Source organism: Burkholderia sp. AU33545 (genome assembly GCF_020419685.1).
Lineage (GTDB): Bacteria > Pseudomonadota > Gammaproteobacteria > Burkholderiales > Burkholderiaceae > Burkholderia > Burkholderia diffusa.
In genome coordinates, this window is the sequence record NZ_JAIZRQ010000006.1 from 1 (window position 1) to 226,513 (window position 226,513).

Below are 226,513 nucleotides of genomic sequence, written 5' to 3' on the forward strand. Positions count from 1 at the left end.
ACGTGAACGGCGGGGCGATCGCGATCGGTCACCCGATCGGCGCGTCGGGCTGCCGGATCCTGGTGACGCTGCTGCACGAGATGGTCAAGCGCGATGCGAAGCGCGGGCTGGCGTCGCTGTGCATCGGTGGCGGGATGGGCGTCGCGCTCGCGGTCGAACGCGGTTGAGCAGGGTCTGACGATATTGCACGCGGACGGCGCCGGCCGGTGCCGCCCGCGTGCGCAGCAACCTTCGCGCGGAACAAGCAACCAACAACAAGCGTGATGTACCGGTGCGCCGTGCCCGCCTTGCGGGTGCCAGCGCATCGCAGCGGTGGGGCGGCAGCATGTGCCATGCCGTCGCTCCGCATCATTGACTACCTTTTTGTCGGTAACTTATAGGATGACTAAGCGAATTGCAGTTGTGACTGGTGGAATGGGCGGCCTCGGCGAAGCGATCAGCATCCGGTTGAACGATGCGGGCCACCGGGTCGTCGTCACGTATTCGCCGAACAACGCGGGCGCCGATCGCTGGCTGACGGAAATGCATGCGGCCGGCCGCGAATTCCATGCGTATCCGGTGGACGTGGCCGACCACGATTCGTGCCAGCAGTGCATCGACACGATCGTGCGGGACGTCGGCCCGGTCGACATCCTGGTGAACAACGCGGGCATCACGCGCGACATGACGCTGCGCAAGCTCGACAAGGTCAACTGGGATGCGGTGATCCGCACCAACCTCGATTCCGTGTTCAACATGACGAAGCCGGTCTGCGACGGCATGGTCGAGCGCGGCTGGGGACGCATCGTCAACATCTCGTCGGTCAACGGCTCGAAGGGCTCGGTCGGCCAGACCAACTACGCGGCCGCGAAGGCCGGCATGCACGGCTTCACGAAATCGCTCGCGCTCGAGATCGCGCGCAAGGGCGTGACGGTGAATACGGTATCGCCGGGCTATCTCGCGACGAAGATGGTGACGGCGATCCCGCAGGACATCCTCGATACGAAGATCCTTCCGCAGATTCCGGCGGGACGGCTCGGTCAACCCGAGGAAGTCGCGGCGCTGATCGCGTATCTGTGCTCGGAGGAGGCCGGCTTCGTGACGGGCTCCAACATCGCGATCAACGGCGGCCAGCACATGCACTGACGCGCGGCGGCCCGGGCGGCGTTCGCGCGCGCCCGGGCCGTGCTCCCGCTGTATCCAGCGCCGGGATGGCGCGGCACGCGCGCGGTGACGGATCACGGACGCAGGTTCGCCGCGCATGCGGCGGGCCGTGTGCGCCCGCGCTCCGACTACCGCGTCGCGGCACGCGCGCCGCCCCGGCCTCGCATTCCGGAGGAGGCATGGGTGACACCTGGATGGGACTCGCGATCGGCGGCTCGGCACTGGCCGTCGCGCTGACGATGGCGATCGCGCTTCACTGGCTCGAGCGGCGCCGTGCGCGGCTGCTGCGCAACTTCGATCCTCTCGATTGCTGGCTCGTCGCGTATGGCAAGCGCCTGGCGCGCGGGCCGGCGCGTCGCACGCGTAGCGGCGCGCGCTGACGGCGGCGGTGCGGCAACGGCGCGTTCACGCGTCGTGCCGCATCGCGCGCGTTCGTGTGCGGTACGCGGAACGCCCGCGCTCAATCGCTGCTTTTCGCCGCACCTTCGCCCGAATCGTTCTTGTGGAAGATCCGCTTCGTCGTGCGCTTGGTGGCATCCCAGCCCTCGCGCGACGCGTGCGCGATGCCGTGGCCGACCGTCTTCGCGGCGCTCGCGGTTGCGTGGCCGAAGCTTCGCGCGGCCTCGCCGGTCTTGTGCGCAGCTTCTTTCGAATCGCGCTTGATGTCCTGCTTCACTTCCGACATGTCCGCGTGCGCGATCGGGCTGATCAGCGCGAGAACGAACGCGGTGCAAATGAACTGACGTGCTTTCACGACCTGGTTTCCTTGGGGCTAGTCATCGAGGGTCCGCGCGGCCGGCCGGCGGCGGAACGAATACGCCGGCGGCCGATGCATCGAGCATCACCGCGGCGCGGCCGCCGAGCAGCACGCGCTCGCCGCAGCGCAGCGTGAAGCCGTACAGCACGGAGCGGTCGTCGCCGCCGATGCGCTCGGCGTCGACGATCAGCGGCAGCTCGAACGTGTCGAGCCGATCGACGAACGCGTCGACGTTGCGCACGCTCGCCAGATAGCCGGCGCGCGGCCGCGCAGGTTCCGTCTGCGCGTGTTGCGTACCGACCAGCGCGCCGTGCACGGCCATCGCCTGTGCCGCGTATTCGATTCCGCAGACCGATGCGAGCCGGCCGTGCGAGCGAAGCGGGTTGTGCGGATCGCGATGGCTCGTCGCGCTGCAGCGGATCCGCACGGCATCCCATGCTTCGACGCGATCGAGCAAGCACATCGCGCCTTCGTGCGGAATGTGCGCGGCGATCCATGCGCGATCGAGCGTTGCCGTCGTCAGCGCAGGCGTCGGCGTCGTCATTGCGCGTGCTCCGCCGCGGGATTCGCCAGCGCGATATCGACCTGCACGCGCGTATCGTCCAGATAGTCGAGCACGACGCTCGCCGTGTGCCGAGCGGCGAGCGCGTCGAGCAGCGGCAGTGCGCGCGCGGCCGGATTGCCGGTGCGCAGCGCGTCGAGTTCGGGGTTCGCGAGCGTCGTCGCCGGCGCGTCGGTGAGCTGCACGTCGATGCGCGCGAGCGTGCGTTCGCTCGCGTCGGGCACGAGCACGAGCGCGACGCCGAATGCGTCGACGATCGGTCGCACCGCACGCAGCGGCTCCGGATAGTCGGTGTCGTAGGCGATCAGCAGGCTCGGCACATGATCGACCGCGACCTGGCACAGGCTCTCCAGCAAGCCCGCGGCAAAGCTGCCGTCGTGAGCGCACAGCACGTTCGACGTCGCCATCGCGCGGGTCGCGATGCTCCAGTAGCCGGCCGGCGCGTTGTGCACGGAGTTGTGAAAGCGGGTGGGCGACAGGTGGCGATCGTCGCCGGCGAGGGTCTCGCAGATCGCGTGGCAGTTCTGACCGTCGCCGCCGGACGCGCTGAACACGGTCGCGAGCGTGGCGGCATCGCGCCCGCTCGCGGCTGCCGCCTCGAGGCCGACCGCAAGCGCGACGCGCACGACGGGGCCGGTGCGGCGGCGTTCCGCCGGCGGCAGGCTGGCGGGCGGCGGCAGCACGGTGCGCGCGCTCGCATAGGCCGCGCGGCCCGCGAGCACGTCGGCCGCGTGCGGCCAGTCGTTCAATCCCGGCCCGACGAGGCCGACACTTTCGATGAAGGCGGTGAGGGTCATGTCGGCTCCCGGCGGCGGGCATGCTCGGCGCGGCCGAGGATCAGGCTGCAGTTCGTGCCGCCGAATCCGAACGAATTCGACAGGACCGCACGCACGCGCGCCGCGCGGCTCGCGAGCACGTAGTCGGAGGCCAGCGCCGGGTCGGGCTGCGTCGTGTTGACGCCGGCCGGCACGAACTGCTCGCGCAGCGCGATCGCGGCGACGACCGCTTCGAGCGCGCCGGCCGCACCGAGCGTGTGCCCGGTCGCCCCCTTCGTCGAGCTGCACGGCGTGCGCGCGAGCAGCGCGCCGACGGCGCGGCTTTCGGCGGCATCGTTGCTGGGCGTCGCGGTGCCGTGCAGGTTCACGTAGTCGATGTCGCCTGCCGCGAGGCCGGCCGACGCGAGTGCCTGTTCGATCGCGATGCGCGCGCCGAGCCCTTCCGGATGCGGCGACGACATGTGATGCGCATCGCTCGATTCGCCGATGCCGAGCAGCAGGATCGCGTCTTCGTCGAGCGCGGCGCGTGTATCCGGCACGCGTTCGAGCAGCGCGAACGCAGCCGCTTCGCCGATCGAGATGCCGTCGCGCGCGACGTCGAACGGCCGGCACGGGCTGCGCGACAGCAGTTCGAGCGAATTGAAGCCGTACAGCGTCGTCAGGCACAGCGAATCGACGCCGCCGACGATGGCCGCATCGATCAGCCCCGCTTCGATCATCCGGCGCGCGGAGCCGAATACCTTCGCGCCGGACGAACACGCTGACGAGATCGCCATCGCCGGCCCGCGCAGCGCGAAATACGCGCGCACGAATGCGGCCGGCGAATACGGGTTGTGCGTGTGCGCATAGCGGAACCCTGCGGGCAGCGCGCCGCTCGCCGGATCGCGTTGCTCGTACGCGCGTTCGGTCTCGAGGATGCCGGACGTGCTCGTGCCGATGAACACGCCGACGCGCGCGGCGCCATGGCGCGATACGGCCGCCGCGACGCGTGCGTCGAAGCCGTCCTGGACGAGGCCGAGTTGTGCGAGGCGGTTGTTGCGGCAGTCGAAGTCGGCGAGATCCGTGCGCACGGGATGCGCATCGACGCCGTCCACCGCGCCGATCCAGGTGTCGAGATCGGCGCGTTCGAAGTCGCACGGCGTGAGCCCGCCGCGTGCGTTGCGCAGCGCGTCGAGGGTCGCATCGAGGCCGCTGCCGATGCAACTGGTGGCGGTGAAGTGCGAGAGCAGGAGAGGTTTCACGAGGGTCGTATCCGGTGGCCGGAACGGGCGCCGCAGCAGGGCTGGCGGGCGCGCCGGGCAGGGTCAGATTTTATCAAACGGGGGGGCCGGCGTGCCGGGCTGGGCGGGCGATTCGGGCGCGAGCGCGGCGCGCAGCGTGGTCCAGTGCAACTGCGCATCGGCGGCCGCGCGCAGCAGCGCCGGCAGCACGTCGAGCACGACCGGTTCGCCGCGCGCGTCGCGTGCCGCGTGGCCGTCGTGAACGAGCAGGATGTCGCGCGGCGCCAGACCGTCGAGCAGGCGGCGCGTGACGATGTCCGCGTCGCTCGCGCGCGTGTCGAAGCCGCGGCGCGTCCAGCTGGCGAGCTGCAGGCCGAGCTCGCACAGCACCGGCTCGAGAAATGGATTGCGCAGGCCGGCCGGCGCGCGGAAGAAGCGCGGGCGCGTGCCGGCGATCTCGGTCAGCGTCTGCTGCGCGGCCGCGATCTCGCGCCGCAGCGCGGCGGGTCCCGACAGCGAGAACGTATGCCGGTGCCGCTGGCTGTGGTTCTCGACCGCATGGCCGCGCGCGACGATCGCTTCGATCCACCGCGGATGGCGGCGCGCGAGATCGCCGATGCAGAAGAACGTCGCGCGCGCATCGTGACGATCGAGCAGGTCGAGCACACGCGGCGTGACGTCGGGGTCCGGGCCGTCGTCGATCGTCAACGCGATCCGGCGGCCGGCGCCGGCCGGCAGGCGCGTCCAGTTCGGTCCGAGCAGCGCGCTGCGCGGCCACAGGCCGGCGGCAGTCAGCGCGAGATGCGACGCGACCACGCCGCCGGCTGCCCACGGCCATGCAGCCGGTTGCGCGACGACGGCCGCGAGCGCGCCCGCGTGCAGCGCCGCCGTGCCCGCGATCAGCGGCGTCGGTTTCCAGCGGCGCGCATCGCCCGGCTGCCGCGGTGGAACGGACGACGGCGCATTCATGCGCGGGCTCCTGTCAGGTCGGGACGAGCGCTGCTCGTCGCTGCGGCGCGTGGCGCGAGAATCGCGGCGAACGCGAGCGCGAGCATCGCGCCAGGGCCGACGGTCAGCCCGAAGGTTTCGAGCAGCGGCACGCGCGACAGCGCGAGCAGGCCGAAGCCGGCCACCGTCGCGAGGTTCGCGATCAGCAGCGACACGAGCGTGTGCGGCGTGACCGGTTGTGCGTCGTCGCGCTTGTTGAAGAACAGCGCATAGTTCGAGCCGACCGCGACGATCAGCAGCATCCCGACGAGATGCAGGATGGTCAGCGGCACGCCGGCGAGCGCGAAGCCGGCCGTCACCACCAGCACGGCCGCGACCAGCGGCGCGAGCGCGCGCACGACGCGACGCGGCGAGCGCAGCGCGATCAGCAGCAGCACGGCGATTGCCGCGAAACCCGCGAGCGACAGCCGGATGTCCTCGTGCACGTAGTTCACGTACAGGCGGTCGGCCTCGGCCTTCATGTCGACGAACAGCGCATCCGGCACGCCGGCGCGCGCGACCGCCGCGCGGATCGGCGCGGCATCGAGCGCCGGCGTGGCCGCCGACGCGGTACGTGCGGTATCAGGCGCGCGCAGCGGCAACATCGCGCTCCAGCGGCCCGCGCGCTCGGTCAGCAGCGCGTCGACGGCGAGCGCCATCGACGTGCCGCGCAGGTCCGCGCGCGTGATCGGCGGCGCGCGGCGTGCGGTCTCGACATCGGCGATGAACGGTGCGAACAGCTCGGGCCGGACCGAGATCGGCTGGTTCGCGACGGCCGCACGCATGCGCGTGGCAAGCACGTCCGCGTCCGGCAGGCTCGCCTGGCGCGCGCGCTGCGCGGCGTCGCTCGGCAGATAGCGCGCGGGACTTTCGAAGCCCGCGAGCGTGCCGCGATCGACGAGCGGCTGCAATTGCGCTGCGACCTCTTCCGCGCGTTCGAGCGCGGCCTGTTCGGTCGGCGCGGAAATCATGACGAGGTAGCGCACGTCCGGCGCGCCGATATCGGCGCGCAGGCGTGCGTCGAGTGCCTGCGCGCGGGCGGGAACGGGGCTCAGCGCTGCAAGCTCGCGGCTCCACAGGCCGTCGCGATGCAACACGAGCGTCGCGCACGCGGCGAGCACGAGCGCGGCGAGCGGCCAGCGCAGCCGCGGCGCCGCGGCGGCCGCACGCGCGAGCACCGCGCCGACGCGCGACACGTCGCGAATCGCGACGTGCTCGCCGCGCAGGTGAGGCAGCACGAAGCGCGTGACGAGCGCGGCGGCCGTCAACCCGGCGATCGAGTACAGCCCGAGCTGCACGAGGCCCGGAAAACCGGAGAACAGCATCGACGCAAAGCCGCACACGGACGTCAGTACGCCGAGCCTGATCGTCGGCCAGTACGTGGCGACCCATGCGCGCGTCGCGTCGGCAGGCCGCGCGGTGCCGCGCGCGCCGACCTGCGCCGATTGCACGAACAGGTAGATCGAATAGTCGACGGCTTCGCCGATCAGTGTCGTGCCGAAGCCGAGCGTCAGCCCGTGGACCGTGCCGAACACGATGCTGACCGCCGCGATGCCGGCCGCGATGCCTGTCAGCACCGGCAGCAGCCCCAGCGCGAGCGTGCGCGGCGAGCGGTACAGCGTCATCAGCAGCGCGACGATCAGCACGACGCTCGCCGTCGACAGCCGCTCGACGTCGTGCCGGATCGTGTCGCGCGTGTCGACCGAGAACACGCCGGGGCCGGTCATCGCGAGCGTGTACGCGGCGCGGTTCGACAGCGTCTGCGTCGCGGCCGAGAACGCGTGGCGCACCGCGTCGATCGCGCGCGCCTGCGCGTCGGTGTCGGAGCCGGCGGCGGCCGTCTGCACGACCAGCACCGCGCGCGTGCCGTCGCGCGACGTCCACACGCCATCGCGCATCGCGGGCTGCGCGCCGCTGTCGAGCTGGTCGACGAGCGCGGTCACTTCGCCGGTCGGGTCGCGCGGCAACATCGCCTTCGCGACGAGGCCCGCCGACGAGCTCAGCAGGTCGAGGCTGTCGCCGAGCGCCTGGTGCAGGCCGCCCGCGCTGAAGCGTTGCGGCGAGACGGCCGGGCTCAGCAGATAACGATGGTCGAACACGAACTGCCGGTCTTGCACGTCGTTGACCGCTTCGCCGTTGTTGATCGCCGAGAATTGCCGGTCGGCGCGCAGCGTGCCGGCGACGCGCCGCGACAGCGCGGCGCGCGTGGCCGCATCGCCGCCGTCGATCGCGACGAGGATCAGCCGCGACACGATGCCGTCACGCAGTTGATCGACGAGCACGCGCTGCCCGGCGCTCGGCGCGCTCGGCAGGAATGCGGACAGGTCAGTCGTGAAATGCGCACGGGCGATCGCGATCCCGCATGCGACGAGCGCAACCAGCCACACGAGCACGGCGCGCTGCCGCCACGCGGACGGGCGATGCGCGACGGGGGCGGTCGGCCGGGTGCGCTCGTCCATCACTTCGCCGGGACGGGTTGCAGCCGCATCGTCGAATGGTCGCCGTCGGCCTGCCGGATCGCGACGCTGCGCAACTCGTCGCGCGAGCCCTCGAGCGTGATCGTGCTGACGACCTTCAGCATCCGCGAATCGAGCGGCGTGAGCATCAGCGTCCAGTCGTCGCCGCGACCGGCGAGTGCGACCTTGTAGACCTGCTCGAGCGCGTAACGATTGCCGGCGAGCGTCGCGCGGATGCTGTCGATGAACGCACCGAGTTCCGGATAGCGCGCGAGCGCGAGCGTGTACTTGCGGTTGTTGCGCTCGACGGTGAGCATGTCGCCGTCGACGACGAGATGTTCGGGCTTCGGGCTCAGCGTGTGCTTCTCGAGGTGGTCGGGCGCGACGAACACGAGTTCGCCCGACGATTCGAGCGGTTGCGCGGCGATCGATAGCGTCTTCGTCTCGATGAACGTCGCGCGTCCGGACTTGTGCTGCGCGAGCGTCGACATCAGCCGGTCGAGGGTCCACGCCGCACCGGTGTCGGCCGCGTGCGCGGGCAGCGCGAGCGCGACGGCGGCCGTGATGGCGAACGTGCGCGCCGAGCGGCGCAGCGCGGGCGCGGACGGTAGCGGGAACAGCGACAGGAAGCGGAGAACGGCGGTCATGCGTCGGAATCCCTCGTGGCGGACAGGTTGGCGCACGCGCGCGCATCGTCGCGGCGCGCGGCGGCCGTGCCGGTCTGCCAGAAATCGAAATAGTTGAACCAGTTGTACGGGGCCGCGCGGCAATACCTGTCGAGCAGCGCGACGTAGCGCGCGAGCGCCGCGTCGACGGCCGCCGCGCGCGCGTCGCGGCGCACGTCGGAGAAATCGGCGAGCGTCTCGAAGTGCACGTCATAGCGGTTGCCGTCGCGATAGAGGCCCGTCATGAACAGCACCGGGCGCCGCAGCATCGCGGCCATGTACAGCGGCCCGAGCGGGAACGCGGCCGGTGCGCCGAGCAGCGGCAGCCGCCGCATCGAGGTTGCTGCATCGTCGAGCAGCGTGCGGTCGGCGAGCATGCCGACCATGCAGTTCGCGTCGAGACGCTCGCGCACCTTCAGCATCGAGTCGACCTGCCCGAGCGGAATCACGTCCGGTTTCGCGGCCGGGTTCACGGCGGCGAGCGTCGCGTTGATCTTGCGCGCGTTCTCTTCGAACATCGTGACGACGACGCGCAGGTCCGGACGCGTGCGGCCGATCGCGCGCACGACTTCGAAGCTGCCGAGGTGCGCGCCCATCAGGAATGCGCCGCGCCCGCCGGCGAGCGCATCGTCGACCCGCGTTTCGCCATGCAGCCGGATGTCGAACAGGTCGAAGCGGCCGTTCATCAGGTAGATGCGGTCGTGGATCGTCGCCGCGAACGTGAACACGTGCCGGTACACGTCGCGCCAGCGCACTGGACGGTCGAGCACGCGGCGCAGATAGTCGCGTGACGCCGAGCAGGCGACCGGCGAGAACAGCACGAAATAGGTCGCGATGGCGTGCAGCACGACACGCGACGGCCGCCGGCCGAACCGCAGCGAGATCCAGGTCATCGCGCGCAGCAACGCCGCGTTGCTGCGTTCCTGGCGCTCGGCCCATGCGGTGCGCTTCATGGCCGTGCACCCTCCGGCGCGGCGGCCGGTGCGGACAGCACGCCGGTGGCGACGTCGCGTGCGCCGGCGCGCAGCGTGAAGCGGATCGCGCCGCCGGCCGCTGCATCGAACGCGAGATCGAGCGGCTCGCCGGGCGCGACCGGGCTCAGGAATTTCGCGGAAGCCAGCCGCCACGTGTGCAGCGGGCGGTTCAGCGACGCACCGAGCGCGGCGATCGCGTGATCGAGCAGCACGACGCCCGGCACGATCGGATGACCGGGGAAATGACCGGGCAGTGCCGGGTGATCGGCGGGAATCGTGAACGCGAGCGGCGCAGCCGTCACGGCGCGCTCGCTCGCTTCAGCCGCTGCGGCCCGCGTGTGCCGTGCGACGAGCGCGGCGAGCACGTCGCGCGGCAGCTTGCCCGTTTCGTTGCGCGGCAAAGCGTCGACGAACACGAGCGGACGCGGCATGAACGCGGGATCGATCCGTTCGCGCAGCGCGCGCTGCAGGTCGGCCGCGGCGAGCGTCGGCGCGACCACGAGCGCGACGAGCCGCGTGACCGGTTCGCGGGTCGCATCGGCATCGGCCGGCGTGGCGTCGTCCGGCATGAAGAACACGCCGTCGACGACGTCGGCGATCGCGTTCAATTGGTGATTCAGATAGGCGAGCGACGTGCGCTTGCCTGCGATGTTGACGAGGTCTGCCTTGCGGCCGTGCAGCAGGAAGCGGCCGTCGCCGAGCAGTTCGAGCGCATCGCCCATCGGCACGGGGGTTTCGACGTGTCCGCCCGACGCCCACACGGTCGGACCGCTGTCGTCGCCTGCGGTGTCGCGGCCCGGCGCATCATGTGCCGGGCGTGCGTCGAGGCGGATGCCGGGGAACAGCTGCCACGTCGCGCCTTGCGACGTGCGGCGCGTCGCGATCTGGCCGGTCTCGGTGCTGCCGTAGATCTCGACGAGCGGCGCATCGAGCGCGGCCTCGGCTTCGCACGCGAGCTTTTCCGACAGCGGCGCGGTGGCGGACAGCACGAGCGCGGCCGGCGGCAGCGCATGGCCGGCCGACAGCAGTGCGCGCAGGTGAATCGGCGACGTGACGAGCACGCGCGGCTGCGGGATCGCGGCGAGTTCGTCGCGAATGTCGACGGGGTAGAACGGCTGGCGGTTGCTGAACGCGAGGCCGCCGATCAGTGCGAGCAGCACCGTCGACTCGAAGCCGTACATGTGTTGCGCGGGCACGGTGCCGATCAGCGTGGCCGCGCGGCCGTCGAGCAGGCCGAGGCGGTCGGCCGCCGCGCGCACGCAGCCGACCAGGAAGCCCCAGGTCTTGCGATGCGGTACCGGCGCGCCGGTCGAGCCCGACGTGAACACGTACGCCATGATTCGCGACGCGTCGATCTGCGGCACCACGCACGGCGCGTCGTCGGGGAGGTCGCCGGGTGCGGCGTCCGGATAGGCGAAGCGCGGCAGGTCGATCGTGCAGTCCGGCGCGTCGTGCAGGCAGAACGCGTCCGGTGCGAACGACGCGAGCTGGCGCACCATCTCCGGCGTGTGTGTCGACGGCAGCAGGCTGATCCTGCCGGTGACGAGCGCCGCGCACAGGCTGACGGCGAAGCGGTAGCGATCGCGGCACACGTTGAACACGTGGCCGCCGGCGGGCAGCGCGGCGGCCACGCGCGCGACGTCGGCGACGAACGCGCGCACGCTGACGGGCGTGCCGTCGCGCCAGGCAATCACCTGGTCCGGCGAGGAATGGAACACCAGCGGGTAAGTCGGCATAAATCGGCGAAAGCGGGAGACGGTCACCGGCGCGGCCGCGATGCGGCGCCGCGCCGGTCATGAATTCATCGTGACGGCTGCGTCGACGCGCGGTACGCGCGCACCGCGTCGATCATCCTCGGCCGTGCGTCGTGCGGCAGTGCGAAGCGCCGGCACGCATGCTCGGCGGCGAACATCACCGCGACGAGCGGCAGCGACAGGTAGTTCGCGAACGTCGACCATGCGACGATCGGCGCGGTCGCGAACAGCAGCGTCGACACGGCGGCGATCGCGACGAAGAACAGCGTCCATGCGAACGTGATGCGCCGCGTGTAGATCGCGACGGCCGGCGTGATCGTGCCGTGGATCATGGTCGCGAAGCGCGTGCACAGCGGCACCTGGCCGGCCGCGAGCGTGCGGCCGAACAGCAGCGCCAGCGCGAGGTTGAAGCTCGCGTGCTCCAGATACAGGCCCCATTCGAAATGGCGCGCGAGCGGAATGCGCGTGGCCCACAGCGCGGCCGCGGCGAGCAGCCATGCGGACACCAGCCATCCACGCCTCGGCGAGCGCAATGCCGCGCCGAGCGCGAGCAGCAGCGGCGGCACGAGCGCCATCGCGAGGCCGAAGCCGTGCGCGCCGGGAGTCGCGGCCGCGTAGTGCGCGCCGATCTGGTACGCCGCCACTGCGGCGACCGCGCCGACGCCGCGTGCGATGCCGAGCGGCGAGGTCATCGCGGCGCTCCGGGCGCGCGGCGCGTGCGCGCATTGCTGTCGTCCGTCGCGGCGCGGCGGCGGACGGGCGGGCAAACCGGGTCGAGACGAATGGACGGGCACGGCATGGCTGCTGGAAACATCGGACGGATCGCGGCCGGACGCATTCGTCGGGCCGTCAAACATCATATGAATGGCGACCGGGACGCGTGTCCGGGCCGGCTATCGTGCACGCACATTTTAGGGCCGCGGCGCGGCGGTTCGAGGTCGACGCAGCCGGGTTTTGTAACCGAATGTATGGCAGCGCACTGAACCTTTCGCGGCGGCGATTCATTTCCGCCCGACGCGGCTCAAGCGTCTGCTGCGATCGCGGTCCCGAAACCGGCCGCGGCGGGGGCCTTCAGTCTGTAACCAATCCCCGTATACGTGCCGATACCCATCGTCTAGAATCCGCGTAACTTTTACAAACGACCCCCAATAACGCAGGCGGGGAAGCCGGCAGACGCCGGAGGACGGAGATTCGCGCGCGCTTCGCACGCGCCGGGCGTGCACGACGATTGCCGTTTCCGGGTGCCTCCCGCTGCCATGCGCCGCCTGCCCGCAAGCATGATGAACGCACTGGAACAAGAGCTCGCCACGCTGATCATCGGCGAACTGAATCTCGAAGACGTCCCGCTCGAAACGGTGACGGCCGGGACCCCGCTGTATGGCGAGGGCTTTGGGCTCGACTCCATCGACATCCTGGAAATCGCGCTGCTGATCTCGAAGAAATACGGCTTCGAGCTGCGCTCGGACAATCCGGACAACCAGAAGATCTTCGCGACGCTCGGCGCGCTTGCCGAGTACGTCGCCGCGCATCGCACCAAGTGACGGCGGCGCGCGCGAACGCGACGCGGCACGCAGACGACGACGGCACGCGGCGGCGGTCGCTGGACGAACCACGGCCACGTCGATCGAGAGGAAACGCCATGAACGGAGCAATGCGATGCGGGCGCTCGTAACGGGTGGCAGCGGCGCACTCGGGCAGGCGATCTGCGCGGCGCTCGCGCAGGCCGGCCACGAAGTCTGGGTGCACGCGAACCGGAATATCGCGCAGGCGGAGGCGGTCGCGCAGCAGATCGTCGCGGCCGGCGGCACCGCGCATGCGATTGCGTTCGACGTGACCGACGCCGATGCGACGCTCGCCGCGCTCGCGCCGTTCATCGACGACGCACCGGTGCAGATCCTCGTCAACAACGCGGGCATTCACGACGACGCACCGATGGCCGGCATGTCGCGCCGGCAGTGGCATAGCGTGATCGACGTGACGCTCAACGGTTTTTTCAACGTGACGCAGCCGTTGCTGCTGCCGATGATCCGCACGCGGCGCGGCCGGATCGTCAACATCGCGTCGGTCGCCGGCGTGACCGGCAACCGCGGGCAGGTCAACTACGCGGCCGCGAAGGCGGGGCTGATCGGCGCGACGAAGTCGCTGTCGCTGGAGCTCGCGTCGCGCGGCATCACGGTGAATGCGGTCGCGCCCGGCATTATCGAATCGCCGATGGCCGACCCTGCATTTCCCGCCGAACGGATCAAGCAGCTCGTGCCGGTGCAACGCGCGGGCCGGCCCGACGAAGTCGCGGCGATGGTCGCGTATCTGGTATCAGATGCGGCCGCTTATGTGACGGGACAAGTGTTGTCCGTCAACGGCGGGCTCGCATGACGACGCGCGCGGCGTCGGCCTGACGCGAAGCAACGGCGCGCAACGCGGCGCGTGGCCACGACGCCGCGAGCCCGCACCGCATAGTGAGGAAATCGAAGTGTCAGTGTATCCAGTCGACGCCGAACGGCGAGCGTGTTCCCCGTCGTCCGCCACGTCCGCGGTCGCGCGCGAACACACGACAGGCGGAGCCGCCGCATCGCGAGCGGGCATCTCGCCCGCCGCGAACGGCGGCAACCGTGCGCTGCGACTCGTCCAGATCGATCATGCGCGGCTGGCCGCGCTGCTGCACGATGCGCGGCAGCGGGGCGACGCATTCGACCACGTGTTTCCCGGTGCGCTCGGTGCGGTCTGCATCGGTGCGGCTGGCGCGCCGACCGACGCGATGGCCAGCATGCTTGCCGCCGCCGCGCCTGACCTGCCGCGCGCACCGGTGCAGATGGCGCTGCTCGACGCCGGCGGCCACGCACGCGCCGGTGCGGTCTGCGAAATCTGGCAGTGCGACGCGCCCGATCTGCGCAGCGAGCGACGCGGCGCACTGCAGTATCGCTACAGCGAAACGGCGGGGCTCGTGTTCGGCAGCATCGTCGTGCAGGAGGAGCAGGACGCGGCCGATGCGGATCGCGACGGCGGCACGCCGCTCGAGCGCGCGACATACGATGCATACCGCGCGCTGTTCGACGTGCTCGATGCGCTCGGCATTGCGCATCCGCTGCGAATCTGGAATACCGTGCCCGCGATCAACGCGCTGCAGTTCGGGATCGAGCGCTATCGTCAGTTCAATATCGGCAGGCAGCGTGCGTTCGACGCGTGCCGTCGCGCGCTGACGGGCAGCGTGCCGGCGGCCTGCGCGCTTGGCTCGGTCGTGCCCGTCGCGGGCGACACGCCGCCGGCCGCGCCGCTCGCGATCCATTTCATCGCGACCCGCACGCCGGCCGATCCGGTCGAGAACCCGCGCCAGGTCAGCGCGTATCACTACCCGGCGGAGTACGGCCCGCGTGCGCCGACGTTCGCGCGCGCGGCCGCGTGGCCGGGCGACGATGCCGCGCCGTTGCTGTTCGTGTCGGGCACCGCCAGCATCGTCGGGCATCGGACCGTGCATCGTGGCGACATCGTCGCGCAAACGCGCGAGACGATCGCGAACCTGGCCGCCGTGCTCGAGCAGGCCGCGCGGCAGGGGCACGGCCCGTTCGCGCTCGCCGACCTGAACTATCGCGTCTACGTGCGCGACGCCGACGATGCCGTGGCGCTCGCCGCGATCGAACGCGCGCTGCGCGATGCGGCGGGCTCCGGCGTGCGGCCGTTGTTCGTCCACGCGGACGTGTGCCGCGACGATCTGCTGGTCGAGATCGAAGCGAGCGCCGGCCATCCGCTGGAGCACCTGTCGTGAAGCGCGCGGGCCTGTCGCTGCGCGAAGGCGGCGTCGACGAAGCCTGTCGGCAGTCGCCTGCAGGTCATAAACTTTTGTCAGGATCCTCGTCTTCGCAATCGGCCGTTCCCATGTTCAAGCTGCACGCCTCGTCCACCCATCTCGTACTGATTCCGAGCTACAACCCGGGCGTCAAGGTCGACACGACCGTGCGCAACGCCCGCGCGCAGTGGAACCCGGTGTGGGTCGTCGTCGACGGCAGCACCGACGGCAGCGCCGAGCGGCTGCAGGCGATGGCCGAGCGCGACCCCGGGCTGCGAGTGATCGTGCTGCCGGAGAACCGCGGCAAGGGCGCCGCGGTGCTGGCCGGGCTCGACGCGGCGGCCGCAAGCGGCTTCACGCACGTGCTGACGATGGACTCCGACGGCCAGCATCCGGCCGACCTGATTCCCGAATTCATGGCCGCGTCGCAGGCGGCGCCGGATGCGATGGTGCTGGGCCTGCCGAAGTTCGACGCGAGCGCGCCGCAGCTGCGCGTGCAGGGCCGGCGGCTGTCGAACGGATGGGCCGACCTCGAGACGCTATGGGCCGGGATCGGCGATTCGCTGTACGGCTTCCGCGTGTACCCGGTCGCTCCGCTCGCCGCGATCATGCATCGCCAGCCGTGGATGCGCGGTTTCGACTTCGATCCGGAAGCCGCCGTGCGGCTGTGCTGGGCCGGGGTTCGACCGATCCGCATCGAAGCGCCGGTGCGCTACTTCGGCGCGCACGAGGGCGGCGTGTCGCATTTCCACTATGGCCGCGACAACGCGCTGCTCGCGTGGATGCACCTGCGGCTCTTCGCCGGTTTTGTGGTGCGGCTGCCGATGCTGGTCGCGCGGCGGCTCACGCGCCGGTCGCGTTCGACGTTCAGCCGGTCATCCGGTCACGGCGATTGATGACGTGATTGCTATCAAATGACTGGGCAATCGCGCCGTTCGTTTCGAATCGGTGAGTAATCAAGCTGTCATTTGATGTAAACGTCTGGTAATTTTCTGCCGGATTATGCAAAATCCCCGCTTCCAAATACAACTACCGAGGGATCCGGGATGCATATCAAGAAAGCGGCGGCAGCGTGTGGCATGGCGTTCCTGTTGAGCGCATGCGGCGGCGTGCAGAATCTCGACGCGAACAGCCTGACGTCGGCGGGGACCAGCCTGTTCAAGGCGGCGACGCTGTCGGACACCGACATCGCGGCGCTGTCGAACGACTCGTGCAAGGCGAGCGACGCCGAATCGAAGATCGCCGCGCCGAATAGCGCGTACTCGAAGCGCCTGACGAAGGTGATGAAGGGCTTCGGCGACATGACGCTGAACGGCCAGAAAATCAACTACAAGGTCTACGTGACCAAGGACGTCAACGCGTGGGCGATGGGCAACGGCTGCGTGCGCGTGTACAGCGGCCTGATGGACATGATGAACGACGACGAACTGCGCGGTGTGATCGGTCATGAAATGGGCCACGTCGCGCTGGGTCACTCGAAGAAGGCGATGCAGACCGCCTACGCGGTCAGCGCGGCACGCACCGCGGCCGGTGCGGCATCGCCGGGCGTCGCGGCCCTGACGAGCTCGCAGCTCGGCGACATCACCGAGAAGTTCATCAACGCGCAATTCTCGCAGACGCAGGAAAGCGCGGCCGACGACTACTCGTTCGACCTGATGAAGCAGAAGAACATGAACCAGAAGGGCCTCGTCACCGCGTTCCAGAAGCTTGCGCAGCTCGATGGCGGCAAGAGCTCGATGATGAGCTCGCACCCGTCGTCGGCTAGCCGTGCGCAGCACATCCAGGATCGCATCGCGAAGGGCAGCTGATCGCCGCCTGGGGCGCCGGCCGCGTTCGGCGCCGCCCGGGATGAACGAAACCCCACGCTCTTGCGGGCGTGGGGTTTTTGTTTTTCGGGGAACCGGAACAGGGCCGTGCCTCTTGCTTACGGCACCATCCCCGGCAGCACGTAGGCCTGCACGAGCGTGATCAGGCCGACGATCACCGCGAACAACAGGCTGTGGCGCACCGTGAAGCGGAACAGCTCCGATTCCTTGCCGACGAGGCCGGTCGCCGCGCATGCCACCGCGATCGACTGCGGCGAGATCATCTTCGCGGTCACGCCGCCCGTGGTGTTCGCGGCGACCGCGAGCGTCTCGGGCACGCCGAGCTGATGGGCTGTGGCCTGCTGCAGCGAGCAGAAGAGGGCGTTCGACGACGTGTCCGAGCCGGTCAGGAACACGCCGAGCCAGCCGAGGAACGGCGAGAAGAACGGGAACGCGGCGCCGGTCGCGGCCAGCATCAGCGCGAGCGTCGACGACATCCCCGAGTAATTCGCGACGAATGCGAACGCGAGCACGAGGCCGATCGACAGGATCGGGCGCGTGAGTTCCTTCAGCGTCTCGCCGAACGTGACGAGCGCGTCGCGCGGCTTCATCCGCAACAGCGCCATCGAGATCAGCGCGGTCACGAGGATCGCGCTGCCCACCGCCGACACCAGATCGATCTTCAGCACGGCGTCGAGCGCCTTCGGCGTCGCGGCGATCGGCGCGGTCTTCACGACGAGCTGGTCGAGCCCTGCCACATGGAACTTCAGCACGGTCGACGCGAGCGCGCCGTGCGCGGCGAACAGCGCCTTGAACGGCGCGATGCTCCACACCGTGACGACGGCCGTCAGGATCAGGAACGGCGACCACGCGCGGACGGTCTGTACGAGCGTGTACGGCGACGCCTGCCGGCTCGTGCCGGTGCCGCTAGCGCCGAACCTGCCCGCGCCGAACCCGGCCAGCGCCGCGCCGCCGCCGGACGAGACGACGCCGCCGGCCGGCTGCTGCGCGGTGCGCGGCTGCCACACCTTCAGGAACGCCGCGAGCGCGACGAGGCTGACGAGCGACGACGTGATGTCCGGCAGCTCGGGCCCGATGTGGTTCGACGTGAAGTACTGCGTGAGCGCGAAGCTGCCGCCCGCGACGAGCGCGGCCGGCCAGGTCTGCCGCACGCCGCGCAGCCCGTCCATCATGAACACGAGCCAGAACGGCACCGCGAGCGACAGCAGCGGCAGCTGGCGGCCGGCCATCGCGCCGATGTGGAACGGGTCGATGCCCGTCACCTGCCCGGCGACGATGATCGGGATGCCCATCGCGCCGAACGCGACCGGCGCGGTGTTTGCAATCAGACACAGTCCGGCCGCATGCAGCGGCTTGAAGCCGAGGCCGACGAGCAGCGCGGCCGTGATCGCGACGGGCGCGCCGAAGCCTGCCGCGCCTTCGAGGAACGCGCCGAACGAGAAGCCGATCAGCAGCATCTGCAGGCGCTGGTCGTCGGTGATCGACAGCACGGACGCGCGGATGATGTCGAACTGGCCGGTCTTCACGACAATCTTGTACAGGAACACGGCCGCGACGATGATCCACGCGATCGGCCACAGGCCGTACGCGAAGCCGAAGCCGGCGGCCGCGAGTGCCTGCGGCACGGGCATGCCGTAAGCGAGGATCGCGACGCCGAGCGCCAGCAGCAGCGTGATCGCGGCCGCGACGTGGCCCTTCATCCGCAACGCGGCGAGCGCGACGAAAAAGAAGATGATCGGGATCGCGGCGACGAACGCCGACAGCCCGAGGCTGCCGAGCGGGGTGTAGATCTGATGCCAAACCTGCATGGTTGTCTCCTCCATGGATTTCTATCGGTACGGGTTTGAAAGCGAGGTGGTCTATTCGGGCTGGCCGCGTGCGCGCAGCAGGTCGGACAGGCTGCGCGGCGCCGGTTCGAGCGGCGTGCGGTGCTGCGTCCAGCCCATCTGCTTCGCGGGCGTCAGCGCGCGCAGGCGTGTCGCCGTCCAGCGGAACGCGCGGTACGCGCGCGGATGCGCGAATGCGCCGGACCAGAAGCGCCACACGAGGTCTTCCGCGCGGTTGTAGTTCGCGCCCTGGCCGCGCAGCGGATGCGCGACGGGTTCGTCGGGCTTGCGGTTCGCCTCGGTGCGCAGCCGCACGAGCAGTTGCGGGATCGGGATCCGGACCGGGCACACCTCGCCGCATGCGCCGCACAGCGTCGACGCGGTCGGCAGGTCGGCCGTCGCGTCGAGACCGAGCAGGTGCGGCGAGATGATCTTGCCGATCGGCCCCGGGTAGGTCGTCCCGTACGCGTGGCCGCCGATGCGCGTGTAGACGGGGCAGTGGTTCATGCACGCGCCGCAGCGGATGCACTGCAGCGTCGCGCGCAGTTGTTCGTCCGCGTAGGCCTGCGTGCGCCCGTTGTCGAGCAGCACGAGATGCAGTTCGCGCGGGCCGTCGCGTTCGCCGTCGCGGCGCGGGCCCGAGATCAGGTTGAAGTAGGTCGTGATCGCCTGGCCGGTGGCCGAGCGCGTGAGCAGGCTCGACAGCGGCACGATGTGCTCGAGTTTCTCGACGACCTTCTCGATGCCCATGATCGCGACGTGCGTGTCGGGCACCGTCGTCGACAGGCGGCCGTTGCCTTCGTTCTCGACGAGCCACAGCGTGCCCGTGTCGGCCGCCGCGAAGTTCACGCCCGACAGGCCGATGTCGGCTTCCGCGAATGCGCGGCGCAGCGCGCGCCGGCCGGTCTGGATCAGCTCGTCGACGTCCTCCGTGTAGCGCGTGCCGGGGATGTGTTTCTCGAACAATCCGGCGATGTCGCCGCGCGTCTTGTGGATCGCCGGCATCACGATATGCGACGGCTTCTCGCCCGCGAGCTGCACGATGAACTCGCCCATGTCGGACTCGATGCAGTCGACGCCGTGATCCGCGAGGTAATGGTTCAGCTCGATTTCCTCGCTCGCCATCGACTTGCCCTTGATCACGCGGCGCGCCTTCTTCGCCTGCGCGATGCCGAGCACGATCGCGTTCGCGTCGGCGGCCGTCTCGGCCCAGTGCACGTGCACGCCGGCTGCCGTGAGCTTCGCCTCCAGCCGCTCGAGCAGTGCGGGCAGTTGCGCGAGCGCGTGCTGCCGCACGGCTTCGCCGAGATCGCGCAGCTGCTGCAGCTCGGTGTCGTCGGGGAACTGGGTCGCGCGCTTGCCCTGCAGGAAGTCCATCGCGCCGCGAAAGCTCCGGCGCAGTGCGGGATCGTCGAGCGCGGCGCGCGCGCGGGCCTTGAAGTCGCCGGGGGCGACGAATTGCAGCGGTTGGTCGCTCATCGCGGCAGGTCCTGGCAGGCGGTTGCGGTCGGTTCGGTGACGATCACGACCCATAGGTTGCGCGGCCCGTGTGCGCCATACGCGAGGGTCTGCTGGATGTCGGAGGTCTTCGACGGGCCCGACACCAGCACGACGTTGGTCGGCATGCCGGCGTGCCAGCGCTCCGCGTGCACGGCCGCGTGGAGGTCCGCGTGCAGCGTGTTCGCATGGACGAGGGCGACGTGCAGCGGCGGCACCAGCGACACCGTGCGCGGCGTGGCGGCATCGGGCGCGAGCACGATGGTGCCGGTTGCCGCGATGCCCGAGCGCGCGACGGTGAAGCCGGCGTCGATCGTGTCGAACAGTTCGGCTTTCCACACGTCGATCGGCCGGTCGAACGGCACCGGCGCGACCGCGTCGGGCAGCACGCGCGCGAGGGCAGCGGATTCGGCCCGGGCCGGGTCGAGCAGCAGGCGACGCACGCCGGCGTCGGCGAGCCGCGCGGCAAGCTGCGCGGGCCACGCATCGGCGGTGGCGCACCAGACGTCGGCGTGCGACGCGGCGAGTGCGGCCTGCATCGTCTGCGCGAGCGCATGGGAATCGGGGGCGACCGGTGCGCGGCGCGCCGCGTAATGCGTGTCGATGCGCGCATCGAGGGCGGGGGCGGCGTTCGCTGCGACGCCGGGCGCGGCGGCGCGCAGGCGTGCGAGGATGGCGTCGCGCGCGCTCATTGCGCGTCTCCGCGCAGCGAGCCGGCGCCTGCCGTGCGGCGCCACAGGAAGCTCGCGAGATGCTCGACGGGCAGCGTCGCGCCGGCCTTGGCCGCTGCGTGGCCGATGTTCAGCAGGCAGCCGCAGTCCGCCGACACGAGTCGGTCGCCGCCCGTCGCGCAGGCCGATGCGACCTTGTCGCGCACCATCGCGCCGGAGATGTCGGGGTGCTTCAGCGAGAACGTGCCGCCAAAGCCGCAGCATTCCGATTCGCGTTCGTGTTCGATGCGCGTGACGCCCGGCAGCGCGTCGACGAGCGCGACGCCGTGCACGCGCGTGCCCATCTCGCGGCGGGCCGCGCACGACGTATGCAGCACCACGCGCTCGTCCGGGCCGGCGTTCGTGTCGATGCGGTCGAGCCGCACGTCGAGCACGTGGACGAGGAATTCGGCGAGTTCGTAGGTGCGCTCCGCGATCGCGCGCGCCTTGGGGCCGTGCACGGGGTCGTCGGCGAACAGGGCCGGCCAATGGTGCCGGATCATGCCCGCGCACGAGCCGGACGGCACGATCACGGGCCACGGCTCGGCGAACAGATCGAGCTGCGCGGCCGCGACGCCGTGCGCCTCGTCGGGATTGCCGCTGCTATAGGCCGGCTGCCCGCAGCAGCTCTGGCCGCGCGGATAGTGGACGGTCAGGCCTTCGCGTTCCAGCAGGCGGACCGCGTCGAGCCCGGCTTCGGGGACGAACAGGTCGACCAGGCAGGTCGCGAACAGATAGACGTGCGCGGGGGCGGCGGCGGGGTAGTGCCTTTCGTTCATGTCTCGCTCCAGGGGGCCGGCCCGGCAGGTGAATGCGGGACGACGATTTCGCTGCATAATTCCCGCGACGACGCCGTAGCTCAAATTGGTTGGGCCAATCGGCACGGCGGGTATTCCGATGGAGAGACGGCGATGGCGGCGATGACGGCACGGGGCCGGACCGAAGTGGTGATGCGCAAGATCGAGACGGCGCTGCTCGACGGCACCTGGCCGGCCGGTGCGCGGCTGCCGGCCGAGCGCGTGCTCGCGCAGCAGTACGGCGTGGCGCGCAATACGGTGCGCGAGGCGACCCAGCGGCTCGTCGCGCGCGGGCTGCTGCAGAGCCGGCGTGGCGCGGGCGTGTACGTGACGGACCAGTTGCGCGCGGGCATTGCATCGCCGTGGGGCCAGCTGGTCGCCGACCACCCGGCGCTGCGCGACGACATACTCGAATTCCGTCGCGTGCTCGAAGGCGCGACCGCGTATTTCGCCGCGCTGCGCGCGGATGCGAACGACCGGCGCCGGATCCGTACGCTGCTGCGCGAGCTCGAGACCGCGCACGCGAACGACGACGCGGCCGTCGAGGCATCGACCGACGCGAAGCTGCACGAGGCGATCGCGCTGGCGTCGCACAACACGATGTTCCTGCACCTGCACACGAGCGTGATCGGGATGCTGCGCGAGCACATCTCGATCAACGTCGCGGGGATGACGACGCACGACGAGCAGGCGTCCGAGCTGCTGTTGCTGCAGCACCGGGTGGTCTGCGAGGCGATCTGCGCGCACCGGCCCGAGGAGGCGCGCACCGCGATGCAGACCCATATCGACTATGTGCGCAGCCACTTCGAGCGAAGCGGCGATACGCCCTGAGATTGGTTGGACCATGGGTGCCGCAGGCCTGTCCGGCGGCCGAGCCGCGGGCTGCCGTTCCTGGATGCCCTCGCCGGCGGCGCGCGTAGCGGTTGCACGGCGCCGCATGCGCGAGCCGCGCGATTGACCGGTTCATCGGGCGCCCACTAGAATCGACCGGAGCCACCCGTCAGCCGCACGCTGCGGCGTTTGCGGACCCGTTGATCCGCCTGTCGAGGAAGTTTCCGTGCTTACGTCTTTGATCCGGCGCGCGCCGGCCGCGCTGTCGTGGCGCGCCGCCTGCCGCCCGGCCCGTGCGCTCGCCGTCTGCGCGCTGCTGTCGCTGGTCGCCGCCTGCGCGACGCATCCGCCCGCCACCACGCTCGATCGCCCCGTCTCGCACGCGTTGCCGACCGATACCGCGACGCCGCTGCGCAACGCGCTGGCCGCGCCGGAAGCGGCGCATCCGGGGCAATCGGGCTTCCGGCTGTTGCCCGACGGCGCGACCGCGCTGCAGATGCGCATCGCGCTCGCGCGCGCGGCGACGAAGACGCTCGACATGCAGTACTACATCGCGACCGAGGACACGACCGGCAAACTGCTGCTCGGCGCGGCGCTGTATGCGGCCGATCGCGGCGTGCGTGTACGGATGCTGGTCGACGACCTGAATTTCCGCGACATCGACCGCGTCATGGCCGCGCTGAATACGCACCCGAAGATCGAGATTCGCGTGTTCAATCCGTTCGGCGCGTCGCGGTACGGAGTGATCGAGCGCACGGCCAACTCCCTGACGCGAATCGACAGGTTTACGCGGCGGATGCACAACAAGGCGATGATCGCGGACAACCAGATCGCGATCGTCGGCGGCCGCAATCTCGGCGACGAATACTTCAGCGCGAGCCCGACGCTGCAGTTCCGCGATCTCGACGTGCTCGCGGCCGGCCCCGTGACGAACGACATCTCGACGAGCTTCGACGACTACTGGGCAAGCGCGAGCAGCTATCCGCTGCGGGTGCTGAATCATCAGACGTTCGATCCGAAGGATCTCGACGCGATGCGCGACGAGCTGCGCGACCACTGGCGCAAGAACGCAGATCCGTACAACGCGAAGCCGCTGAACGCGACGCCGCTCGCGCAGCAGATCGCGCGCGACGAGCTCGAGCTCGTGTGGGCGCCCGCCGAATTCAAGGTCGACGCACCGGACAAGGTCATGCGGCCGACCGACGCGTACGTGAGCCCGCCGATGCAGCGCCTCGTCGAACTGACGCGCGGCGCGCAGCAGGAATTTCTCGCGTTTTCGCCGTATTTCGTGCCGCACGACGCGGGCGTGAAGATCCTCGGCGACACGACCGCGCGCGGCGTGCGCGTCGCGATCCTGACCAATTCGCTCGCCGCGACCGACGCGGTCGCCGTACAGGCCGGCTACGCACCGTACCGCGTGCCGCTGCTGCTTCACGGTGTCGAACTGTACGAATTCAAGGCGCGGCCGAACTCACCGCGTGCGGGCCTGTTCGGCTCACGCTCGCGCGCGAGCCTGCATGCGAAGGCGTACGTGATCGACCGCAAGATCCTCGTGATCGGCTCGATGAACCTCGATCCGCGTTCCGCGCACCTGAATACGGAACTCGCGCTCGTGATCCACAGCCCGACGATCGCGCAGCAGGCCGCGACGATCTTCGCGCGCGTGACGCAGCCCGACGAAAGTTACCGCTTGAGCCTCGCGACGCCGGCGGGCGGAGGCACGCCCGAACTCGTGTGGACCGGCACCGACAACGACGAGCCGGCCACCTATCACGTCGATCCGCATGCCGGGCTGATGCGCAACCTGATGACCGGCCTCTTCATGCTGCTGCCGGTCGACGACCAGTTGTAAGGGCCGGAACGGCTCGGGCCAAACCCGCGATACCGGTGCGCGGGGAAAGGTGATATGGTTGTGTGCGCAACGATATGCGTATCGTGACGGGTGCCGCCGGGCGGCTCGCGCAATGCGGGCCGCGGCGGTGCCGAACGACGCAGCGCACGCGCACGCGCACGCGCACGCGCCTGCGCTTGACGCACCGGCGCGCTGCGTGCGCCGCCAGGAGACGAGGGACGTTGCGCGAGCCGCCCGCGCGGCCGCCGCGCCCGCAACCGGAGTGCCCCATGCAACGTGTACCGAACCAGCCGTTCACGCGTCCCGCCCGCTTTTCCGAAGCCGAATGGCAGGCGCGCGTGCAGCTCGCGGCCGCCTACCGGATCTTCGACCATCTCGGCTGGACCGAGCTGATCTACAACCATATCTCGCTGCGCGTGCCGGGTGAGGACGGCCATTTCCTGATCAATCCGTTCGGGCTCCATTACCGCGAGGTATGCGCGTCGAACCTCGTGAAGATCGACATCGACGGCAACGTGACCGGCCATTCCGACTGGCCGATCAATCCGGCCGGCTTCACGTTCCACAGCGCGATCCATGCGGCGCTGACCGACGCGCACTGCGTGATGCACGTGCACACGACGCCGACGATGGCCGTGTGCTGCTCGCGCGACGGGCTGTCGTTCTCGAACTTCTATTCGGCGCAGTTGTACGGGAAGATCGCGTATCACGACTTCGAGGGCATCACCGTGCATCTGGAGGAGGGGCGGCGCATCGTCGAGAGCGCCGGCGGGCGGCCCGTGCTGCTGCTGCGCAACCATGGGCCCGTGACGATCGGCGCGACGCTCGCGCAGACCTTCTCGTTGATGTGGCTGCTCAATCGCGCGTGCGAGGTGCAGGTCGCGACCCACGCGATCGGCGACGCACTGCCGATCGCGCCGCCGGTGCTCGAGGGCTGCGTGCGCGATTCGCTTAACTTCGATCCGAAGCACGGCGCGGGGCAGGACGCATTCGACGCGTTGCAGCGCATCGTCGATCGGATCGATCCGGGCTATCGCGCGTGAGGGTGTGGTGTCTGCGACGTCGAACTCGATCGCCGCGGCGACAATTGATTCGTGATGCTTGACGGCCCGCGAAGCGCAACGTGCCCGACGATGCGTGCACGCCACCCGGGCACGGGCAAAAAAAACGCGGCCGGATGGCCGCGTGAATACTCGCAGACTCCTTCGGACGAAGGAAACAAGCAACTGTGAGACGAAGTGTAGCGAAAGGCCGCGCGCGGATTCAGGGCTCCCGCTGCAAAGGTCTCTTCCAGGTTCCGTCAGGCTGGCGAGCGACGCAGCGGTGCCGGATCGGCGGCGATCGACTACCATCATGGAACGTCGCCGTCCGGGCGGCGTACCCCGTCGTACAAGGAGGATTCATGCCGAAGCTGCGTTTGCTCCAGGTGGCGTTGCTCGCGGGCGTCCTGGCCGCCGGCAGTGCCGCCGCCGAAACGGTGCGCCTGTCCGCCAGCCTGCAGCCGTCGAGCGAAGTGCCGCCCACCGCGACCAAGGGCGCCGGCGCCGTCGATGCGACCTACGACACGGCCACCCACATGCTGCAGTGGACGGTGACTTACGAACACCTCACGGGGCCGGCTACCGCCGCGCATTTCCACGGGCCCGCGCCGGTCGGCCAGAACGCCGGCGTGCAGGTACCGATCCCGAAGGACGCGCTCGCGAGCCCGATCAAGGGCTCGAAGGAGCTCACCGACTCGCAAGTGACCGACCTGATGGGCGGCAAGTGGTACTTCAACGTGCACACGAAGGAGCATCCGTCCGGCGAGATCCGCGGCCAGATGATGCCGGCGAACTGAGGCCGGCGTTTGATATAGAGGCTCCCGTCGAGCAGCGCGGCGACGATCGCACGTACCATCGTCACACTGCGACGACGGAGTGGGTGTTCGATGAGTTGGCAAAGCAAGTTCGCGTGCTGGCTGCTGCGCTGGCAGTTTCGTCCCGAGACCACGCGCCCGGTGCTCGATCCTGCCCGCGCGCGGCGCTTTACCGACCTGAGAATGATCGTGCCGCGTCGCGCGCCGTCGGGCTACCGGCTGCGCGAATGCTACGGTCCCGGCGACGCGCCGCTGCGCGGCGAATGGCTCGAACGCACCGATGCGGTCGCCGCTCGCGGGCCCGGCCGCACGCTGCTGTACTTCCACGGCGGCGGCTACTACTTCTGTTCGACGAAGACCCATCGGCCGCTCGTGTTCGGCCTCACGAAGCGCGCGGGCGTGCGCTCGTTCTCGCTCGACTACCGGCTCGCGCCCGAGAACCGCTTCCCGGCCGCGCTCGACGACGCGCTGGCCGCGTACCGGCAATTGCTCGCGCTCGGCACGCCGCCCGAGTCGATCGTGTTCGGCGGCGATTCGGCGGGCGGGGGCCTCGCGCTCGCGACGCTCGTCGCGCTGCGCGATCGCGGCGAGCCGTTGCCGGCGGGCGCGATCCTGTTCTCGCCGTGGACCGACCTGGCCGGCACCGGCGACACGATGCGCAGCAACGACGGCCTCGACCCGATGTTCGCGGCTGCGGCGCTGCCGAAGGCAGCGAAGCTGTATCTGGGAGACGAATCGGCGACGCATCCGTACGCGTCGCCGCTCTACGCGGACTTCACGGGGCTCCCGCCGCTCTTCATCCAGGCCGGCAGCACCGAGGTGCTCCTCGACGATTCACGCCGTGTCGCCGACAACGCGAAGGCGGCCGGCGTGCCGGTGGAGATCGAGGTGTGGCCCGACATGCCGCACGTGTGGCAGCTGTACACGCCGATGGTGCCGGAGTCGCGCGACGCGCTCGACCGTGCGGCCGCGTTCCTGCGCCGCGTCGCGGTCGAGCGGGCGGTTCAGCGCGTGGGCGAGCCGTCGATCGCCTGATACGCGGCCTGCACGACGACCGGGCCGTACTTGCGCTCGAGCCGGCGCACGGTGAAGTGGCCGTGCGCCATCTGCTGGAAGTGGTCGATGAACAGCGTGTTGACGGTCGCGCCGAGCACCGCGCCGATCGCCGGGATCGACTTCGCGGCCATCTGCTCGGTGACCTGTACCGAAAAGCGTGATGCTACAGTCTGCACGAGCTTGAACACCGCCGCCGAGCTGTGCGCGGCGATCCCTTTCGTCGTGATGTCGGACGACGCCTTCGAAATCGCCTGCGCGAGCGCGCCGCGCAGCACGAAATAGCCGAGATCGGCGTCCTCTTCCCGCTTGTCCGCATTGCCGCCCATGCCGAGCACGGCCAGGCACTGCAACTGCGTATCCACCGAGCCCAGGTCCTCGCCCTCGCTGCGCGCGATGTCGCACACCGAGCGGAAGATCAGCGTGGTCGTCACCGGCAGCTCGACCGGCAGCGCGAGGAAACCGAACGCGCCGCCCGCCGCGCCGGTCGTCGCGACCGCGAGCTTGTGCAGCAGGTTGCTCGGCTTGTCCGGCTCGGCATCGGGCGTCTGCGGCTTGCCGAGCGTGCGCAGCGCGATGTTCAGGCACTTGCGCAGCGCAAGCTGCGTCGCGTCGTTGATCTTGCCGGTCGCGAAGTCGGGCAGCCGTGCGATCATCTTCTCGACTGGCGCGCCCAGCACGCCCGTCAGCTTCATCGTCAGCGACGGGCTTTCCAGCACCTGTTTCGCGCGCCGCAAGGCGTCCTGGTCGTCCGGCGACAGCGTCGCGGCGGGCGTGATTGAAATCGGTTCCATCTTTCTCCCTGGCGGCCATAGGCCCCAAATCCGTCGCCAGCCTAGATTACTCCGGCGTGCTAGAATTTTGAGGTTGTTTGACTCGTCAAAAGTTGCATCAACAAAAAATGGCCGTCCATACTGCCGCCCACCATTCGAGCGGGCAAGTCCTGCCGTTCCGTGAATCGCTGCTGGCGATGATCGGGATTTCGTTCGTCACCATGCTCGTCGCGCTCGACCAGACGGTCGTCGGCACCGCGTTGCCGACCATCGTCGCCGAGCTCAAGGGGTTCGACCTGTATGCGTGGGTTGCGACCTCGTATCTGCTCAGTTCCGTGATCACCGTGCCGATCTTCGGCCGGCTCGGCGACTATTACGGCCGCAAGCCGTTCGTGATCGTGTCGATCGTCGTGTTCACCGGCGCGTCGGTGCTATGCGGGATGGCCAACGACATGCTGTTCCTGGTGCTGGCGCGCGGCCTGCAGGGGATCGGCGGCGGGATGCTGGTCGGCACCGCGTTCGCGTGCATTCCGGACCTGTTTCCCGATTCCGTCGTGCGGCTGCGCTGGCAGGTATTGATGAGCTCTGCGTTCGGCATTGCGAACGCGGTCGGGCCGTCGCTCGGCGGGATCCTGACCCAGTCGTTCGGCTGGCGCTCGGTGTTCTACGTCAACCTGCCGGTCGGCCTGCTGTCGCTGTTCTTCGTGTGGCGCTACCTGCCGCATCTGCGCCATGTCGAGCACGACCGCAAGATGCAGCTCGACTGGCCCGGCGCGCTGCTGATCGCGCTGTCGCTCGGCGCGCTCCAGCTGTTCGTCGAATGGCTGCCGAAGTATGGCGTCATGAGCTGGGCGTCGCTGCTGCTGGTCGTCGCGGTCGGCGCCGGCGTCGGCCTGTGGCATTGGGAAAAGCGCTGCACGCAGCCGATTCTGCCGTTCGACATGTTCGGCAACCGCGCGCTGTCGGCGCTGTTCGTGCTCGCGATCCTTGCCGGCTTCTCGATGTTCTCGCTGCTGTTCTACGCGCCGCTGCTGTTCCAGGGCGGCTTCGGAATGTCGCCGAAGGAGGCGGGGCTCGTGATCACGCCGCTCGTCGTGTTCATCACGATCGGCAGCATCATGAACGGCCGCGTCGTCACGCGCATCCGCAATCCGAATACGATGCTGCACGTCGGTTTCGTGCTGTTCGCGATCGCGTGCGCGGGCATCGTCGTGTCGACGCACACGACGCCGACCTGGGTGCTGATGGCGCTGATGGTCGCCGGCGGCATCGGCCTCGGCTTCGTGCTGCCGAACCTCACCGTGTTCGCGCAGCAGACGGCCGGCCGCGAGCACCTCGGCATCGCGACGGCGCTGCTGCAGTCGCTGCGGATGGTCGGCGGGATGATCGGCACCGCGCTGACGGGCACGCTGGTCAACCAGATGTATTCGAGCGGCGTGCGCGATGCGTTGTCGGGCGACCACGCGCTGCAGTGGCACGCGCAACTCGCCGATCCGCAGATCCTGATCGACCGCGCCGCGCAGGGTGGTCTCGTCGCGGAACTGACCCGCGCCGGGCATAATGGCGCGCTGCTGCTGGAAGCGGCCCGCGAATCGCTGGTCGGCGCGATTCACCTGGGGGTCGCGATGGCGGCCGTCGTCGCCGTGGTGTCGGTGTGGCAGTGTCGCCGCGTGCCGCCGATCGCGCTGCGGCGCAAGATCGAACCGCATGTCGCGGCCGATTGAACGATTCACCGATTGAACGAGTAGACATCAGCGCATGGAAGAACAGGACCGCGTCGCGATCTTGCAGCAATTCGGACGCACGTATCGCGCATTCATGAGCGCGTTCGAAACGCACGTCGGGCAGCCGATGCCGCGCTGGCGCATCATGGTCGCGCTGCACACGATGGGCGGGCATTCGTCGCAGAAGAAGCTCGTCGAGGTGTTGCGCATCGATCCGGGCGCGCTCACGCGCCAGCTGAAATCGCTCGATGCGCTCGGCTGGATCGAGCGCGCGTCCGACGCCCGCGACAACCGCGTGACCAACGTCACGCTGACCGAAGACGGCCGCGCCGCGTTCGACGCGTGCCTGCCGCGCCGCAAGGCGTTTCTCGACCAGACGATGGCGCAACTGCCGGACGACGTGCTGACCGCGCTGTCGGGTGCGCTGGCGATGCTGGAGTCGCGGATTGCGGAAGTCGGCTCGACGCCGGCGCAGCACTGAACGGACGGGCGGAAGCGGCACGACGGGGCGCGCCCCGTCGACCGATCCGGATCGGCACGGCATGCGGGTCGCGCGAACCCGCCGCTGGCCGGCGTTTCACTTCATTTCATTCAGCTTCGTCTACAGCTCGATGCGCGTGCCCAGCAGCGTGAGGAACTGCGCGAGCCATGCCGGATGCGCGGGCCACGCGGGTGCGGTGACGAACGGCGCGTCGGTCACGGCCGCATCGACCGGGATGTCCGCGTACTCGCCGCCCGCGAGCTTCACTTCCGGCGCGCAGGCCGGGTAGGCCGAGATGCGCTTGCCGCGGATCACGTCGGCGGCCGCGAGCAGCTGCGCCGCATGGCAGATCGCGGCGATCGGCTTGCCGGCTTCGGCGAACGCGCGCACCAGCGCGATCACCTTCGCATCGAGACGCAGGTACTCGGGCGCGCGGCCGCCCGCGATCGCGAGCGCGTCGTAGGCCGATGCATCGACATCGTCGAACGTCGCGTTCAGCGTGAAGTTGTGGCCGGGCTTTTCGGTGTAGGTCTGGTCGCCCTCGAAATCGTGGATCGCGGTCTTGACCTTGTCGCCCGCGCGCTTGCCCGGGCAGACCGCATCGACGTGATGGCCGATGGCCTGCAGCGCCTGGAACGGCACCATCGTTTCGTAGTCTTCGGCGAAATCGCCGGTCAGGAACAGGATCTTCTTCGCGGCCATGGCTTTCTCCATTCAACAGCGTTGAGGGCCCGTTCGCGCCGCATACGGCAGACGGCGCTGCGGCGGCGAAGCGGCCCCGAGGACGAAAGCGCAGTGTACTCCGGCCGCTTGAAGCGCGCGTGACGGCCGCCCCGCGCGGCGGCAGGGCGGTGTGCGCGGAGCTTCAGAAGAAGGTTTCGACGACTTCCGTCACGCGGAACTGCGGATCGAGGACGAGCAGCTGGCGCCACTTGTCGAACGTCAGGCACGGGTGCGAGATGTCGAACGCGACCATGTCGCCGACCTTCACGTCCGCGCCCGGCGGGATCTGCAGGTACGCGTGCTGGTCCATCATCCCGGTGACGGCCCAGCCTTCGCTCGCGGCGACATCGCGCGGCGCGCTGTCGCGGCCCGGGCGGAAGTGGCGCGCCGGCTCGGGCAGGCCCGCGTCGAACGCCGCGTCGCGCTTGCCGAGCGCGATGATCGCGCGATCCTGCTCGGGCACCGACTGCACGTATGCCCACAGCTGCAGCGCCGGCAGCAGCCCTTCGCCCATCCTGCGGGCGATCGGGTTGCGCGCGAACACGTCGGTCTGCGCCTTCTTGTAGATGCCGACGTCGTGCGTCAGGTAGCAGCCCGGACGCAGCACGACTTCCGCAAAACCGGCGTCGGATGCCTTCGCGAATTCCTCCGCGACCACGTCGTACCACGCCGACCCGGCGCCCGACAGGATCGCCGGCGTGCGCGCGAAACGGCCGGCTTCGGCCAGCTCTCGCGTCAGCGCGACCGCGTCCTGCAGGAACGTGCGGATCTCGCCTTCCTCCTTCAGCACGCCTTCGTAGAGTTCGATGCCGGCCAGCTTCAGCGTGTCCGGATAGCGCGCGATTGCGTCGAGCACGGCCTGGCGTTGCGCGGCGTCGCGCACACCCGCGCGGCCGCCTGGCACGCCGAGCTCGAGCAGGACGTTCAGCGTCTTCTTCGCGTCGCCGAAGAAACGGCCGAGCTGGTCGACGCCGTCGGCCGAATCGACGAGGCAGAAGAATTCGAACTCGGGATCGGACAGCAGCTGAGCGACGATCGTCATGTTCTGGCGGCCGACCAGCTGGTTCGCGAGCAGCACGCGCCGTACGCCGCCGTGATACGCGGCCTGCGTCTGGTGCGCGGTCGCGAGCGTGATGCCCCATGCGCCGGCGTCGAGCTGGCGGCGGAACAGTTGCGGCGCCATCGTCGTCTTGCCGTGCGGCGCGAACTTCACGCCGTACTGCTGGACGAACGCCTGCATCCAGTTCAGATTGTGTTCGATGCGATCCGCGTACAGCACGGCGGCCGGCAGGCTGACGTCTTCCGCAAGCAGGTTCCACTCGAGGCGGCCCGCGTCGTCGAGCGGCACGCTCGCGCTCGGCAGGTTGCCGAGGCCCTTGCCCAACGGATTGATTGTCGGTTCCTGATAGTTTGTAACTTTCATGTCATCCCGCTCCATCATCACTATGCATTGCACTGAAGTTGACACGCAGATGGTACAGAAAGTAGCATCGGCGCGGTGATGTTATTTAGTAACATGAGGCGCCACACACTTTTCAGCAGATGAATTCGCACGCTACCCCGTCCGCTCCGTTCGCAGCCGAGCAACCGGCTTCGGTCGCCCAGCCGGTCCTCGACATCGTCGCGCGGATTGCCGAATGTGCGCCCGAGTTGCGCGAGGCCGAACGCAAGGTCGCCGCATTCATCCTCGCCGATCTCGCGCGCGCCGCGCATGCGAGCATCGGCGCGCTCGCGCGCGACGCGGAGGTCAGTGTCGCGACGGTCACGCGTTTCGCGAAGGCGGTGGGCTGCCGCGACGTGCGCGAACTGAAGGTGCTCGTCGCGCAGGCGGCGGCCGTCGGCCAGCGCTTTCTCGTGCCGGCCGATGAGCATCCGGAAGAAGACGCGAGCCCCGCATCGGTCGTCTACGACGAAATCCGCGTGGCACTCGCGCACAACCACCAGTTGCTGCGCAACACGTCGTTCGACGCGGCGGCCGACCTGCTCGCCGGCGCGAAGATGATCTACGTGTACGGGCAGGGCGGCGGTTCGACCGCGCTCGCTGACGAATTGCGCTTTCGGCTCGTGCGCTTCGGCCGGCCGGTCGCGACCTACCAGGACAGCCTGCTGCAGCGGATGGTGTCGGCGACGCTGTCGCGCGACGCCGTGGTCGTCGCGCTGTCGGTGAGCGGGCGCGTGCCCGAGCTGCTCGAGAGCTGCCGTCTCGCGAAGCGCTACGGCGCGAAGCTGATCGCGATCACCGCGCCGGCTTCGCCGCTCGCGAAGCTCGCCGACCACCTTATCCCGGTCGTCGCGTTCGAAACCGATTTCATTTACAAGCCTTCGACATCGCGCTACGCGATGATGATGGCGATCGACGTGCTCGTCACCGGCGTCGCATTGCGGCTCGGCGATGCGGGCCGAGAATCGCTGCGCCGCATCAAGCATGCGCTCGATGCGCACCGCGGCGGCGGAGACCGTCAACCGGTAGGAGACTGACCATGCATTCGCATCCCGAAGCCGCCGATACGCTGATCGTCGGCGCGCAGCTGTACGACGGCACGGGCGCGCCGCCCATCACGCGCGACGTCGCGATCCGCAACGGCGTGATCGCTGCGATCGGCAATCTGTCGAACTGGCTTGCCGAGACCGTCGTCGATGCGAACGGCCGCGCGCTCGCGCCGGGCTTCGTCGACGTGCACACGCACGACGACACGCACGTGATCCGCGCGCCGGAGATGCTGCCGAAGATCTCGCAGGGTGTGACGACGGTGATCGTCGGCAACTGCGGGATCAGCGCGTCGCCGGTGACGCTCGCGGGCGATCCGCCCGACCCGATGAACCTGCTCGGCGAGCGTGGCGCGTTCCAGTACCCGACCTTCGCCGCCTATGTCGCGGCCGTGAACGACGCGCGTCCGGCCGTGAACGTCGCGGCGCTCGTCGGTCACACCGCGCTGCGCAACAACCAGATGGACCGCCTCGATCGCGCGGCGACCGACGGCGAAATCGCCGGCATGCGCGCGCAGCTCGAGGAGGCGCTCGCGAACGGCGCGCTGGGGTTGTCGTCGGGCCTCGCGTACGGCTCCGCGTTCGCGGCGCCGACCGAAGAGGTGATGGCGCTCGCCGAGCCGCTCGCGAACGCGGGCGCGCTGTACACGACGCACATGCGCACCGAGTTCGACGCGATCCTCGACGCGATGGAAGAGGCGTACCAGGTCGGCCGCCATGCGCGCGTGCCGGTCGTGATCTCGCACCTGAAGTGCGCGGGTCCGTCGAACTGGGGGCGCAGCACTGAAGTGCTCGCATCGCTCGAAGGCGCGCGCCGCTACCAGCCGGTCGGCTGCGACTGCTATCCGTACAGCCGCAGCTCGTCGACGCTCGACCTGAAGCAGGTGACGGGCGACATCGACATCACGATCACGTGGTCGGAGCCGCACCCGGAGGTGGCTGGCAAGCTGCTGAAGGCGATCGCGGCCGACTGGGGCGTGACCGAGCAGGAAGCCGCGCAACGCATCCGCCCGGCGGGCGCCGTGTACCACAACATGTCCGAGGACGACGTGCGGCGGATCCTGTCGCATCCGGCGACGATGGTCGGCTCCGACGGCCTGCCGAACGATCCGCTGCCGCACCCGCGGCTGTGGGGCGCGTTCCCGCGCGTGCTCGGCCACTACGTGCGCGACACGAACCTGCTGCCGCTCGAGGAGGCGATCCGCAAGATGACGTCGCTGTCCGCGCGCCGCTACGGGATCGCGCGGCGCGGCGAAGTGCATGTCGGCTACCACGCGGATCTCGTGCTGTTCGATCCGGCGCGTGTGATCGATGCCGCGACGTTCGAGAAGCCGCAGCAGCCCGCGCACGGGATCGACGCGGTGTGGGTGAACGGCGTGCTCACGTATGAAAACGGTCAGCCGACCGGCGAGCGCGCCGGCGGCTTCGTCGCGCGCGGCGAGCGCGTGCCGGCGAGTGCCGACGCCGCGTTCTGAGCGCGGTCGTCGTTCCGATCTGCCGCGCGTGCCGTCGTCGGTGCGCGCATCCGCAACCGTGCGTTGCATGGGCCGGAGCCAGCGCTGACGCGCGGGCTGCGGTCGACATACAAGGAGTGAAACGATGAAGCGATATGGCGTGGGCGAAGCGAAGGGCACGGGCGGCCAGGTGATGCCGTTTGCACGTGCGGTCGAGGCCGATGGCTGGCTGTACGTGTCGGGCCAGACGCCGATGGTGAACGGCGAGGTCGTCGAAGGCGGCATCGTCACGCAGTCGAAGCAGACGATCGAGAACGTGATCGCGATCCTGAAGGAAGCCGGCTACGGCCTCGAGCACGTCGTGCGCTGCGGCGTGTGGCTCGACGACGCGCGCGATTTCGCATCGTTCAACAAGGTGTTCGTGTCGTACTTCGGCGAGCATCCGCCGGCACGCGCATGCGTGCAGTCGAGCATGGTCATCGACTGCAAGGTCGAAGTCGACTGCATCGCTTACAAGGCGCCGGCGAAGTAACGCACCCGCGCAATCCCCTGCGCACAGTGAAACAGCCCTGTCGACGCGAGCCGGCGGGGCTGTTTCGTTTCCGGCGGGCCGGTGTTACTGCCGCGCGGTCCGCGCGTTGTCCGGCATCGGCTGGTTGTAGTTGGTGCGGAACGGATTGATGTCGAGCCCGCCGCGGCGCGTATAGCGCGCATAGACGGCGAGCTTCACCGGTTTGCACGCATGCAGGATGTCGAGGAAGATGCGCTCGACGCACTGCTCGTGAAAGCCCGTGTGGTTGCGGAACGAGATGATGTAGCGCAGCAGCCCCGCGTGATCGATCTGCGGCCCGACGTAGTGAATTTGCACGCTGCCCCAGTCGGGCTGGCCGGTGACCGGGCAGTTCGAGCGCAGCAGATCGGACACGAGCGTTTCCTCGACCGGCGCTTCGTCCTCGGCCGCCGACAGCAGCGACGGATCGGGTTCGTACACGTCGGTGTCGAGGTCGAGCCGGTCGAGCGACAGCCCGTCGAGCTCATCCATCTCGAGCTTGCCGAAATCGTGCGCCGACACGAGCTGCACCGAGACGCTCGCGCCGCATGCGGCCGAGACGTCGCGCTTGAGCGTGTCGCGCACCGCGTCGATCGAGTCGAACTTCGACTGCGCGAACGAGCCGAGATACAGCTTGAACGACTTCGATTCGACGATGTTCGGCGATTCGGCCGGCACGTAGAAGGTCGCGACCGCGACCTGCGGCTTGCCGCGCGCATTGAGCCACGACAGCTCGTAGGCGTTCCAGATGTCGGTGCCGAAGAACGGCAGCGCGGCCGTGATGCCGAGCTGCTCGCGCGCGCCCGCGCGCGGGATCGGGAACAGCAGCGACGCGTCGTACTGGGCTGCGTAGACGGTTGCCTTGCCGAGCGGGGAGTGTTCGGGATTCATTGCGCGAAGCCTTTACGACAGGAAGAGGCGGTAAGCCGGATTGGCGCTCTCTTCGACATATGGATAGCCGAGCGCCGCGAGGAAGCGTTCGAATTCGGCGCGATCGGCCTGCGGCACCTGCAGCCCGACGAGGATCGAGCTGTAGTCCGCGCCCTGGTTGCGGTAGTGGAACAGGCTGATGTTCCAGTCCGGCGCCATCGACGACAGGAACTTCATCAGCGCGCCCGGCCGCTCCGGGAATTCGAAGCGGAACAGGCGTTCGTCGAGCGCAAGCGGCGAGCGGCCGCCCACCATGTAGCGGATGTGTTCCTTCGACAACTCGTCGTGCGTCAGGTCGACGGTCTTGAAGCCGTGCGACTCGAAGTTCGCGGCGATCTCGGCCGATTCGTCACGCCGCTTGATCTGCACGCCGACGAAGATGTGCGCGGATTGCGCATCGGCGATCCGGTAGTTGAACTCGGTCACGTTGCGGTCGCCCACGAGCGAGCAGAAGCGCTTGAAGCTGCCGCGCTCCTCGGGGATCGTGACCGCGAACACGGCTTCGCGCGCCTCGCCGACTTCCGCGCGTTCGGCAACGAAGCGCATCCGGTCGAAGTTCATGTTCGCGCCGGACGTGACCGCGACGAGCGTCTGGTTCTCGATGCCTTCGCGCTCCGCGTAGCGTTTCGCGCCCGCGACCGCGAGCGCGCCGGACGGTTCGAGCACGCTGCGCGTATCCTGGAACACGTCCTTGATCGCCGCGCACAGCGCGTCGGTGTCGACCGTCAGCACGCCGTCGAGGAATTCGCGGCAGAGCCGGAAGGTTTCCTCGCCGACGAGCTTCACCGCGGTGCCGTCCGCGAACAGGCCGACCTCGCTCAGCTCGACGCGCTCGCCCTTCTGCAGCGACTGCGCCATTGCGCACGAATCCTCGGCCTGCACGCCGAACACCTTGATTTCCGGCCGCACCGCCTTGACGTAGGCCGCCACGCCGGCCGCGAGCCCGCCGCCGCCGATCGGCACGAAGATCGCGTGAATCGGCCCCTGGTGCTGACGCAGGATTTCCATCGCGATCGTGCCCTGGCCGGCGATCACGTACGGATCGTCGAACGGGTGGACGAACGTGAGGTCGCGCTCCGCCTGCACCTTGACCGCGTGCGCGTAAGCATCGCTGTACGACTCGCCCGCCTGGATCACCTCGACGCTCGGGCCGCCGTGTGCGCGCACCGCATCCACTTTCACCTGCGGTGTCGTGATGGGCACGACGATCACCGCCTTGACGCCCATCCGTGCCGCCGAGAACGCGACGCCCTGTGCGTGGTTGCCGGCCGATGCGGTAATCACGCCGCGCGCGAGCGCGTCGGCCGGAATGTGCGCCATCTTGTTGTACGCGCCGCGCAGCTTGAACGAGAACACCGGCTGGTTGTCCTCGCGCTTCAGGTAGACGGGGTTGCGCAGTCGGGCCGACAGGTTGCGGGCGGATTCGAGTTCCGTCTCGAGCGCGACGTCGTAGACGCGCGCGGTAAGGATTTTCTTCAGGTAATCGTGGGATGCCATGGGCGCTCGCGTGCAGTGCGGAAGCAGACGGTAAAGGATCAATGATAGCGCCAAGGGTCCGTCCGCACGCAAGCGGCATGCCGGGCATACGGTCGCGGAACCGCGCCGGCGGGCATGTTTGCCGCTCGGAGTGTTCTTTTTTACCGGTTTAACCGCATGGTTACCGACCGGACGGACGGCGAATGCGGGCGCGAAATCGCGCCGAAGCATGCCCGGCGCGGGTTGCGGCGAAAGCCCCACGCGCTGTCCGGCGTCTCACGGGCGGGCCGATCATGGGTTAGAATTCCGTTTTGAATCAAGGATCGGAAGATGCAGAGGCACCCTCGGATCGCCCCGTTGAAGCCGACGCCGCGCGCAGCCAGCCCCGCGGCGGAGCGGCATGCGCGCCGCGCGCGATCGTGCTGATGGCTCCGAGTGCCGCCAGGCCCCGCCGGCCCGGAACGGTGAGTTCAGACCCGCTCCGGCCCCATGCGAGATAGTCGCGCGCCTGGCACCAGAACAGATTTCCCCAAGATTGCGCCCACGCGCTTGCCGACGCCCGTGCACGGGGTATCGGCCCTCCGAGTCGTCCGAACATGAACGCACCACAAGTTTTCGATCCGAATGGCGCGGCCGCCGCCGTCGCCGCCGACCCCGCGCCCCGTCTGCGCGAGATTCCCTACAACTACACGTCCTTCTCCGACCGCGAGATCGTGATCCGTCTGCTCGGCGAGGAGGCGTGGTCGGTGCTCGACGAGCTGCGTGCCGAACGCCGTACGGGCCGCTCGGCACGGATGCTGTACGAAGTGCTCGGCGATATCTGGGTCGTGCGCCGCAACCCGTACCTGCAGGATGACCTGCTCGACAACCCGAAGCGCCGCGCGCTGCTGATCGAGGCGCTGAATCACCGCCTGACCGAGATCGGCAAGCGCCGTCGCGCCGACCTGACCGAGCACCGCGACGACGCGGGCCGCGAACGTGCGGGACGCGTCGAGATGCTCGAAGCCGCCGCGCAGCGCGCGGTCAACGAGTTCGCCGACGAATTCGAGAAAATGGCCGACCTGCGCCGCCGCGCGACCAAGGCGCTCGGCCGCTGCACGCAGAAGGACAACATCCGCTTCGACGGGCTGTCGCGCGTGTCGCACGTCACCGACGCGACCGACTGGCGCGTCGAATACCCGTTCGTCGTGCTGACCCCCGATACCGAAGCCGAGATCGCCGGCCTCATCAAGGCCTGCTTCGAGCTCGGCCTCACCGTGATCCCGCGCGGCGGCGGCACCGGCTACACGGGCGGCGCGGTGCCGCTCACGCCGTTCTCCGCGGTGATCAATACCGAGAAGCTCGAACAGCTCGGCGCGGTCGAGCTGACCGAGCTGCCGGGCGTCGCGCACAAGGTGCCGACGATCTTCTCCGGCGCGGGTGTCGTCACGCGCCGCGTGACCGAGGCGGCCGAGGCGGCCGGCTACGTGTTCGCGGTCGATCCGACCTCGCTGGACGCATCGTGCATCGGCGGCAACGTCGCGATGAACGCCGGCGGCAAGAAGGCCGTGCTGTGGGGCACCGCGCTCGACAACCTGGCCTGGTGGCGGATGGTCGACCCGGACGGCAACTGGCTCGAAGTCACGCGCCACGAGCACAACCAGGGCAAGATCCACGACATCGCGGTCGCGCGTTTCGAGCTGAAGTGGTTCGACGGCGCGTACGCGCCGGGCGAGAAGCTGCTCAAGAGCGAGATGCTCGAGATCGAAGGCCGCCGGTTCCGCAAGGAAGGCCTCGGCAAGGACGTCACCGACAAGTTCCTCGCCGGCCTGCCGGGCGTGCAGAAGGAAGGCTGCGACGGGCTGATCACGTCCGCGCGCTGGGTGCTGCACAAGATGCCCGCGCACACGCGCACCGTCTGTCTCGAATTCTTCGGCCAGGCGCGCGAGGCGATCCCGAGCATCGTCGAGATCAAGGATTACCTGTTCGAGACGTCGAAGCAGGGCGGCGCGATTCTCGCGGGCCTCGAGCACCTCGACGAGCGCTACCTGCGCGCGGTCGGCTACGCGACCAAGAGCAAGCGCAACGCATTCCCCAAGATGGTGCTGATCGGCGACATCGTCGGCGATGACGCCGATGCGGTCGCGCACGCGACGTCCGAAGTGATCCGGATGGCGAACGGCAAGAGCGGCGAAGGCTTCGTCGCGATCAGCGCGGAGGCGCGCAAGCGCTTCTGGCTCGACCGCAGCCGCACGGCCGCGATCGCGAAGCACACGAACGCGTTCAAGATCAACGAGGACGTCGTCATCCCGCTGAACCGGATGGGCGAGTACACCGACGGCATCGAGCGGATCAACATCGAGCTGTCGCTGAAGAACAAGCTGCAGCTGGTCGACGCGCTCGAAGCGTTCTTCCGCGCCGGCAACCTGCCGCTCGGCAAGACCGACGACGCGAATGAAATCCCGAGCGCCGAACTGCTCGAGGATCGCGTGCAACAGGCGCTGGAGTTGCTCAAGCGCGTGCGTGCGCGCTGGGAATTCGTGCGCGACCGGCTCGACCAGCCGCTGCGCGAGGCGCAGCACTATCTCGTGCAGCTCGGCTACGAGGCGCTCGCCGAGAAGTTCGCCGATCGGGCGGACGATCAGCCGGGCGCGACCGTGTTCCACGTCACGCAGGACCGCACGGTGCGCATCTCGTGGAAGCAGGAGATCCGCGCGGAGCTGCGCGCGATCTTCAACGGCGGCGCGTTCAAGCAAATCCTCGACGAGGCGCAGGCGATCCACAAGCAGGTGCTGCGCGGGCGCGTGTTCGTCGCGCTGCACATGCACGCGGGCGACGGCAACGTTCACACGAACCTGCCGGTCAACTCCGACAACTACGAGATGCTGCAGGACGCCCACGCGGCGGTCGCGCGCATCATGACGCTCGCGCGTTCGCTCGACGGCGTGATCTCCGGCGAACACGGCATCGGCATCACGAAGCTCGAGTTCCTGACCGACGACGAGATCGCCGAGTTCCGCGCGTACAAGCAGCGCGTCGACCCGAACGGCCGCTTCAACAAGGGCAAGCTGCTCGAAGGCGCCGACCTGCGCAACGCTTATACGCCGAGCTTCGGGCTGATGGGCTACGAGTCGCTGATCATGCAGCAGTCCGACATCGGCGCGATCGCCGATTCGGTGAAGGACTGCCTGCGCTGCGGCAAGTGCAAGCCGGTGTGCGCGACGCACGTGCCGCGCGCGAACCTGCTGTACAGCCCGCGCAACAAGATTCTCGCGACCTCGCTGCTGGTCGAGGCGTTCCTGTATGAAGAACAGACGCGCCGCGGCGTGTCGATCAAGCACTGGGACGAGTTCAACGACGTGGCCGACCACTGCACGGTGTGCCACAAGTGCGCGACGCCGTGCCCGGTGAAGATCGACTTCGGCGACGTCACGATGAACATGCGCAACCTGTTGCGCAAGATGGGCAAGAAGAAATTCAACGCCGGCAATGCGGCGGGCATGTTCTTCCTGAACGCGACCAATCCGCAGACGATCAACGCCGCGCGCAGCGTGATGATGGGCGTCGGCTACAAGGTGCAGCGCTTCGCGAACGACATGCTGAAGAAGGTCGTGACGAAGCAGACGCAGCACCCGCCGGCGACGGTCGGCAAGCCGCCCGTGGTCGAGCAGGTGATCCACTTCGTCAACAAGAAGATGCCGGGCAACCTGCCGAAGAAGACGGCGCGCGCGCTGCTCGACATCGAGGACAACAAGATCGTGCCGATCATCCGCAACCCGAAGTCGACGACCGTCGATTCGGAAGCGGTGTTCTACTTCCCGGGCTGCGGCTCCGAGCGCCTGTTCTCGCAGGTCGGGCTGGCTACGCAGGCGATGCTGTGGGAGGCGGGCGTGCAGACCGTGCTGCCGCCGGGCTACCTGTGCTGCGGCTATCCGCAGCGCGGCTCGGGCCAGTACGACAAGGCCGAGAAGATCGTCACCGACAACCGCGTGCTGTTCCACCGGGTCGCGAACACGCTGAACTACCTCGACATCAAGACGGTGGTCGTGTCGTGCGGCACCTGCTACGACCAGCTCGCGGGCTACGAATTCGACAAGATCTTCCCGGGCTGCCGGATCATCGACATCCACGAGTTCCTGCTCGAGAAGGGGATGAAGCTCGACGGCGTGACGGGCACGCGCTACATGTATCACGACCCGTGCCACACGCCGATCAAGACGATGGACCCGGTCAAGCTCGTCAACGAGCTGATGGGCACGGAGAAGGACGGCTACAAGATCGAGAAGAACGACCGTTGCTGCGGCGAATCGGGCACGCTCGCGGTCACGCGCCCGGACGTGTCGACGCAGGTCCGCTTCCGCAAGGAAGAAGAGATCCGCAAGGGTGCCGCGAAGCTGCGCAGCATCCCGGTCGTCGCCGACGGCGCGAGCGCACCGGCGCCGGCCGCGAACGGCGGCCCGGACGTGAAGATCCTGACGAGCTGCCCGTCGTGCCTGCAGGGGCTGTCGCGCTACAACGAGGATGCGAACATCGAGGCCGACTACATCGTGGTCGAGATCGCGCGCCAGGTGCTCGGCGAGAACTGGATGGCCGACTATGTCGCACACGCGAACAATGGCGGGATCGAGCGCGTGCTGGTCTAATGCGGGCATGACGACCGCCCGGCCGGGCCAAGGATGAGAGCGGGCGCCTGCGCTGAAGCGCCGGCGCCCGTCCACATGGGAGCGACGATGGAATGCGTGTTTTGCCGTGAAGACGGCGGCGAGGTGCTCTGGCAGGACGATGCGCTGCGCGTCGTGCTGGCGACGGGCGAGCACGACTACCCGGGTTTCTGCCGGGTGATCTGGGGCGCGCACGTGGCCGAGTTCTCCGATCTCGGCGAGCCCGAGCGGGCACACCTGATGCGCGTGGTCTACGCGGTCGAACGGGCAGTGCGCCGCGTGATGCAGCCGAACAAGGTGAATCTCGCGAGCCTCGGCAACATGGTGCCGCACGTGCACTGGCACGTGATCCCGCGCTTCTCCAACGACGCCCATTTCCCGCAGCCCGTCTGGGCGCCGCGCCAGCGCAGCGTGTCGGAGGCGCTGCTGCGCGCGCGCGCGGCGCAGGCCTCGCTGCTGCACAATGCGGTGCGCGAGGAAATTCAACGCATGACAGATTCGAGGCAGCCATGAGCGGTTTGACTTCCACGACGCCGATTCCGTCCGGCGTCGTCGTGCACGCGGTGTCGCGCGTGCTTGAATTGCAGTACCCGAACGGCGAGAGCTACCGGATTCCGTTCGAGCTGATGCGCGTTTATTCGCCGTCGGCCGAGGTGCGCGGCCACGGGCCAGGCCAGGAGACGCTGCAGACGGGCAAGCGCGAAGTCACGATCACCGCGCTCGAGGGCGTGGGCAACTACGCGCTGCAGCCGACGTTCTCGGACGGCCATTCGACCGGCATCTACTCGTGGGATCTGCTGTACGAACTGGCGACGCAGCAGGACGCGCTGTGGCGCGACTATTTCGACAAACTGAAGGCGGCGGGCGTCGAGCGCGACGCGCCGATGCAGGCGGCCCCCGCGCCGCACGGCCACTGCCACTGAAATCGACGGCGCCCGATCGGCGCCGTCTTGCCATTAACTGAGGATCAACGCGATGAGCAAAACCCACTTCGGCTTCGAAAGCGTCGAGGAAACCGAAAAAGCGAAGAAAGTGGCGGGTGTGTTCCATTCGGTCGCGAGCAACTACGATCTGATGAACGACCTGATGTCGGCGGGCATGCACCGCGCGTGGAAGGCGTTCACGATCGCGCAGGCGAACGTGCGCCCCGGCTTCAAGGTGCTCGACATCGCGGCTGGCACGGGCGACCTGACCAAGGCGTTCGCGAAGGCGGCGGGCCCGACGGGCGAGGTCTGGCACACCGACATCAACGAATCGATGCTGCGCGTCGGCCGCGACCGGCTGCTCGACAAGGGCATCGTGACGCCGTCGCTGCTGTGCGACGCCGAGAAAACCCCCTTTCCGGACAACTACTTCGATGTGGTCACGGTCGCGTTCGGGTTGCGCAACATGACGCACAAGGACGCCGCGCTCGCCGAGATGCGCCGCGTGACGAAGCCCGGCGGCCGCGTGATGGTGCTGGAATTCTCGAAAGTCTGGGATCCGCTGAAAAAAGCGTACGATTTGTATTCTTTCAAAGTATTACCGTGGCTTGGCGACAAGTTCGCGAAAGATGCTGAAAGTTATCGGTATCTTGCTGAATCTATCCGGATGCACCCCGATCAGGACACGCTGAAGACGATGATGGAACAAGCGGGCCTCGACGCCGTCAAATATTACAATTTGTCAGGTGGCGTGGTAGCTTTACACATGGGAACCAAGTACTAAGGGGTTCTTTCCATACATTCGCCTTACATCTGGAGAAAGTGATGTCCGAATCGCGTTCGTTGTTCAACCGTAGCAAGCCGTCGAAGCCGTGGGCTCGACGGGTCGGCACGCTGCTGATGGTCGGCCTGCTCACGGCCGGCACGTTCGCATCGCTCGATGCCGAAGCCAAGCGCATGGGCGGCGGGCGCAGCATCGGCCGTCAAAACTCCACCGTTACGCAGCGTCAGGCCACGCCGCCTGCGCAGCAGCCGATGCAGCAGGCCGCGCCGGCGCAGGCGCAGCGCGCGAACCCGGCCGCACCGGCTCCGGCCGCGCAGCCGAACCGCTCGCGCTGGCTCGGGCCGATCGCCGGTCTCGCGGCCGGCCTCGGCATCGCGGCGCTGCTGTCGCACTTCGGCCTGGGCGGCGCGTTCGCGAGCATGATGGCGAACGTCATCGTGATCGCATTGCTCGCGATGGTCGGCATCTGGCTGATCCGCAAGTTCATGAACCGTCGCCGCCCGCACGAACCGGCGTACTCGGTGGGCGGTTCGGCATCGTCGTCGGGCGGTTACTCGCAGAGCCCGTCGTTCCAGCAGGGCAGCACCGGTAACAACTATGCCGGCAGCGGCAGCAGCTATGCGAACGAAGCGCAAGGCGTGTTCGGCGGCGGCGCAGCCGCCGCCGGCGCGGCGGGCGCGATGGCGGCCGCGCCGCTGCAGGTGCCGGCGGGCTTCGACACCGAAGCGTTCCTGCGCAGCGCGAAGGTCAATTTCGTGCGCCTGCAGGCCGCGTGGGACCAGGGCAACCTGGCCGACATCCGCGAGTTCACGACGCCCGAAATGTTCGCCGAGATCAAGATCGACCTCGATTCGCGCGGCAACGAGTCGAACCAGACCGACGTCGTGCAGCTCGACGCGGAGCTTGTCGCGATCGAGGATCGCGGCATCGAGCAGTCGGCGAGCGTGCGCTTCCACGGGCTGATCCGCGAATCGGCGAATGCGTCGGCCGCACCGTTCGACGAGGTGTGGAACCTGTCGAAGTCGGGCAGTCAGGGCTGGCTGCTCGCGGGCATCCAGCAACTCAACACGCATTGAGCGTGACCGGCGGCCCGCGCCGCCGGATGCCTGGGCGACGGCTGCCGCACTGCGACCGCTTGCCGCCCGGGTGTGCGGTTGGCCGCGGTCTACCGACGATCCGACGTTACAATAGAAACCCGCGTGGGCGCCCGGCCCGCGCGGGTTTTTTCTTTCCCAGCCCGATGACCTTTGCCGCCAAGCCTTTTGCTGCTGCTGTCAATCACCTGCTCGCGCGCGAATCGTGGGCGCGCGACCGCCTGATCCCCTACGCGGGCAAGACCGCCCGGCTCGACGTGCCGCCCGTCACGCTGACGCTGCTCGTGCAGCCCGACGGCTATCTGTCCGCTGTGGAAGCGCACGATGCGAAACACGTCGACGTGTCGATCGCACTCGCGGGCGACACTGTCGCCGCATTCCTGCAGGGCGGCCAGGCGGCCGTGATGAAGCACGTGAAGATCGAGGGGGACGCGGAGTTCGCGACGCAGATCGCGAAACTGGCCGAGCACCTGCGCTGGGAACCTGAGGAAGATCTCGCGAAGCTGGTCGGCGACGCGGCGGCGCACCGGATCGCGACGGTCGTGCGCGACGCCGGCGCGCGCGCGCGCCGCACCGGCCGCAACGTGCTCGATTCCGTCGCCGAATACTGGCTCGATGAAAACCCGCAAGTCGTCCGGCGCACGGTGCTCGGCGGTTTCGACGCCGAACTGGCGCGTGCGCGCGATGCGCTCGCGCGGGTCGAAAAGCGGGTCGAGCGACTCGAACAAAAAATCGGCGCGCGCACGGGCTCCGGCCCGCGCGGCGCGCACTGAGGGCCGCAGGGCATGCGCATTTTCCGTTTCATCAAGATTGTCTATACCGTCATCCGCTTTGGCCTCGACGAAGTGATGCTGTCCCGGATCGACGACCGGCGTGTGAAGCTGCTGTTGCGGATCACGACGATCGGCCGCCGCTATTCCGATCCGCCCGCCGTGCGGCTGCGTCACGCGCTCGAAAGCCTCGGCCCGATCTTCGTGAAGTTCGGCCAGGTGCTGTCGACACGCCGCGACCTGCTGTCGGTCGATTTCGCGAACGAACTCGCGAAGCTGCAGGACCAGGTGCCGCCGTTCGATTCGGCGGTCGCGATCGCGATCATCGAGAAGTCGCTCGGCGCGCCGGTCGACGAGCTGTTCGACGAATTCGAGCGCGAGCCGGTCGCGAGCGCATCGATCGCGCAGGTGCACTTCGCGAAGCTCAAGCAGGGCGTGCACGCGGGCAAGGCCGTCGCGGTCAAGGTGCTGCGCCCGAACATGCTGCCGGTGATCGATTCGGACCTCGCGCTGATGCGCGACATCGCGACGTGGACGGAGCGCATGTGGGCAGACGGCCGGCGCCTGAAGCCGCGCGAAGTCGTCGCCGAATTCGACAAGTATCTGCACGACGAGCTGGACCTGATGCGCGAGGCCGCGAACGGCAGCCAGCTGCGCCGCAACTTCGCGGGCCTCGACCTGCTGCTCGTGCCCGAGATGTTCTGGGATTTCTCGACGTCGCAGGTGCTCGTGATGGAGCGCATGACCGGCGTGCCGATCAGCCAGGTCGAGACGCTGCGCTCGGCCGGCGTCGATATCAAGAAGCTCGCGCGCGAAGGTGTCGAGATCTTCTTCACGCAGGTGTTCCGCGACGGTTTCTTTCATGCGGACATGCACCCGGGCAACATCCAGGTGAGCCTCGATCCGAACACGTTCGGCCGCTATATCGCGCTCGATTTCGGGATCGTCGGCGCGTTGTCGGATTTCGACAAGAACTACCTCGCGCAGAACTTCCTCGCCTTCTTCAAGCGCGACTACCACCGCGTCGCGACGCTGCACCTCGAATCGGGCTGGGTGCCGCCCGAGACACGCGTCGAGGAGCTCGAAAGCGCGATCCGCGCGGTGTGCGAGCCGTATTTCGACCGCGCACTGAAGGACATCTCGCTCGGTCAGGTGCTGATGCGTCTGTTCTCGACGTCGCGCCGCTTCAACGTCGAGATCCAGCCGCAGCTCGTGCTGCTGCAGAAGACGATGCTGAACGTCGAGGGGCTCGGCCGTTCCCTCGATCCTGAACTCGACCTGTGGAAGACGGCGAAGCCGTATCTCGAGCGCTGGATGACCGAGCAGATCGGCCTGCGCGGCTGGTACGAGCGCTTCAAGGTCGAAGCGCCGCAGTGGAGCAAGACGCTGCCGCAACTGCCGCGCCTGATCCACCACGCGATGGCGGCGCACCACGACGCACCGCGCGCGGCGAGCGAGGACCTGATGCGTCAGATCCTCGTCGAGCAGAAACGTACCAACCGGCTGCTGCAGGCATTGCTGATCTTCGGCCTTGCCGTCGGCGTCGGGGCGCTCGTCGCGCGCGTGCTGCTTGCGCTCGCATACGGCGCATGACCGAAGGGAGCCGCGCGATGTCCGAACCGAAACGACCGCCCGCATCGAGCACCGCCGATTTCGAGACGCGCGACCCCGGCAACGCTGCGTTCTGGGACGAGCGTTTCGCGCGCGGCGTGACGCCGTGGGAGTTCGGCGGCGTGCCGAACGGGTTTCGCGCGTTTGCCCAGCGCCTCGAGCCTTGTGCGGTGCTGATTCCGGGCTGCGGCAGTGCGCAGGAGGCCGGCTGGCTCGCGCAGGCCGGCTGGCCCGTGCGCGCGATCGATTTCTCGGCGCAGGCGGTGGCGGCGGCGAAGGCGCAGCTCGGCGCGCATGCGGACGTCGTGGAGCAGGCCGATTTCTTCGCGTACCGACCACCGTTCGATGTGCAGTGGGTGTACGAGCGCGCGTTCCTGTGCGCGTTGCCGCCGAGCCTGCGCGCCGGCTATGCGGCGCGGATGGCCGAACTGCTGCCCGCCGGTGCGCTGCTGGCCGGTTATTTCTTCGTGACGGCGAAACCAAAGGGGCCGCCGTTCGGCATCGAGCGTGCGGAACTCGATGCGCTGCTCGCGCCGCACTTCGAACTGATCGAGGATCTGCCGGTGACCGATTCGCTGGCCGTGTTCGAAGGGCACGAGCGCTGGCTCACGTGGCGCCGTCGCTGAAGCTCGGGCGTCGCGGCCGTTGCCGGAGCGCGCCGGGGTTTCAGCTATAATTCAAGGTTTTGCAAGCCGTTTCCAGTTTCTGCGGGAAAAATATCATGCCGATCTACGCCTATCGATGCGAAGCGTGCGGTTTCGCGAAGGACGTGCTCCAGAAGATGAGCGACGCGCCGCTGTCGCAATGCCCCGAATGCGGGAAGGATGCTTTTCGCAAGCAGGTCACCGCCGCCGGCTTCCAGCTGAAGGGCTCCGGCTGGTATGTCACCGATTTCCGTGGTGGCTCGAGCGGCACCAGCGCGCCGGCGACGGCGTCCGGCGACACGGCGGCAGCACCGGCCGCCGCGGCGCCTGCGGCAGCCGCGCCCGCTGCCGCGAGCTCCGAAAGTACGACGACGAGCGCCGCGCCCGCCCCGGCTGCAGCGCCCGCCGCCAGCAGTTGACTGTCGCGGCCCGGCCGGGCCGCGACCAACCCGCGCTTCCGGCGTGGTTCATTGACGGCAGATGATGAAAAAGACGACCCTGAAAACGGTGTTCCTGACCGGCCTGCTGGTTCTCGTCCCGCTCGCGATCACGCTGTGGGTGCTCGGCCTCATCATCGGCACGATGGACCAGACGCTGCTGCTGTTGCCCGAATCGTGGCAGCCGGAGCGGATGCTCGGCTTCCACCTGCCGGGGATCGGCGCGGTGCTGACGCTCGCGTTCATCTTCGTCGTCGGGCTGGCCACGCAGAACTTCATCGGCCAGAAGCTCGTCACGTGGTGGAACGCGGTCGTGCGTCACATCCCGGTCGTCGGGCCGATCTACACGAGCGTCAAGCAGGTGTCGGACACGCTGCTGTCGAGCAGCGGCAACGCGTTCCGCAAGGCGCTGCTGATCGAATACCCGCGTCGCGGCTCGTATACGATTGCGTTTCTGACCGGCACGCCCGGCGGCGACGTGGTCAACCATCTGACGGAAGAGTACGTGAGCGTGTACGTGCCCACGACGCCGAACCCGACGTCGGGCTTCTTCCTGATGCTGCCGAAGAGCGAAGTCATCGAACTCGACATGTCGGTCGATGCCGCGCTCAAGTACATCGTCTCGATGGGCGTCGTGGCGCCTTCGGCGCCGGTTCCGGCGCCCGCCCGCCGTCCCGTCGAGCCGCCGCTGTAAGTAAAGAATCATCGCCCGGGCCGCGCGTTGCGGCACCCGTTGATCAAACCGAACGAAAGCAAACATCATGTCGATGCGTACTGAATACTGCGGTCTCGTGACCGAACACCTGCTGGGCCAAACCGTGTCGCTGTGCGGCTGGGTGCAGCGCCGCCGCGATCACGGCGGTGTGATCTTCATCGACCTGCGCGATCGTGAAGGCCTCGTGCAGGTGGTGTGCGATCCGGATCGCGCGGAGATGTTCGCGACCGCCGAAGGCGTGCGCAACGAGTTCTGCGTGCAGATCAAGGGTCTCGTGCGCAACCGTCCGGAAGGCACGGTCAACGCCGGCCTGAAGAGCGGCAAGATCGAAGTGCTGTGCCACGAGCTGATCGTGCTGAACGCGTCGGTCACGCCGCCGTTCCAGCTCGACGACGACAACCTGTCGGAAACGACGCGTCTCACGCACCGCGTGCTCGACCTGCGCCGTCCGCAGATGCAGCACAACCTGCGCCTGCGCTACCGCGTCGCGATCGAAGCGCGCAAGTACCTCGACGAGCAGGGCTTCATCGACATCGAAACGCCGATGCTGACGAAGAGCACGCCGGAAGGCGCGCGCGACTACCTCGTGCCGTCGCGCGTGAACGCGGGCCAGTTCTTCGCGCTGCCGCAGTCGCCGCAGCTGTTCAAGCAGCTGCTGATGGTCGCGAACTTCGACCGTTACTACCAGATCACCAAGTGCTTCCGCGACGAGGACCTCCGTGCCGACCGTCAGCCGGAATTCACGCAGATCGACTGCGAGACGTCGTTCCTCGGCGAGCAGGAAATCCGCGACCTGTTCGAAGACATGATCCGTCACATCTTCAAGACGACGATCGACGTCGAACTCGACGCGAAATTCCCGGTGATGCCGTACTCGGAAGCGATGGCGCGTTTCGGTTCGGACAAGCCGGACCTGCGTGTGCAACTCGAATTCACCGAGCTGACGGACGCGATGAAGGACGTCGACTTCAAGGTGTTCAGCACGCCGGCCAACGCGAAGGACGGCCGTGTCGCGGCGCTGCGCGTGCCGAAGGGCGGCGAGCTGTCGCGCGGCGACATCGACGGTTACACGGAATTCGTGCGCATCTACGGCGCGAAGGGCCTCGCATGGATCAAGGTCAACGAGAAGGCGAAGGGCCGCGACGGCCTGCAAAGCCCGATCGTCAAGAACCTGCACGACGCATCGATCGCGGCGATCCTCGAGCGCACCGGCGCTGAAGACGGCGACATCATCTTCTTCGCGGCCGACCGTGCGAAGGTCGTCAACGACAGCCTCGGCGCACTGCGCCTGAAGATCGGCCATTCGGAATTCGGCAAGGCGAACGGCCTCGTCCAGGCCGGCTGGAAGCCGCTGTGGGTCGTCGACTTCCCGATGTTCGAATACGACGACGAAGACGCGCGCTACGTCGCCGCGCACCACCCGTTCACCAGCCCGAAGGACGAGCACCTCGAGTACCTCGAGACGGATCCGGGCCGTTGCCTCGCGAAGGCGTACGACATGGTGCTGAACGGCTGGGAAATCGGCGGCGGCTCGGTGCGTATCCACCGCGAGGAAGTGCAGAGCAAGGTGTTCCGCGCGCTGAAGATCGGTGCGGAAGAAGCGCAGGCGAAGTTCGGCTTCCTGCTGGACGCGCTGCAGTACGGCGCGCCGCCGCACGGCGGTATCGCGTTCGGTCTCGACCGCATCGTCACGATGATGGCCGGCGCCGACTCGATCCGCGACGTGATCGCGTTCCCGAAGACGCAGCGTGCGCAGGATCTGCTCACGCAGGCGCCGAGCCCGGTCGACGAGCGTCAGCTGCGCGAGCTGCACATCCGTCTGCGTCAGCCGGAACAGCCGAAGGCGTAACGCTTGTCACAGGTCGTGTGCGCGGTGACGCGCGCACGACGCCCAACGAAAAAGGCGCCGTTGTGCGCCTTTTTCGCTTTTTGCGGTACAGTCGCAGCACTTGCCGCACGTTCGGGCCCAGGCCCGGCGCACGGCCCTGTGCCGCATGAAACAAAGATGACGAAGCCGCCGAAAATCCCCGAATCCGTTCTCGTCGTGATCTACACGCCCGAACTCGACGTACTGGTGATCAAGCGTGCCGACCAGCCCGATTTCTGGCAATCGGTGACCGGATCGAAGGACGCGCTCGACGAGCCGCTCGCGCTCACGGCCGCGCGCGAAGTCGCCGAGGAAACCGGCATCGCGGTCGGGTCGCCCGACGTGCCGGCCACCGCGCTGATCGACTGGCACCACCGGATCGAATACAGCATCTATCCGCAATACCTGCATCGCTATGCGCCGGGCGTCACGCGCAATATCGAGCACTGGTTCGGCCTGTGCGTGCCGCGCCGCGTCGACGTGACGCTGTCGCCGCGCGAGCATGTCGACTACGCGTGGCTGCCGTTCCGCGAAGCGGCCGCGCGCTGCTTTTCGCCGTCGAATGCCGAAGCGATCCTGCAACTGCCCGTGCGCGTGTCGCTCGCGCAATCGCCGCACGGCTCTTCCGCATGAATGCGGAAACCCGCAAGCGCTTCGCGCAATTGCGGCAGATGTTCCTGCAGGAGCGCGGCTCCGCGTCGCGGCTCGCGTTCACGGCCGGCAACACGGTGCGCCTTTGCGAGACCGGCAACGAATTCTTCCACGCGCTGATCGAACGGATCGATGCGGCGCGCGAGCAGGTGATGCTCGAAACCTACATCTTCTGCGACGACGCGGCCGGCCGCCCGGTGTCGGATGCGCTGATTCGCGCGGCGCAGCGCGGCGTGCGCGTGCGCGTGATCACCGACGGCGTCGGCACCGCGCGCCTGCCGCTGTTCGATACGTGGGCCGAGGCCGGTGTCGAGCACTGCATCTACAACCGCTTCCTGTTCGGCCGCTTCGGCTTCTCGCGCACGCACCGCAAGCTCGCGGTGATCGATCATGCGGTCGCGTTCTGCGGCGGCATCAACATCGTCGACGACTACACGCAGGGCAGCGCGACGCTACCGTTCCCGCGCTGGGATTTCGCGGTCGAGATGGCCGGGCCGGCGGTGTCGGACGTGCGCGCCGCGTTCGAGCTGCAGTGGCACCGCATCCAGTTCGGCCACAAGCCTTATGCGCAGTACGCGGCGGGGCTGCACGGCGGCGAGGCGTTCCCGGACATGTTCCGGCGCTGGATGCGCAGCCACCGGTGGATCAAGGCCGGTGCGCTGCGGGTCGTGACGGAGCCGAGCGTCGCGTTCGTCGCGCGCGACAATGTCGTGAACCGCCGCGCGATCGAGAAGGCGTATCTCGCCGCAATCGGCCAGGCGCGCCAGCGGATCCTGCTCGCGAATCCGTATTTCATGCCGGGCCGCAAGCTGCGCCGCGCGCTGACGGGCGCCGCACGCCGCGGCGTCGACGTGCGGATCCTGATCGGCCGTAACGAGTTCACGGCGCTCGATACGGCCGTGCCGTTCCTGTATCACGCGCTGCTGCGCGCGGGCGTGCGCGTGGCGGAATACGACAAGACGATCCTGCACGGCAAAGTGGCGGTGATCGACGACAACTGGGCGACCGTCGGCTCGTCGAACCTCGACGCGCTGAGCCTGATGCTGAACAATGAGGCGAACGTCGTGCTGGTGCGCTACGATGAGATCACCAACGAACTGCGCGACGCAATCGCGGCCGCCTTCACCGAAGGCCGTGAAATTGATGCGGCCCGGTACGCCGCACGGCCGCGCATCGAGCGTATGCTGAACTGGCTCGCATACAACACGTACCGCATCGTGATGAAGGCGCTGACGGTCGGTGGTTACGACTGACGAAGACTAAGCGTTCGCTTCAAAAATCTGTCCGCACGTTCGTGCGGAAAAGCCGCTCCGGTCCCGCCGGAATCGCGCAAAATAGCGGCTCGGTTAGACACCGGTTTCTAATAATTTCCTTGTTTCGCGAGCGGCCGCACTCAATAATAGTACGGCCGTTCGATTTTATTCGAACCCCCGAACGGTTACAGAAATAGCTATGCGAAAAGGCGAACAGACGCGTGCCGCGATACTCGAAGCTGCTTTGGACCTCGCCAGCCGTGACGGGCTGGAGGGGCTGACGATCGGCCTGCTGGCCGAGCGCATGCAGATGAGCAAGAGTGGTGTGTTCGCGCACTTCGGATCGCGCGAGGACCTGCAGGTCGAGGTCGTCCGCGAGTATCACCATCGTTTCGAAAACGAGGTGTTCTTTCCGAGCCTGCGTGAGCCGCGAGGCTTGCCGCGCCTCCGGGCGATGCTGGCCCGCTGGACGGAGAAGCGCATCCAGGAAGTGACGACCGGATGCATCTACATCAGCGGCGCCGTCGAGTACGACGACCGGCCCGACAGCCCCGTGCGCGAGCAGTTGATCGCGAGCGTGACGGCCTGGCGTGCCGCGATGCTGCGTGCCATTTCGCAGGCGAAGGAAGAAGGCCATCTGCGTGCGGATACGGATCCGGACCTGATGCTCTTCGAGTTGTACAGCTTCACGCTCGGCCTGCATCACGACGCACGATTCCTGCATTCGCCGGATGCCGTGCGCCTCACGTGGGCCGCGCTGGAAAAGACGATCGTTTCGTATCAGAGCGAGAGCCGTTAGCGGCGCGTGATCCGCCCGCCAGGAGCTCGAGCCGTTTTGCCCACCTTTGGAGAGAGTCATGGGACAGTACGCCGCGCCGCTGCGCGACATGCAATTCGTGTTGCACGAGCTTCTGAACGTCGAAGCCGAGGTCAAGCAAATGCCGCGGCATGCGGACCTCGACGCCGACACGATCAACCAGGTCCTCGAGGAGGCGGGCAAGTTCTGCTCCGAGGTACTGTTCCCGCTGAACCAGGTCGGCGACCGTGAAGGCTGCACGTATGAAGGCGACGGCGTCGTGAAGACCCCGACCGGCTTCAAGGAAGCGTACCAGCAGTACGTCGAGGCCGGCTGGCCGGCGCTCGGCTGCGATCCGGACTACGGCGGCCAGGGCCTGCCCGCGTTCGTGAACAACGCGCTCTACGAAATGCTGAACTCGGCGAACCAGGCGTGGACGATGTATCCGGGCCTGTCGCACGGCGCCTACGAATGCCTGCATGCGCACGGCGCGCCGGAACTCCAGAAGCAGTATCTGCCGAAGCTCGTGTCGGGCGAATGGACGGGCACGATGTGCCTGACCGAGCCGCACTGCGGCACCGACCTCGGCATCCTGCGCACCAAGGCCGAACCGAACGGCGACGGCTCGTACTCGATCAGCGGCACGAAGATCTTCATCTCGAGCGGCGAGCACGACATGTCGAAGAACATCGTCCACCTCGTGCTCGCACGCCTGCCGGACGCACCGCAGGGCACCAAGGGGATCTCGCTGTTCATCGTGCCGAAGTTCATTCCGGACGCCGCGGGCGAGCCGGGCGAGCGCAACGGTATCAAATGCGGCTCGATCGAACACAAGATGGGCATCCACGGCAACTCGACGTGCGTGATGAACCTCGACAACGCGAAGGGCTGGATGGTCGGCGAGCCGAACAAGGGCCTCAACGCGATGTTCGTGATGATGAACGCCGCGCGTCTGGGCGTCGGCATGCAGGGTCTGGGTCTCACGGAAGTCGCATACCAGAACTCGCTGACGTACGCGAAGGAGCGCCTGCAGATGCGCTCGCTGACGGGCCCGAAGGCACCGGACAAGCCGGCCGACCCGATCATCGTGCACCCGGACGTGCGCCGCATGCTGCTCACGCAGAAGGCCTACGCCGAAGGCGCGCGCGCGTTCACGTACTGGTCCGCGCTGCAGATCGACAAGGAACTGTCGCACGCTGACGAAGCGGTGCGCAAGGAAGCGGCCGATCTCGTCGCGCTGCTCACGCCGATCATCAAGGCGTTCCTGACCGACAACGCATTCGAGTCGACCAACCACGCGATGCAGATCTACGGCGGCCACGGCTTCATCTCCGAGTGGGGCATGGAGCAGTACGTGCGCGACGCGCGGATCAACATGATCTACGAAGGCACGAACTCGATCCAGTCGCTCGACCTGCTGGGCCGCAAGGTGCTCGGCGACATGGGCGCGAAGCTGAAGAAGTTCGGCAAGCTCGTCACGGAATTCGCGGAAGCCGAAGGCGTGAAGCCGGAAATGGCCGAGTTCATCAACCCGCTCGCCGACATCGGCGACAAGGTGCAGAAGCTGACGATGGAAATCGGCATGAAGGCGATGCAGAACCCGGACGAAGTCGGCGCTGCCGCCGTGCCGTACCTGCGCACCGTGGGCCACCTGGTGTTCTCGTACTTCTGGGCGCGCATGGCGCGCCTCGCCCTCGACAAGGAAGCGTCGGGCGACCCGTTCTACAAGTCGAAGCTCGCGACCGCACGCTTCTACTTCGCGCGCCTGCTGCCCGAAACGGCGGCGACGATCCGCGCCGCGCGCGCCGGTTCGAAGACGCTGATGGAAGTCGACGAATCGCTGTTCTGACGCGAGTCCGGGCGGTGTGCGCCGCGCGCCGCCCGAACGCAACGGTTCCTGGTACTCAATTCGCCGTGCAGCCCTCACAACCCGCGCTGCACGACACTATCCGGAGACATCCCGTGAGCAATTTCCTGATTCGCAAGGTCGCCGTGCTGGGCGCCGGCGTGATGGGCGCGCAGATCGCCGCGCATCTCGTCAACGCGCGCGTGCCGGTGCTGCTGTTCGACCTGCCGGCCAAGGAAGGCCCGAAAAACGCGATCGCGCTGAAGGCGATCGAGAACCTGAAGAAGCTGTCGCCCGCGCCGTTCGGCGTGAAGGACGACGCGAAATATCTCGAAGCCGCGAACTATGAAGACGACATCGCGAAGCTCGCCGAATGCGACGTCGTGATCGAGGCGATCGCCGAGCGGATGGACTGGAAGCACGACCTGTACAAGAAGGTCGCGCCGCACATCGCACCGAACGCGATTTTCGCGACCAACACGTCGGGCCTGTCGATCACGAAGCTGTCCGAAGGTTTCTCGGACGAGCTCAAGTCGCGCTTTTGCGGCGTGCACTTCTTCAACCCGCCGCGCTACATGCACCTCGTCGAGCTGATCCCGACCGCGCATACGCGCCCGGAGATCCTCGACCAGCTCGAAACCTTCCTGACGAGCATCGTCGGCAAGGGCGTCGTGCGCGCGAAGGACACGCCGAACTTCATCGCGAACCGCGTCGGCATCTTCTCGATCCTCGCGGTGATCACCGAGGCCGCGAAATTCGGCCTGCGCTTCGATGAAGTCGACGACCTGACGGGCAGCCGCCTCGGCCGCGCGAAGTCGGCGACATTCCGCACGGCGGACGTGGTCGGCCTCGACACGATGGCGCACGTGATCAAGACGATGCAGGACAACCTCGCCGACGATCCGTTCTTCCCGGTCTACCAGACGCCTGCCGTGCTCGCCGAACTGGTGAAGCAGGGCGCGCTCGGCCAGAAGACGGGCGGCGGCTTCTACAAGAAGGAAGGCAAGGCGATCAAGGTGCTCGACGCGAAGACGGGCACTTACGTCGATTCGGGTGCGAAGGCGGACGAAACCGTCGGCCGCATCCTGAAGCGCCCGCCGGCGGAACGCCTGAAGCTGCTGCGCGAGACGGACCATCCGCACGCGCAGTTCCTGTGGTCGATCTTCCGCGACGTGTTCCACTACATCGGCGTGCATCTGGAGTCGATCGCCGACAATGCGCGTGACGTCGACCTCGCGATCCGCTGGGGCTTCGGCTGGAACGAAGGCCCGTTCGAAGGCTGGCAGGCTGCCGGCTGGAAGCAGGTCGCCGAGTGGGTGCAGGAAGACATCGCGGCCGGCAAGGCACTCGCGAACGTGCCGCTGCCGTCGTGGGTGCTCGAAGGCGCGGTTGCCGAGAAGGGCGGCGTGCACACGGCCGAAGGCTCGTGGGCGCCTGCTTCGAAGCGCTTCGTGCCGCGTTCCGACCTCGCCGTCTACGGCAAGCAGGTGTTCCGCGCGCCGCTCGTCGGCGAAGCCGGCGCCGATCCGAAGACGTACGGCAAGACGCTGTTCGAAACCGACGCGGTGCGTGCATGGGTCGACGATCGTGCGGGCGAGGACGACGTCGTGATCGTGTCGTTCAAGTCGAAGATGAACACGATCGGGCCGAGCGTGATCGACGGCCTCGTGCAGGCGATCGAACTCGCGGAGAAGGACTACAAGGGCGTGGTGATCTGGCAGCCGACGTCGCTGAAGCTCGGCACGCCGGGTGGCCCGTTCTCGGCCGGTGCGAACCTCGAAGAGGCGATGCCCGCGTTCATGATGGGCGGCGCGAAGGGCATCGAGCCGTTCGTGAAGAAGTTCCAGGAAGGCATGCTGCGCGTGAAGTACGCGAACGTGCCGGTCGTTGCGGCCGTGTCGGGCATTGCGCTCGGCGGCGGGTGCGAGCTGATGCTGCACAGCGCAAAGCGCGTCGTGCACGTCGAGAGCTACATCGGTCTCGTCGAAGTGGGCGTCGGCCTCGTGCCGGCCGGCGGCGGCCTGAAGGAAGCGGCGCTGCGCGCGGCGGATGCGGCAACGGCCGCGAACGCGACCACCGACATCCTGAAGTTCGTCACGAAGTCGTTCGAGAACGCGGCGATGGCCAAGGTTTCGTCGTCGGCGCACGATGCACGCGCGATGGGCTACCTGAAGCCGTCCGACACGATCATCTTCAACGTGTTCGAGCTGCTCGACACCGCGAAGAAGGAAGCACGCGCGCTGGCAGCCGTCGGCTACCGTGCGCCGCTGCGCGCGAAGGACGTGCCGGTCGCAGGCCGCTCGGCGATCGCGACGATCAAGGCATCGCTCGTCAACATGCGTGACGGCCGCTTCATCAGCGACCACGACTACCTGATCGCGAGCCGTATCGCCGAAGCCGTGTGCGGCGGCGACGTCGAAGCAGGCAGCCTCGTCGACGAGCAGTGGCTGCTCGCACTCGAGCGCCGCGCGTTCGTCGAGCTGCTCGGCACGCAGAAGACGCAGGAACGGATCATGGGCATGTTGCAGACCGGCAAGCCGGTGCGTAACTGAGCGAGCGACAAGGCAAGGAGTCTGAAATGAGCAAACAACTGCAAGACGCATACATCGTCGCCGCAAGCCGCACCCCGATCGGCAAGGCTCCGCGCGGTGTCTTCAAGAACACGCGCCCCGACGAGCTGCTGGTTCACGCGATCAAGTCGGCGGTCGCGCAGGTGCCCGGCCTCGACACGAAGGTGATCGAGGACGCGATCATCGGCTGCGCGATTCCGGAAGCCGAGCAGGGCCTGAACGTCGCCCGCATGGGCGCGCTGCTCGCGGGGCTGCCGCAGACGGTCGGCGGCGTGACGGTCAACCGCTTCTGCGCGTCGGGCATCACGGCGCTGGCGATGGCGGCGGACCGCATCCGCGTCGGCGAATCGGACGCGCTGCTCGCGGGCGGCTGCGAATCGATGAGCATGGTGCCGATGATGGGCAACAAGCCGTCGATGTCGCCGCACATCTTCGATCGCAGCGAGGATTTCGGCATTGCATACGGGATGGGCCTGACCGCCGAGCGCGTCGCCGAGCAGTGGAAGGTGAGCCGCGAAGACCAGGACGCGTTCTCGGTCGAATCGCACCGCAAGGCGCTCGCGGCCCAGCAGGCCGGCGAGTTCGGCGACGAAATCGCCGCGTACACGATCACCGAGCGTTTCCCGAACCTGGCGACGGGCGAAGTCGACGTGAAGACGCGCGAGATCAAGCTCGACGAAGGTCCGCGTGCGGATACGTCGATCGAAGGCCTCGCGAAGCTGCGCACGGTGTTCGCGAACAAGGGCTCGGTCACGGCCGGCAACAGCTCGCAGACGTCGGATGGCGCGGGTGCGCTGCTCGTCGTGTCGGAGAAGGTGCTGAAGGAGTTCAACCTGACGCCGCTCGCGCGCTTCGTGAGCTTCGCGGTGCGTGGCGTGCCGCCGGAAATCATGGGCATCGGCCCGAAGGAAGCGATTCCGGCCGCGCTGAAGGCCGCAGGCCTGAAGCAGGACGATCTCGACTGGATCGAGCTGAACGAAGCGTTCGCCGCGCAATCGCTGGCGGTGATGCGCGATCTCGGCCTCGACCCGTCGAAGGTCAACCCGATGGGCGGTGCGATCGCACTCGGCCACCCGCTCGGCGCGACCGGCGCGATCCGCGCGGCGACCGTCGTGCATGGCCTGCGCCGCCGTAACCTGAAGTACGGGATGGTCACGATGTGCGTCGGCACCGGCATGGGCGCCGCGGGCATCATCGAACGCCTGTAAGCGGGGCGGGACAAGAGCGACGACGGTGCGCGGGCCACGAGCTCGCGCACCGTTTTTTCATTCCGATAGAGGAAAGTCAAAGGAGACGGTTGTGGCCGAAATTCAAGTGGAACGCGCCGACGGCGTGATGACGATCACGATCGCGCGCCCGGCGAAGAAGAACGCGCTGACGGCGGCGATGTACCAGACGATGGCCGATGCGCTCGCCGACGCGCAGGAGGACAAGGCGGTCCGCGTGATCCTGCTGCGCGGCAGCGACGGAAACTTCAGCTCGGGGAACGATCTCGAGGATTTCCTGAAGGCGCCGCCGAAGGACGAAAACGCGTCGGTATTCCAGTTTCTCGCGCGGATCAGCAGCGCGACCAAGCCGATCGTCGCGGCGGTGCCGGGCATCGCCGTTGGCGTCGGCGTGACGATGCTGCTGCACTGCGATCTCGTCTACGCGGCCGACACCGCGGCGTTCTCGCTGCCGTTCGCGCAGCTCGGGCTGTGCCCGGAAGCCGCATCGAGCGTGCTGCTGCCGCGCCTGGCCGGCCATCAGGTCGCCGCTGAAAAGCTGCTGCTCGGCGAAGCCTTCGATGCGCTGGAAGCGCACCGCATCGGCATCGTCAATCGCGTGCTGCCGGCCGCCGAGCTCGACGCATTCGCGGCGAAGCAGGCCGCGAAACTCGCGGCGCTGCCGGCGTCGTCGCTGCGCGTGACGAAGGCGCTGTTGAAGGAGACGGGAGGCGTGGCCGTTGCCGCGCGGATGAGCGAGGAGGCCGGCCATTTCTCCGCGATGCTGCGCGCGCCGGAGGCACGCGAGGCGATGACGGCGTTCTTCGAGAAGCGTAAGCCGGATTTCCGTCAGTTCGACTGACGGCACGGCCCGACGGCATCAGGCCGTGCCGTAATCGACGTGGCCGGTTTCACGGCAGAAGCAGACCAGCCGGAGGCCGGCCGCCTTCGCGATCTCGATCGCGAGCGACGACGGCGCGGAGATCGTCGCGACCATCGGGATTCCGACCCGCGCCGACTTGCGCACGAGCTCGTAGCTCGCGCGGCTCGACAGGAACACGAAGCCGTCGGTCGCGTCGGCGCGCGACAGCACGAGCGAGCCGATCAGCTTGTCGAGCGCGTTGTGGCGTCCGACATCCTCGAACGCCATCCGGATCGCGCCTGTTGCGTCGCACCACGCGGCCGCATGCAGGCCACCGGTGAGTCTCGTGAGCGCCTGGTGCGCCGGCAGCGCGTGGGCCGCGCGAGCGAGCGCGTCGGGCGCGAGGCGCGCGAGAAAGCCGGTATCGGGCACCCGTTCGGGCGCGAGGTCGAGCAGGTCGATGCTCTCGATCCCGCACACGCCGCAGCCGGTGCGCCCCGCGAGTGCGCGGCGGCGGTCCTTCAGCGCGGCGAACGCCTGCTGGACGACCTCCAGATGCACCTCCGCGTGCGGCAGCGCCGCGTCGGCGTGGAGGATCACCTCGATGTCCTTGATGTCGCTGCCGCGTTCGACGATCCCTTCCGAGATCGCGAAGCCGACCGCGAACGCCTCCAGGTCGCGCGGCGTGCACATCATCACCGCGTGCGAGATGCCGTTGAAGACCAGCGCGACCGGCCATTCCTGGCCGACGTAGTCGTGCGCGGTTTCGACGGCGCCGCCGCGCGTGCGGCGCACGGACAGCTCGATTGCGCCGCGCGGTTCTTCTGTTTCAGTCGGATTCACGAGCACTCCCGTTGATTCGAGGCAGGGCGGCGACGATCGTGTCCGCCGGTCGCGCGCAGAGGTTCTAAAATACCTCAGGCAGGCCGGCCGCGCCGGCATCCGCCACTCAGGTAACGACCATGGGACTCAGCGACGCTCCGCTGCTATTCAATTTCGAACACGATTCGTCGGAAAACCTGACGTACATCCCGATGATCGTGCGTTTCAATCTCGACCGTTTCGGTCTGCGGATTTCGCTGGAGCAGTGGCAACTGCTGCCGCTCGAGGACCGCAAGCTGCTCGCGCGCTTCCCGGCCGACGACGACACCGCGATCGAGCCCAATTTCGATCACGCGCTGTTCGAAATGCTGCGCACGCACGCCGACCTCGAACCGTCGTGGTTCCAGCCGGACGAGCAGCCGAGCTGGCGCGCGACCGATTCGGTGCCGGACGCGCTTGTGCAGCAGAGCGCGCTGGCCGGGCTGCCGGCGCCCGCGCTCGCGCAGTGGCAGCGGCTCGCGCCGTTCCAGCGGTACGTGCTGATGAAGCTGTCGCGCAAGCCGAAGCTGAACCACGATTTCCTGCCCGCGATGCGGGAGTTCGGGCTGACGGCCACGCACTGAGGCGGCCGCGGGCCGGTGGAGGGCGCCGTCGCGCGGCACTCGCCCGTCAGAGCGGCGGCAGTTGGCGCGGCTTGCGGTCAGTGCCGGTCGCGACGTAGGTGAGGGTTGCTTCGGTGACCTTCACGATTTCACCCATCAGGCGCATGCGCTGCGCGTACACCTCGACGTCGACCGTGATCGACGTGTTGCCGGTGCGCATGATGGTCGCGTAGAAGCTCAGCAGATCGCCGACGAACACCGGCTGCTTGAACACGAACGAGTTGACCGCGACCGTCGCGACGCGACCGTTCGCGCGCTGGCTCGCGGGGATCGAGCCGGCGATGTCGACCTGCGACATGATCCAGCCGCCGAACACGTCGCCGTGGACGTTCGCGTCGTGCGGTTGCGGGACGACGCGCAGCGCGGGTTGCTTTTGCGGGAGTTCGAGGGTCGAATCGGTCATGGCGGGGGCTTTCATCCTGTAATAAACATGCCGCCGCGCGCAGGCCGGCCGGCGAGGGCGCCGGCAGCGGCGCGAAGCGGCTTCTGCGACAATACAACGTTCGCAAATTGTACGAGAAAGTGACCAAGCCGGCCGCCGATGCACGCGCCCGGCGCCGCCGCCGATCCTTCCCCCCATGCGCCGATTTCCTGCTTCCGGCGAGCCCGCGCCGGCTTCGACCGGGCCCCGCAACGACTGGCAGACCATCCGGTCGTTGCTGCCGTACCTGACCACCTACAAATGGCGCGTCGCGCTCGCGCTCGGCTGCCTGATCGGCGCGAAGGTCGCCAACCTCGGCGTGCCGGTCGTGATGAAGCGCATCGTCGACCACCTCTCCTACGTCCAGCAGATCACCGCGCTCGGCCGCGCCGAACAGTCGGCCGGCATCGTGCTCGCGGGCGGCGTGGGGCTGCTGGTCGTCGCGTATGCGCTCGTGCGGCTGTCGACGTCGCTGTTCACCGAGCTGCGTGAGATCCTGTTCTCGAAGGTCACCGAGAGCGCGGTGCGCCAGCTCGCGCTGCAGGTGTTCCGGCATCTGCACGGGCTGTCGCTGCGCTTCCATCTCGAGCGCCAGACGGGCGGCATGTCGCGCGACATCGAGCGCGGCACGCGCGGCATCCAGCAGCTGATTTCGTATTCGCTGTACAGCATCCTGCCGACGCTCGTCGAGGTCGGGCTCGTGCTCGGGTTCTTCGTGGTCAAGTACGAGGCCTATTACGCCTACGTGACGTTCGCGGCGCTGGTCACCTACATCGTGTTCACGGTGAAGGTCACCAACTGGCGCACGCATTTCCGCCGCACGATGAACGAACTCGATTCGCGCGCCAACTCGCGGGCGATCGATTCGCTGATCAACTACGAGACGGTTAAGTATTTCGGGAACGAGGAGTGGGAAGCGCAGCGCTACGACGAGAACCTGAAGCGCTACCGCAAGGCCGCGATTCGTTCGCAGAATTCGCTGTCGGTGCTGAACTTCGGCCAGCAGGCGATCATCGGCACGGGGCTCGTGTTCATCCTGTGGCGAGCGACGCAGGGCGTGCTCGCCGGCAAGCTGACGCTCGGCGATCTCGTACTGATCAACACGTTCATGCTGCAGCTGTACATTCCGCTGAACTTTCTCGGCGTCGTCTATCGCGAACTGAAGCAGAGCCTCACCGACATGGACCGCATGTTCGGGCTGCTGTCGGCGGCGAAGGAAGTGGCCGACCTGCACGATGCGCGGCCGCTCGCGGTGGCCGGCGCGCAGGTGCGTTTCGAGCACGTAAATTTCGCGTACGAGCCGGCGCGGCAGATCCTGCACGACGTGACGTTTACGATCGACGCGGGCACGACGACCGCGGTGGTCGGCCACAGCGGCTCCGGGAAGTCGACGCTGTCGCGGCTGCTGTTCCGCTTCTACGATCTCGATCGGCAGACGGGCGGAGCGATCCGGATCGACGGCCAGGACATTCGCGACGTCACGCAGGACTCGCTGCGTGCATCGATCGGGATCGTGCCGCAGGACACCGTGCTGTTCAACGACTCGATCTACTACAACATCGCCTATGGCCGGCCGACCGCGACCCGCGACGAAGTGATCGCGGCCGCGCGCGCCGCGCACATCCACGACTTCATCGAGAGCTTGCCGAAGGGCTATGACACGCCGGTCGGCGAGCGTGGGCTCAAGCTGTCGGGCGGCGAGAAGCAGCGCGTCGCGATCGCGCGCACGCTGCTGAAGAATCCGCCGGTGCTGCTGTTCGACGAGGCGACGTCGGCGCTCGATTCGCGCTCGGAGCGTGCGATCCAGCACGAACTCGACCAGATCGCGCGGCACCGCACGACGCTCGTGATTGCGCACCGGCTGTCGACGGTCGTGCATGCGCAGCAGATTCTCGTGATGGACCACGGGCGGATCGTCGAGCGCGGCACGCACGACGAACTCGTGCGCGCGGACGGGCTGTATGCGCAGATGTGGGCGCTGCAGCAGCAGCGCGCGGCGGCGGGCGGGGAAGCGGCCGAGGCCGCGTGAGCGTGGATGCTGCGCCGGGCGGCGCGGGAACGGTCGGTTCGCCGGCCGTTCGGCATCGGGCGGCGTTGTGCCGTCACGGCCCGGCGCTGCGGCGCAGCGTTCGCGGCGTTTGATCCAGGCGCGGCCTGCCGGCGATCGATCGGGCCGTTATCGGCCTTTCGGGCCCTTGGCCGCCGCGCCGGGTGGCCCGACGGTCAGCCGCGAATCAGCTCAGCCTGCGGCGGCGCGCAGCCGCGCATCCAGTTCGCCGAGCTGCGCGGGCGTGCCGACGTTCTCCCAGATACCTTCATACAATTCGCCGCTCGCGCGGCCGGCCTCGATGGTCGCCTTGAAGTACGGCGTCAGCGGCCGGTGCGTGCCGGGCACGATGTCGCGGAACATCCGCGTGTCGTACACGCCGATGCTGCCGAACGTGACACGCGGCGCGCCGGCGAGCGCCAGCCGGCCGTCGTCGCGGAGCACGAAATCGCCGTCCGGATGGAACGGCGGGTTCGGCACCATCACGAGATGCATTGCGGGCGCGTCGAGCTCGGCCATCCTCGCAGCGTGGGCGGCGAGCGTCCGGTAGTCGAATGCGCAGTAAACATCGCCCGCGACCGCCGCGAACACCGTCGGCCGGCCGTCGCGCTCGAGCAGCGGCAGCGCCTGCGCGATGCCGCCGGCGGTTTCCAGCGCGTCGCCTTCGGCCGAATACGCGAGCCGCACGCCCCAGCGCGAGCCGTCGCCGAGCGTTGCCTCGAGCTGTTCGCCGAGCCACGCGTGGTTGATCACGATCGTCTCGATGCCCGCGCGCGCGAGCGCCTCGATCTGCCAGACGATCAGCGGCTTGCCGCCGACTTCGAGCAGCGGCTTCGGGCGGGTGTCGGTCAGCGGGCGCATCCGTTCGCCGCGTCCGGCGGCGAAGATCATCGCCGTGGTCAGGGTAGTGCTCATGTTCGGCTGAATGTGAGGGCGGTCAGAACGTATAGCCGACGTCGGCCGCGCCCTTGCCCTCGAGCTCGTCGAGCAGCTTCGCGAACGGCACGAGCGGGCGGTAGCGCAGCGCGACCTTGCGCGCATACGCGAGGAAGCGCGGCAGGTCGTTCAGGTAATGCGGCTTGCCGTCGCGGTAGTTGATCCGTGCGAACAGGCCGAGGATCTTGATGTGGCGCTGCAGCCCCATCCACTCGAGCTGGCGGTAGAACTCGCCGAAGTCCGGATCGACCGGCAGGCCGGCCTTCTTCGCCTTTTCCCAGTAATACGCGAAGCAGTCGAGCTCGAACTCCTCGTCCCAGCTGATGAACGCGTCGCGCAGCAGCGACACGACGTCGTACGTCAGCGGCCCGTACACGGCGTCCTGGAAGTCGAGCACGCCGGGGTTCGGCTCGCAGACCATCAGGTTGCGTGGCATGAAATCGCGCAGCATGAAGCCCTGCGGCTGCGCATGGGCGCTCGCGACCAGCAGCGCGAAGGTGCGGTCGAGCGTGCCGCGCATCGCGTCGGTGACGGGCTTGCCGAGGTGCCGGCCGACGAACCATTCGGGCAGCAGCTCCATCTCGCGGCGCAGGAATGCCTCGTCGAACGGCGGCAGCACGTCGGGCTTCGAGCTCAGCTGGAAGCGGATCAGTGCGTCGAGCGCGTCGCGCATCAGCGGGCGCGCCGCGACCGGGTCGGCCGGATCGAGCACCGAGATGTACGACGTGCGGCCGAGGTCGGTCACGAGCATGAAGCCCGCGTCGAAATCGTGGGCCAGCACGTCCGGCACGTGGTCGCCGGCCGCGGCGAGCAACCGCGCGACCTGAACGAATTCGCGACACTTCTCGGGCGGCGGCGCGTCGACCGCGACCAGCGAGCCGCCGGGGCTCGTCGCCGACGCGACGCGGAAATAGCGGCGGAAACTGGCGTCCGACGACGCGGGTGCGAGGGTCGACAGGTCGAGGGCGAAGCGCTCGGCGAGCGGGCGCAGCCACGCGGTCAGGGCGTCGAGACGGGCGTCGGGCTGGGATGCGGCGGATGGGGGTGTCATGAAACTCGGCGGAGGGGGGAACGTCTTGCCATATAATACCCCACGACTTTTTTGACGCGCCCCGCGTCAGCTTCCGCCGTGCAGGCCCGCCGCCTGTCGCGCCGTCCGCCCGCTCGCCTCCCCGGTTTGCGCTCAGCCGCAGTCGCGGTGCGACGGCGCGGCCCGCCGTGCGCGAATGTGCCGTGCAGGTGCGGTTGACAAGGGGCGATTCGCCAAACGATAGATGCCGCCCAAACCGCTATTCCCGAATGTCTTCCCCGGTGACGGGGCGCCGCGCAAAAGGCGGCTCGCGCTCGCGCTCCTGGCCGTGCCCGGCCTCGTGCCGGCCGTGTCGTACGCGCAGCTGTCGGGTGCGGCCGCGCAGCCGCAGCCGCTCGACTCGCCGTGGGACCTGCGTCTCGCCCCGCAGCTCGAGGATCATCCGCTGAAGGACGGCGCGAAGCCGGCCACCTTCGTGATTGCCGACCATACGAGCGGCACGGCCGATCAGGACCTCGCCGCGAAGGGTTCGGCCGAGCTGCGCCGCGGCGACGCGGTCGTGAAGGCCGACGCGATCCACTACGATCAGGATACCGACATGGCCGATGCGTACGGCCAGGTCAAGGTGATCAACGGCGGCACGTCGTTCGCGGGCCCCGAGGCGCATCTGAAGGTCGAGGCGAACCAGGGCTTCATGACGGCGCCGAAGTACCACTTCAACGTGACGGGCGGGTCCGGCAGCGCGGAGCGCGTCGACCTGCTCGACAGCGAGCGCTCGGTGTTCGTCAACGGCACCTACACCGCGTGCCAGTGCTCGACGAACCCCGCGTGGTACATCAAGGGCAGCCGTTTCGACTTCGACACGGGTGCCGACGAAGGCACCGCGCGCAACGGCGTGCTGTTCTTCCAGGGCGTGCCGATCTTCGCGAGCCCGTGGATGACGTTCCCGCTGTCGGGCGAGCGGCGCAGCGGCCTCTTGCCGCCGACGTTCTCGATGAACTCGAACAACGGGTTCGAGCTGACGCTGCCGTACTACTTCAACATCGCGCCGAACCGCGACCTGACGCTCACGCCGCGCATCATCTCGCGGCGCGGCGTGCAGACCGAAGCGACGTTCCGCTACCTGTCGCCGACGTATTCGGGCACGTTTACGGCCAATTACCTGCCGGATGACCGGCTCGCTCACCGCGACCGCTACGCGATCTACTGGCAGCACCAGCAGAACTTCGGCGGCGGTTTCGGCGGCTACGTCTACTTCAACAAGGTCTCGGACAACACGTATCCCGAAGACCTTGGGTCGATGAACCAGTTCATCAACGGGACGCAGACGCTGTACCAGCAGGAAGCCGGGCTCACGTACAACAACGGCCCGTGGTCGGTGCTCGCGCGCTACCAGCACTGGCAGACGCTGCCGCCGTCGATCGCGCCGTACAGCCGCGAACCGCAGTTGAACGTGAAGTACACGAAGTACAACGTCGGCGGCTTCGACTTCGGCGCGGAAGCCGACTATTCGCGGTTCCGCATCACGACCGCCGATGCGACCGAAGGCGACCGGATCGTCTTCAACCCGTACATCGCGTACGGCGTGTACGGCCCCGGCTACTTCGTCGTGCCGAAGGTCCAGTATCACTTCGCGTCGTACGACCTGAACCACCTGTCGTCGAGCACGCCGAACAACCCGAAGCGCTTCACCGAGTCGATCCCGACCGTGAGCTTCGACACGGGCCTGATCTTCGACCGCTCGGTGCGCCTGTTCGGCCAGGACTTCATCCAGACCCTCGAGCCGCGCCTGTACTACGTGTACACGCCGTATCGCGACCAGTCGAACGCGCCGCTGTTCGACACGGCGGAATCGGACTTCGGCCTCGCGGAGATCTACCAGCCGAACACGTTCGTCGGCAACGACCGGATCGCGGACGCGAACCGGATCACGGCCGGCCTGACGTCGCGCTTCATCGATCCGCGCACCGGTGACGAACGCGCGCGCTTCGTGGTCGCGCAGCAGTACTATTTCGCCGACCAGCGCGTCACGCTGAACTCCGGCCAGAGCGCCGTGCTGGCGCGCCACTCGGACTTGATCGTCGGTGCCGCGCTGAAACTCGGCTCCGGCTTCATGTCGGAGACGGCGTTCCAGTACAACCAGAACAACAACCAGCTCGTGAAGTCGAGCGTCGGTTTCGGTTTCAGCCCGGGCGAGCGCCGCGTGATCAACGTCGGCTACCGCTATACGCGTGCGAACACGACGCTCGACAACCAGCCGATCAACCAGTTCCTGGTGTCCGCGCAATGGCCGCTCACGCGACGCCTGTATGCGATCGGCCGCTTCAACTACGACCTGGCCGCCGACCGGATCGTCGACGGTCTGCTCGGCTTACAATACGACGCGGATTGCTGGGCGCTCGGGGTCGGTGTCCAGCGGTACGCAAACGGCGTGAACACATCGGGGCAGCAGAATTCGTCGACGCGAGTCATGATGCAGCTGACGTTGAAGGGGCTCTCGAGCGTCGACAACGGTCTCGTGGCCGCATTCCGCGCCGGGGTGCCGGGCTACACGCCGCTGCCGTCCACGCCGCCGCCGATGTCCCGCTTCAGCAACTACGAGTAACGCCGGCTTGTCTGCACCGGTCAGCACGATTTCAATGGAGTATCAGTGGCAATGAAGAAAACCCTTCGTTTCGCGGCAGTCGTGTCCAGCCTCGCCGCGTCCGCCGCGCTGCTCGCCGCCGCGCCGGCCGCGGCGCAGGCGCTCGGTTCGCAAGGTGCGCAGCTCGCCGACGAAGTCGTCGCGGTCGTCAACAACGACGTGATCACGGGCCGCGAACTCGACCAGCGCGTCGGCCTGATCTCGCGCCGGCTGCAGCAGCAGAACGCGCCCGTTCCGCCGGCCGACCAGCTGCGCGCGCAGGTGCTGAACCAGATGGTGCTCGAACGCATCCAGGTGCAGAAGGCCAAGGACGACGGGATCCGCATCGACGACGCGACCGTGCAGTCCACGTTGCAGCGCCTTGCGCAGGCGAACGGGATGACGCTCGAGCAGTACCGCGCGCGGATCGTGGCGCAAGGCGTGCCCTGGAGCGTGTTCACGAGCGATGCCCGCACCGAGCTGATGCTGTCGAAGCTGCGCGAGCGCGAGGTCGACGGCAAGATCACCGTGTCGGACGCCGAGGTCGCGAACTACATCGCGAGCCAGCGCGGGCCGAACGCATCGCAGCAGCAGGACCTGCGCTTCCAGCACATCTTCATCAAGGCACCGACCAACGCGCCGCAGGCCGACATCGAAGTTGCACAGAAGAAGGCTGAGGCGCTGCTGCAGCAGGCCACGTCGGGCGCCGATTTCGAGAAGCTCGCGAAGAACAATTCGGAAGCGAATGACGCGAAGAAGGGCGGCGACCTCGGCTTCAAGGCGCCGGGCGCGCTGCCGGCCGACGTCGTCGAAGCCGCATCGAAGCTGCGCCCGGGCCAGGTCAACCCGACGCTGATCCGCGTGCCGGACGGCTTCGAGATCGTGCGTCTCGTCGACCGCCGCCAGAGCCAGGGCGCGACCGCCGCGGCACCGAAGATCGTCCAGACGCACGTGCGCCACATCCTGTTGCGTGTCGGCGAAGGCAAGTCGGAAGGCCAGGCGCGCCAGCAGCTGCAGGACATCCGCCGCCAGGTCGAGGCGGGCGGCGATTTCGCGAAGTTCGCACGCACTTACTCGCAGGACGGTTCGGCGTCGCAGGGCGGCGATCTCGGCTGGATCAGCCCGGGTGAGACCGTGCCGGAATTCGAGCGCGCGATGAACAATCTGCAGGACGGCCAGATCAGCCAGCCGATTCGTACCGAATACGGCTACCACCTGATCCAGGTGATGGAGCGCCGCGAGGCGGAAGGCTCGGTGCAGCAGCAGATGGATATCGCGCGCCAGGCGATCGGCCAGCGCAAGGCCGAGCAGGCGTACGCCGACTGGCTGCGCGAACTGCGCGATTCGTCGTACGTGCAGTACAAGATCGGCGGCGTCGGACCGGCGAACTGAGCGAGCTTCACATGACGGCATCCGCGCTGCAGATCGCGATCACGACCGGCGAACCCGCGGGTGTCGGCCCGGAGCTGACCGTGCAGGCGTTGCAGGATGCCGCGCGGCGCTGGCCGGGCGCGCATTTCACCGTGCTCGGCGATGCCGCGCTGCTCGACGCGCGCGCGGCGGCGGTCAATGCCGACCGTGCGCTGCTCGCCGGCGGCGGTCCGGTGTCGGTCGAGCATCATCCGCTCGCCGTGCCCGCGCAGGCCGGCAAGCTCGATGCGGCCAACGGCCGCTACGTGCTCGCGCTGCTCGATGCCGCGATCGACGGCGCGATGGCGGGCCGGTTCGACGCGATCGTCACCGCGCCGCTGCAGAAGAGCACGATCAACGATGCCGGCGTGCCGTTCACCGGCCATACCGAATACCTTGCGGAACGCACGCACACGCCACGCGTCGTGATGATGCTGGCGGGCACGGGCGAGCGGCCGCTGCGCGTCGCGCTCGCGACCACGCACCTGCCGCTGAAGGACGTGTCGGCCGCGCTGACGATCGACGGGCTCGTCGAGACGTTGGCGATCGTCGATCGCGACCTGCGGCGCGACTTCGGCCTCGCGGCGCCGCGCATCCTTGTGACGGGGCTGAACCCGCACGCGGGCGAGAACGGCTATCTCGGGCGCGAGGAGATCGACGTGATCTCGCCGGCGCTGGCGCGCGCGCAAGCGCGGGGCATCGACGCGCGCGGCCCGTATCCGGCCGACACGCTGTTCCAGCCGCGCCATCTCGAGGATGCCGATTGCGTGCTCGCGATGTTCCACGATCAGGGCTTGCCCGTGCTGAAGTATGCAACCTTCGGCGAGGGCATCAACGTCACGCTCGGGCTGCCGATCATCCGCACGTCAGTCGATCACGGCACCGCGCTGGATCTGGCCGGCACGGGCCGCGCGGATCCGGGCAGCATGGTCGCCGCGCTCGACACGGCCGTCACGATGGCGCGCCATCGCCGCGCGGCCTGACGCGCACGGCCCCAGGCCTCACTTCATTCGTCGTATTTTTCGTTTTTCTCAGTCGATGTCGAACAGCAGACAGCACCAAGGCCACTTCGCGCGCAAGCGCTTCGGGCAGAACTTCCTCGTCGATCACGGCGTGATCGACTCGATCGTCGCGACGATCGGTCCCGCGCGCGGCCAGCGAATGGTCGAGATCGGCCCCGGCCTCGGTGCGCTGACCGAGCCCCTGATCGCGCGTCTCGCGACGCCCGAGTCGCCGCTGCATGCGGTCGAGCTCGACCGCGACCTGATCGGTCGTCTGCAGCAGCGCTTCGGTGCGCTGCTGGAGCTGCACGCGGGCGATGCGCTCGCGTTCGACTTCGGCTCGCTCGCGGCACCCGGCGACAAGCCGTCGCTGCGGATCGTCGGCAACCTGCCGTACAACATTTCCAGCCCGCTGCTGTTTCACCTGATGACGTTCGCCGGTGTGGTCATCGACCAGCATTTCATGCTGCAGAACGAGGTCGTCGAACGGATGGTCGCGGAGCCGGGCACGAAGGCGTTCTCGCGGCTGTCGGTGATGCTGCAGTACCGCTACGTGATGGAGAAGATGCTCGACGTGCCGCCGGAGTCGTTCCAGCCGCCGCCGAAGGTTGATTCGGCGATCGTCCGGATGATTCCGTACGAGCCGCACGAACTGCCGGACGTCGATCCGGTGCTGCTCGGCGAAGTGGTTACGGCTGCGTTCTCGCAGCGTCGGAAGATGCTGCGCAACACGCTCGGCGACTACCGCGAGACGATCGATTTCGACGGGCTCGGCTTCGATCTCGCGCGACGCGCGGAGGATGTGAGCGTGGCCGAATATGTCGGCGTCGCGCAGGCGCTTGCGAAGGTGCGCAAGGCCGCGGAGTAGCAGGATCACGCGGGCAACGCGCGTGGTGCCCGCCGGCTCGAGATTCATGAGGCTGCCCTGACGGGCAGCCTTTTTGTTTTTCCGTGCCGCTCTCGTCGAGGCCGGACCGCGGCCGGGCGGCGTTACGCGCGCCCGCGCGGCGGCGCGTTGACGAGCGCGATCCCGGTCAGCACCAGCGCGGCCGCGGACATGAAGCGCCAGCCGACCGACTCGCCGAGCAGCAGCACGCCGAACGCGACGCCGAACAATGGCGACAGGAACGTGAACACCGACAGCCGCGACGCGCTGTAGCGCGTCAGCAGCCAGAACCACGACAGATAGCTGACGAACGCAACGATCACCGACTGATACGCGAGGCTTGCGAGCGCGATCGGCGTGACCTGAGCGAACGACGTCTGGCCGAGCAGCGCGGCGAGCGCGATCAGCACGACGGCCGACACTGTGAGCTGGTAGAACAGCGTCTTGCTCGCGCTGGTCCGCGCGAGCGACGTCGAGCGCACGACGACCGTCGTGGCGGCCCACATCGCGCCGCCGAGGATGCCGAGCGCGTCACCGGCCAGCCCCGCCAGCACCGATGCGCCGGGCGCGCGCGGCTTGAGGAAGCCGTCCGCGAACGCGAGCGCGATGCCGGCGAATGCGAGGCCGACGCCGGCCCACTGGACGCGCTGCAGCCGCTCGCCCGGCGCGAACAGGTGCAGGCCGAGCGCCGTGAAGCACGGTGCCGTGTAAAGGAAGATCGCCATGTGCGACGCGCTCGTCAGCGTCAGCCCCAGAAAAACGCAGACGAACTCGCCGGCGAACAGCGCACCGGCCGCGATGCCCGCGCCGAGCGTGCCGTCCGCGCGGAACAGCGGCGTGCCGCGCGAGCGGGCCCAGCCCCACAGCAGGAGCGCGGCGATCACCGAGCGCAGCCCGGCCTGGAACATCGGCGGGATCGCAGCGTTCGTGCTCTTGATCGCGACCTGCTGGAAGCCCCAGATCGCGCACAGCAGCAGCATCACGCCGATGGCGCGCGTGTCGAGCGCGCGGCGCGCTTGCGTGCCGGCGAGCGCGGTCATCGGCGGACCTCGCCGATGCGGCGGGAAGGGGGCACGGGCATGTGCACGGGCATGGGCAGCGGCGGACGGATGTCGCGTCCGGCGCGCTGGATTCGGCGGTTTTGCACGGCAGGCTGTGTGGCTGAATGAGGGGGTGGTCGCGTTCAAGCGGCGGACGGCATGCCCGCTTTTGGTGCGAGGTGAGAGGATGTTACCCGATCGGTGGACTTGCCGGGGGCCGTCGGATCCGGTGATCACTGCCGCCGCACGGGCATCGGACTCGCCGTCCGGAAGCCCGGTATCGGCCGAGGGTGGACGGGGTCGCCGGCGGCGGGATTCACCCGACTCCGGTAGAATTTCCGCTTCTGGAAAGTCCCCACAGGAGTACAACACATGCGTTTGCTGCATACGATGCTGCGAGTCGGCGATCTCGACCGCTCGATCAAGTTCTACACCGAATTGCTCGGCATGAAGCTGCTGCGTCGCGAGGATTATCCGGAAGGCAAGTTCACGCTCGCGTTCGTCGGCTATGAAGCCGAAAGCACGGGCACCGTGATCGAGCTGACCCATAACTGGGATACGCCGTCCTACGATCTCGGCAACGGCTTCGGCCACCTGGCGGTGGAAGTCGACGATGCGTACGCGGCCTGCGACAAGATCAAGGCGCAAGGCGGCAAGGTGACTCGCGAAGCGGGCCCGATGAAGCACGGCACGACCGTGATCGCATTCGTCGAGGATCCGGACGGCTACAAGATCGAGTTCATCCAGAAGAAGGCGCACTGAGCGCGGGATGAGCGGCGCGCGACGCACGATGGGCGTGGCGGGCAAGGAAAACGGGCGATGCGGAGGGATCCGCATCGCCCGTTCGTATTTTCGGTGCGGCCGATCGCGTTACAGCGACGGCAGCAGCTCGGGCGGGTGATGCTTGAGCGTGTGCCGCGCTTCGCGGAATTCCGGGAAGATCGATTCGACGGTGTGCCAGAAGGCCGGGCTGTGGTTCATTTCGCGCAGGTGCGACAGCTCGTGCGCGACGACGTAGTCGATGATCGACATTGGGAAGTGGATCAGCCGCCAGTTCAGCCGGATCTTGCCGTCGCTCGAGCAACTGCCCCAGCGCGTCGCGGCCGACGACAGCGCGTACATCGAATACGTGACGCCGAGCTTTTCCGCATAGACGACGAGGCGTTCGCCGAAGATTCGCTTCGCTTCGCCCTGCAGCCAGCCCTGCACGCGATCCTTGATCTGCTGCATGTCGGCTTGTGCGGGCAGCGGCAGCGACAGCCGCTGCGCATCGGCATCGAATGCGGCCGCACCGGCGCCGAGCGCGATCGTGATCGTCTTGCCGAGATACGGGAGTTGCGCGCCGTCGCGCCAGTCGATCTGCGGCAGCGCGCGCTGCTCGGTGCGGGTTTTCCACTCCGCGAGCTTCGCGAAGATCCAGCGCTGCTTCTCGGCGATGGCGGCTTCGATGTCGGCGAGCGTGACCCAGCGCGGCGCGGTGATCGACAGCCCGCTGCCGTCGATCGTGAAGCCGATCGTGCGACGCGCGGAGCGCTTCAGCCGATATTCGAGCACACGGCTGTCGAGTGCGAACGTGCGGACGCGGGAGCGATCGGGCGCGGGGCCCGGATCGAGCGGCGCCGTGGGCACCGCGGGAGCCGCAGCCGCTTCAGGCGACGAGGGTGGTGCGGCGGGCGCCGACGGTGCCGGCGATGCCGTCGGCCCGTCGAAGAGCGGCAGGTCCATCTGGCGATGATCGAGGGCCACGACGGCAGGCCGTGGCCGCGGACGCTTTTTCATCAGTTCGCTTCGTTTCGTCGTTCGCAACGGCTGCAATCCGGGTGATTCAGACGCGCGCGGCATCGCGCGCGCCGGCACTGCCCGACTGGCGATAGGCTTCGGGATCGATGCGGCGCATTTCCGCTTCGATCCATGCTTCCACCTGCGAGTTCAATACGTCGGGCGTCTTGCCGTCGACGGGAATCGGCTTGCCGATCGACACGGTGACGACGCCCGGGAATTTCGTGAACGAATTGCGCGGCCACACGCGACCTGCATTGTGCGCGATCGGCACGACCGGCGTGCCGGTTTCGATCGCGAAGCGCGCGCCGCCCGTCTTGTACTTGCCCTGCTTGCCGACCGGCGTGCGCGTGCCTTCCGGAAACATGATCATCCAGGCGCCTTCCGACAGGCGCTTCTTGCCCTGGCGGATCACCGACGTGAACGCGTTCTTGCCTTCCTTGCGGTTGATGTTGACCATGTGCAGCAGCCCGAGCGCCCAGCCGAAGAACGGCACGTACAGCAGTTCGCGCTTGAACACATAGCAGAGCGGCTTCGGCATCAGCGCCGGAAACGCGAGCGTCTCCCACGCGGACTGGTGCTTCGACAGCAGCACGGCCGGGCCGTCCGGCAGGTTTTCCATCCCTTCGATCCGGTAGCGGATGCCGTTCAGCCAGCGCACGACCCACAGCGTCGATTTGCACCAGCCGGCCGCCATCCAGTAGCGTGCGTCGGGACGCATGAACGGGAACGCGATGAAGCACGCGGTGGCGTAAGGCACCGTGTACACGATGAAGTAGATCAGCAGCAGCAGGGAGCGGACGAAGCGCATCGGCGTGGGTCTGACAGTAGGGAGGATGCGCGCGGCGGCCGCATCACTCGTGTTCGTGTGAAAGGAAGTCGAGCGCGAATGCGCGCAGGTCGTCGTGGACCTTCGTGCCGTCCGGCAGATTCCCCGCGGCGAGCGTCTTCTTGCCCTTGCCGGTCAGCACGAGGTGCGGCTTGAAGCCGACTGCGACGCCGGCCTGCAGGTCGCGCAGGGAATCGCCGACGGCCGGCGTGTGACCGGGGTCGACCTCGAAGCGCTCCGCGATCATCTGCATCATGCCGGGCTTTGGTTTGCGGCAGTCGCAGTGGTCTTCCGACACGTGCGGGCAGAAGAACACCGCGTCGATGCGCGCGCCGACGGCGGCCGCCGCGCGATGCATCTTCAGGTGCATCGCGTTGAGCGCGGCCATGTCGAACAGCCCGCGGCCGATGCCGGACTGGTTGGTCGCGACGACCACGCGATAGCCTGCGTGGTTGAGTCGTGCGATCGCCTCGAGGCTGCCGGGCAGCGCGATCCACTCGTCGGGCGTCTTGATGAACGCGTCCGAATCGACGTTGATCACGCCGTCCCGGTCGAGGACGACGAGCTTGCGGTTGGGGCTGGTCGGCATCGTTCGGCCCTTATGCGGCGAGCTTCGAGATGTCGGCGACGCAGTTCATCTGCTGATGCAGCGCGGACAGCAGCGCGAGACGGTTCGCGCGCAGCGCGGGATCCTCGGCGTTGACCATCACGTCGTTGAAGAACGTGTCGACCGGCGCGCGCAGTGCCGCGAGCGCCGACAGCGCGCCCGTGTACTCACGCGCCTCGAGCTGCGACTGCACGCGCGGCGTCACGGCCGCGAGCTGTTCGTGCAGCGCCTTTTCGGCGGCCTCGACGAGCAGCGTCGGCTGCACCGCACCGTTCGCGCCGCCTTCCGACTTCTTCAGGATGTTCGAGATCCGCTTGTTCGCGGCCGCGAGCGCTTCGGCTTCCGCGAGGCGCGTGAATTCACGCACCGCGTCGAGGCGCGCGACGAGATCGTCGACGCGCGTCGGGTTCAGGCTCAGCACCGCGTCGACTTCGCCTGCCGAGTAGCCGCGTTCGCGCAGCAGGCCGCGCAGGCGGTCCATGAAGAACGCGAAGATCGCATCGGTCGATTCGGCGACGCCCGGCACGCCTTCGAAGCGTGCGTGCGCCGTGCGCAGCAGCGAGACGAGATCGAGCGGCAGTTGCTTCTCGACCAGCAGGCGCAGCACGCCGAGCGCGTGACGGCGCAGCGCGAACGGATCCTTCTCGCCGGTCGGCGCGAGGCCGATGCCCCAGATGCCGACGATCGTCTCGAGCTTGTCGGCCAGCGCGACGGCGGTGGACACCGGCGTGGTCGGCAGCGCGTCGCCGGAGAAGCGCGGCTGGTAGTGCTCGGCGCAGGCGAGCGCGACGTCGTCGGCTTCGCCGTCGTGGCGCGCGTAGTACGTGCCCATCGTGCCCTGCAGTTCCGGGAACTCGCCGACCATGTCGGTCAGCAGGTCGGCCTTCGCGAGGCGCGCGGCGCGCTTCGCGTGCGTGGCGTCGGCACCGATCGCGGGCGCGATCTCGCCGGCCAGCACTTCGAGGCGCTCGACGCGCGCGAGCGCCGAACCGAGCTTGTTGTGATAGACGACGTTCGCGAGCAGCGGCACGCGCTCGGCGAGCGGCTTCTTCTTGTCCTGCTCGAAGAAGAATTTCGCGTCGGCGAGGCGCGGGCGCACGACGCGCTCGTTGCCTTCGACGATCTCGCCCGGCGTGTTCGTCTCGATGTTCGACACGATCAGGAAGCGCGAGCGCAGCTTGCCGGCGATGTCGGTCAGCGCGAAATACTTCTGGTTCGTCTGCATCGTGAGGATCAGGCATTCCTGCGGAACCTGCAGGAATTCGTCCTCGAAGCGGCACGGGTAGACGACCGGCCATTCGACCAGCGACGTCACTTCGTCGAGCAGCGATTCGGGCATCACGACGGTGTCGCCGTTCGCGTGCTCGTTCAGCTGCGTGCGGATCGTTTCGCGGCGATCGGCGAAGTGCGCGATCACGCGGCCCTTGTCGCGCAGCGTGTCGGCGTAGGCGCGCGCATGCTGGATCGCGACGAGGCCGTCGGACAGGAAGCGGTGGCCGAGCGTGGTGTCGCCGGCGTCGACGCCGAACGCGGTGACGGGCACGATGCGATCGTCGTGCAGCACCGTCAGGCGATGCACCGGGCGCACGAACTTCACGTCGGAGCCGTCCGGGCGCTGATAGGTCATGACCTTCGGGATCGGCAGCTTCTCGAGCGTTTCGTCGAGCGCGGCCTGCAGCCCGTCGGCGAGCGTCGCGCCGGCGGCCGAGTAGTTGACGAAGAACGCTTCGGCCTTGCCGTCCTGCGCGCGCTCGAGATCGGCGATCGACAGGTTCGGATGGCCGAGCGCCGCGAGCTTCTTCGCGAGCGGGGCGGTCGGCTTGCCTTCGGCGTCCAGCGCGACCGACACGGGCAGGACCTTTTCGCGGACCTGCTTTTCAGGCGCGACGGCGCGCACGTTCTGCACGACGACCGCGAGGCGGCGCGGCGTGGCGTAGCGTTCGAATACGAGTTCGCCTTCGACGAGGTCGCGCGCCGCGAGGCGTTGCGCGAGACCTTCGGCGAATGCGTCGCCGAGGCGCGCGAGGGCCTTCGGCGGCAGCTCTTCGGTCAGCAATTCGACGAGCAGGGGGGCGGGATGATTGTGCGTCATGTCTGGAATAAATCTCGTCTCGTCAGTCCTGATCGATCTTGCGTTCGACCTTGAGCGGCGGCGCCCATGCCGGCTGGGCGGCGTCCTGGGCGTCGGTGGTGAGGCCCGGCACGCCCGGCGGGTTGCCGAGCATCGGGAAGCCGAGCTTCTCGCGCGAGTCGTAGTAAGCCTGCGCGACGAGACGCGACAGCGCGCGGATGCGGCCGATGTACGCCGCGCGCTCGGTGACCGAGATCGCGCCGCGCGCATCGAGCAGGTTGAACGTGTGGCCGGCCTTCAGCACGAGTTCGTACGCGGGCAGCGCGAGCTGCGCGTCGATCATCTTCTTCGCTTCCGCTTCGTAGCTGTTGAAGAACGTGAACAGCAGGTCGACGTTCGCGTGCTCGAAGTTGTAGGTCGACTGCTCGACCTCGTTCTGGTGGTAGACGTCGCCGTACGACAGGCGGCGCAGCTCGGGGCCGTTCGGGCCGTGCTCTTCCCACTCGGTCCACACGAGGTCGTACACGTTCTCGACCTTCTGCAGGTACATCGCGAGGCGCTCGAGGCCGTAGGTGATCTCGCCGAGCACCGGCTTGCAGTCGAGGCCGCCGACCTGCTGGAAATACGTGAACTGCGTGACTTCCATCCCGTTCAGCCACACTTCCCAGCCGAGGCCCCACGCGCCGAGCGTCGGGTTCTCCCAGTCGTCCTCGACGAAGCGCACGTCGTTCTGCTGCAGGTCGAAGCCGAGCGCTTCCAGCGAGCCGAGGTACAGGTCGAGGATGTTTTCCGGTGCCGGCTTGAGCACGACCTGGTACTGGTAGTAATGCTGCAGGCGGTTCGGGTTCTCGCCATAGCGGCCGTCCTTCGGGCGGCGCGACGGCTGCACGTAAGCGGCGCGCCACGGCTCGGGGCCGACCGCGCGCAGGAACGTGTGAACGTGCGACGTGCCCGCGCCGACTTCCATGTCGATGGGCTGGAGCAGGGCGCAACCCTGCTTGTCCCAGTAGGACTGCAGCGTCAGGATGATTTGCTGAAACGTAAGCATGAAGAGCCTTCGTGGCGCTGGCGCTCCGTTGCGGGCGGCGCTCCGGGCGGGGCCCGGAGGGTCGGCTCGCGCGGCGGCGCGGCTTGTTAGTGTGCTGAAACGTGCAATTTTACCGGATCGGCGGGCGGATGCGGCTGGAACGCGGACGAAGGTGCCGCCGGCGGTGTTCCGGCGAGCCGTGCGCAGCCTGTGCGCGGCTCGCCCGTATGCGCGGTGCGCGCGCGTGCGGCGTCGCGATGCGCTTGTTGCATCGCCTGCCGCGCCGCTTTGCGCGGGCGTTAAGATGCGCGTATCGCGGTGCGCGCGACGCCTGCCGCGCAACCGATTTTCCACTCCGGACCGCATGGACGATTCGAACGATTTCCTCATTCCACTGATGCCGCCACTGCTCGCGCTGCTCGGGCAGGCCGCCGACGCGCAAGCGCGCGGCGAGCACGACGCATACGCACGCTGGCTCGCCGCCGCCGGCCATCTGCACGCAGTCGACATGGCAGCGCTCTCGCAGCTCACCGTGACGCTCGTGGCGCGGCAGCGCACGGCCGACGCGCTCGCGCTGGCCGAGTGCGCGGCGCGCATTCATCCGGACGCCGGTGGCCATTTCAATCATGGCTACGCCCTGCAGATGCTCGGTCGTCACGCGGATGCCGTCGCGCCGTACCGCGCCGCCTATGCGCTCGATCCACGCTGGCCGTCGCTGCGCAACAACCTGGCGATCGCGCTGCGGCTGTCGGGCGGCGACCGCCGCGAGGAAATCGCGCTGCTCGACGCGGCCGTGGAAGCCGACCCGCACGACGTGCAGGCGTGGATCAACCTGATCGTCGCGCGGCTTGCGACGCTCGACCTCGACGGCGCGCTCGCCTGTGCGGCACGGCTTGCGGAGATCGCGCCGGACAATGCGCTCGCGTCGAACAACATCGCGATGGCGATGAAGGAGGCGCAGCGCTGGGACGACGCCGAGCGCTACGCGGCGCGCGCGTGCGAGCTGGCGCCCGACGACGCGTCGTTCCGTTTCAACCTCGCGATCATCCAGCTCGTGCGCGGCAATTACGCGGCGGGCTGGCGCGGCCACGAAGCACGCTGGGACGGCGCCGGCGAGCTGCGCGGCCAGCGGCCGGTGCTGCCCGGCCCGCGCTGGCAGGGCGAGCCGCTCGCGGGCAAGACGCTGCTCGTCTGGGGCGAGCAGGGGCTCGGCGACGTGCTGCAGTTCGCGCGCTTCGTCGCGCCGCTCGCCGAGCGCGTGCACCGCGAGGGCGGCCGGCTCGCGTGGAACACGTTTCCGCAGGTGGGCACGCTGATGCGGCGCAGTCTCGGCGCACACGCGGACGCGTTCAGCGCGGGCGGCGGCGTCGACGCGCTGCCTGCCTTCGACTATGAAGTGCCGCTCATCGGCCTGCCGCTGATGCTCGGGATGGAGACGTCGACGCTCGGCGCATCGGTGCCGTACCTGCATGCCGATCCGCACGCGCGCGACGCATGGCGGGCGCGGCTCGCGGGCGACGGCCGGCTGAAGGTCGGGCTCGTGTGGACGGGCAGCGCGGGGCACCAGCGCAATCCGTTCCGGCGCGTCGGGCTCGAGCGCTATGCCGATGTGTTTCGCGGCATCGGCGGCGTCGCGTTCCACTCGCTGCAGCCGGGTGCGGAAGCGGATGTCGCCGCGGCGCGCGCAGCCGGTTTCGCGATCGAGGACTTTACCGCCGAACTGAAGAGTTTCGACGATACGGCCGCCTTCATCGGCGCGCTGGATCTGGTGATCACGGTGTGCACGTCGGTCGCGCACCTGTCGGGCGCGCTCGGCGCGCGCACCTGGGTGTTGCTCGACGTGAATCCGCACTGGCCGTGGCTGCTCGAGCGCACCGACAGCCCGTGGTATCCGACCGCGACGCTGTACCGGCAGCCGACGTTCGGCGCATGGGCGCCGGTGATGGAGACACTCGGGCGGGATCTCCGCGCCCTGGCCGCGGACGCGAAGCGCAGGGGCTGAGCGGCCGCCGCACCGCGTGCGACGGCCGCCCGATGCGTCAGGCGTTCCGGTCGTCGCCGGCCTTCGCGCCGTTGCGGCGGCGCAGGCCCGGCCCGAACGTGAAGCCGAACGCGAGCAGGACCAGCGACACAGCGAGCACGATGTTGTTGCCGCTCGTCACGTAAGGCGTGAAGCCGCTCGTGCCTTCGATGCGCACGTCGAGCGAGCCGATCGTGAACGGCTTGAGCTGGCCGAGCACGCGGCCGTGCGCGTCGATCGCGGCCGTCATCCCCGTGTTGGTCGAGCGCAGCATCGGCCGGCCCGTTTCGAGCGCGCGCATCCGCGCGATCTGCAGATGCTGGTCGAGCGCGATCGTGTCGCCGAACCACGCGAGGTTCGTCACGTTGACGAGCACACCGGGCGGCTGCGGGTTGTCGCGGATCGTCGCGGCGATTTCCTCGCCGAACAAGTCCTCGTAGCAGATGTCGGCCATCACCGGCTGGTTGTGCACGAGGAACGGCTTCTGCACCGGTGCGCCGCGCGCGAAGTCGCCGAGCGGCATCTTCATCAGGTCGACGAACCACCGGAAGCCCCACGGGATGAATTCGCCGAAGGGCACGAGATGGTGCTTGTCGTAGTGATAGATGTCGCGCGAATGCGGCGTCACGCCGTACAGGCTGTTCGTGTAATCGACGTAATGACCGTCCGGCGTCACCGACGCGCCGACCGCGCCGAACAGCACGGCCGAGCCCGTCGTGTCGCTGAACTTGCGGATCGCGACGGCGAACGGTTCGGGCAGCTCCTGGATCATCACCGCGATCGCGGTCTCCGGCGTGACGATCAGGTCGGCGGGCTTCTCGACGATCATCTGCGTGTACATCTTGATCGCCGCGTCGATGCCTTCCTGCTCGAACTTGATGTCCTGCTTCACGTTGCCCTGCAGCAGCCGCACCGTGAGCGGCGCGTTCGCGGGCACGGTCCACGTGGCCTGCGACAGCCCGAGGCCGGCCGCGACGAGCGCGACGGCGATGCCGGCCGGCGCGACGACGCGCACGCGCGCGTTGCCGGCGCCGCCGGATTCCGATTCGAATTCGGGCGACCGGCGGCCGGCGACGAGCGCCTGCACGACCAGCGCGGCGAACAGCGCGAGCACCCAGGCGACCCCGTACACGCCGACGACCGGCGCGAAGCCCGCGAACGGGCCGTCGACCTGCGGATAGCCGCTCGCGAGCCACGGAAAGCCGGTAAATACGGTGCCGCGTAGCCATTCGCCGAGCGCCCATGCGCTCGCGAAGGCGAACGCGCCGTGCCAGCTCGGCGAGAACGGCCGCGGATCGGGTGCGCGGCGATGCCACGCATGGCCCGCGCAGAACGACCAGAGCCCCGCCGAGAACGCCGGGTACAGCGACAGGTAGAGCGAGAACAGCACCAGCGCGCCGCCCGCGAGCGGCGCGGCCATCTCGCCGTACACGTGCATGCTGATGTACAGCCACCAGATGCCGCTGATGAAGTTGCCGAAGCCGAACGCGCCGCCGGTGAGCGCGGCGCCGCGCCAGCTCGACGTGCGCGTCAGCTGCGCGAAAAACCAGACGAATACGGCGAGCTGCAGCCAGCCGCCGTGCGGGGTCGGTGCGAAGCTGAGCGTATTGGCCGCGCCTGCGAGCAGTGCGGCCGGATAGTGCCAGCGCGGCAGCGTGCGGCCGGGAGCCGGCGCGCAAAGGCCGCCAGCCGGGCGAGACGGGATCGGATCGTCCATGTGAAGCGAAAGAGGGCGAGCGGTTGAAGGAGACGCGGCCGGCGCGAGACGGTCAGTCCTCGTGCGAGGTTTCGGCGCGGCGGCTCGCGAGCGGGTTGCGGCGCACCAGCAGCACGTGGACCTGGCGCGCATCGCCGCGCTGGATCTCGAACACGAGGTTGCCGAGTTGCAGCTTCTCGCCGCGGTGCGGCACGCGGCCGAAGTGATGGGTGATCAGCCCGCCGATCGTGTCGACCTCGTCGTCGGGGAAGTCGGTGCCGAACGTCTCGTTGAACTGGTGGATCTCGGTGAGCGCGCGCACGCGGTAGCGGCCGTCCGGCCCAGAGATGATGTTGCCGGCTTCCTCGTCGAAGTCGTATTCGTCCTCGATGTCGCCGACGATCTGTTCGAGCACGTCCTCGATCGTGATGAGGCCAGCGACGCCGCCGTATTCGTCGACGACGATCGCGAGGTGGTTGCGGTTCACGCGGAAGTCGTGCAGCAGCACGTTCAGGCGCTTCGATTCGGGAATGAACACGGCGGGGCGCAGCATCCCGCGCACGTCGAATTCATCTTCGGCATAGAAGCGCAGCAGGTCCTTCGCGAGCAGCACGCCGATCACGTTGTCGCGGTTCTCCTCGAACACGGGGTAGCGCGAGTGCGCCTTCTCGAGGACGAACGGGATGAAGTCTTCGGGCTTGTCGGCGATGTTGATCGCGTCCATCTGCGCGCGCGGCACCATGATGTCGCGGGCGCACAGGTCGGACACCTGGAACACGCCTTCGATCATCGACAGCGAATCGGCGTCGATCAGGTTGCGTTCGTGGGCGTCCTGGAGAATTTCCAGCAACTCGGTCCGGGATTCCGGCTCGGGCGAGATGAAGTCGGTCAGGCGCTCGAGCAGCGAGCGCTTTTCTTGCGGTTTGTCGGTGAGCTTACGACTGGGATACGAATCGTTCATGGTGGTGCGCCCGGGTCATGCCGGAGCGCGCGGTCACGGAGTAGGCAAGGATACACCAAGGACATGGCGCGGCCGTGTCGCCCCGGCCGTCCGGCCAAGGGCATGCGGCGCGCGCGAGCCCCGCTCGGGAACAGCCGCGCCGGGCGCGGCGCCGTCCTTCGTCTCCATCCTATCTCAGAAAGGGGCGGCGGGGCAGCGGCGGCAAAAAAGCGGGGGCGACCGGCCGGTCAGTCGGTGTCAGCGGCATTTCGTCGCGAGCGCGACAAGCCGAGCCGAGCCGACGTTCGGGCCCTCAGAAGCGCATGCCGGCAGAGCAGCCGCCGGCAGCAGCGCCGTTGGTCGCGGCGCCGCCGCAGCCGAGGATGCCGCAGCCGGACAGCGCGACGCTCGCAGCGACGAGCAGCGCGGCCAGCGTCATGCGCGATTTGCGTGCCGGTTTCATGGGCGTCGTGCCGCCTTCGCGTGCACGGGCGGTGCGGCCGGCCCTGTCGAGCGTCACCGGCATCGCGCGAGCAGCCCTTCCAGCGCGCGATCGGGGATGCCGCTCGCACGCAGCGCGTCCACGGTGCGGCTCACGTAGTCGAGCGTCGTGCCGTAGCGGCCGGCCGCGCAGCTGAACACTTCCTTGACGACGGGGTCGGTAAGCTTGCCGGTGTAAGTGGGCACGTCGCGGCGCATCACGAATGCGAGTGCGCGCACGCGTTCGCCGGTTTCGAGCGAGCACGGCAGCCACGCGGGCCGGTACGACCCCATCGGCATTTCGCGTTTCCACAACGTCTCGAGATGCGGCTGCGCCGTCGGGCCCGCGAGCCGGAATGCGATGCCCGAGCACGAGCCGCCGCGATCGAGCGCGAGCACGAGGCCCGGACGTTCGGGCGTGCCGCGGTTCACGCGCGACCACAGGTAGAGCCCACGATGATAGCCGTGCACCTTGCCGCGCACGGCGGAGACGGTCGGCAGCCCGGGGTTCCAGATCAGCGAGCCATAGCCGAACAGCCAGAGATCCTGCCGGCCATCCCAGTCGCGCATCGTGTGCGCGAGCGACGCGGCGAGCTCATCGTCCGTCAGCAGCCGTCCCTCGCCGATCGACGGCGGGTAGGCGGGCGGCAGCAGCGCGGCGTGGTGCATGGTGCGGACGGCTTTACTGGTACGGGTTCGGAAAGCCCAGTTTCGCGAGGATGTCGACTTCGAGCGCTTCCATTTCGGCGGCGTCCTCGTCGCTCGTCTCGTGATCGTAGCCCTGCGCGTGCAGCGCGCCGTGCACCAGCAGGTGCGCGTAGTGGGCAGCGAGCGGCTTGCCCTGGTCGTGCGCTTCCTTCTCGACGACCGGGCAGCACAGCACGAGGTCGCCGATCACGGTGCCGTCGGGCGCCGGGTCGTACGCGAAGGTCAGCACGTTGGTCGGGTAGTCCTTGTGGCGGTAGCCGGCGTTCAGCGTGCGGCCTTCTTCCTCGCCGACGAAGCGCACGGTGAGCTGCGCGCTCGCGAACAGCGCCGGCTCGATCCATTCGGCGATCAGCTTGCGCTTGGGAAGCGTCTTGCGGATGTCGCCGGTGATTTCGTCACCGTACTGCACGGACAGGTCGAGCTCCAGCTCGCGCACCTCGTTCGCCATTTCCGCGATTTCCTCGTCGCGCGGCGCGGGTTCGGCACCCACGTGCAGCGTGACGCTGTCGTAGTGCTCGGGCTGCAGCGCAAGCTTCGCGCGCATCGCAGGATCGTGGTGCTGCGCAACGATCGCAACGGCCGCCTCGCCCGAACTGCCCGACAGGTCGAACATCAGGCTGCGGCCGTCGGGGAAGTCGATTCGAAGCCCTTGCGCGCTGACGGTCCGGGCCTTGCCCTTCGCATCGAACAGCGAGAGACGGGGGAAATCGGGCGCGGCGGACTGGTCGCGCCCGGACTTGCGGGAACGGGAAGATTTCATGACGGGTGCGGCGATTGGAACGCGTTGAGGATACACCAAACGGCCGATCGCTCCCGAATTCGAAACGGCCGCGCGCGGGTGAAAAAAAGCCCGGCGCGCCGTCGGGCGGGCCGGGCCGGCAGGCCGGGGCAGCGCGCGGGCGCCGCCGGTCAGCCGTCCTGATGCTGCGCGTGGAACTCGTCGTACGCCTCGACGATGCGCGCGACGAGCGGATGGCGCACGACGTCCGCGCTCGTGAAACGCGTGAGCGCGATGCCGCGCACGCCGCCGAGCACCTGCTGCGCCTCGACGAGGCCGCTCTTGTGCCCGCGCGGCAGGTCGACCTGGCTCGTGTCGCCGGTGACGACGGCCTTCGAGCCGAAGCCGATCCGCGTGAGGAACATCTTCATCTGCTCGGGCGTCGTGTTCTGCGCCTCGTCGAGGATGATGAACGCGTGGTTCAGCGTGCGGCCGCGCATATAGGCGAGCGGCGCGATCTCGATCATCTGGCGCTCGAACATCTTCGCGGTCTTGTCGAAGCCGAGCAGGTCGTACAGCGCGTCGTACAGCGGCCGCAGGTACGGGTCGACCTTCTGCGCGAGATCGCCCGGCAGGAAGCCAAGCCGCTCGCCGGCCTCGACGGCCGGGCGCGTCAGCACGATCCGCTTGACCTGGTCGCGCTCCAGTGCGTCGACCGCGCATGCGACCGCGAGGTAGGTCTTGCCGGTGCCGGCCGGCCCGATGCCGAACGTCACGTCGTGCGACAGGATCTGCTTCAGGTATTCGCGCTGCGCGGGCGTGCGACCGCGCAGGTCGGCGCGCCGCGTATAGAGCTTCGGCGCGGGCTCTTCGTCCGGCGTGTCCGCGTCGAGCTGCACGACGGGCTCGTCGAACGGATGGTCGGGGTCGCCGCGAAAGCGCACGTCGATCGTGTCCTGGCGGCCGTTGCCGGACGTGTGGCGCACTTCGACCAGCGCGAGCTGGATATCGTCGACCGACAGCGGATCGCGCGCGCGGTTGTAGAAGTTCTCGAGCGCCGCGAGCGCGAGCTTCGCGCCGCGCCCGCGGATCGTGATCCGGTGGCCGCGCCGCGCGAGCGTGACGTCGAGCGCCTGTTCGATCTGCCGCAGGTTCTCGTCGAGCGGGCCGCAGAGGTTGGCGAGGCGCGCGTTGTCGTCGCGCGGCGCGGTGAATTCCAGTGCTTGGACGGTCTTCAAAGTAGCGTCGGGCTCCTGTTGAACGTCAGTCGGTCAGGTCAGTGGGTGGCCGCGCTCGCGTCGTCGCTGACGAGCAGGAGCTCGCCGCGCAGCGAGTGCGGGTACGCATGGTTGATCTTCACGTCGATCATCTGGCCGATCAGGCGCGGGTGCGACGCGAGCGGCGCCGGGAAGTTCACGACCCGGTTGTTCTCGGTGCGGCCCGACAGTTCGTTCGGGTCCTTGCGCGACGGGCCCTCGACGAGGATCCGCTCGACCTTCCCGACCATCGACTGGCTGATGCGCGCGACGTTTTCCTCGATGGTCGCCTGCAGATGTTGCAGGCGTTTGAGCTTGACCTCGCGCGGCGTGTCGTCGTGCAGGTTCGCGGCCGGCGTGCCGGGGCGCGGGCTGTAGATGAACGAGAAGCTGGTGTCGTAGCTCATCTCGTGCACGAGCGCCATCATCTTGTCGAAATCTTCCTCGGTCTCGCCGGGGAAGCCGACGATCATGTCGGTCGACAGCGACAGGTCCGGGCGGATCGCGCGCAGCTTGCGGATCACCGACTTGTATTCGAGCACGGTGTAGCCGCGCTTCATCGCCATCAGGATGCGGTCGGAGCCGTGCTGGACCGGCAGGTGCAGGTGGCTCACGAGCTTCGGCACCTTCGCATAGGTGTCGATCAGGCGTTGCGTGAATTCCTTCGGATGCGACGTCGTGTAGCGGATTCGCTCGATGCCGGGGATGTCGGCGACGTATTCGATCAGCGTCGCGAAATCGGCGATCTCGGTCGAACCGGCCGTCAGCGCGCCGCGATACGCGTTCACGTTCTGGCCGAGCAGCGTGACTTCGCGCACGCCCTGGTCGGCGAGGCCGGCCACTTCGGTCAGCACGTCGTCGAGCGGACGCGACACTTCGTCGCCGCGCGTGTACGGCACGACGCAGTAGCTGCAGTACTTCGAGCAGCCTTCCATGATCGACACGAACGCGCTCGGCCCCTCGACGCGCGCGGGCGGCAGGTGGTCGAACTTCTCGATCTCGGGGAACGTGATGTCGACCTGCGCGCGGCCGCTTTCGCGGCGCGCATCGATCATCTGCGGCAGGCGGTGCAACGTCTGCGGGCCGAACACGAGGTCGACGTACGGCGCGCGCGACACGATCGACGCGCCTTCCTGGCTGGCGACGCAGCCGCCGACGCCGATCAGCAGGCCCGGCTTCGCTTCCTTCAGCTCGCGCACGCGGCCGAGGTCGGAGAACACCTTTTCCTGCGCCTTCTCACGCACCGAGCACGTGTTGAACAGGATGATGTCCGCGTCTTCCGGGGTATCGGTCTTTTCGAGGCCTTCGGCGGCATTGAGCACGTCCACCATCTTGTCCGAGTCGTACTCGTTCATCTGGCAGCCGAAGGTCTTTACGTAAACTTTCTTGGTCATGGGGATTCGCCGTTCGCAGTGGTTGACCTGGGGGCGTCGTCAAGGGTGAATCGGGACGGCTGCTGCCGGTGCAGCGTGGCGGACCGGGGCGCGCGGTGCGCGTCGAGCGAGCATGTCGCGAATACTCGCGCATGCATGAAAAGCCGTCGGGAAAGCTTTCCATTATAGCTTTACGCGCTGCTCCGGGCGGGCGGCAGGTTGCGGCCGCGCGACGCCTTTCATTGAACTCCGACCCCGATATGGCGGCGCGGCAACCTTCAGCGGCACGCGTTCAGCAGGTCGTCGAGCGCCGCTTCCTCGCGCGCGAAGCGTTCGGCGAGGAAGTCGAGCAGCACGCGCACGCGCGGCGCCATGTAGCGCTTGCCGTGATAGAGCGCGTGCAGCGGCGCGTCCTGGTGTCGCCAGTCGGGCAGTAGCACGCGCAGCCGGCCGGCGCGCACGTCGTCGGCGATGTCCCAGAGCGACTTCAGCGCGATGCCGTGGCCGCGCAGTGTCCATTCGCGGGTGAGGCCGCCGTCGTTGGTCTCGAAAGCCGTCGACACCGGCACCGTGTGGGTCTGTACCTCGTCGCCGCGCGTGAAGCGCCACGTGTTCATCGGGCCCGACGCGATCGTGATCACGTTGCAAGGAAAGCGGCCCAGATCGTGCGGATCGGCCGGCACGCCGTGGCGCTCGACGAACGACGGCGCCGCGCACAGCACGCGCCGGTTCGCGGCGAGCCGGCGTGCGATCAGCGCGCCGTCGGGCGGGGCGGCGAAGCGGATCGCGAGGTCGATTTCGTCCTGCCACAGGTTCGACGACGAATCGGACGCCGTCAGCGAGAACGTGACGCCCGGATGCAGCGTGGTGAATTCGTCGAGCCAGTCGAGCAGCTGATTGCGGCCGAAATCGGACGTCGACGACAGCCGCACCTTGCCGGCCACCACGTTGCGGCCTTCCTGCAGTAGCGCGTGCGCGTCGTCGAGCGCCTGCAGCGCCTGCCGGCAGCAGTTCAGGTAGAGCCGGCCTTCGTCGGTGAGGCGCAGCTGCCGCGTCGAGCGCTCGAACAGCCGCGTCGCGACCTTCGCCTCGAGCTTCGCGAGGCGCGCGCTCGCGGCGGCCGGCGTGAGGTTCAGCTTGCGCCCTGCCGCGGACAGGCTGCCCAGTTCCGCCGCCTCGACGAACAGCCGGATGTCGCCCAGTCGATCCATTGGATTTTCCACAATCTTTTGAAAATGGTTCAAATGCCGCGCCAATTATCAAAGATAGGCGTATTCGGGACAATGCGCGCACATCCCGCTTTTTGTGCGGTGCGGTACGGACCGGCTGCCGCGTCCGCCGCCTTTTCGGAGAACGTCATGCCCATACCGTTACTGGCGCTCGCGATCAGCGCCTTCGCCATCGGCACCACCGAATTCATCATCATGGGACTTTTGCCTGAAGTCGCGCACGACCTCGCCGTGTCGCTGCCGTCGGCCGGCCTGCTGGTCACGGGCTACGCGCTCGGCGTCGCGGTCGGCGCGCCGCTGCTCGCGGTGCTGACGAGCCGCATGCCGCGCAAGGCCGCGCTGCAGCTGCTGATGGCGATCTTCATCGTCGGCAACGTGTTGTGCGCGACCGCGTCCGGCTACGCGATGCTGATGGTCGCGCGCGTCGTCACGTCGTTCGCCCACGGCTCGTTCTTCGGGATCGGCGCGGTGGTGGCCGCGTCGCTCGTGCCGGCCGACAAGCGCGCGAGCGCGATCGCGCTGATGTTCACGGGCCTCACGCTGTCGAATGTGCTCGGCGTGCCGTTCGGCACGTTCGTCGGCCAGCTGCTCGGCTGGCGCGCATCGTTCTGGATCGTCGCCGCGCTCGGCGTGCTGTCGCTCGGCGGCGTCGCCCTGCTGGTGCCGAACCGCCACGACAGCGGGCCCGTCGGCCTCGGCCACGAAGTGCGGGTGCTGAAGGAGCCGCAGGTGTGGCTCGCGCTCCTGATGACCGTGCTCGGCTTCGGCGGCGTGTTCGTCGTGTTCACGTACATCGCGCCGATCCTCGAAACCGTCACCGGTTATTCGCCGCGCGCGGTCGCGTTGATCCTCGTGCTGTTCGGCGCGGGGCTGACGGTCGGCAACACGCTCGGCGGCAGGCTCGCCGACCGCGCGCTGATGCCGTCGCTGATCGCGATCCTGGTCGCGCTGATGGCCGTGATGGCCGTATTCGCGAAGACGAGCCACCTGCCGGTCGCGGCCGCGGTGACCGTATTCGTCTGGGGGATCGCCGCGTTCGCGACGGTGCCGCCGCTGCAGGCCCGCGTGGTCGAAAAGGCCGCGAGCGCGCCGCATCTCGCGTCGACACTGAACATCGGCGCGTTCAACGTCGGCAACGCGGGCGGCGCGTGGCTCGGCGGTCTCGCGCTGGGACACGGCTTTGCGCTCGATGCGTTGCCGTGGGTCGCCGTCGCGGTGACGTTCGCGGCGCTCGTCGTCACGTGGCTCGCGATGCGGCTCGATGCCCGCGCACCGGCGCGCTGCGCGGCACCGGCCGCGCATTGAGCGGTGCACCGGGCGGCGGTGTGCCGGCGCTATGGCGACAGGAAAAGGTTCGCGAGAAACGCTTTCCTCCGCGATGCTGATAACGGTGTGAAGATAACTTCGTTTGCCGGGTCGGGGCCGGGTGATAGCGTCTCGATACGCGCCGTTCGTGGCGCAACCCGATTCCGGCTAACCCCATTCGCAGGGCCGCGCGGCGGCCCGGAGGCCATGTTATGTCTTCACCCCTGGCGCTGGTGCGCGACGTGTCTTCCTTCGAGTCCGGCAATGCCGCCGACGCGCGGACGTCCGCGTCGCTCGACGTCCTCGAGCAGGTCGTCGGCGTGAATCTCGCGCGCTTGCGCGCCGAGCGGCAGCTGTCGCTCGATGCGCTCGCGCGGCTGTCCGGCGTGTCGCGCGCGATGCTCGCGCAGATCGAATCCGCGCGCAGCGTGCCGTCGATCAAGGTGCTCTGCAAGATCGCCGCGGCGCTGAAGGTATCGGTCGCCGCGTTCCTGCGCCGTCATGCGGTGAACGGCTTCGAGCATCTGGCGGCAGAGCGCGCGGCGCGCGTCGTCAGCTCGAACGGCCGCTTCTCGGCGCGCGCGCTGTATCCGGAAGGCGAGCCTGCCGCGGCCGAATTCCACGAGCTGCGGATTGCGCCGCTGCACACGGAACCCGGCACGCGCCGCGCGCCCGGCACGACGGTCAACCTGGTCGTCAGCGAAGGCACGCTCGAAGTCGGCGTGCACGATCGGCGCCAGCTGCTCGCGACCGGCGACGCGATCGTGTTCGACGCCGACCAGCCGTACAGCCTGCGCAATCCGGGCGACAGCGAGGCGCGCGCGTTCCGCGTGACGGTGAGCCCCGAGGTGCCGCCGCGCTGGCTCGTGCCCGACGCCGCGCACGCGGCCGGCTGAACGCGCGGGTCGCAGGGCCGGCGCCGGTTCCGTTCAGGACGGGCGTGCAGGCCCGGTGTCGGCCGTTCGGACGATGCCGTTAGACGGAGTCGTCAGTAAGGTTTTAAGTGTGGTTCGCTGCGCCGCGTGCGCAGCTGATGTATGCTTGGCCCGCCGGTTCCGGGGTAGACCCCGGCCGGTAATCAGTGCGTCTTCAGGGCGGGGCGAAATTCCCCACCGGCGGTAGGCTGGCGTTAGCCGGCGAGCCCGCGAGCGCTCGCGCATCCGCGCGGGGTCAGCAGATCTGGTCGAATGCCAGAGCCGACGGTCACAGTCCGGATGAGAGAAGATGTGCAGATAGTCATGTCCGTCAGGGCCGCTTTGCCATGCGTGTGAAGCGGGTTGTCGTTCTGTCTGTTTGCAATGCCCTGAAACGTTTTTCGCCCAAATCGTAATTGCGAGGAGCGTTTCACATGTCCTTCATGTCCGTTTCGTCGGCACCCGCCGACGCCTTTGCCGATCTCCCGTTGCTCGATTCCGAACCGGTGCCGCCGCGCATCGCCGCCGCGCTCGACGCGTTGCGCGCGGGCCGCGCGGTCGTGTTGCAGGACGATCACGACCGTGAAAACGAGGCCGACCTGATCGTCGCCGCCGAGCGCATCACGCCCGAGACGATGGCGCTCCTGATCCGCGAGTGCAGCGGCATCGTGTGCCTTTGCCTGACCGACGACAAGGTCCGCGCGCTAGAGTTGCCGCCGATGGTGCAGACGAACGAGAGCCGCAACGGCACCGCGTTCACCGTGTCGATCGAGGCGCGCGAAGGCGTGCATACCGGTGTGTCTGCGGCCGATCGCGTGACGACGATCCGCGCGGCGATCGCCGACGATGCGAAGCCGTACGACATCGTGCGCCCCGGCCACGTGTTTCCGCTGCGTGCGCAACCGGGCGGCGTTCTGGCGCGCCGCGGTCACACCGAAGGGACCGTCGACCTGTCGATCCTCGCTGGCCTGAAGCCGGCGGGCGTGCTGTGCGAGCTGATGAATCCGGACGGCACGATGACGCGCGGCGACGACGTCGAGCGTTTCGCGCAGCAGCACGGGTTGCCGATGCTGACGATCGCGGAACTCGTCGAATTCCGCGAGGCGCTGGCGGCCGCGCGCGAGCGCTGCTGCGAGCCGGCCTGACGATCGGTGTAGCGGGCGCGCCGATGCGCCCGCGGGACGGCGTGCGCATCGAGCCGCACGCCGGTCATGTGGCTCCGGCGCGACCGTCCGTCAGGACTGCACGTCGCCGAATTCGCCGCGCAGGCCGGCTTCGACGAGCGCCGGCAGTTCATTCATCCTGCGCATGATCCGCGTGATGCCCATCGCGCGCAGCGCATCCGCGTAGTTGTCGGGGATGTGGCTCGCGCCGACGAACGCGATCGTCTTCATCCCCGCCGCACGCGCGGCGTTCAGGCCCGACACGCTGTCCTCGACGACGATGCAGCGCGTCGGCGCGACGCCGAGCGTCTGCGCCGCGTGCAGGTAGACGTCGGGATAGGGTTTCGGCCGTGCGACCTGCTCGGAGCTGAACACGCGATCGCCGAAGATTTCGGTGAGCGATGCGCGCTTCAGCGAGCTGCGCACGCGCACGAGCCGGCTGTTCGATACCACCGCGGCCGGCAGGCTGACCTTCAGCAGCGCGTCGCGCACGCCGCTGATCGGCGCGAGCGATTGTGCGAGACCGGTCTCGATGTTGCGCTCGACGGTCTCGATGAAGTCGTCGGGCATCCGGATGCCGAAACGCGCTTCGAGCCCGGCGAGAAAGCGCGATGTCTGCTGGCCGAAGGCGGACTTCGCGGCGTCTTCGAAATCGAGGTGAGGGAAGGTGGCGGACAGCGTTTCGAACAGCACGCGGTCGGCGATGACTTCGCTGTCGACGAGGACGCCGTCGCAGTCGCAGATAAGGTGATCGAGCATGATGGTGAAGAAGCGGGGTGTCGGCGACGCCGAGCATCCCGCCATGATACGTGCTTTCGAAGTTGCACCGCGAGCCGTTCGGCGCCTGCGTCCCGTCCCGACTATGCACTCCGTCAGGCCGAGGCGTCACCGCGGCGTTGCCCGGCGAGAGCGAGGCGGGCGCGTTGTCGATCGTGTGACGAAAGCAGGGCGGAAGGGGGAGGCGGAAGCACGCGGCAGTTGCTGCCGCGTGCTCGGGATCGAGCTCGATCGAACCCGCGATCAGGCCATCGCGTGCAGGTGCAGATACAGGCCGGCCGCCGCGGCGCCGCCGAGCAGCGGGCCGATCACCGGCACCCACGCATAGCGCCAGTCGCTGTCGCGCTTGCCGGGAATCGGCAGCAGCGCGTGCATGATGCGCGGCGACAGGTCGCGCGCCGGGCTCATCGCATAGCCGGTCGGGCCGCCGAGCGAGATGCCGATGCCGAGCACGAGCAGGCCGACGGGCAGTGCGTCGAGCGCGCCGAGACCGACCTGCGGCGACGCGAGGTACAGCACGCCGAGGATCAGCACGAACGTGCAGATGGCTTCGGTCAGCACATTGTGCGTGGTGCTGCGGATGGCGGGCGCCGTGCAGAACACCGCGAGCTTCAGGTCCGCATCGACCTCCTTCGCGAAGTGCTGGCGATACGCAAGCCACACGAGCAGCGCGCCGGCCATCCCGCCGAGCATCTGCGCGAGGATGTAGCCGCCGACCTTCGACCATGCGAACTTGCCCGCGAGCGCGAGGCTGATCGTGACGATCGGGTTCAGGTGCGCGCCGCTGAACGACGCGGTCACGTAGACGGCGACGAACACCGCCATCGCCCAGCCCATGACGATCACGATGAGGTCCGCGCCTTTGCCCTTGGTCTTCGCAAGCAGCACGTTTGCGACCGCGCCGTTGCCGAGCAGCACGAGGATCGCCGTGCCGATGAATTCCGCAATATAAGGTGACATGTTGTCTCTCGTAAATGACGGCGGACTCGCGCGTCGCGCGGTCCGCCGGTGTTGTTCTAATTCGTTCGGATTGCTTCTGGTTGCCGCGGGTTACTGCGTGTCGTCGGCCCACGCCTTGGCGGCGCGCACCGCGCGTTGCCAGCCGGCCATGCAGCGCTCGACCTGATCCTTCGGCATCGACGGGGAGAAGCGGCGATCGAGCTGCCACTGGCTGCGAACTTCGTCGAGGTTCTTCCAGTAGCCGATCGCGAGGCCCGCGAGGTAGGCCGCGCCGAGCGCGGTCGTCTCGGTGATCTGCGGTCGCACCGCGTCGACGCCGAGCAGGTCGGCCTGGAACTGCATCAGCAGATTGTTCGCGCTCGCGCCGCCGTCGACGCGCAGTTCGCCGATGCTGATGCCGGAGTCGGCTTCCATCGCGGCCAGCACGTCGAGCGACTGGTAAGCGATCGCGTCGAGCGCCGCGCGCGCGAGGTGAGCGGACGTCGTGCCGCGCGTGACGCCGAACACCGAACCGCGCGCCCGTGCGTTCCAGTGCGGCGCGCCGAGGCCCGCGAACGCCGGCACGAGATAGACGCCGTCGGTATGCGGCACGCTCGCGGCGAGCGCTTCGATCTCGGCGGCCGACTTGATGATGCCGACGCCGTCGCGCAGCCACTGCACGACCGCGCCCGCGATGAAGATGCTGCCTTCGAGCGCGTACTGCACGTCGTCGCCGATCTGCCAGGCGATCGTCGTGACGAGGTTGTTCTTCGACTCGATCGGCTTGTCGCCGGTGTTCATCATCAGGAAGCAGCCGGTGCCGTAGGTGTTCTTCACCATGCCCGACGTCGTGCACATCTGGCCGAACAGCGCCGCGTGCTGGTCGCCGGCGATGCCCGCGAGCGGGATCTTCGACGCGAACACCGTGGTTTTCGTATGGCCGTAGATTTCCGACGACGCCTTCACTTCCGGCAGCATGCTGCGCGGGATGTCGAGCAGTTCCAGCAGCTCGCTGTCCCACTCGCGCGTGTGGATGTTGAACAGCATCGTGCGCGATGCGTTGGTCACGTCGGTCACGTGCAGTTCGTGCTTCGTGAAGTTCCACACGAGCCAGCTGTCGACGGTGCCGAACGCGAGCTTGCCCTGGCGCGCCTTGTCGCGCGCACCCGGCACGTTGTCGAGGATCCAGCGGATCTTGGTCGCGGAGAAGTACGAGTCGATGGGCAGGCCGGTCTTCGCGCGTACCTTGGCTTCGAGGCCCTGCTTCTTCAGCGCATCGCAGAAGTCGGCGGTGCGGCGGTCCTGCCACACGATCGCGTTGTAGACGGGCTGGCCCGTCTCGCGATCCCAGACGATCGTCGTCTCGCGCTGGTTGGTGATCCCGATCGCGGCGATCGACGTGCCGTTCAGGCCCGTGCGCGTGACCGCTTCGGCGGCGACGCCCGCTTGCGTCGACCAGATTTCCTGCGGGTCGTGCTCGACCCAGCCGGGTTGCGGGTAGATCTGTTCGAATTCCTTCTGGGCGATCGATACGATGTTGCCCTGGCGATCGAACAGCATCGCGCGGGAGCTCGTCGTGCCCTGGTCAAGCGCGAGGATGTACTGATCCTGCATGTCTCTCATCTCCATCCGTGGATTGGCGTAGTTGTGATGCGCGCCGCATGTTACGCGGCGCGTCGGTGAATCAACATCGGTCAGGCAAATGCAACTGCAAACGAATCATGCGTGCGGCGCATGTACGGCGGCGAACCACGCGTCGACCGCGGCCGTCACTGCGTCGAGCGTGCCCGGCGCGACGTGCAGGCCGAGCTTGGAGCGGCGCCACAGCACGTCCTGCGCGCAGGTCGCCCATTCGGCGTCGCGCAGGTAGCGCAGTTCGGCATCGTGGATGCCCGGCGCGATCTCGGCGCCGAGGTCGGCGAGCGACGTCGCGCCCTCGACCACGCGTTCCGCGCGCGTGCCGTACGCGCGCGCGTAGCGGCGTGCGAGTGCGGCGGGCAGCCACGGATGGCGCTTCGCGAACTGCGCGGCGAACGCGTCGAACTTCGCATCGGCGATGTCGCCGCCCGGCAGCGCGACGCCGGCCGTCCAGGTCTTCGCGTCGCGGCCGAGCGCGCGGCACAGCATGTCGCCGGCTTCTTCCGCGAGCTTGCGGAACGTCGTGATCTTGCCGCCGAACACCGACAGCAGCGGGGCGCCCGCGCCGTCGTCCAGCTCGAGACGGTAGTCGCGCGTGACGGCCGATGCGTTCGCGGCGTTCTCGTCTTCCAGCAGCGGACGCACGCCCGAGTAGGTCCAGTGCACGTCGGCCGGCGAGATCTTGCGCTTGAAGTAGCGGTTGATCGAGTCGCACAGGTACTGCGTCTCGTCGCGATCGATCGCGACCTTCGCGGGATCGTTCGTGTATTCGACGTCGGTCGTGCCGATCAGCGTGAAGTCGTGCTCGTACGGAATCGCGAAGATGATCCGCTTGTCCGGGTTCTGGAAGATGTACGCGTGGTCGTGATCGAACAGGCGGCGCGTGATGATGTGGCTGCCCTTCACGAGCCGCACGCTGTGGTGCGCGCCGCGGCCGAGCGCGCCGTGCAGCACTTCGCCGACCCACGGGCCGGCCGCGTTCGCGATCGCGCGCGCATGCACGACGCGGATCGACCCGTCGGCGTGCTGCAGCCGCGCTTCCCATTCGTCGCCGCGGCGTTCGGCGGACACCAGCTTCGTGCGCGTCAGGATCTCGGCGCCGCGCTCCTTCGCATCCATCGCGTTCAGCACGACGAGGCGCGCATCGTCGACCCAGCCGTCCGAATAGACGAAGCCGCGCTTGATCGAATCGATCAGCGGTGCGCCGGCCGGATGGCGGCGCATGTCGATGCCGCGCGAGCCGGGCAGCAGTTCGCGTTTCGCGAGGTGATCGTAAAGGAACAGGCCGATGCGGATCAGCCAGGCCGGACGCAGGTTCGGCATGTGCGGCATCACGAAGCGCAGCGGCCACATGATGTGCGGCGCCGCGCGCAGCAGCGTCTCGCGCTCCTGCAGCGCCTTGCGCACGAGCCCGAACTCGTTGTACTCGAGGTAGCGCAGGCCGCCGTGAATCAGCTTCGTGCTGGACGACGACGTGTGCGACGCGAGATCGTCCTGCTCGCAGAGCATGACCGACAGGCCGCGGCCGGCCGCATCGCGCGCGATGCCAGCGCCATTGATGCCGCCGCCGACGACGAGCAGATCGTAGCGATTCGGTTGGGTCACCTGCTGTCCTTATCGTCTGAGGGAAATGGGTGAACAGAAAATGTTCGAATTCGAAATTTAACGAACGAAATCGAAAAAGTAAAGTTCGAAAAAGCGGGGCCAGTAGCGCGCGACACGATCCCGGACGATACTGGCGGAATCGACCGTTTCGCGAGGTGAATCATGCGTATTGGGATGTGGGCCGGCGTGTGCGCCGTCCTTCTGGCGGGGTGCAGTGCCGGCATGCCGCCGCTCGTCGGCAACTGGCGCACGCCGTCGTTCGTCGACCTGCAGACGTCGTGCGGCGGCACGGCGCGCGACTGGGGCGCGGACGCGCAGCCGGTCTACGCGACACTGTACGACGCGTATGTGGCGAAACGGTATCGTGGGCTGACCGAAGCGAACTATTGTGCGTTCGTAAACGAACTTTCGACGCGCTATGCGGCGCCTGATGCGGCGGCGCGTGCCGGCTGGATCGCGTATTTCAACGGCGCGCGTGCGCAGGCCATCAGCTGGCGGGCGGCGGTCGATCCGACGTTGCGCGGCGGCTGAAGCAGGCCGCGACGGGCTGGCGGCGGGTGCGGGAACGGCCGCGCGGCCCGGAATCCGGGCCGCGCGGTCAGGTCAGGAACGGTGTGGTTTTACGAATAGCGGTATTTGATGGATCGCAGCGCGGCGTCGCCGGTTTCGGTCACGCAGTATTTGCGCCCCGATCCGAGTGCTTCCAGGCGAACGAGCTGCTGTTCGAGCAGTGCGTCGATCTCGTCCCGATCCATGTTGGTTTGATCGGGGGCGTCTTTCACAAGCAATAGCGTGGCGAATTCATGCGGACTCAGCATCGTTCTCTCCATGGCGACCAGTCAGCCCGCGCGGCCGGCGTAAAAACCGACGCGCGATACCCATCGGGATATGGCTTGGGGGGAAAGCTGTATTCGCCGGCCATGCCATTCGTCCGCGCCCTGGCACAGGCGGAACGGTCGAACGGGCCGGGGAACTGGAGTCTAGTCGAGCGCGCGGGCAACGACAAATCGTGCCCCGTTAATTTTCCCTTTGACAGCCGGGCCGCGCGCAAGCGGTTTGCTTGCGACGCCAACTTCTTGATTTCACTTGAAGTTTCGGGTGCGGTGCAGCATCGGTGCGGTCATTCCGCGACGTACACCTGGGTGCCGGCGGCCGCCACCGTATCGGCCATCTCGGGGGGCAGCGGCTTGTCGGTGAAGAGCGCGTGCACCTGGCTCAGATGGCCCTGGCGCACCAGCGCGGGGCGTCCGACCTTCGAATGGTCGGCCACGAGGTAGACCGTGCGCGCATGCTGCATGATCGCCTCGGCCACGCGCACCTCGCGCGTGTCGAAGTCGCGCAGCGTGCCGTCGGCCTCGATCGCCGACGTGCCGATGATCGCGTAGTCGACCTTGAACTGGCGGATGAAGTCGATCGCGAGTTCGCCGACGATCCCCTTGTCCCACGGCCGCACGATACCGCCCGTGATCAGCACCTCGCAGTCGGGGTAGCCGCTCATCATCGACGCAACGTTCAGGTTGTTCGTGATCACGTGCAGCCCATGGTGGCGGTTCAGCGCGCGCGCAACTTCCTCGGTCGTGGTGCCGAGGTTGATGAACAGCGATGCCTGGTCGGGTATGTGCGACGCGGCGAGCGCCGCGATGCGCCGCTTCTCGTCGTGGAACATCCGCTGACGCGCGGTGTACGACACGTTCTCCGAGCTGGTCGGCAGGCTCGCGCCGCCGTGGTAGCGGCGCAGCAGGTTCAGGTCGGCGAGCCAGTTCACGTCGCGGCGGATCGTCTGCGGCGTGACCGCGAAGTGCGCGGCGAGATCGTCGACGGTCACGAAGCCGTCACGCTGCACCCATTCGAGCAGTTCCTGCTGGCGCGCGTTGAGGGTGAGGCGGGGATCTCGGGTCATGGCTCGGCGGTCATCGTGAGGCGGAGCGGGTATTGTAAGGGCGGGAAGCGCGTTCGACCGGCCTCCGGCATATCACTGTGCGGAATTCATGCGTAAAGCACATGTATTCATGTGACAAATGAATTTGTGCGATCGCGCGGATCGCGCTGCAATGGCGGACTGTCCGCGCGCACCGGTCGTGCGTCCGGCGCGTTCATTCAGCTTTCGACGAGGTGCAACCGATGACTGGCTTCAACTGGCACAACCCGTATCCGACGACCCGCATTCCGGTGTTCGCGCGCAACGTCGTGTCGACGTCGCACCCGCTCGCGGCGCAGGCCGGTCTGCGGATGCTGTGGAAGGGCGGCAATGCCGTGGATGCGGCGCTGGCCGCGGCGGCCGCGATCACGGTGGTCGAGCCCGTGTCGTGCGGGCTCGGAGGCGATGCGTTCGCGCTCGTGTGGGACGGCGAGCGGCTCTCGGGGTTGAATGCGTCGGGCGTCGCGCCGGCCGCGTGGAACCCCGAATACTTCCGCCAGCGCCACGGCGAGGACGCACGCGGCATCGCAAACAAGCCGACGCGCGGCTGGGACACCGTCACGGTGCCGGGCGTGATCGCGGGCTGGGAAGCGCTGCACGCGAAGTTCGGTTCGCTGCCGTTCGCGGACCTGCTCGAGCCGGCGATCGAGATCGCCGAGCGCGGCTATTCGGTGTCGCCGATCGTCGCGCATAAGTGGGCGGCCGCGGTGCCCGAGCTGCAGGTGCTGCCGGGCTTCGCCGATACCTTCATGCCGCGCGGGCGCGCGCCGCTCGTCGGCGAGCGCATGTGCCTGCCGGGCCACGCGCGGACGCTGCGCACCCTCGCGAAGGACGGTCCGCGCGCGTTCTACGAGGGCGCGCTCGCCGGGCAGATCGCGGCATTCGCGCGCGAAGGCGGCGGCGCGCTGACCGAAGCCGACCTGCGTGCGTACCGGCCGGAATGGGTCGAGCCGATCGGCAAGTGCTTCGGCCGCCACACGATTCACGAGATTCCGCCGAACGGGCAGGGCATCGCGGCGCTGATCGCGCTCGGGATCGCCGAACATGCGGGCGTGGCCGAATGGCCGGTCGATTCGGCCGACTCGCAGCACCTGCAGATCGAGGCGATGAAGCTCGCGTTCGCGGACGTCTATCGCTACGTCGCCGATCCGCGCGCGATGGACGTGACACCCGCGCAGATGCTCGACGACGCGTATCTCGCGGAACGCGCGAAGCTGATCGATCGCGCGCGCGCGACGCACTTCGCTGCCGGCCGGCCGCATTCGGGCGGCACGATCTATCTGTCCGCGGCGGACGAGCGCGGGATGATGGTGAGCTTCATTCAGTCGAACTACATGGGTTTCGGTTCGGGGCTCGTCGTGCCGGGTACCGGCATTGCGTTGCAGAACCGCGGGCACGGCTTCTCGATGGACCCGGCGTCGCCGAACGTGGTCGCGGGCGGCAAGCGGCCGTTTCATACGATCATCCCGGCGTTCGTCACCGAGGAAGTCGATGGCCGCACCGAGGCGGCGATGAGTTTCGGCGTAATGGGCGGCGACATGCAGCCGCAGGGCCACCTGCAGACCGTCGTGCGGATGCTGGGCTACGGGCAGCAGCCGCAGGCCGCCTGCGACGCGCCGCGCTGGAAGGTCAATCGCGACTTCACGCTCGACGTCGAGTCGACGATGAATCGCGAGACGGTCGATGCGCTCGCCGCGCGCGGTCATACAATCAAATCGATCGACGATCCTTACATGGATTTCGGCTCGGGGCAGTTCGTGTGGCGGCTCGATCGCGACGATCCCGAGCGCGGCTACGTGGCCGCGAGCGACAGCCGCCGCGACGGTCTTGCGGCCGGTTTCTGACGGAACGCTTCCGGTCTTGCGCTCGACGGGCGGCCGGATGGCCGCCCGTTTTGCTTGACGCAGTGCATCTCATCGAACGCGCGCACCCGGTTCGAACAACTCATCTAACGAACCGCAGCATGCGCGGCGGAACTGCGCCCGTCGGGTATGGTCAGTGCTTTGAAGCACGAACATAAAAGTCCGGCTAAGATGCCAGGATGGTTCGGCCGGACCAACTCACTAAAAATGCAAGCAAAACGTCGCCTGCGGGCGCGCCGGGCCTGTGCCGAAGATCGGGGCCGGCCGGCCGCGCGACGACTGGGAGCGCACCACCATGCCTACTGAAACGACGCATGTCATGCCGTGGCGTATCGAGGACATCGACCTGAACCGGATCGATCGTCAGCGCGCCGCCGCGAATGAGGATCTGCTGCTGTTGCTGTGCGCGTCGTCGTTCATCGAAAGCGGCTCGGATCTCTACACGAGCAACCTGAGCGAGTTCTTCAACGACGATCCGGAAGTGTCCGCGTGGCTCAACAATGCGTGGGAGCACGAGGAACTGCAGCACGGGCGCGCGCTGAAGGCGTACATCGCGCACGTGTGGCCCGAGTTCGACTGGGATACCGCTTTCGCGAATTTCTTCGCCGAGTATTCGAAGACCTGCTCGGTCGACGCGTTCGAGAAAACCCGTGCGCTCGAGATGGTCGCGCGCTGCGTGGTCGAGACGGGCACGGCCACGCTCTATCGCGCGATCAACGAATGCTCGGACGAGCCGGTGCTGAAGGAAATCACCGACAACATCCGCACGGACGAAGTGCGTCACTACAAGCACTTCTTCAAGTTCTTCAAGAAGTACAACAAGCTCGAAGGCAACGGCCGGCTCGCGGTGCTCGGCGCGCTGATGCGCCGTGTGATGGAAATCAAGAACGAGGATTCCGAGATCGCGCTGCGCCACGTATTCGCGATCCGCTACCCGGATCGTGTCGGCGACAATCAATACAACCGCGAGCGCGCTGCGCGCATCAGCTCGCTCGTGCGTCGCAACCTGTCGGCCGACATGTGCGTGAAGATGCTGCTCAAGCCGCTCGACCTGCCCGCGAAGATCCAGCCGAGTGTCCACTATCCGCTGACGAAGATCACGCGGCACGTGTTCATGCGCTGAATGTCGCCGCGCGGTCCGGCGGCGCGCGTATGCTTCGGCATCATCGTCTGCTTCTCACCGGGGCCGCCATCATGACCGATACCCATCGCCACGCGCTCGAACAGTGGACGTTCGACGCGTGGCCGCCGGCCGTCGTTGCGCTGTTCGACGGCACCGCGCTCGAACGCCATGCCGACTTCGCCGCATCGCTGATCGTCGCGACGGACGATGGCCAGTTGCGCACGACGCTGCTCAGCGTCGGCGAGATTCATGCACGCGACGCACGCACGCTGCTGCTTGCGCTATGGCCGCAATCGCGCGCGGCGCGCGCGCTGGCGCAACGGCGCGCGGCCGCGTTGACGCTCGTCGCGGACGGCGCATTCTTTCAGGCACAACTGAGGATCGAGCCGCTCGAAGGAGACTTCGGCGGACTGGCCGGGTTCGCCGCGACGATCGCGCATGGCGATGCGCAGCGGGTTGGCTATGCGCGTCTCGCGACGGGTATCACGTTCGCGCTGGAAGGGGAGGCGCGCGCCGAGGTGCTCGCGCGCTGGCAGCGCCAGGTCGAGCACCTGCGGCGCGCGGCCGCGCGGCTTCAGTGACCGCGCTGGCCGCTGCGCGACGAACGGTTGCGGTTCGCGTGCGCGGCATTGCCGGACGCCGGACGCGCGCCGTTGCCGCCTGACGGGCGACCGCCGGCGCCGGCGTTGCCGCTCGCGCTGCCGGCCGTGCGCGGCTTGGCCGCCTTCGCGGCCTTCGGCTGCGCATTGCCTTCGCGCTTCGCGGCCGGCTGGCCGGAGCCGCCTGCACGCGGCTGGCGATTGCCGCCGCCACCACCACCGCCGCGCGGCTGCTGCTGTCCGCGGCGTTGCTGGATCGGCTCCGGCTTCACGTTCGGATCGGGTTCGAAGCCTGCGATCACCTCCTGCGGAATCTCGCGCTTGATCAGCCGCTCGATGTCGCGCAGCAGCTGCTTCTCGTCGACGCACACGAGCGACACGGCTTCGCCCGTCGCGCCCGCGCGGCCCGTGCGGCCGATCCGGTGCACGTAATCTTCCGGCACGTTCGGCAGGTCGAAGTTGACGACGTGCGGCAGCTGGTCGATGTCGATTCCGCGTGCGGCGATGTCGGTCGCGACCAGCACCTGCAGCGTGCTGTTCTTGAATTCCGCAAGCGCGCGCGTGCGGGCCGACTGGCTCTTGTTGCCGTGGATCGCCATCGCGCTGATGCCGTCCTTCGTCAGCTGTTCCGCGAGCCGGTTCGCACCATGCTTGGTGCGCGTGAACACGAGCACCTGGAACCAGTTGTGTTCGCGGATCAGGTGCGTGAGCAACTCGCGCTTGCGATCGCGGTCGACCGGGTGGATCTTCTGCGCGATGCTTTCGGCGGTGGTATTGCGGCGCGCGACCTCGATCAGTGCCGGCGAATCGAGCAGGCTGTCGGCGAGCGACTTGATCTCGTCGGAGAAGGTGGCCGAGAACAGCAGGTTCTGGCGCTGCGGCGGCAGCTTCGCGAGCACGCGCTTGATGTCGTGGATGAAGCCCATGTCGAGCATCCGGTCGGCTTCGTCGAGCACGAGGATGTCGAGATCCGACAGGTCGATTGTCTTCTGCTGCATGTGGTCGAGCAGACGGCCCGGCGTCGCGACGACGATGTCGACGCCGCGCTTGAGCGCATCGATCTGAGGATTGATGCTGACGCCGCCGAACATCACGGTCGAGCGCAGCTTCAGGTACTTGCTGTACGCGCGCACGCTTTCCTCAACCTGGGCGGCGAGTTCGCGCGTCGGCGTGAGGATCAGCGCACGCACCGCGCGCTTCGCGCCGCGATGCTCGGCGTAGAAGGTGTGCAGGCGCTGCAGGATCGGCAGCGTGAAACCGGCGGTCTTGCCTGTGCCGGTCTGTGCGCCGGCGAGCAGGTCGCCGCCGCCGAGGACGGCCGGGATCGCCTGCTGCTGGATGGGAGTCGGCGACGTGTAGCCGAGCTCGTTGACTGCCCTGACGAGCGGTTCGGCCAGGCCGAGAGATTCGAAAGACATAGATACCACTCTTGAGTTTTATGATCGGCGACGCCTCGCGCGGCCCGCGCGGGGACTGGCGTCGCAAAAAGCAAAGGGGCGCGGAACGCAGGTCACTCACCTGTTGCGGCGAGATCGGCGTACCGTTGTTGCCCCAGGACATCCGGATATACGTTACAACGGCTGCGACTTCCTGGTTCGACAGCGACTGCGCGAACGGCGGCATGCCGTACGGACGCGGATTCTTGAACGTGCTCGGCGGATAGCCGCCATTCAGCACCATGCGGATCGGGTTGACTGCCGATTCCATCACGATCGAATGGTTGCCCGCGAGCGGCGGATACGCCGGCGGCTTGCCCGCACCGGTTTCGGCGTGGCAGGTCGCGCAGTTGTCCGCGTAGATCTTCTTGCCCTGGTCGAACAGCGCGTTGCCGAATTGCTTCGACGGCTCGTACTGCATGTTCTTCGGCGCTTCAGCCTTCTGCGGGATCGACTTCAGGTACGTCGACATCGCACGCGTATCTTCGTCGCTCATGTACTGCAGGCTGTTGTGAACGACGTCGGCCATCGGGCCGAACACCGCGCCCTTGTTCGACACGCCGGCCTGCAGCAGGTCCGACAGCTCCTGCACGTGCCAGTCGCCGAGGCCGAGTTCCTTGTCGTTCGTCAGTGACGGCGCATACCAGTTCTGCAGCGGGATCAGGCCGCCCGCGAAGGCCGCCGAGCTCACCGGGCCGCCCATCATGTTGATCGACGTGTGGCACATCGAGCAGTGGCCGAGGCCTTCGACGAGGTACGCGCCGCGGTTCCATTCGACCGACTTGGTCGGATCCGGCTTGTATTCGCCTTCCTTGAAGAACAGCGTGCGCCAGCCGATCAGCAGGTTGCGGTTGTTGAACGGGAACTTCAGTTCATGCGGACGGCTCGGCACCGAGACCGGCGGGACCGAGCGCAGGTACGCGTAGATCGCGTCCGAGTCGGCGCGCGTGACCTTCGTGTAGCTCGCGAACGGGAAGCCCGGGTAGAGCAGGCTGCCGTCCTTCGAACGGCCGGTGTGCATCGCGCGGTAGAAGTCGTCCGACGTCCACTTGCCGATACCGTCCTTGTCGTCCGGCGTGATGTTCGGCGTGTACATCGTGCCGAACGGCGTCGCCATCGGCAGGCCGCCCGCGAACGACTTGCCGCCGCGCACGGTGTGGCACGCGATACAGTCGCCGACGCGCGCGAGGTATTCGCCCTTCTTGATCAGCGCGGCCTGGTCGGCCGGCGTGGCCGCGACGGCAGCGTTGCCGTGCAGCGTGTCGTTGCCCGGCCACAGGACCGGCACGAGGGCGGCAGCCGCGACGATCGCGACGGCCGAGAGTGCAAACAGGGACTTGCGTTTCATTGTGTCTGTCTCCCTTGCCTTATTGCGGTTCGCTGCCGCAGGCGAGCGGAGTCTTCATCGAACGCGCCGGGGCCGGCACGGGGTTGGCGGGCGCCGGTTGCGCGGCGAGCCATGCGGTCACGGCCGTCACGTCTTCGTCCGACAGCTTCGACGCGATTTCGTGCATGCAATCCGGTGCCTTCGCGTGGCGGTTGCCCGAGCGCCATGCGCCGAGCTGTGCGCTCAGGTAATCGGCGTGCAGGCCGACGAGGCCCGGGATCGCCGGCTGCATGCCGGTCAGGCCCGCGCCGTGGCAGGCCACGCAGGCCGGCAGCTTGCGCGACGGATCGCCTTGCGTGACGAGCTGTTTGCCGCGCGCGAGCGTGGCAGCCGGCAGCGTCGGCTTGGCCGGCGTCGGGTACGGCGGGCGCTCGGCCGAGAAGTGCTCGGCGATCTCCTTCAGGTAATCGTCGTTCAGGTACGTCAGCAGATAGTTCATCGGCGGGTACTTGCGCCGGCCATCACGGAAGTTGACGAGCTGGTTGTACAGGTACTCCGCCGGCTTGCCGGCAAGCCGCGGGAAATAGTCGTTGTCCGTACCCTGGCCGTGAACGCCATGGCATGCGGTACAGCCGCGCACACGCTCGGCCATGGTATCGGGTGCCTTGAGCGGCGCCTGCTGGGCGTGCGCTTGCTCCGTGGGCTTGGTCTGCGCTTGGGCAGCGCTCGTAAGGCCCGCGCCACCGATCAGGAGAACGGCAAGCAACGGACGGAAGAGGCGTCTTGAAGACACACGAGACTCCATGTTTATTCGTCGGGGACCTGTCCGGGCTACGATCGGCTCGGCGCATGGACGGCAGGACAGCCGGGCTGCTGCGACGCGGCATTCTATCATCGATGGGTAATGACGGCTATTTGGCAAAAGGACATCGGTTCCTGCCTGATTGCGACTTGCGACAATTTGACGCGCTTTGTGCGCGGGTTGTGTGAACCGGCGTGCGCTTTGACCATCGAAGACCTACACTCGCGGGTCGCGCGGCGCCGCCTTCGCCGCAGACCCAGTCATTTCTCCCGTTTCCGGATTCATCGATGACGTTCCCTACCATGCCGTTGCCGTCTTCCCGCTGTCGTTCCATTTGCCGCCGCACCGCAGGCCGGCCGTTCCCCGGAGGGCGCGCGCGATGAGGATCGACAGCTTGTGGATCGGGCAGGTCGCGTTGGCGGCATTGATGGACGCGACGTTCGCGATGGCCGTCGGCTCGGCGCTGCTCAAGGCGTGGCTCGGCAAGGACGGCGCGCGGCCGGTCGTCGCGCCGTCGCATCCCGCGTGGCTGCGCGCGCAACATTCGCTGGTCGCGGCGGCGCTGGCGCTCGTGCTCGCCGATCTCGGCTGGCTGGTGTACGAAGCCGCGTCGATGAGCGGCGCGGGGCTCGGCGGCGCGTTCGCCGCGATTCCCGTCATGCTCGCGCAGACGCACACGGGCTTCGCATGGAGCGTCGCGTTCGCCGGCGCCGTCGTGCTCGCGATCGTCGCGCTGGCGAAGCCCGAGGGCCCGGTCGCGCACGCGGTGCTGTGGTTCGCGGTGATCGTGGTCGCGGCCGGCAATGCGTCGCTCGGCCATGCGGCCGATACCGGCCCGCTGTCCGCGGCGGTCGGCGTGCAGACGCTGCACCTGCTCGCCACCGCGGTGTGGGGCGGCCTCGTGCTCGCGGGCGGGCTCGCGGTGCTGCCGGTGCTCGGCTCGTCGGTCGCGCGCGGCGCGCTGATCCGGATCGGCCAGCAACTGTCGCGCACGTCGGCGATCGCGGTCGTGTTCGTGCTCGGCACGGGCGTGCTCAACGCGCTGCGCGGGCTCGGCGGCTCGCTCGCGCCGCTCGACGGCAGCACGTGGGGGCGCGTGCTGTTGCTCAAGCTGCTGCTCGTCGCGCTCGCGCTCGTGCTCGGCGGGTTGAACCGCTTCTCCGCGCTGCCGCGCCTGCGCCGTACCGCGTCGACCGAAGACGCGCACACGTTCCGCAACATCCTGCATCTCGAGGCGCTGACGATGGTCGGCGTATTCGTCGCGGCCGCCGTGCTGTCGTTCAGCGTGCCGGGGTTCGCGGCGCTCGGCTGACGGCCGGGGCGGCGCGGTGCCGGGCCGGATGCCCGCGCGTCGCGTGCGTCAGATGCACAAACGGCCGCCTGTCGGGCGGCCGTCTCGAAGCCGTGCGCGGCATGCGCGCCGCGCAACGCACCTCATCTCACGCCCTCATCACCACTCGGCGACGCTGCCGTCCGCGTGACGCCACACCGGGTTGCGCCAGCGATGTCCCGTCTTCGCCATCTCGCGCACTTTCTCCTCATTGACGTCGATGCCGAGCCCCGGGCCCTGCGGGATCGCGACGAAGCCGTCTTCGTAGCGGAATACCTCGGGGTTGCGCAGGTAGTCGAGCAGGTCGTTGCCCTGGTTGTAGTGGATGCCGAGGCTCTGTTCCTGGATGAACGCGTTGTAGCTGACTGCATCGAGCTGCAGGCACGCGGCCAGTGCGATCGGGCCGAGCGGGCAGTGCAGCGCGAGCGCGACGTCGTAGCTTTCCGCGAGCGTCGCGATCTTGCGGCACTCGGTGATGCCACCCGCGTGCGACGCATCGGGCTGGATGATGTCGACGTAGCCGCCCGCGAGGATGTGCTTGAAATCCCAGCGCGAGTACAGCCGCTCGCCGAGCGCGATCGGCGTGTTGGTCTGGTTGACGATGTCGCGCAGCGCCTCGGCGTTTTCCGACAGCACCGGCTCCTCGATGAACATCAGCTTGTACGGATCGAGCTCCTTCGCGAGCACCTTCGCCATCGGCTTGTGCACGCGGCCGTGGAAGTCGACGCCGATCCCGACGTGCGGGCCGACCGCGTCGCGCACCGCTGCGACGTTCGCGATCACCTGCTCGACCTTGTCGTACGTGTCGACAATCTGCAACTCCTCGGAGCCGTTCATCTTCACGGCCTTGAAGCCGCGCTCGACCACCGCGCGCGCGTTGTTCGCGACGTCGCTCGGTCGGTCGCCGCCGATCCACGAATACACCTTGATGCGGTCGCGCACCTGGCCGCCGAGCAGCGCGTGCACGGGCACGCCGTGATGCTTGCCCTTGATGTCCCACAACGCCTGGTCGACACCCGCGATCGCGCTCATCGTGATCGGGCCGCCGCGGTAGAAGCCGGCGCGGTACATCACCTGCCAGTGATCCTCGATCAGCAGCGGATCCTTGCCGACCAGATAGTCGGCGAGTTCGTGCACGGCGGCTTCGACCGTGTGCGCGCGGCCCTCGACGACCGGTTCGCCCCAGCCGACAATCCCTTCGTCGGTTTCGATCTTGAGGAACAGCCAGCGCGGCGGGACGACGAAGGTTTCGAGGCGGGTGATTTTCATGTCGCGAGTCTCCAGGGTTGACCGGCGCGGACATGCAGATGCGGCGCCGGTCGAATGCGTGACGGTTATCCTAGCGTAGCCCGATAAAAAATAGTATTAATAGCACTATTGTGCAGATAGTGGGCAGCCGCCCGCGCACCCGGCCACCGGAGAACGATCATTCAACGCGACCTGCATGGACAGACGGCCTTCCGGCTGGCGACGGCGATCCTGCGCGGCGACTATCCGCCCGAGTCGCTGCTGCCGCGGGAGCCGGACCTGATGGAGATGTTCGGTGTGAGCCGCACGGTGATGCGCGAGGCGCTGCGCACGCTGACGTCGAAGGGGCTGGTCGAATCGCGGCCGAAGGTCGGCACGCGCGTGCGGCCGCGCCGCGCATGGAACCTGCTCGACGCCGACCTGCTCGACTGGTACGCGCGCGTCGCGCCGCCGCTCGCGTTCGCGCTGAAGCTGCAGGAGATGCGCGAGATGATCGAGCCGCATGCGGCCGCGCTGGCCGCGCGCGCGCACGGGCCGGGCGCCTTTGACGCGATCGAGGACGCGGTGCGCGCGATGGCCGCCGCCCGCAACATAGACGAATGGGTGCGTGCGGACCTGCGCTTTCACCTGAGCGTGCTGGAGGCCGGCGGCAACGAGCTGCTGGTGCCGCTCGGTGCGCTGATCGATCGGACGCTCGAGGCACAGCTGCATCTGAACGCGCGCCGGGCGCATGTGTTCAACGCGTCGCTCGCGGAGCACGTGGCCGTCAGCGACGCGATTCGCGTGCGCGACGAGGACGGCGCGCGCCGCGCGATGGCGTCGCTGCTCGCGGTGACGCGCGCGCGGATCGAGATGTCTTGACGGGGAGGGCGGTGCGGGCCTTCAGTGGTTCGCGCAGCCGCCAGGTTTCAGCACGCGTTGCGTCGACGCCGGATATTTCGCGAGCAGGCTCGCCGGGCGGCGCGGCCGCACCACCAGATCGCCGCCGCAGTTCGGGCAGCGGCCCTTCAGCACGTCGTCCGCGCAGGTCGCGCAGAACGTGCATTCGAAGGTACAAATGCGTGCGTCCGGCGAATCGGGCGGCAGGTCCTTGTCGCAGCATTCGCAGCCGGGGCGCAGTTCGAGCATGGCGGTTTTCCTCGTGGTCGGCGTGGGTGGGGCGGGCGCTGTCGCACAATGCGCGCGACGCGGTGCGCGCTACTGTACGCGCTTGAATCGGCCCCGCCAATGGTGTCCGGTCAGGACGTTGCCGACGCGCGCGCCGCCGTCAGGACGGCTCGACCGGCGCGGCCTGCGGCGCCGGCGTTTCCGCCTGCGGCGCCGGGCCCGTCGTGCGCGTGCCTGCCGTGACGGGACGCTCGATCAGCGGCGCGAGCGCCGGCGCCATCGACTTCAGCAACTGCACGGCCATTGCGCTCGTGAAGTCGTAGCGTGCAGCGTACGGCTCGTGCGCGGTCGCCGTCAGCACACCGAAGAAGCGGTCGCCGAGCACGAACACGAACGTGCCGCTGCGATTGACCTTGCGCGACTCGATCAGCCGCGCGCCGCGCGCGTAGACATTGAAGCGCTGGTCGCCCGTCCCGGTCTTGCCGTACACCTGGAGCGTCTTGCCGTCGGGCAGCGTGAAGCCGCCCGCGAGACGCCGCGCGGTGCCGTTGAGCACGACGTCTCGCAGCAGCGTGCGCGCCACGTTGACGATCTCCGGCGACAGCATCGGCTGCGGCTGCGCGGCCGCGCGCACGAAGCGCGTTTCGTACGGCGTGCCCTTCGCGAAGTCGAGGCGCGTGATCGTCTCGGTCGGCGCTTTCTGGCCGCCGTTCGCGATCAGGCCGATCAGTTTTGCGAGCGCGTCGGGCTGGTCGCCCGATGCGCCGATCGCGGCCGCGTATGACGGCGTGACTTCCGCGAACGGGTAGCCGAGCGCGCGCCACGCTTTCGTGATCTCCCCGTACGCGCGCAGCTCGACCATGTGGCGAATGCGCCGGTCCTGGGTCGCGTGGTAGCGCGTCTTGTACAGCCACGAGTACGTGTAGAAGCGCGCATCGCGGCTTTCGCGCTGGACTTCGCCGAGCGGCGCGTTCGGGTGCGCGCGCAGATAGTTGAGCGTCCACAGCGCGAGCGGGTGGACGCTCGCGATATAGCCGCGATCGTTGAGGTTGAACCGCTCGATCGCGTACTTCGCGTAGAGCGCGGCGAGATCGTCGTCCGAAAGCGTCGCGGCCGGCGTGCCCTTCAGATGCGCGCGCATCTGCGCGCTGAACCACGCGAGCGATTCGTTCGGCGCGACGCTGCGCAGCACCGTCGCGATCTTCGGCGGCGACTTGCGCACGTCCTGCAGCATCAGCGCGAGCGCGTCGTCGGGCGCCTTGCCTGCATAGCGCGTGTAGTAGCGCTTGACGTAGACCTTGCTTTCGCCGTCGACGAACTGCTCGAGGTAATGCTTGCGCTGCTCCGGATCGCCGAGCCACGACGACGACGGGCCGGCTGCCTGCAGCATCTCGTAATGGACGATGTCGCGCATCAGCCGCACGAACACGAGGTTGACCGAGTGCTCGAACGCCGCATGCAGCGTCAGGATGCGGCCGTTGTCCGACTTCTCGAAGTTCGAGAACACCTGCGCGCCGCCTCCCGTGTAGAACACGTCGGGGCTCGCCGAGTACTTGCGTTCGACCGCCGCGTCGAGCATCGCCTGCAGCGAGCGATCGCGCGTATGCGACAGGTAATCGAGCGCCCAGCGCGACAGCCCGTCGATCGGGTCGGGCTTCACCTTCGCGAGTTGCGCGTTCGACAGGTCGCCGTAGCGCGCATGCAGGTCGGAGACGATCTGCAGGTAGGTGATCAGCGTGCGCAGCTTCGCGGTCGAGCCGAGGTTGATGCGGCCGCCGCGGTTCACGTCGAACGGCTGGTTCACGCTGTCGGTCTGCACGCGCAGCATGTTCGCGCCGTTGCGGTGCTCGTACAGCGTGAAGCTGTACGTGAGGTGCGACGGGTCGTCCTTCGGGGCGAGCATCTCGAAGCCGTACAGGCCGGCGGCCTGCGCGCCGTCGCGGGTCGACGCCTGCGCGAGCCGTTCGGCGACCGCCTGCTGCACGCCGTTGTCGAGCGTGCTGGTTGCTTCGAGGTCGAGCTGGTCGAGCTGGTACAGGTCGCTGATCCCCAGTGCCGACAGCAGCGACGCGCGCGCGGACGATATGGCCTTGCGCGACACGAACGACTGAACGTGCGCGGCGGCCGGCGGCGCGCTGCGCTCGATCTGCGCGGCGAGCGCCGCATCGCGCAGCGCGGGCGAGATCACGCCGCCGTTCGACAGGAGCCGCAGATAGCTGTCGGTCAGCTTCTGCAGCGCCGGATAGCCGCGATTCAGGAAGTACGATGGCGCGCGCTGCGCGATGATCAGCGACAGCACCTCGCGGAACGTCTTGCCCTGTTCGTCGACGTTGTCGCCGCTCGTCGGCGCGGACAGAATCCGGTTCACGTCGTTGAAGTCGCGGCCGTACCACGCGGCGAGACCGTCGCCGATGCCGGTGATTTCACCCACGTGCGGCCGCGCGGCGAGCGGCACCGAGTTCAGGTAGCGCACCAGGATCGCGCGCCGCGCGAGCATCGTCTGCGGACCGTTCAGGTACGCGAGGACCGACGCGGACGCGATCTGTCGCAGCTTCTCCGGCGGCGTCGCGGTGCGGCCGTCGGGCGAATGGCGGAACTTCTCGATCTGCGTCGCGAGCGTGCTGCCGCCCGGACGCGCCTGGTGATGGTTGACGACGTGCATCGCCTGGTCGGCGAGCGCGCGGCTGAAGCGTCCCCAGTCGATCGCCGGGTTGCGGTTCGGCTGGTTCGCGTCGAGCAGGTAGCGATCCTCGATGAACAGCAGCGAATCCGCGATCACGCGCGGCACCGCGTCGAAGTCGGCGTAGACGCGCTGCGGGAACACGGTCGCGAACAGCGGCGCGCCGGTCGAATCGAACAGCATCAGCCCGGCCTGGTCTTTCTCTTCGTAAGGCAGGAACAGGCCGTGATCGGCGAGCGACAGCATGCGTTGCGAATCGCGCGCCTGCTTGCCGACGACGAAGCCGCGCGCGAGCAGATGCTGCTGGAACGCGGGAATCATCGAGTAGCCGAGGCGCTGGTCGTACGGCCCGTTGGCGGGGAAGCGGATGTGGTCGCTTGCGCCGGCCTCGACGGTGTAGCCGACGTCTCGGGTGAGCTCGGACAGATAGTGCGCCTGCAGGCGCGACGTCTCGATCTCGGTCATCACGAGTCGCGCGATGATCGCGATCGCGATCACCAGCGCGGCCAGCAAGGACCACTTGATCCACGTCCAGACCGAGGCACTCCCGGTCACACGCGGCAGGATGCGATTCAGCGGCCGATTCATGGCGGCGTCTCCCTGAAGGCGCAGGCTCCGGCCGCACCTCATTAAGGATTAGTGTAGTCCTCCGCAGCGGGCTGCCAAGGGCGGTTCAATACCGAGATGCGTCGACGCAACGCACATGCCCGTGACATGCGGCATCGGCGTTGCGTTGCGGTGGCATGTGTCGCCGTGGAGTAACGTTTGCGCGCACCGCTGGCACGCCACGAGCGACGGCGGCAGGCCGCGCCGGCCGTTCACGCACCGGGTTTGTGCATTGCCGCCGTATCGATCGCAATTCGGGTCCGATCCTCTCCGTGGCCGGTGCGTGAGGACGGTACGGGTTTCCGCGATAGCCGGGTGCACCGGCTGCAGGTACGATCGGCGGATGTGCGGCGCGTGACCGCTCTCACCGGGGGTGCCATGTCGATCCATCCCGTCGCGCTCGTTTGCACGACGATCTTGGGATTGCTGCTGTTCGGGCTCGGCCTGACCGTGTCCGTTACGCGCTTCCGGCACACCACCGGTTCCGGGTGTGCGTCCGATCCGACCGACGGGTTGCACAAGATCGTGCGCGCGCACGGCAACACGGCCGAATACGCGCCGTTTCTCGCGGTGCTGTTTCTCTATTTCGGCGCACACGACCCGTCGCGCGCGATCGTCTCGTTGATCGTCGCGGCAACCGCGTGCCGCTGTCTGCTCGTGATCGGACTGCTTGCGTGGCCGACGATGGGCAAGCCGAACCCCCTGCGTTTCATCGGCGCGCTCGGCACGTATCTGTGCGGCGCCGCGCTTTGCGTCGCGTTGTTCGTTTGAGCGCGTCGCTATCGCCCTGGCCGCGTCGTGCGATCGTGCCGGCGCACGGCTTCGACGAAGCAGTGAATCCGGTAGTCGCACGCGATCGTGTTCAGCGCATTGCGCCGCGTGCGCACGCCGGCCGACAAGGCCGGGATCGACTCCTTCACGTCGATCGTGACCATCCGCTCGCGCATCCAGTCGATTTCCATGAAGTGCTTCGACGCGCACGACACGGTGTCGGTGCATAGCGACAGTGCGAACGCCGCGCTGAACGACGTGCATTCGACGATCGGCTGCGCGGTGATATCCTCGCGAAACGCCCGCAACCGACGGGCGGATACCGACTGCCCGCGCGCGGCCCGACGCCGCGCTGCGCGGCGTTTCCGAGGGAGAGCCGAAGCATGAGCCGCAAATTCATCCTGAAGGGCGACACGACCGACCATGGCGGTGTCGTGCTCGACGGAATCGCCAATTCGTCGTTCGACGGCCGCGAACTCGCCTATCTCGGCGCGCCGGTGTTCTGCGCCGCGTGCAAGACGCAGGGCGTGATCGTGTCCGACGGCGGCGAGCGGACGATGACCGTGATGGGCAAGGTCGTCGCGCTCGAACACGACCTGTGCCAGTGCCTGTGCACGCCGCAGCCGAAGCTGATCCCGTCGCAGGGGACGGGCACCATCGCTGGCTGAGGCCCGTCGTCAGTCGCTGCCCTCGGTCTCGATCACGAGGATGCGCGCTTCGCCGAGCGGGTGTGCGACGTGTTCGGTGCCGATCGTCGCGTGAATTACGTCTCCCGTTTCGAGCACCGTCGCGTGTTCGATACCTGCTGCGCGGTAGCGCATCTCGACGCGGCCGTCGAGCACCGCGAAAACTTCCTCGCCGTCGTTCACATGCCAATGGTATGGCCGATCGGTCCAGTGCAGGCGGACCGTGATGCCGTTCAGGTTCGCGATGTCCAGCGCGCCCCACGGGCATTGCGCGGTGAAAGTGGTGCTGCGGATGATGTTCATCGGTAGGTCCGGTCCGTCAATGCGCTACGGAGGTCGGGCAGGCTGCGTGGCCGTGCGGCTCGCCCACCCTTCGGTTTTCGTGTGCCCGTTTTCAGCGCGACATCGCGCGCAACGCCGCGTCGATCGTCTGCCTGCGCTTCTCCAGCCCTGCCGCCGAGCGCTCGGTCACGCGCTTCAGCACCGACGCCGGCGCGGTATCCGGCGAGCCCGCATCGAACGGCGGCGCGGGCGCGTATTCGAGCGCCAGCTGGATCGACTGCGCCTCTTCGTCGCCGACGAGTTCGGCGGCGATCGTCAACGCGAAGTCGATGCCGGCCGTCACGCCGCCGCCGGTGATCAGGTTGCCGTCGCGCACCACGCGCTCGCGCACGGGCACCGCCCCGAGCGGCGCGAGCAGCGAATGAAATGCCCAGTGCGTCGTCGCGCGGCGGCCGCGCAGCAGGCCGGCCACGCCGAGCAGCAGCGCACCCGTGCAGACCGACGTGACGTAGCGCGCGGCGGCCGCGTGCTGCTGCACGAACGCGATCGTTTCGGCATCGAGCAGCAGGTCGTTGATGCCGATCCCGCCGGGCACGCAGATCACGTCGAGCGGCGGGCAATCGTCGAACGTGCAGGTCGGCGTGAGCGCGAGGCCGCTGCTCGACGCGACGGTGTCGCGCGATTTCCAGACCAGATGGACGGTCACGTCGGGCAACGACGCGAACACGTCGTGCGGGCCGGTGAGGTCGAGTTGCTGGACGCCCGGAAACACGAGAAGGCCGATATGCAGGGTCATGCGAACGCTCCGAAGGGAAGGGGATGCGCCACGGTCGGCGCACGATGGACAGATCGATTCTAGGCGCGTAGTGTTTGGCGAAATTGCCATATCGCCCACGTTTTCAGCCAATCGCCATGCCTGCCGCTCCGCGCTCGATCCTCGTCCTCGCGTTCCCCCGTGCGCAGTTGCTCGACGTGTCCGGGCCGCTGCAGGTGTTCGCATCCGTCAACGAACTCGCGCAGGAGCGCGGGCGGCCCGCACCGTACGCGCCACGTGTCGTCGCCGCGGAGGCGGGGCCGGTCGAGACGTCCTCCGGCCTCGTGGTGATGGCCGACTCGCTGCGCTCGGCCGGGCGGCCCGATACGCTGATCGTGGCCGGCGGCAAGGGCGTGCACGCCGCTTCGCAGGATGCGCGGATGGTGCGGTGGGTCCGGCAGCAGGCGCAGCGCGCGCGACGTGTGGCATCGGTCTGCACCGGCGCGTTCCTGCTCGCCGAGGCTGGCCTGCTCGACGGGCGGCGCGCGGTCACGCACTGGGCGCGCTGCGACGAATTCTCGGCGCGCTATCCGAACGTGCGCGTCGAGCCCGATCCGATCTTCATCCGCGAAGGCGCGCTGTGGACGTCGGCCGGCGTGACGGCCGGCATCGATCTCGCGCTCGCGCTGGTCGAGGAGGATCTCGGGCGGGCGGTCGCGCTCGACGCCGCGCGCGAGCTCGTCGTGTTCCTGAAGCGGCCGGGCGGGCAGGCGCAGTTCAGCACGATGTTATCGATGCAGCGTACCGACGACCGCTTCGGTGAACTCCATGCTTGGATCGCCGAGCACCTGACGGCCGACCTGTCGGTGCCGGCGCTCGCCGAGCGCGTCAGCATGAGCGAGCGCAGCTTCGTGCGTCACTATCGTGCGGAAACCGGTCGCACGCCCGCGCGCGCGGTCGAGCAGATTCGCGTCGAGGCCGCGCAGCGTCTGCTCGGCGAAACCGCGTGGCCCGTCAAGCGGATCGCCACTCGGTGCGGATTCGGCTCGGAAGAGACGCTGCGGCGCAGTTTCGTGCGCGTGCTCGGCGTGTCGCCGCAGGGCTATCGCGAGCGGTTCGTGCGGTAACGTGCCGGCGAACGGCGAACGGCGAACGGCGAACGGCGAACGGCGAACGGCGAACGGCGAACGGCGAACGGCGAACGGCGAACGGCGAACGGCGAACGGCGAACGGCGAACGGCGAACGGCGAACGCGCCGCGCCGCGCATGGCGACCGGGGACGGAGCTGCCGCGTCTGGAACTGCACGAATCCGTATCACTTTCCAGTCCGAAACGCTTTAACTATTCAAACGGGGCAAACAATAGACGGGGGCTTGTGCCGCGCGGGTTGCGCGCTCTATTCTGTTCCGTTGGCGATTCGAAGGGGGGGGGCGCAGCATGGACCGCATTCAGGCAATGGAAGTTTTCACCCGCGTGGTCGACGCGAACAGCTTCACGCGCGCGGCCGACACGCTCGCGATGCCGCGCGCGTCGGTGACGACCATCATCCAGAATCTCGAGGCGCTGCTCGGAGTGCGTCTGATGCACCGGACGACGCGCCGGCTGTCGCTGACGCCGGAGGGCGCCGCGTATTACGAGCATTGCATGAAGATCATCTCGGAGATCGCGGAAGCCGACGCGAGTTTCCAGACCGGCAACCGCAAGCCGACCGGCGTGCTGCGCGTCCACATGCCGAGTTCGCTCGGGCGGCGCGTCGTGTTGCCGGCGCTGTCGGTCTTCCGGCAGCGTTATCCGGACATCACGCTCGACCTCGGCTTGTCGGACCGCTACGTGGATCCGGTCGAGGAGGGCATCGACTGCATGATCCGGGTCGGGCCGCTCGAGGATTCGTCGATGGTCGCGCGGCGGATCGGGATGCTCAAGCGCGTGACCTGCGCGTCGCCCGACTATCTGGCGCGTCACGGCGAGCCTCAGGAGATCGCCGACCTGGCCGACCATCATGCGGTGAATTTCCGCGCGAGCCACGGTGCACGGGCGATTCCGTGGGTGTTCATGATCGAGGGCAAGCCGGTCGAGGTGCGGATGAACGGCAGCGTCACCGTCAACGATTCGGATGCGTACGTGACGTGCGGGCTCGAAGGGTTCGGGATGATCCAGCCGACGCTGTTCATGGTGCTGCCGCACCTGCGCGACGGCTCGCTGGTCGAGGTGCTGCCCGACTGCAATCCGAAGCCCAAGCCGATCTCGATCGTGTATCCGCACAACCGGCATCTGTCGCAGAAGGTGCGCGTGTTCGCGGACTGGATCGCGGAGCTGTTCGAGTCGACGCCGGCGCTGGAGGGCGGGGAGAACTGGCGGGGGAAGGTGCGGGCGGAGGCGATGGAGGAGCGCGGGTCGGTGGTGGCGTAACGAGTGGAACGCGCGCGCCTGACGGACAGGCGACGCGCGAATCCGCGTACGCCCGGATGATGCAATGAAAAAAGCCGCTGATCCTTTCGGAACAGCGGCTTTTCGCATTTGGTGGCGAATCAGGGACTCGAACCCCGGACCTGCGGATTATGATTCCGTCGCTCTAACCGACTGAGCTAATTCGCCGAAGACTTGAATTATGTAGATGTACCGCCGGGCTGTCAACACCTTTTTTCACTTTCCTGAAAAAAGGTGCCGGGGCCGGCCCCGGCGCGGGTTGCGGGCGGGGGTGCCGCCCGCAACCGACCTACCTCAATCCTGCGCGTAGATGTTCGAGTCCTTCGTCTCCTTGACGAACAGCAGGCCGATCACGAACGTGGCCAGCGCGATCACGATCGGATACCAGAGCCCCGAGTAGATGTCGCCCTTCGCCGCGACGATCGCGAACGCGGTCGCCGGCAGGAAGCCGCCGAACCAGCCGTTGCCGATGTGATAGGGCAGCGACATCGACGTGTAGCGGATCCGCGTCGGGAACATCTCGACCAGCATCGCGGCGATCGGGCCGTAGACCATCGTCACGTAGATCACGAGGATCGTCAGGATCACGATCGTCATCGGCCAGTTGAGCTGCGCGGGGTCGGCCTTCGCCGGGTAGCCGGCCGCCTTCAGCGTTGACGCGAGCGTCTTGTCGAACGCCGCGCCCTGCGCCTTCGCGTCGGCCGCCTTGCCGTCATACGCGGGGATCACCGTATCGCCGACCTTGATCTGCGCGGTCGCGCCAGCCGGCGCCGCGACGTTCTCGTAGTTCAGGCCGGCCTTCGCGAGCGCGCTCTTCACGATGTCGCACGAGCTCGTGAACTTCGACGTGCCCACCGGGTTGAACTGGAACGAGCAGGTGGCCGGATCGGCGAGGACCGTGATCGGCGCCTTCTGCGTCGCGAGTTCGAGCTGCGGGTTCGCGTAGTGCGTGAGCGCCTTGAACAGCGGGAAGTAGGTGAGCGCCGCGATCAGGCAGCCCGCGAGGATGATCGGCTTGCGGCCGATCTTGTCCGACAGCGAACCGAAGAACAGGAAGAACGGTGTGCCGATCAGGAGTGCGATCGCGATCAGGATGTTCGCGCTGGCACCGTCGACCTTCAGCGTCTGCGTGAGGAAGAACAGTGCATAGAACTGGCCCGTGTACCACACGACGGCCTGGCCGGCCGTCAGGCCGATGAGCGCGAGGATCACGATCTTCAGGTTCTTCCACTGGCCGAACGCTTCGGTCAGCGGCGCCTTCGACGTCTTGCCTTCCGCCTTGATGCGCAGGAACACCGGCGATTCGTTCAGCTGCATCCGGATCCACACCGACACCGCGAGCAGCAGGATCGACGCGACGAACGGCACGCGCCAGCCCCAGCTGCCGAACGCTTCCTCGCCGATGAACGTGCGCACGCCGAGGATCACGAGCAGCGACAGGAACAGGCCGAGGGTCGCGGTCGTCTGGATCCACGCGGTATAGAAGCCGCGACGGTTCGCCGGCGCATGCTCGGCGACGTAGGTCGCCGCGCCGCCGTACTCGCCGCCGAGCGCGAGGCCCTGCAGCAGCCGCATCGCGATGAAGATCACGGGCGCCGCGATGCCGATCGATGTGTAGCCGGGCAGGAAGCCGACCACGAAGGTCGAGATGCCCATGATCACGATCGTCACGAGGAACGTGTGCTTGCGGCCGACGAGGTCGCCGAGCCGGCCGAACACGATCGCGCCGAACGGACGCACGGCGAAGCCCGCCGCGAAGCCGAGCAGCGTGAAGATGAATGCGGCGGTCGGATTGACCCCGGAGAAGAAGCTCTTGCTGATGTAGGCCGCGAGTGATCCGGCCAGGTAAAAGTCGTACCACTCGAACACGGTGCCGAGCGACGACGCGAAGATGACCTTCTTCTCTTCGCCCGTCATCGGCGAGTGCGAAATTTGCTCGCCTAACGTTGCCATGAATCGTCTCCAAGTCCCTTGATATAGATATGCGGCCGCCTTGGGTGGGCGGGCCTGTCGACGATTATTGGCACGGAAACTTACGGCGCACTGACTCGCGGGCACAAATCGACTGCGCGTTAACCCGCGCCGAATCGGTCGTTTCGCGTTCCGATCGTGTCGCAATCGGGTGGTAACGCACCGGTTTCGACGCGATCGCGGTGCGGTACGGACTCGCGCGTATCAGGATTGATCCGGCGCGGTGTCCGACAGCGGCAGGCTGATGCGCACGAGCGTGCCCGCGAGGCGAGGTGCGCTTTGGTAGACGTGATCGTCGAGCGTCAGCGTGCCGCCGTGCTGGGCGGCGATCTCGCGCACGATCGCAAGTCCGAGCCCGCTGCCGTCGCCTTCGCGGCCGAGGATCCGGTAGAAGCGTTCGACCACGCGGTCGCGTTCCGTGGCCGGGATGCCGGGCCCGGTGTCCTCGACTTCGAGATGCACGCGTCGCGCCGCACGCTCGGCCCGCACGCGCACGGTGATGCGGCCGCCTTCGGGCGTGTAGCGGATTGCGTTGTCGACCAGGTTGCCGAGCATCTCGCGCAGCATCACGGGATTGCCGTCGACCTCGAGCGGTGCGTCGTCCTCCGGGCCTTCGTAGCCGAGGTCCATGCGCTTCGCGAGCGCGGCCTGCACCCAGTCGCGCACCGTGCGGCGTGCCAGCGCGGCGATCTCGACCGGCTCGAACGTCAGCCCGCTCGCGCGGTTCTCGGCGCGCGCGAGCGCGAGCAGTTGCGTGACGAGTCGCCCGGCCTGCTCGGAGCTCGTCGCGATCTGTTCGAGCGAACGCTGCACGTCGGGCGGCACGGGGTGGCGCAACGCGAACTCGGCCTGGGTGCGCAGCCCCGCGAGCGGCGTCTTCATCTGGTGCGCGGCGTCGGCGATGAAGCGCTTCTGCAGCGCCATGCTCTGTTCGAGACGCGCGAGCAGGTCGTTGAACGACGTGACGAGCGGCTCGATCTCGGGCGGCGCGCGCTGCGCCTCGACGGGCGACAGGTCGTCGGGCCGCCGTGCACGGATGTGCGCCTGCAGCGCGTTGAGCGGCGCGAGCCCTCGCGACAGCCCGAACCAGACGAGCAGGATCGCGAGCGGCAGGATCACGAACTGCGGCAGGATCACGCCCTTGATGATGTCGTTCGCGAGCGCGTTGCGCTTGTCGAGCGTCTCGCCGACCTGCACGAGCACGGGCTGCGCGCTGTTCGACTCGGGCAGCGCGACGGTCGTATACGCGACGCGCACGTCGTTGCCGCGCAGCAGGTCGTCGCGAAATACGACGACGCCCGGCGGCGGGCGGTCCTCGTCGCGCGGCAGCGGCATGTCGGCCTCGCCCGCGACCAGTTCGCCGCGGGTGCCGAGCACCTGGAAGTAAACGCTGTCGACGTTGTCCGCGCGCAGGAAGTCGCGCGTCTGCTGCGGCAGCGTCAGCTCGGCGACGCCGTTGACCGGATGGATCTGCCGCGCGAGCACGTACGCGTTGGTCTCGAGCGCGCGGTCGAACGGGCCGTTCGCGATCGTCTTCGCGACGAGATAGGTGACGGCGATGCTCATCGGCCACAGCAGCAGGAGCGGCGCGAGCATCCAGTCGAGGATTTCGCCGAACAGCGAGCGCGGACGCGCGGCCTCGGACGTGTCGGTTTCGTCGGGCGGCGCGAACGGGTTCTCGTAGCGCGCGTCGCGCGCGACGTCGGCGGCGGACGGTTGATCGCCGGTCGGATGGCGGGAATGGGCCGGCGTGGCCATCGCGGCGACGGCCGGGGTCAGCGCAGCGGCGTGCCGGCCGCCGCGGACTGGGGCGCGGTCGAGTCGGCCGGCGCCGCGGGCGCGACTTTCTCGAGGCAGTAGCCGAGGCCGCGCACGGTGGAAATCCGCACACCGCTCGGCTCGATCTTCTTGCGCAGCCGGTGCACGTACACTTCGATCGCGTTGTTGCTGACTTCCTCGCCCCATTCGCACAGATGGTCGACGAGCTGCTCCTTCGACACGAGCCGGCCGATGCGCTGCAGCAGCACTTCGAGCAGCCCGAGCTCGCGCGCGGACAGATCGAGCACGCGGTCGTTCGCATAGGCGATGCGGCCGACCTGGTCGAACGCGAGCGAGCCGTGGCGCACGACGGTCGGACCGCCGCCCGCGCCGCGCCGGGTCAGCGCGCGCACGCGCGCCTCGAGCTCGTTGAGCGCGAACGGCTTGGCCATGTAGTCGTCCGCGCCGAGGTCGAGCCCCTTCACGCGCTCGTCGACGCTGTCGGCGGCGGTCAGGATCAGCACGGGGAGATTGGAATTGCGCGCGCGCAGGCGCTTGAGCACGTCGAGCCCGGACATCTTGGGCAGCCCGAGATCGAGGATCAGCAGGTCGAAGGACTGCATCGACAGCGCGGTATCGGCCTCGACGCCGCTCTTCACGTGGTCGACGGCATAGCCCGATTGGCGGAGTGACCGGGTGAGGCCGTCCGCGAGTATGCTGTCGTCTTCGGCGATGAGAATTCGCATGTTGCTGACCGATGGCCGGCGGGGCGTTCGCGCCGGCGCGGCTGTCTCCGAAGTTATCCGTGTACAACGCAGCCTGCATTGCGGGCTTGCATAAAACACTGTTTTTTTATACAGTGTCTGCATTCGTGGGCAGCGCTTGAAAGCGGGCGCGCCTCTGACAGACGCTGCTCATCATAGCAAAGGACGATTCATGGAAGATAGCAAGAAGGGCTCCGGGATGACCGCCGAGAAGAGCAAGGCGCTGGCGGCCGCGCTCGCGCAGATCGAGAAGCAGTTCGGCAAGGGGTCGATCATGCGGATGGGCGACGGCGAAGCGGCCGAAGACATCCAGGTCGTCTCCACGGGCTCGCTGGGTCTCGATATCGCACTCGGCGTCGGCGGCCTGCCGCGCGGCCGGGTGGTCGAGATCTACGGTCCGGAATCGTCCGGTAAGACCACGCTCACGCTGCAGGTCATCGCCGAACTGCAGAAGCTGGGCGGCACGGCAGCCTTCATCGACGCCGAGCACGCGCTCGACGTTCAATATGCAGCGAAGCTCGGCGTGAACGTGCCGGAGCTGCTGATCTCGCAGCCGGACACCGGCGAGCAGGCGCTTGAAATCACCGACGCGCTGGTGCGCTCGGGCTCGATCGACATGATCGTCATCGACTCGGTCGCGGCGCTCGTGCCGAAGGCCGAAATCGAAGGCGAGATGGGCGATTCGCTGCCGGGTCTGCAGGCTCGCCTGATGTCGCAGGCACTGCGCAAGCTGACGGGCACGATCAAGCGCACGAACTGCCTCGTGATCTTCATCAACCAGATCCGGATGAAGATCGGCGTGATGTTCGGCAACCCGGAAACCACGACGGGCGGCAACGCGCTCAAGTTCTATTCGTCGGTGCGTCTGGATATCCGCCGCATCGGTTCGATCAAGAAGAACGACGAGGTGATCGGCAACGAAACCCGCGTGAAGGTCGTCAAGAACAAGGTGTCGCCGCCGTTCCGCGAAGCGATCTTCGACATCCTGTACGGCGAAGGCATTTCGCGTCAGGGCGAGATCATCGATCTCGGCGTGCAGGCGAAGATCGTCGACAAGGCGGGTGCCTGGTACAGCTATAACGGCGAGAAGATCGGCCAGGGCAAGGACAACGCGCGTGAATTCCTGCGCGAGAATCCGGAAATCGCGCGCGAGATCGAAAACCGCATTCGCGAATCGCTCGGCGTTGCCGCCATGCCCGATGGTGCAAGGGTCGACGAAGCCGAGGCGATGGACGAAGAAGAGTGATGGTCGGGCGCCGAGGTCAGGCTGGCGAACCGGAACCGAGCGACGCGTCCGACACGGCGGGTCGCTCCGGCCGGCAAGCCGAATCCTCGGGGGCCAACCGGCGGAGCGCGGGCAGTCATGCCGCGAGCCGCACCGCGACGAGGGCATCCGAGGATGCCCTCGTTTCGTTTGAGATGACCGTGCCGGTCGATCCGTTCGACGACGACGAATCGTTCGACGCGCACGACCGGTCGCGCCGTCGCGTGTCCGGTGTCAACTTTCCGGGCGAGCGCGCGGCTGATGTGTCTGCGTCGGTCAAGGAAGATGTGTATACGCGCAGCAGCCAGCATCCGCGTCGCACGCGCCGTGTGTCCAGCGGTTCAGCCGACGCTGCTTCCGGCGACGAATCCGGTGCCACCGAGCGCAAGTCGTCGAAACCGCCGCGTTCGCTGAAGGGCCGCGCGCTCGGCTATTTGTCCCGGCGCGAGTACAGCCGGGCCGAACTCGCGCGCAAGCTCGCGCCGTACGTCGGTGAGGACGAATCCGTCGAGCCGGTGCTCGATGCACTGGAAAAGGAAGGCTGGCTGTCCGACGCACGCTTTGCCGAGAGCCTCGTGCATCGCCGCGCATCGCGCGTCGGCGTCGCGCGCATCGTCAGCGAACTGAAGCGTCATGCGGTTGGCGACAGTCTCGTCGAGGAAGTGAACGCGCAATTGCGCGAGACCGAGTGGGCACGCGCGCAGGCCGTCTGGCGCAAGAAATTCGGTGCACTGCCGCAAACGCCCGCCGAGCGCGCGAAGCAGGCGCGCTTCCTTGCCGCGCGCGGCTTCTCGAGCTCGACCATCGTGAAGTTGCTGAAGGTCGGCGACGATTTCTCGATCGACGACTGACCGGTCCGGTCGCGCGCGCTGCGCGCGATTTTGCTGCAATGCAACCGTTTCCGGACAGGCGGGAATACCCGCCGTCGCGGCCGGATGCCTCAAATACCCAATATGCTAAAATCCACGGGTTTTCCTCTTCGGCCTCAACCTCCAGCATGCCGCTATCCGAGCCCGTGCCCCGTCAGTTGCGACATCGACGCGCAATCCGAGCGGAAGCCTACGAGCGCGGCGACGGCTTGTGGGACATCGAAGCCTGCCTGACCGACCACAAGCCGCGCGATGTCGCGCTTGCGTCGGGCATCCGGCCCCAAGGCCTGCCGATCCACGAACTCTGGCTGCGCGTGACTATCGATCGTGACCTCAACGTCGTCGACGCCGAAGCGTCTTCGGAGTGGGTTCCCTATCCCGGTCACTGTCAATCCGCCCCTCCCGCCTATCGGGCCCTCATCGGGCTCAATCTCTTCCGCAATTTCCGCCGCAACGCGAACCGGCTGCTCGCCGGCGTCGCAGGCTGTTCCCATCTCACCGAACTGTGTGCCGTGCTGCCGACGGCAGCGATCCAGGCGTTCGCCGGTGACGTGTGGAACGTGCGCGAGGAGGGAGGCGAAGGACCGGACCATGACGGCGAGCACGCCGAACCGCCTTTCCAGCTCGGTCGCTGCCGGGCATTGCGGTTCGACGGCGAGGTCGTGCGGCAGTACTACCCGCGCTGGTATGGCACGAACCGGCCGGACTTGCCCGGTGAGGGCAGCACGAAGGAATGAACGGAAATCATTCGAAGAAGCGTCTTAAGCGACATTTCATCCAACTCTCAGACTGAAGGGAATCACGCATGAAGATTCACGAGTACCAGGGTAAGGAAATCCTGCGGAAATTCGGAGTCGCGGTACCGCGCGGCAAGCCGGCGTTCTCGGTTGAAGAGGCCGTCAAGGTGGCAGAAGAGCTGGGCGGCCCGGTGTGGGTCGTGAAGGCTCAGATTCACGCGGGTGGCCGTGGCAAGGGCGGTGGCGTGAAGGTGGCGAAGTCGATCGAGCAGGTTCGCGAATACGCGAACCAGATCCTCGGCATGCAGCTCGTCACGCACCAGACTGGTCCGGAAGGCCAGAAGGTCAACCGTCTGATGATCGAAGAAGGCGCCGACATCAAGCAGGAACTGTACGTCAGCCTCGTCGTTGATCGCGTGTCGCAAAAGATCGTTCTGATGGGTTCGAGCGAAGGCGGCATGGACATCGAAGAAGTTGCCGAAAAGCACCCGGAACTGATCCACAAGGTCATCGTCGAGCCGTCGACGGGCCTGCTCGACACGCAGGCCGACGACCTCGCCGCGAAGATCGGCGTGCCGGCTGCTTCGATTCCGCAAGCGCGCGCCATCCTGCAAGGCCTGTACAAGGCATTCTGGGAAACCGACGCGTCTCTGGCTGAAATCAACCCGCTGAACGTCTCCGGCGACGGCAAGGTCATCGCACTCGACGCGAAGTTCAACTTCGACTCGAACGCGCTGTTCCGCCACCCGGAAATCGTCGCGTACCGCGACCTGGACGAAGAAGACCCGGCTGAAATCGAAGCGTCGAAGTTCGACCTCGCATACATCTCGCTCGACGGCAACATCGGCTGTCTCGTGAACGGCGCAGGCCTCGCGATGGCGACGATGGACACGATCAAGCTGTTCGGCGGCGAGCCGGCGAACTTCCTGGACGTCGGCGGTGGCGCGACGACCGAGAAGGTCACCGAAGCGTTCAAGCTGATGCTGAAGAACCCGGACCTGAAGGCGATCCTCGTGAACATCTTCGGCGGCATCATGCGCTGCGACGTGATCGCGGAAGGCGTGATCGCCGGTTCGAAGGCCGTGAACCTGAACGTGCCGCTCGTCGTGCGCATGAAGGGCACGAACGAGGACCTCGGCAAGAAGATGCTGGCCGATTCGGGCCTGCCGATCATCTCGGCGGACAGCATGGAAGAGGCTGCGCAGAAGGTCGTCGCGGCTGCCGAAGGCAAGTAACGCTATCGAATACGCATGGCGGCGCGGCAGATACGCGACGCCAATCGAACAGAGGTCAAAATACATGTCGATTCTGATCAACAAGGACACGAAGGTCATCACGCAGGGCATTACCGGCAAAACCGGTCAGTTCCATACGCGCGCCTGCCGTGAATATGCAAACGGCCGCGAAGCATTCGTCGCGGGCGTGAACCCGAAGAAGGCCGGCGAAGACTTCGAAGGCATTCCGATCTACGCGAGCGTCAAGGAAGCGAAGGCAGAAACCGGCGCGACCGTTTCGGTCATCTACGTTCCGCCGGCAGGCGCAGCCGCTGCGATCTGGGAAGCGGTCGAAGCCGACCTCGATCTCGCGATCTGCATCACGGAAGGCATTCCCGTCCGTGACATGATCGAAGTGAAGGACCGCATGCGCCGTGAAGGCCGCAAGACGCTGCTGCTCGGGCCGAACTGCCCGGGCACGATCACGCCGGACGAGCTGAAGATCGGCATCATGCCGGGTCACATCCACCGCAAGGGCCGCATCGGCGTCGTGTCGCGTTCGGGCACGCTGACGTATGAAGCCGTTGCACAGCTGACGGCGCTGGGCCTCGGCCAGTCGTCGGCAGTCGGCATCGGCGGCGACCCGATCAACGGTCTGAAGCACATCGACGTCATGAAGATGTTCAACGACGATCCGGATACGGATGCGGTCGTGATGATCGGCGAGATCGGCGGTCCGGACGAAGCCAACGCCGCTCAGTGGATCAAGGACAACATGAAGAAGCCGGTCGTCGGCTTCATCGCTGGCGTCACGGCGCCTCCGGGCAAGCGCATGGGCCACGCCGGCGCGCTGATCTCGGGCGGTGCGGATACGGCCGAAGCGAAGCTGGAAATCATGGAAGCGTGCGGCATCACCGTCACGCGCAACCCGTCGGAAATGGGTCGCCTGCTGAAGAAGGCGCTGTAATTTCCGCGTGGTTCGTCCTGCAAAAAACGCCGGCCTTGCCGGCGTTTTTTGTTATGCTCTCGCAATGAATTTGTAAGCCCCCGGCATGCGCGATGCATGTCCCGGCGTTCACCCGGCACGTCTGTCCGACAGCCGTTACCCCGCACCCGATACCGCTCATGCTTGAATTCCTGACCTCGCTCCACTGGGGTGCGGTGTTTCAGATCGTCATCATCGACATCCTCCTCGGCGGCGACAACGCGGTCGTGATCGCGCTCGCGTGCCGCAACCTGCCGGCCAACCAGCGGCTGCGCGGCGTCGTGTGGGGCACGGCCGGCGCGATCCTGCTGCGGGTCGCGCTGATCGCGTTCGCGGTCGTGCTGCTCGACGTCCCGTTCCTGAAGTTCGGCGGCGGCCTGCTGCTGTTGTGGATCGGCGTCAAGCTGATGGCGCCCGACGCCGACGCGCACGACAACGTGAAGCCGGCCGACCGGCTGTGGGACGCGGTGAAGACGATCGTGATCGCCGACGCCGTGATGAGCCTCGACAACGTGATCGCGATCGCCGGCGCGGCCGAGCAGGCCGATCCGTCGCACCGGCTGGCGCTGGTGATCTTCGGGCTCGTCGTCAGCGTGCCGATCATCGTGTGGGGCAGCACGCTGGTGCTGAAGCTGCTCGATCGGTTCCCGATCGTCGTGGCGCTAGGCGCCGGGCTGCTGGGCTGGATCGCCGGCGGGCTGATGGTGCACGACCCGGTCGGCGACCGCTGGCCGGTGCTCGATACGCCGGCGGCGATCTACGGCGCGAGCATCGCCGGCGCGCTGTTCGTCGTCGCCACCGGTTACGCGCTCCGGCGACGCCGCAGCGCCACGCACGCGTGACGTTGGCCGTCCGGCCGACTGCCGGGGCCGCGGCCCGCTGGCTACGATCGAAACGCCTGCCTGATTCGGCAGGCGTTTTTCGTTTCCGGAGCCAGTCATGTTCGAAGCCTTTTCCGTTTCCCTGTTCCGTCGCATCGCCGCCGATCTGCGGCGCGCGAGCCGGCCGTTGCCGCGCTGCCGGCCGGCCGGCTTCACGCTGATCGAGCTGATGATCGTGCTCGCGATCGTCGGCGTGATCGCGGCCTATGCGATTCCCGCGTACCAGGATTACCTCGCGCGGTCGCGTGTCGGCGAGGGGCTCGCGCTTGCTTCGTCCGCACGGCTCGCAGTGGCCGACAACGCCGCGAGCGGCGCGGGCCTCGACGGCGGCTACAGCCCGCCGGCCGCTACCCGCAACGTCGAATCCGTCGCCATCGACGGCGACACCGGCCAGATCACGGTGGCGTTCACCGCCCGCGTCGCCGCGGCCGGCGCGAATACGCTCGTCCTGGTGCCGTCCGCCCCGGACAAGGCCGACACGCCAACCGCGCGCGTGCCGCTGAAAAAGGGCGCGATGCAGGCGGGTGCGATCGCGTGGGAGTGCTTTGCCGCCGGCAAGTCTGCGTCGTCGCTTCCGGCGCCGGGCGCGGGCCCGTTGCCGGCGGAGGCCGCGACTTTGCCCGCGCAATATGCGCCCGCGGAGTGCCGCGCGTAGTGTCGGGGGCATGCCGGCAAGTCCGTGGCCGCGTGCGCTGCGCGGCGCCGGCCGGCCGGCTGCGCCCGCCCCGGTGCGTGGGCGATGGCACGACGGGCCCGCACAGAGGGGGGAAAGTTTTGTATAGTGCGCCGGTTGCTGACATCCGGTTCGCTCATGCCTTCTACTTTTTCTCGTTCGTTGCCGCTCGTTGCGCTGGCTGTCGCCCTGATCGTGCCGTACTCGATCACGAATCACACGTATCCGATCCCGACCTTCTATTCCGAGTTTGCCGCGCTGGTGCTGTATCTGCTGGTGGGGCTCTCCGTCGTGCTGCTCGCACGCACGGGCCGCCCGGCCGAGCCGTTCGCCGCGCCGGCCGCGTTCGTCGCGCCGCTCGGGTTCGCGGCGGTGCTGATCGCGCAGGTCGCGCTCATGCCGCTCAAGGTGCCGTCGATGAACTGGCTGGCGGTCGGCTACCTGGCCGCCGCGCTGGTCGCGATGCAGGCCGGCTACACGCTCGCGCGCGAGGGGCTCGCCGAAGCCGCCGCGCAAATGATGTCCGGCGCGCTGCTGCTCGGCGGGATGCTCGCAGTCGCGAGCCAGGTCGTGCAGTTGTTCCATCTCGAATCCGCGGTGTCGCCGTTCGTCGTGGTGTACAACATCGCGGTCGATCGCCGTCCGTACGGCAACATGGCACAGGCGAACCACCTGGCGACCTACATCGCGTTCGCGCTCGCGGGCGCGCTGTATCTGGTGCAGACGCGCCGGCTCGCGGTATGGGCGTGGCTCGCGCTGTCGATCGTGCTGTCTGCCGGGCTCGCGCTGACGGTGTCGCGCGGCCCGTGGCTGCAGGTTGCGGTGCTGGTCGTCGCGGGCTTCTGGATGGCGTGGCTCGAGTCGCGCCGCGCGCCGGGCAACCGCCGCGCATGGGTGATGCCGGTCGCGCTCGCGGTGGCCTTCGTCGCGGTGAACGTTGCGGTGCGCTGGGCCAACGTGCATTTCCATCTGGGGCTCGCCGAGTCGGCGGCCGACCGGATGCGCGACGCGGGGCAGATCGCGCCGCGCCTCGCGCTGTGGAAGTACGGGCTCGCGATGTTCCGCGAGCATCCGGTGCTCGGCGTCGGCTGGGGCGAGTTCCCGTCGCACCAGTTCGCGCTCGTGCGCACGCTCGGCGGTGTCGAGATCGCGAACAACTCGCACGACATCTTCATCGACCTGCTCGCGAAGTCCGGCCTCGTCGGCCTCGGCGTGCTCGTCGTCGCGCTCGTGACGTGGTTCGTGCGCGCGGTGCGCGCGCCGCAGTCGAGCTCGCGCGTGTTCGGCCTCGCGCTGATCGGCATCCTGTTGATGCATGCGCTCGTCGAATATCCGCAGCAGTACATGTTCTTCCTGCTGCCGGCGATGTTCGTGATCGGCCTGCTCGAGGTGAAGCCGTTGCGCATCCTGCCGGGGCGCGCGGCGTTCGGGCTGTTCGCGGTGCTGTCGTTCGGCGGCGTGCTGGCGGCGGTGCCCGTGCTGCGCGACTACCAGCGCGCGGAAGTGCTGTATTACGGCAGCGATCCGGCGGCACAGTACCGCGATGCGCCGTCGCTGTTGTTCGGCGCGTGGGGCGATTACGGGGCGGCCACGCTGCTGGCAATTTCGCCGGACAACCTGCCGCTCAAGCTCGTCGCGCATGAGCGCGCGATCGCGCTGCTGCCCGGCGAGACGGTGCTGCGCCGCTATGCGGTGCTGCAGGCGCTGGCCGGTCGCGAAGCCGACGCCCTGGATACAGTCGCGCGCCTGCATGTGTTTGCGAAGGAGTTGAAGGACTGGCCGCAGCAGTTGGCGTTGCTGTACAAGCTGTGCGACCAGCAGCCGGAGCTGAAAGCGTTCAAGGCGGCCGTCGTCGCGAAGTACGGGGAAGTGCCGGCCGATGCGGACGAGGACGACTCCGACGACGATTCCGAGTGACGCCACGCTGAACACCGTGCCGACACCGCGCGGCGCCGGGCGGGGAATCCCGGCGCCGGCCGCATTTCGGTGAGGCGGGTGGGCGATGGCGGGGCGAAGGGGGCGGCGATTGCTTCCCCCGCGGAATGGATGCCTGCCGAATCCGGTGTGATTCGCGTCAACCATTGTCAAGTCGCCGCCACGCGCAAGGCGGCGCGTGCACAATGCGGCAAAGCGTTCGCGTGCGCGGCCGCCCGCTGCGGGCCGCTACCGCGAACGCCGCCCCGGATCTCCGGGAACCCGACAAGCAGGATCGCGACCGGGCAGCCGCCGGTCGTGCGGCCGTAACGGCGCGCCGGTCCGATGGCCGCGGCGCGGGGCGATGTCCGCCGGCGCGGCGTTCGTCCGCAACAGTACTGAAGAACGATATTCGACCATGGCCCTTCGCTCGACCCTCCTGATCCTGCCTGCCGTCGCCGTGCTGGTTTCCGGCTGCGCGATGCTGTCGTCGTCGCAGGAAAGCAAGCTGACCTGCCACATTCCGCGCGCCGTCTATCCGGATAGCGCGAAGCCGCTCACGCGTCCGGTCACCGTGCTCGTGCGCGCGCTGATGACGACCGCGGGCGAAGCGCAGAACGTCACCATGACGACGAGCAGCCGCAATGCGGCGGCGGACCGCGCGGCCGTCGATGCGATGACGCACGCGACCTGCGCGCAGACGGGCGCCACCGCGAATCCGTTCCTGCTCACGCAACCGTTCGTGTTCGAGCCGCGACGCGCCCAATGATGGGCGGCCGGGCACGCCGAGGCGCGCGTGCCGCTTGCCGTCGATTCCTGTGAGGCGCCGCCGTGCCGCCGACGTTCAGTGCCGCGGCATCAGGTTCGCGCCGTGGCATGCCGGCTCGGCCGCCTTGCGTAGCCCGAGCATCGTGAACCCGTTGCGCTCCTGGCGGATCAGCGCGTAGCGTCGCGCAACCGTGTTTCCGTCCTTGTCCGTCAGATCCAGTTCGACCTGGAAGAGATCCTTGCTGTCCGCGCAGCCGCGTACCGGTCCATAGGCGAACCCGGTATCGGGCGCCTTGCTTTCCGCAATGAACGCCTGTCGCGCTTGCAGCGCCGCCGCAGCGGCCGCGGGTTCGCTCCAGGCGCGCGCGAGCGTATCGTCCACGCCCAGCCATTCATCGACGAAATCGCGACCGTTGGCCGCGACCGGCTGCACGCGTTGCACGGTGTCGCCGTCGACGCGATAGCGGAAGATGCCCGGCCGTGTCATCACGTCGCTGTCGCGCGAGCCGACCGTCATGCGCAGTTCGAAGCCGTCGGGGCGCACCTTGAAGCGGATCGCGTCGTCGTCGAGCACGTAGCCGTGAGCCGTATGGAACAGCGTGTGTTGCGCGGCCGCGCCGCTTGCCGGCGCGACCACGTCCGCGCCGAACCGGCTCCAGCGCGACGAGCACCACGGCGTGCCGTGGACGACCGCCACCTGGCCGCCGGGCAATGCGCCGAACCAGAAGCCGCCGCCGTAGGCGCCGCCGATGTCCTTGTAGTCGTCGGCCTGCCAGCGCAGCACCCGCCGCCAGCCGCCGTTTTCCCATGCGTAGGCAGTGAGCAGGTTGTCGTCGCCGCATGGGATGTCGAAGCCGGCGCGCACGAAGAGGAGCGGGCGGGACGTGCCGTCGCGTTGGACGTCGACGTCCGGGTTGCGACCGAATGCCGATTCGGCGTTTTTCGGCTGGGCGGATTGGGTGGATTGGGCGGGTACGCCGAGTGCGGCCGCAAGCGTGCGTTTCAGCGCAGCCGGCTCGACGTGTTCGTCGCTGCACGCAAGCCGCGCGTCGATCGCGCCGACGAGCGCCTGCTTGTACGCGCGAAGCGCGTCGCGCAAAGGCGGCGAGACGTCGACCGTGCCGCCGCCGTCGCCTTGCGGATTCCGGACTTGCTGTACGCGGTGCTGCGCGTCGAGCGCCGCGCGTGCGGCGGTGTCGGCGGCGGGGCAGGGGCTGGCGGCGGAGGCGGTGGCGGTGGCCGGTGTAATGCAGGCGATGGAGAGCGCGAGTGTTACGCGGTTCAGCAAGTTTTTCATCGAAACATTTTTTCGTTCTTTTCTTCGTTCATCACGGCGAGCAGTCGGCCGGAGACCGAATCGGAATCGGCGCCCGGCGCGCTGAACGGACGATTCGACCGGGATCGCCTGTCAGCCGGTGCGGCACGGCACCTTGCTGTGGTCCGGGATCGTCAGTCGCGATCGCGGGCCGCAGCGGTGGCCGGTTTCCGATACGCCCGGCGTGCGATCAGAAGGTTCGCTTCTTCAGCGTGAATGCGTGCAGCCAGTACAGCGTGTTGGTCTGCGCGTCGAAGTAGCCGCCTTGTGCGGTCTTGTCGGTCGTTTTATTCCACGACTTGCCGGCGTCGGTGCTGCTGAACGTCAGGTCGATCGGTGCGCCGCCGCCGGTGCCACCGCTTCCGGAGTTCGGATCGGTTGCATAGACGAGCAGGAGGCCGTTGCGACCGATGCTCATGCTGTCGAGTGTGAGCTTCTCGTCGAACGTGCGCAGTTGCTGCACGGCCTCGGGATGGTCGTTCGTCCACGTGAAAATGGCGCCCGTCCGGCGGCCGTTGTCGCGACCCTCGCCGTTTTGCGGCTTGTCGAGATGCGTCAGCGCGTACAGCGAATAACGTGATCCCGATTCCGGCGTGGTGTCGAGCGCAGTGACGACCTGGCCTGGCAGCACGGTATCTGTCACGAATGCGTGCTGCCCCCAGTCGAGCCGGTCGACCACGCTGTGAGCGGGTGCTTCGGCAGTCTGTGCGACATGGTAGGCGATCCGCAGAACACCGTCCGGGCCGAGGCTGATTGCATTGAAATCCTGGCGCGTCTCGCTGCCGACGTGTGCATCGGCCGGCACGTCGATCGCTTGCCACGTGTTTCCGCCGTCGGAAGTTCGCCATACGCGGGGCCCCCAGCCGGCTGCGTAGCCGCGCTGCGGATCGAGAAAGAGCAGGCGGCCGATGTTCTGGCTTTCGGGCCATTGAAGTTGCGACCATGTCTGGCCGCCATTACTCGATTTCCACAGCTTGGTGGTTTGCGGCGCGTCGCCACCTTGCGCTTCGGGAGCCTTGTAGTTCATCCATGACGTGCTGATGAACTGAACGGTCCAGTCTGGCGAGTACCACCAGGCGGCATTCTGGCCGACCTGCTGGAAATGGCGTTTCATCCCGCCGTCGATGGTGCCGCGGAAGAAGCCGATCGTCATGCGGTTCAGCAACTCGCCGGTGTCGTTCATCCATGCTTCGGTCGGCTCGGGCCGCTGCGGCTCGTTCGATTCGGGCTGGGGCTTGAACGTTACGACGGGATTGGCGAGCTTGACGCTCATCACGTCATTGCCCTTGATGCGGAAGCTGCCGCCGCCGTATGGCGTGTCGTCCCGCATGAAGTGTGTCGAAATCGTCTCCCGATCCATCGTGGGGCGGATATAACTCAATGTCGCTACGACCAGGACGGCGAGGCTCACGACGAATCCTATCCGGCGAGTGTGTTTTTGCATGTCATTGGATACGCGGTCACCCCGAGACATGACCGACCCGGCAGGACCGGTATCCGACGGTTCTGGCAGGCGTCGCGTCGCGATTGTGCGGCCGGGCCCCGCATTGCCCGGCCATTTCGGATCGGCCGCAGGCCGCGGAGCCGACGCCCGAATCGCGACGGGGGCCCCGCGGTAATCGCATCGGAACCGTCAGAACTGCCGCTTCTTGAGCGTATAGGCAACCAGCGAATACAGCGTGTTCGTCTGGGCGTTGAAATATCCGCCCTGAGTCGTCTTCTCTCTGCTCGAGTTCCAGGTCTTCCCCCCGTCGCTGCTGACGAACGTGAGATCGAGCGGTGTGCCGTTGCGGCTGGCGTCGGTTGCGTAGACGAGAAGCAACCCGTCCCGGCCGACGCTCAGGCTATCGAGCGTCAGCGTGTCGTCAAACGAATGCAATTGCCGCACCTGCTCGGGTGCGCCGTTCGTCCAGGTCGAAATGGCGCCGACGCGTTTTCCCTTGTCGGCGGGATTATCGAAATTGCGCGGTTCGCCGAGGCGCGACAGCGCGTAAAGCGCATAGTGATCCGACGCGGTCGGTGACGAGGACAGGCTGACGATCACTTGTTCGGGCAACACGGCGTCCAGGGCGAACCCGGATTGTTCCCAGCCGAGCCGATAGACGACGCTTCCGGCGGAAGCATGCTCGGATTTCTCGACGTGGTATGCCACGCGCAAGGTACCGTCCGGGCCCAGGTCGATGCCGTCAAAGGTGCGGTGGGGTTTGCCGGCGTCGGCGGCACCCGGCGGCAGTTCGATTTCCCGCCACGACTGACCGCCGTCGGACGTGCGCCACACGTGCGGGCCCCAACCGATCGCATAGCCGCGCTGCGGATCCAGAAAGAGCAGGCGACCGATGTTCCGGTCTTCGGGCCACGCGAGCTGCACCCAGTCGCGTCCGCCGTTGGACGACTTCCAGAGCTTGGTCACTTGCGGCGTCAGCCCGTCGGCAGGCTGAGGCGACTTGTAGTCCATCCAGCCGGTGCTGATGAATTCGACCGTCCAGTCCTTGGCGTGCCACCAGGCGGCGGTCTGGCCCACCTGCTTGAAATGGCGCGTCATGTCTCCGTTCACCGGGCCGCGCCAGAATTCGACCGACGTCCGGTTCAGCGTTTCGCGACTGTCGTTCATCCACGCTTCGGCCGGCTCGGCTTTTTCCTTGTCCTTCCATTCGGCATATGGCTTGAACGTGATTTCAGGATCGCTGATCTTCAGCGTGATCGCCTCGTTTCCCGATATCACGAAGTCGCCTCCGCCGTAAGGCTTGCTGTTCTTCATGAAAGTGTTGGAAACGACCTGCCAGTCATTCGACATATACGAGAACCCGACAATCAAAACAATGAGCACGACTGCCGCAGCCAGCGACAGCTTCAGGAATTTTTTCGTCATTTCATTTCGGCATCAGTTTTTCGAGTGCCTGTGCAACAGGGTCGATGACATGTTCGTTGACGGCATCACCGGCCTTTTTCGCATATTCCACGGTATTGTCGACGTACTGTTTGCCCACGCCGACACCGCTGTCGAATGCCTGGGAGAATGTCCTGAGATCCCCCCATTCCTGGGCGTTGGGTTGCTTCAGGATGTAATACATATCGACAGGCCCGAGCCCGGCCAGACCGCCGTCGAGATAGGCGAGAGGGTGGGTCTTGAACGCGTACGTCTTGAAGGTGTCGTCATCCAGTTCGAGCGCGTACTGCGGCACGTTCATCACGCAGCTGCCGCTGTTCGGCTTCTTGCCCCTGATCGAAATGGTGTCGCCGCGCATGTTCTGCTGCAAACCCTGTTCCAGATAATGCTGCAGGAACCAGCGTGCGCTCGCAAGCCACGCTTTGCCCTTGTCGCTCAATTCCGGCAGCAGGTATTTGCCGTAATTCGAGCAGTAGTAGTAACCGTAGCTGACGTAATATCCCGGCGGCTTATGCCCGCACCCGATATGACGCATCATGAAATTGCCGTGGCGGGACCAGTCGGAATCGGTGCTTTCCGCTTGTATCAGGTTTTCCCGCCGATGCAGCAGTTCACGGGCAACTTTCGTGTCTTTCCACGGATCCCATGACGTCGCGAATTTCTTGACGGTCGCCCAGATACTCGACGTGCTGACTTTTTCGACCGTTTCCCAGTACTCGCCGTGCAGCGGCCGGTAGTAGTACGGGCACGTTCCGATAATGGAATCCGCCGCCGGCGTCACATGCTTGTCGCAGATGTTGATCTCCACCTTCGGCCGATCCTTGTACCCTGTCGGCGTCAGCATCCCCGCGCCGATGCCGAGCACCTTGTCCTGTTGTCCGTCAGCCATTCGATTTCCCTAGAAACTTGACGACGACGTCGTGCGGCACGTGGCTCTGCGTGAGCCCCGTCTCACCTGCCGCATTGGTGACGCCTTCCGAGAGCAGCTTGCCGTTCGAGAACATCTGGTATCGCGTGTTCGCTACCGGAATGTCGGTGCCGGCCCAGTGCGCGATGAACGCCTGATCGTAGTTGCCGGTCGAGTTCGGCAGGGTCGGCATCGTCTGCGACAGGTGCGTGGGGCCGCTGAACGCGTGCTGCGCCCCCTTGATGTCGATCTTGCCGGGTGCGTGCACTTCGATGTTGCCGTTCGCGATGCGGATGTACGCGCCGCCGGAGGTCAGCAGGATTTCCTTCGCCGCGGCGCCTTCGATCGACTCGGTTACCGCCATCAGCTTCAGCGCCTTCTGGGCCGTCAGCTCGATGTTGTCCGCGTGCGCCTGCACTTCGACCTTGCCCTTGCCGGCGAATAGCTTGATCCCGGAGTTCTGCGCGAACAGGCTGATCCGGTCGAGGACGCTCGCGATCAGCGACTTTCCGGCGGCCACGTGCGTGCTTTGCCCGCTGACGAGGTTGACGTGCTGGTCCGCGGCAAGCTGCACGGACTGTTGCGTGGACATCCCGATACCGGCCGGGCTGCCGAACAGCATCACCGGCTCCTTGAACGCGTTGGCCGTGCCGGTTCCGCCGCCCGCGGTCCTGCCGCCCGACGTGCCGCCGCTCACGCTGTTCTGCGTCGCGTCGGTGAACTGCTTCAGCGCCGAGTGGCCGTGGTCGAGCGGTTCGGCCTGATGCTGCGCGCCGACCTCCGACATGGCCTCCATCAGGCCTTCTGCACGGACGAGCTGCTGTTGCGTTTCCTGAACGTCGAGCGGCTGGCTCGCCGGCTGCTTCGGGTGCGTCGTGACGTACAGCCCGCGGCTCGCGCGTACGGCGCCGTACGCGTCCGAGCGCAGGTCGAAGCCGCTGCCGAGATAGCTGCCGCGGTTGTTGCCCGCATGGTCGATCAGGTAACCGAGATGCAAGTGCGCGTTGGTCTGGCTGCTGTAGAGGTGCACGCGGTTCTGCGAGGTCGCGTCGTCGAGCACGAGCTGGTTGTAGCCGGCGCCCGCATATTCCTTGGACCGGTATCCGGACAGGATCCCGTTGCTGTGCCACTGCGGGCTCGTCGCGCCGTTGTACAGCTTGCCGACGATGATCGGGCGATCGCAGTCGCCGCCGAGGAAATCGACCAGCACCTCCTCGCCGCTGCGGTGCGGGTGAACGGCCCCATAACCCTTGCCCGAATCCGACGCGGTGGCACGCAGCCAGCACGACGCCTTTTCGTCGCCGTCGTTCAGGCGGTCCCAATGGAAGCGAACCTTGACCCGGTTGAGCGCGTCGGTGTGGATTTCCTCGCCTTTCGGTGCGACGACGATCGCCGATTGCAGGTGCATCGGCGGCTTCGCGTGCTCGAACGGGCTGCGGAACGGTACGGTCGTGCGCTGGGCTTCGACGCGGATCTGAAAGAAGCCTTCGCTGCCGTCGGGATGACGCACGCGCGACTGGGCCGTATCGGTTGCCTGCACGATGCTGCCGACCTCGGCGCGCAGGCTGTGCGGGAAAACCGCCTGTTCGTCGGCAACGGGCAGATTGTTGACGATGACCCACGCCGTCTCGATCACGGCGAATTCGCGCTGCCCGGCATCGTCCTTGTCGTGTTCGGGGTGATCCGCCAGCTCGAAGGTCCGCCCGGCATCCATGCGCCGCACGCCGCCGACGCCATGAAAGCGTTTCGCGCGCGACTCCTGTTCCTCCATCCATATCTTCGACAGATGGTCACCACGGGACTGTTCGAGGTACGTGTACGCACCGGTGTATTCGTAGACCTCGAGCTGCGGCGGCAGGTCACCCTGATTGGCGATCGTCGGCGTATGGGTCGCCTTCGGATTCGCCGCGCTCGGCGGCTGCTTGTAGTCGAACGTGCGTGTGGCGCGGGCGACACTTCGCAGCGTGCGCGTGCCGGAGAACTGGACGAACGTGTCGGCCTCGTCACCCGTGCCCGCATGATGAAAGCGCACCGTTCGCGGCGACAGCGCGGGCAACGCGTCGACGCGGTCGACGACGACGAGCCGGTGCGACTTGCCGTCCTGGTCCTGTTCCCAGAAGCCATACAGGCCTTCCGATTCCATCAGGCGATGCACGAAATTCCAGTCATCCTCGTACTGCATGCAGAACGAGCGGAGCGGCAGCGGCTGGTGGAGCTTGAAGGTGAAGCGACCCTTGGCCTGCGGATGCTGGTTCAGCACGTCGGCAATGATGTCGTCCGCGGACTGGTCCTGCCAGATTCGCTGGTCGCGGCGAAACTTCAGGAAGTGCAGGAACGAAGCGAAGACGATCTGGTAGTGCGTGACGCCGCTGTCCGAGCCGAGCCGGCGGGCGCAATGCACGTAGCCGTGGTGAGGCGCATAAGACTGGTCGGCCTGCAGGATCCACAGCGTGACCGGCTGCGCGATCAGCTTCTTGAGCTCGAGGTTATCGGACACCGACACGGTATCGACCGTGAACTCGAAGTGACGCCCGAGCCGCGATCGGCCGATGACGCGATGCGGCAGCAGCACGTCGGGGCCCACCGGCGTATCCAGTTTGACAAGGCGCTCGTGCTGAACCGGTCCGGCCAGCAATGCGCTTCTTAACATTTGCGAATTCATCACCCGTGCTCGCTTTTTTTGTGCTGAGTCGCACGCTCTCCCGTGCGGAATCCGGTAATTGTATGAGATAAACGGGCGGTATCCCGAATTTACCGGCCGACAGGGTTCCGAGCGGTCAGCCGGCGGTGTCCTCCGCCTTCCAGTCCCCCGACTTCCCGCCACGCTTTTCTCTCACGCTCACCTCGGTGATCACCATCCCCCGGTCGACCGCCTTGCACATGTCGTAGACGGTCAGCAGCCCGACCTGCACGGCGGTCAGCGCTTCCATCTCGACACCGGTGCGCCCGAACGTCTCGACCTGCGCGACGCAGTGCACGCCCGGCAGCGCGTCGTCGAGTTCGAAGTCGACGGCCACGCGCGTCAGCGCGAGCGGATGACACAGCGGAATGAGGTCGGCGGTGCGCTTGGCACCCTGGATCGCGGCGATGCGCGCGACGCCGAGCACGTCGCCTTTCTTCGCCTTGCCGTCGCGGATCAGCGCGAACGTCGCCGGCAGCATCCGGATCGTGCCGCGCGCGATCGCGATGCGTTGCGTTTCCTGCTTGCCGCCGACGTCGACCATGTGCGCGTGGCCGGCGGCGTCGAAATGGGTAAGTCCTGACATGTCCTGCTCCGATCTCTTGTGTCGCGGCCGGTCGATCCACCGCGTCGGGCACCGTGCCGCAACCATCTGCAACGTTTCAACGGGCGCCTATCATAGCAGCGGCCTGCACGACGCCGGGCGTGCAGACGGCGCATCCGCCGCAGCGAACAGTCGCGATCCCGCCGGTACAATGACCAGGATCTTCAGACCAAACGCCGCGATGCGCGCCCGGCGCGCGGGACGGCGTCGCTTTCATCCTGCCATGCGTGTCAAACAGTTGCTTGCCGTGTTGCTGTCGGCGGCGCTCGTGCTGCCGCCGAGCGGCCATGCACAGCGCACGTCCGCGCTGCCGCTCGAGCCGGCGGCAGGCGCCTCGCCGTCGATTTCCACGGTTCCATCCGGAATCGCAACCGGCGTATTCGGCACCTACGGCGGCGCGGAGAGCCGGTTTTCCGGTGCCGACGGCGCGTCCGCGCCCGTCGCGAACCTGCGCGCACCGCTGCGCGCCCTGGAGCTGCCCGACCTCGGCGACGGCTCCGGCGGGTCGCTCACGCCGCAGGCCGAACGCCGTCTCGGCGAGCGCGTGATGCGCGAGGTGCGGCGCGACCCGGACTATCTCGACGACTGGCTCGCGCGCGACTACCTGAACGCGATCGCGAAGCGGCTCGCGGCCGCGGCGGCGGCGCGCTACATCGGCGGCTACATGCCGGACTTCGAACTGTTCCCGGTGCGAGATCCGCAGATCAACGCGTTCTCGATGCCGGGCGGCTTCATCGGCATCAACAGCGGCCTGGTCGTCACGACGCAGACGGAATCCGAACTCGCATCGGTGGTCGGCCACGAGATGGGCCACGTGCTGCAGCGGCACATCGCGCGGATGATCGGCGCGAACGAGAAGACCGGCTACACGGCCCTCGCGACGATGCTGCTCGGCGTGCTGGCGGGCGTGCTCGCGCGAAGCGGCGATCTCGGCAGCGCGATCGCGATGGGCGGGCAAGCGTACGCGGTCGACAACCAGCTGCGTTTCTCGCGGTCGGCGGAGCGCGAGGCCGATCGCGTCGGGTTCCAGCTGCTCGCCGGCGCCGGCTACGACCCGTACGGGATGCCGGGCTTCTTCGAGCGGCTCGAGCGCGCGTCGATGGGCGACGCGGGCGTGCCGGCCTATGCGCGCACGCACCCGCTGACGGGTGAACGGATCGCCGACATGGAGGATCGCGCGCGCCGCGCGCCGTACCGGCAGCCGCGCCAGTCGGCCGAATACGGCTTCGTGCGCGCGCGGCTGCGCATTCTGCAGAACCGTGCGCCGAACGACATCGCGGCCGAGGCGCGCCGGATGCAGCTCGAGATCGACGATCGCACGGCGCCGAACGTCGCGGCGAACGAGTACGGGATCGCGCTCGCGAACATGCTGCTCGGCCAGTACGACGCGGCCGACAAGGCGCTCGTGTCGGCCCGTGCCGCGTTCGACGCGCGCGAGCGGCGCGCGGACGATCCCGAAACGAGTTCGCCGAGCCTCGACGTCCTCGCCGCCGACATTGCGCGCCGCGCGGGCCGGACCGACGGCGCGGTGCGGCTCGCGGCGCTCGCGCAGCGGCGCTGGCCGGCGTCGCACGCGGCGATCGTCGCGCACCTGCAGGCGCTGATCGCCGCGCGCCGCTTCGACGAAGCGCAGACGCTCGCACGCACGCAGGCGAAAGCGGACCCGGAGCAGCCGGACTGGTGGGACTACCTCGCGAAGGCGAGCGACGGCAAGGGCGACGTGCTCGCGCGGCGCCGTGCGCTCGCGGAGAAGCTGGCGCTCGACGGCGCGTGGCCGTCTGCGATTCGCCAGCTGAAGGAGGCGCGCGACGCGAAGGACGTGTCGTTCTACGACCAGTCGATCATCGGCGCGCGGCTGCTGGAATTCGAGGCGCGCTACAAGGAAGAGCGCGAGGACGAGAAGAACGGCCGCGGATAACGGCCGTCAGGCGGGCAGGGTGAGTTGCGCGTCAGCCCTCGACGCTGCCGTCGCCGCCATCCGATGCGGCGCGGCGAGCCCGCTGCGCGGGACTCGAGACGAAGCCGAACGTCGCCGGCACGTCGGCGCAGGCGAGATTGCCGAGCGACAGCGTGCGCCCGTCGCGCCAGCGCAGCGCGGGTGGCGTCGCGTCGAAGTCCGCGTGATCGGCGAACAGGCCCAGGTCGTGGTCGTGCAGCGCCGCGATGCGCGGCGGCGTGCCCGCCGAGCGGAACAGCACGCCGCCCGCATCGTCGAGCCATGCGGCGTCGGGCTCGAACGGCGCGCCGGTCTGGTCGGCCAGCGTGAGCTGCCCGTCGCGTTCGGCCAGGCGCACGACCCACGGCGTGTATGCGAGTTCGACGTACACGCGCTGCGGCCCGTTCTGGAAGAACCACTGGCCGTGCGGGTCGCAGTCGTAGTTGCGCCCGATGAACGCGTTCAGTGCCGCATGCCGGACCGGCGAGCCGAGTTCGCCCGCGGCCTGCGCGGCCTCGTCGCGCAGCCGCCACTCGCCGCGCCGGTCGAGCAGCAGCCAGCCGGTGCAGTGCGGCACGTTCGGCCATTTGGCGAGGGCCTGCCTGACGATGTCATCCATGGTCGACGAATTTCGAGCAATAGCCGAACACCCGCGCCGACAGCCAGTCGAGGCGGCCGGGGAACGGCCCGGTCATGAATCCCGCGTGGCCGCCGTCCGCGGGCTGGTCGAGCTCGACGGCCGGCGACACGTCGGCGGCGCTGGGCAGCGCGGATTCGGGCAGGAACGGATCGTTGCGGGCGTTGAGGATCAGCGTCGGCACGTCGATCGCGGGCAGCAGCGGGCGCGTCGTGGCCTGGGTCCAGTAGTCGTCGGCGTCGGCGAAGCCGTGCAGCGGCGCGGTCACGACTTCGTCGAAGTCGCGCATCGTCACGGCACGGAGCATTGCGTCGCGGTCGAACAGCCCCGGATATTGGTCGAGCTTCGCGAGCGCCTTGCGCTTCAGCGTCTTCAGGAAGCTGCGCGTGTAGACCATCGCGAAGCCCTGCGACAGCGCGCGGCCGCCCGCATGCACGTCGATCGGCGTCGAGATCGCGGCGGCCGCATGCACGATCGACGTGTCGCTGCGGTGCTCGCCGAGCCAGCGCAGCAGCACGTTGCCGCCGAGCGACACGCCGGCCGCGACGACCGGCCCGCGATGCTGCGCGGCGAGCCGGCGCAGGATCCAGTCGACCTCGGCGCTGTCGGCGAGATGGTAGAAGCGCGGCTGCCGGTTGAGCTCGCCGCTGCAACTGCGAAAGTGCGGGACGACCGCGTGCCAGCCCTTCGCGCGCGCGGCGGCCATCATCGCCAGCGCGTAATGCGAGCCGGAACTGCCTTCGAGGCCGTGGAACAGCACGAAAAGCGGTGCGTCGGGCGGCGGTGCGGCACTGTCGAGATGCGCGACCCAGTCGAGATCGATGAAGTCGTGGTCGGGGGTTTCCCATCGCTCTCGTCGGTACGCGACCGCCGGACGCCGTGCGAACAGCGCGGGCACGATGGTTTGGGCATGGCTGTTCGGCAGCCAGCGCGGTGCGCGATAGCGCAATGAATCGTCGTCGGGGGCCGGGGCCCCGGTCAGCGGCGAGGTGGGCGGAGAAGCCGTACTCATGATCGCCCCGCTAATGCGTTGCTTCGTTCTTCGTCAGTGCAGCGGACCCTGCCCGTGACGGATCTTCGCGGCGAATTGTCCGGCCGCTTGTTCAGGAATCGGGCTCGCGTGAATATGCGCGATGCGCCACTCGCCGCGTTCGTGAATCATCACGTACGTGGCGAAAACCATGTCCGGTTCGGCCGTCAGGTCGGCCTGCTGATGCGCTTCGGCGATCGTGTAGACGACCGTGCCGAGACTGTCGTATACGCGGATGTCGAGCGGTTCGATCGTCACGGGACGCGTCGCGAGGCGGTTCGCCAGCCCGCTGCGGATCTGGTCGAGGCCGTGCAGATGCTCACCGTCGGCCCAGACGCAGCTGGCGAAGTCCTCGTCGATCCACAACCCCAGCAGCGCGTCGAGATTGGCATCGGCGACGGCCTGGTAGTAAGCGTTCAGCGTATCGGCAGCGGCTTCGAAAAGGCGGGCAAAACGTGGCATCGGGGTTATCTCTCGCGCGCGTCGCGCGCCGTATTCAGCACGGCGGCCCGGATGGAGCCGCCGTACACCGGTGAATCGGATTGCCCGGCGCGTCGTGCGACGCTGCCGGTCAGGGTCAGCGCTGCCCGACGAGCATGCCGCGCAAATCGCCGAATACCTGCTCGGGACCGAGTTCGCGCAGGCAGTTCAGATGGCCGAGCGGGCACTCGCGTTCGAAGCAGGGACTGCATTCGAGATGCAACCATTGTACCTTCGCCAGCTCCGACAGCGGAGGGGTGTGGCGCGGATCCGTCGAGCCGTACAGCGCGACGAGCGGCCGGCGCAGGGCGGCCGCGACGTGCATCAGCCCCGAATCGTTGGTCACGACCGCGTTCGCGCGCGCGATCAGCGCGCACGCCTCGGACAGCGACGTCTGCCCGCACAGGTTACGCACGTTCGGCGCGTGGTCGGCGATCGCCTGCGCGGCAGCGGCGTCCTTCTGCGAGCCGAGCGCGACGATCTGCGTGTACGGGAACGACTGGTGGACGATCGTCGCGAGCGTCGCGAAGTGCTCGGGCGGCCAGCGCTTGGCCGGGCCGTATTCCGCGCCGGGGCAGAACACGACGAGCGGCTTGCGCGTATCGAGATTGAAACGTGCGGACACGCGCGCCGTCTCGTTCAGGTCGGCGTCGAGGCGAGGGGCGGGCAGCGTCTTCATCGACTCGGGCAGCTTCGCGCCCGGCGCATACGCGAGCGCCGCGTAGTGGGTCGTCATCGGCGGACGCTCGGCCGACTTGTCGGGGTTCGCGTGCCGCACGTTCAGCAGGCCGTAGCGGTGCTCGCCCGTGTAGCCGATCCGCAGCGGGATGTTCGCGAGCCACGGGATCACCGCGGACTTCAGCGAATTCGGCAGCACGTACGCCGCGTCGTAGCCGACGTCACGCAGGTCGGTCGCGAGCTGCCAGCGGCGCAGCAGCTGCAGCTTGCCGTGCGCGAGGTCGGTCGCGTAGACATCGTGGATCTCGGGCATCCGCTCGAGCACGGGCGCGACCCAGGTGGGCGCGACGGCATCGATCGCGATGCGGGGATGGAGCTTTTTCAGCAGCGCAAAAAGCGGCTGCGCCATCAATGCGTCACCGATCCAATTCGGTGCGATAACCAGCGCTCGACGCATCAGGTCGACTTCCGATGTCGTAATGAAGCACGGCGCGCATGCGCCGCGTTCGGGTTGTCAGAACAGGAAAAGGGCGGCGCACCGGGTTCCGGCTGCGCCGCCTCGTGTGCGGCGGGCCCGCGGGCCCGGCCGGCCGGGACTCAGTGGCCCTTGACCACCTCGCCGTCGCGCAGCTTGTAGCGCGTGCCGCAGTACGGGCAGCGTGCCTCGCCGTGCGACACGTCGATGAAGACGCGCGGGTGCGCACTCCAGCGCGCCATGGCCGGGTTCGGGCAGTAGGCGGGGAGATCCTTGGCCGTCAGTTCGACCAGCGGCATTTCCTTGATTTCACTCATGAGACTTTCTCTTATCACTCTTTTGTGGGGCGGTCGGTGGCGCGGCGCGCTCAGACTTTCGTCAGCCAGTGCGCGTACTTCGCGTTCTTGCCCGACACGATATCGAAAAATGCCGACTGGAGCTTTTCCGTGACCGGGCCGCGGGCGCCGCTGCCGATCGTGCGGTTGTCGAGCTCGCGGATCGGCGTGACTTCGGCGGCCGTGCCCGTGAAGAACGCTTCGTCGGCCGTGTAGACCTCGTCGCGCGTGATGCGCTTCTCGATCACCTCGATGCCGGCGTCCTTCGCGAGCGTGATGATCGTGTCGCGCGTGATGCCATCGAGGCACGACGACAGGTCGGGCGTGTACAGCCTGCCGTTGTTCACGAGGAAGAAGTTCTCGCCGGAGCCTTCCGACACGTAGCCGTCGACGTCGAGCAGCAGCGCTTCGTCGTAGCCGTCGGCGGTCGCTTCCTGGTTCGCGAGGATCGAGTTCACGTACCAGCCCGACGCCTTCGCGCGCACCATGGACACGTTCACGTGGTGGCGCGTGAACGACGACGTCTTCACGCGGATACCCTTCGCGAGGCCGTCCTCGCCGAGATATGCGCCCCACGGCCATGCGGCGATCGCGACGTGGATCGTGTTGCCCTTCGCCGACACGCCGAGCTTTTCCGAGCCGACCCAGATGATCGGGCGCAGGTAGCACGACTCGAGCTTGTTCTCGCGCACGACTTCGAGCTGCGCGGCTTCGAGCGTTTCGCGGTCGAACGGCACGTCCATCTGGAAGATCTTCGCCGAATTCAGCAGACGTTTGGTGTGCTCGCGCAGACGGAAGATCGCGGTGCTGCCGTCGGCCGTCTTGTACGCACGCACGCCCTCGAAGACGCCCATGCCGTAGTGCAGCGTATGGGTCAGGACGTGGATCTTGGCGTCGCGCCAGTCGATCAGCTTGCCGTCCATCCAGATCTTGCCGTCGCGGTCGGCCATTGACATAGGATTCTCCTGGGAAGCGGTTGTACAGCGGGTTGTGTGCAGCATTGAGCCGGAAAGACGCTTATTTTAGCGTCATTTGAAGGCGATCCGGTCGGTCGGCACAGGGCCGGCGCTATAATCGCCCGGTACCGATTCCAATAACGACGGGTCGTACCGGCAGGAGGCGCCGGCGGCCCGACGAACCGCCCGCCGCGGCCCGTTTCCCATGCTCGCTCGATTCTCCGCCACCGACCGCTTCGCGCTGATCCAGGGCGCGCGCGACTATTCCCCGACACTGATGGCGATCCTGTCCTGGGGGCTCGTCACCGGGGTCGCGATGAGCAAGTCGGTGATGACGCTCGGGCAGGCGAGCGCGATGTCGATCTTCGTCTATGCGGGCTCGTCGCAGCTCGCGGTGCTGCCGCTTCTCGTCGCGAAGCTGCCGATCTGGACGATCCTGCTCACGGCCACGATGGTCAACATGCGCTTCGTGATCTTCAGCGCCGGGCTTGCGCCCCATTTTTCCTACCTGCCGCTGTGGTGGCGCCTCGCGATCGGCTATTTCAACGGCGACGTGATCTACCTGCTGTTCCAGAAACAGGGCTTCGCGTACGGCCACGTGCCGGGCAAGGAGGCCTATTTCTGGGGGATGGCGCTCGCCAGCTGGGCGTCGTGGCAGGTGTCGTCGCTCGCCGGCATCCTGCTCGCGAGCTTCGTTCCCGCGAGCTGGGGGCTGGAGCTGGCCGGCACGCTCGCGCTGCTTCCGATCATGGTGTCGGCGGTCGCGAACCGCTCGACGCTCGCGGCCGTCGTGGTGGCGGGCATCGTGTCGCTGATCGCGTTCGACCTGCCGTACCGGCTCGCGCTGCCGATCGCGGTGCTGGCCGCGCTCGCGGCCGGGTGCACGGCCGATTTCTTCGTCGAACGCGCCGACTGGCGCCGCATCCGCACCGAAACCGTGCACGAAAAGGAAATCGAATGAGCGCGACGGAAATCTGGATCGTGATCGTCGGGATGACGATCGTCACGGCCGTCACGCGCGCGCTGTTCCTGATCGGCGGCGAACGCACCGTGCTGCCCGAGCGCGCGCAGCGCGCGCTGCGCTACGCGCCGGCCGCCGCGCTCGTCGCGGTCGTGCTGCCCGACGTGCTCGAAACGCCCGCCGGGCTGTCGTTCGCGCTGTCCAACCATCCGTTCTACGCCGCGCTCGCGGGTCTCGGCTGGTTTTTGTGGCGGCGCAGCATGCTCGGCACGATCATCGTCGGGATGCTCGTCTTCACCGTGCTGCGGCTGATCGTCTGACGAATCGCCGTGCCCGCCCACCGGGTGCCGGCCGCTGGCGAGCATCTATTGTTGCGTTGCGGAAACGTGTTGACGGCCGTGCGCGATCCCAAATAGGCGGAATTCGCCGCCGCACGGGTCAGTCTGCCGGGTGGATCGGCTAGAATGCCCGTTCGAGATTTTTTACCCGTGCGCGTCATGCGAACCGCCAGCCACGGCCGCATCCGGCGCCCTTTCGCGGCAGCCCGCGCACGTCCAGCGTGAACCCCCTTTCCCCATCCACTACTTCAATCTGTTCAACATGAGCCAAGTCAAGCGTCTTACCGACCTGATCGCCGCCGGCCAGCTCGCCGGCAAGCGGGTGTTCATCCGCGCCGACCTGAACGTCCCGCAGGACGATCACGGCAACATCACCGAAGACACGCGCGTGCGCGCGTCCGTGCCGGCCATCCAGGCCGCGCTCGACGCCGGCGCGGCCGTGATGGTCACGTCGCACCTCGGTCGTCCGACCGAAGGCGAATTCAAGCCGGAAGATTCGCTCGCGCCGGTCGCGAAGCGCCTCGCCGAGTTGCTCGGCCGCGACGTGCCGCTCGTCTCGAACTGGGTCGAGAACGGCGTGAACGTCGCGCCGGGCCAGGTCGTGCTGCTCGAGAACTGCCGCGTGAACAAGGGCGAGAAGAAGAATTCGGACGAGCTCGCGCAAAAGATGGCGAAGCTCTGCGACGTCTACGTGAACGACGCGTTCGGCACCGCGCACCGCGCGGAAGCGACCACCCACGGGATCGCGAAGTACGCGCCGGTCGCGTGCGCGGGCCCGCTGCTGGCCGCCGAACTCGACGCACTGGGCAAGGCGCTCGGCAACCCGGCTCGCCCGCTGGTGGCGATCGTCGCCGGTTCGAAGGTGTCGACCAAGCTGACGATCCTCAAGTCGCTGGCCGGCAAGGTCGACCAGTTGATCGTCGGTGGCGGCATTGCGAACACGTTCATGCTCGCGGCCGGCCTGTCGATCGGCAAGTCGCTCGCGGAAGCCGATCTCGTTGCCGAGGCGAAGGCGATCATCGACGAAGCGCGCGAGCGCGGCGCGTCGGTGCCGATCCCGACCGACGTCGTGACGGCCAAGGAATTCTCGCCGACGGCCGCGGCCACGGTGAAGCAGGTCGCCGACATCGAAGCGGACGACATGATCCTCGACATCGGCCCGGATACGGCCAAGGCGCTCGCGAGCCAGCTCGAGAAGGCCGGCACGATCGTGTGGAACGGCCCGGTCGGCGTGTTCGAGTTCGACCAGTTCGGCAACGGCACCAAGACGCTCGCGGAAGCGATCGCGAAATCGTCCGCGTTCTCGATCGCGGGCGGCGGCGACACGCTCGCGGCCATCGCGAAGTACGGCATCCATGACCAGGTCAGCTACATCTCGACGGGCGGCGGCGCCTTCCTCGAGTTCCTCGAGGGGAAGAAGCTGCCGGCGGTGGAAGTGCTGGAAACGCGGGCGGCCTGAGCGTGGCGGCGCGCGCAGGGGTGACGAGGGCCGCGCGCTCCGCGAAAGCGGAGCAGCCGGCCGGCGCGGGCAAGCGCAAACGCGCGCCCGCGCGGGCGAACTCGACCCCGCGTGCACCGGCGGCCGCCGGCGACGCGGCCGTGCAGCACCACGAAATTCAGAACAAAGCGATGCCGGGCGCAAGCACCGGCACGCCCCCCGGAACGGCCGCCGCTGGGCCCGCCGATTCCGGCTCTCGCAGCGTTTCACCCAGCGCATCCACCTTGATCCAGATGAGGAGTTTCATGCAGCGCGCCACCAAGATAGTCGCCACGATCGGCCCGGCTTCCAGTTCGCCGGAGATTCTGCTGCAGATGATGCAGGCGGGCCTCGACGTCGTGCGGCTCAACTTTTCGCACGGCACGGCCGACGATCACCGCCAGCGCGCCGAGATGGTGCGCGAGGCCGCCCGCAAGGTCGGCCGCGAGATCGCGATCATGGCCGACCTCCAGGGCCCGAAGATCCGCGTCGGCAAGTTCGAGAACGGCAAGACGACCCTCGTGCCGGGCCAGGCCTTCATCCTCGACGCGGGCTGTGAGCTCGGCAACGACGAGCGCGTCGGCCTCGACTACAAGGAACTGCCGCGCGACCTGAAGCCGGGCGACCTGCTGCTGCTGAACGACGGCCTGATCGTGCTGACCGTCGAGCGCGTGCTCGGCGAAGAGATCCACACGATCGTCAAGGTGGGCGGCGAGCTGTCGAACAACAAGGGGATCAACCGCCAGGGCGGCGGCCTGTCGGCGCCCGCGCTGACCGCGAAGGACATGGAGGACATCCGCACGGCGATGTCGCTCGGCGCGGATCTGGTCGCGGTGTCGTTCCCGAAGAACGCCACCGACATGGAAATGGCGCGCCAGCTCGCGAACATCGCGGGCGCGCCTTACGGCATCAAGCCGAAGATGATCGCTAAGATCGAGCGCGCCGAGGCGATTCCGGCGCTGCAGAGCATTCTCGACGCGTCCGACGGCATCATGGTCGCGCGCGGCGACCTCGCGGTGGAAGTCGGCAACGCGGCCGTGCCGGCGCTGCAGAAGCGGATGATCCGGATGGCGCGCGAGTCGAACAAGCTCGTGATCACCGCGACGCAAATGATGGAGTCGATGATCCACGCGCCGGTGCCGACCCGCGCGGAGGTCTCGGACGTCGCGAACGCGGTGCTCGACGGCACCGACGCGGTGATGCTGTCGGCCGAGACGGCCGCCGGCAAGTACCCGGTCGTCACGATCGAGACGATGGCGGCCGTGTGCGTCGAGGCGGAAAAGTCGGAACACGTCGAGCTGGACAAGGATTTCCTCGACCGCACGTTCACGCGGATCGACCAGTCGATCGCGATGGGCGCGCTGTTCACCGCGTATCACCTGGGCGCGAAGGCGATCATCGCGCTGACCGAATCGGGCGCGACCGCGCTGTGGATGTCGCGCCACTACACGCACGTGCCGATCTTCGCGCTGACGCCGCGCGTCGGCAGCGAGCGCACGATGGCGCTGTACCGCAACGTGACGCCGCTGCACGTCGATTTCAACAGCGATCGCGATTCGGCGCTGCAGGCGGCGCTGGAGCTCGTCGTCAAGCAGGGCTACGTGCAGCACGGCGACATGGTCGTGCTGACCGTCGGCGAGCCGATGGGGCAAGCGGGCGGCACCAACACGCTGAAGATCGTGCGGGTCGGCGAGCACTATTGAGCACCGGCATGCATCGGGCCGGTCCGTTCGGTCCGTTGGCCGGTCCACCGGCCGCCCGAGCCGATCGGGCACCATTTTTTTGACGAAAGCCGCGCGGGGTCCGATGCCCCGCGCGGCTTTTTTTCTGTTTTTTGCCTGGATTGTGCCGTGCGAAGGTAACAAATTGCGAGTACGCGCCACCGGCCGGTCGGAATCGGAGGCGCTTCGCGATAAAATGCGGCTATTCGACGCTCAGCCGCGCCGTGCCGCCCCGGTTTCGACGGGGAGCGAGCGCCGCGCCGGCGTCAGGGCGCACCGGTTTTCATTCCAAGGAGTTCCACAATGCCTCTCGTATCAATGCGTCAATTGCTGGACCACGCGGCAGAGCACGGTTACGGCCTGCCGGCCTTCAACGTGAACAACCTGGAGCAGGTCCAGGCGATCATGGCGGCGGCGGATCAGGTCGGCGCGCCCGTGATCATGCAGGCATCGGCCGGCGCGCGTAAGTACGCTGGCGAGCCGTTCCTGCGCCACCTGATCGAAGCAGCGGTCGAGTCGTATCCGCACATCCCGGTCGTGATGCACCAGGACCACGGCCAGTCGCCGGCCGTGTGCATGGGCGCGATCCGCAGCGGCTTCACCAGCGTGATGATGGACGGTTCGCTCGAAGCCGACGGCAAGACGGTCGCCTCGTACGAATACAACGTCGACGTGTCGCGCAAGGTCGTCGAGATGGCGCACTCGATCGGCGTGACGGTCGAAGCCGAACTCGGCGTGCTCGGCTCGCTCGAGACGATGAAGGGCGACAAGGAAGACGGCCATGGCGCGGAAGGCACGATGACCCGCGAGCAACTGCTGACCGATCCGGAGCAGGCCGCCGACTTCGTGAAGCTCACGCAGTGCGACGCGCTCGCGATCGCGATCGGCACGTCGCACGGCGCGTACAAGTTCTCGAAGAAGCCGACGGGCGACATCCTGTCGATCCAGCGCATCAAGGAAATTCACGCACGCATCCCGAACACGCACCTGGTGATGCACGGTTCGTCGTCGGTGCCGCAGGAACTGCTGGCCGAGATCCGCGAATTCGGCGGCGACATGAAGGAAACCTACGGCGTGCCGGTCGAGGAAATCCAGGAAGGCATCAAGCACGGCGTGCGCAAGATCAACATCGACACCGACCTGCGTCTCGCGATCACCGGCGCGATCCGCCGCTACCTGTTCGAGAACCCGGGCAAGTTCGATCCGCGCGACTACCTGAAGCCCGCGCGTGAAGCGGCGAAGCAGGTGTGTGTCGACCGCTACCTCGCGTTCGGCTGCGAAGGCCAGGCCGCGAAGATCAAGCCGGTGTCGCTCGACAAGATCGCCGAGCAGTACAAGTCCGGCGCACTCGCGCAGGTCGTGCGCTGAGATGTAGTACGATTGCCGCGCCGAAAGGCTGAGGCAAGGCTGTCCGGCCGGATTTGATCCGGCCCCGCAGCCGCTCCGTCCGGCCGAACGAGGGCCGGCCGGCAACCGCCCGGGCGCTGTCGCCCGCCGGTTCGCCGACGCATTGCAAGACCGCCGTTCCCGCCTGCCGCGGGGAACGGCGTTTCCCTTTTTGTTTGGCTCCTTATCTGCGAAAAGACGATGTCTACCCTTTACGAATCCACGCTCCGCTCGCTGCCGCTCCTCGGTCGCGGCAAGGTCCGCGACAACTACGCGGTCGGCAACGACAAGCTCCTGATCGTCACGACGGATCGCCTGTCGGCATTCGACGTGATCATGGGTGAGCCGATTCCGAACAAGGGTCGCGTGTTGAACCAGATGGCGAACTTCTGGTTCGACAAGCTCGCGCACATCGTGCCGAACCACCTGACGGGCGACGCGCCGGAAGCGGTCGTCTCGGCCGACGAGGTCGAGCAGGTCAAGGGGCGCGGCGTGGTCGTCAAGCGCCTCGAGCCGATCATGATCGAGGCGGTCGTGCGCGGCTACCTGGCGGGCAGCGGCTGGAAGGAATACCAGGCGTCGGGCGCCGTGTGCGGCGTGAAGCTGCCGGAAGGCCTGCAGAACGCGCAGAAGCTGCCCGAGCCGATCTTCACGCCGGCCGCGAAGGCCGAGATGGGCGAGCACGACGAGAACATCACGTTCGAGGAAACCGAGCGCCGCATCGGCACCGAGCTGGCCGCGACGATCCGCGACATCTCGATCCGCCTGTACAAGGAAGCGGCCGATTACGCGGCGACGCGCGGCATCATCATCGCCGACACGAAGTTCGAATTCGGCCTCGACAATCACGGCAAGCTGTACCTGATGGACGAGGTGCTGACGGCCGATTCGTCGCGCTTCTGGCCGGCCGACCAGTACCAGGTCGGCACCAACCCGCCGTCGTTCGACAAGCAGTTCGTGCGCGACTGGCTCGAGGCGCAGCCGTGGGGCAAGACCGCGCCGGCACCGGCACTGCCGGCCGACGTCGTCGAGAAGACGGCCGCGAAGTACCAGGAAGCGCTCGAGCGCATCACCGGCCAGCCGCTCGCCTGAAGGAAGGAACGCACGAAATGAGTGAAGTCCAGACTGCCCACACGCACAGCGCGCCGCTCGTCGGCGTGCTGATGGGTTCGAGTTCCGACTGGGACGTGATGAAGAACGCGGTCGCGATCCTGCAGGAATTCGGCGTACCGTACGAAGCGAAGGTCGTGTCCGCGCACCGGATGCCCGACGAGATGTTCGACTATGCGGAGAAGGCGCGCGAGCGCGGACTGCGCGCGATCATCGCTGGCGCCGGCGGTGCCGCGCACCTGCCCGGCATGCTGGCCGCGAAAACCACGGTGCCGGTGCTCGGCGTACCGGTCGCGAGCAAGTACCTGAAGGGCGTCGATTCGCTGCACTCGATCGTGCAGATGCCGAAGGGCGTGCCGGTCGCGACGTTCGCGATCGGCGAGGCCGGCGCTGCGAATGCCGCTCTGTTCGCGGTGTCGATCCTGTCCGGCACGTCGGTCGACTACGCGAACCGGCTCGCCGCGTTCCGCGTGCGACAGAACGAAGCCGCGCACGCGATGGTGCTGCCGCCGCTCGCGTGACGGCGCACCGGCGGCCGCACTGCCATTCCCGCGGCCGCCTGATCCTCATCACTGCGGCGGGCGGCGCCCGCCGCGACCGAACACTGACATGACCGCAACTCCTGATTCCGTTTCCCCGATCCTGCCCGGCGCGTGGCTGGGCATGGTCGGCGGTGGCCAGCTCGGCCGCATGTTCTGCTTTGCCGCCCAGTCGATGGGCTATCGCGTCGCCGTGCTCGATCCCGATCCGACGAGCCCCGCCGGCGCGGTCGCCGACCGTCACCTGCGCGCGGCCTACGACGACGAAGCGGCGCTCGCCGAACTGGCCGCGCTGTGCGAGGCCGTGTCGACGGAATTCGAGAACGTGCCGGCCGCGAGCCTCGATTTCCTCGCGCGCACGACGTTCGTTGCGCCGGCCGGCCGCTGCGTCGCGGTCGCGCAGGACCGGATCGCGGAGAAGCGTTTCATCGAGGCGTCGGGTGTGCCGGTCGCACCGCACGTCGTGATCGAATCGGCGGCGACGCTCGCCGCGCTCGACGACGCCGCGCTCGACGCGGTGCTGCCGGGCATCCTGAAGACGGCGCGTCTCGGTTACGACGGCAAGGGCCAGGTGCGCGTGAGCACCGCGCGGGAAGCGCGCGACGCGCATGCGTCGCTCGGCGGCGTGCCGTGCGTGCTCGAAAAGCGCCTGCCGCTGAAATACGAAGTGTCCGCGCTGATCGCGCGCGGCGCGGACGGCCGCTCGGCCGCATTCCCGCTCGCGCAGAACGTGCATCACAACGGCATCCTCGCGCTGACCGTCGTGCCGGCCCCGGCCGCCGATGCCGCACGCGTCGAGGAGGCGCAGCAGGCAGCCGTCCGGATCGCCGATACGCTCGGCTACGTCGGCGTGCTCTGCGTCGAATTCTTCGTGCTGGAAGACGGCTCGTTCGTCGCGAACGAAATGGCGCCACGCCCGCACAACTCCGGCCACTACACGGTCGATGCGTGCGCAACGAGCCAGTTCGAGCAGCAGGTGCGCGCGATGACGCGCATGCCGCTCGGCAACCCGCGCCAGCATTCGCCGGCCGCGATGCTGAACATCCTCGGCGACGTGTGGTTCCCGAACGGTGGCGCAGCCGACGCCGTCACGCCGCCGTGGGACACGGTCGCCGCCATGCCGGCCGCGCACCTGCACCTGTACGGCAAGGAAGAAGCGCGCGTCGGGCGCAAGATGGGCCACGTGAACTTCACGGCCGAGACGCGCGACGAAGCCGTCGCTGCCGCCACCGCGTGCGCGCAGCTGCTGCGCGTGCCGCTCGACTGAGGCGCCAGCCGATGTCCATCGATCTCCCGACCTCCGTGACGCCCGCGCAGATCGACGCGGCTGCCGCGCTGCTCGACGCGGGGCAACTCGTCGCATTCCCGACCGAAACCGTGTACGGGCTCGGCGGCGACGCGGCGAATCCCGAGGCCGTCGCGCGCATCTACGCGGCGAAGGGGCGCCCGGCGAACCATCCGGTGATCGTGCACCTGCCGCCCGGCGGCGATCCCGGTTACTGGGCCGAAGACCTGCCGGCCGATGCGCAGGCGCTGATCGATGCATTCTGGCCGGGCCCGCTGACGCTGATCCTGAAGCGCCATGCGCGCATTCCGGACGCCGTGAGCGGCGGCCAGGATTCGGTCGGCCTGCGCTGTCCGTCGCATCCGGTCGCGCAGGCGCTGCTGGCCGCGTTCAGTGCGCGGCGCGGCGGCCACGGCGGCGTCGCCGCCCCGTCCGCGAACCGCTTCGGCCACGTGAGCCCGACCACCGCTCAACACGTGCGCGACGAATTCGGCGACGCCGTGCACGTACTCGATGGCGGCCCGTCGGAAGTCGGCATCGAATCGACGATCCTCGACCTGTCGCGTGGCTTCCCGGCGCTGCTGCGCCCGGGCCACGTGACGCCGCAGCAGATTGCCGACGTGCTCGGCCGCGCGCCGCGCCTGCCCGACGGCAGCGACGCGACCGCGCCGCGCGCGTCGGGCACGCTGAAGGCCCATTACGCGCCGCGCACGCCGCTCGCGCTGCTGCCGTTCGATGCACTCGAGCTACTGCTCGCGGCCGCGCAGACCGACGGCGAACGTGTCGCGCTCGTCGCGCGCGCGTCGCGCGCGGGACGCTGGGCGCACGCCGACGGCGTGCATTTCGTCGCGGCGCCGGAAGATCCGCAGGCGTATGCGCGCGACCTGTACGGCATGCTGCGCGCGCTCGACCGCGCGCAGGTCGCACGTATCCTCGTCGAGAAACTGCCCGAGACCGTCGAATGGATCGCGGTCAACGATCGCCTCGGTCGTGCGGCCGCCGCGTTCGAAGCGCGCGACTGACGCAGCCGTTCGTATCCGCTCGTGAAATGAAAAACGCCCGACCGGCGAATCGGTCGGGCGTTTTCGTTTGTGCGCGTGGCGCTCGGCTTACTTGCCGACGCCCGAGGCCGCGATCTGCTGCTCGACGTACTGCGCGAACAGCGCGTGCAAGCGCGTCGTCGGGTGGACCAAGTCGGCGAACATGTAGGTCTGGTCCGCGTTGGCGGTCGTGTAGGTCTGCGGCGAGCAGAACAGCGACGAGCCGAAGGCGGTTGCATCCGCGACGCCGTACTGGGTCGCCGCCGCGACCATCGCCTTCAGGTTGCATGCGGTGTCGGTGTTCGACACGCTGAAGCCGTTCGCCTGGTAGTTGGCCGCGATGCCGTCCTGCCACTTGAACGCGTCGACCACGGCGTACTTCGTCGTGTCGACCTTCAGCGCGGCGAGCGTGCCGACCAGCGTCTGGTTGAACAGCCCCGACAGTTGCGTGAATGCGGCCTGCGTCTGCGCGCCGCCCTGCAGCGCGAGCGGCGTGCCGCCGATGTCCGGCACCGTCGCGACGAACACGTGCGACGCGCCCGCCGCGACGATCTGCTGGACGATGCCGCCGAGCTGCTGCGCGGCGAGGCCGATCGCCTGCGCGGCCGCGAGCTGCGCGGCCGGCGTGTTGCCCTGCGCCTGCGCGACCTGTGCCTGATAGAAGATGTCGTTGGCGCCGCCGTTGACCAGCACGATCTGGCCCGCGTTGAAGCTGCCGTGCTGCGTCAGGTATTGCTTGACCTGGTCGGCGATCGGCGTCGTCGTGGCCTGTGCGTAGTCGGCGTTCGGCACGCTCGAGGCCGCGTGGCCGAGACCCGGTTGCAGCGTCACGCGCGAGCCGCCCTGCGCGTAGCCGAGGCCGCCCGTGGCCTGCAGCGGAATGCCGAAGCCGCCCTGGTTCGCCGGCTGCAGCGTGTCGCCGTAATACTGCGCGACGTCCTGCGTCCACACCTGGCCGGGGTTGGTCGTGAAGCGGCCGCCGCCGAAGCCGAGCTTGATCTGCGAGTAGGTGCCGGCGTCCGACAGGCTGTCGCCGAACGACACGACCTGCATCTTCACGCCGGACGGCGGCGTGTTCGACGCGCTGCTGTTGTTGTCGTCACCGCCGCCGCACGCGGCGAGCAGGGCGAGCGCGGCGCCCGCGATCGCGACCTGCACGGTGCGCAGCAGGCGTTGACGGTTGCGCGACGGGAATTGTTGTTGTGACTGCATCGTTCGATCTCCTCGTAGATATGGCCCGATGTGTTTCTCATCTGCCGCGCGCCTGCTCGGATCCGGGCTGCGCGGCGGCCGTTGGCTGAAACGGTTATTGGTCGCGCACGGCCGCAAGCGGCACGGTGCGCGGATCGTGGTTTGCGGCCTCGGCAATCCGCGCATGATAAGCGCTCGCCCATTCGGGCGGGCCGAAAATCGCGCGCAGCTTGTTGCGCCATCCGTGGACGCGCAACGCGTCGGCCGCCATCGACACCCACTCGTGAAACGTCGCGACGAGCGGGTTGTTCGAGCCGAGCGGCTCGACGATCCCGTATTGCGGCGGATCGTCGGGCGACTCCTCGACGTAGCTGCCGAACAGGCGGTCCCAGATCACGAGCACACCTGCGTAATTGCGGTCGATGTAGCGGGGGTTGCGTGCATGGTGCGCGCGATGGATCGACGGCGTGTTGAGCACGTATTCGAGCCAGCCGAGCTTGCCGATCGCCTGCGTGTGCACGAAGAACTGGAACGCGAGGTTGATCAGCACGATGCCGACGATCTGTTGCGGCGGAAAGCCGACGAACGCGAGCGGCAGCCAGAACGCCCACATGCCTGCGACGGGATACATCAGGCTCTGCCGGAACGCGGTCGAGAAATTCATCCGCTCGGACGAGTGATGCACGACGTGCGCGGCCCACAGCCAGCGCACGCGATGGCTCGCGCGATGGAACACGTAGTAGAGGAAGTCCTGGCCGACGAACAGCACGGCGAACGACAGCCAGCCGTCGTGCCACGTGAACAGCCGGAAATGTGCGTAGCAGTACGCATAAACGGGGATCACGAACAGCCACGCGAGCTTGTCGGCGCCCTGGTGCATCAGTGCGAGTGCCGCGTTGCACAGCGTGTCGCGCCACGCATAGACATGGTCCTGCGCACGCGTGCGGGCGAGGTGCCAGGCTTCCCACGCGATGCAGAGCAGGAAGACGGGCGCCAGCGCGAGCAGAAGCAATTCGACGTCGAATCGCATGGACGTGTCTCCTCCTTTCCCCTGCAAGCCGTGAGGCCGGGCGTACGGCCCGTTGTAGATATCGGTCAGGCCAACAGCCTACGCAATCGCCACGCGCTAGGCGAGGGGGCAGCGTAGAGGGTTCCCTCTGAGGACAGGGTTTCTACGGAAGTCATGCGGAACGGGGCCTCGCGGTGCGGCCCCGTTTTGCGGGCACATCTGGCGGGCCGTGCGCGGCGCGCCGGCGGCCGAGGCCGTTTCAAACCGCACGGGGCGAAATCCCCGAGGACGGGGCGCCCGATGCACGGTGTCTCCCCGCGAATCGACGCACGCCGACAGCGTGGCATGCGTGCGCCGCGCCGCGGCGAGTACGTCGTCAGTGCGCGCCCGCGTAGATCCATTCGAGCAGCGTGTCGTGCGCGGCGCGCGCGGCTTCCGCGTGATCGTCGTTGATGAAACTGACGACGACGTAGCTCTGGCCGTCGGCGCCCGCGACGTAGCCCGCGATCGCGCGCACGTCGCGCAGCGTGCCGGTCTTGATGTGCGCGTTGCCGAGCACGCCGGCGTTGGTCAGGCGGTTCTTCATCGTGCCGTCGATGCCGGCGATCGGCAGCGAATCGATGAACGCCTGCGCGACGGGGCTCGCGTTCGCGGCCTGAAGCAGCGCAGCGAGCGACTGCGCGCTGACGTGCTCCTCGCGCGACAGGCCCGAGCCGTTCTCGAGGTCGAGGTCGGGCATCGCGATTCCGCTCTTCTGCAGGAACGCGTGAATCGCGTGGCTCGACTGCTCGGGGCTCGCGGGCGGCTTGCCGGCGGCTGCGCCGATCGTCAGGAACAGGTTGCGCGCCATCACGTTGTTGCTGAACTTGTTGATGTCGTAGACGATGCTGCCGAGCACGGGGCTGTGATGGACGGCGAGCGGGCGCGCGGTGGTCGGCACCTTGCCTTCGCTGACGGGGCCCGCGATCGTGCCGCCGTCCTGCTGCCACAGTGCGAGGAAGCCGCGCGTGAAGAACGTCGTGTGATCGAGGATCGCGAGGTTGGTCGTGTGCGCGCCGCAGCGCAGCGGATAGTCGCCGGCGAACGACGCGGTCATGATCCCGCTGCCGGCCGACAGTGTCGGACGCGCGGCGGCCGCCGCCGCGCCGCACGACCCGTTGCCTTCGACCAGCTGGTTGTCGATCGACAGGTTCGCGAGCGGCGGCAGCACGTCGACGGCGACCTTGCCGTCGTCGCCCGGCGTGACCGTGAACGACACGGCCTTGAACGCGTACAGCAGCGGATCGGGGCCGACGTTGTACGGTGCGCTCGCGTCGTCGTCGAACGACGGCAGGTCGCGCGTCGACGCGGCGAAATAGCTCTTGTCGAGCACGAGGCCGCCGGCCACGCGCTTGATGCCGGCCTTGCGGATCTTGTCGACGAGGTCGATCAGTTCCTCCGGTACGAGCTTCGGATCGCCGGTGCCCTTGATGTACAGGTTGCCCTGCAGCGTGCCGTCCGGATCGACCGGGCCGTCCGCGTACGCGGTGGTGCGCCAGCGGTAGTCGGGGCCGAGGATCGACAGGCCCGAGAAGGTCGTGACGAGCTTCATCGTCGACGCCGGCATCATCGGCCGGTTCGCATTCCATGCGATCAGCGGCTCGGGATCGCCGACGCGCTCGACCACAACGCTCATCGCCGAGGCCGGCACCTTCGCGCGCTGCAGCGCCACGAGCACGGACGCCGGCAGGCCGGCCGCCCGCGCGGCGGGCGACACGACGGCGGTCTTGCGCGCCTCCTTGTGGGACTTCTTGCGGGCCTGCGCGGACGGTGCGAACGCAAGGGCCGTGCAGGTGGCGACGACGGCGGCCGCGCGCAGGAAGGGGCGGGCGCGGGGGGCGAACCGGGCGGAAAGATCGGAAATCGGCATGGGCGAATACGGGAAAAGCACGGGATTCGGGCAGAGCGCGCGCGGCGCCGGAGCGCACATTGTAGAGACAAGTGCGGACACGCTCCCGGCGATCTGCCTTTCTGTTGCATTGCACGGGGCGCACGCGATTCGCGGCGCTACAATGGTCGCCATGTTTCACTCGCCCGATGGGTTCCAGCTCCGATGCGGATTCTGCTTGTTGAAGACGATCGAATGATTGCCGAGGGCGTACGCAAGGCGTTGCGCGCCGACGGCTTCGCAGTCGACTGGGTGCAGGACGGCGATGCCGCGCTCACGGCGCTCGGCGGCGAGACGTACGACCTGCTGCTGCTCGACCTCGGCCTGCCGAAGCGCGACGGCATCGACGTGCTGCGCACGCTGCGCGCGCGCGGGCTGTCGCTGCCGGTGCTGATCGTCACCGCGCGCGATGCGGTGGCCGATCGCGTGAAGGGGCTCGACGCGGGCGCCGACGACTACCTCGTCAAGCCGTTCGACCTCGACGAACTGGGCGCGCGGATGCGCGCGCTGATCCGCCGCCAGGCGGGGCGCAGCGAGTCGCTGATCCGTCACGGCGCGCTGACGCTCGATCCCGCGGCGCACCAGGTGACGCTCGACGGCGCGCCCGTCGCGCTGTCCGCGCGCGAGTTCGCGCTGCTCGAGGCGCTGCTCGCGCGGCCCGGTGCGGTGCTGTCGAAGAGTCAGCTCGAGGAAAAGATGTACGGCTGGGGCGAGGAGATCGGCAGCAACACGGTCGAGGTCTACATCCATGCGCTGCGCAAGAAGCTCGGTTCGGACCTGATCCGCAACGTGCGCGGGCTCGGCTACATGGTCGTCAAGGAAAGCTGACGCGTGAGGTCGATTCGTCATCAATTGCTGATCTGGCTGCTCGCGATCGTCGTCGCGGGCGTGGGCGCCGCGGGCTGGCTCATCTACCGGCAGGCGCTCGCCGAGGCGAACGAATTGTTCGACTACCAGCTGCAGGAAATCGCCGCGGCGCTGCCGTCCGAGCCGTTCTCGCAGGTGTTCGGTTCGCGCACCAACGGCGACGAGGGCATCGTGATCCAGATCTGGAACCGCAACGGCGTGCTGATGTACTTCTCGCATCCGCGTGCGCCGATCGCGCCGCGCGCGGAGCTCGGCTTCTCGACCGAGCGCACCGATCGCGGCGAATGGCGCGTGTACGGCGCGATCGTCGGCGACAACGTCGTGCAGCTCGCGCAGCCGCTGTCGGTGCGCAACCGGCTCGCGGCGAACGTGGCGCTGCGCACGCTGTGGCCGCTGATCGTGCTGCTGCCGTTCCTCGGCGCGGCGGTCTGGGTGATCGTCGGGCGCGGGCTCGCGCCGCTCGGCCGCGTGACGCGCGCGGTCGAGACGCGCCGGCCCGAAGCGCTCGATCCGCTACCCGATGCGCGCCTGCCGCTCGAGGTGCAGCCGCTCGTGCGTGCGCTGAACGGGCTGCTTGCGCGGCTGTCGGCGGCGCTCGATACGCAGAAGGCCTTCTTCGCCGATGCCGCGCACGAACTGCGCACGCCACTCGCGGCCGTGCAGATCCAGGCGCAGCTCGTCGCGCGCGCGAAGGACGATACGTCGCGCCGCGAGGCGGTCGCCGATCTGCAGGACGGCGTCACGCGCGCGACGCGCCTCGCCGAGCAGTTGCTCGCGCTGGCGCGTGCCGAACCGGACGGCGCCACGATGCGCGAGCCGGTCGACCTGCAGGCGCTGCTCGTCGAATGCGTGGCCGCGCATGCACCGCTCGCGCAACGGCACAGCATCGATCTCGGCTTCGAGGAGAGCTGCGCGGCGACCGTCGTCGCGGATGTCGGCGCGCTGCGCGTGATGTTCGGCAACCTGCTCGACAACGCGGTGAAGTACACGCCGGACGGCGGCCGCATCGACGTGTCGCTGACCCGCGACGCGGCCGGCCGCGTGTGCGTACAGATCGGCGACAGCGGCCCCGGCATCCCGGCGGACGAGCGCGAACGCGTGTTCGACCGCTTCTACCGGGACAGCTCCGCGCGGGCGCGCGCCGACGTGTCGGGCAGCGGGCTCGGGCTGGCGATCGTCAAGCGCGTCGCGGCGCAGCAGGGCGCGACGGTGACGCTCGGCGACGCGGCCGCAGGCGGCCTGCTCGTGAGCGTCGTGTTCCGAGACGCCGAGATGCCGGCGCAGGCGCCGCAGGTGTCCGAATCCGTATGACGAACCACGCGGGTGGCGGCCTAAGCCCCGTTTAAGGTCGATTAAGCCTCCTTTAAGTCAGGGTCGTTACGCTGCGTCCTAACAACGAGGAGGTCCTACGATGAACACCCGATTCCTTGCGCGCGGCGCCGTCGCGGTCGCCGTGGCGGCTGCCCTGTCTGCCGGCTATGTCGCAGGCACCCGCCGCGCCGATCCGCAGATCATCACGCCCGCGCAGGCCGCCGCGCTCATGCCGGCCGAGGCCGCGGCGAAGACCGGCATTCCCGATTTCTCCGGGCTGGTCGAAACTTACGGCCCGGCCGTCGTGAACATCAGCGCGAAGCACGTCGTGAAGCAGGTGTCGCGGCGTGTGCCACAGCCGCAGCTGCCGATCGATCCGAGCGATCCGTTCTACCAGTTCTTCAAGCACTTCTACGGCCAGGTGCCGGGCATGGGCGGCGACACGCAGCCGGACGACCAGCCGAGCGCGAGCCTCGGTTCGGGATTCATCGTCAGCGCGGACGGGTACATCCTCACCAACGCGCACGTGATCGACGGCGCGAACGTCGTCACGGTCAAGCTGACCGACAAGCGCGAGTACAAGGCGAAGGTCGTCGGCGCCGACAAGCAGTCCGACGTCGCGGTGTTGAAGATCGACGCGAGCGGCCTGCCGACCGTGAAGATCGGCGACCCGGCGCAAAGCAAGGTCGGCCAGTGGGTCGTCGCGATCGGTTCGCCGTACGGCTTCGACAACACGGTCACGTCCGGCATCATCAGCGCGAAATCGCGTTCGCTGCCCGACGAGAACTACACGCCGTTCATCCAGACCGACGTGCCGGTGAACCCCGGCAACTCGGGCGGCCCGCTGTTCAACCTGCAGGGCGAGGTGATCGGCATCAACTCGATGATCTACTCGCAGACGGGTGGCTTCCAGGGCCTGTCGTTCGCGATTCCGATCAACGAGGCGATCAAGGTCAAGGACGAGCTCGTGAAGACGGGGCACGTGAGCCGGGGCCGCCTCGGGGTCGCCGTGCAGGGGCTGAACCAGACGCTCGCGAGCTCGTTCGGACTGCAGAAGCCGGACGGCGCGCTCGTCAGTTCGGTCGACCCGAACGGCCCGGCCGCGAAGGCGGGCTTGCAGCCGGGCGACGTGATCCTCGCGGTCAACGGCTCGCCGGTCGCCGACTCCACGTCGCTGCCCGCGCAGATCGCGAACCTGAAGCCGGGCTCGAAGGCCGATCTGCAGGTGTGGCGCGACAAGTCGAGGAAGTCGATCAGCGTGACGCTCGGCGCGATGACCGACGCGAAGCTGGCCTCGAACGACGGCGGCCCCGTCGAGCAGGGGCGCCTCGGCGTCGCGGTGCGTCCGCTCACGCCGCAGGAGCGCAGCGCAACCAGCTTGTCGCACGGGCTGATCGTGCAGCAGGCCGGCGGCCCGGCGGCCAGCGCGGGCATCCAGCCCGGCGACGTGATCCTCGCGGTGAACGGCCGCCCGGTCACGAGCCCCGAGCAGTTGCGCGACGCGGTCAAGGGAGCGGGCAACAGTCTTGCTCTCCTGATCCAGCGCGATAATGCACAGATCTTCGTGCCGGTCGACCTGAGCTGACCGGCGGCCGCTGCGGGCCGGCCTCGCCGGCCTTGGCGGGCGCCGCCGGCGTTCGACCCGTGGTGCCGTGTTCCGACCCGAAAGGAGGGAGCCATGCAATATCTACGCAACGTGTCCCGATTTGCCGCCGCCGCGGCGCTGGCCGCCGGCTGCGCCGTCGCCGCGTCCGGCGCGTACGCACAATCGGACGGCTTGCCCGCGGCGAGCCAGCAGGGCGATGTCAGCTACGTGTCAGGCGGCATCGGCAAGGATCAATCGACGGCATTCGAGCAGAACGAGGCGGCGTGGCCGCTCGCACTGCGCTTCACCGGCAAGGGCGGCGAATATCTGGCCGACGTCCATGTGCGGATCGTCGACAGCAAGGGCACCGAGCTGCTGACGACGGACGCGCGCGGGCCGTACATGCTCGTCAAGCTGCCGCCTGGGCGCTACACGGTGCATGCGGCGTACCAGGGCAGCGACGAATCGCGCGCGGTCACGGTCGGTGCGAAGGGCGGGGCGAAGGCCGCGTTCCAGTGGAGTGCGCAGTAGCGCATCGCGCGCGGGCGCGGTCAGGCCGCGCAATCGGAGGCGGTTTCGCCCATAATGAGAGCCACGGCACCTGTGCCGTGGCTTTTTCGTTTCCTGCGCCCGGCTTGCCCGCCGGGGCCGCCGTCCGGAGGAGAAACGATGTCCGATGCTGCCGACCCTCGCCTGGAAATCGTACCGAACCGCCATCGCGTGCGCGTGATCCATCGCGGCATCACGTATGCCGATTCACACGGCGCGCTGACCGTGCGCGAAACGGGCCTGCCGGACATCCATTACCTGCCGCGCGGCGACGTCAACATGCACAGGCTCGTGATGTCGAGCGTCACGACGGATTGTCCGCTGAGGGGCCGTGCCGTGTATTTCAACCTGCAGACGGAAGACGGCGTGATCGAGAACGCCGCATGGAGTTACGAGGAACCGGGGGGAGACCGCGTCCGCGCTTGCGCACTACGTCGCCTTCGATGTCGCGCGGGTCGACAGTCTCATCGAGACGTCCTGATGCGGCGCGTGTTCATCGGGGAGGCATCATGGAACTGAACGACACGTTGCGCGTACCGCTCGCGCCGACCGTCGTGCGGGAGGCACTCGAGGATCTCGCGTTGCTGCGGGCGAGCTTCGACCATTGCGAATCGTTCGTGAAGCACGCGCACGGCGAGTTCGCGCTGACCATCACGGTGCCGCTCGGCCCGCTGCGTGCCCGCTACGACGTGCGTGCGCATCTGGCGAGCGAGCAGGGCGACGCGGAAGGCCAGCCGCGCCGCGTGCTCAACTTCAAGGCGCGGGCCGACGGCCTCGGCGCGGTGCGCGGGCAGGTCGAGCTGGTGCTGCGGCCGGACGATGACGACGCGGCTGCGACACGCATCGAATATGTGGTGTGGGCGACGGCGAGCGGCCCGCTTGCCGAACTGCCGGCGCGGCAGATCGAGAATGCGCTGTTCGCGTGGACCGACGATTTCTTCCGCGAATTCTGCGCGGTCGTGCAGGCGAAGCACGGTCTCGTGCCGAACCGCGCGCGTTCGCGCCCGCAGCGTCGCCAGCATGTGTTCCTGCGGCCCGCGTCGCTGATGGCCGCGGCGAAGCGTCCGCTGCCGCCGCACCTTGGCGGCGCGCTGAGCGGCCGCGTCGCGAGCGCCGTGCATCATCGCGAATCCGGCCCGCTGCCTGTCTGGGCGTGGGCGGCGATCGTCGTGTTCGTCGCGCTGCTGCTGTATGCGGCGCGCTGGATCAACGGCGTCTGAGCGGCCGGCGTGCCACCGCGTTACCCGGCCGGACGCCGGCGGCGCGGCGGCCATTAGCGCCGCGCATCGGGCCCGGCGCCGCGAAATTCCCTCCGATAGGCCGATGGCGACGTGCCGAGCGAGCCCGCGAAATGCTGGCGCAGCGATACGCTCGAGCCGTAGCCGGCCGCCTGTGCGATCGCGTCGATCGATTGTCCCGTGGTTTCCAGCAGATGCTGTGCGCGCGTGAGCCGCTCGGCCTGCAGCCACGCGGTGACGGTCGTGCCCGTCGCCTGGAGGAAGTGGCGCGTGAACGTGCGCCGGCTCATCAGCACGCGTTCGGCGAGCGAATCGACACTGTGCGCGATGTCCAGATGCGCGCGCACCCAGTCGAGCAGGCCCGCGAGCCGCGCATCGCGCGGGTGCGCGGCAACCGGCTGCGGCACGTATTGCGCCTGCCCGCCCTGGCGGTGCGGCGGGATCACGAGGCGGCGCGCGATCCGGTTCGCGGCGTCCGAGCCGAAGCGCCGCCGCACGACGTGCAGGCAGCAGTCGAGCCCCGCGGCCGTGCCGGCCGACGTCATCAGGTTGCCGTCGTCGACGTACAGCACATCGGGGTCGAGCTTCACGCGTGGAAAGCGCTGCGCGAAGTCGTCGGCCCACGCCCAGTGCGTCGTGGCCGGGCGTCCGTCGAGCAGCCCGGCCGCGGCGAGCACGTACGCGCCGAGGCACAGGCCGACGACCTGCGCGCCGCGCGCGGCGGCCGCGCGCACTGCATCGACCAGCACGTCAGGCGGTGCTTCGTCGGGATCGCGCCATGCCGGCACGATGACGATGTCCGCGTCGTCGAGCGCATCGAGCCCGTACGGTGCGGTGATCGTGAAGCCGCCCGTCGTCGACAGCGGGCCGCGCTCGGCCGAGCACACGCGAAACTCGAACGCGGGCATCGCGGCCGCATCGCGTTCCTTGCCGAACACGACGGACGGCACCGACAGGTGGAACGGGCTGATGCCGTCGTACGCGATCACGGCGACGACGGTCGGGGTAGGGGCAACGGACGACGCGGCGGCGCGCATGACGGGCTCCGGAATGGCGATGGCCCGATTTTATCGAAGAATGGCTATCGGGCCACTGTCCGTCTGCGCGATGCGATCCGACAATGCATCGCATCGCGCTGCTGGCCGCCCCGTTCCGGAGCGGGGCGGCGCTGCCGAAACCGGAGCCTGCCATGTCGAATGCCATATTGCCTTCCGCTTCCCGCCGCGCGCTGATCGTGATCGATGTCCAGAACGAATACGTAACGGGCAACCTGCCGATCGAATATCCGCCCGTCGACGCATCGCTGGCGAACATCGGCCGCGCGATCGACGCCGCGCACGCGGCCGGCGTGCCCGTGATCGTCGTCCAGCATGTCGCGCCGGCGGGTGCGCCGATCTTCGCGCCGGGGACGGACGGCGTCGCGCTGCATCCGGTCGTCGCCGACCGGCCGTATGCGCACCTGATCGTGAAGGCGCAGGCCAGTTCGTTCGCCGGCACCGATCTCGCCGCATGGCTCGACACGCACGGCATCGGCACGCTCGCGGTCGCCGGCTACATGACGCACAACTGCAATGCGTCGACGGTCTATCACGCGGCGCACGCGGGGCTCGCCGTCGAGTATCTGGCGGACGCGACCGGCGCGTTGCCGTACGTGAATGGCGCGGGTGCGGCGAGTGCCGAAGAGATTCACCGCGCGTACACGGTCGTGTTTCAGTCGAATTTCGCGGCCGTGATGTCGACCGATGAATGGATCGCGGGGCTCGGCGGCGCGGCGATGCCGGCGCGCGATTCGGTGGCCGCGTCGAACCGGCGGGCCCGCGCGCAACGCGCGAAGGCCGCCTGAGCGAATCGGGGAGGGCAGGGGGCGACCGGGCGGAGCGGCGCCGCCGTCTGCGCGTGGCCGGATCGACCGGCCGGTCGCGATGACGCGGCGCGCGGCGCGCCGGCGGAGGGGCCGTCGGTCAGTCGCTCGTCTTCAGCATCGCCGGGCTGTAACGCATCATGTCGAAGCAGCCGTCGACGAGCTGTTCCGCATGCTGCTCGGCATCGATCTCGTCGGGCAGCATCAGCATGTCACGCACGAAACCGCTGACGAGCGTGTGCAGCATCAGCGTCGCGCGCCATGTGTCGAGCCGCTCGGGCAGCAGCTTGAGCCGCACGGCGCCCGCGAGATCGGCATCGATCGCGTGCAGCGCCTCGCTCATCCCCGCACGGTTGCGCTGCAGCAGCGGCTCCATGTCCGCGACGTACTCGCACTTCATGAACAGGATGCTGAACACGCGCCGCAACTGCGAGTCGCGCTGCACACCGAGCAGGCACCAGATCAGGATCTTGCGGATTTTCTCCAGCGGATTGCCGCCGGGCGCGTCGAGCGGCATCCGCTTGAGCTCGTCGATCGGCAGGAACACGCGGTCGAACATCGCGTCGAACAGCTCGCTCTTGTTTGCGAAATGCCAGTAGATCGCGCCGCGCGTCACGCCGGCGTGCTGGGCGATGTCGGCGAGCGACGTGTGCGACACGCCCTTCTCGAAGAACACGTGTTCGGCGGCGTCGAGAATGCGGTTGCGCGTCTCGAGCGCCTCCTCCTTGGTGCGTCTGACCATGTGCAGGCCTGAATGGATCGATCGTAGGTGAATATAGGGTCGGCAACCCTCGTCGTCGCTGTGCGGACGGGCTATGCTTGCGACTGGTAATAATTCGTAAGACCTAGCGGTTGGCGACGGGCGAGCGGGCTTTTTACATACATTCGTGAATGTATATACAATACCACCCTACGATCGAATGACCAAAGTGGCAATCAGTTAATATCCCACTCTGCTGATTCCCGCCAAAGTACCAGTCCGCAGTTCGCGGCATCTCGTCGGCATGGAGGTCTCGTGCCGACTTGCTGTATCCAGTAGTCCAGTAATTCAGGTGTTCGATCTGCGCCGCGAGGCGCATCCGTGTTGCGCTCCCGTCGGGTGCTGCACTTATTCCATTGGTTATACACAGAGGTCGCTCCATGCGCGTCGAACGGGTTCCATACCGCTTGATCACTGTCGCGGCAGCCGCGGTTTTTCTGGCTGCATGCGGAAAAAAAGAATCGGCACCGCCGCCGCAAACGCCGGAAGTCGGCGTCGTCACCGTCCAGCCGCAAGCCGTGCCGGTCTTCAGCGAACTGCCGGGCCGTACCAGCGCATTCCTCGTCGCGCAGGTCCGCGCGCGGGTCGACGGCATCGTGCTGCGTCGTGAGTTCACCGAAGGCACCGACGTCAAGGCTGGACAGCGTCTGTACAAGATCGATCCGGCGCCGTACATCGCGGCATTGAACAGCGCGAAGGCGACGCTCGCGAAGGCGCAGGCGAACCTCGTCACGCAGAACGCGCTGGTCGCGCGCTACAAGGTGCTCGTGGCCGCGAACGCGGTCAGCAAGCAGGACTACGACAACGCGGTGGCCACCCAGGGGCAGGCCGCGGCGGACGTCGCGGCCGGCAAGGCGGCGGTCGATACCGCACAGATCAACCTCGGCTACACGGACGTGGTCTCGCCGATCACGGGCCGCGTCGGCATTTCGCAAGTGACGCCGGGCGCCTACGTGCAGGCGAGCCAGGCGACGCTGATGTCGACGGTGCAGCAACTCGACCCCGTGTACGTGGACCTCACGCAATCGAGCCTCGAGGGCCTGAAGCTGCGCCAGGACGTGCAGAGCGGCCGCCTGAAGACGAGTGGTCCGGGCGCGGCGAAGGTGTCGCTGATCCTCGAGGACGGCAAGACGTATTCGGAAGTCGGCAAGCTGCAGTTTTCCGACGTGACGGTCGACCAGGCAACCGGCTCGGTGACGATCCGCGCGGTCTTCCCGAACCCGGGCCGCGTGCTGCTGCCGGGGATGTTCGTGCGTGCGCGTATCGAGGAAGGCGTGAACGAGAACGCGTTCCTGGTGCCGCAGATCGGCGTCACGCATGACCAGAAGGGCCAGGCGATCGCGATGGTGGTGAACGCGAGCAACAAGGTCGAGCCGCGTACGCTGAAGACGTCGGGCATGCGCGGCCAGGACTGGATCGTCGAAGGCGGTCTGCAGGCGGGCGACCACGTGATCGTGCAGGGCGGCGAGAAGGTGCGTCCGGGCGCGACCGTGAAGTCGGTGGCGGCACAACTCGCCCCGGCGGCCGGTGCCGCATCGGGTGTCGCCGCTGCCACCGCCGCGCCGGCTGCCGCCGGTTCCGGCGCCGCCGCCGCGTCCGGTGCTGCCGCATCGGGCGCCGCGCCGGCGAGTGCCGCCGCTGCTTCGAGCGCGCAATAACAGGGAGCCTGTTTCATGGCAAAGTTTTTTATCGATCGCCCGATCTTCGCGTGGGTGATCGCCATCATCCTGATGCTGGCCGGGGTCGCGGCGATCTTCACGCTGCCGATCTCGCAGTATCCGACGATCGCGCCGCCATCGATCCAGATCACCGCGAACTACCCGGGCGCTTCCGCGAAGACGGTGGAAGACACGGTGACGCAGGTGATCGAGCAGCAGATGAGCGGTCTCGACAACTTCCTGTACATGTCGTCGACCAGTGACGACTCGGGCAACGCGACGATCACGCTGACGTTCGCGCCGGGCACCAACGCCGACATCGCGCAGGTCCAGGTGCAGAACAAGCTGTCGCTCGCGACGCCGGTTCTGCCCCAGGTCGTGCAGCAGCTCGGCCTGTCGGTGACGAAGTCGAGCAGCAGCTTCCTGCTGGTGCTCGCCTTCAACTCCGAAGACGGCAGCATGAACAAGTACGACCTCGCGAACTTCGTGGCGTCGCACGTGAAGGATCCGATCAGCCGGCTGAACGGCGTCGGCACCGTCACGCTGTTCGGCTCGCAGTACGCGATGCGGATCTGGCTCGACCCGACCCGCCTGACGAACTACGGCCTCACGCCGGTCGACGTGAGCTCGGCGATCACCGCGCAGAACGTGCAGATCGCGGGCGGCCAGATCGGCGGCACGCCGGCCAAGCCGGGCACCATGCTGCAGGCGACGATCACCGAATCGACGCTGCTGCAGACGCCCGAGCAGTTCGGCAACATCCTGCTGAAGGTCAACCAGGACGGCTCGCAGGTTCGCCTGAAGGACGTCGCGCAGATCGGCCTCGGCGGCGAAAACTACAACTTCGACACGAAGTACAACGGTCAGCCGACCGCGGCACTCGGTATCCAGCTCGCGACCAACGCGAACGCGCTCGCGACCGCGAAGGCCGTGCGCGCGAAGATCGACGAGCTCGCACCGTTCTTCCCGCACGGCCTCGTCGTGAAGTATCCGTACGACACGACGCCGTTCGTGAAGCTGTCGATCGAGGAAGTGGTCAAGACGCTGCTCGAAGGTATCGTGCTCGTGTTCCTCGTGATGTATCTGTTCCTGCAGAACCTGCGGGCGACGATTATCCCGACGATCGCGGTGCCGGTGGTGCTGCTCGGCACGTTCGCGATCATGTCGCTCGTGGGCTTCTCGATCAACACGCTGTCGATGTTCGGCCTCGTGCTCGCGATCGGCCTGCTGGTGGACGATGCGATCGTGGTGGTCGAGAACGTCGAGCGCGTGATGGCGGAAGAGGGCCTGTCACCGAAGGAGGCGACCCGCAAGGCGATGGGCCAGATCACCGGCGCACTCGTCGGCGTGGCGCTGGTGCTGTCGGCGGTGTTCGTGCCGGTCGCGTTCTCCGGCGGTTCGGTCGGCGCGATCTATCGTCAGTTCTCGCTGACGATCGTGTCGGCGATGGTGCTGTCGGTGCTGGTCGCGTTGATTCTGACGCCCGCACTGTGCGCGACGATCCTGAAGCCGATCCCGCAAGGGCATCACGAAGAGAAGAAGGGCTTCTTCGGCTGGTTCAACCGCACGTTCAACAACAGCCGCGACAAGTACCACGTCGGCGTGCACCACGTGATCAAGCGTTCGGGCCGCTGGCTCATCATCTACCTGGTCGTGATCGTCGCGGTCGGCCTGCTGTTCGTGCGCCTGCCGAAGTCGTTCCTGCCGGATGAAGACCAGGGCCTGATGTTCGTGATCGTGCAGACGCCGTCGGGCTCGACGCAGGAAACGACCGCGAAGACGCTCGCGAACATTTCCGACTACCTGCTGAAGGACGAGAAGGAAATCGTCGAATCGGCGTTCACGGTCAACGGCTTCAGCTTCGCGGGTCGCGGCCAGAACTCGGGTCTCGTGTTCGTGCGACTGAAGGACTACTCGCAGCGTCAGCATGCGAACCAGAAGGTGCAGGCCCTGATCGGCCGGATGTTCGGGCGCTACGCGGGCTACAAGGACGCGATCGTGATCCCGTTCAACCCGCCGTCGATTCCCGAACTCGGCACGGCCGCGGGCTTCGACTTCGAGCTGACGGACAACGCCGGTCTTGGCCACGACGCGCTGATGGCTGCGCGTAACCAGCTTCTCGGGATGGCCTCGAAGGATCCGACGCTGCAGGGCGTGCGCCCGAACGGCCTGAACGACACGCCGCAGTACAAGGTCGACATCGACCGCGAGAAGGCGAATGCGCTCGGCGTGACGGCGGATGCGATCGATCAGACGTTCTCGATCGCGTGGGCGTCGAAGTACGTGAACAACTTCCTCGACACCGACGGCCGGATCAAGAAGGTGTACGTGCAGGCCGACGCGCCGTTCCGGATGACGCCGGAGGACATGAACATCTGGTACGTGCGCAACGGGTCGGGCGGGATGGTGCCGTTCAGCGCGTTCGCGACCGGTCACTGGACGTACGGTTCGCCGAAGCTCGAGCGCTACAACGGCGTGTCGGCGATGGAAATCCAGGGTCAGGCCGCGCCGGGCAAGTCGACCGGCCAGGCGATGACCGCGATGGAAGGGCTCGCGAAGAAGCTGCCGGTCGGTATCGGCTATTCGTGGACCGGCCTGTCGTTCCAGGAAATCCAGTCGGGTTCGCAGGCGCCGATCCTGTATGCAATCTCGATCCTCGTCGTGTTCCTGTGTCTCGCGGCGCTGTATGAAAGCTGGTCGATCCCGTTCTCGGTGATCATGGTGGTGCCGCTCGGCGTGATCGGTGCACTGCTCGCGGCGACGATGCGCGGCCTCGAGAACGACGTGTTCTTCCAGGTCGGCCTGCTGACCACCGTGGGCTTGTCCGCGAAGAACGCGATCCTGATCGTGGAATTCGCGCGCGAACTGCAGATGACGGAGAAGATGGGGCCGATCGAGGCCGCGCTGGAAGCAGCGCGCCTGCGGCTGCGTCCGATCCTGATGACGTCGCTCGCGTTCATTCTCGGCGTGATGCCGCTCGCGATCAGCAACGGCGCGGGTTCGGCGAGCCAGCACGCGATCGGCACGGGCGTGATCGGCGGGATGATCACGGCGACGTTCCTCGCGATCTTCATGATCCCGATGTTCTTCGTGAAGATCCGCGCGATCTTCAGCGGCGAGAAGGAAGACGTCGATCAGGCGCTGCGCCTCGCTCAGGAGCACTCGCACCACGAAGAGAAGCCGGGCAACGGCGACGAAGGCAACAAGGGACAGTGATGATGCAAAAACACGCTTTGACTGCAATCGCGGTCGCGCTCTTTGCCACGGGCTGCACGATGGCGCCGCATTACAAGCGGCCCGACGCGCCCGTCGCACAGGCGTACCCGGCCGGCGGCGTCTATGCGACGCAGCCGGGCGCTGCCGGCGCGCGCAGCGCGAACGGCCAGGCGGCGACCGCCATCGGCTGGCGCGAATTCTTCGTCGATCCGCGCCTGCAGCGGCTGATCGAGATCGCGCTGAAGAACAACCGCGACCTGCGCGTGTCGGTGCTGAACATCGAGGCGGCGCGCGCGCAGTACCAGATCACGCGCGCGGGCCTGTTCCCGACGCTCGACGGCACCGGCACGGGCAGCATCCAGCGCGTGCCGCAGGGCCTGTCGCAGACGGGTGCGCCGTATATCTCGCGCGCCTACAACGTCGGCGTTTCGGCGTCGTGGGAACTCGACCTGTTCGGCCGCGTGCAGAGCCTGAAGGACCAGGCGCTCGCGCAGTACCTGTCGACGTCGTATGCGCGGCAGGCTGCCGAGATCTCGCTCGTGTCGCAGGTCGCGGACCAGTACCTGACGCTGCTGTCCACCGATGACCTGCTGCAGGTCACGGAGAACACGCTGAAGACGGCACAGGCGTCGTACGACCTGACGAAGCTGCAGTTCGACAACGGCACGGGCTCCGAGCTCGAGCTGCGTCAGGCGCAGACGGTCGTCGAGACGGCGCTCGCGAACCAGCAGGCGCAGGCGCGTGCGCGTGCGCAGGCGCTGAACGCGCTGGTGCTGCTGATCGGCGAGCCGCTGCCGGACGATCTGCCGGCGGGCATGCCACTCGATGCGCAGAACCTGCTGACGGACGTGCCGGCCGGTCTGCCGTCCGACCTGCTGACGCGTCGTCCTGACGTGATGCAGGCCGAGCAGACGCTCCTGGCCGCGAACGCGAACATCGGCGCGGCACGCGCGGCGTTCTTCCCGCGTATCTCGCTGACGGGCGCGTTCGGCACCGGCAGCCCGACGCTCGGCGGCCTGTTCAAGGCCGGCACGGCGGCGTGGTCATTCGCGCCGCAGATCACGATGCCGATCTTCGAAGGCGGGCAGAACATCGCGAACCTGAACCTCGCGAACGTGCAGAAGCGTATCGAGATCGCCAACTACGAGAAGGCGATCCAGTCGGCGTTCCGCGAAGTGTCGGACGGGCTGGCTGCACGCGGCACGTACGATCAGCAGATCGCCGCGCTCGAGCGAAACGAGCACGCGCAGCAGCGTCGCTTCGACCTGTCGGACCTGCGCTACAAGAATGGTGTCGACAGCTACCTGTCGGTGCTGACTGCGCAGACCGACCTGTACTCGGCGCAGCAGTCGCTGATCAGCGCGCGTCTGGCACGCTGGACGAACCTGGTCACGCTTTACCGCGCATTGGGCGGCGGCTGGATCCAGCGCGCCGGCGAGACGCCGCGCGCACCGGACGAAACGGTCGACTACGACAAGGCGGCCGCACCGGCGCCTGCGTCGGCAGCGGCGACGAACGGGTAAGCACGAAGGCGGGCAGGGGCGGGCGACCGCTCCGGTTCGCCGAGGTCGCGGTTCTCGGGATACGACAACGCCACGGACGAAAGTCCGTGGCGTTTTTTTGCGGCCAGTTTGGTTTGCAGCGACCGCGGATCGTCATCACCGGCACCACTGCTATCGCCGCCCAACCACTCGCCACAAAGCAAAACGCCACGGCAAGCCGTGGCGTTTTTCCTCTACCGTATCGCGCCATGTTCCGGCGCATCCGGGGCGGATCGATCAGTGATGCACGTCGGCCGGGCGTCCGTCGAAGTCGTGCCCTGCGCGGCGAATCTCGCAACGTGCGTCCTTCTCTGCCTTCACGCCGTTGAACACGATGTTCAGGATCACGGCGGTGGCGGACGCGAGCAGGATGCCGCTGTGCAGGATCGGTGCGAGCGCGGGCGGCAGCTTCGAGAAGAAGTGCGGTGACACGACCGGCACGAGGCCCATCCCGACGCTGACGGCGACGATGAACAGGTTGTGCGAGTTGTCTACGAAGTCGACCTTCGACAGCACCTTGATGCCGTTCGCGGCCACCATCCCGAACATCACGATGCCCGCGCCGCCGAGCACGAACGGCGGCACCGATGCGACGACCTGCGCCATCTTCGGGAACAGGCCGAGCAGCACCAGGATCACGCCGCCCGTCGCGCAGACGAACCGGCTCTTCACGCCCGTCACGCCGATCAGGCCGACGTTCTGCGAGAACGACGTATGCGGAAACGAGTTGAAGATGCCGCCGATCAGCGTGCCGAGGCCGTCGACGCGCAGGCCGCGCACGAGGCGCTCCTGGTTGACCGGGCGATCGACCATGTCGCCGACCGCGAGGAACATGCCGGTCGATTCGATGAACGTGACGAACATCACCGTGACCATCGTCGCGATCGACAGCGGGTCGAAATGCGGCAGGCCGAAGTGGAACGGCATCACGAAACCAACCCACGGTGCGTGCGCGACGCCGTCGGTATTCACGCGACCGATCGCGAACGCGATCACGAAGCCGGCGACGATGCCGAGCAGCACCGAGATGTTCGCGAGGAAGCCGCGGCCGAACTTGTTGATCAGCAGGATCAGCGTGAGCACGAGCAGCGACAGGCCGAGGTAGACGGGGCTGCCGTATTCGGGGTTGCCGACGCCGCCCGCTGCCCAGTTGATCCCGACTTCCATCAGCGAGAGCCCGATCACCGCGATCACGGTGCCGACGACGACCGGCGGAAAGAATCGCAACAGCTTGCCGATCATCGGCGCGAGCACGATGCCGATGATGCCGGCGGCAATGGTCGAGCCGAAGACGTCGAGAATGCCGAGGCCGGGGTTGGTGCCGATCGCGATCATCGGGCCGACGGCCGCGAACGTGCAGCCCATGATGACGGGCAGGCGGATCCCGAAGATCCACAGGCCGAGCGTCTGGATCAGCGTGGCGATACCGCACGAAAACAGATCGGCGCTGATCAGGAACGCGATCTGGTCTTTCGGCAGCTTCAGCGCGCCGCCGACGATAAGCGGCACGGCTACGGCGCCGGCGTACATGACGAGGACGTGCTGCAGACCAAGCGTTACAAGCTTGCCGGTCGGCAGCACCTCATCGCACGGATGGACCGTGTTCGATTGCATCTGTCTCACTCCATGATCTTGTTTTCGGGGTGATACGAAGTTATGCGGAATGGAACATCGCAACAAGAGCACTGGGTTCTATTCCGTTCTTTGCTGGTTCGATATGCCATTTCGGCATGAAACAGGGTGTCGATCATCGGGAAACTGCCGCTGGAGTGAGGTTCCCCGGTTTTATAGCCCTTCAAAATAGTGCATGCCGCCATGTCAAATATCGGCGGCTTTATTGTGTGTATCGCGACCGTGGCATAGTGGAAAAAACGACCGGTGGAAAATCGCGCCGGGTTAACCCGCTGGCGGCCGTTCTGGCGCGTAACGCGTGGCCGGGTGAAACCGATGGTGCGCGGCTGCGTTTTTCACGTCGCCAGGGTGTTAAAAGCGCCGAGCAAGTCGGGCCGCATGTCGCGATCCCGCTATCATCGATATCCGTTCACTCGAATACGCCAACCCGTCATGCGCCTGCTCGGAATCGACCTCGGTACCGGCTCCGTCAAACTCGTCACGCTCGATGCCGATGGCGTCGAGCGCGCGGTTGCGAGCCAACCCTATGCATTGTCGTCGCCGCAGCCGGGCTGGGCCGAAATTGCCCCCGACGTGTGGTGGCAGGCGCTCGTGCGCGCCGCTGCGCGGCTGCCGGCCGGTGAGCGCGCGCAGGTCGCGGCGATCGGCTTCTCCGGCCAGATGCATGGCGTCGTGCTGATCGACGCGGCCGGGCAGCCGGTGCGGCCCGCGCTGTTGTGGCCCGATACGCGCGCGGTGCGCGAAGCGGACGCGGCCGACTGGCCGGACGCGCCGAATCCCGTCGCGCCCGGCATGGCGGGCCCCCTGTTGCGCTGGCTGGCCGCACACGAACCGCACGCGTTGCGGGACGCACGCTGGGCCGTGCAGCCGAAGGACTGGCTGCGCGTCGCGCTGGGCGGCGAGATCGCGGCCGATCCGAGCGATGCATGCGCGACGGCGCTCGCGACGCCGGACGGCGCGTGGGATACGGCGCTGATCGACGCGCTGGGCTTGCCCGTCGACCGGTTCGCACCCGAGCGGGCGTCGGGTGCGCGCTGCGGTGTGCTCGATGCGACGGCCGCGGCGGCACTCGGGCTGCCGGCCGGCGTGCCGCTCGCGACGGGGGCGGCCGATACGGCGTGCGCGGCGCTCGGCAGCGGGCTCGTCGCGGCCGGCGACGCGCTGCTGACCACCGGCAGCGGTGGCCAGATCGTCGTGCTCGCGGACAGGTTGCCGCCCGCACGGCGCGGGCTGCATCGTTATCGCACGGCGGCGGGCGGCGGCTATTACACGATGGCCGCGATGCAGAATGTCGGGCTCGCGCTCGAAGCCGTGCGCGGCTGGCTCGGCTATCCGGGCTGGCCGGATGCGTACGACGACGCGTTCGCCCGGCCGGCGTCGGAGCGGGTCTGCTTCCTGCCGTACCTGACGGGCGAGCGTTCGCCGTGGATGAATCCCGACGCGCGCGGCGGCTGGCTCGGTCTCGGGCTCGGCGACACGCGCGGCGCGATGATGCGCGCTGCGTTCGAGGGCGTCGCGTTCGCGTTGCGCGCGGGGCTCGATGCGATTCGCGATGCGAACCGGGTCGATCCGGTGACGACGCTGCGCCTTGCCGGTGGCGGCTCGGTCGATCCGCGCTGGCGTCAGTTGCTCGCGGATGCGCTCGGCGCGTCGCTCGACGCGGTCGATTGCCCGAACGCCGCGACGCGCGGCGCCGCGCTGCTCGCGGGCGTCGCGATCGGACACTGGCGCGAAGACGCGCTGCGCACGCTGGCGCCGACCGCGTCGCCGGTCGCCGCACCGCACGACGATCGCGCGCTGGCCGCACGCCATGCGCGTTTCGTCGATCTGTATGCGCGAACGGATGCGTGGTTCACGACCGGCGTTTAAATTCGGGCACTTGTCCTGTCGCGACAGCGGTGACGCGTCGCGGCAAGCCGGAGGCTGTTTCCCGCACGCGACGGGCGGCGGGATCGGGGATCATGACGGGCACACTCCGGTATCGCCGTGTCGCGCGGCACGGCTCGACCTGATCACGCACGCGCTGCCGCTCGAGACGCTCCTCGGCGGCGCCGACCCGATGAAGACGGGCGAATCGATTCGCCCGATCGTGCTGTATTGAACGGAAGGGAACTCCATGCTCGAACTCGTTACTTCGCATGCTTGCCACGGTGGCGAGCAACGCTTCTATCGCCACGATTCGAAGGCGATCGGCCTGCCGATGAAGTTCTCGGTGTACCTGCCGCCGCAGGCCGCGCACGGTCGCGTGTCGGCGCTGTTCTATCTCGCGGGGCTCACGTGCACCGAGGAGACGTTCGCGATCAAGGGCGGCGCGCAGCAGTACGCGGCGCAGCACGGCCTCGCGCTCGTGATGCCCGATACGAGCCCGCGCGGCGCGGGCGTGCCGGGCGAGACCGATGCATGGGATTTCGGCGTCGGCGCGGGTTTCTATGTCGACGCGACGCAAGCTCCGTGGTCGACGCATTACCGGATGGAGTCGTACGTGACGGGCGAGTTGCGCGAGCTTGTCGCGGCCGAGTTGCCGATCGACGGCACGCGGCTCGGGATCTTCGGCCACTCGATGGGCGGGCACGGTGCGCTGACGCTCGCGCTGCGTCACCCCGACCTGTACCGATCGGTGTCGGCGTTCGCGCCGATTGCCGCGCCGACGCGTTGCCCGTGGGGCGAGAAGGCGTTCTCGGGCTACCTCGGCGACGATCGCGAAGCGTGGAAGCAGCACGACGCGAGCGAACTCGTCGCGCGCGCGGATGCGCCGAAGTTCGCGGACGGCATCCTCGTCGACCAGGGCCTCGCCGATCAGTTCCTCGCGAACCAGCTGAACCCGGACGTATTCGAAGCCGCGTGCGCGAAGGCCGGCCAGCCGCTGACGCTGCGCCGCCATGCGGGCTACGACCACGGTTACTACTTCATCTCGACGTTCATCGCCGATCACATCGCGCATCACGCACGCGTGCTCTCACTGTGAGCGGGGTGCGGCACGCGTGACCCGCGGTGCGCGCCGCACGTCGCGCGCGCATGCAAAAACGCCGGCGGCCTTTCGGCTACGCCGGCGTTTTGGTTTTCGCCGCTCGACGATCAGTGGCGCCGCAACAGGCTCGCGCCATACACGAGCGCGGACAGCGCGGTGATCCAGAAGCTCGTCGGCCAGTCGGTGTGATACGCGAGCGCGATCCCGGCCCACGCTTCGAACAGCGCGAACAGCGCGGCGAGCAGCACGCCGGTCGACAGCCGCGTCGACACGTTTTGCGCGGCCGCGGCCGGCCCGACCAGCAGCGTGAACACGAGCAGCACGCCGACGATCTGCGTTGCCGCCGCCACCGCGAGCGCGCACACCGCGAGGAACAGCACCGACACCGTGCGCAGCGACACGCCCTTGGCTTCGGCCAGCTCAGGCTGCAGCGACGCGAACAGCAGCGGCCGCGCGATCAGCGCGAGCGCGACGAGGCTCACCGCGCCGATGCCGGCCAGCACCGCGAGCGTGTCGCGGCTGACCGCGAGCACGTTGCCGAACAGCAATGCGGTGACCTGCGTCGCGAACGACGTATAGAAGTGCAGGAACAACAGACCGAAGCCGAGCGCGCCGGACAGGATCACGCCGATCGCGACGTCGCGACCCGCGAGTTTTTCGCCGAGCGCACCCATGCCGATCCCGGCCGCGAGCGTGAAGCCGACCATCCCCCAGATCGGCGAGATGCCGAGCAGCACCGCGCCCGTCGCGCCGGTAAAGCCGACGTGCGACAGCGCATGGCCGGCGAAGGTTTGTCCGCGCAGCACCAGGAAGTAGCCGACGATGCCCGCGAGCACCGCGACGATTCCCGACGCGGCGAACGCGTTGATCATGAAGTCGTATTCAAACATCGTGCGAATGCCCGGGATGAGCGTGTCCGTGGTGGTGATGGCCGTGTCCGCCGCCACCGCCGTGCGAGTGGCCGTCGTCGTCCTCGTGTTCGTGGTCGTGCTTCTCGATCTCGACGTCGCCCGACATCACGAAGATCTTGCCGTTCACGCGCATCACGTCGATCGGCGAGCCGTAGAGCCGCGACAGCACCGGCCTGGTGATGACCTCGTCGACGGTGCCGAGCGCCGCGACGCCGTTGCCGAGATACAGCACGCGGTCGAGCGCGTTCAGCAGCGGATTCAGTTCGTGCGCGGAGAACAGCACGGTGATGCCGAGCTCGCGCTGCACGTTGCGCACGAGTTCGACGACGCCGCGCTGGTGGTTCGGGTCGAGGCTGATCAGCGGTTCGTCGAGCAGCAGCAGCTGCGGATTGCCGAGCAGGCATTGCGCGAGCAGCAGGCGCTGCCGCTCGCCGCCCGACAGCTCCGACAGCGGCCGGCGCGCGAGCGTCGTACCGCCGACGAGGTCGAGCACGCGGTCGACGTCGCGCCGCGTCGCGGCGTTCGTGTGCGGCAGCCCCCAGCGGTGGCCGTCGGCGGCCATCGCGACGAAGTCGTAGCCGCGCATCCGGCGATTCGCGAGTCCGCTCCTGATCTGCGGCATGTAGCCGATCGACGCGTTGCCGCGCGCGACCGGCACGCCGCCGACCGACAGCGTGCCGCCCGTGACGGGCACGAGACCGAGCACCGCGCGCATCAGCGTCGTCTTGCCCGCGCCGTTCGGCCCGAGCACGCCGACGAATTCGCCGGGCTCGATCGAGAAACTCACGTCGCGAAGGATCGTGCGTCCGCCCAGTTCGAGCGTGACGCGATCGAGTGCGAGTGCGTGGGGAGTGTCGGTCATGGTGTTGACTGGGTCACTTCTTGCTGGCGGAAAGCGCGGCCGCGAGCGCGTCGAGCTGGCCGGCCATCCATTGCTGGAAGGTCTTGCCGGCCGGCTGCGTCTCGGTGACGCTCACGCCCGGCACACCGCTGTCGCGCGCGATCTTCAGCAGGCGCTTGGTCATCGGCGCTTCGGCCTGGCTGTTGTAGATCAGCACGCGCACCTGTTTCTTGCGCAGGTCGTTCTCGAACGCGGCGACGTCCTGCGCGCTGGCTTCGGTGTCGTTCATCGTCGCAAGCTGGAAGCGCTGGTTGCGCATGTCGAGGCCGATCGCGTCGGACATGTAGCCGAACACCGGCTCGGTGGCCGTCACCGGCACGCCCTTGTATTGCGCGCGCAGCGCGGCGACCTTGTCGTCGACGGGCTTCAGCGACGCGACGAACTTCTGCAGGTTCGCGTCGTAGTCGGCCTTGTTCGCCGGATCGGCACGGCCGAGCTCGGCCGCGATCGCGCGCGCGGCGGCCGGCATGGTCGCCGGGTCGTACCACAGGTGCGGGTTGTCGCCGGCCTTCTTGCCGACGAGATCCGCCACGACGATCGTCGCGCGCTTCGCCTGCTTCGATGCGCCGAGCAGTTTGCCCATCCACGGATCGTAGTCCGCGCCGTTGTAGATCACGACCTGCGCGTGCTGCAGCGCGCGCGCGGTCTTCGGGCTCGCTTCGAACAGGTGCGGATCCTGGTCGGGATTGCTGAGGATGCTGGTCACCGCGACATGGCGGCCGCCGATCTGCGATGCGACGTCGCCATAGAAATTCTCGGCGGCGACCACATTGACGGTCGCGGCCTGCGCGAAGGCGGGTGAGGCGATCGACAGCGCGGCGGCCGCGGCGGCGAACAGACGAGCAAGCGGCAGGGCACGCCGCGGCGCGCGCTTCAGGGCAATGGACATGAAACTCCTCGTTGGAAGGGGCGGCGCGTGCGCCGCGCGTGTGCGGTGTCAGCGTTGCGCGGGCTTGCCCTTGCAGTGCCCGCACAGGCCGTTCAGCTCGACGACCTGGTGGTGGACTTCGAACCCGTGCGCGGGCGCGCTCGCGGACAGCTGTTTCGCGAGGTCGCTGCCCGGAATCTCGACGGTCTCGCCGCACGAGTCGCAGATCAGGAACTGGCCTTCGTGCGGCACGCCGATCTCGCAGCACGCGAAGAACGCGTTCTTCGATTCGATCCGGTGGATGAAGCCGTGCTCGACGAGGAAATCCAGCGCGCGATAGACGGTCGTCGGCGGCACGCGGCCGCGCTGCGGCTCGAGCTCGGCGAGCAGGTCGTACGCGCCGATCGGGCGCTGCGCGGCCAGCACGCGTTCGTAGACCTGGCGGCGCAGCGGCGTCCACGCGAGCCCGTGCTCGGCGGCGAATGCGTCGGCCCGGGACAGCCGGGCGTCGATGTGCGATGAGGTGGCCATGGCGTGGAGCTGGCAATGAGACGAAGTATCGCGATGATATAACGTATCTTCTCGTCGTGCAGCCCGAATTCCGCCCCGCGCACCGGCTGTGTCCCCTTCATCGCCGTTTCAGCCGCGCCGCACCCAGCGCGCCGCGCCTTGCCGGGCGCGGTTCTCCGCGCGCCGCTCGGCGCAGTCGTGCCGCAGCGCATCATCGAAAGCCGCCGTGTCGCCTTGACAGCGTGAATCGCGTATCCGATCATTCGACCAACAAGAGAGCAATTGATCGGTCGGCGAGCGTTCGCTCACCTCGCGGCCTTCGTACAGCAGAACGAACCGGAGACAACCAGTGAGACTGGAAGACAAGGTCGCGATCCTGACGGGTGCGGCCAGCGGCATCGGCGAAGCGGTCGCGCAACGCTATCTGGACGAGGGCGCGCGCTGCGTGCTGGTCGACGTGAAGCCCGCGGGCGGTTCGCTCGCACGGCTGATCGAGGCGAACCCCGGCCGCGCGGTGGCCGTCACCGCGGACGTCACGCGACGCGACGATATCGCGCGGATCGTCGCCACCGCCGTCGAGCGGTTCGGCGGCGTCGACATCCTGTTCAACAACGCGGCGCTGTTCGACATGCGCCCGATCCTCGACGAATCCTGGGACGTGTTCGACCGGCTGTTCGCGGTCAACGTGAAAGGGCTGTTCTTCCTGATGCAGGCCGTCGCGCAGCGGATGGTCGAACAGGGGCGCGGCGGCAAGATCGTCAACATGTCGTCGCAGGCCGGGCGTCGCGGCGAGGCGCTCGTTTCGCACTACTGCGCGACCAAGGCCGCGGTGATCAGCTACACGCAGTCGGCCGCGCTCGCGCTCGCGCCGCACCGGATCAACGTGAACGGCATCGCGCCGGGCGTGGTCGACACACCGATGTGGGAGCAGGTCGATGCGCTGTTCGCGCGCTATGAGAACCGGCCGCTCGGCGAGAAGAAGCGGCTCGTTGGCGAAGCCGTGCCGCTCGGCCGGATGGGCGTGCCGGGCGACCTGACGGGCGCCGCGCTGTTCCTCGCGTCGGCCGACGCCGACTACATCACCGCCCAGACGCTGAACGTCGACGGCGGCAACTGGATGAGCTGACATGACGCCGCTCGCACGCGCAACCCGGGCGTCCGCGCCGCGTGCGGCCGCCGCCGCACGAGGGCACGCATGATGGCCGAGATCGTCGTGGCCGGCGAACTGCTGGCCGAATTCGTCGCCGCCGAGCGTGGCCAGGGTTTCGACACGCCGGGCCTGTTCGCGGGCCCGTTTCCGAGCGGTGCGCCGGCGATCTTCGCCGACCAGGCCGCGCGGCTCGGCGCGCGCGTCGCGTATGCGGGCTGCGTCGGCCGCGACGCATTCGGCGACGCGATCGTCGCGCGGCTCGAGCGCGACGGCGTCGACGTCGCGCGCATCCGTCGTGTCGCGCGTCCGACCGGCACCGCGTTCGTCGCGTATCGCGACGATGGTTCACGCAGCTTCGTGTTCAGCCTGTCGACCAGCGCGGCCGCGTGCGTCGACGCATCCGACGTCGACACCGCGATGTTCGACGGTTGCCGCTACTTCCATGTGATGGGCTCGTCGCTGACGAGCGAATCGGCGATCGCGGCCGTCCAGCGCGGCGTGATCGAAGCGGCGCGCGTCGGCGCGAAGGTGTCGTTCGACCCGAACGTGCGGCCCGAGATGCTGAGCTTCCGTCCGATGCGCGCGGCGCTCGACACGATGCTCGCCGCTTGCCATCTGTTTCTGCCGAGCGAGGCCGACCTGCCGTTCTTCTGCGGGCCGCAGCCGGCCGAGCGCGCGATCGCCGGGCTGCTCGCGACGCATCCGCTGCTCGAGCGCGTCGTGCTCAAGCGTGGCGCGGCCGGCAGCGCCGCGTTCGACCGTGCGAGCCGTGTGGACGTGCCGGCCTGGCCGGTCGACGAACTCGATCCGACCGGTGCCGGCGACTGCTTCGGCGGCACGTTGGTCGCGAGCCTCGTCGCCGGCCTGCCGATCGACGTCGCGCTGCGCCGCGCGAACGCGGCCGGCGCGATCGCGGTCACGCGGCGCGGCCCGATGGAGGGCAACAGCAGCGCGACTGAAATCGACCGCTTCCTGACTGAACGAGGTATCGCATGTCCGGCCTGACCCCCGTCGCCGAACGCCCGCGCAACGCGCACGCCGACGCCGTGCTGCGGATGATCTTCGATTCGAACCGCGCGGATGCGCAGCGCGGCATCTATTCGATCTGCAGCGCGCACCGGCTCGTGCTGGAGGCCGCGTGCGAGGCCGCGCGCGCGGACGGCTCGCCGCTCCTGATCGAGGCGACCTGCAACCAGGTGAACCATCTCGGCGGCTACACGGGCATGACGCCCGCCGATTTCCGGCGCGACGTCGATGCGATCGCGCAGCGCTGCGGGCTCGCGCCGTCGGCGCTCGTGCTCGGCGGCGACCATCTGGGCCCGAACCCGTGGCGGCACCGTCGCGCGGCCGATGCGATGCGCGAAGCGGCCGCGATGGTCGCCGCGTATGTCGAAGCCGGGTTCGAGAAGATCCACCTGGACGCGAGCATGGCATGCGCGGACGATCCGGAGCGGCTCGACGACCGGACGATTGCCGCCCGCGCGGCCGAGCTGTGCCGCGCGGCCGAAGACGCGGGGGCGCGCGCCGGCGTTGCGCCCGTCTACGTGATCGGCACCGAGGTGCCGACGCCGGGCGGCGAAGTGGCCGGCGACACGGGCGGCGATGGGATCGCGCGGATCGCGGTCACGCGCAGCGACAGCATCGCCGCGACGCTGGACGCGCATCGCGCCGCATTCGCGGCGGCCGGGCTCGACGACGCATGGACGCGCGTGGTCGCGATTGTCGCGCAGCCGGGCGTCGATTTCGACGATCGCCACGTGCTCGACTACGACAGCGCGAAGGCCGCGTCGCTTGGCGCGAGCATCCTGCGCACGCCGCGCCTCGTGTTCGAAGCGCATTCGACCGACTACCAGACCGAAGGCGCACTCGCCGCGCTCGTGCGCGACCACTTCGCGGTGCTGAAGGTTGGGCCCGCGCTGACCTTCGCGTTGCGCGAGGCGCTGTTCGCGCTCACCTTCATCGAGGACGCGCTGATCGTCGACGTCGCGCAGCGCTCGCGGTTGCGCGACGTGGTCGACGCCGCGATGCGCGCGCAACCCGAGCACTGGGCGCCGTATTACCGCGGCGACGAAACCGAGCAGCGGCTCGCGCGCCAGTTCAGCTACAGCGACCGGATCCGCTACTACTGGCTGCAGCCGGCCGTCGCGGCGGCGGTCGAGCAGTTGTTCGACAACCTTGCGCGGCAGCCCGTGCCCGAGACGCTCGTCGCGCAGTGGCTGCCGGACGTGTACGCGGCTTGCCGCGCGGGCGGCCTCGCGAGAGAGCCGCGCGCATGGGTGCGCCACCGGATACGCGACGTGATCGCGCACTATGCGCGCGCGTGCGGGATGCAGCGGCCGTCGTGACGGGCCGCGAAGGAAACACGGCAACACGAAACAAGCAATACGCAATACGCAACACCGACGACAGTTCGAACAATCACAGGAGACATGCCATGCAACGAAAGATGCTCGATGCCGCCGCACGCTGCTTCGCCGGAGCCGCGCTCGCGACGGCTGCGTGCGCGGCGTCGGCCGGCACGCTGACGATCGCGACGCTGAACAACCCGGACATGATCGAGTTGAAGAAGCTGTCGCCGGCGTTCGAGAAGGCGAACCCGGACATCAAGCTGAACTGGGTGATCCTCGAGGAAAACGTGCTGCGCCAGCGCGCGACCACCGACATCACGACCGGCAGCGGCCAGTTCGACGTGATGGCGATCGGCACGTATGAAACGCCGCAGTGGGGCAAGCGCGGCTGGCTCGCGCCGATGACCGGGCTGCCCGCCGACTACGACCTGAACGACATCGTGAAGACCGCGCGCGACAGCCTGTCGTACAACGGCCAGCTGTATGCGCTGCCGTTCTACGTCGAAAGCTCGATGACGTTCTACCGCAAGGACCTGTTCGCGGCGAAGGGGCTGAAGATGCCCGACCAGCCGACCTACGACCAGATCGCCGAATTCGCGGACAAGCTCACCGACAAGTCGAAGGGTACCTACGGCATCTGCCTGCGCGGCAAGGCCGGGTGGGGCGAGAACATGGCGTACGTGTCGACGGTCGTGAACACGTTCGGCGGGCGCTGGTTTGACGAGAACTGGAACGCGCAGCTGACGTCGCCGGAATGGAAGAAGGCGATCAATTTCTACGTGAACCTGCTGAAGAAGGACGGCCCGCCGGGAGCGAGCTCGAACGGCTTCAACGAGAACCTGACCCTGACCGCATCGGGCAAGTGCGCGATGTGGATCGACGCGACGGTCGCGGCCGGGATGCTCTATAACAAACAGCAGTCTCAGGTCGCCGACAAGGTCGGCTTCGCGGCCGCGCCGGTTGCCGCCACGCCGAAGGGCTCGCACTGGCTGTGGGCGTGGGCACTGGCCGTGCCGAAGACGTCGAAGCAGCAAGATGCCGCGCGCAAGTTCATCGCGTGGGCGACGTCGAAGCAGTACATCGAGATGGTCGGCAAGGACGAAGGCTGGGCGTCGGTGCCGCCGGGTACGCGCGCGTCGACCTACCAGCGCCCCGAGTACAAGGCCGCCGCGCCGTTCTCGGACTTCGTGCTGAAGGCGATCGAGACGGCCGACCCGAACGATCCGTCGCTGAAGAAGGTGCCGTACACGGGCGTGCAGTACGTCGGGATTCCTGAATTCCAGTCGTTCGGCACGGTGGTCGGGCAGGCGATCGCGGGTGCGGTGGCCGGCCAGATGACGGTCGACCAGGCGCTCGCCGCCGGGCAGGCCGCCGCCGATCGCGCGGTGCGCCAGGCCGGCTACAAGAAGTAACGCGGCCCCCGCCGTGCGCGCCGCCGCGCACGGTGCACGTCGCCGAAGCAGACAGGGCGGGCGGCCATTCGCGCCCGCGCCTCAACCGGAGGGACTCCGATCATGCGTCATTTGCGTCTTCCCCTGAGCCACGCACCGTCGGTCGGCGATGCGTCGTCGCCGCCGGGCGCGCCGCGCCGCGCGCGCGGCGGCGCCAGCTGGCTGGTGTCACCGTCCGTCGCGGTGCTGCTGCTGTGGATGTCGATCCCGCTCGCGATGACGATCTGGTATTCGTTCTCGCGCTACAACCTGCTGAACCCGGACGTGAAGGGCTTCGCCGGGTTCGACAACTACCGCTTCCTCGCGACCGATCCGTCGTTCCTGCCCGCGATCTGGCACACGCTCGTGCTGATCGGCGCGGTGCTCGCGATCACCGTGGTCGGCGGCGTGCTGATGGCCGTGCTGTTCGACCGCAAGTTCTACGGGCAGGGCGTGGCGCGCCTGCTCGTGATCGCGCCGTTCTTCGTGATGCCAACGGTCGCCGCGTTGATCTGGAAGAACATGATCCTTCATCCGGTGTACGGGCTCGTCGCGAACGCGATGCGTGCGTTCGGGATGACGCCGATCGACTGGTTCGCCGACTACCCGCTCACCGCCGTGATCATCATCGTCGCCTGGCAGTGGCTGCCGTTCGCGTTCCTGATCCTGTTCACCGCGATCCAGTCGCTCGACCAGGAGCAGAAGGAAGCCGCGCGCATCGACGGCGCGGGCCCGATCGCGATGTTCTTCTACATCACGCTGCCGCACCTGAAGCGCGCGATCGCCGTGGTCGTGATGATGGAGACGATCTTCCTGCTGTCGATCTTCGCGGAGATCTACACGACGACGGGCGGCGGCCCCGGCAACGCGACGACCAACCTGTCGTACCTGATCTATGCGCTTGGCCTGCAGCAGTTCGACGTCGGCCTCGCATCCGCGGGCGGGATCATCGCCGTCGTGGTTGCGAACGTCGTGTCGTTCTTCCTGGTGCGGATGCTCGCGCGCAACCTGAAGGGAGAGTACGAGAAATGAGCGACCTGACCTTCGAAGGCCGGCGCGCGCCGGCCCCGTTCGACCGCGTGCGGCGCGCGCTGCCCGGCACGCTCGCGTGGCTGCTGGCGCTGCTGCTGTTCTTTCCGATCTTCTGGATGGCGATCACCGCATTCAAGACCGAGCAGCAGGCGTATGCGTCGACGCTGTTCTTCATGCCGACGCTCGACAGCTTCCGCGAGGTGTTCGCGCGCAGCAACTACTTCGCGTTCGCGTGGAATTCGGTGCTGATTTCGGCCGGCGTCACGGTGATCTCGCTGCTGTTCGCGGTGCCGGCGGCTTACGCGATGGCGTTCTTCCCGAACCACCGCACGCAGAAGGTGCTGCTGTGGATGCTGTCGACGAAGATGATGCCGTCGGTCGGCGTGCTCGTGCCGATCTACCTGCTGTGGAAGAACGCGGGGCTGCTCGATACCGTGTCGGGCCTGGTGATCGTCTACACGCTGATCAACCTGCCGATCGCGGTGTGGATGACCTTCACATACTTCAACGAAATCCCGAAGGACATCCTCGAAGCGGGCCGCATCGACGGTGCGTCGACGTGGCAGGAGATCGTCTACCTGCTGATGCCGATGGCGCTGCCGGGTCTCGCGTCCACCTCGCTCCTGCTCGTGATCCTGTCGTGGAACGAGGCGTTCTGGAGCATCAACCTGTCGAGCTCGAACGCCGCGCCGCTGACCGTGTTCATCGCGTCGTACTCGAGTCCGGAGGGGCTGTTCTGGGCGAAGCTGTCCGCAGCTTCGTTGCTGGCCGTCGCGCCGATCCTGATCGTCGGCTGGCTGTCGCAGAAGCAGCTCGTGCGCGGGCTCACGTTCGGGGCGGTCAAATGAGCGCGGCCGGCGAAGGCATGGGTGGAAAAGGCGCGGTCGGCCACGGGATGAACGTGTTGATCTGCGATTGCGACGGCGTGCTGATCGACAGCGAGGCCGTCGCCGCCGACGTGATCGTGCGCGAGCTGGACGCGCGCTGGCCGGGCGTCGACGCGCGGCCGGCCGTGATGCCGCTGCTCGGGCTGCGCATCGAGCGCGTGCTGGCCGGCGCGAGCGAGGCGGTCGGCCGCACGCTGACGGCGGGCGACGTCGATGCGATCCGCCGCGCGGTCGAGGCGGCGGCCGTCAACGCGCCGATGGTCGACGGCATCGATGCGGCACTCGCCGCGATCGGTCTGACGACGGCATGCGCGAGCAACAGCTACCGCGCATACGTCGAGGCGGCGCTCACCCGCACTGGCCTCGCGCGCTTCTTCGGCGACCGGCTGTTCTGCGCGGACGCCGTCGCCAGGCCGAAGCCCGCGCCCGACGTGTATCTCGCGGCCGCACACGCGCTCGGCGCGGTGCCCGCGCAATGCCTCGTCGTCGAGGACAGCGTGACCGGCATCACCGCGGCCGCCGCGGCCGGCATGACCGTGCTCGGCTTCATCGGCGGCGGGCATGCGTCGGCCGCGCAGATCGACGCGCTGCGCGGGATCGGCGCGCGTCACGTATTCGACGACATGCACGAACTGCCCGGCTACGTCGCGCGCTGGCAGGCGACCGGTGCCGTGCTGCCGAACTAACCTGGCAAGATTGCGCGCCGCGTCGAACGCGGCGCATCACGAACGAACGGAGACAGATCATGGCAAGCGTGCTCCTGCGCAACATCGCGAAGCGCTACGACGACACCGAAGTGCTGCGCAACGTGAACCTCGACATCGCCGACGGCGAATTCGTCGTGTTCGTCGGGCCGAGCGGCTGCGGCAAATCCACGCTGATGCGGATGATCGCCGGCCTCGAGGACATCTCGAGCGGCGATCTGCTGATCGACGGCGCGAAGGTCAACGACGTGCCGAGCGCGAAGCGCGGCATCGCGATGGTGTTCCAGTCGTATGCGCTGTACCCGCACATGACGCTGTACGACAACATGGCGTTCGGCCTGAAGCTCGCCGGCGCGAAGAAGCCCGAGATCGACCAGGCGGTGAAGCAGGCCGCGAAGATCCTGCACATCGATCACCTGCTCGACCGCAAGCCGAAGCAGCTGTCGGGCGGCCAGCGACAGCGCGTCGCGATCGGCCGCGCGATCACGCGCAAGCCGAAGGTGTTCCTGTTCGACGAGCCGTTGTCGAACCTCGACGCGGCGCTGCGCGTGAAGATGCGACTGGAATTCGCGCGGCTGCACGACGAGCTGAAGACGACGATGATCTACGTGACGCACGACCAGGTCGAGGCGATGACGCTCGCCGACAAGATCGTCGTGCTGTCGGGCGGCGCGGTGCAGCAGGTCGGCACGCCGAACGCGCTGTATCACGCGCCGGCGAACCTGTTCGTCGCGGGCTTCATCGGCTCGCCGAAGATGAACTTCCTGAAGGGCACCGTCGAGTCGGTCGATGCGACCGACGTGCTCGTGCGTTTCGACAGCGGCGAGACGCAACGCGTCGCGGTCGATGCGGCGGGGCTGCAGCGCGGTGCGGCGGTGACTGTCGGCGTGCGGCCCGAGCACCTTCTGGTGGGCACGGCAGCCGCGGGCGTTGCCGCGCGGACGATGGCCGTCGAGTCGCTCGGCGATGCCGCGTATCTGTATGCGGAGTCGGCGGTCGCGCCCGACGGCCTGATCGCGCGGATTCCGCCGCTCGACACGTATCGCACCGGCGAGGCGCTGCACGTGCACGCGCAGGCCGAGCACTGCCATCTGTTCGACGAACACGGGCAGGCGTTGCGCCGGCTGAGCGCGCACGCGAAGGCGGCGTGACGGCCGGCCTCGGTCAGAGGTGCAGGTGCGCGGCCATGTAATCGACGAATGCGCGCAGCTTCGGCGTCGGATGGCGGCCTGACGGCCACAGCGCGTAGAACGGCGTGCGGCTCGCGACGTGTTCGTCGAGCACCGCGCGCAGCGCGCCGTCGTCAAACCGCGCATGAAGAATTCGGGCAGGCACGCGTTTCCGGCGCCGCGCGCGGCCTGAACGTTCGACCGCGGCGTCAGTCCGCCTTCGCGTCGAGCGCGGCGCGCGCGCAGGTCTCGTCGGTGACGAGCCCCGACAGCCAGCCGCCGCGCAACGCGGCGATCACGGCGTCGCGCTTCTTCGGGCCGCCGGCGAACGCGATCGTCGGGCGCTTCGGCGGCGTGTCGAGCGCGACGCTCGTGACGCGCGCGCTGGTCGACACGTCGACCAGCTTGCCCTGCGCATCGATCGGCACGCCGAGCAGTTCGGCCACCGCGCCGCGCGCGGTCATCTCGTCGCGTTCCTGTTCGGTGATGAAGCCGTCCTCGTAGAGCGGGCAGTGCGGGCCGATGTTGCCGATCCCGACGAACGCGACGTCGGCCTGCGCCGACAGCGCGTCGACGATCCGGTACAGCCGGTGATTGCACCATTGCGCGCGCTCGGCGTCGCTGTCGGCGAACAGCGGCGCGGGCAGCAGGAAGTGCTTGCCGCCGGTTTTTTCGGAAATGTACTGCGCGACGTCGTAGCGGTTCGACGAACCGTCGGCCGCGATCGCGCCGACCATCGACACGAGCCGGTGCTGCGGCCGCTCGATCTGCGCGATCTGCGCGACCACGGCCTTCAGCGTCCGGCCGCTGCTGACGGCGATCACCATCGGTCGCGTCTCGTTCAGGTAGCGCTCCATCACCTGCGCGCCGGCGACTGCGAGCTTGCGGTCGATCGCTTCCGGCGCGTCGGCATCGACGGGCACGACTTCGCACATCGCGAGCCCGTAGCGCTTCGACAGCTGCGCGCCGAGGTCGAGACAGTCGGCGAGCTGATGATCGACGCGCACGCGGATCAGATTTTTCTCGACCGCGAACGCGACGAGGCGCTGCGCGACCGGGCGCGACACCTGCAGCTTCTCGGCGATTTCGTTCTGCGTGTCGCCCGCGACGTAGTAGAGCCACGCGGCACGCGTGGCGAGATCGAGTTTTTCTGAGGACTTGGACACGATAGCGGTTCGGTTCGGATCTGGGCCGGCCGTCGGGCGGCGCAACGGGCATCCACTGTAACGCATGCCGGGTGCGCGGCCGACGGCCGCTGCGCGTCGCCGCTTACGCGAGCCGCGCGCGCGACGGTTCGTAAAGCGGGCGCACGTGGCGATACAGCGCGCGGAACGAGTCGAGGCGCTCGCGCAGCAGCGTATGACGGCCGGCATCGGGCGCGTATTCGGCGCGCACCGGCGGCTTGGTCAGCACGGCATGCGGATCGCCGCCGACGGCGAGCCAGCCCAGGCGTGCGGCGCCGAGCGCTGCACCGGTTTCACCGCCACCATGCTGGCACGTGCGCACGTTCAGTGCGTCGGCGATCAGCTGTGCCCAGAACGCGCTGCGCGCGCCGCCGCCGATCAGCGACAGACGGTCGGTTTCGACGCCGGCCGCATGCAGCGCGTCGAGGCCGTCCGCGAGGCCGAGCGTCACGCCTTCGAGCACCGCGTAGCCGAGGTGCGCGCGTTCGGTCGCATGCGTCATCCCGAAGAACACGCCCTGCGCATAAGGATCGTTGTGCGGCGTGCGTTCGCCGGACAGGTAGGGCAGGAACAGCGGCGCCGTCGCGAGCGCGTCGGCGTCGAGCGCCTCGATTTCGGCGAGCAGCGCCGGCTCGTCCGTGCCCGTCAGCTTGCAGACCCAGCGCAGGCAGCTCGCGGCCGACAGCACGACGCTCATCAGTTGCCAGCGATCGGGAATCGCGTGGCAGAACGCATGCACGGCCGATGCGGAGTTCGGCATGAAGCGGTCGCCGACCACGCTCAGCACGCCCGACGTGCCGAGCGACACGAAGCCGTCGCCCGCGTGGATCGCGCCGATGCCGAGCGCGCTGGTCGCGTTGTCGCCGCCGCCGCCTGCCACCACGACGGCCTCCGACAGCCCAAGCTCGCGCGCGAGATCTGCGCGCAGCGTGCCGGACGGCGCGTTGCCTTCCACGATGCGCGGCATCTGCCCGCGCGTCATGTCGCACGCGGCGAGCAGCGCGTCGGACCAATCGCGGCGCGCGACGTCGAGCCACAGCGTGCCGGCCGCGTCGGACGGGTCGGACACCTTCGCGCCGGTCAGACGGAAACGCAGGTAGTCCTTCGGCATCAGCACGCACGCGGTCGCCGCGAACACGTCGGGCTCGTGCTTCGCGACCCACAGCAGTTTCGGCGCGGTGAAGCCGGGCATCGCCAGGTTGCCGGCCAGTGCATGCAGATCGGGGGCGCGTTCGGTGAGCAGCGCGCATTCGTCGGCGCTGCGCATATCGTTCCACAGGATCGCGGGGCGCAGCACGCGGTCATCGCGGCCGAGCAGCACCGCGCCGTGCATCTGGCCCGACAGGCCGATCCCGCGCACCTGCGCGAATGCCTGCGGATGCCGTTCGCGCAGCGCCGCGAGCGCGGCGAGCGTGCCTCGCCACCAGTCCTCCGGATGCTGTTCCGCCCAGCGCGGGTGCGGCCGCGACACGCTGAACGGCGTGCCCGCGGTGCCGACCACCGTACCGTCCGGGGCAAGCAGCAGCACCTTCACTTCCGAGGTGCCGAGGTCGATGCCGAGATACATGAGCGATCCGTTCCGTCAGTGGGGAGCCGCTACTTTAGCCGCACGCATGCGCACCTGCCAACGCAGGTTCGCCCGGATGCGCGGCCGCGGGCCGTCCCGCTTCAGCGCTGCGCGAGCCATGCGTCGACGCGGGCGAGCCCGGCGCGCAGCGCTTCGAACAGTGCCGCGTTGCCGGCGAGCGAGCCCCACAGCGCGCGGCTTGCGCACAGCGCGACGACCGGGTCGTCGGCTTCGACGATCGCGCGCGCGGCGCCGTCGTCCATCACGCCGTCCTGGTACGCATACGGCAGCAAGCCTCGCGCCCAGCGTTCGAGAAAGCGCAGGAACAGCGCCGGCAACACGGCGGTGGCGACCGGCGCCGCGCCGCGTGCGAGCGATTCGACGAACGTCGGCGCGATGAAGCCGGGAATCTTCGAGAAGCCGTCGGCCGCGACGCGCTGGTTCGTGTCGAGCACGTACGGGTTGCCGAAGCGTTCGAGCACGACGTCGCGGTAGCGTTCGAGATCGAGCGGGCTCGGGCTGAGACACGGGATCACGTCCTGCGTCACGTAGTCGTGCGCGAACCGGCGGATCGCCGCGTCGTGCGTGCCCTCGTGGATGTACGTGTAGCCCGCGAGCGTGCCGGCCCACGCGATGCAACTGTGCGTCGCGTTGAGGATGCGGATCTTCGCTTCCTCGTACGGGTGCACGTCGTCCACCAGCTCCGCGCCGGCCAGCTCCCAGCGCGGCCGGCCGGCCGCGAAGCGGTCCTCGATCACCCACTGGATGAACGATTCGCCCATCACCGGGCATGCGTCGTCGACGCCGGTGGCCGCGCGCACGCGCTCGCGCACGTCGGCGGTCGGGCGCGGCGTGATGCGGTCGACCATCGCGCTCGGCGTCGCGACGTGCGCATCGAACCACGCGAGCAGGCCGTCCTCGCCGCGCCGTTCGAGGAATTCGCGCATGCCCGCGCGAAAGCGCGCGCCGTTGTTGCGCAGGTTGTCGCAGCTCTGCAGCGTGAGCGGGCCCGCGCCGCGCTTCACGCGCTCGGCAAGCAGCGCCGCGAGCGCGCCGTACAGCGTCGTGCGCGCGCCCTGCAGGTCGGCCGCGAGATCGGCGTTCGCGAGGTCGAGCCGGTTGTGTTCGTCGAGGTAGTAGCCGCCTTCGGTCACGGTGAACGACACGATCCGGCATGCCGGGTCGGCGCCGGCGTCGATCAGCGCGGCGAGGTCGATCGACCACGGCAGCACGCGCGAGATCGCGCGGACCGTCTCGTATGCGCGCTCGCCCTGCGGCGTGACGGTTTCGAGCGTGTACGCGCCGTGCTGCGCGGCGAGCGCGTCCATCGTCGCGCGCATGTCGTCGCGGATGTTGCCGACGGTCAGCGACCAGCGTTCGTCGGCCGGCACGGCCGCGTTCACGCGATGCAGATACCACGCCTGGTGCGCGCGGTGGAAAGAGCCCGCGCCAATGTGCAGCAGCACGGGCGCGCGGGCGGAGGACGATTCGCTCATCCGGTGTCTCCTGTTCGTGCCAGTCTTTCCTGTTGAATACGATCATTTGCTCTTTGTGTGAGCGAATGATCGTATTCGGGCGAACGAAAGTCAAGGCGGGACACGGCATTTCGATGGTGCGCTGCGGCGGCGCGCGCGGCGCGAAAGGGGGAGCGGTATCAGCGGCCTTCGCGTGTGAGCGCGACGAGTTCGTCGAGCAGCTTGCCGGCCGGCCCCGGCAGGATCCCGTGGCGGCGCCGGAACGCGGTGAGCGTGCGCACCGCGACGACCTCGCGCACCGGCAGCGTGTCGATCGTGCCGGCGCGCTGTTCGGCGCCGTACATCGGTTCGGCCATCCAGCTCAGGAAGCCCGCATGCGCGACGAGGCTCTTCAGCGTCGTGACCGAGCGTGTTTCGACCGCGATGTCGGGAAGGGCAAGCCCGTGCGCGTCGAAGGTTGCGCGCATGTGGTCGAACGGCGCGGTGCCGCGCGGCGGAATCGCCCAGCGCGCGTGCAGCGTGTCGGCGAGCGTCGGCGCGCGGCCGAGCGCGCGCAGCGGATGGTGCGGCGCCGCAACGATATGGCTGCGATCTTCCCAGCGGCACTCGGGAATCGCGACGATCTCGTCGGTGTCGGGCCCGTGCGCGGACAGCGCGAGATCGATCTCATGCTTGTTCAGCCCTTCCGCGAGCCGATCCCACACGCCTTCGAGAATCTCGACACGCAGGTTCGGCCAGCGGTCGAGCACGCGGCCGACCGCGACCGGCAGCACGAGGCTCGCGATGCTGCCCACCGCGCCGACCTTGATCGTGCCCTTCGCGAAGCCGCGCATCGCGTCGAGCTCCTCGCGCGCATGCTCGGCCTCGTGCTGCAGCAGCGTCGCGTGCGGCAGCAGCGCCTCGCCGAACGCCGTCAGCTGCACGCCTTTCGAATGGCGCTCGAACAGCGGCGCGCCGACCTGATCCTCGAGCCGCTTCAGGATCCGGCTCAGCGCCGGCTGGGTCACGTGCAGCGCGTCGGCCGCGCGGCCGAGGCTGCCGCACGCGACGATGGTCGTGAATGCGCGCAATTGCCGGAGATCGAAAGTCATGCCGAACCGTAATGGCTTTTCGCAAAAAATACAGTATCCGTGAATGGCTCGCGCTTCGATACTGTGGAAACCGCCAAGCCACCGAGGAGACGCCCGAGCATGTCCGGCACCCCGTCCCATTCCGCCGCACCGGCCGCCCCGATCACCGTCCGCGATGCCGTCATCGACCTGTTTCGCCAGTTCGGCATCGATTGCGTGTTCGGCAATCCTGGCTCGACCGAGCTGCCGATGTTTCGCGATTTCCCCGCCGATTTCCGCTACGTGCTCGGCTTGCAGGAGGCCGTCGTGGTCGGGATGGCGGACGGTCATGCGCAGGCCACCGGCAACGCGGCGGTCGTCAACCTGCATTCGGCGGCCGGCGTCGGCAACGCGATGGGCAACCTGTTCACCGCGTTCAGGAACCGCACGCCGCTGGTCGTCACCGCGGGCCAGCAGGCACGCGCGATCCTGCCGTTCGATCCGTTTCTCGGTGCGACGCAGGCCGCCGAGCTGCCGAAGCCGTACGTGAAATGGAGCATCGAGCCCGCGCGTGCGCAGGACGTGCCGGCCGCGATCGCGCGGGCGTACCGGATCGCGATGCAGGAGCCGCGCGGGCCGGTGTTCGTGTCGATCCCGGTCGACGACTGGGACCAACCGGCCGAGCTGCTGCCGCGCCGTGACGTGAGCAGCGTCGTGCGGCCCGATCCCGATGCGCTCGCGCGGCTCGGCGACGCGCTCGATGCCGCGCGGCGTCCCGCGCTGGTGGTCGGCGCGGCCGTCGATCGGGCCGGTGCGTGGGACGACGTCGTGCGGCTCGCCGAGCGGCACCGGGTCAGCGTGTACGTCGCGCCGATGTCGGGGCGCTGCAGCTTTCCCGAGGATCATCCGCTGTTCGCCGGCTTCCTGCCCGCGATCCGCGAGAAGATCGTCGCGCGGCTCGACGGGCACGACCTCGTGTTCGCGTTCGGCGCGCCCGCGTTCACCTATCACATCGAGGGCTGCGGCCCGCACATGCCACCGGGCGCCAAGCTCGTGCAGCTCGTCGACGATCCAGGCATCGCCGCATGGACGCCGTCGGGCGACGCGGTCGTCGGCAACCTGCGGCTCGCGGCACGCGATCTGCTGGCCCGGCCGGCGCCGCGCGAGCGGCCGATGCCCGCGCCGCGGCCGATGCGCCCGCGCGCCGAAGCGCCGGCCGCCGGCGAACGGATGTCGGTGGCATTCGCGCTGCAGACGCTCGACGACGTGCGCGACGCACACGACATCGTCGTCGAGGAAGCGCCGAGCGCGCGGCCGGTGATGCAGGCGCACCTGCCGTTCACGCGCAGCGGCACGTTCTACACGATGGACAGCGGCGGGCTCGGCTACGGGATGCCGGCCGCGGTTGGCGTCGCGCTCGCGCGGCCGGGACGGCGCGTGATCGGGCTGATCGGCGACGGGTCGAGCCTCTATTCGATCCAGGCATTGTGGAGCGCCGCGCAGCTGAAGCTACCGATCACGTTCGTGATCCTGAATAATCGGCGCTATGCGGCGCTGCAGGATTTCGCGCCGGTGTTCGGCTTCGGTCCTGACGATCCGGTGCAGGGCACCGATCTGCCCGACCTGGATTTCGTCGCGCTCGCGCAAGGGATGGGGTGCCGCGGCATCCGCGTCGCCGATGCCGCTCGCCTGCACGAAACGCTGACCGACGCGCTGCGGGCCGATACGCCGGTCGTCGTCGACGTCGAAGTTGCCTGACGCGCGTTGCGCGTCCTTCCGGAGAATCCATGCAAACCGTATCGATGCTGATCGGCGGCGAACGCCGCCAGTCGTCCAGCGGCGCGACCTTCGTGCGCCGTAACCCGCTCGACGGCGAAGTCGCGTCGGTCGCGCCCGCGGGCACGGTCGACGATGCGCGCGCGGCGGCCGACGCAGCCGCTCGCGCGTTTCCTGAATGGGCCGCGCTCGGCCCCGGCGCGCGCCGCGCGCTGCTGCTGAAGGCTGCCGCCGCGCTCGAGGCGAAGCACGAGCAGTTCGTCGCCGCGATGGCGGCGGAAACCGGCGCGTCGGCGCTGTGGGCAGGCTTCAACGTGCACCTTGCCGCGAGCGGGCTCGTCGAGGCCGCGTCGCTGACCACGCAGACCGGCGGCGAGCTGATCCCGTCCGACGTGCCCGGCTCGCTGGCGATGGGCGTGCGGCAGCCGGCCGGCGTGGTGCTCGGCATCGCACCGTGGAACGCGCCGGTGATCCTCGCGGCCCGTGCGCTCGCGCTGCCGCTCGCTTGCGGCAACACGGTCGTGCTGAAGGGCTCCGAGCTGTGCCCCGTCACGCACGGGCTGATCGTCGAGGCGCTGCAGGAGGCCGGGCTGCCGCCGGGCGTCGTCAACTTCGTGACGAACGCGCCCGACGACGCGGGTGCCGTCGTCGATGCGCTGATCGCACATCCGGCCGTGCGCCGCGTGAATTTCACCGGCTCGACGCGCGTCGGGCGAATCGTCGCCGAAGCGTGCGCGCGTCATCTGAAACCGTCGGTGCTCGAACTCGGCGGCAAGGCGCCGTTCGTCGTGCTCGACGATGCGGATCTCGATGCGGCGGTCGCGGCGGCGGCATTCGGCGCATTCGCGAATTCCGGACAGATCTGCATGTCGACCGAGCGGATCGTCGTCGATGCGTCGATCGCCGACGCATTCGTCGCGAAGCTCGCCGCCAAGGCCGCGTCGCTGCTGCTTGGCGATCCGCGCCAAGGGCAGGTCGTGCTCGGTTCGCTGATCGACATGAAGGCCGTCGAGCGCTGCAACGCGCTGATCGACGATGCGCTCGCGCACGGCGCGACGCTGCTGTGCGGCGGCAAGTCGGACAGCACGCTGTTCCCGGCGACGCTGCTCGATCACGTGACGCCCGCGATGCGGATCTACGCGGAGGAGTCGTTCGGGCCGGTGAAGGGCATCGTGCGGGTCGACGGCGAGGCGGCCGCGATCCGCTGCGCGAACGACAACGCGTTCGGGCTGGCTTCGGCCGTGTTCAGCCGCGACGTCGCCCGCGCGATGCGGGTCGCGGCGCGCATCGAATCGGGCATCTGCCACGTGAACGGCCCGACCGTGCACGACGAGGCGCAAATGCCGTTCGGCGGCGTGAAGGACAGCGGCTTCGGCCACTTCGGCGGCAAGGCCGGCATTGCCGCGTTCACGGACCTGCGCTGGATCACCGTGCAGACCGCGCCGCGCCAGTATCCATTCTGAGAGGCCGCCGACGATGAAGATTGCGATTCTCGGTGCCGGTGCGATGGGCTCGCTGTTCGGGGCGCTGCTGGCGGAGCACGGCGAGGCCGTCACGCTGATCGACGTGAACGATGCGCATCTCGATGCGATCCGTCGCGACGGGCTGCGCATCGACGACGATCGCGGCGAACGCCACATCCGCGCGCTGCAGGCCGTCCGGCCAGAAACGGCGAATGCGCAGGCAAGTGCATCGCCCGACATACCGTTCGATCTGCTGATCGTTTTCACGAAATCGCTGCACACGCGTGCGGCGCTCGAAGGCGTGCGCGCATTACTGACCTCACGTACGTACGTGCTGACGCTGCAGAACGGCCTCGGCAACGTCGAGACGCTGAACGCGTTCGTGCCGCTCGAACGGATTCTGGTCGGCGTCACGACGTGGCCGGCCGACTTCGCCGGCGCCGGACACGTGCGCTCGCACGGTGCCGGCGCGATCCGCATGATGACGGCCGACGGCGCGGCGCGCCCGTTCGCGGCGGCAGTGGCCGACGCGCTGTCGCGTGCCGGGCTCGCGTGTTCGCTCGATGCCGACGTGTGGGCCGCGATCTGGGAGAAGGTCGCGTTCAACGCGGCGCTCAACACGCTGTGTGCGGCGACGGGCTGCACGGTCGACCAGCTCCGCCGTGAACCTGACGGCCCACGGCTCGCGCTCGCGATCGCGGCGGAGACGGCCGCCGTCGCGCGCGCGAAAGGCATCGCGGTGGACGGCGAACGCATCGCGCGCAACGTCGAGCATGCGATCCACGCGCATCGCGGCCATCGACCGTCGATGCTGCAGGACGTGCTCGCGGGCCGCCGCACCGAGATCGACGCGATCAGCGGCAAGGTCGTCGCGGCCGCGCGCGAGACGGGTATCGCGGTGCCGCATACCGATACGCTGCTCGCACTCGTCAGGCTGATCGACGCGCGGCGCGACTGAGCATCACGCCGGCGGCGGGCTTGCGCCGCATGACGATACGGCCGCGCCGCATGCAGCCGATGTCGCCGGATCGGGTTGGATTGGACAAGACGCGGGGGCGGCGCCGATGCACGGACGCCGACCGACCCTGCAGCACGAGATCCGGGCACGCGCAAGCGCCAGCCCGGGCAACTGGAGACGCCATGAAAGTCATCGAATGCCGTTGCCTCGCCGCGCGCCGTGCGCGCCCCTTGCCGCCGACGCGTGGCGCACGGGAGGTCGCATGAGCATGCGCGACGGATTGAAGCCGCCCCCGGTCGACATCGGCGCGACGCTTGACGACGGACCGTTCACGACGATGCAGCGTTGCGTGGTGCTGCTCGCCGCGCTTGCGATCGTGCTCGACGGCTTCGACGGGCAGTTGATCGGTTTCGCGATTCCGGTGCTGATCCGCGAATGGGGGATCACGCGCGGCGCGTTCGCGCCGGCGGTGGCCGCCGGGCTGATCGGGATGGGCATCGGCAGCGCGTGCGCGGGCATCGTCGCGGACCGTTTCGGGCGCCGCCAGGCCGTGATCGGCAGCGTGTTCCTGTTCGGCATCGCGACCTGCGCGATCGGCTTCGCGCCGGATGTCGCGACGATCGCGATGTTGCGCTTCTGCGCGGGGCTCGGGATCGGCGGCGCGCTGCCGACGGCCACGACGATGACGGCCGAATACACGCCTGCGCGGCGCCGCACGATGATGGTGACGGCGACGATCGTCTGCGTGCCGCTTGGCGGCATGCTGGCCGGGCTGTTCGCACACGAGGTGCTGCCGCGCTATGGCTGGCGCGGGCTGTTCTTCGCCGGCGGCGCGCTGCCGCTCGTGCTCGGCTTCGTGCTCGTGCGTGCGTTGCCTGAATCGCCGCGCTTCCTGGCACGCCGCCCCGCGCGCTGGCCGGAACTCGGCGCGCTGCTCGCGCGCATGCAGCGGCCGGTCGCGCCCGACGCCACGTTCACCGATCTGCGTGATGCGCGCGCGCCCGGCGCACGAGGCGGGTTCGGCGCGCTGTTCGCCACCGGCCAGGCGCGCGACACGATCGCGCTGTGGTGCGCGTTCTTCATGTGCCTGCTCGCCGTGTATGCGGCGTTCAGCTGGCTGCCGACGATGCTGGCCGCGAGCGGGCTGAGCGTGTCGGTCGCGGGCTCCGGGCTCACCGCGTACAACCTTGGCGGCGTGATCGGCGCGCTGCTGTGCGCATGGGCGATCACGCATGCGGGTTCGCGCTGGCCGCTCGCGCTCTGCAGCATCGGCGGCGCGGCGAGCGCGGTGTGGCTGATGGGGGTCGATGCGGGGCGCCACACGGGCTGGCTGATCGTCGGGCTCGGTCTGCACGGGCTGTTCGTCAACGCGGTGCAGTCGACGATGTATGCGCTGTGCGCGTACATCTACCCGACGGCGGTTCGCGCGACCGGCACCGCGAGCGCGCTCGCATTCGGCCGGCTTGGCGCGATCCTCAGCGCGTTCGCGGGCGCGATGGTGATCACCGCAGGCGGTGCGACGGCGTACCTGACGATGCTGGCCGCCGCGATGAGTGTGGTGTGCGTTGCGCTGCTCGCGATGCGGCGGCACATTCCGCGGCTCACGCGCGAACGCGCGTTGCCGCGCGAAGGGGAGGAACTGGCCCGCACGTCGTCGTGACGCGCGGGCGCATGACGCACGCGTACGTTACAGCGTGGTGCGTACGTGCCAGAGCTCGGGGAACAGCACGACGTCGAGCATCTTGCGCAGGTACGGCGCGCCGCTCGTGCCGCCGGTGCCCTGCTTGAAGCCGATGATGCGCTCGACGGTCGTCACGTGACGGAAGCGCCACTGGCGGAACGCGTCCTCGAGATCGACGAGTTCCTCGGCCATCTCGTAGAGCTCCCAGTGCTGCTGCGGGTGACGGTAGACTTCGAGCCACGCAGCCTCGACGGTCTCGTCGTGCCGCATCGGCTGCGTCCAGTCGCGCTCGAGCCGCTCGGGTGCGATCGGGAAACCGCGCCGCGCGAGCAGGCGCACGACCTCGTCATAGAACGACGGCGCCTCAAGCGTCGCGCGCACCTGTTCGAGGATGTCGGGCCGGTGCGCATGCGGCTGCAGCATCTGCACGTTCTTGTTGCCGAGCAGGAATTCGAGCTGCCGGTACTGATACGACTGGAAGCCCGACGACTGGCCGAGGTACGGCCGCATCGCCGAATACTCGGACGGCGTCATCGTCGACAGCACGTTCCACGCCTGCACGAGTTGCTCGAGAATGCGCGACACGCGCGCGAGCATCTTGAATGCGGGCGGCAGCGCATCGCCACGCACCGCGTCGAGCGCGCCGCGCAATTCGAACAGCGCGAGCTTCATCCACAGCTCGCTCGTCTGATGCTGGATGATGAACAGCATCTCGTTGTGATCGGGCGACAGCGGATGCTGCGCGTCGAGGATCGAATTCAGCGACAGGTAGTCGCCGTAGCTCATCGACTTCGAAAAATCGAGCTGCGCGTTGTGCCAGCCGGCATCGCCCGAGGCATCGCCCGGCACGTGCGGTGCTTCGTGTGCCGGTTGGGCCGTGCGCGCGCCCGAGAACGGGCAGCCCGCCGGCGCATCGTCGCCGGGTGGCTGCATGTGACCAGAATTCACGACTCTCTCCAGAATTGAATGACGGGGGCGCGGCGCGCAATCCGCATGGAACCGCGGCGCGCGCCGGGCAAAAAGCCGATCAGGTCACCGCGCCGCGCTCGGCGAACTCGGGTGCCTTCCACGCATCGGTGGCCAGGATGTCGCGCAGCGTCTCGACGGCATCCCACACGTCGACGAAGCGCGTATAGAGCGGCGTGAAGCCGAAGCGCAGCACGTACGGCTCGCGGTAGTCGCCGATCACGCCGCGCGCGATCAGCGCCTGCATCACCTCGTAGCCGTGCGGATGCTCGAAGCTCGCCTGCGAGCCGCGCTGGTGATGCGCGCGCGGCGTGACGAGCTTCAGCGACAGGCCCGCGCAGCGTGCCTCGACGAGTGCGATGAACGCATCGGTCAGCGCGAGCGACTTGCGGCGGATCGCGTGCATGTCGGTCTGCAGGAACACGTCGAGCCCGCATTCGACCATCGACATCGACACGATCGGCTGCGTGCCGCACAGGAAGCGCGCGATGCCCGGATCGGGCGCGAAGCCCGGCTGCATCGCGAACGGCGCACGGTGGCCCCACCAGCCCGACAGCGGCTGCGAGAAGTGCGCGTGATGACGGTGTGGCACCCACACGAACGCCGGCGAACCGGGGCCGCCGTTCAGGTACTTGTACGTGCAGCCGACCGCGCCGTCCGCATGCGCGCCGTTCAGGTCGACCGGCACCGCGCCGGCCGAATGCGCGAGATCCCACAGCATCAGCGCGCCCGCGTCGTGCGCGAGCTGCGTGACGGCCGGCATGTCGTGCATGTAGCCGGTGCGGTAGTTCACGTGCGTGATCATCGCGACGGCCGTGTCCGCGCCGAGCGCGCCGGGCAGGTCCGCCGGATCGTCGATCAGGCGCAGCTCATAGCCGCCGCCGAGCTGTTCGATCAGCCCTTGCGCGATGTACAGGTCGGTCGGGAAGTTCGAGCGCTCCGACACGATCACGCGGCGTTCCGGCGCGCGCTCAGCCTGATGGCGCAGCATCGCCGACAGCAGCTTGAACAGGTTGATCGAGATGGTGTCGGTCACGACGGTCTCGCCGGGGGCGCCGCCGATCAGCGTCGCGAGCTTGTCGCCGAGGCGGCGCGGCAGCGCGAACCAGCCGGCGGTGTTCCAGCTGCGGATCAGACCTTCGCCCCATTCGGCGCCGATCACCTGTTGCGCGCGGGCGGCCGACGCGCGCGGCTGCGCGCCGAGCGAGTTGCCGTCGAGATAGATCACGCCGTCGGGCAGCGCGAACTGGTCGCGCAGCAGGGCGAGCGGGTCGTCGCGGTCGAGGGCGAGCGCGTCTTCACGGGTCTTGATCATGATGTCGGGTCAGTGGTTCTCGGGTCAGTGGTTCGGTGAATCAGGAGGATCGGCCGGGCAGCGCGCGCAGCACCGCACGCACGGGGCTCGCGTCGAGCGTCGCGAACTTCAGCGGCAGCGCGATCAGTTCGTAGTCGCCGGGCGGCACGTCGTCGAGCACGATCCCTTCGAGGATCGCCATCCGGTGCGCGCGCACGCGGTGATGCGCATCCATGGTCTTCGATTCCTGCGGGTCGAGCGACGGCGTGTCGATGCCGATCAGCTTCACGCCGCGCGCGGCGAGCAGGTCGACGGTTTCGGGCGCGACCGCGCAGAAGCCGCTGTCCCATTGCTCGACGCTGGCACGCGCATAGGTGCGCAGCAGCACGCGCGGTGGCACGCCGTCCAGCGCGGCCTCGATGTCGGCCGGGCGCACGACCGGCGAGGCGCCGATGCAGTGGATCACGCGGCACGGGCCGAGATAGGTGTCGAGCGGCACCGCGCCGATCGGCGCGCCGTCGGCGTCATAGTGGAGCGGCGCGTCGCAGTGCGCGCCCGTGTGCGGCGACAGCGTCAGGCGCGCTACGTTGACCGGCGAGCCGGCCTCCATCCGCCAGACGCGTTCGACGGAAACCGCCGTGTCGCCCGGCCATACGGGGGTGGAGGGGCTGACGGGCGGCGAGATGTCCCAGAGTGTGTCCATGGCATGACGAATCGGTGAATCGATGCTTCGAATGATAGGCGGACGCTCGCAGAAAGTGCTTGCGAAATAAACATGGACAATCCGCCGGATTGGCAGATAATTCGACTCAGAGGGAAAACGGGGACCAAAAATGCACGCGATCACGCTTGATGCCACCGACTGCCGGATTCTGGCGGTACTGCAGGAGGAGGGCAGAATCAGCAATCTCGACCTGGCGGAACGGATCTCGCTTTCGCCGTCCGCCTGTCTGCGCCGGATGCGCCTGCTCGAGGAGCAGGGCGTGATCGAGCACTATCGCGCGTGCCTGAGTCGCGAGAAGCTCGGCTTCGAGCTCGAGGCGTTCGTGCAGGTGTCGATGCGCAACGAAGAGAATCAATGGCACGAGCGCTTCGCGGAAGCGCTGCGCGAATGGCCGGAGGTGGTCGGCGCGTTCGTCGTGACGGGCGAGAGCCACTATCTGCTCCGGGTGCTCGCGCACAACCTCAAGCACTATTCGGATTTCGTGCTGAACCGGCTCTACAAGGCGCCGGGCGTGATGGACATCCGTTCGAACATCGTGCTGCAGACGCTGAAGGACGAAGCGGGCGCGCCGGTCGGGCTGGCGCGCATGGGGTCGATCAAAGCGGTGTGAGGCCGTGGAAGCCGCCGCCGTGGAACACGAGCGGCGCTGCGGCATCCGATGCGGCACGCACGCCGCAGCGTTCCACTTCGCCGACGAAGATCACATGGTCGCCTTCGTCGTAGCGGCTGCGGTTGTGGCATTCGAACCACGCGAGCGCGCCGTCGAGCACCGGCATGCCCGAGTTGCCGGCCGCGTGCGCGATCCCTTCGAAGCGGTCGCCCTTGTAGGTCGAGAAGCGCTTGCACAGGTCGAGCTGCGACGCCGCGAGTACGTTCACCACGTAATGGCTGTTGTTGCGGAACACCGGGGTCGACGCCGATTTGTGCGCGAGGCTCCACAGCACGAGCGGCGGGTCGAGCGACACCGAGTTGAACGAGCTCGCGGTGATGCCGATCAGCTGCCCGGACGGCGCACGCGTCGTGATGACCGTGACGCCGGTCGCGAACTGCCCGAGCGCCTGGCGAAAGGCGGCCGAGTCGAAATCCGGCGGGGTGGCGTGGTTCATCGGGCGGCCATCCGGAACGAAACGGACGGGCGCGGCGCGCGGCGGCTGCAGCGGGCGCGGCGGACGAAAGGCGACAAGGCCAGGGCGGTCGATTGGGAAGTGGTGCGCATGGCCCGATTTTAGCGGAATCGCGACCGCCGGACCCGTGCGGACGGCGCATCGCGGGGCTAGCGTGAGGTAGCGAACACTGTCGCGCGGCGCCGGCATCGTGCTGGAGCGGTCGTTCCCGCTCCTTTCGTTGCGCGCCGTCCGAGGCCGCTCCGCGCGCCGGGCGCTATCGCGCCGCCGCCAGCGTGAGCGCCAGCGCACCCGTCAGGATCAGGCTGGACGCCCACACCGCATCGAGATTGAACCAGCTCCGCGCGACGAACTTCAGCCCGAGATAGCGGTACACGAGCCACGCGAGCACGCCGCCTGTGCCGAACATCGCGGCTGCGTGCACGGCTGCGACGACGAGTGCGATCCCGAGATGCGCATCGACGAGCGTGGTCGCCGCGCGATGGCCGGCGTCCCGGTCGAACCCGCAGAGCCCGAGGTAGATCGGCACCAGCATCAGCCCCGCGCCGTGCGCGAGCGCAACCGCGAACGACCATAGTCCGAGCCGCGCGGGCGGTATCCGCGCGAGCGCACGCGGATGCCGCCGCCGGATCAGCAGCACCACGCCGAAGCCGATCACGAGCACGCTCGCGCCGATCCGGATCGCCGACTGCCACGCAAGCAGCGCGGCAAGCAGCCCGAACGGCAGCATCACCATGAATACCGCGAGCGCATGGCCGAGCGCGAGATAGCCGAGCGCCGCGACGAGCGCGCCGCCGCGGCGCGTCATCAGCGCGTTCGACACCGCGAGCGGCCAGCCCATCGCCGGATTGAGCCCGTGATAGACGCCGCTCGCGAGCACGGCCGCCCACAGCGCGAGCGGCGCGGAGAGGCCGGCGCTCAACGCTTGACCGACGGATAGCAGAACGAGTCGGTCGAGCAGTCGCCGCCATCGAGCCGGATCTGGTGCGCGCGATAGCCGTCGGGGAAGTCGACCCAGTAGTCGTCGGCGAGCGTCAGCCCGCCGTTCGGCCCCGCATGCGCGAGCACCTGCGCGGCCGGCACGCCGTCCGGATAGAACTGGTCGTCCCACGTCGAGTAAAGCGAGTTGGTCCAGTACACGCGCCGGCCGTCGCGGCTGATTTCCACCATCTGCGGGCCGCCGGCGAACGCGCGGCCGTTCGTGTGCGGCGCGCGGCGCACGATCCCGCCGATACGCACCGACCCCGCGAGCACCGGATGATGCGGATCCGACACGTCGTACTGGCGCATCTCGCCGGTGCCCCAGCACGACACGTACAGAAAGCGGTCGTCGAGCGACAGGTCGATGTCGGTCACGAGGGGCGGCACCGCGCCGAAACCCTGGAGCAGCGGCGGCAGTTCGTCGGCCGCGGCCGGCTCGGGCGGAATCGTCGCGGTCTTCTTCACATGGAACTGGCCGCCTTCGCGCCACCAGGTCCAGATCGAGCCTTCGAGATTGGTCGTGTCGACCACGACGCCGACGAACCCGTATTCGCGCACCGGATCGTGCGCGGGCCGCACCTCGAGCGCCATCTGGTGCTGCGCGCCGAGATCGATCGTCTGCACGTTGCGCCGCGCGCGCAGGTCCCAGAAATGCAGCCGGTGCCCGTACTTGTTCGCGAGCAAGTCCTCCGGCACGATGCCGTTCTCGAATTGCGGCGGCAGCGCCCATTCGCTCGACACCATGTAGTCGCGCGGCAGGTTCCACCAGAAGTCGTAATGCTTGTCCTGCGAGCCGCGGTCGATCTCCCAGCGGCCGAGCACGTCGAACGTCTCGCAGTCCATGATGAAGATGCCGGGCGCGCCGTCGGTGCCGTCCTTGCCCGCGCCGCCGAGCGTGCTCACATAGATGCCTTCGGGGCCGCAATGCACCGTATGCGGCCGCGAATAGCCAGTCTTGGCGAACACCTCGTCGGGCTCGATGATCTTGTGGATGCGCGCCTGAGTCGGGTGCGGCTTCGTGTCGATCACGTAGATCCGTGACGAACGCAGGCCCGGGATGATCAGGAAGCGGCGTTCGAGGAATGCGTGGCCGGTCAGCGGCGACAGCGACGACGAACACGCATTCCAACCGAAGTGGTGGAATTCGTCTCCGGTGTTCGGCATCGTCACCGTGTGCACGATCTTGCCGTAGGTCGCCGAGCCGGGTTTCACGTCGATCACGGCGAGCGCGTCGGGTCTGGAAAAATCGGGGCTCAGCAACAACGTATAGGCAAATTCCTCCGCCGGCGCCTGCATCGCAAGTTCCGGCGAAGCGTGAAATGTCGGGTCAGGCCGCATGCTCATCGTGGTGCCTCTCTCGGTCGTATCGGATCACGGGTGCACGGACGTTCGCTGCGAACGTGCGGGTCGAACAGGTTGCGTGACGGCAATGCTCGGGCGGCCGCGCGATGGAGGACGCGCGGTGCGGTGCATCAGGTCGGGAAAGCAGGGAAACGCGGTGCGCCGGATCGCCGCGCATGCGGCGCAGCGGGCGCACGGCGGTGCGAGGGTGCGGTGAAAGCGACGGCGGTCGGGCCCGCAATGCGGGCGCTTTCTGCTGAGGCGTGCATATCGACGTTCCGGCAGATGATGTTGGCATCAGGACGGGCATGCATCGGACGCTGCGCGCAGCCGGACGGTGTGCCGTTGCGGCGAGGCGTGCCTAAGTGTAGACGAGAAACGCGCGGCCGGTGGTGCGCGGCACGCATGCGGTTCTGCCGGATTTGCGCACGAGTGAGATACTTGGACGCTGCCGCTGCGCGCCGGGCAACCGGGCCGCGGCGATACGGACCGGCGACGCCGGCGCGCGCCTGCGTGCCGGCCGTTGTCATCAACGAGGTAATGATTTCATGGTGAACGAGATGCTTGAAACCGCGACTGTAGGCGGCGGGTGCTTCTGGTGCACGGAGGCCGTGTTTCTCGACGTCGACGGCGTGACGGCCGTCCAGTCGGGCTATGCAGGTGGCCACACGCGCAATCCCGGCTATCGCGACGTATGCGACGGCGATACCGGTCACGCGGAGGTCGTGAACGTGACGTTCGATCCGGCACGCATCGGTTATCGCGAGATCCTCGAGATCTTCTTCGCGACGCACGATCCGACCCAGCTGAACCGGCAGGGCAACGACGTCGGCACGCAATACCGTTCGGTCGTGTTCACGCATTCGGACGCGCAACGCGACGTCGCGCTCGACGTGATCCGCGAACTGGAGCGCGAGCAGGTGTTCGGGCAGCCGATCGTCACGCAGGTCGTGCCGCTCGACGGCAACTACTGGCCGGCGGAGGACTATCACCAGAACTATTACGCGCGCAATCCGGGGCAGGGTTACTGCTCGGTCGTGATCGGGCCGAAGCTCGCGAAATTCCGCCAGAAGTTCTCGCACCGGCTGAAGTCGCTGCGCGGCGCGTAACCGGTTCGCCGACGCGCAAGCGGCGCCCGCGCCGCGATGCTTACGCCGCCTCGCTGCGCCACTGCGCGCACGCTGCGGCGATCTCGCGCGCGAGCGCGAGGCACGACAGCGGCGCGGAGCCTTCCGCCTTGTTGTTGATCGTGATGATCACGGGCTGTCCGGCCAGCGCGTAGCGCGCGGCCAGTTCGGCGAGCGCCGAGCGTGTGGCCGGATCTTCGTCGACGAGCTTGTCGAACGGCTCGTATTTCGCTTTTGCCTGTTCGTACTTGAAGCCGCCATGCAGGCTCCAGCGCACGATCAGCGGGCCCGGCGCATCGCCGTCGAGCAGCGCGAGCGCGGCTGCCTGGCGCAGCGGGTCGGGCATCCGCGCATGCAGGCCGACGCAGTAGCGCACGCCGAGCGTCGCGAGCGCGCGGATGAAGCGCGGCGTGAGCAGGCTCGCGTCGCGGATCTCGATCGCATAGCGCGTGCCGTCGGCGTCCGGCGGCAGCGTCGGCAGCGCCGCGAAGAATGCCGACAGCCGGTCGATCAGCGCGGCCGGTTCGGCGAGCAGTTGATCGGGCATCGGAGAAAACTGGAACACCAGCACGCCGGCCTTCCTGCCGAGCCCTTCGAGGCACGGCTGCACGAATTCGCGAGTGGCGAGCTGCGCGTCGAGAAAGGTCGGGTTCGGGCCCGACGGCTCGCCGCGCCGGCCGCGCACGACCGCATCGGTGACGGACGCCGGCGCCTTCACGACGAAGCGGAAGTCGTCCGGCACCTGTTGCGCGTAGCGCAGGTAGTCGGCCACCGACACCGGCCCGTAGAACGAACGGTCGAGGCTCACGGTCTTCAGCAGCGGATGCGCGCCGTACGCCTCGAGCCCCTCGCGAGACAGCTTCGTCTGCGCGAAATCGCCGTCGTAGACGATGCCGTCCCAGCCGGGGAAATACCACGACGATGTGCCGAGGCGCACGTTCGGCGGCAGTGCGGCCGCCGCGTCGGCGACTTCCGCGGAAACCGGTGCTGGCGGCACGCCGCGCCGACGCCGGGCCTTCTTCGGCGGCGCGGTCGGCGGCGACGGTTCGTCCCACAGCAGGCCGGAAGCAGGGGACGGTTCCGGTTCCTGGTCGGCGCACGCGCCGGGCGATGCGCGGCCGGTGCGCGCGGGCGACTTTGCCGGTCGCGCAGCGTCGTGTTCGTCCGGCGTCGCGCGTTCGCCGGCGCCTGCAGGGTTGTCGTCGTTTGCGGGCGCGGCCGTGCGCGCGTCGTCGGGCGACGCGCCGAACAGGTCGAACTGCCCGTCGGCGTGCGACCCGTCCGCTTCGTCGCGCTGCTGTCGTTGCGGCGGCGTGCTGCGCCGCGTCCTGCCGTCACCCATGCATGCCCAGCGTGAAGTGCCGCCTAGCGCGGCAGCGTGTGTTCGTACATGTAGCGCCTCGACCACGGCAGCGTTTTCGCGCTGCGTCCGGCCTTGCGGCACACGATCTGAAAGATCGACACGTCGTCGTGCTCGAACGCATACGCGCAACCGGCGAGATACACGCGCCAGATGCGGAATTTTTCGTCGTCGACGAGCGTGCGCGCCTCTTCCGCCTTCGCCTCGAAGTTCTCCGTCCAGATTTCGAGCGTGCGCGCATAGTGCCGCCGCAGGCTTTCGACGTCAATCGCCTCGAGCCCGCCGCGCTGCGCCGCTTCGAGCGCGAGGCTGATGTGCGGCAGCTCGCCGTCCGGGAACACGTAGCGGTCGATGAATTCGCCGCCGCCGAGCGCCGTTTCGCCGCTTTCCGCGTCGGTCGACGTGATCCCGTGGTTCATCGCGATGCCGTCGTCGGTCAGCAGGTCGCGCACGCGCGAGAAATAGAGGGGCAGGTTCTTGCGGCCGACGTGCTCGAACATCCCGACGCTCGTGATGCGGTCGAACTGTCCCTCGATCTCGCGGTAGTCCTGCAGGCGGATCTCGATCTTGTCCTCGAGCCCGGCGGCTTTCACGCGCGCGGTCGCGAGATCGAACTGGTTCTGTGACAGCGTCACGCCCAGGCACGTCGCGCCGAACTTCTGCGCGGCACGCAGCACGAGCGCGCCCCAGCCGCAACCGATGTCGAGCAGGCGCTGGCCGGGCTCGAGCCGGATCTTGGTCAGGATATGGTCGATCTTCTTGATCTGTGCGGTCGCGAGATCCTCGTCGCCGTTCTCGAAGTACGCGCACGAATACACCATGTTTTCGTCCAGCCACAGCTGGTAGAACGCGTTCGAGACGTCGTAGTGATACTGGATCGCCTTCTTGTCGGTGTTTTTCGTGTGATTGAAGTAGCGCTTCACGCGCGCGAGCTTGCTCGCACTGGTGACCGTGCTGCGCGCGAGCGAGTAGCTGATGTTGATGATGTCCGACAGCCTGCCCTCGATGTCGATCTTGCCCTTCACGTACGCCTCGCCGAGATTGTCGAGGCTCGGTTCGAGCAGAAGCGGCAATGCCGACGCGCTGTTGACCTTGAGCGTGACCTGCGGCGCGCTGAAGGTGCCGAAATCGAGTTGATCGCCGTTCCACAGCACGAGTCGCGCCGGTATGTTCGCTTTCGCCCGTACTTCGTCCGCCCACTGTGCCAGCTTCTTTTCCCAGAACATTTGGATTCTCCGTTTGTTCGTTGAATCGAATACAGCCAAGTATCTTGACCGGCGCACGCCCCTTGCGAGGCGGGCGCCCGGATGCAACACGAGACACGGCCGGCGCGCGCCGGCACCACGGCAGCCGCGCTTACGGCGACAGGCGCGAGATCGTCCAGCCCGACCCTGCCGCGTCGTCGCGCGTATAGAGCAGGCGGTCGTGCAGCCGCGACGGGCGGCCCTGCCAGAACTCGATCGCGTCGGGCACGACGCGGTAACCGCCCCAGTGCGGCGGGCGCGGCGGGTTCTCGCCGTAGCGTTCGGTCACGGCCTTTTCACGCGCTTCGAGCGTCGCGCGGCTGTCGATCACGGCGCTCTGATCGGACGCCCACGCGCCGATGCGCGAGCCGAGCGGGCGCGACGCGAAATAGCGGTCGCTTTCGTCGGCGCTGGTTTTCTCGATCCGGCCTTCGATGCGCACCTGGCGCTCCAGCTCGATCCAGTAGAACAGCAGCGCCGCGTGCGGATTGGCGGCGAGATCGCGGCCCTTGCGGCTTTCGTAATTGGTAAAGAAGACGAACCCGCGTTCGTCGACACCCTTGATGAGCACGATGCGGGCCGACGGCCGGCCGTCGTCGCCGACGGTGGCGAGCGTCATCGTGTTGGGCTCGGGGAGCTTGGCGGCGAGCGCCTCCTTGAACCAGCGATCGAACTGGGCGAAGGGGTTCGGGGCGGCGTCGGCTTCGTCGAGCGAAGCACGCGAGTAATTGATGCGGAGATCGGCGAGAGTCGTCATGTTATGCAAACGCTTCAATCTGGGGCCAGTATAGCGAACGCGCGAGAATCGTGCGTGCACAGGGGCGCGTGCCGGCGGGGAGTTCAGGCAAAATAGAGGGCTGCACGACTTACGTTTTCCTTGCTGCCATGCCCGCTGCCGACACTGCCCCGCACAGTTCTTCTGATCTTACCCCGAGCCCGACAATCCAGCTTGACGTGGATCGCGAGCGCCGCTTCGGCGGCATCGCGCGCCTGTACGGCGCCCCCGCGCTCGCGGCGTTCGAACGCGCGCACGTCGCCGTGATCGGCATCGGCGGCGTCGGGTCGTGGACGGCCGAGGCGCTCGCACGCAGCGCGATCGGCACGCTGACGCTGATCGATCTCGACAACGTCGCGGAAAGCAATACGAACAGGCAGATCCACGCGCTCGACGGCAATTACGGCAAGCCGAAGGTCGACGCGATGGCCGAGCGGATCGCGCTGATCGATCCCGCTTGCCGTGTGAACCGGATCGAAGATTTCGCGGAACCCGACAACTTCGACGCACTGCTCGGCGGCGGCTTCGACTACGTGGTCGACGCGATCGACAGCGTACGCACGAAGGTCGCGCTGATCGCGTGGTGCATCGCAAAAGGGCAGCCGCTCGTCACGGTCGGCGGCGCGGGCGGGCAGCTCGACCCGACACGCATCCGCATCGACGATCTCGCGCTGACGATCCAGGATCCGCTGTTGTCGAAGGTGCGCGCGCAGCTGCGCAAGCAGCACGGCTTTCCGCGCGGGCCGAAGGCGCGCTTCAAGGTCAGCGCCGTGTATTCGGACGAGCCGCTGATCTATCCGGAAGCGGCCGCGTGCGACATCGAGGACGGCGCGGAGCCGTCCGCCGCCGCGCATGTCGCGGGGCTCAACTGCGCGGGGTTCGGTTCGAGCGTATGCGTGACCGCGAGCTTCGGCTTCGCGGCCGCCGCGCATGCGCTGCGCGCGATCGCGGCGCGGGCCGCGGGCTGATCGGGGAACCGGTCGACGCGCAAGGCAATGTCGCGGCGCGGCAGACCTGCCGCGCGCGGCAACGCGATTCGGCCAGGCCATCGCGGCCCGGCCGGTCGTTCGTCAGTTGAGCGCCATGCTCAGCTTTCGCCGCCATGCGGCGACGAGGTCGGGGCGATCGCCCGCCAGCTCGAACACCGAGATCATCGTGCGGCGGCCGAGGTCGTCGCCATACGCGCGGTCGCGCAACACGATTTCCAGCAACTGCTCGAGCGCACCTTCGTATGCGCGTCGCGCGATCAGGCTCTGCGCGAGGTCGAAGCGTGCCTCGAGATCGGCGGGGTCCGCCGCGATGCGCGCTTCGAGCGCGTCGGTCGGCGGCAGGTCGGCCGTCGCGTCGAGCGCATCGAAACGGGTCTTGATCGCCTGATAGCGCGGATCGGCGCTTTGTACCGTCTGCGGCGACAGGCGCTCGGCCTCGGCGCGCGCGGTGTCCACCTGGTTGTTCGCGAGCAGCAGTTCGATCAGGTCGAGCCGTGCGTCGTCGAAGCCGGGGTTCAGCGCGAGCGCCGCTTCGAGGTGGGTGAGCGCATCGTCGTAGCGCGATTCGGCGATCGCATATTGCGCGGCGCGGCGTTCGGCTTCGTCGGGCGCCGGCAGCAGCCGGTCGAGGAACGCGCGCAACTGGCCTTCCGGCAGCACGCCGATGAACTGGTCGACGGGACGCCCGTCGGCGAACGCGATCACGTGCGGGATGCTGCGCGTCTGGAAGTGCGCGGCGAGTTCCTGGTTTTCGTCGACGTTCACCTTCACGAGCTTCCAGCGGCCTTCATAGTCGGCTTCGAGCTTTTCGAGCAACGGACCGAGCGTCTTGCAGGGGCCGCACCACGGCGCCCAGAAGTCGACCAGCACGGGCGTGTCCAGCGACGCCTCGATGACGTCTTTCTCGAAAGTGGCAAGCGTGGTGTCCATGTCGTTCTCTTCCGTTCGAATGTCGTCAGGATGGGGGCAGCGTGCCCCTTTTTCAACGCGGTTTCGATTCGGGCAGCGGAATCCACTCGGTTTCGCCGGGCACCTTGCCCATTTCCTGGTTCGTCCACGCCCGTTTCGCGCGCTCGATCGCGTCGCGGCTGCTGGCGACGAAGTTCCATTCGATGAAGCGCTCGCCGTCGATCTTCTCGCCGCCCAGCAGCATCGCGCGCGCGCCGCTGCCGCTCGCGAGCGTGACGGTGGCGCCGGGCGCGAGCACGGCCATCTGTTCGGCCGGCACCGGCGTGCCGTCGATCGAGAGGTCGCCGTCGACCACGTAGACCGCGCGCTCCTCGTGCGACGCGTCGAGTTCGAGGCGGCCGCCGGCCGCGAATTCGGCGGCCACGTACAGTGTGCGCGAGAACGTCTTGACGGGCGAGCGCAGGCCGAACGCGTCGCCGGCGATCACCGTCAGCGACACGCCGTTCTCGTCGCGCTTGGGCAGCGTGTCGGCCGCATGGTGCTCGAACGACGGCTCGGTGGTCTCGTGGGGGACGGGCAGCGCGACCCAGGTCTGGATCCCGTGCACCGTGTGGCCGCTCGCACGCTGAGCGTCGGGCGTGCGCTCCGAATGGACGATGCCGCGACCGGCCGTCATCCAGTTCACGTCGCCCGGCACGATCTCCTGCAGCGAGCCGAGGCTGTCGCGGTGCAGGATCGCGCCGTCGAACAGGTAGGTGACGGTGGCGAGCCCGATGTGCGGGTGCGGGCGCACGTCGAGCCCGGTGCCGGCCGGCAGCGTCGCGGGCCCCATGTGATCGAAGAAGATGAACGGACCGACGAGGCGCGCGGCGAGCGCGGGCAGCGTGCGGCGCACCTGCAGGTTGCCGATGTCGCGGATGTGCGGCTTGAGCAGGGCTTTGATCGAATCGGTCATGGCGGCCTCGTGGGCAACGGCTGGAATGCCGGTCATTGTACTGGCGGCGCGGTGGCGACGCGCGTGTCGGGGCGTGCGCAAAATGATTCCCGCGTGATGCGGACGTGCGGGCACGAGTCGTGCGAGCGCCATGTCGTTGTGCCCGTCGCCGATTCCATGCGCACCGCGCGGGTATCGGGCTGCACGGCGAAATTCGGTAGACTGATCGGCTTCAGAAAACCATCCGACAATTGAGGAGACGCCGATGATGGCCACGAAGGACTTGCTGCTCGCGCTGGTCGTGATCGTGGCATGGGGCGTGAACTTCGTCGTGATCAAGGTCGGCCTGCACGGCATGCCGCCGATGCTGCTCGGCGCGCTGCGCTTCACGCTCGCGGCGGTGCCCGCGGTGTTCTTCGTGCGCCGGCCGCAGATTCCGTGGCGGATGCTGATCCTGTATGGCGCGACGATCCAGCTCGGCCAGTTCGTGTTCCTGTTTACCGGCATGTACGTCGGTATGCCGGCCGGCCTCGCGTCGCTCGTGCTGCAGTCGCAGGCATTCTTCACGCTCGTGTTCGCGATGCTGTTCCTCGGCGAGCGGCTGCGTGTGCAGAACCTGATCGGGCTCGCGATCGCCGCGGGCGGGCTCGTCGTGATCGCGGCGCAGGGCGGCCGCGCGATGACGCTCGCGGGCTTCCTGCTGACCATCTGCTCGGCCGCGATGTGGGCGTTCGGCAATATCGTCACGAAGAAAGTCGGCAAGGCCAATCTGGTGTCGCTCGTCGTGTGGGCGAGCCTCGTGCCGCCCGTGCCGTTCTTCCTGCTGTCGCTCTGGTTCGAGGGGCCGCAGCGGATCGGGGCCGCGCTGGCCGGGCTCGACGGCGCGTCGATCTTCGCGGTCGTCTATCTCGCGTTCGTCGCGACGCTCGTCGGCTACGGCTTGTGGAGCCGCCTGATGTCGCGCTATCCGGCCGCGCAGGTCGCGCAGTTCTCGCTGCTGGTGCCGATCGTCGGGCTGGCGTCGTCGGCGCTGCTGCTCGACGAGCATCTGACGCACGCGCAACTGATCGGCGCCGCGCTCGTGATGGGCGGGCTCGCGGTGAACGTGTTCGGCGCAAAGCTGGTGCGCCGCTTCGCGGCGTCGTGACGCGCCGGCACGCAGCGCGTGCCGGCGGCGGGGAAGGCAGCGGGGTCAGGCCATCCGGTTCTTCGCGAGCGGCGGATTCGCGGCGAAGTAGCGTTTGATGCCGCGGAAGATCGCGTCGGCCATCTCGTCGCGATAGCTGTCGTCGTTGAGCCTGCGTTCTTCGTCAGGGTTGCTGATGAACGCGGTCTCGACAAGGATCGACGGAATGTCGGGCGCCTTCAGCACCGCGAACCCGGCCTGCTCGACCGAGCCCTTGTGCAGCTTGTTGATGCCGCCGACTTCCTTCAGCACGTAATTGCCGTAGCGCAGCGAATCGCGGATCTGCGCGGTCGTCGACATGTCGAACAGCGCGCGGCTGACGGCCGCGTCCTGTGTCTTGATGTTGATGCCGCCGATCAGGTCGGACGAGTTCTCCTTGTTCGCGAGCCAGCGTGCCGCGGCGCTCGACGCGCCGTGGTCGGACAGCGCGAACACCGACGAGCCGCGCGCGGACGGCGTCGTGAACGCATCCGCGTGGATTGACACGAACAGGTCGGCGCCGACGCGGCGCGCCTTCTGCACGCGCACGTTCAGCGGCACGAAGAAGTCGGCGTCGCGCGTCATCATCGCGCGCATGTTCGGCGCGCCGTCGATCTTCGCGCGCAGCTTCTTCGCGATGTCGAGCGCGATGTGTTTCTCGTACGTGCCGCCGCCGCCGATCGCGCCCGGATCCTCGCCGCCGTGGCCCGGATCGATCGCGACCGTCAGCAGGCGCACGGTGCCGCCCTTGCCCGATTTCGGCGCGGTGAACTTGTAGGTGTCGCCGTCGTCTTCGCTGTCGTCGCGGCGTGCGATGACGGGCGGCGGCTTGGTGGCCGGCTTCGCGGGCGTGGAAGGCGTCGCGGCGGCCGGCGGCGTGCGCGGGGTGGCCGGCGTGTTCTGCGCGAAGCGCTGGAAGAACGCGTCGCTGTTGTCGTTGCCGGCGACGGGCGGCGTCGCCGGCCCGTTCAGCGCGCTCGGCGCCTGCATCTGCTGCGCGCGCGCCGTGTCGTTGAGCGCCTGCTCCTTGCGCTCCGTCTGCGCGATCAGGTCGGTCAGCGGATCGGGCGCGACGGCCGGATACAGGTCGAACACGAGCCGGTACTTGTAGGTGCCGACCGGCGGCAGCGTGAACACCTGCGGCTTCACCGAACCTTTCAGGTCGAACACCATCCGCACGACGTGCGGCTGATACTGGCCGACGCGCACCGACTGGATCTGCGGATCGTTCGGCGCGATCTTCGACACGAGGTCGCGCAGCGCCTGGTCGAGATCGAGCCCGTTCAGGTCGACGACGAGCCGGTCGGGACCCTGCAGCAGCTGTTGGCTATTCTGCAGCGGCTGGTCGGATTCGATCGTGACGCGCGTGTAATCGCGCGCGGGCCACACGCGCACGCCGAGCACCGACGATGCGTGCGCGAGCCGCGGCGCGACGAGACCGAGCACGAGCGTCGACGCACCCGCGCGCAGGATCTGGCGGCGCCGCCAGTTGTGCGTCGCGGTGGCCGCCGATTCGATCGAGCGGAACGGTTTGATCAACATCTTTCGAGACATGCCTTTCCTGAAGCGCTGAACGCCCGGACGGTGAGGGCGCGGCCGTCGCCATCCACGTCGAGCGAGAAAACCAGATCGGGCACGCCGAGCAGGGTGCCCGCCTGTTGCGGCCATTCGACGAGGCAAATCGCGCTGGAATTGAAATACTCGCGAAAGCCGGCGTCGGACCATTCGGCCGGATCGTTGAATCGATACAGATCGAAGTGATAGACCTCAAGTTCCCCATCGTCGCGTGCGAATGCGTAAGGTTCGACGAGCGTGTAGGTCGGGCTGCGCACGCGCCCCGGGTGGCCGAGGCCGCGCAGGATCGCGCGCACGAGGGTCGTTTTGCCCGCGCCGAGGTCGCCGATCAGCTGGATTTGCAGCCCGTCGAACGCGTGTGCATGGGCAAGTTCGCTGCGTGCCGCGTCGAGCGCGTGCGCGAAGCGGGTGCCGAAGGCCTCGGTCGCCGCTTCGTCGGCGAGTGCGATCACGCGCTCCGCGAGCGGGACGGGCAGCGTGTCGGCATGAGGCGTATGGGACGTGGCTGGCATTCTCGTAAAATAGTGCGATGAACCGATTACCGGAACTCGCCGCATCCGACAGGCCTTCGACACGTGCCGAAGGCGCGGCACCGTGCGCGCTCGATGATGCGACGTTGACAGCGCTCGCCGCTCGCATCAGGGCGTGGGGGCGCGAATTGGGTTTCGGGGCGATCGGCATCAGCGATACCGATCTCTCGGATGCCGAAGCAGGCCTCGCCGCCTGGCTGGAAGCCGGGTACCACGGCGAAATGGATTATATGGCGAAACACGGGATGAAACGCGCGCGGCCGGCCGAACTTGTGGCCGGTACGCGACGCGTGATCTCCGCGCGGCTCGCCTATCTGCCGGCCGAAACGCTTGCCGCCGACGCGCCCGATGCGTCATCTGGCGCGCTCGTGCCGCACGACTGGCGCGCACGCGAGCGTGCGCGTCTCGACGATCCGCAGGCGGCCGTCGTGTCGATCTATGCACGCGGCCGCGACTATCACAAGGTGCTGCGCAACCGGCTGCAGACGCTCGCGGAGCGCATCGAGCAGGAGATCGGCGCGTTCGGCTACCGCGTGTTCACCGATTCGGCGCCCGTGCTCGAGGTCGAGCTCGCGCAGAAGGCCGGCGTCGGCTGGCGCGGCAAGCACACGCTGCTGCTGCAGCGCGACGCGGGTTCGCTGTTCTTCCTCGGCGAGATCTATGTCGACGTTCCGCTGCCGACCGACGCGCAAACCGCGCCCGACGTCGCGCCCGAGACGCCCGGCGCGCACTGCGGCAGTTGCACGCGCTGCATCGGCGCGTGCCCGACCGGCGCGATCGTGGAACCGTATCGCGTCGACGCGCGCCGTTGCATTTCCTACCTGACGATCGAACTGAAAGGCAGCATTCCGGAGCCGCTGAGGCCGATGATCGGCAACCGCGTATACGGCTGCGACGACTGCCAGCTCGTGTGCCCGTGGAACAAGTTCGCGCAGGCCGCACCCGTCGCCGATTTCGACGTGCGGCACGGTCTCGACCGCGCGACGCTCGTCGAGCTGTTCGGCTGGGATGCCGAATCGTTCGACACGCGGATGCAGGGGAGCGCGATCCGGCGCATCGGTTACGAAAGCTGGCTGCGCAATCTCGCGGTCGGGCTCGGCAATGCGTTGCGCGCGCCGGCCGACCGGCTCACGCCCGATGCGCGCGACGCGATCGTCGCCGCGTTGCGTGCACGGGCCGACGATCCGTCGCCGGTCGTGCGCGAGCATGTCGAATGGGCGCTGCGTGCCGCGTGAAGGCGGCGTAAAGTGTCGGCGGCGCGCGGCGGCGCCGCGCGTTTCACCGGTGAGGAGAAGCTCATGTTCAACGCAGTCATCGACGCACCGTTCGGCAAGGTCGGCATTCGCACCGATGCCGCGGTGGTGCGCGAGATCGTCTATCTGCCCGAGTCGGTCAGATCGGTCGATCCGGACTCGCCACTCGCGAAGCGCGCGGTCGAGCAGATCGAACGTTATTTCGAGCGCGCGTCGGCGCGTTTCGACCTGCCGCTCGCCGACGTCGGCAGTGCCTTTCAGCATCGCGTGTGGAACGTGATCAGCGACATTCCGCCGGGCGCGGTGCTGACCTACGGGCAGGTCGCGAAGCGGATCGGCAGCGCGCCACGCGCGGTCGGTCAGGCGTGCGGCGCGAACTATTTCCCGCTCGTGATTCCGTGTCATCGCGTCGTGGCGGCAGGCGGCCTCGGCGGCTTCGCGAACCACGACGACAATGGTTATTACCAGAAAGTGAAGCGCTGGCTGCTGGCGCACGAAGGCGTGCCGTACTGATGAGTGAACCCTTGCTTTCTCCCGACCCCGCGCCCGGCGCCGACAGCGACGAGGCCGCGGCATCGCCCGCGCTGCTCGCGAGCCGCGCGTCGATCGACGTGTTCTGCGACGCGCTGTGGCTCGAGCACGGGCTCGCGCGCAACACGCTCGATGCGTACCGGCGCGATCTGATGCTGTTTTCGCAATGGCTGGCCGCGACCCACGACGTGTCGCTCGACTCGGTCGACGAAGCGATGGTGACCGGCTACATCGCCGCGCGCAGCGACGGCAAGGCGACATCGTCGAACCGGCGGTTGTCGGTGTTCCGTCGCTATTACGGCTGGGCCGTGCGCGAGCATCGCGCGAGCGCGGACCCGACGCTGCGCATCACGTCGGCGAAACAGGCCGCACGGTTTCCGTCGACGCTGTCCGAGGCGCAGGTCGAAGCGCTGCTCGGCGCGCCCGACATCGGCACGCCGCTCGGCCTGCGCGATCGCACGATGCTGGAGCTGATGTACGCGAGCGGCCTGCGCGTGAGCGAACTCGTCACGCTGAAGACCGTCGAGGTCGGGCTCAACGAGGGTGTCGTGCGCGTGATGGGCAAGGGCTCGAAGGAACGGCTCGTGCCGTTCGGCGAAGTTGCGCACGGCTGGATCGAGCGCTACTTGCGCGACGCGCGGCCCGCGCTGCTCGGCGCGCGCGCGGCCGACGCGCTGTTCGTGACCGGACGCGGCGACGGGATGACGCGCCAGCAGTTCTGGAACATCATCAAGCGCCACGCGCAGCAGGCCGACGTGCGCGCGCACCTGTCGCCGCATACGCTGCGGCACGCGTTCGCGACGCATCTGCTGAACCACGGCGCCGACCTGCGCGTCGTGCAACTGCTGCTCGGCCACAGCGACATCTCGACCACGCAGATCTACACACACGTCGCGCGCGAGCGGCTGAAGACGCTGCACGCGCAGCACCACCCGCGCGGCTAGCGCGGCGCGCGTCGGCCACATGCGGGATGCGGCCCGCACCCACGCGTCACGCGAGTTCGCGCAGCTTGTGCTTCAGCACCTTGCCCGTCGATGCGGCGGGCAGCGCATCGAGCACGCGGATGCGCGCGGGCCGCTTGTAAGGCGCGAGCCGTTGTGCGCACCATGCCTGCAGCGCGTCCTCGGTCGCGGTCGCGCCCGGCACCAGCTCGACGAACGCGAGCACTTCCTCGTTGCCCTCGACCGCGCGGCCGACGACGGCTGCCTGCACGACGTCCGGGTGCGCGTTCAGCACCTGTTCGACTTCGACCGGATAGACGTTGAAGCCCGAGCGGATGATCAGCTCCTTGCTGCGACCCGCGATCGTCACCGAGCCGTCGGCTTCCTGGCGCGCGAGATCGCCGGTGCTCAGCCAGCCGTCCGGAGACACGGCCGCGCGCGTGGCGTCCGCGTTGCGGTAGTAGCCGAGCATCACGTTCGGCCCGCGCACGCGGATTTCACCCACTTCACCCTGCGGCACGTCCGTGCCGTCCGGCGCGACGATCCGCATCTCGACGCCCGGGATCGGCACGCCGACCGAGCAGTCGGCACGCGGCGCGTCGAGCGGCGTCTGCGTGATCGTCGGGCTGCTCTCGGTCATTCCGTAGCCGTTGTGCAGCGGCACGCCGTACATGCGCTCGACGCGCGCCTTCAGGTTGGCGTCGAGCGGCGAGCCGCCCGAATACGCGAAACGCAGCCGCGGCGCGTGCCACGCGTGCGTGTGCAGGTGCTCGAGGAGCTTCGCGTGCATCGCGGGTACACCCTGGAAGATCGTCACGCCTTCGTCGGCGAGCGCAATGCGCACGGCCTCCGGCGAGAAGCGCGGTGCAAGCCGCAGCGTCGCCCCGGCGTAGAGGCTGCCGAGGCAGACCGACGCGAGCCCGTACACGTGCGACACCGGCAGCACCGTATAGACGACGTCGTCCGGCGACACGCGGCGCAGCGCGCTTGACGTCGCCGCGATGAACAGCAGGTTGCGGTGCGACAGCATCACGCCTTTCGGCGCACCCGTCGTGCCGGTCGTGTAGATCAGCGCCGCGCATTGCGCGGCGCCATCGGCCACCACCGGTTCGTCGGGCGCGCTCGTGTCGACGCGGTACGACCACGCGCCGATGTCGACCGGCAGCGTGTCGGCCGGCGTCGCGTCGTGGCGTGCCGCGTGTGCGCGCGCATCGGGCGACGCCTCGGTCGCGAATGCGATCAGCTTCGGCCGCGCATGCGCGGCGATCGCATCGAGTTCGCCGGCCGACAGCCGGGCGTTCGACACGAGCGCCCATGCGTCGACGCGCGCGGCCGCGAACAGCAGCACGATCTGCGCGACGCTGTTTTCCGCGACGATCATCACGCGATCGCCGCCGTGCACGCCAAGGCGCGCGAGCCGCTCGGCGGCCGCATCGACCGCTCGCGACAGCTCGCCGTACGACAGGCGGCGCGCGTCCTCGATCAGCGCTGGATGCGCGGGCGCTTGCGCGGCCCAGCGGGCGGGCACGTCGGCGATGCGGCCGGGCAAGGCGGCGAGCAACGCCGGGACGTCGAGCGGCGCGGATGAGCGGACAGGCGAGGACATGGCGTCTCCAGAAGAAGGGCCGGGCGGCGGCGCGGCGAGTTTTGCGAACGATCGTGCCATGACGGCGGGCGCGCCACAATCGGTCAATCGGGCAATAGCGCTTCGCGATGTCCGCAATGATGACGGGCGGACCGACTGACGGACAGGTGCGCCGCGGTGACGGGTGCTCGCCCCGGATACTGGTGCAAAAGGGCCGCGAGTATACCGCCGGTGCGCGGCACGCCGCCGCGAAGACGAGACAGGGCGATCGTGGGTTGACGCCCGCCCGCCGGTCGTTCGCCATTAAAATGCCGCCATGAGCAAATCCAGACACGTGTCCGAGACTCCCGCGACCCAGCTGCTGCGCCGCCACGGCGTCGCCTTCGGCGAGCATCCGTACGATTACGTCGAGCATGGTGGCACCGGCGAGTCGGCGCGCCAGCTCGGCGTCGACGAGCACTGCGTCGTGAAGACGCTGGTGATGGAGGACGAGCACGCGAAGCCGCTGATCGTGCTGATGCACGGCGACCGCACGGTGTCGACCAAGAACCTCGCGCGGCAGATCGGCGCGAAACGCGTCGAGCCGTGCAAGCCCGACGTCGCGAACCGCCATTCCGGCTATCTGGTCGGCGGCACGTCGCCGTTCGGCACGCGCAAGACGATGCCCGTGTACGTCGAGTCGACCATCCTCGAATTGCCGACGATCTACCTGAACG

At 68.1% G+C, this 226,513-nt stretch carries 203 protein-coding genes, 1 tRNA gene, 5 pseudogenes and 1 riboswitch (1 of these 210 cut by a window edge); of the genes and pseudogenes, 109 read left to right on the top strand and 100 right to left on the bottom strand.

Going from position 1 to position 226,513, the window contains the following annotated elements:
* From LGM71_RS20165 to LGM71_RS20175, 3 genes and pseudogenes are all read left to right on the top strand, one after another.
* Positions 1–167: pseudogene (locus LGM71_RS20165) on the top strand (acetyl-CoA C-acetyltransferase); the annotation flags it as partial.
* Between the two features lie 214 nt (positions 168–381).
* Positions 382–1,125, top strand: coding sequence for an acetoacetyl-CoA reductase (gene phbB / locus LGM71_RS20170; RefSeq protein WP_124900901.1), 744 nt, complete (start codon positions 382–384; stop codon positions 1,123–1,125).
* Between the two features lie 197 nt (positions 1,126–1,322).
* Positions 1,323–1,523 carry a hypothetical protein gene (locus tag LGM71_RS20175; protein ID WP_059683846.1) on the top strand — a complete coding sequence of 67 codons (201 nt, stop codon included), beginning with the start codon at positions 1,323–1,325 and terminating at the stop codon, positions 1,521–1,523.
* An 80-nt stretch (positions 1,524–1,603) separates the two neighbouring features.
* On the opposite strand, the gene LGM71_RS20180 is transcribed toward LGM71_RS20175, so the two are convergent.
* The 10 genes from LGM71_RS20180 to LGM71_RS20225 all read right to left on the bottom strand — a co-directional run bounded on the left by LGM71_RS20180 (position 1,604) and on the right by LGM71_RS20225 (position 11,986).
* Entirely contained in the window at positions 1,604–1,897 is a 294-nt protein-coding gene (locus tag LGM71_RS20180; RefSeq protein ID WP_059607735.1) for a hypothetical protein, read from the bottom strand.
* A gap of 22 nt (positions 1,898–1,919) precedes the next feature.
* Positions 1,920–2,444 (bottom strand): hotdog family protein, encoded by a 525-nt coding sequence (locus LGM71_RS20185; RefSeq protein WP_226116109.1) that lies wholly within the window; start codon positions 2,442–2,444, stop codon positions 1,920–1,922.
* Positions 2,441–3,259, bottom strand: coding sequence for a beta-ketoacyl synthase chain length factor (locus LGM71_RS20190; RefSeq protein WP_174906133.1), 819 nt, complete (start codon positions 3,257–3,259; stop codon positions 2,441–2,443). The genes LGM71_RS20185 and LGM71_RS20190 overlap by 4 nt, the downstream gene beginning before the upstream one ends.
* Positions 3,256–4,479 carry a beta-ketoacyl-[acyl-carrier-protein] synthase family protein gene (locus LGM71_RS20195; RefSeq protein ID WP_226116111.1) on the bottom strand — a complete coding sequence of 408 codons (1,224 nt, stop codon included), beginning with the start codon at positions 4,477–4,479 and terminating at the stop codon, positions 3,256–3,258. The genes LGM71_RS20190 and LGM71_RS20195 overlap by 4 nt, the downstream gene beginning before the upstream one ends.
* Positions 4,480–4,542: 63 nt before the next feature.
* Positions 4,543–5,427 carry a polysaccharide deacetylase family protein gene (locus LGM71_RS20200; protein ID WP_175817060.1) on the bottom strand — a complete coding sequence of 295 codons (885 nt, stop codon included), beginning with the start codon at positions 5,425–5,427 and terminating at the stop codon, positions 4,543–4,545.
* The gene (locus tag LGM71_RS20205; RefSeq protein ID WP_226116113.1) at positions 5,424–7,904 is read right to left on the bottom strand and encodes an MMPL family transporter; all 2,481 of its coding nucleotides are present in this window, start codon (positions 7,902–7,904) and stop codon (positions 5,424–5,426) included. Before LGM71_RS20205 ends, LGM71_RS20200 begins: the two co-directional genes overlap by 4 nt.
* The gene (locus tag LGM71_RS20210) at positions 7,904–8,548 is read right to left on the bottom strand and encodes a LolA-related protein (RefSeq protein ID WP_059607724.1); all 645 of its coding nucleotides are present in this window, start codon (positions 8,546–8,548) and stop codon (positions 7,904–7,906) included. The genes LGM71_RS20205 and LGM71_RS20210 overlap by 1 nt, the downstream gene beginning before the upstream one ends.
* A complete protein-coding gene (locus tag LGM71_RS20215) occupies positions 8,545–9,519 on the bottom strand; it encodes an acyl-CoA synthetase (protein WP_226116115.1) in 975 nt (324 codons plus the stop codon). The genes LGM71_RS20210 and LGM71_RS20215 overlap by 4 nt, the downstream gene beginning before the upstream one ends.
* Entirely contained in the window at positions 9,516–11,276 is a 1,761-nt protein-coding gene (locus tag LGM71_RS20220; protein WP_226116117.1) for an AMP-binding protein, read from the bottom strand. The genes LGM71_RS20215 and LGM71_RS20220 overlap by 4 nt, the downstream gene beginning before the upstream one ends.
* Before the next feature lie 65 nt (positions 11,277–11,341).
* The gene (locus LGM71_RS20225; protein WP_124900909.1) at positions 11,342–11,986 is read right to left on the bottom strand and encodes a hypothetical protein; all 645 of its coding nucleotides are present in this window, start codon (positions 11,984–11,986) and stop codon (positions 11,342–11,344) included.
* Between the two features lie 564 nt (positions 11,987–12,550).
* On the opposite strand from LGM71_RS20225, the gene LGM71_RS20230 reads away from it, so the two are divergent.
* The 5 genes from LGM71_RS20230 to LGM71_RS20250 all read left to right on the top strand — a co-directional run bounded on the left by LGM71_RS20230 (position 12,551) and on the right by LGM71_RS20250 (position 16,883).
* Positions 12,551–12,835, top strand: a complete 285-nt coding sequence (locus tag LGM71_RS20230; protein ID WP_124621269.1) for a phosphopantetheine-binding protein — start codon at positions 12,551–12,553, stop codon at positions 12,833–12,835.
* Positions 12,836–12,950: 115 nt separating this feature from the next.
* Positions 12,951–13,667 carry a 3-oxoacyl-ACP reductase FabG gene (fabG, locus tag LGM71_RS20235; RefSeq protein WP_226116120.1) on the top strand — a complete coding sequence of 239 codons (717 nt, stop codon included), beginning with the start codon at positions 12,951–12,953 and terminating at the stop codon, positions 13,665–13,667.
* 97 nt (positions 13,668–13,764) lie between these two features.
* Complete coding sequence (locus tag LGM71_RS20240) at positions 13,765–15,054, top strand: endoribonuclease L-PSP (protein WP_226116122.1); 1,290 nt, start codon at positions 13,765–13,767, stop codon at positions 15,052–15,054.
* A gap of 110 nt (positions 15,055–15,164) precedes the next feature.
* Positions 15,165–15,971 (top strand): glycosyltransferase family 2 protein, encoded by an 807-nt coding sequence (locus LGM71_RS20245; protein ID WP_059607714.1) that lies wholly within the window; start codon positions 15,165–15,167, stop codon positions 15,969–15,971.
* A 150-nt stretch (positions 15,972–16,121) separates the two neighbouring features.
* Positions 16,122–16,883: a M48 family metalloprotease gene (locus tag LGM71_RS20250; RefSeq protein WP_059607712.1), complete on the top strand. Its 762-nt coding sequence runs from the start codon at positions 16,122–16,124 to the stop codon at positions 16,881–16,883.
* Between the two features lie 116 nt (positions 16,884–16,999).
* On the opposite strand, the gene LGM71_RS20255 is transcribed toward LGM71_RS20250, so the two are convergent.
* Genes LGM71_RS20255 through LGM71_RS20270 form a run of 4 tightly spaced genes read right to left on the bottom strand, consistent with a single transcriptional unit; the run spans position 17,000 to position 21,713 of the window.
* Positions 17,000–18,709: a lactate permease LctP family transporter gene (locus LGM71_RS20255; protein WP_226116124.1), complete on the bottom strand. Its 1,710-nt coding sequence runs from the start codon at positions 18,707–18,709 to the stop codon at positions 17,000–17,002.
* A 51-nt stretch (positions 18,710–18,760) separates the two neighbouring features.
* Positions 18,761–20,206 carry a LutB/LldF family L-lactate oxidation iron-sulfur protein gene (locus tag LGM71_RS20260; protein ID WP_124621277.1) on the bottom strand — a complete coding sequence of 482 codons (1,446 nt, stop codon included), beginning with the start codon at positions 20,204–20,206 and terminating at the stop codon, positions 18,761–18,763.
* Positions 20,203–20,916 carry a LutC/YkgG family protein gene (locus LGM71_RS20265; RefSeq protein ID WP_226116128.1) on the bottom strand — a complete coding sequence of 238 codons (714 nt, stop codon included), beginning with the start codon at positions 20,914–20,916 and terminating at the stop codon, positions 20,203–20,205. Before LGM71_RS20265 ends, LGM71_RS20260 begins: the two co-directional genes overlap by 4 nt.
* Positions 20,913–21,713: a (Fe-S)-binding protein gene (locus LGM71_RS20270; protein ID WP_226116130.1), complete on the bottom strand. Its 801-nt coding sequence runs from the start codon at positions 21,711–21,713 to the stop codon at positions 20,913–20,915. Before LGM71_RS20270 ends, LGM71_RS20265 begins: the two co-directional genes overlap by 4 nt.
* A gap of 132 nt (positions 21,714–21,845) precedes the next feature.
* Between LGM71_RS20270 and LGM71_RS20275 the strand changes: the two genes are divergently transcribed.
* The 5 genes from LGM71_RS20275 to LGM71_RS20295 all read left to right on the top strand — a co-directional run bounded on the left by LGM71_RS20275 (position 21,846) and on the right by LGM71_RS20295 (position 27,304).
* Positions 21,846–22,562: a FadR/GntR family transcriptional regulator gene (locus LGM71_RS20275; protein ID WP_059607701.1), complete on the top strand. Its 717-nt coding sequence runs from the start codon at positions 21,846–21,848 to the stop codon at positions 22,560–22,562.
* Between the two features lie 226 nt (positions 22,563–22,788).
* On the top strand, positions 22,789–24,414 hold the full coding sequence (locus tag LGM71_RS20280) for a phospholipase D family protein (RefSeq protein ID WP_226116132.1): 1,626 nt from the start codon (positions 22,789–22,791) through the stop codon (positions 24,412–24,414).
* A gap of 269 nt (positions 24,415–24,683) precedes the next feature.
* The gene (locus LGM71_RS20285; RefSeq protein ID WP_226116138.1) at positions 24,684–25,457 is read left to right on the top strand and encodes a class II aldolase/adducin family protein; all 774 of its coding nucleotides are present in this window, start codon (positions 24,684–24,686) and stop codon (positions 25,455–25,457) included.
* A 359-nt stretch (positions 25,458–25,816) separates the two neighbouring features.
* Positions 25,817–26,251 carry a CHRD domain-containing protein gene (locus LGM71_RS20290; protein WP_059607696.1) on the top strand — a complete coding sequence of 145 codons (435 nt, stop codon included), beginning with the start codon at positions 25,817–25,819 and terminating at the stop codon, positions 26,249–26,251.
* Positions 26,252–26,341: 90 nt separating this feature from the next.
* Positions 26,342–27,304: an alpha/beta hydrolase gene (locus LGM71_RS20295; RefSeq protein ID WP_124621283.1), complete on the top strand. Its 963-nt coding sequence runs from the start codon at positions 26,342–26,344 to the stop codon at positions 27,302–27,304.
* On the opposite strand, the gene LGM71_RS20300 is transcribed toward LGM71_RS20295, so the two are convergent.
* Positions 27,274–28,116 (bottom strand): EcsC family protein, encoded by an 843-nt coding sequence (locus LGM71_RS20300; RefSeq protein WP_226116140.1) that lies wholly within the window; start codon positions 28,114–28,116, stop codon positions 27,274–27,276. The genes LGM71_RS20295 and LGM71_RS20300 overlap by 31 nt on opposite strands.
* Positions 28,117–28,223: 107 nt before the next feature.
* On the opposite strand from LGM71_RS20300, the gene LGM71_RS20305 reads away from it, so the two are divergent.
* Both LGM71_RS20305 and LGM71_RS20310 read left to right on the top strand, forming a co-directional pair.
* Positions 28,224–29,819: an MDR family MFS transporter gene (locus LGM71_RS20305; RefSeq protein ID WP_059607690.1), complete on the top strand. Its 1,596-nt coding sequence runs from the start codon at positions 28,224–28,226 to the stop codon at positions 29,817–29,819.
* 34 nt (positions 29,820–29,853) lie between these two features.
* Entirely contained in the window at positions 29,854–30,300 is a 447-nt protein-coding gene (locus tag LGM71_RS20310; RefSeq protein ID WP_059607688.1) for a MarR family winged helix-turn-helix transcriptional regulator, read from the top strand.
* 120 nt (positions 30,301–30,420) lie between these two features.
* Here LGM71_RS20310 and LGM71_RS20315 read toward each other — a convergent pair whose 3' ends face one another.
* Both LGM71_RS20315 and LGM71_RS20320 read right to left on the bottom strand, forming a co-directional pair.
* On the bottom strand, positions 30,421–31,002 hold the full coding sequence (locus tag LGM71_RS20315) for a DJ-1/PfpI family protein (protein ID WP_226116150.1): 582 nt from the start codon (positions 31,000–31,002) through the stop codon (positions 30,421–30,423).
* Between the two features lie 163 nt (positions 31,003–31,165).
* On the bottom strand, positions 31,166–32,446 hold the full coding sequence (locus LGM71_RS20320; protein WP_226116152.1) for an amino acid deaminase: 1,281 nt from the start codon (positions 32,444–32,446) through the stop codon (positions 31,166–31,168).
* A gap of 119 nt (positions 32,447–32,565) precedes the next feature.
* On the opposite strand from LGM71_RS20320, the gene LGM71_RS20325 reads away from it, so the two are divergent.
* The 3 genes from LGM71_RS20325 to LGM71_RS20335 all read left to right on the top strand — a co-directional run bounded on the left by LGM71_RS20325 (position 32,566) and on the right by LGM71_RS20335 (position 35,496).
* On the top strand, positions 32,566–33,501 hold the full coding sequence (locus LGM71_RS20325; protein WP_124900915.1) for a MurR/RpiR family transcriptional regulator: 936 nt from the start codon (positions 32,566–32,568) through the stop codon (positions 33,499–33,501).
* A 2-nt stretch (positions 33,502–33,503) separates the two neighbouring features.
* Positions 33,504–34,985 carry an N-acyl-D-amino-acid deacylase family protein gene (locus LGM71_RS20330; protein ID WP_226116154.1) on the top strand — a complete coding sequence of 494 codons (1,482 nt, stop codon included), beginning with the start codon at positions 33,504–33,506 and terminating at the stop codon, positions 34,983–34,985.
* Between the two features lie 124 nt (positions 34,986–35,109).
* Complete coding sequence (locus tag LGM71_RS20335) at positions 35,110–35,496, top strand: RidA family protein (RefSeq protein ID WP_006751946.1); 387 nt, start codon at positions 35,110–35,112, stop codon at positions 35,494–35,496.
* Between the two features lie 84 nt (positions 35,497–35,580).
* Here LGM71_RS20335 and queF read toward each other — a convergent pair whose 3' ends face one another.
* Together queF and ilvA are read right to left on the bottom strand one after the other, a co-directional pair.
* Complete coding sequence (gene queF / locus LGM71_RS20340; RefSeq protein ID WP_226116165.1) at positions 35,581–36,405, bottom strand: NADPH-dependent 7-cyano-7-deazaguanine reductase QueF; 825 nt, start codon at positions 36,403–36,405, stop codon at positions 35,581–35,583.
* 12 nt (positions 36,406–36,417) lie between these two features.
* Positions 36,418–37,941, bottom strand: a complete 1,524-nt coding sequence (gene ilvA / locus LGM71_RS20345; RefSeq protein WP_059607674.1) for a threonine ammonia-lyase, biosynthetic — start codon at positions 37,939–37,941, stop codon at positions 36,418–36,420.
* Between the two features lie 575 nt (positions 37,942–38,516).
* Here ilvA and LGM71_RS20350 point away from each other — a divergent pair.
* From LGM71_RS20350 to LGM71_RS20435, 18 genes are all read left to right on the top strand, one after another.
* Positions 38,517–42,542, top strand: coding sequence for a DUF3683 domain-containing protein (locus LGM71_RS20350; protein ID WP_059607673.1), 4,026 nt, complete (start codon positions 38,517–38,519; stop codon positions 42,540–42,542).
* A gap of 87 nt (positions 42,543–42,629) precedes the next feature.
* A complete protein-coding gene (locus LGM71_RS20355; RefSeq protein WP_059607671.1) occupies positions 42,630–43,073 on the top strand; it encodes an HIT family protein in 444 nt (147 codons plus the stop codon).
* On the top strand, positions 43,070–43,483 hold the full coding sequence (locus tag LGM71_RS20360; protein WP_011886002.1) for a gamma-butyrobetaine hydroxylase-like domain-containing protein: 414 nt from the start codon (positions 43,070–43,072) through the stop codon (positions 43,481–43,483). Before LGM71_RS20355 ends, LGM71_RS20360 begins: the two co-directional genes overlap by 4 nt.
* A gap of 52 nt (positions 43,484–43,535) precedes the next feature.
* Entirely contained in the window at positions 43,536–44,267 is a 732-nt protein-coding gene (ubiE, locus tag LGM71_RS20365; RefSeq protein ID WP_059607669.1) for a bifunctional demethylmenaquinone methyltransferase/2-methoxy-6-polyprenyl-1,4-benzoquinol methylase UbiE, read from the top strand.
* Between the two features lie 41 nt (positions 44,268–44,308).
* The gene (locus LGM71_RS20370; RefSeq protein ID WP_226116167.1) at positions 44,309–45,343 is read left to right on the top strand and encodes a Tim44 domain-containing protein; all 1,035 of its coding nucleotides are present in this window, start codon (positions 44,309–44,311) and stop codon (positions 45,341–45,343) included.
* Between the two features lie 164 nt (positions 45,344–45,507).
* Complete coding sequence (locus tag LGM71_RS20375; RefSeq protein ID WP_059607665.1) at positions 45,508–46,134, top strand: SCP2 domain-containing protein; 627 nt, start codon at positions 45,508–45,510, stop codon at positions 46,132–46,134.
* Positions 46,135–46,146: 12 nt separating this feature from the next.
* Entirely contained in the window at positions 46,147–47,724 is a 1,578-nt protein-coding gene (gene ubiB, locus LGM71_RS20380) for a ubiquinone biosynthesis regulatory protein kinase UbiB (RefSeq protein ID WP_124621295.1), read from the top strand.
* Between the two features lie 17 nt (positions 47,725–47,741).
* A complete protein-coding gene (locus LGM71_RS20385) occupies positions 47,742–48,368 on the top strand; it encodes a TPMT family class I SAM-dependent methyltransferase (RefSeq protein ID WP_226116174.1) in 627 nt (208 codons plus the stop codon).
* Positions 48,369–48,463: 95 nt separating this feature from the next.
* On the top strand, positions 48,464–48,805 hold the full coding sequence (locus LGM71_RS20390; RefSeq protein ID WP_226116465.1) for an FmdB family zinc ribbon protein: 342 nt from the start codon (positions 48,464–48,466) through the stop codon (positions 48,803–48,805).
* 61 nt (positions 48,806–48,866) lie between these two features.
* The gene (locus tag LGM71_RS20395) at positions 48,867–49,517 is read left to right on the top strand and encodes a DUF502 domain-containing protein (protein WP_012329208.1); all 651 of its coding nucleotides are present in this window, start codon (positions 48,867–48,869) and stop codon (positions 49,515–49,517) included.
* A 67-nt stretch (positions 49,518–49,584) separates the two neighbouring features.
* Positions 49,585–51,387, top strand: a complete 1,803-nt coding sequence (gene aspS / locus LGM71_RS20400) for an aspartate--tRNA ligase (protein WP_059607657.1) — start codon at positions 49,585–49,587, stop codon at positions 51,385–51,387.
* A gap of 156 nt (positions 51,388–51,543) precedes the next feature.
* Entirely contained in the window at positions 51,544–52,038 is a 495-nt protein-coding gene (gene nudB, locus LGM71_RS20405; protein WP_124621299.1) for a dihydroneopterin triphosphate diphosphatase, read from the top strand.
* Complete coding sequence (gene clsB, locus LGM71_RS20410; protein ID WP_059607656.1) at positions 52,035–53,309, top strand: cardiolipin synthase ClsB; 1,275 nt, start codon at positions 52,035–52,037, stop codon at positions 53,307–53,309. The genes nudB and clsB overlap by 4 nt, the downstream gene beginning before the upstream one ends.
* A gap of 199 nt (positions 53,310–53,508) precedes the next feature.
* On the top strand, positions 53,509–54,108 hold the full coding sequence (locus LGM71_RS20415) for a TetR/AcrR family transcriptional regulator (protein WP_006751498.1): 600 nt from the start codon (positions 53,509–53,511) through the stop codon (positions 54,106–54,108).
* 58 nt (positions 54,109–54,166) lie between these two features.
* Positions 54,167–55,954, top strand: a complete 1,788-nt coding sequence (locus tag LGM71_RS20420; protein ID WP_059607654.1) for an acyl-CoA dehydrogenase C-terminal domain-containing protein — start codon at positions 54,167–54,169, stop codon at positions 55,952–55,954.
* Positions 55,955–56,067: 113 nt separating this feature from the next.
* Entirely contained in the window at positions 56,068–58,503 is a 2,436-nt protein-coding gene (locus LGM71_RS20425) for a 3-hydroxyacyl-CoA dehydrogenase/enoyl-CoA hydratase family protein (protein WP_124900921.1), read from the top strand.
* Positions 58,504–58,529: 26 nt separating this feature from the next.
* Positions 58,530–59,729, top strand: coding sequence for an acetyl-CoA C-acyltransferase (locus LGM71_RS20430; RefSeq protein ID WP_059607650.1), 1,200 nt, complete (start codon positions 58,530–58,532; stop codon positions 59,727–59,729).
* A 91-nt stretch (positions 59,730–59,820) separates the two neighbouring features.
* Positions 59,821–60,588 (top strand): enoyl-CoA hydratase, encoded by a 768-nt coding sequence (locus LGM71_RS20435; RefSeq protein ID WP_059684354.1) that lies wholly within the window; start codon positions 59,821–59,823, stop codon positions 60,586–60,588.
* An 18-nt stretch (positions 60,589–60,606) separates the two neighbouring features.
* Here LGM71_RS20435 and fdhD read toward each other — a convergent pair whose 3' ends face one another.
* A complete protein-coding gene (gene fdhD / locus LGM71_RS20440; RefSeq protein ID WP_226116175.1) occupies positions 60,607–61,437 on the bottom strand; it encodes a formate dehydrogenase accessory sulfurtransferase FdhD in 831 nt (276 codons plus the stop codon).
* A gap of 113 nt (positions 61,438–61,550) precedes the next feature.
* Between fdhD and LGM71_RS20445 the strand changes: the two genes are divergently transcribed.
* The gene (locus tag LGM71_RS20445) at positions 61,551–62,033 is read left to right on the top strand and encodes a nitrate reductase associated protein (RefSeq protein ID WP_059528173.1); all 483 of its coding nucleotides are present in this window, start codon (positions 61,551–61,553) and stop codon (positions 62,031–62,033) included.
* 46 nt (positions 62,034–62,079) lie between these two features.
* Here LGM71_RS20445 and LGM71_RS20450 read toward each other — a convergent pair whose 3' ends face one another.
* Positions 62,080–62,475 carry an acyl-CoA thioesterase gene (locus LGM71_RS20450; protein ID WP_059607646.1) on the bottom strand — a complete coding sequence of 132 codons (396 nt, stop codon included), beginning with the start codon at positions 62,473–62,475 and terminating at the stop codon, positions 62,080–62,082.
* Between the two features lie 175 nt (positions 62,476–62,650).
* On the opposite strand from LGM71_RS20450, the gene LGM71_RS20455 reads away from it, so the two are divergent.
* Positions 62,651–64,522 carry an ABCB family ABC transporter ATP-binding protein/permease gene (locus LGM71_RS20455; protein ID WP_226116177.1) on the top strand — a complete coding sequence of 624 codons (1,872 nt, stop codon included), beginning with the start codon at positions 62,651–62,653 and terminating at the stop codon, positions 64,520–64,522.
* A gap of 210 nt (positions 64,523–64,732) precedes the next feature.
* Here the strand turns inward: LGM71_RS20455 and murU are convergent, their stop codons facing one another.
* A complete protein-coding gene (gene murU, locus LGM71_RS20460; RefSeq protein WP_151048850.1) occupies positions 64,733–65,455 on the bottom strand; it encodes an N-acetylmuramate alpha-1-phosphate uridylyltransferase MurU in 723 nt (240 codons plus the stop codon).
* A gap of 22 nt (positions 65,456–65,477) precedes the next feature.
* Entirely contained in the window at positions 65,478–66,527 is a 1,050-nt protein-coding gene (locus tag LGM71_RS20465) for an aminoglycoside phosphotransferase family protein (protein WP_226116179.1), read from the bottom strand.
* 223 nt (positions 66,528–66,750) lie between these two features.
* Here LGM71_RS20465 and LGM71_RS20470 point away from each other — a divergent pair, with 223 nt between their 5' ends.
* The 4 genes from LGM71_RS20470 to rsmA are packed head-to-tail and all read left to right on the top strand — an operon-like array spanning position 66,751 to position 72,408.
* Positions 66,751–69,111, top strand: coding sequence for an LPS-assembly protein LptD (locus LGM71_RS20470; protein WP_226116182.1), 2,361 nt, complete (start codon positions 66,751–66,753; stop codon positions 69,109–69,111).
* A gap of 51 nt (positions 69,112–69,162) precedes the next feature.
* Positions 69,163–70,521: a peptidylprolyl isomerase gene (locus LGM71_RS20475; protein ID WP_124621311.1), complete on the top strand. Its 1,359-nt coding sequence runs from the start codon at positions 69,163–69,165 to the stop codon at positions 70,519–70,521.
* A gap of 11 nt (positions 70,522–70,532) precedes the next feature.
* Positions 70,533–71,522, top strand: coding sequence for a 4-hydroxythreonine-4-phosphate dehydrogenase PdxA (pdxA, locus tag LGM71_RS20480; protein WP_059607634.1), 990 nt, complete (start codon positions 70,533–70,535; stop codon positions 71,520–71,522).
* Positions 71,523–71,577: 55 nt separating this feature from the next.
* Complete coding sequence (gene rsmA, locus LGM71_RS20485; RefSeq protein ID WP_059607632.1) at positions 71,578–72,408, top strand: 16S rRNA (adenine(1518)-N(6)/adenine(1519)-N(6))-dimethyltransferase RsmA; 831 nt, start codon at positions 71,578–71,580, stop codon at positions 72,406–72,408.
* Between the two features lie 122 nt (positions 72,409–72,530).
* On the opposite strand, the gene LGM71_RS20490 is transcribed toward rsmA, so the two are convergent.
* On the bottom strand, positions 72,531–73,466 hold the full coding sequence (locus LGM71_RS20490; RefSeq protein ID WP_226116183.1) for a DMT family transporter: 936 nt from the start codon (positions 73,464–73,466) through the stop codon (positions 72,531–72,533).
* A gap of 372 nt (positions 73,467–73,838) precedes the next feature.
* Between LGM71_RS20490 and gloA the strand changes: the two genes are divergently transcribed.
* The gene (gloA, locus tag LGM71_RS20495; protein ID WP_011657880.1) at positions 73,839–74,228 is read left to right on the top strand and encodes a lactoylglutathione lyase; all 390 of its coding nucleotides are present in this window, start codon (positions 73,839–73,841) and stop codon (positions 74,226–74,228) included.
* 108 nt (positions 74,229–74,336) lie between these two features.
* On the opposite strand, the gene LGM71_RS20500 is transcribed toward gloA, so the two are convergent.
* The 5 genes from LGM71_RS20500 to glyQ are packed head-to-tail and all read right to left on the bottom strand — an operon-like array spanning position 74,337 to position 79,800.
* The gene (locus LGM71_RS20500; protein WP_174906160.1) at positions 74,337–75,245 is read right to left on the bottom strand and encodes a M48 family metallopeptidase; all 909 of its coding nucleotides are present in this window, start codon (positions 75,243–75,245) and stop codon (positions 74,337–74,339) included.
* Positions 75,246–75,291: 46 nt separating this feature from the next.
* Positions 75,292–76,056 (bottom strand): lysophospholipid acyltransferase family protein, encoded by a 765-nt coding sequence (locus tag LGM71_RS20505; protein WP_124621319.1) that lies wholly within the window; start codon positions 76,054–76,056, stop codon positions 75,292–75,294.
* A 43-nt stretch (positions 76,057–76,099) separates the two neighbouring features.
* Positions 76,100–76,663, bottom strand: a complete 564-nt coding sequence (gmhB, locus tag LGM71_RS20510) for a D-glycero-beta-D-manno-heptose 1,7-bisphosphate 7-phosphatase (RefSeq protein ID WP_059528142.1) — start codon at positions 76,661–76,663, stop codon at positions 76,100–76,102.
* A 10-nt stretch (positions 76,664–76,673) separates the two neighbouring features.
* On the bottom strand, positions 76,674–78,773 hold the full coding sequence (gene glyS / locus LGM71_RS20515; RefSeq protein ID WP_124621323.1) for a glycine--tRNA ligase subunit beta: 2,100 nt from the start codon (positions 78,771–78,773) through the stop codon (positions 76,674–76,676).
* A gap of 22 nt (positions 78,774–78,795) precedes the next feature.
* The gene (gene glyQ, locus LGM71_RS20520; protein WP_082729061.1) at positions 78,796–79,800 is read right to left on the bottom strand and encodes a glycine--tRNA ligase subunit alpha; all 1,005 of its coding nucleotides are present in this window, start codon (positions 79,798–79,800) and stop codon (positions 78,796–78,798) included.
* A 343-nt stretch (positions 79,801–80,143) separates the two neighbouring features.
* Here glyQ and LGM71_RS20525 point away from each other — a divergent pair, with 343 nt between their 5' ends.
* Positions 80,144–81,781 carry a hypothetical protein gene (locus LGM71_RS20525; protein ID WP_226116185.1) on the top strand — a complete coding sequence of 546 codons (1,638 nt, stop codon included), beginning with the start codon at positions 80,144–80,146 and terminating at the stop codon, positions 81,779–81,781.
* A 37-nt stretch (positions 81,782–81,818) separates the two neighbouring features.
* On the opposite strand, the gene lnt is transcribed toward LGM71_RS20525, so the two are convergent.
* From lnt to LGM71_RS20570, 9 genes are all read right to left on the bottom strand, one after another.
* Positions 81,819–83,516, bottom strand: a complete 1,698-nt coding sequence (gene lnt, locus LGM71_RS20530) for an apolipoprotein N-acyltransferase (protein WP_226116187.1) — start codon at positions 83,514–83,516, stop codon at positions 81,819–81,821.
* 52 nt (positions 83,517–83,568) lie between these two features.
* Positions 83,569–84,456, bottom strand: coding sequence for an HlyC/CorC family transporter (locus LGM71_RS20535; protein WP_124621329.1), 888 nt, complete (start codon positions 84,454–84,456; stop codon positions 83,569–83,571).
* Positions 84,457–84,748: 292 nt separating this feature from the next.
* Positions 84,749–84,898 (bottom strand): hypothetical protein, encoded by a 150-nt coding sequence (locus LGM71_RS20540; protein ID WP_170296422.1) that lies wholly within the window; start codon positions 84,896–84,898, stop codon positions 84,749–84,751.
* 53 nt (positions 84,899–84,951) lie between these two features.
* The gene (locus LGM71_RS20545; RefSeq protein ID WP_059607618.1) at positions 84,952–85,584 is read right to left on the bottom strand and encodes a gamma-glutamylcyclotransferase; all 633 of its coding nucleotides are present in this window, start codon (positions 85,582–85,584) and stop codon (positions 84,952–84,954) included.
* 13 nt (positions 85,585–85,597) lie between these two features.
* Positions 85,598–86,383: an rRNA maturation RNase YbeY gene (gene ybeY / locus LGM71_RS20550; RefSeq protein WP_059607616.1), complete on the bottom strand. Its 786-nt coding sequence runs from the start codon at positions 86,381–86,383 to the stop codon at positions 85,598–85,600.
* A gap of 149 nt (positions 86,384–86,532) precedes the next feature.
* Positions 86,533–87,579 carry a PhoH family protein gene (locus LGM71_RS20555; protein ID WP_059607614.1) on the bottom strand — a complete coding sequence of 349 codons (1,047 nt, stop codon included), beginning with the start codon at positions 87,577–87,579 and terminating at the stop codon, positions 86,533–86,535.
* Between the two features lie 38 nt (positions 87,580–87,617).
* A complete protein-coding gene (miaB, locus tag LGM71_RS20560; RefSeq protein ID WP_059528119.1) occupies positions 87,618–88,991 on the bottom strand; it encodes a tRNA (N6-isopentenyl adenosine(37)-C2)-methylthiotransferase MiaB in 1,374 nt (457 codons plus the stop codon).
* 257 nt (positions 88,992–89,248) lie between these two features.
* Positions 89,249–90,181 (bottom strand): LysR family transcriptional regulator, encoded by a 933-nt coding sequence (locus tag LGM71_RS20565; RefSeq protein WP_226116189.1) that lies wholly within the window; start codon positions 90,179–90,181, stop codon positions 89,249–89,251.
* Between the two features lie 29 nt (positions 90,182–90,210).
* Entirely contained in the window at positions 90,211–90,396 is a 186-nt protein-coding gene (locus LGM71_RS20570; RefSeq protein WP_170296421.1) for a hypothetical protein, read from the bottom strand.
* On the opposite strand from LGM71_RS20570, the gene LGM71_RS20575 reads away from it, so the two are divergent.
* From LGM71_RS20575 to ribB, 3 genes are all read left to right on the top strand, one after another.
* The gene (locus LGM71_RS20575) at positions 90,329–91,504 is read left to right on the top strand and encodes an MFS transporter (RefSeq protein WP_059607608.1); all 1,176 of its coding nucleotides are present in this window, start codon (positions 90,329–90,331) and stop codon (positions 91,502–91,504) included. The two genes, LGM71_RS20570 and LGM71_RS20575, sit on opposite strands and share 68 nt — an antisense overlap.
* 212 nt (positions 91,505–91,716) lie before the next feature.
* Positions 91,717–92,400, top strand: coding sequence for a helix-turn-helix domain-containing protein (locus LGM71_RS20580; protein ID WP_151048841.1), 684 nt, complete (start codon positions 91,717–91,719; stop codon positions 92,398–92,400).
* 185 nt (positions 92,401–92,585) lie between these two features.
* A riboswitch (FMN riboswitch) is annotated at positions 92,586–92,734 on the top strand.
* 118 nt (positions 92,735–92,852) lie between these two features.
* The gene (ribB, locus tag LGM71_RS20585; RefSeq protein WP_124621335.1) at positions 92,853–93,563 is read left to right on the top strand and encodes a 3,4-dihydroxy-2-butanone-4-phosphate synthase; all 711 of its coding nucleotides are present in this window, start codon (positions 92,853–92,855) and stop codon (positions 93,561–93,563) included.
* Positions 93,564–93,653: 90 nt separating this feature from the next.
* On the opposite strand, the gene LGM71_RS20590 is transcribed toward ribB, so the two are convergent.
* From LGM71_RS20590 to glpD, 4 genes are all read right to left on the bottom strand, one after another.
* Positions 93,654–94,340 carry an HAD family hydrolase gene (locus LGM71_RS20590; RefSeq protein ID WP_059607745.1) on the bottom strand — a complete coding sequence of 229 codons (687 nt, stop codon included), beginning with the start codon at positions 94,338–94,340 and terminating at the stop codon, positions 93,654–93,656.
* A gap of 261 nt (positions 94,341–94,601) precedes the next feature.
* Positions 94,602–95,318 (bottom strand): MIP/aquaporin family protein, encoded by a 717-nt coding sequence (locus LGM71_RS20595; protein WP_059607602.1) that lies wholly within the window; start codon positions 95,316–95,318, stop codon positions 94,602–94,604.
* A gap of 90 nt (positions 95,319–95,408) precedes the next feature.
* The gene (gene glpK, locus LGM71_RS20600; protein ID WP_059607599.1) at positions 95,409–96,911 is read right to left on the bottom strand and encodes a glycerol kinase GlpK; all 1,503 of its coding nucleotides are present in this window, start codon (positions 96,909–96,911) and stop codon (positions 95,409–95,411) included.
* Positions 96,912–97,016: 105 nt separating this feature from the next.
* Positions 97,017–98,540 (bottom strand): glycerol-3-phosphate dehydrogenase, encoded by a 1,524-nt coding sequence (gene glpD / locus LGM71_RS20605; RefSeq protein WP_226116191.1) that lies wholly within the window; start codon positions 98,538–98,540, stop codon positions 97,017–97,019.
* A gap of 162 nt (positions 98,541–98,702) precedes the next feature.
* Between glpD and LGM71_RS20610 the strand changes: the two genes are divergently transcribed.
* Positions 98,703–99,071: a hypothetical protein gene (locus LGM71_RS20610; protein WP_124621357.1), complete on the top strand. Its 369-nt coding sequence runs from the start codon at positions 98,703–98,705 to the stop codon at positions 99,069–99,071.
* 89 nt (positions 99,072–99,160) lie between these two features.
* Here the strand turns inward: LGM71_RS20610 and LGM71_RS20615 are convergent, their stop codons facing one another.
* Both LGM71_RS20615 and LGM71_RS20620 read right to left on the bottom strand, forming a co-directional pair.
* On the bottom strand, positions 99,161–99,358 hold the full coding sequence (locus LGM71_RS20615) for a hypothetical protein (RefSeq protein WP_059607743.1): 198 nt from the start codon (positions 99,356–99,358) through the stop codon (positions 99,161–99,163).
* Positions 99,359–99,660: 302 nt separating this feature from the next.
* The gene (locus tag LGM71_RS20620) at positions 99,661–100,440 is read right to left on the bottom strand and encodes a DeoR/GlpR family DNA-binding transcription regulator (RefSeq protein WP_040141834.1); all 780 of its coding nucleotides are present in this window, start codon (positions 100,438–100,440) and stop codon (positions 99,661–99,663) included.
* Positions 100,441–100,661: 221 nt separating this feature from the next.
* On the opposite strand from LGM71_RS20620, the gene LGM71_RS20625 reads away from it, so the two are divergent.
* The 3 genes from LGM71_RS20625 (at position 100,662) to LGM71_RS20635 (ending at position 104,024) form a co-directional block, all read left to right on the top strand.
* On the top strand, positions 100,662–102,302 hold the full coding sequence (locus LGM71_RS20625) for a gamma-glutamyltransferase family protein (RefSeq protein WP_226116193.1): 1,641 nt from the start codon (positions 100,662–100,664) through the stop codon (positions 102,300–102,302).
* A gap of 313 nt (positions 102,303–102,615) precedes the next feature.
* The gene (locus LGM71_RS20630; RefSeq protein WP_059684382.1) at positions 102,616–103,443 is read left to right on the top strand and encodes a ferritin-like domain-containing protein; all 828 of its coding nucleotides are present in this window, start codon (positions 102,616–102,618) and stop codon (positions 103,441–103,443) included.
* A gap of 71 nt (positions 103,444–103,514) precedes the next feature.
* Positions 103,515–104,024, top strand: coding sequence for a hypothetical protein (locus LGM71_RS20635; protein ID WP_175817087.1), 510 nt, complete (start codon positions 103,515–103,517; stop codon positions 104,022–104,024).
* Here the strand turns inward: LGM71_RS20635 and LGM71_RS20640 are convergent.
* From LGM71_RS20640 to LGM71_RS20650, 3 genes and pseudogenes are all read right to left on the bottom strand, one after another.
* Complete coding sequence (locus LGM71_RS20640) at positions 104,018–105,460, bottom strand: DEAD/DEAH box helicase (protein ID WP_226116195.1); 1,443 nt, start codon at positions 105,458–105,460, stop codon at positions 104,018–104,020. The genes LGM71_RS20635 and LGM71_RS20640 overlap by 7 nt on opposite strands.
* Before the next feature lie 73 nt (positions 105,461–105,533).
* Positions 105,534–106,826 (bottom strand): annotated as a pseudogene (locus LGM71_RS20645) (c-type cytochrome); the annotation flags it as partial.
* Between the two features lie 19 nt (positions 106,827–106,845).
* Positions 106,846–107,610: a c-type cytochrome gene (locus LGM71_RS20650; RefSeq protein ID WP_059528087.1), complete on the bottom strand. Its 765-nt coding sequence runs from the start codon at positions 107,608–107,610 to the stop codon at positions 106,846–106,848.
* Positions 107,611–107,986: 376 nt separating this feature from the next.
* Between LGM71_RS20650 and LGM71_RS20655 the strand changes: the two genes are divergently transcribed.
* The gene (locus LGM71_RS20655; protein ID WP_226116197.1) at positions 107,987–108,919 is read left to right on the top strand and encodes a CopD family protein; all 933 of its coding nucleotides are present in this window, start codon (positions 107,987–107,989) and stop codon (positions 108,917–108,919) included.
* Between the two features lie 138 nt (positions 108,920–109,057).
* Here the strand turns inward: LGM71_RS20655 and dgoD are convergent, their stop codons facing one another.
* On the bottom strand, positions 109,058–110,206 hold the full coding sequence (dgoD, locus tag LGM71_RS20660; RefSeq protein WP_040144789.1) for a galactonate dehydratase: 1,149 nt from the start codon (positions 110,204–110,206) through the stop codon (positions 109,058–109,060).
* Between the two features lie 156 nt (positions 110,207–110,362).
* On the opposite strand from dgoD, the gene LGM71_RS20665 reads away from it, so the two are divergent.
* Complete coding sequence (locus LGM71_RS20665; protein ID WP_059607581.1) at positions 110,363–111,046, top strand: FadR/GntR family transcriptional regulator; 684 nt, start codon at positions 110,363–110,365, stop codon at positions 111,044–111,046.
* Positions 111,047–111,067: 21 nt separating this feature from the next.
* On the opposite strand, the gene LGM71_RS20670 is transcribed toward LGM71_RS20665, so the two are convergent.
* Together LGM71_RS20670 and LGM71_RS20675 are read right to left on the bottom strand one after the other, a co-directional pair.
* On the bottom strand, positions 111,068–111,313 hold the full coding sequence (locus LGM71_RS20670) for a DUF1272 domain-containing protein (protein ID WP_059528077.1): 246 nt from the start codon (positions 111,311–111,313) through the stop codon (positions 111,068–111,070).
* Between the two features lie 139 nt (positions 111,314–111,452).
* Positions 111,453–114,560: a biosynthetic peptidoglycan transglycosylase gene (locus tag LGM71_RS20675; protein ID WP_226116199.1), complete on the bottom strand. Its 3,108-nt coding sequence runs from the start codon at positions 114,558–114,560 to the stop codon at positions 111,453–111,455.
* 396 nt (positions 114,561–114,956) lie between these two features.
* Here LGM71_RS20675 and LGM71_RS20680 point away from each other — a divergent pair, with 396 nt between their 5' ends.
* Positions 114,957–115,349 carry an MAPEG family protein gene (locus LGM71_RS20680; RefSeq protein ID WP_059607575.1) on the top strand — a complete coding sequence of 131 codons (393 nt, stop codon included), beginning with the start codon at positions 114,957–114,959 and terminating at the stop codon, positions 115,347–115,349.
* Between the two features lie 8 nt (positions 115,350–115,357).
* Here the strand turns inward: LGM71_RS20680 and LGM71_RS20685 are convergent, their stop codons facing one another.
* Positions 115,358–115,657: a hypothetical protein gene (locus LGM71_RS20685; protein WP_226116201.1), complete on the bottom strand. Its 300-nt coding sequence runs from the start codon at positions 115,655–115,657 to the stop codon at positions 115,358–115,360.
* A 75-nt stretch (positions 115,658–115,732) separates the two neighbouring features.
* Here LGM71_RS20685 and LGM71_RS20690 point away from each other — a divergent pair, with 75 nt between their 5' ends.
* Positions 115,733–116,017 (top strand): PAAR domain-containing protein, encoded by a 285-nt coding sequence (locus tag LGM71_RS20690; RefSeq protein ID WP_059607570.1) that lies wholly within the window; start codon positions 115,733–115,735, stop codon positions 116,015–116,017.
* Between the two features lie 9 nt (positions 116,018–116,026).
* Here the strand turns inward: LGM71_RS20690 and LGM71_RS20695 are convergent, their stop codons facing one another.
* Complete coding sequence (locus tag LGM71_RS20695; protein ID WP_226116203.1) at positions 116,027–116,338, bottom strand: cupin; 312 nt, start codon at positions 116,336–116,338, stop codon at positions 116,027–116,029.
* A 91-nt stretch (positions 116,339–116,429) separates the two neighbouring features.
* A complete protein-coding gene (locus LGM71_RS20700; protein ID WP_226116204.1) occupies positions 116,430–117,113 on the bottom strand; it encodes a DJ-1/PfpI family protein in 684 nt (227 codons plus the stop codon).
* Between the two features lie 116 nt (positions 117,114–117,229).
* Here LGM71_RS20700 and LGM71_RS20705 point away from each other — a divergent pair, with 116 nt between their 5' ends.
* Entirely contained in the window at positions 117,230–118,198 is a 969-nt protein-coding gene (locus tag LGM71_RS20705) for a GlxA family transcriptional regulator (protein ID WP_175817095.1), read from the top strand.
* A gap of 310 nt (positions 118,199–118,508) precedes the next feature.
* Positions 118,509–119,480, top strand: a complete 972-nt coding sequence (locus tag LGM71_RS20710) for a LysR family transcriptional regulator (RefSeq protein WP_226116206.1) — start codon at positions 118,509–118,511, stop codon at positions 119,478–119,480.
* Between the two features lie 109 nt (positions 119,481–119,589).
* On the opposite strand, the gene LGM71_RS20715 is transcribed toward LGM71_RS20710, so the two are convergent.
* From LGM71_RS20715 to LGM71_RS20730, 4 genes are all read right to left on the bottom strand, one after another.
* Positions 119,590–119,666, bottom strand: a tRNA-Met gene (locus LGM71_RS20715).
* 126 nt (positions 119,667–119,792) lie between these two features.
* Entirely contained in the window at positions 119,793–121,451 is a 1,659-nt protein-coding gene (locus LGM71_RS20720; RefSeq protein WP_124621380.1) for an MFS transporter, read from the bottom strand.
* Between the two features lie 222 nt (positions 121,452–121,673).
* Entirely contained in the window at positions 121,674–123,227 is a 1,554-nt protein-coding gene (locus tag LGM71_RS20725; RefSeq protein WP_226116208.1) for a sensor histidine kinase, read from the bottom strand.
* Between the two features lie 17 nt (positions 123,228–123,244).
* Positions 123,245–123,973, bottom strand: a complete 729-nt coding sequence (locus tag LGM71_RS20730) for a response regulator transcription factor (protein WP_226116210.1) — start codon at positions 123,971–123,973, stop codon at positions 123,245–123,247.
* A gap of 190 nt (positions 123,974–124,163) precedes the next feature.
* Between LGM71_RS20730 and recA the strand changes: the two genes are divergently transcribed.
* The 9 genes from recA (at position 124,164) to LGM71_RS20775 (ending at position 133,297) form a co-directional block, all read left to right on the top strand.
* The gene (gene recA / locus LGM71_RS20735; protein ID WP_059607555.1) at positions 124,164–125,237 is read left to right on the top strand and encodes a recombinase RecA; all 1,074 of its coding nucleotides are present in this window, start codon (positions 124,164–124,166) and stop codon (positions 125,235–125,237) included.
* Positions 125,237–126,106 (top strand): recombination regulator RecX, encoded by an 870-nt coding sequence (gene recX / locus LGM71_RS20740; protein ID WP_226116211.1) that lies wholly within the window; start codon positions 125,237–125,239, stop codon positions 126,104–126,106. Before recA ends, recX begins: the two co-directional genes overlap by 1 nt.
* A 146-nt stretch (positions 126,107–126,252) precedes the next feature.
* Positions 126,253–126,861: a DUF2889 domain-containing protein gene (locus LGM71_RS20745; RefSeq protein ID WP_059528036.1), complete on the top strand. Its 609-nt coding sequence runs from the start codon at positions 126,253–126,255 to the stop codon at positions 126,859–126,861.
* A 68-nt stretch (positions 126,862–126,929) separates the two neighbouring features.
* On the top strand, positions 126,930–128,096 hold the full coding sequence (sucC, locus tag LGM71_RS20750) for an ADP-forming succinate--CoA ligase subunit beta (RefSeq protein ID WP_124900957.1): 1,167 nt from the start codon (positions 126,930–126,932) through the stop codon (positions 128,094–128,096).
* A gap of 64 nt (positions 128,097–128,160) precedes the next feature.
* The gene (gene sucD, locus LGM71_RS20755) at positions 128,161–129,042 is read left to right on the top strand and encodes a succinate--CoA ligase subunit alpha (protein ID WP_010090788.1); all 882 of its coding nucleotides are present in this window, start codon (positions 128,161–128,163) and stop codon (positions 129,040–129,042) included.
* 158 nt (positions 129,043–129,200) lie between these two features.
* Positions 129,201–129,902, top strand: a complete 702-nt coding sequence (locus LGM71_RS20760) for a TerC family protein (RefSeq protein WP_124621384.1) — start codon at positions 129,201–129,203, stop codon at positions 129,900–129,902.
* Between the two features lie 97 nt (positions 129,903–129,999).
* The gene (locus tag LGM71_RS20765) at positions 130,000–130,596 is read left to right on the top strand and encodes a pilin (RefSeq protein WP_059607921.1); all 597 of its coding nucleotides are present in this window, start codon (positions 130,000–130,002) and stop codon (positions 130,594–130,596) included.
* Positions 130,597–130,752: 156 nt separating this feature from the next.
* Positions 130,753–132,531, top strand: a complete 1,779-nt coding sequence (locus tag LGM71_RS20770) for a PglL family O-oligosaccharyltransferase (protein WP_226116213.1) — start codon at positions 130,753–130,755, stop codon at positions 132,529–132,531.
* Between the two features lie 415 nt (positions 132,532–132,946).
* Positions 132,947–133,297 (top strand): TonB family protein, encoded by a 351-nt coding sequence (locus LGM71_RS20775; protein ID WP_226116214.1) that lies wholly within the window; start codon positions 132,947–132,949, stop codon positions 133,295–133,297.
* Between the two features lie 75 nt (positions 133,298–133,372).
* Here LGM71_RS20775 and LGM71_RS20780 read toward each other — a convergent pair whose 3' ends face one another.
* The 6 genes from LGM71_RS20780 to moaC form a co-directional block, all read right to left on the bottom strand.
* A complete protein-coding gene (locus LGM71_RS20780; protein WP_226116215.1) occupies positions 133,373–134,593 on the bottom strand; it encodes a hypothetical protein in 1,221 nt (406 codons plus the stop codon).
* A gap of 208 nt (positions 134,594–134,801) precedes the next feature.
* Positions 134,802–135,971 (bottom strand): WD40/YVTN/BNR-like repeat-containing protein, encoded by a 1,170-nt coding sequence (locus LGM71_RS20785; protein ID WP_413226900.1) that lies wholly within the window; start codon positions 135,969–135,971, stop codon positions 134,802–134,804.
* 273 nt (positions 135,972–136,244) lie between these two features.
* The gene (locus LGM71_RS20790) at positions 136,245–137,405 is read right to left on the bottom strand and encodes a WD40/YVTN/BNR-like repeat-containing protein (RefSeq protein WP_105832517.1); all 1,161 of its coding nucleotides are present in this window, start codon (positions 137,403–137,405) and stop codon (positions 136,245–136,247) included.
* Between the two features lie 76 nt (positions 137,406–137,481).
* Positions 137,482–138,387: a hypothetical protein gene (locus LGM71_RS20795; RefSeq protein ID WP_226116217.1), complete on the bottom strand. Its 906-nt coding sequence runs from the start codon at positions 138,385–138,387 to the stop codon at positions 137,482–137,484.
* Positions 138,380–141,067 (bottom strand): type VI secretion system Vgr family protein, encoded by a 2,688-nt coding sequence (locus LGM71_RS20800; protein ID WP_226116218.1) that lies wholly within the window; start codon positions 141,065–141,067, stop codon positions 138,380–138,382. The genes LGM71_RS20795 and LGM71_RS20800 overlap by 8 nt, the downstream gene beginning before the upstream one ends.
* A 115-nt stretch (positions 141,068–141,182) precedes the next feature.
* The gene (gene moaC, locus LGM71_RS20805; RefSeq protein WP_011657821.1) at positions 141,183–141,671 is read right to left on the bottom strand and encodes a cyclic pyranopterin monophosphate synthase MoaC; all 489 of its coding nucleotides are present in this window, start codon (positions 141,669–141,671) and stop codon (positions 141,183–141,185) included.
* A 241-nt stretch (positions 141,672–141,912) separates the two neighbouring features.
* Between moaC and LGM71_RS20810 the strand changes: the two genes are divergently transcribed.
* Entirely contained in the window at positions 141,913–143,607 is a 1,695-nt protein-coding gene (locus LGM71_RS20810) for a M48 family metalloprotease (RefSeq protein WP_226116226.1), read from the top strand.
* Positions 143,608–143,638: 31 nt separating this feature from the next.
* On the opposite strand, the gene LGM71_RS20815 is transcribed toward LGM71_RS20810, so the two are convergent.
* The 6 genes from LGM71_RS20815 to LGM71_RS20840 form a co-directional block, all read right to left on the bottom strand.
* Positions 143,639–144,244, bottom strand: coding sequence for a DUF2946 family protein (locus LGM71_RS20815; protein WP_226116227.1), 606 nt, complete (start codon positions 144,242–144,244; stop codon positions 143,639–143,641).
* Positions 144,237–145,274 carry a hydrolase gene (locus LGM71_RS20820; RefSeq protein ID WP_059607929.1) on the bottom strand — a complete coding sequence of 346 codons (1,038 nt, stop codon included), beginning with the start codon at positions 145,272–145,274 and terminating at the stop codon, positions 144,237–144,239. The genes LGM71_RS20815 and LGM71_RS20820 overlap by 8 nt, the downstream gene beginning before the upstream one ends.
* Positions 145,275–145,307: 33 nt before the next feature.
* On the bottom strand, positions 145,308–145,754 hold the full coding sequence (locus LGM71_RS20825; protein WP_006749968.1) for a nuclear transport factor 2 family protein: 447 nt from the start codon (positions 145,752–145,754) through the stop codon (positions 145,308–145,310).
* Between the two features lie 115 nt (positions 145,755–145,869).
* Complete coding sequence (gene waaF, locus LGM71_RS20830) at positions 145,870–146,907, bottom strand: lipopolysaccharide heptosyltransferase II (protein WP_059607930.1); 1,038 nt, start codon at positions 146,905–146,907, stop codon at positions 145,870–145,872.
* Between the two features lie 140 nt (positions 146,908–147,047).
* Entirely contained in the window at positions 147,048–147,242 is a 195-nt protein-coding gene (locus LGM71_RS20835; protein WP_006749970.1) for a zinc-finger domain-containing protein, read from the bottom strand.
* A 50-nt stretch (positions 147,243–147,292) separates the two neighbouring features.
* Positions 147,293–148,216, bottom strand: coding sequence for a branched-chain amino acid transaminase (locus LGM71_RS20840; protein WP_226116228.1), 924 nt, complete (start codon positions 148,214–148,216; stop codon positions 147,293–147,295).
* 205 nt (positions 148,217–148,421) lie between these two features.
* On the opposite strand from LGM71_RS20840, the gene LGM71_RS20845 reads away from it, so the two are divergent.
* The 3 genes from LGM71_RS20845 (at position 148,422) to LGM71_RS20855 (ending at position 150,974) form a co-directional block, all read left to right on the top strand.
* Positions 148,422–149,177 (top strand): AzlC family ABC transporter permease, encoded by a 756-nt coding sequence (locus LGM71_RS20845; protein WP_226116229.1) that lies wholly within the window; start codon positions 148,422–148,424, stop codon positions 149,175–149,177.
* Complete coding sequence (locus LGM71_RS20850) at positions 149,174–149,497, top strand: AzlD domain-containing protein (RefSeq protein ID WP_226116230.1); 324 nt, start codon at positions 149,174–149,176, stop codon at positions 149,495–149,497. The genes LGM71_RS20845 and LGM71_RS20850 overlap by 4 nt, the downstream gene beginning before the upstream one ends.
* Before the next feature lie 280 nt (positions 149,498–149,777).
* Positions 149,778–150,974 (top strand): phosphoglycerate kinase, encoded by a 1,197-nt coding sequence (locus tag LGM71_RS20855; protein WP_006481732.1) that lies wholly within the window; start codon positions 149,778–149,780, stop codon positions 150,972–150,974.
* A gap of 157 nt (positions 150,975–151,131) precedes the next feature.
* Here the strand turns inward: LGM71_RS20855 and LGM71_RS33190 are convergent, their stop codons facing one another.
* Positions 151,132–151,260, bottom strand: coding sequence for a hypothetical protein (locus LGM71_RS33190; protein WP_256097633.1), 129 nt, complete (start codon positions 151,258–151,260; stop codon positions 151,132–151,134).
* Here LGM71_RS33190 and pyk point away from each other — a divergent pair.
* The 6 genes from pyk to LGM71_RS20885 all read left to right on the top strand — a co-directional run bounded on the left by pyk (position 151,259) and on the right by LGM71_RS20885 (position 158,055).
* Positions 151,259–152,695: a pyruvate kinase gene (gene pyk, locus LGM71_RS20860; protein ID WP_059607932.1), complete on the top strand. Its 1,437-nt coding sequence runs from the start codon at positions 151,259–151,261 to the stop codon at positions 152,693–152,695. The genes LGM71_RS33190 and pyk overlap by 2 nt on opposite strands.
* 321 nt (positions 152,696–153,016) lie before the next feature.
* Positions 153,017–154,081 (top strand): class II fructose-bisphosphate aldolase, encoded by a 1,065-nt coding sequence (gene fba / locus LGM71_RS20865; protein WP_014896168.1) that lies wholly within the window; start codon positions 153,017–153,019, stop codon positions 154,079–154,081.
* A gap of 219 nt (positions 154,082–154,300) precedes the next feature.
* The gene (locus tag LGM71_RS20870; RefSeq protein WP_059607933.1) at positions 154,301–155,191 is read left to right on the top strand and encodes a phosphoribosylaminoimidazolesuccinocarboxamide synthase; all 891 of its coding nucleotides are present in this window, start codon (positions 154,301–154,303) and stop codon (positions 155,189–155,191) included.
* Between the two features lie 17 nt (positions 155,192–155,208).
* Positions 155,209–155,730 carry a 5-(carboxyamino)imidazole ribonucleotide mutase gene (gene purE / locus LGM71_RS20875; RefSeq protein WP_012364611.1) on the top strand — a complete coding sequence of 174 codons (522 nt, stop codon included), beginning with the start codon at positions 155,209–155,211 and terminating at the stop codon, positions 155,728–155,730.
* Between the two features lie 88 nt (positions 155,731–155,818).
* Positions 155,819–157,015 (top strand): 5-(carboxyamino)imidazole ribonucleotide synthase, encoded by a 1,197-nt coding sequence (locus LGM71_RS20880; protein ID WP_226116231.1) that lies wholly within the window; start codon positions 155,819–155,821, stop codon positions 157,013–157,015.
* A gap of 11 nt (positions 157,016–157,026) precedes the next feature.
* Entirely contained in the window at positions 157,027–158,055 is a 1,029-nt protein-coding gene (locus tag LGM71_RS20885) for an L-threonylcarbamoyladenylate synthase (RefSeq protein WP_226116232.1), read from the top strand.
* 87 nt (positions 158,056–158,142) lie between these two features.
* Here the strand turns inward: LGM71_RS20885 and LGM71_RS20890 are convergent, their stop codons facing one another.
* From LGM71_RS20890 to dacB, 3 genes are all read right to left on the bottom strand, one after another.
* Positions 158,143–159,285: an SGNH/GDSL hydrolase family protein gene (locus LGM71_RS20890; RefSeq protein ID WP_175817104.1), complete on the bottom strand. Its 1,143-nt coding sequence runs from the start codon at positions 159,283–159,285 to the stop codon at positions 158,143–158,145.
* A gap of 94 nt (positions 159,286–159,379) precedes the next feature.
* A complete protein-coding gene (locus LGM71_RS20895; protein ID WP_226116233.1) occupies positions 159,380–160,294 on the bottom strand; it encodes a sterol desaturase family protein in 915 nt (304 codons plus the stop codon).
* Between the two features lie 355 nt (positions 160,295–160,649).
* Positions 160,650–162,182: a D-alanyl-D-alanine carboxypeptidase/D-alanyl-D-alanine-endopeptidase gene (dacB, locus tag LGM71_RS20900; protein ID WP_226116241.1), complete on the bottom strand. Its 1,533-nt coding sequence runs from the start codon at positions 162,180–162,182 to the stop codon at positions 160,650–160,652.
* Between the two features lie 183 nt (positions 162,183–162,365).
* Between dacB and LGM71_RS20905 the strand changes: the two genes are divergently transcribed.
* The 6 genes and pseudogenes from LGM71_RS20905 (at position 162,366) to LGM71_RS20930 (ending at position 167,732) form a co-directional block, all read left to right on the top strand.
* Positions 162,366–163,028 (top strand): response regulator, encoded by a 663-nt coding sequence (locus tag LGM71_RS20905; protein ID WP_059506787.1) that lies wholly within the window; start codon positions 162,366–162,368, stop codon positions 163,026–163,028.
* A gap of 3 nt (positions 163,029–163,031) precedes the next feature.
* The gene (locus tag LGM71_RS20910) at positions 163,032–164,378 is read left to right on the top strand and encodes an ATP-binding protein (RefSeq protein ID WP_226116243.1); all 1,347 of its coding nucleotides are present in this window, start codon (positions 163,032–163,034) and stop codon (positions 164,376–164,378) included.
* Between the two features lie 100 nt (positions 164,379–164,478).
* Positions 164,479–165,963, top strand: a complete 1,485-nt coding sequence (locus LGM71_RS20915; RefSeq protein ID WP_124621412.1) for a DegQ family serine endoprotease — start codon at positions 164,479–164,481, stop codon at positions 165,961–165,963.
* 93 nt (positions 165,964–166,056) lie between these two features.
* Positions 166,057–166,494: a carboxypeptidase-like regulatory domain-containing protein gene (locus LGM71_RS20920; protein ID WP_124900971.1), complete on the top strand. Its 438-nt coding sequence runs from the start codon at positions 166,057–166,059 to the stop codon at positions 166,492–166,494.
* 138 nt (positions 166,495–166,632) lie between these two features.
* Positions 166,633–166,993: pseudogene (locus LGM71_RS20925) on the top strand (DUF427 domain-containing protein).
* A 28-nt stretch (positions 166,994–167,021) separates the two neighbouring features.
* Positions 167,022–167,732, top strand: a complete 711-nt coding sequence (locus tag LGM71_RS20930; RefSeq protein ID WP_124900973.1) for a CoxG family protein — start codon at positions 167,022–167,024, stop codon at positions 167,730–167,732.
* Between the two features lie 53 nt (positions 167,733–167,785).
* Here the strand turns inward: LGM71_RS20930 and LGM71_RS20935 are convergent, their stop codons facing one another.
* Positions 167,786–168,787: a helix-turn-helix domain-containing protein gene (locus tag LGM71_RS20935; protein ID WP_226116245.1), complete on the bottom strand. Its 1,002-nt coding sequence runs from the start codon at positions 168,785–168,787 to the stop codon at positions 167,786–167,788.
* Between the two features lie 152 nt (positions 168,788–168,939).
* Here LGM71_RS20935 and LGM71_RS20940 point away from each other — a divergent pair, with 152 nt between their 5' ends.
* The gene (locus LGM71_RS20940) at positions 168,940–169,593 is read left to right on the top strand and encodes a cysteine hydrolase family protein (RefSeq protein ID WP_226116247.1); all 654 of its coding nucleotides are present in this window, start codon (positions 168,940–168,942) and stop codon (positions 169,591–169,593) included.
* 118 nt (positions 169,594–169,711) lie between these two features.
* Here the strand turns inward: LGM71_RS20940 and LGM71_RS20945 are convergent, their stop codons facing one another.
* A complete protein-coding gene (locus tag LGM71_RS20945; protein WP_059607945.1) occupies positions 169,712–170,353 on the bottom strand; it encodes a TetR family transcriptional regulator in 642 nt (213 codons plus the stop codon).
* A 398-nt stretch (positions 170,354–170,751) separates the two neighbouring features.
* Between LGM71_RS20945 and LGM71_RS20950 the strand changes: the two genes are divergently transcribed.
* The 3 genes from LGM71_RS20950 to LGM71_RS20960 are packed head-to-tail and all read left to right on the top strand — an operon-like array spanning position 170,752 to position 176,768.
* Positions 170,752–172,029, top strand: coding sequence for an efflux RND transporter periplasmic adaptor subunit (locus tag LGM71_RS20950; protein WP_124621422.1), 1,278 nt, complete (start codon positions 170,752–170,754; stop codon positions 172,027–172,029).
* A gap of 15 nt (positions 172,030–172,044) precedes the next feature.
* On the top strand, positions 172,045–175,245 hold the full coding sequence (gene bpeB, locus LGM71_RS20955) for an efflux RND transporter permease BpeB (protein ID WP_124621424.1): 3,201 nt from the start codon (positions 172,045–172,047) through the stop codon (positions 175,243–175,245).
* The gene (locus LGM71_RS20960) at positions 175,245–176,768 is read left to right on the top strand and encodes an efflux transporter outer membrane subunit (RefSeq protein WP_059607948.1); all 1,524 of its coding nucleotides are present in this window, start codon (positions 175,245–175,247) and stop codon (positions 176,766–176,768) included. Before bpeB ends, LGM71_RS20960 begins: the two co-directional genes overlap by 1 nt.
* Positions 176,769–177,023: 255 nt before the next feature.
* Here the strand turns inward: LGM71_RS20960 and LGM71_RS20965 are convergent, their stop codons facing one another.
* A complete protein-coding gene (locus LGM71_RS20965; RefSeq protein ID WP_174906207.1) occupies positions 177,024–178,400 on the bottom strand; it encodes a nucleobase:cation symporter-2 family protein in 1,377 nt (458 codons plus the stop codon).
* Between the two features lie 450 nt (positions 178,401–178,850).
* Here LGM71_RS20965 and LGM71_RS20970 point away from each other — a divergent pair, with 450 nt between their 5' ends.
* From LGM71_RS20970 to fghA, 3 genes are read left to right on the top strand one after another with little or no spacing between them, the layout of a single operon-like run.
* Positions 178,851–180,287 (top strand): xylulokinase, encoded by a 1,437-nt coding sequence (locus tag LGM71_RS20970; RefSeq protein WP_226116249.1) that lies wholly within the window; start codon positions 178,851–178,853, stop codon positions 180,285–180,287.
* Positions 180,288–180,297: 10 nt separating this feature from the next.
* Positions 180,298–180,519 carry a hypothetical protein gene (locus LGM71_RS33430; RefSeq protein ID WP_413226894.1) on the top strand — a complete coding sequence of 74 codons (222 nt, stop codon included), beginning with the start codon at positions 180,298–180,300 and terminating at the stop codon, positions 180,517–180,519.
* 15 nt (positions 180,520–180,534) lie between these two features.
* Positions 180,535–181,383: an S-formylglutathione hydrolase gene (gene fghA / locus LGM71_RS20980; protein ID WP_226116251.1), complete on the top strand. Its 849-nt coding sequence runs from the start codon at positions 180,535–180,537 to the stop codon at positions 181,381–181,383.
* Between the two features lie 110 nt (positions 181,384–181,493).
* Here the strand turns inward: fghA and LGM71_RS20985 are convergent, their stop codons facing one another.
* The 5 genes and pseudogenes from LGM71_RS20985 to LGM71_RS21005 form a co-directional block, all read right to left on the bottom strand.
* The gene (locus LGM71_RS20985) at positions 181,494–182,276 is read right to left on the bottom strand and encodes a metal ABC transporter permease (RefSeq protein WP_059607953.1); all 783 of its coding nucleotides are present in this window, start codon (positions 182,274–182,276) and stop codon (positions 181,494–181,496) included.
* A gap of 367 nt (positions 182,277–182,643) precedes the next feature.
* Positions 182,644–183,159: pseudogene (locus LGM71_RS33435) on the bottom strand (ATP-binding cassette domain-containing protein); the annotation flags it as partial.
* Positions 183,160–183,172: 13 nt separating this feature from the next.
* Positions 183,173–184,087, bottom strand: a complete 915-nt coding sequence (locus tag LGM71_RS20995; protein ID WP_175817672.1) for a metal ABC transporter solute-binding protein, Zn/Mn family — start codon at positions 184,085–184,087, stop codon at positions 183,173–183,175.
* A gap of 48 nt (positions 184,088–184,135) precedes the next feature.
* Positions 184,136–184,597: a Fur family transcriptional regulator gene (locus tag LGM71_RS21000; RefSeq protein WP_059607956.1), complete on the bottom strand. Its 462-nt coding sequence runs from the start codon at positions 184,595–184,597 to the stop codon at positions 184,136–184,138.
* 108 nt (positions 184,598–184,705) lie between these two features.
* Positions 184,706–184,942, bottom strand: coding sequence for a hypothetical protein (locus tag LGM71_RS21005; RefSeq protein WP_226116255.1), 237 nt, complete (start codon positions 184,940–184,942; stop codon positions 184,706–184,708).
* On the opposite strand from LGM71_RS21005, the gene LGM71_RS21010 reads away from it, so the two are divergent.
* From LGM71_RS21010 to LGM71_RS21045, 8 genes are all read left to right on the top strand, one after another.
* A complete protein-coding gene (locus tag LGM71_RS21010) occupies positions 184,926–185,702 on the top strand; it encodes an L-iditol 2-dehydrogenase (RefSeq protein ID WP_059607957.1) in 777 nt (258 codons plus the stop codon). The genes LGM71_RS21005 and LGM71_RS21010 overlap by 17 nt on opposite strands.
* A gap of 72 nt (positions 185,703–185,774) precedes the next feature.
* Entirely contained in the window at positions 185,775–186,731 is a 957-nt protein-coding gene (locus LGM71_RS21015) for a sugar kinase (RefSeq protein ID WP_124621672.1), read from the top strand.
* Positions 186,719–188,071, top strand: a complete 1,353-nt coding sequence (locus LGM71_RS21020) for a D-tagatose-bisphosphate aldolase, class II, non-catalytic subunit (RefSeq protein WP_226116257.1) — start codon at positions 186,719–186,721, stop codon at positions 188,069–188,071. The genes LGM71_RS21015 and LGM71_RS21020 overlap by 13 nt, the downstream gene beginning before the upstream one ends.
* Positions 188,072–188,160: 89 nt before the next feature.
* Positions 188,161–189,486: an ABC transporter substrate-binding protein gene (locus LGM71_RS21025; protein WP_124621435.1), complete on the top strand. Its 1,326-nt coding sequence runs from the start codon at positions 188,161–188,163 to the stop codon at positions 189,484–189,486.
* 102 nt (positions 189,487–189,588) lie between these two features.
* A complete protein-coding gene (locus tag LGM71_RS21030) occupies positions 189,589–190,536 on the top strand; it encodes a carbohydrate ABC transporter permease (protein WP_059607960.1) in 948 nt (315 codons plus the stop codon).
* On the top strand, positions 190,533–191,384 hold the full coding sequence (locus LGM71_RS21035; RefSeq protein ID WP_151051482.1) for a carbohydrate ABC transporter permease: 852 nt from the start codon (positions 190,533–190,535) through the stop codon (positions 191,382–191,384). Before LGM71_RS21030 ends, LGM71_RS21035 begins: the two co-directional genes overlap by 4 nt.
* Positions 191,381–192,109 carry an HAD family hydrolase gene (locus LGM71_RS21040; RefSeq protein WP_124900984.1) on the top strand — a complete coding sequence of 243 codons (729 nt, stop codon included), beginning with the start codon at positions 191,381–191,383 and terminating at the stop codon, positions 192,107–192,109. Before LGM71_RS21035 ends, LGM71_RS21040 begins: the two co-directional genes overlap by 4 nt.
* Before the next feature lie 59 nt (positions 192,110–192,168).
* Positions 192,169–193,278, top strand: coding sequence for an ABC transporter ATP-binding protein (locus LGM71_RS21045; RefSeq protein WP_226116259.1), 1,110 nt, complete (start codon positions 192,169–192,171; stop codon positions 193,276–193,278).
* A gap of 13 nt (positions 193,279–193,291) precedes the next feature.
* Here the strand turns inward: LGM71_RS21045 and LGM71_RS21050 are convergent.
* The 5 genes and pseudogenes from LGM71_RS21050 to LGM71_RS21070 form a co-directional block, all read right to left on the bottom strand.
* A pseudogene (locus LGM71_RS21050) lies at positions 193,292–193,485 on the bottom strand (LysR substrate-binding domain-containing protein); the annotation flags it as partial.
* 20 nt (positions 193,486–193,505) lie between these two features.
* Positions 193,506–194,462 (bottom strand): sugar-binding transcriptional regulator, encoded by a 957-nt coding sequence (locus LGM71_RS21055; RefSeq protein ID WP_059607967.1) that lies wholly within the window; start codon positions 194,460–194,462, stop codon positions 193,506–193,508.
* 103 nt (positions 194,463–194,565) lie between these two features.
* Positions 194,566–196,047 carry a xylulokinase gene (gene xylB / locus LGM71_RS21060; protein ID WP_175817676.1) on the bottom strand — a complete coding sequence of 494 codons (1,482 nt, stop codon included), beginning with the start codon at positions 196,045–196,047 and terminating at the stop codon, positions 194,566–194,568.
* Positions 196,048–196,148: 101 nt separating this feature from the next.
* Positions 196,149–197,543: a D-arabinitol 4-dehydrogenase gene (dalD, locus tag LGM71_RS21065; protein WP_226116263.1), complete on the bottom strand. Its 1,395-nt coding sequence runs from the start codon at positions 197,541–197,543 to the stop codon at positions 196,149–196,151.
* 158 nt (positions 197,544–197,701) lie between these two features.
* The gene (locus tag LGM71_RS21070) at positions 197,702–198,613 is read right to left on the bottom strand and encodes a LysR family transcriptional regulator (protein WP_059607970.1); all 912 of its coding nucleotides are present in this window, start codon (positions 198,611–198,613) and stop codon (positions 197,702–197,704) included.
* Between the two features lie 99 nt (positions 198,614–198,712).
* Between LGM71_RS21070 and mdlC the strand changes: the two genes are divergently transcribed.
* From mdlC to LGM71_RS21090, 4 genes are all read left to right on the top strand, one after another.
* Positions 198,713–200,329, top strand: a complete 1,617-nt coding sequence (gene mdlC / locus LGM71_RS21075) for a benzoylformate decarboxylase (protein ID WP_226116264.1) — start codon at positions 198,713–198,715, stop codon at positions 200,327–200,329.
* A gap of 29 nt (positions 200,330–200,358) precedes the next feature.
* A complete protein-coding gene (locus LGM71_RS21080; RefSeq protein WP_226116266.1) occupies positions 200,359–201,810 on the top strand; it encodes an aldehyde dehydrogenase family protein in 1,452 nt (483 codons plus the stop codon).
* A gap of 13 nt (positions 201,811–201,823) precedes the next feature.
* A complete protein-coding gene (locus LGM71_RS21085) occupies positions 201,824–202,768 on the top strand; it encodes a ketopantoate reductase family protein (RefSeq protein WP_226116268.1) in 945 nt (314 codons plus the stop codon).
* Positions 202,769–203,030: 262 nt separating this feature from the next.
* Positions 203,031–204,428 (top strand): MFS transporter, encoded by a 1,398-nt coding sequence (locus LGM71_RS21090; protein ID WP_226116271.1) that lies wholly within the window; start codon positions 203,031–203,033, stop codon positions 204,426–204,428.
* Positions 204,429–204,455: 27 nt separating this feature from the next.
* Here LGM71_RS21090 and kynA read toward each other — a convergent pair whose 3' ends face one another.
* The 3 genes from kynA to kynB form a co-directional block, all read right to left on the bottom strand.
* The gene (gene kynA / locus LGM71_RS21095; RefSeq protein WP_059607974.1) at positions 204,456–205,382 is read right to left on the bottom strand and encodes a tryptophan 2,3-dioxygenase; all 927 of its coding nucleotides are present in this window, start codon (positions 205,380–205,382) and stop codon (positions 204,456–204,458) included.
* Positions 205,383–205,476: 94 nt separating this feature from the next.
* The gene (gene kynU / locus LGM71_RS21100) at positions 205,477–206,730 is read right to left on the bottom strand and encodes a kynureninase (RefSeq protein ID WP_264160568.1); all 1,254 of its coding nucleotides are present in this window, start codon (positions 206,728–206,730) and stop codon (positions 205,477–205,479) included.
* A 40-nt stretch (positions 206,731–206,770) separates the two neighbouring features.
* Positions 206,771–207,412, bottom strand: a complete 642-nt coding sequence (gene kynB, locus LGM71_RS21105) for an arylformamidase (protein ID WP_124621458.1) — start codon at positions 207,410–207,412, stop codon at positions 206,771–206,773.
* A gap of 130 nt (positions 207,413–207,542) precedes the next feature.
* Here kynB and LGM71_RS21110 point away from each other — a divergent pair, with 130 nt between their 5' ends.
* Entirely contained in the window at positions 207,543–208,043 is a 501-nt protein-coding gene (locus LGM71_RS21110; RefSeq protein WP_059607977.1) for an Lrp/AsnC family transcriptional regulator, read from the top strand.
* Here LGM71_RS21110 and LGM71_RS21115 read toward each other — a convergent pair.
* The 3 genes from LGM71_RS21115 to LGM71_RS21125 form a co-directional block, all read right to left on the bottom strand.
* The gene (locus LGM71_RS21115) at positions 208,030–208,539 is read right to left on the bottom strand and encodes a flavin reductase family protein (protein WP_059465659.1); all 510 of its coding nucleotides are present in this window, start codon (positions 208,537–208,539) and stop codon (positions 208,030–208,032) included. The two genes, LGM71_RS21110 and LGM71_RS21115, sit on opposite strands and share 14 nt — an antisense overlap.
* Positions 208,540–208,813: 274 nt before the next feature.
* Complete coding sequence (locus tag LGM71_RS21120) at positions 208,814–209,479, bottom strand: hypothetical protein (protein ID WP_226116273.1); 666 nt, start codon at positions 209,477–209,479, stop codon at positions 208,814–208,816.
* Positions 209,476–210,882 carry a selenium-binding family protein gene (locus LGM71_RS21125; protein ID WP_226116275.1) on the bottom strand — a complete coding sequence of 469 codons (1,407 nt, stop codon included), beginning with the start codon at positions 210,880–210,882 and terminating at the stop codon, positions 209,476–209,478. Before LGM71_RS21125 ends, LGM71_RS21120 begins: the two co-directional genes overlap by 4 nt.
* Before the next feature lie 545 nt (positions 210,883–211,427).
* On the opposite strand from LGM71_RS21125, the gene msrA reads away from it, so the two are divergent.
* Positions 211,428–211,988, top strand: coding sequence for a peptide-methionine (S)-S-oxide reductase MsrA (msrA, locus tag LGM71_RS21130; RefSeq protein ID WP_059684111.1), 561 nt, complete (start codon positions 211,428–211,430; stop codon positions 211,986–211,988).
* Positions 211,989–212,028: 40 nt separating this feature from the next.
* Here msrA and LGM71_RS21135 read toward each other — a convergent pair whose 3' ends face one another.
* From LGM71_RS21135 to pdxH, 3 genes are all read right to left on the bottom strand, one after another.
* A complete protein-coding gene (locus tag LGM71_RS21135; protein ID WP_226116276.1) occupies positions 212,029–213,348 on the bottom strand; it encodes a DUF72 domain-containing protein in 1,320 nt (439 codons plus the stop codon).
* Between the two features lie 23 nt (positions 213,349–213,371).
* Positions 213,372–214,592 (bottom strand): SAM-dependent methyltransferase, encoded by a 1,221-nt coding sequence (locus tag LGM71_RS21140; RefSeq protein WP_124621470.1) that lies wholly within the window; start codon positions 214,590–214,592, stop codon positions 213,372–213,374.
* Between the two features lie 130 nt (positions 214,593–214,722).
* On the bottom strand, positions 214,723–215,367 hold the full coding sequence (pdxH, locus tag LGM71_RS21145; RefSeq protein WP_059607983.1) for a pyridoxamine 5'-phosphate oxidase: 645 nt from the start codon (positions 215,365–215,367) through the stop codon (positions 214,723–214,725).
* A 128-nt stretch (positions 215,368–215,495) separates the two neighbouring features.
* Here pdxH and tcdA point away from each other — a divergent pair, with 128 nt between their 5' ends.
* Positions 215,496–216,353, top strand: a complete 858-nt coding sequence (tcdA, locus tag LGM71_RS21150) for a tRNA cyclic N6-threonylcarbamoyladenosine(37) synthase TcdA (protein ID WP_124900993.1) — start codon at positions 215,496–215,498, stop codon at positions 216,351–216,353.
* A 102-nt stretch (positions 216,354–216,455) separates the two neighbouring features.
* Here the strand turns inward: tcdA and trxA are convergent, their stop codons facing one another.
* Both trxA and LGM71_RS21160 read right to left on the bottom strand, forming a co-directional pair.
* Positions 216,456–217,304 (bottom strand): thioredoxin, encoded by an 849-nt coding sequence (trxA, locus tag LGM71_RS21155; RefSeq protein ID WP_174906226.1) that lies wholly within the window; start codon positions 217,302–217,304, stop codon positions 216,456–216,458.
* A gap of 52 nt (positions 217,305–217,356) precedes the next feature.
* On the bottom strand, positions 217,357–218,238 hold the full coding sequence (locus LGM71_RS21160) for a pirin family protein (protein ID WP_226116278.1): 882 nt from the start codon (positions 218,236–218,238) through the stop codon (positions 217,357–217,359).
* A gap of 247 nt (positions 218,239–218,485) precedes the next feature.
* Between LGM71_RS21160 and LGM71_RS21165 the strand changes: the two genes are divergently transcribed.
* Positions 218,486–219,364, top strand: coding sequence for an EamA family transporter (locus LGM71_RS21165; RefSeq protein WP_174906360.1), 879 nt, complete (start codon positions 218,486–218,488; stop codon positions 219,362–219,364).
* 45 nt (positions 219,365–219,409) lie between these two features.
* On the opposite strand, the gene LGM71_RS21170 is transcribed toward LGM71_RS21165, so the two are convergent.
* The gene (locus LGM71_RS21170) at positions 219,410–220,936 is read right to left on the bottom strand and encodes an N-acetylmuramoyl-L-alanine amidase (RefSeq protein WP_226116280.1); all 1,527 of its coding nucleotides are present in this window, start codon (positions 220,934–220,936) and stop codon (positions 219,410–219,412) included.
* The gene (tsaE, locus tag LGM71_RS21175) at positions 220,918–221,469 is read right to left on the bottom strand and encodes a tRNA (adenosine(37)-N6)-threonylcarbamoyltransferase complex ATPase subunit type 1 TsaE (RefSeq protein ID WP_059607989.1); all 552 of its coding nucleotides are present in this window, start codon (positions 221,467–221,469) and stop codon (positions 220,918–220,920) included. Before tsaE ends, LGM71_RS21170 begins: the two co-directional genes overlap by 19 nt.
* Positions 221,470–221,486: 17 nt before the next feature.
* Here tsaE and queG point away from each other — a divergent pair, with 17 nt between their 5' ends.
* From queG to xerD, 3 genes are all read left to right on the top strand, one after another.
* Positions 221,487–222,722: a tRNA epoxyqueuosine(34) reductase QueG gene (gene queG, locus LGM71_RS21180; protein ID WP_226116282.1), complete on the top strand. Its 1,236-nt coding sequence runs from the start codon at positions 221,487–221,489 to the stop codon at positions 222,720–222,722.
* 63 nt (positions 222,723–222,785) lie between these two features.
* On the top strand, positions 222,786–223,253 hold the full coding sequence (locus LGM71_RS21185) for a methylated-DNA--[protein]-cysteine S-methyltransferase (RefSeq protein WP_059608017.1): 468 nt from the start codon (positions 222,786–222,788) through the stop codon (positions 223,251–223,253).
* Complete coding sequence (xerD, locus tag LGM71_RS21190; RefSeq protein ID WP_226116284.1) at positions 223,253–224,215, top strand: site-specific tyrosine recombinase XerD; 963 nt, start codon at positions 223,253–223,255, stop codon at positions 224,213–224,215. The genes LGM71_RS21185 and xerD overlap by 1 nt, the downstream gene beginning before the upstream one ends.
* Positions 224,216–224,261: 46 nt before the next feature.
* On the opposite strand, the gene LGM71_RS21195 is transcribed toward xerD, so the two are convergent.
* Positions 224,262–225,818 (bottom strand): class I adenylate-forming enzyme family protein, encoded by a 1,557-nt coding sequence (locus LGM71_RS21195; protein ID WP_226116286.1) that lies wholly within the window; start codon positions 225,816–225,818, stop codon positions 224,262–224,264.
* Positions 225,819–226,113: 295 nt separating this feature from the next.
* On the opposite strand from LGM71_RS21195, the gene ybaK reads away from it, so the two are divergent.
* A protein-coding gene (ybaK, locus tag LGM71_RS21200) for a Cys-tRNA(Pro) deacylase (RefSeq protein WP_059607993.1) crosses the window boundary here: on the top strand, positions 226,114–226,513 show its 5' portion. It continues 92 nt past the right edge of the window; 400 of the gene's 492 nt are visible here — the first part of the coding sequence; the start codon lies at positions 226,114–226,116; its stop codon lies beyond the right edge, outside the window.

Excerpts from the sequence above, each read along its gene's own strand:
- phbB (WP_124900901.1), top strand. The coding sequence starts at position 382 with ATGACTAAGCGAATTGCAGTTGTGACTGGTGGAATGGGCGGCCTCGGC.
- LGM71_RS20175 (WP_059683846.1), top strand. The coding sequence starts at position 1,323 with ATGGGTGACACCTGGATGGGACTCGCGATCGGCGGCTCGGCACTGGCC.
- LGM71_RS20185 (WP_226116109.1), bottom strand. The coding sequence starts at position 2,444 with ATGACGACGCCGACGCCTGCGCTGACGACGGCAACGCTCGATCGCGCA.
- LGM71_RS20190 (WP_174906133.1), bottom strand. The coding sequence starts at position 3,259 with ATGACCCTCACCGCCTTCATCGAAAGTGTCGGCCTCGTCGGGCCGGGA.
- LGM71_RS20200 (WP_175817060.1), bottom strand. The coding sequence starts at position 5,427 with ATGAATGCGCCGTCGTCCGTTCCACCGCGGCAGCCGGGCGATGCGCGC.
- LGM71_RS20205 (WP_226116113.1), bottom strand. The coding sequence starts at position 7,904 with ATGGACGAGCGCACCCGGCCGACCGCCCCCGTCGCGCATCGCCCGTCC.
- LGM71_RS20210 (WP_059607724.1), bottom strand. The coding sequence starts at position 8,548 with ATGACCGCCGTTCTCCGCTTCCTGTCGCTGTTCCCGCTACCGTCCGCG.
- LGM71_RS20215 (WP_226116115.1), bottom strand. The coding sequence starts at position 9,519 with ATGAAGCGCACCGCATGGGCCGAGCGCCAGGAACGCAGCAACGCGGCG.
- LGM71_RS20220 (WP_226116117.1), bottom strand. The coding sequence starts at position 11,276 with ATGCCGACTTACCCGCTGGTGTTCCATTCCTCGCCGGACCAGGTGATT.
- LGM71_RS20225 (WP_124900909.1), bottom strand. The coding sequence starts at position 11,986 with ATGACCTCGCCGCTCGGCATCGCACGCGGCGTCGGCGCGGTCGCCGCA.
- LGM71_RS20230 (WP_124621269.1), top strand. The coding sequence starts at position 12,551 with ATGCGCCGCCTGCCCGCAAGCATGATGAACGCACTGGAACAAGAGCTC.
- fabG (WP_226116120.1), top strand. The coding sequence starts at position 12,951 with ATGCGGGCGCTCGTAACGGGTGGCAGCGGCGCACTCGGGCAGGCGATC.
- LGM71_RS20245 (WP_059607714.1), top strand. The coding sequence starts at position 15,165 with ATGTTCAAGCTGCACGCCTCGTCCACCCATCTCGTACTGATTCCGAGC.
- LGM71_RS20250 (WP_059607712.1), top strand. The coding sequence starts at position 16,122 with ATGCATATCAAGAAAGCGGCGGCAGCGTGTGGCATGGCGTTCCTGTTG.
- LGM71_RS20255 (WP_226116124.1), bottom strand. The coding sequence starts at position 18,709 with ATGCAGGTTTGGCATCAGATCTACACCCCGCTCGGCAGCCTCGGGCTG.
- LGM71_RS20260 (WP_124621277.1), bottom strand. The coding sequence starts at position 20,206 with ATGAGCGACCAACCGCTGCAATTCGTCGCCCCCGGCGACTTCAAGGCC.
- LGM71_RS20265 (WP_226116128.1), bottom strand. The coding sequence starts at position 20,916 with ATGAGCGCGCGCGACGCCATCCTCGCACGCCTGCGCGCCGCCGCGCCC.
- LGM71_RS20270 (WP_226116130.1), bottom strand. The coding sequence starts at position 21,713 with ATGAACGAAAGGCACTACCCCGCCGCCGCCCCCGCGCACGTCTATCTG.
- LGM71_RS20275 (WP_059607701.1), top strand. The coding sequence starts at position 21,846 with ATGGCGGCGATGACGGCACGGGGCCGGACCGAAGTGGTGATGCGCAAG.
- LGM71_RS20285 (WP_226116138.1), top strand. The coding sequence starts at position 24,684 with ATGCAACGTGTACCGAACCAGCCGTTCACGCGTCCCGCCCGCTTTTCC.
- LGM71_RS20290 (WP_059607696.1), top strand. The coding sequence starts at position 25,817 with ATGCCGAAGCTGCGTTTGCTCCAGGTGGCGTTGCTCGCGGGCGTCCTG.
- LGM71_RS20295 (WP_124621283.1), top strand. The coding sequence starts at position 26,342 with ATGAGTTGGCAAAGCAAGTTCGCGTGCTGGCTGCTGCGCTGGCAGTTT.
- LGM71_RS20300 (WP_226116140.1), bottom strand. The coding sequence starts at position 28,116 with ATGGAACCGATTTCAATCACGCCCGCCGCGACGCTGTCGCCGGACGAC.
- LGM71_RS20305 (WP_059607690.1), top strand. The coding sequence starts at position 28,224 with ATGGCCGTCCATACTGCCGCCCACCATTCGAGCGGGCAAGTCCTGCCG.
- LGM71_RS20310 (WP_059607688.1), top strand. The coding sequence starts at position 29,854 with ATGGAAGAACAGGACCGCGTCGCGATCTTGCAGCAATTCGGACGCACG.
- LGM71_RS20315 (WP_226116150.1), bottom strand. The coding sequence starts at position 31,002 with ATGGCCGCGAAGAAGATCCTGTTCCTGACCGGCGATTTCGCCGAAGAC.
- LGM71_RS20320 (WP_226116152.1), bottom strand. The coding sequence starts at position 32,446 with ATGAAAGTTACAAACTATCAGGAACCGACAATCAATCCGTTGGGCAAG.
- LGM71_RS20325 (WP_124900915.1), top strand. The coding sequence starts at position 32,566 with ATGAATTCGCACGCTACCCCGTCCGCTCCGTTCGCAGCCGAGCAACCG.
- LGM71_RS20330 (WP_226116154.1), top strand. The coding sequence starts at position 33,504 with ATGCATTCGCATCCCGAAGCCGCCGATACGCTGATCGTCGGCGCGCAG.
- LGM71_RS20335 (WP_006751946.1), top strand. The coding sequence starts at position 35,110 with ATGAAGCGATATGGCGTGGGCGAAGCGAAGGGCACGGGCGGCCAGGTG.
- queF (WP_226116165.1), bottom strand. The coding sequence starts at position 36,405 with ATGAATCCCGAACACTCCCCGCTCGGCAAGGCAACCGTCTACGCAGCC.
- ilvA (WP_059607674.1), bottom strand. The coding sequence starts at position 37,941 with ATGGCATCCCACGATTACCTGAAGAAAATCCTTACCGCGCGCGTCTAC.
- LGM71_RS20350 (WP_059607673.1), top strand. The coding sequence starts at position 38,517 with ATGAACGCACCACAAGTTTTCGATCCGAATGGCGCGGCCGCCGCCGTC.
- LGM71_RS20355 (WP_059607671.1), top strand. The coding sequence starts at position 42,630 with ATGGAATGCGTGTTTTGCCGTGAAGACGGCGGCGAGGTGCTCTGGCAG.
- LGM71_RS20360 (WP_011886002.1), top strand. The coding sequence starts at position 43,070 with ATGAGCGGTTTGACTTCCACGACGCCGATTCCGTCCGGCGTCGTCGTG.
- ubiE (WP_059607669.1), top strand. The coding sequence starts at position 43,536 with ATGAGCAAAACCCACTTCGGCTTCGAAAGCGTCGAGGAAACCGAAAAA.
- LGM71_RS20370 (WP_226116167.1), top strand. The coding sequence starts at position 44,309 with ATGTCCGAATCGCGTTCGTTGTTCAACCGTAGCAAGCCGTCGAAGCCG.
- LGM71_RS20375 (WP_059607665.1), top strand. The coding sequence starts at position 45,508 with ATGACCTTTGCCGCCAAGCCTTTTGCTGCTGCTGTCAATCACCTGCTC.
- ubiB (WP_124621295.1), top strand. The coding sequence starts at position 46,147 with ATGCGCATTTTCCGTTTCATCAAGATTGTCTATACCGTCATCCGCTTT.
- LGM71_RS20385 (WP_226116174.1), top strand. The coding sequence starts at position 47,742 with ATGTCCGAACCGAAACGACCGCCCGCATCGAGCACCGCCGATTTCGAG.
- LGM71_RS20390 (WP_226116465.1), top strand. The coding sequence starts at position 48,464 with ATGCCGATCTACGCCTATCGATGCGAAGCGTGCGGTTTCGCGAAGGAC.
- LGM71_RS20395 (WP_012329208.1), top strand. The coding sequence starts at position 48,867 with ATGATGAAAAAGACGACCCTGAAAACGGTGTTCCTGACCGGCCTGCTG.
- aspS (WP_059607657.1), top strand. The coding sequence starts at position 49,585 with ATGTCGATGCGTACTGAATACTGCGGTCTCGTGACCGAACACCTGCTG.
- nudB (WP_124621299.1), top strand. The coding sequence starts at position 51,544 with ATGACGAAGCCGCCGAAAATCCCCGAATCCGTTCTCGTCGTGATCTAC.
- clsB (WP_059607656.1), top strand. The coding sequence starts at position 52,035 with ATGAATGCGGAAACCCGCAAGCGCTTCGCGCAATTGCGGCAGATGTTC.
- LGM71_RS20415 (WP_006751498.1), top strand. The coding sequence starts at position 53,509 with ATGCGAAAAGGCGAACAGACGCGTGCCGCGATACTCGAAGCTGCTTTG.
- LGM71_RS20420 (WP_059607654.1), top strand. The coding sequence starts at position 54,167 with ATGGGACAGTACGCCGCGCCGCTGCGCGACATGCAATTCGTGTTGCAC.
- LGM71_RS20430 (WP_059607650.1), top strand. The coding sequence starts at position 58,530 with ATGAGCAAACAACTGCAAGACGCATACATCGTCGCCGCAAGCCGCACC.
- LGM71_RS20445 (WP_059528173.1), top strand. The coding sequence starts at position 61,551 with ATGGGACTCAGCGACGCTCCGCTGCTATTCAATTTCGAACACGATTCG.
- LGM71_RS20450 (WP_059607646.1), bottom strand. The coding sequence starts at position 62,475 with ATGACCGATTCGACCCTCGAACTCCCGCAAAAGCAACCCGCGCTGCGC.
- LGM71_RS20455 (WP_226116177.1), top strand. The coding sequence starts at position 62,651 with ATGCGCCGATTTCCTGCTTCCGGCGAGCCCGCGCCGGCTTCGACCGGG.
- murU (WP_151048850.1), bottom strand. The coding sequence starts at position 65,455 with ATGAGCACTACCCTGACCACGGCGATGATCTTCGCCGCCGGACGCGGC.
- LGM71_RS20465 (WP_226116179.1), bottom strand. The coding sequence starts at position 66,527 with ATGACACCCCCATCCGCCGCATCCCAGCCCGACGCCCGTCTCGACGCC.
- LGM71_RS20470 (WP_226116182.1), top strand. The coding sequence starts at position 66,751 with ATGCCGCCCAAACCGCTATTCCCGAATGTCTTCCCCGGTGACGGGGCG.
- LGM71_RS20475 (WP_124621311.1), top strand. The coding sequence starts at position 69,163 with ATGAAGAAAACCCTTCGTTTCGCGGCAGTCGTGTCCAGCCTCGCCGCG.
- pdxA (WP_059607634.1), top strand. The coding sequence starts at position 70,533 with ATGACGGCATCCGCGCTGCAGATCGCGATCACGACCGGCGAACCCGCG.
- rsmA (WP_059607632.1), top strand. The coding sequence starts at position 71,578 with ATGTCGAACAGCAGACAGCACCAAGGCCACTTCGCGCGCAAGCGCTTC.
- LGM71_RS20490 (WP_226116183.1), bottom strand. The coding sequence starts at position 73,466 with ATGACCGCGCTCGCCGGCACGCAAGCGCGCCGCGCGCTCGACACGCGC.
- gloA (WP_011657880.1), top strand. The coding sequence starts at position 73,839 with ATGCGTTTGCTGCATACGATGCTGCGAGTCGGCGATCTCGACCGCTCG.
- LGM71_RS20500 (WP_174906160.1), bottom strand. The coding sequence starts at position 75,245 with ATGAAAAAGCGTCCGCGGCCACGGCCTGCCGTCGTGGCCCTCGATCAT.
- LGM71_RS20505 (WP_124621319.1), bottom strand. The coding sequence starts at position 76,056 with ATGCGCTTCGTCCGCTCCCTGCTGCTGCTGATCTACTTCATCGTGTAC.
- gmhB (WP_059528142.1), bottom strand. The coding sequence starts at position 76,663 with ATGCCGACCAGCCCCAACCGCAAGCTCGTCGTCCTCGACCGGGACGGC.
- glyS (WP_124621323.1), bottom strand. The coding sequence starts at position 78,773 with ATGACGCACAATCATCCCGCCCCCCTGCTCGTCGAATTGCTGACCGAA.
- glyQ (WP_082729061.1), bottom strand. The coding sequence starts at position 79,800 with ATGCTTACGTTTCAGCAAATCATCCTGACGCTGCAGTCCTACTGGGAC.
- LGM71_RS20525 (WP_226116185.1), top strand. The coding sequence starts at position 80,144 with ATGGACGATTCGAACGATTTCCTCATTCCACTGATGCCGCCACTGCTC.
- lnt (WP_226116187.1), bottom strand. The coding sequence starts at position 83,516 with ATGGACGATCCGATCCCGTCTCGCCCGGCTGGCGGCCTTTGCGCGCCG.
- LGM71_RS20535 (WP_124621329.1), bottom strand. The coding sequence starts at position 84,456 with ATGAACGATTCGTATCCCAGTCGTAAGCTCACCGACAAACCGCAAGAA.
- LGM71_RS20540 (WP_170296422.1), bottom strand. The coding sequence starts at position 84,898 with ATGAAACCGGCACGCAAATCGCGCATGACGCTGGCCGCGCTGCTCGTC.
- LGM71_RS20545 (WP_059607618.1), bottom strand. The coding sequence starts at position 85,584 with ATGCACCACGCCGCGCTGCTGCCGCCCGCCTACCCGCCGTCGATCGGC.
- ybeY (WP_059607616.1), bottom strand. The coding sequence starts at position 86,383 with ATGAAATCTTCCCGTTCCCGCAAGTCCGGGCGCGACCAGTCCGCCGCG.
- miaB (WP_059528119.1), bottom strand. The coding sequence starts at position 88,991 with ATGACCAAGAAAGTTTACGTAAAGACCTTCGGCTGCCAGATGAACGAG.
- LGM71_RS20565 (WP_226116189.1), bottom strand. The coding sequence starts at position 90,181 with ATGGATCGACTGGGCGACATCCGGCTGTTCGTCGAGGCGGCGGAACTG.
- LGM71_RS20575 (WP_059607608.1), top strand. The coding sequence starts at position 90,329 with ATGCCCATACCGTTACTGGCGCTCGCGATCAGCGCCTTCGCCATCGGC.
- LGM71_RS20570 (WP_170296421.1), bottom strand. The coding sequence starts at position 90,396 with ATGATGATGAATTCGGTGGTGCCGATGGCGAAGGCGCTGATCGCGAGC.
- LGM71_RS20580 (WP_151048841.1), top strand. The coding sequence starts at position 91,717 with ATGTCTTCACCCCTGGCGCTGGTGCGCGACGTGTCTTCCTTCGAGTCC.
- ribB (WP_124621335.1), top strand. The coding sequence starts at position 92,853 with ATGTCCTTCATGTCCGTTTCGTCGGCACCCGCCGACGCCTTTGCCGAT.
- LGM71_RS20590 (WP_059607745.1), bottom strand. The coding sequence starts at position 94,340 with ATGCTCGATCACCTTATCTGCGACTGCGACGGCGTCCTCGTCGACAGC.
- LGM71_RS20595 (WP_059607602.1), bottom strand. The coding sequence starts at position 95,318 with ATGTCACCTTATATTGCGGAATTCATCGGCACGGCGATCCTCGTGCTG.
- glpK (WP_059607599.1), bottom strand. The coding sequence starts at position 96,911 with ATGCAGGATCAGTACATCCTCGCGCTTGACCAGGGCACGACGAGCTCC.
- LGM71_RS20610 (WP_124621357.1), top strand. The coding sequence starts at position 98,703 with ATGCGTATTGGGATGTGGGCCGGCGTGTGCGCCGTCCTTCTGGCGGGG.
- LGM71_RS20615 (WP_059607743.1), bottom strand. The coding sequence starts at position 99,358 with ATGCTGAGTCCGCATGAATTCGCCACGCTATTGCTTGTGAAAGACGCC.
- LGM71_RS20620 (WP_040141834.1), bottom strand. The coding sequence starts at position 100,440 with ATGACCCGAGATCCCCGCCTCACCCTCAACGCGCGCCAGCAGGAACTG.
- LGM71_RS20625 (WP_226116193.1), top strand. The coding sequence starts at position 100,662 with ATGACTGGCTTCAACTGGCACAACCCGTATCCGACGACCCGCATTCCG.
- LGM71_RS20630 (WP_059684382.1), top strand. The coding sequence starts at position 102,616 with ATGCCTACTGAAACGACGCATGTCATGCCGTGGCGTATCGAGGACATC.
- LGM71_RS20635 (WP_175817087.1), top strand. The coding sequence starts at position 103,515 with ATGACCGATACCCATCGCCACGCGCTCGAACAGTGGACGTTCGACGCG.
- LGM71_RS20640 (WP_226116195.1), bottom strand. The coding sequence starts at position 105,460 with ATGTCTTTCGAATCTCTCGGCCTGGCCGAACCGCTCGTCAGGGCAGTC.
- LGM71_RS20650 (WP_059528087.1), bottom strand. The coding sequence starts at position 107,610 with ATGGAGTCTCGTGTGTCTTCAAGACGCCTCTTCCGTCCGTTGCTTGCC.
- LGM71_RS20655 (WP_226116197.1), top strand. The coding sequence starts at position 107,987 with ATGAGGATCGACAGCTTGTGGATCGGGCAGGTCGCGTTGGCGGCATTG.
- dgoD (WP_040144789.1), bottom strand. The coding sequence starts at position 110,206 with ATGAAAATCACCCGCCTCGAAACCTTCGTCGTCCCGCCGCGCTGGCTG.
- LGM71_RS20670 (WP_059528077.1), bottom strand. The coding sequence starts at position 111,313 with ATGCTCGAACTGCGCCCCGGCTGCGAATGCTGCGACAAGGACCTGCCG.
- LGM71_RS20675 (WP_226116199.1), bottom strand. The coding sequence starts at position 114,560 with ATGAATCGGCCGCTGAATCGCATCCTGCCGCGTGTGACCGGGAGTGCC.
- LGM71_RS20680 (WP_059607575.1), top strand. The coding sequence starts at position 114,957 with ATGTCGATCCATCCCGTCGCGCTCGTTTGCACGACGATCTTGGGATTG.
- LGM71_RS20690 (WP_059607570.1), top strand. The coding sequence starts at position 115,733 with ATGAGCCGCAAATTCATCCTGAAGGGCGACACGACCGACCATGGCGGT.
- LGM71_RS20695 (WP_226116203.1), bottom strand. The coding sequence starts at position 116,338 with ATGAACATCATCCGCAGCACCACTTTCACCGCGCAATGCCCGTGGGGC.
- LGM71_RS20700 (WP_226116204.1), bottom strand. The coding sequence starts at position 117,113 with ATGACCCTGCATATCGGCCTTCTCGTGTTTCCGGGCGTCCAGCAACTC.
- LGM71_RS20705 (WP_175817095.1), top strand. The coding sequence starts at position 117,230 with ATGCCTGCCGCTCCGCGCTCGATCCTCGTCCTCGCGTTCCCCCGTGCG.
- LGM71_RS20710 (WP_226116206.1), top strand. The coding sequence starts at position 118,509 with ATGGACCGCATTCAGGCAATGGAAGTTTTCACCCGCGTGGTCGACGCG.
- LGM71_RS20720 (WP_124621380.1), bottom strand. The coding sequence starts at position 121,451 with ATGGCAACGTTAGGCGAGCAAATTTCGCACTCGCCGATGACGGGCGAA.
- LGM71_RS20725 (WP_226116208.1), bottom strand. The coding sequence starts at position 123,227 with ATGGCCACGCCGGCCCATTCCCGCCATCCGACCGGCGATCAACCGTCC.
- LGM71_RS20730 (WP_226116210.1), bottom strand. The coding sequence starts at position 123,973 with ATGCGAATTCTCATCGCCGAAGACGACAGCATACTCGCGGACGGCCTC.
- recA (WP_059607555.1), top strand. The coding sequence starts at position 124,164 with ATGGAAGATAGCAAGAAGGGCTCCGGGATGACCGCCGAGAAGAGCAAG.
- recX (WP_226116211.1), top strand. The coding sequence starts at position 125,237 with ATGGTCGGGCGCCGAGGTCAGGCTGGCGAACCGGAACCGAGCGACGCG.
- LGM71_RS20745 (WP_059528036.1), top strand. The coding sequence starts at position 126,253 with ATGCCGCTATCCGAGCCCGTGCCCCGTCAGTTGCGACATCGACGCGCA.
- sucC (WP_124900957.1), top strand. The coding sequence starts at position 126,930 with ATGAAGATTCACGAGTACCAGGGTAAGGAAATCCTGCGGAAATTCGGA.
- sucD (WP_010090788.1), top strand. The coding sequence starts at position 128,161 with ATGTCGATTCTGATCAACAAGGACACGAAGGTCATCACGCAGGGCATT.
- LGM71_RS20760 (WP_124621384.1), top strand. The coding sequence starts at position 129,201 with ATGCTTGAATTCCTGACCTCGCTCCACTGGGGTGCGGTGTTTCAGATC.
- LGM71_RS20765 (WP_059607921.1), top strand. The coding sequence starts at position 130,000 with ATGTTCGAAGCCTTTTCCGTTTCCCTGTTCCGTCGCATCGCCGCCGAT.
- LGM71_RS20770 (WP_226116213.1), top strand. The coding sequence starts at position 130,753 with ATGCCTTCTACTTTTTCTCGTTCGTTGCCGCTCGTTGCGCTGGCTGTC.
- LGM71_RS20775 (WP_226116214.1), top strand. The coding sequence starts at position 132,947 with ATGGCCCTTCGCTCGACCCTCCTGATCCTGCCTGCCGTCGCCGTGCTG.
- LGM71_RS20780 (WP_226116215.1), bottom strand. The coding sequence starts at position 134,593 with ATGAAAAACTTGCTGAACCGCGTAACACTCGCGCTCTCCATCGCCTGC.
- LGM71_RS20785 (WP_413226900.1), bottom strand. The coding sequence starts at position 135,971 with ATGGATCGGGAGACGATTTCGACACACTTCATGCGGGACGACACGCCA.
- LGM71_RS20790 (WP_105832517.1), bottom strand. The coding sequence starts at position 137,405 with ATGTCGAATGACTGGCAGGTCGTTTCCAACACTTTCATGAAGAACAGC.
- LGM71_RS20795 (WP_226116217.1), bottom strand. The coding sequence starts at position 138,387 with ATGGCTGACGGACAACAGGACAAGGTGCTCGGCATCGGCGCGGGGATG.
- LGM71_RS20800 (WP_226116218.1), bottom strand. The coding sequence starts at position 141,067 with ATGAATTCGCAAATGTTAAGAAGCGCATTGCTGGCCGGACCGGTTCAG.
- moaC (WP_011657821.1), bottom strand. The coding sequence starts at position 141,671 with ATGTCAGGACTTACCCATTTCGACGCCGCCGGCCACGCGCACATGGTC.
- LGM71_RS20810 (WP_226116226.1), top strand. The coding sequence starts at position 141,913 with ATGCGTGTCAAACAGTTGCTTGCCGTGTTGCTGTCGGCGGCGCTCGTG.
- LGM71_RS20815 (WP_226116227.1), bottom strand. The coding sequence starts at position 144,244 with ATGGATGACATCGTCAGGCAGGCCCTCGCCAAATGGCCGAACGTGCCG.
- LGM71_RS20820 (WP_059607929.1), bottom strand. The coding sequence starts at position 145,274 with ATGAGTACGGCTTCTCCGCCCACCTCGCCGCTGACCGGGGCCCCGGCC.
- LGM71_RS20825 (WP_006749968.1), bottom strand. The coding sequence starts at position 145,754 with ATGCCACGTTTTGCCCGCCTTTTCGAAGCCGCTGCCGATACGCTGAAC.
- waaF (WP_059607930.1), bottom strand. The coding sequence starts at position 146,907 with ATGCGTCGAGCGCTGGTTATCGCACCGAATTGGATCGGTGACGCATTG.
- LGM71_RS20835 (WP_006749970.1), bottom strand. The coding sequence starts at position 147,242 with ATGAGTGAAATCAAGGAAATGCCGCTGGTCGAACTGACGGCCAAGGAT.
- LGM71_RS20840 (WP_226116228.1), bottom strand. The coding sequence starts at position 148,216 with ATGTCAATGGCCGACCGCGACGGCAAGATCTGGATGGACGGCAAGCTG.
- LGM71_RS20845 (WP_226116229.1), top strand. The coding sequence starts at position 148,422 with ATGCTCGCTCGATTCTCCGCCACCGACCGCTTCGCGCTGATCCAGGGC.
- LGM71_RS20850 (WP_226116230.1), top strand. The coding sequence starts at position 149,174 with ATGAGCGCGACGGAAATCTGGATCGTGATCGTCGGGATGACGATCGTC.
- LGM71_RS20855 (WP_006481732.1), top strand. The coding sequence starts at position 149,778 with ATGAGCCAAGTCAAGCGTCTTACCGACCTGATCGCCGCCGGCCAGCTC.
- pyk (WP_059607932.1), top strand. The coding sequence starts at position 151,259 with ATGCAGCGCGCCACCAAGATAGTCGCCACGATCGGCCCGGCTTCCAGT.
- LGM71_RS33190 (WP_256097633.1), bottom strand. The coding sequence starts at position 151,260 with ATGAAACTCCTCATCTGGATCAAGGTGGATGCGCTGGGTGAAACGCTG.
- fba (WP_014896168.1), top strand. The coding sequence starts at position 153,017 with ATGCCTCTCGTATCAATGCGTCAATTGCTGGACCACGCGGCAGAGCAC.
- LGM71_RS20870 (WP_059607933.1), top strand. The coding sequence starts at position 154,301 with ATGTCTACCCTTTACGAATCCACGCTCCGCTCGCTGCCGCTCCTCGGT.
- purE (WP_012364611.1), top strand. The coding sequence starts at position 155,209 with ATGAGTGAAGTCCAGACTGCCCACACGCACAGCGCGCCGCTCGTCGGC.
- LGM71_RS20880 (WP_226116231.1), top strand. The coding sequence starts at position 155,819 with ATGACCGCAACTCCTGATTCCGTTTCCCCGATCCTGCCCGGCGCGTGG.
- LGM71_RS20885 (WP_226116232.1), top strand. The coding sequence starts at position 157,027 with ATGTCCATCGATCTCCCGACCTCCGTGACGCCCGCGCAGATCGACGCG.
- LGM71_RS20890 (WP_175817104.1), bottom strand. The coding sequence starts at position 159,285 with ATGCAGTCACAACAACAATTCCCGTCGCGCAACCGTCAACGCCTGCTG.
- LGM71_RS20895 (WP_226116233.1), bottom strand. The coding sequence starts at position 160,294 with ATGCGATTCGACGTCGAATTGCTTCTGCTCGCGCTGGCGCCCGTCTTC.
- dacB (WP_226116241.1), bottom strand. The coding sequence starts at position 162,182 with ATGCCGATTTCCGATCTTTCCGCCCGGTTCGCCCCCCGCGCCCGCCCC.
- LGM71_RS20905 (WP_059506787.1), top strand. The coding sequence starts at position 162,366 with ATGCGGATTCTGCTTGTTGAAGACGATCGAATGATTGCCGAGGGCGTA.
- LGM71_RS20915 (WP_124621412.1), top strand. The coding sequence starts at position 164,479 with ATGAACACCCGATTCCTTGCGCGCGGCGCCGTCGCGGTCGCCGTGGCG.
- LGM71_RS20920 (WP_124900971.1), top strand. The coding sequence starts at position 166,057 with ATGCAATATCTACGCAACGTGTCCCGATTTGCCGCCGCCGCGGCGCTG.
- LGM71_RS20930 (WP_124900973.1), top strand. The coding sequence starts at position 167,022 with ATGGAACTGAACGACACGTTGCGCGTACCGCTCGCGCCGACCGTCGTG.
- LGM71_RS20935 (WP_226116245.1), bottom strand. The coding sequence starts at position 168,787 with ATGCGCGCCGCCGCGTCGTCCGTTGCCCCTACCCCGACCGTCGTCGCC.
- LGM71_RS20940 (WP_226116247.1), top strand. The coding sequence starts at position 168,940 with ATGTCGAATGCCATATTGCCTTCCGCTTCCCGCCGCGCGCTGATCGTG.
- LGM71_RS20945 (WP_059607945.1), bottom strand. The coding sequence starts at position 170,353 with ATGGTCAGACGCACCAAGGAGGAGGCGCTCGAGACGCGCAACCGCATT.
- LGM71_RS20950 (WP_124621422.1), top strand. The coding sequence starts at position 170,752 with ATGCGCGTCGAACGGGTTCCATACCGCTTGATCACTGTCGCGGCAGCC.
- bpeB (WP_124621424.1), top strand. The coding sequence starts at position 172,045 with ATGGCAAAGTTTTTTATCGATCGCCCGATCTTCGCGTGGGTGATCGCC.
- LGM71_RS20960 (WP_059607948.1), top strand. The coding sequence starts at position 175,245 with ATGATGCAAAAACACGCTTTGACTGCAATCGCGGTCGCGCTCTTTGCC.
- LGM71_RS20965 (WP_174906207.1), bottom strand. The coding sequence starts at position 178,400 with ATGCAATCGAACACGGTCCATCCGTGCGATGAGGTGCTGCCGACCGGC.
- LGM71_RS20970 (WP_226116249.1), top strand. The coding sequence starts at position 178,851 with ATGCGCCTGCTCGGAATCGACCTCGGTACCGGCTCCGTCAAACTCGTC.
- fghA (WP_226116251.1), top strand. The coding sequence starts at position 180,535 with ATGCTCGAACTCGTTACTTCGCATGCTTGCCACGGTGGCGAGCAACGC.
- LGM71_RS20985 (WP_059607953.1), bottom strand. The coding sequence starts at position 182,276 with ATGTTTGAATACGACTTCATGATCAACGCGTTCGCCGCGTCGGGAATC.
- LGM71_RS20995 (WP_175817672.1), bottom strand. The coding sequence starts at position 184,087 with ATGTCCATTGCCCTGAAGCGCGCGCCGCGGCGTGCCCTGCCGCTTGCT.
- LGM71_RS21000 (WP_059607956.1), bottom strand. The coding sequence starts at position 184,597 with ATGGCCACCTCATCGCACATCGACGCCCGGCTGTCCCGGGCCGACGCA.
- LGM71_RS21015 (WP_124621672.1), top strand. The coding sequence starts at position 185,775 with ATGGCCGAGATCGTCGTGGCCGGCGAACTGCTGGCCGAATTCGTCGCC.
- LGM71_RS21020 (WP_226116257.1), top strand. The coding sequence starts at position 186,719 with ATGTCCGGCCTGACCCCCGTCGCCGAACGCCCGCGCAACGCGCACGCC.
- LGM71_RS21025 (WP_124621435.1), top strand. The coding sequence starts at position 188,161 with ATGCAACGAAAGATGCTCGATGCCGCCGCACGCTGCTTCGCCGGAGCC.
- LGM71_RS21030 (WP_059607960.1), top strand. The coding sequence starts at position 189,589 with ATGCGTCATTTGCGTCTTCCCCTGAGCCACGCACCGTCGGTCGGCGAT.
- LGM71_RS21035 (WP_151051482.1), top strand. The coding sequence starts at position 190,533 with ATGAGCGACCTGACCTTCGAAGGCCGGCGCGCGCCGGCCCCGTTCGAC.
- LGM71_RS21040 (WP_124900984.1), top strand. The coding sequence starts at position 191,381 with ATGAGCGCGGCCGGCGAAGGCATGGGTGGAAAAGGCGCGGTCGGCCAC.
- LGM71_RS21045 (WP_226116259.1), top strand. The coding sequence starts at position 192,169 with ATGGCAAGCGTGCTCCTGCGCAACATCGCGAAGCGCTACGACGACACC.
- xylB (WP_175817676.1), bottom strand. The coding sequence starts at position 196,047 with ATGTATCTCGGCATCGACCTCGGCACCTCGGAAGTGAAGGTGCTGCTG.
- dalD (WP_226116263.1), bottom strand. The coding sequence starts at position 197,543 with ATGAGCGAATCGTCCTCCGCCCGCGCGCCCGTGCTGCTGCACATTGGC.
- LGM71_RS21070 (WP_059607970.1), bottom strand. The coding sequence starts at position 198,613 with ATGACTTTCGATCTCCGGCAATTGCGCGCATTCACGACCATCGTCGCG.
- mdlC (WP_226116264.1), top strand. The coding sequence starts at position 198,713 with ATGTCCGGCACCCCGTCCCATTCCGCCGCACCGGCCGCCCCGATCACC.
- LGM71_RS21080 (WP_226116266.1), top strand. The coding sequence starts at position 200,359 with ATGCAAACCGTATCGATGCTGATCGGCGGCGAACGCCGCCAGTCGTCC.
- LGM71_RS21085 (WP_226116268.1), top strand. The coding sequence starts at position 201,824 with ATGAAGATTGCGATTCTCGGTGCCGGTGCGATGGGCTCGCTGTTCGGG.
- LGM71_RS21090 (WP_226116271.1), top strand. The coding sequence starts at position 203,031 with ATGAGCATGCGCGACGGATTGAAGCCGCCCCCGGTCGACATCGGCGCG.
- kynA (WP_059607974.1), bottom strand. The coding sequence starts at position 205,382 with ATGCAGCCACCCGGCGACGATGCGCCGGCGGGCTGCCCGTTCTCGGGC.
- kynU (WP_264160568.1), bottom strand. The coding sequence starts at position 206,730 with ATGATCAAGACCCGTGAAGACGCGCTCGCCCTCGACCGCGACGACCCG.
- kynB (WP_124621458.1), bottom strand. The coding sequence starts at position 207,412 with ATGGACACACTCTGGGACATCTCGCCGCCCGTCAGCCCCTCCACCCCC.
- LGM71_RS21110 (WP_059607977.1), top strand. The coding sequence starts at position 207,543 with ATGCACGCGATCACGCTTGATGCCACCGACTGCCGGATTCTGGCGGTA.
- LGM71_RS21115 (WP_059465659.1), bottom strand. The coding sequence starts at position 208,539 with ATGAACCACGCCACCCCGCCGGATTTCGACTCGGCCGCCTTTCGCCAG.
- LGM71_RS21125 (WP_226116275.1), bottom strand. The coding sequence starts at position 210,882 with ATGAGCATGCGGCCTGACCCGACATTTCACGCTTCGCCGGAACTTGCG.
- msrA (WP_059684111.1), top strand. The coding sequence starts at position 211,428 with ATGGTGAACGAGATGCTTGAAACCGCGACTGTAGGCGGCGGGTGCTTC.
- LGM71_RS21135 (WP_226116276.1), bottom strand. The coding sequence starts at position 213,348 with ATGGGTGACGGCAGGACGCGGCGCAGCACGCCGCCGCAACGACAGCAG.
- LGM71_RS21140 (WP_124621470.1), bottom strand. The coding sequence starts at position 214,592 with ATGTTCTGGGAAAAGAAGCTGGCACAGTGGGCGGACGAAGTACGGGCG.
- pdxH (WP_059607983.1), bottom strand. The coding sequence starts at position 215,367 with ATGACGACTCTCGCCGATCTCCGCATCAATTACTCGCGTGCTTCGCTC.
- tcdA (WP_124900993.1), top strand. The coding sequence starts at position 215,496 with ATGCCCGCTGCCGACACTGCCCCGCACAGTTCTTCTGATCTTACCCCG.
- trxA (WP_174906226.1), bottom strand. The coding sequence starts at position 217,304 with ATGGACACCACGCTTGCCACTTTCGAGAAAGACGTCATCGAGGCGTCG.
- LGM71_RS21160 (WP_226116278.1), bottom strand. The coding sequence starts at position 218,238 with ATGACCGATTCGATCAAAGCCCTGCTCAAGCCGCACATCCGCGACATC.
- LGM71_RS21165 (WP_174906360.1), top strand. The coding sequence starts at position 218,486 with ATGGCCACGAAGGACTTGCTGCTCGCGCTGGTCGTGATCGTGGCATGG.
- LGM71_RS21170 (WP_226116280.1), bottom strand. The coding sequence starts at position 220,936 with ATGTCTCGAAAGATGTTGATCAAACCGTTCCGCTCGATCGAATCGGCG.
- tsaE (WP_059607989.1), bottom strand. The coding sequence starts at position 221,469 with ATGCCAGCCACGTCCCATACGCCTCATGCCGACACGCTGCCCGTCCCG.
- queG (WP_226116282.1), top strand. The coding sequence starts at position 221,487 with ATGAACCGATTACCGGAACTCGCCGCATCCGACAGGCCTTCGACACGT.
- LGM71_RS21185 (WP_059608017.1), top strand. The coding sequence starts at position 222,786 with ATGTTCAACGCAGTCATCGACGCACCGTTCGGCAAGGTCGGCATTCGC.
- xerD (WP_226116284.1), top strand. The coding sequence starts at position 223,253 with ATGAGTGAACCCTTGCTTTCTCCCGACCCCGCGCCCGGCGCCGACAGC.
- LGM71_RS21195 (WP_226116286.1), bottom strand. The coding sequence starts at position 225,818 with ATGTCCTCGCCTGTCCGCTCATCCGCGCCGCTCGACGTCCCGGCGTTG.